This window comes from Campylobacter lanienae NCTC 13004 (assembly GCF_002139935.1).
Taxonomy (GTDB): Bacteria; Campylobacterota; Campylobacteria; order Campylobacterales; family Campylobacteraceae; genus Campylobacter; species Campylobacter lanienae.
Genome location: NZ_CP015578.1, coordinates 922,741 through 1,153,426, shown reverse-complemented (window position 1 = coordinate 1,153,426; position 230,686 = coordinate 922,741). Strand labels below are relative to the sequence as shown.

The following is a 230,686-nucleotide window of genomic DNA, read 5'->3' as shown; positions in this document are numbered from 1 at the left end:
TAGGGTGAGTATAGACTATCTTGCCCTCATCTAAGCAAATTTGAGCTATCGCATCAAAGTGATTTAGGTGAGAATGAACGCCACCATCGCTATATAGGCCGATTATATGGACTCTTTTTACCTTATTTAATAGCTCTTTTAGAGCTTTATTCTCTTTTAATTCGTTATTTAGTATAGCTTTATCAATTTTAACTAAATTTTGATATAAGATTCTCCCACTTCCTATCGTCATGTGTCCGACTTCGCTATTTCCCATCTGACCATCAGGTAATCCAACTGCTAGGCCGCTGGTTTTAAGATAATTTTTAGCTGCGTTTTTTTCTAGCCACTCATATGTTGGCTTTTTAGCTGCGTTAAAGGCGTTAAATGTATCATTAGGATTGTATCCAATCCCATCGGTTATAACTAGTATAGATTTTTTGCTCATTAGGTTAATTCCTCCTGATTTTAAGCAAATATATAAATTTAGCCCGTAATTTTATCAGTAATTTATAAATATCTATAATTTTTTTGAATTTTTATCCATATTTAACGATTTTTTAGAAAAAAATTTATATAATTGAGCCTTAAAAATTCAATAATCATTTAGGAAATTTGGTGCTTTATTATATTTATGATATTTTTGGGATAAATTTTTTTAGCTATTTGACGGTTAGGGCTCAGATTAGCTTTTTTTTAGCTTTTATTTTAACTCTGTTTTTTATGCCTAAATTTATATCGTGGGCTAGGGCGAAAAACGCCAATCAGCCAATTTATGAGTTAGCTCCCAAAACCCATCAGCAAAAGGGTAAAACCCCTACAATGGGTGGCGTGGTCTTTATAAGTTGTGCTATCGTGGCTACGCTATTTAGTGCGAATTTAAGCAATAGCTTTGTTCTTATCGGACTTTTTGTCTTGGCTGGATTTTGTCTGCTTGGATTTTATGATGATTTTAGCAAGATAGTAGGTAGGCAAAATCACGCTGGGATCACCGCTAGAGTGAAATTTATATTTCAAATTTTATTAGGGGTAGCAACTGCTGGTTTTTTATACTTTTTTAGCTCATTAGATACGATGTTTTATCTGCCTTTTTATAAATACTCAATTTGTGATATATCTATATTTTCTATTGTTTTATGGGTTTTGGTGCTTACTTCTTCTTCTAATGCTGTGAATTTAACTGATGGATTAGATGGGCTTGCTAGTGTGCCTTCGATTTTGGGGCTTGTGACTTTGGGGATTTTTGCTTATTTGATGGGACATGCTGTTTATAGTTCATATTTGTTGTTACCTAAGGTTGTGAATTTAGGCGAGATAGTGATTTTAGTAACTGCTTTGATAGGGGCCTTGCTAGGATTTTTGTGGTTTAATTGCTATCCGGCTGAGGTTTTTATGGGTGATAGTGGTAGCCTTAGTATCGGTGCGTTTATCGGATATATGGGGATTGTGACAAAAAATGAGCTTTTGCTGATAATCATAGGATTTGTCTTTGTCGTCGAGACCCTATCTGTGATTTTACAAGTTAGTAGCTTTAAGATTAGAAAAAAGCGTATATTTTTAATGGCACCTTTACACCACCATTTCGAGATGAAGGGATGGAGCGAAAATAAGATTATTGTGCGGTTTTGGATGATAGCTTTGGTGGCAAATTTGATCGCTTTAATCGCATTAAAATTAAGGTAAAATAATGATAAAATCTCTATTTGGATATGCTAATACAACAAAATCTATCGCCAAAAGCGGTGGCTGGAATATCTATGATGATAAATTTAAAGTAGCTAGTAGCGATGAGTATGGTAATGCTTTGTTACCGATTGATAAATTTGATCCTAATCTTAGTGAATTGGAGATTCCAAGTCCTGGATTTCCGCCATCTCATAAGCTGATAAAATCGGCTAAAAATCTCATAAGCGAGTATGATTATTTTAGAAATTCCACCCCAAAAAGTATTTGGATTAGTGGTACAAATGGCAAGACTACAACGACTAAAATGACTGAGCATCTATTAAGGGATCGTGGGGCAATTATGGGTGGTAATGTGGGAATTGCACTTGGTGATTTAGTGGGCAAGAAGGCTAAAATTTGGATTTTAGAGACTAGCTCTTTTACTATCCATTATACCAAATTTGCCTCTCCTGATATCTATGCGCTTTTGCCTATTAGCGATGATCATATAAGTTGGCATGGTAGTGCTAAAGAGTATGAAAATGCCAAGCTAAAACCGCTATCAATGATGAGAGAAGGTAGCGTGGCTATAGTGCCAAAATGCTATGAAAAGATCAAATCTCACGCTAAGATTATAGGGTATGAAGATGAGATTGATCTGGCTAATAAATTTAATATTGATATTGGTAGGATTGATTTTCGAGTGCCATTTTTGATGGATGCGATTATGGCTTTGGCTATCGAAAATATCATATTTAGCACATTGAGTATAGAACTGTTAAATACATTTATCATTGAGCCGCACAAGCTAGAAGAGTTAAGAGATAGTAAAGGTAGGTTATGGGTAAATGATACCAAAGCTACAAATATCGACGCAACTCTTCAAGCCTTAGCAAGATATAAAGGCGAAAAAATACACATAATACTCGGTGGAGATGATAAGGGCGTAAGTATCAAAAAGGCCATTGTGGCTGCGGTAAATCAAGGGGCTAAGATCTATGCTATAGGCTCAAATTGCGATGAGATAACTAAGATTGCTAAGTCTTTGAATGCGCCAGTATATAATGCTAAGACATTAGAAAACGCTGTAAATTTGATAGATAAAATGATGGAAAAAGATGATGTGGCTTTGTTAAGTCCAGCGTGTGCTAGCTTGGATCAGTTTAGTTCATATGCCCAGCGTGGGGATAAATTTAAAGAGTATATATCACAGATTTTGTAATTTTAATTTTTGTGTTGAATTTTATTTGATTTTAAGCTTTGTTTTAATATAATTTCAACTCACTTTTAAGGTGGTTGGATAGCTCAGTCGGTAGAGCAGCAGACTGAAAATCTGCGTGTCGGCAGTTCGATTCTGCCTCTAACCACCATTTGATATCTTCTATTTATTTAATCTATTTTAAATTTATTATTGGTTTTCTTGACTTATTTTGCTTTATTTTGTATTATAATCGAATTTAATCATTAAATTTGATGATAATGGTTCTAAAATTATAGAAAAAGAGTAAATTATGGAATTAGATGAAAGAACTTTGCCACTTTATCTTCAAAAAGATATTAAAGAGTTTGTAAATTACAAGAATTCAGATATTAATCCTAAACTTAGATTGGATATTTATTGGGGCGAACTCTATGGCTCTATCAATTCCGCACAACATAGTTATGAAATTACAAAAGAAGTCGCAGATTATCTAAGAGATAAATACTTAGGAATATAGTATGGAAGAGATAGATTTTAGCAATTGCCAAAGAAATGCTAGAACTTACAATGGAGCTAATGGTTCTAAAATAGGCATATATTACAATGATGAAAATTATATGCTAAAATTTCCACCAAAACCAAAAAAAAACATAGAGTTGAGTTATGCTAATTCTTGTGTATCAGAATATGTATCTTGTAAAATTTTAAAAACATTAGGTCTGAATTCACAAGATACAATGCTTGGAAAATATAATGATAAAATTGTAGTAGCTTGTAAGGATTTTAGAAAGAAAAATGAATTTTTTTCTGATTTTGCTAGTTTAAAAAATACAATAATAGAAAGCTCAAGCGGTGGCTATGATACTGAATTATCTGATATTTTAGAGACAATTGATACTCAAGAACAATTGAATATTAAAAATGATGAAATAAAACAATTTTTCTGGAATATGTTTATAGCTGATAGTTTGTTGGGTAATTTTGATAGACACAATGGAAACTGGGGATTTTTGATTGATGAAACTGATAATATTCATATGATTGCTCCAATTTACGATTGTGGCTCTTGCTTATATCCACAAGCAGATGAAAATTTGATGAGAAAAATTTTAACAAATAGAGATGAATTAGAGCAAAGAATTTACATATATCCAACTTCAGCCATAAAATATCAAAATGTTAAAATAAATCCGTATCATTTTTTACTGAATACTGATAATTTAGATTGCATAAAGGCATTACGAACAATTACATTTAGAATTGATTTGATAAAAATTAAAGAAATTATAGAAAATACACCTTATATTTCTGATTTACATAAAGAATTTTTATTTACAATAGTTAAAGAACGCAAAAATAAAATTTTAGATGTAGCAGTAGAAAAGCATTTTTCATCTATTAGAAATGAAGAACTATTGCTTGAAGCAATTAATTTTCACGATGGTAAAACATTATTTTCAAATAAAAAATTAAGGAGATAAAATGCTATACAATCCAAATTTTTTAAATAATAGCGTAATTCTCTCTGATAATCAAAAAGAAAAATTAGAATTTTTAGCTAATGAATTTCCATTAAATGATTTTACAAATAATGCTAGATTGATAGATAAAATCTCTTTTGATTTTATCTATTCATCGGCTCAAATTGAAGGAAATACCTATACCAAAGCTGATACCTTAGCACTCATAGAAGATGGAATTACCGCAAATGGCAAAAAATATACAGACGCAAAAATGATTATAAATTTACGCAATTCATTTAATGAAATTATGAGAAATAGTATGGAAGTAAATTTAAATACTATACATTTTTTGCATAGCATCATATCGCAAGATTTAGTTTTAAAACAAAATGAAGGAGCTATGAGAAATGGAAATCTTACTGGCATAACAGGCTCTTCTTATATACCTTTATCTAGCGGTGAAAGATTAAGAGAAGAGCTTAAATTTTTATTTTCACAATATAAAAATTTAACTAATCCTTTTGAAAGAGCTATATATTTACATAACAATTTATGCTATTTACAATACTTTGAAGATTGCAATAAAAGAACCGCAAGAGTTATGCAATTCATTTTATTAAAAAATGACAATATTATGCCTTTAGTGATAATAGATAGTAAAAAAGAAGATTATTCTTTATATCGTTTGACTATGATCGATTATTACGAAACTGGTGATTATACAAAATATATTGAATTTTTCATCAACACTTATAAAAGACAGATGAAATATTTGGATGAAATTAATAGCTTAAACAATGAATGTATTCATAAGCAAACAAGAAAGCAAAAATAATGCTACAACCAGCTAGAAAACCTAAATCAAAATCATTTCTTAGAGAATTCAAAGATGCTATATAATTTAATAGATGTGATATACTAGCTAATTTGAGCTAGCGTTATCCGCTTTTTAAAGATTAAATTAGGTAGAATAGATAAAATCAAAGGCTTAATATAAGAGTTTTTGCTGTATGAATAATATAAATGATACTAAATAACTATATATTTATATTATGGTAAATGGAAGTGGCAAAAGTAGATTGTATATTAATCAGTTTTTAAAAAATAATTTTTATGTTTAAATTTATCTTCTAAATAAATTAAAATTACTTAAGCAAATTCAAAGGCATATAAAGTATAATTTTGCCTATTTAATCAGGAGAAATATATGCAAGGTAGAATATTAAGCGAAGGTGTTTTGAGAGCTGAAGATGGCAAGAGATATACCTTTTCTATGTCAGATATACAAAATTCACAAGGCATTGATGATCTAATTGGCTTAGAAGTGGATTTTGAATTAGAAGATGGAGTTGCAAAGGAGCTTATAGTTTTAAATATTAGACAAAGTTCTTTACAAAATAACTCAAATACGCCAAATTCAGCAACTCAACAAAGAGATTATGACAAATGTGTAGAATTGGACCCCGGTATAAAATCAACATATAAGATATTTCATGGAGTTATACACCAAAACAATGAGAGCATCACATCTAGCACAGAAGGCAAAATCGACACTTCTTGAACAGGTAGCGTAAAAGGCAATATAAAAACGATTTTCCAAAAAACTAATACATTTAAAATAGGGGATAAAACTTTTATTTATCAAAGTAATAATTCTAAATTTTTACTTACAAACCAAAGGCTTTTTGAAGATGGTGATGAAATTAGCGTGATATCAGAGCCAAAACCAATAGCTGGATATTATCATATACATGCTTTAAAAAATCATACTAAGGATTATTTAACCACAAAACATAACTCAACTATAGAAAAGATTGTAGTATGGCTAGTTTTGATTGTATCTATAATGGGACTTCTTGGTAGTATAAAAACTTTTAGTGTTGGGACATTTTTTCTGAGCTTATTTCTTATTTTAGTTGTAATAATTTGTATTTGGATCTTGCCAAAAATTAAAGCATTTGCAAAACTTGTTAAATTTATCGATAACTATAAAGCATAAGCCCTATATCAATCCTTTAATATAGAGCTAAATTAATATTTAGTGATTGCTAGATTTAACTATTAAAATTGATGAAGCTATTATATCACTAATCATAGCATTTTAAGGCTTATAGTCTTTGTGATGTGCTTGATAGATAATTTATAAAATTTCTACATAGTTTTAGACTCAAATTCGCTTAGCTCCTTAGCGGTGCCTAAAAGCATTATAATATCTCCGCTATAGACGATTGTGGTTTGTAAATTTGGCATTATTTCCCAGTTTGAATTTGATTTTTTATATGCTATAACTCTCATATTTTTAGAGATATGTTTGAGCGAATTACCGGCTAAATCATCATCTATTGTAATTTTGACAGCCCTAATAGTGTTAGCTGAGAGATCGAAAATTTCAAAATTTCTTTTTTTGTTGAAAAAATCTTTTACCAATCTTTTGGCGCTCTCTTTTTCAGGATAGATAACCTTTGAAGCGCTAAGTTTAGATAGAATTTGGCCATGGATATTAGAAGTTGCTTTAGCTACGATGGTTTTAACTCCTATATCTTTGAGCGCCATTAGTGTTAGGATGGATTTTTCTACATTATCGCCTATACTTACAATCACGATCTCTACATCGTTAAATCCAGCTTCTTTAAGTGCTAGAGTATTGGTAGAATCTAGTATGTAAGCGCATTTTGGTGAATTTGATATACTTTTTAAGGCCTCTTCATCCTTATCAGCGATGATGACTGCGTGTCCGCTAGCGATGAGCTCATCTGCTACTACAGATCCGAATTTACCAAGCCCTATAACTCCATAACTTATATTTTTCATAACTTACCTTTATAAATATATTTTTCCTTCAGGGAATTTAATATGTGTGCTTTTATCCTCTTTAAAAATAGATAATAAAAAGGCATACACACCAATCCTGCCGCTTAACATCATAATTATAATTATTATTTTACTAGAATCGCTAAATAACGCACAAAGCGAGAGAGTTCCGCTATCTCCTACGGAGATTCCGACTGTAGCAAATGCTGATGATATCTCAAACAGAATATAGATAAAATTAAATTTAGATTCCAACAAAGATATCAAAATCACAGCTATAACTATATAAACAGCTGATCCAACAGTTATAATAAAAGCTCTTGATATGGTCTCTTGTGAAATTTCTTGATTAAAAATCCTTACTCGCCCATTGCGAATACTCCAATAAACATAGAATAAAAGCACCACTAAAGTGGTGATTTGCATTCCGCCAGCCGTCCCGCCAGGTGCGCCGCCAATAACCATAAATAAAGAGCCAAAAAACAAACTCGCATCATGTAAAGCACTCATATCAAGCGTGTTAAATCCAGCCGTTCGGTAGTTGATAGTGGTAAAATATGAGCTTAAAATTTTATCAAAAATAGAGAAGTTACCTATGGAATTTGGGTTAGAATACTCTAAAAGAAAGATAATAAGTGTTGAAAATACAATAAGCGAAATTGTAGCTAGGATTACAACTTTGGTATGCAGGCTTAAATTTTGAATTCTCTTTTTTTGGAAAAAATATAGCTCAACTAAGACAAAGTATCCAAGCCCACCGATAATAATCAAAGATGTTATAATGATATTTATAGCCAAATCATGTTTATAAGGGGTTAAGCCACTTTCAAATATACTAAAACCAGCATTGTTAAAAGCACTAATTGAGTGAAAAACCCCAAACCACAAAGCCTTAGCAAAATTCATCTCAAGCATAAAACGCATAGTAAGGAGTATAGCACCAATTAGCTCAATCAAAAAGACAAAAAGCACGACATTTTTAAAAAATTTAGATATCCCTTCAGTAGATGGATATAGTAAGGACTCTTTTAATAAATTTTTGCCATTAAATCCAAATTTTTTGCGTATTAATATATAGATAAAAAGCCCTATACTCATATATCCCAAACCGCCAATTTGTATTAAGATCAAGATGATTATCTGACCAGCTAAGGTGAAATCCATAGCGGTATTTTTGACTATAAGTCCAGTCATACTAATAGCTGAAGTACTAGTGAAAAAGGCATCGATAAAGCTTATTGGTGCTACACTAGCCCAGCTTGAGTTTAAGATTATAGCTCCTAATAAAGCGATGATGATATAGCCTCATAATAAAATTTTAAATGTATTTCTATCTAAACTAAGTTGTTTCAAAATACTCTTTCTATTTTTGATTTTGAGCGGAAATTGTAGCCTAGCAAAACTTTATTAAAAATAAAAATAGTATTAAATAATTTATTTAAATATTATGTTTAATATAATTTATCAAATTATACCTTTATATATAATAGAATTGATAAAATTTCATATAAAACTGGATTTTATCTTAATATTAATATTAGGTTTATTCTAACTTTGATAAAATATGAACCAAAATTTTTAAGGATAGTTATGCCTAGAATCTTTTTGAGCGCACCATATATGGGCGGTAATGAAGAAAGATATGTAAAAGAGGTCTTTGAGAGTAATTATATAGCGCCACTTGGTGAGTTTGTCGATAGATTTGAGCAAAGTATCAAAGATTATTGTCAAATTTCAAATGCCTTAGCGTTAAATTCAGCCACAGCAGGACTTCATCTAGCACTTCGCACACTTGGGATTAGGGATGGGGATGTTGTTTTGGCTTCTACTTTTACATTTGCAGCAAGTGTAAATCCTATAATGTATGAAAGATGCGAACCAGTTTTTATAGATAGTGATGAGAGCTGGAATTTAAGCCCCAAACTACTCAAACAAGCAATAGCCAAAAGCCCTAAAAAGCCAAAAGCCCTTATATTAACACACCTTTATGGACAAGCGGCTAAGATAGATGAAATTTTAGAAATTTGTAAAAATGAAGATATAAAAGTTATAGAAGATGCGGCTGAGGCTTTAGGTGGATTTTATGATAATAAAGCTCTTGGAACCTTTGGTGATGCTGGGGTTTATAGCTTTAATGGTAATAAGATTATAACCACAAGCGGCGGTGGTATGCTAGTTAGTAATGATGAAAAATTAGTAGCCAAAGCAAGGTATTATAGCACGCAAGCAAGAGAACCACTACTTCATTATGAGCATTTGGATTATGGATATAATTATAGATTGAGTAATGTTTTAGGTGCTATTGGCGTTGGGCAGATGGAGGTTTTAAAAAGCAGGGTAGAGCGAAAAAGGCAGATATTTGATATATACTCAAATTTGCTTAGCGATGTGGCTGAATTTATGCCTGAAATTCCAAATTCATACGGCAATAGATGGCTAACTACGCTTTTATTTAAAGAGAAAAATAGCCATTTAAAAGTGATAGAAGCCTTAAATAAAAATGATATAGAGAGCAGACCATTATGGAAGCCAATGCATCTTCAACCGGTATTTAAAGGGGCTAAATGCCTTGTTGATGGCACTAGCGAAGAGTATTTTTCAAGGGGGATTTGCCTTCCTAGTGGGGCTAATATGAGTGATGAGTTAGTGGAGAAAATCGCTAGTATCGTTAGGAGTGCATTGTGATTATAGCGACAAAAAGGCGTAGAATAGCCTTTTTTTTACTATGTGATGTGATAATATTTGCCCTTAGTATATATTTTGCTTTTTTGCTTAGATTTAGCGGAGATATCCCGGAGATATTTATCCCTGGTATGGTGTATAGTGGTGTGATTTTGATTGTTATTAAAATAGCATTACTTTGGGCGTTTCAAATTTATCGTGTGCCGTGGAGATTTTTTGGTTTAAATGAAGCTAGGAAGATAGTTTTAGCCTCTTTGCTTTGTGCGGGGATATTTTTTGGTATATTTTTATCTTATGAAGAGCTTTTTGCGCCTTTTCCAAGAAGCGTTATTATCATTGATGCTCTATTGTCAGCTATAATGGTTGGTAGTTTGAGAATTTCAAAGCGAGTTTTGCTTGATTTTAAAAAGAGCAAAAATGGCAATCCATGCGTGATTATTGGCTCCACTTCTAAGACTTTACAAATTCTAAAAGGACTAAAAAGTGGTTATGCGAACTACTACGCAGTAGGCGTTGTAGATGGTAGAAATGAGCTTGTGGGAACATATTGTGATGGATATCAAGTAGGCCATAAAGATGAGCTAAAAAGCTATATAGAAGATGGGGTAAAAAGTGCTATAATAGCTCTAACGCTTATGCCAAATGAGCTTAAAGAGCTTTATGATGAGTTAGATACCTTAGGATTTAAAGATATTAAGATATTTTCATTAATAGGACAAAAGAGCGAGGGCATTACTGATATTAGCATCGAAGATCTTCTAGCTAGAAAGCCAAAAGACCTTGATAGTAGTGTGGTTGAGAGTTTTATCGGCGGTAAAAGCGTGATGGTTACTGGCGCTGGTGGGACAATCGGTAGCGAGATATGTAAGCAGTGTTTGAAATTTGGCGCTAAAGAGATAATTATGATAGATCACAGCGAATACAATCTATATCAGATAAATGAAGCCACAAACGCTGATGAGCGTAATCGCTTGATTATGCTAAATATCACGCATAGAGATGAATTTGAGAGTGTATTTGCTAAATTTAAACCATATATTGTGATCCACGCCGCAGCATATAAGCATGTACCACTATGTGAGTTTAACCCTTTGGTTGCGGTGGAGAATAACATACTTGGAACTAAAAATGTAGTAGATTTAGCCAAAAAATATAATACTCATAAAGTGGTATTGATCTCTACAGATAAAGCCGTTAGACCAACTAACATTATGGGAGCGACTAAGAGAGTATGCGAGTTATATGCGTTAAATTCAAATACCAGCTCTACTGAGATTGTGGCAGTGAGATTTGGCAATGTGCTTGGTAGTAGCGGTAGTGTGATACCTAAATTTAAAGCCCAAATCGCAGCCAATGAGCCACTAAGCGTAACTCACCCAGATATCACTAGATATTTTATGTTAGTTAGCGAGGCTTGTCAATTGGTTCTTCAAGCTGCTAGTATAGCTAAAGGCGGTGAGCTTTTTGTCTTAAATATGGGTGAGCCAGTCAAAATTGCCGATATGGCTCAAAGAATGTTAAAATTAAGCTCAAAAGAGCATTTGGGAATCAAATTTATCGGTCTTCGCCCAGGCGAGAAGCTATATGAAGAGTTACTAATCGACCCTAGCGATGTGGCGACTAAATTTGAGAGTATATTTGTAACCACTAGCCAACCATACAATATAGATATCTTAAATTCTCAAATCTCAACTCTAATAAAGAGCCAAAACGATGAAGAGATAGAGGCGAATTTAAAAGCTATAGTCCCAGAGTTTAACCATAATAAAAATTAGGAATTTATCGTGACATTTAAAGAGATTGAAGAGTTTAGTCAGATACGCTATAAAGCGAGAGCCTATCTATGTTATCTATTAACTAGAAATATACCAAATAACCTCCCAGGTGTAAGCGCACAAAGCATTAAAGATGGCTTTGATAAAATCGCTCATGAAGTTGATATTTTCGATGCTTTTTATATCTTGGATAAAAATGGAATTCAACTAGAAAACACTATAAGCCTAGATCCTAAAAACAGCATTGGAGAGGGGATAAATAGAAGCAACAAAGCATATTATTACAGAAGTGTGCGTGAAAAGCGTTGCGTGATGACTGATCCATATCCATCTAGTCTTACTAATCAGCTTTGCGTTACAGCATCAATGCCTATATATGATGATAAAAAAGAGCTAGTTTATGTAGCTTGTATGGATATCGGATTAAGCGAACTTCTATCCATCATCAGCCCTGGATCGGTTGATGGGATATTTGGCAAATTCACAAAGCTTATATACTCGATTTTCTCTTTGGCGCTTTTTGTGATTTCGCTAGTTTTATTTATCCATGGGATAAAAAGTTTTGTATTAAAAAGCTTTAATGAGATTAATATTAGCGAAGTTTTTGAATCTACAATTGTTTTGACCTTAGCTCTTGCTATATTTGATCTTGTCAAAGCGATATTTGAATCTGAGGTTTTAGGTAGGCCAAATCACCATCAAAACGGCGGTAGCAGAACTATGGTGAGATTTATTGGAAGTATTATTATAGCTCTAGCTATTGAGTCTTTGATGCTTGTGTTTAAATTTGCTATTACTGATCCAAGTCAGATAATATATGCTATCTATCTCATCGGTGGGGTAGGGCTTTTGATGGTTGCTTTGAGTTGCTATTTGTTTGTTTTAAAAAGGGGTGGTATTGATAGGGATAATTGATTATGGTGCCGGAAATATCAGAAGCGTCCAAAATGCTCTTGAGTTTGTAGGCGCTAAGAGCGAATTGGTAAGCGACGCAGATAGATTAAAAAGCTATGATAAGTTGCTTTTACCTGGTGTGGGGGCTTTTGGCAAGGCTATGGAGCAGTTAAAATCAAATAATCTTGATAGCGCAATTTTGGAATTCATCTCTAAGGGTAAGCCGTTTTTAGGAATATGCCTTGGGATGCAACTTTTGTTTGATAAAAGCTATGAATTTGGCGAACATAGCGGTTTGGGTGTGATTAAAGGGAGTATTGTAGAGTTTGATAAATCCAAATTTAATGAACATTTAAAAGTCCCACACATGGGCTGGAATAGGGCTAAATTTACAAAACAAAGCAAAATTATAGATGGATTAAAAGATAGTGCTTATCTATATTTTGTCCATTCATATCACGCTGTTTGTGATAATAAATTCGCTCTAGCTTATACAGATTATGGATATGAGTTTGTAAGTGCTGTTGAGTATGAAAATGTCTATGGCTTTCAGCCGCACCCTGAAAAATCTCATGAAAATGGATTGAGAATTATCAAAAATTTTATGGAGTTATAATGGAAAAATATATGGCAATAGACTTAAAAGATGGCAAGGCAGTTAGGCTATCTAAAGGTCTTATGGATAGTGCGAAAATTTACTCAAATGAGCCTTGGGAATTAGCTAAGAAATTTAGCGATGCTGGAGCCAAATGGTTACATATTGTAGATTTAGATGGAGCATTTGCTGGTGATGCGATAAATTTAAAAACAATTGAAAAGATAGTGAGCGCAACAAATTTAAATATACAAATTGGCGGCGGAGTTCGTAATGAAGAGCGCATAAAGAGCTATTTAAGCTCAGGCGTAACTAGATTGATTTTAGGTTCAGTTGCGCTTAAAAATCCTGATTTTGTAAAAGAGATGTCTAGCAAATATAGAATTGTTGTAGGTATCGATGCCAAAGATGGTTTTGTCGCAGTTGAAGGCTGGGCACAAATAAGCCAAATGAGAGCTACGGAATTGGCCAAACTATACGCAGATGCTGGAGTAGAAGCGATCATCGCTACTGATATTAGCAAAGATGGAATGCTTTGTGGCTTGAATTTAGAATTCACTTCATCAATTGCCAAGGCTAGTGGTTTGCCTACAATCGCAAGTGGAGGCGTAGCTAGTTTGGCTGATTTAGAGGCTGCGAGCAAAGCAACAGACATATCTGGCGTGATAATTGGCAAGGCATATTATGAAGGCAAAATCAGCCTTAATGATATTTTTGGAAATAAATTTTAGTTATTAAAGTTATTTTAAATGTAATTTTAGATAAAATACCGCCAAAGTTGAGAAAGGATAGTTAGTGAAGTTATTAGTTGTTGATGATAGCTCTACTATGAGGAGAATTATAAAAAATACATTAGAAAGACTTGGTCATAAGGATGTATTACAAGCAGAGCATGGTGTAGAGGCTTGGGATCTACTTTGCCAAAATCCAGATATTGGTGTCTTGATTACAGACTGGAATATGCCTGAGATGAATGGCCTAGAGCTTGTTAAAAAGGTAAGAGCAGAGTCTAAATATGAGAATATGCCTATTATAATGGTAACTACAGAAGGTGGTAAAGCAGAGGTTATCACAGCATTAAAAGCTGGTGTAAATAACTATATAGTAAAACCCTTTACGCCTCAAGTTCTCAAAGAGAAGCTTGAAGATGTTCTTGGATAATGAAAGATAAATATTACGAATTAAGAGTCTTATCTTCACAAATAGAGCCATTAAAAGATCTCATATTTGAATTTGGATTTACCTGTATAGAAGAGATTGATAATGGTTTTATCATAAGAGATGAAGAGGATCTAAATCATATTAAATGGGGACTTGAAGAGTTTGCTAGTCGTCTAGGTTGTGATATATCTACTGATTTGATAATTAAAGATAATATAGATTGGATTAATGAGTATAAAAAGGGTGTAACTCCGGTTATTGCGGGTGATTTTTACATTAGGCCAAGTTGGGAAAAACCAAAAAGCAGATTAATAGATATCATCATAGATCCAGCTCTTGCCTTTGGATCTGGTCATCATGAGAGTACAAATTCATGTTTAAAATTAATCTCTAAATATTCCAAAGAGTATAAAGATGCCTTAGATGTTGGTTGCGGTAGTGGAATTTTAAGTATAGCTATGGCTAAGCTAGGTTTGAGTGTTTATAGTTGCGATACCGATGAGCTAGCGGTCCAAAGTACGATTGATAACGCTCAAAAAAATATGGTATCCATAAAGCAAATTTGGGTTGGCTCAGTCACAGATAGCAAAGATCGTTATGATGTGGTGGTGGCTAATATTATTGCCGATGTTATACTATTTCTTGCTAATGATCTCAAATCCAAGGTCAAATCCGGCGGTATAATCATACTATCTGGAATTTTAACAAAATATAAAAGCAGAATTACAAATGTCTTTAGCGATTTTGAGTTGGTGGAAAATTTAACTCAAAATGAGTGGGAGAGTTTTGTATTTAAAAATCAAGGAAAATAATGGAAAATAAAAATCAATCAAATGGAAATAATGGTAATTTTTTTAATAAAAATCCTATCTTAGTATTTGCGATTTTTGCGGTTATTATGGTGCTAATCTTTCGCAGTATGAGCCCTGATGATATGGGAATTTCTGGCGGAAATTCAAAAAATATTAGCTATTCAGAGCTTAAATCTTTGATTAAATCAAAGCAGATAAATGAGGTTGTAATCGGTCAAACCACAATCAAAGCTAGTGGAAATTCGCAAACTTATGTAGTTAAAAAGGTAGCAAATGACCAAACTTTAGTGCCACTTTTAGAGGAAAATAACATAAGTTATGGTGCTTATAACGAGAGTAATTGGCTAAGTGATATGATATTTTCTTGGGTTATTCCGGTATTTATTTTCTTTGCTATTTGGATGTTTTTGGCTAGCAGGATGCAAAAAAACATGGGTAGCGGAATTTTAGGCATGGGAAGCAGTAAAAAGCTTATAAATAGCGAAAAACCAAAGGTTAAATTTGATGATGTTGCTGGTGTAGAAGAGGCCAAAGATGAGGTTAAAGAGATTGTAGATTTTCTTAAAAATCCTGAGCGATATATCCGTCTTGGTGCCAAAATTCCAAAAGGGGTATTACTAGTAGGCCCTCCAGGAACAGGTAAAACGTTGCTTGCTAAGGCTGTTGCTGGCGAAGCTGAAGTGCCGTTTTTCTCTGTTTCGGGATCTAGTTTTATAGAGATGTTTGTAGGTGTTGGTGCTAGTAGGGTGAGAGATCTATTCGAAAATGCTAAAAAAGAGGCCCCAGCTATTGTATTTATAGATGAGATCGATGCTATAGGTAAAAGCAGAGCCGCAGGTTCTATGATGGGTGGCAATGACGAGAGAGAACAGACATTAAATCAACTTTTAGCAGAAATGGATGGCTTTGATAGCGATAAGAGTCCAGTAATTGTCCTAGCAGCGACAAACCGCCCAGAAGTTTTGGATGCGGCTCTTTTAAGACCGGGTAGATTTGACCGCCAAGTTTTGGTCGATAAACCTGATTTTAAGGGGCGTGTTGATATCTTAAAGGTACATAGTAAAGAGGTTAAACTCTCAAATGATGTAAATATGGATGAGATAGGTCGCTTAACCGCTGGTCTTGCTGGGGCGGATTTGGCTAACATTATTAATGAAGCCGCTCTTTTAGCCGGTCGCTCTAATAAAACCAAAATTGATCAACAAGATCTAGTAGAAGCAGTAGAAAGAGCAATAGCGGGACTTGAGAAAAAATCTCGCCGCATAAACCCAAAAGAGAAAAAGATAGTCACATATCATGAGTGCGGACACGCCCTTATAGCTGAGACTACAAAGGGTGCTGATAAGGTTACTAAAGTCTCCGTAATCCCAAGAGGTATAGCAGCATTGGGCTATACTCTAAACGCTCCAGAAGAGAATAAATTTTTAATGCAAAAACATGAGCTTATCGCTAAAGTTGATGTCCTTTTAGGTGGTAGAGCCGCTGAGCAGGTATTTATCAAAGAGATTAGCACAGGTGCTAGTAATGACCTTGAGCGTGCTACTGATATTATCAAAGCGATGGTATCAATGTATGGAATGACCGATGTAGCAGGGCTTATGGTTTTAGAAAAACAGCGAAATTTATTTTTAAATGGCGGTCAGTCATTAAAAGATTATAGCGATGATATGGCACAAAAATTAGATGAATTTGTTAAAAACTTCTTAAATGAGAGATATAATGCGGTTGTAAATACTCTTGAGTTATATCGTGGTGCTATAGAGAAGATGGTGGAGTCTTTATATGAAGAAGAGACCATAGAAGGTAGCAAGGTAAGGGCTATTATCAAAGAATTTGAAGAGGCAAATGGCTTACCTACTCGTTTAGTTGACATCGAAGATGATAATTCAGATATCGCAAAGGCAAAAGAGAATTAAAATAGATGGATAATCTAGGAATTATAAGCAAATACGGCTATAAGTGCGTTTTTATCGCTTTTGTACTTTTTGTGTTATCTTGGATTTTTAATTTTTGGCCTTTAATTTTTGGCCTTTTGTTTCTTATCTCGTTGTGGATATATAAAAATCCAGAAAAACTTCCACAAAGTGAAGATCCTAAGGCTATTTTATCACCGATAGATGGGATTGTAGAAGATATTAAAAAATCCAATTATAATGGCCGTGCCTATACTCAAATTCTAATCCGCAATAGAATATTTGATTCTGGTGTGTTGCGTTCTATATGCGATATGGATATTTCTGTGATTAAAAGGCGTAATGGCCTTAATATCCATAGCAGCGACCCAAATTTAAATTTACTAAGCAATAGAGCAACCATAATATCAAAAAATCAAGATTTTATAATTCGCATTAGCACATCAGCGCTAACTTCTAAAATTTATTTAGAGAATTTAAAATATGTTAAATCAGGCCGTAGAATCGGATTTTTAAAAGATGGCAAGGTTGCTATTTTAATGCCTTTAAATACTAGAATCGCTTTTAGTAAAGGTGATAAAATCAAAGCTTGTAGCGTTATAGGTTATATAGATGAATAATAATAAATTGATATATATACTCCCAAATTTATTTACCGCAGGTAGCGCATTTACTGGTATTATTAGTATTTTAGCTAGTTCAAATGGTGAGTTTGGCAAGGCGATATTTTATCTTGTTGTCTCGCTTGTATTAGATGGCTTAGATGGTAGGGTGGCACGACTTACTAAAACTACTTCTAAATTTGGTGTTGAGTTTGATAGTTTGGCTGATTTAGTGGCATTTGGCGTGGCACCTGCTATGCTATTTTATTTTAGCATTGGCAGTGAATTTGGTAGATTTGGCTCACTGATTACGGCTATGTTTGTGGTATTTGGGGCGATTAGATTGGCTAGATTTAATGTCACAACTAATGAGAATGAGCCAAATATGTTTATTGGATTACCGATTCCTACGGCTGCTATTGTGGCAGGATTTTGGATTGGAATTTATAATAAATATGAGTTTATAAAGGGCTATGAGTGGGTATTTTTAGTATTAATGGGGCTACTTTCGATATTGATGGTTTCTAATGTAAGATATCCGAGCTTTAAAAAGGTGGATTTTGGTCGCTCAAAATATATAAAAGCACTTGTTATATTGGTGATCATATTTTCACTTTTATATCTATATCCATTAGAATCAGCCACTGCTTTGATTTCTGTTTATACTATATATGGTATAATTCGTGCGATTTGGGCGAGATTTTTCGCCAAGAATATCAAGATAAAGGAACAAAAATGGTAGCAAATAGTAAAAAAATTTATATATTCATCTATAAGCTCTCTCTCCTTAATCTGCTCTGTAGCTCTTTTTAATTCAAATTTTGTGCGTAAAATATAAAAATATAATAAATTTAAGGATAATAAAATGGATAAAAATAAAATTATAGTTTTTGATACTACTTTAAGAGATGGTGAGCAAAGCCCCGGTGCTTCAATGAATACTGAAGAGAAAATTCAGATCGCACTTCAGTTAGAGAGACTTGGTGTAGATGTGATGGAGGCTGGTTTTGCGGCTGCTAGTCCTGGTGATTTTGATGCTATTAATCAAATTGCCAAACAGGTAAATTCTATCAAAGTAGCTAGTCTTGCTAGAGCTTTGGAGCGTGATATTAAGGCAGCAGCTGATGCTATTGCTCCGGCTAAAAATAAGAGAATTCATACCTTCATAGCCACAAGCCCTATCCATATGGAACACAAGCTTAAAATGAAGCCAGATGAGGTGATTAAAAGAGCTATAGAAGCGGTTCAATATGCTAAAACTCTCGTAGATGATGTTGAGTTTAGTTGCGAAGATGCTGGTAGAAGTGATATTTCATTTTTAAAAGAGATTTGCGATGCAGTAGTGAGCGCAGGTGCTAGAACTTTGAATTTGCCTGATACGGTGGGATTTAGATTGCCTTATGAGATTGCCGATATGGTTAGAGTTATGAGCGAATATATGGGCGATAGAGCCATTATCTCAGTCCATAATCACAATGACCTTGGCTTGGCCGTGGCAAACACTTTAGCAAGTATCAAAGCCGGTGCTAGACAGGTGGAATGTACCATAAATGGATTAGGCGAAAGAGCCGGTAACGCCGCACTTGAAGAGATCGTGATGACCTTAAAGACTAGGTCTGATGAGTTTGATGGCTTATACACAGATATCGTAACTAAAGAAATTTACCCTACTAGTCGCTTAGTAGCCACTATCACAGGTATTGAACCACAACCAAATAAAGCCATCGTAGGCAAAAATGCTTTTGCTCATGAGAGCGGAATTCATCAAGATGGTATGTTAAAATGCGCCCAAACTTACGAAATAATCAAAGCCGAAGATATCGGTGCGAAGAAAAATGCCTTAGTTTTAGGCAAACACAGTGGTCGCCACGCCTTTAAAGATAAGCTTATAAATTTAGGATTTGATCTAAATGATGAAGAGATCAATGAAGCATTTAATAATTTTAAATTGCTTTGCGATAAGAAAAAAGAGATTTTCGATGATGATATTAGAGCGTTAGTTAGTAGTGAAATCATCAAAATTCCTGAAATTTATACTATCGAAAAATTAAGCGCCAACACTTGTAATCTAGGCCACTCAAACGCTGCTATTAGTATTAAATTTAATGATGAGATTATCAGTGAAGCAGCTCTTGGCAATGGCACGGCTGATGCGATATTTAAAGTAATTGATAGGATAAGCAAAGTCGCTGGTGAGTTAAAAGATTATAAGGTTTCAGCCGTATCTCAAGGCAAAGATGCTCTTGCGAAAGTTACAGTTAAAGTAGCATTTGGCTCTGATGAGCCTCCATTTATCGGACATGGCCTTGATATAGATACGATGATGGCAAGCGCCAAAGCCTATGTAAGCGCATTAAATAGCTATCTAAGTATGAAAAAATAAGACAATAATATGAATTTGGCTATGTTCTTAGTCAAATTAGTTTTAATAATTTTTAAGGTTAAAATATTTTTCTAAATATCCGATTTTATTATAAATTTAAAAGGAGAAAAGATGCAAGTAAATAGCACAAATAGCTTAGATTTTTTAAATATCAATCCAAATTCTAAATCTAATATTGATAAAATTAAAGAATCAACTAGCAATATTAACGCAAAAGAGCTAACAAGCGGGTATTATATGCAGTTTATGCAACAAAGCTTTGACTATTCTAATGGCAATTTTAATATGCAAATTGGCCTTACTAGCCTTAGTTTAAATAATCAAAATAACACCGCAAATAGCTTTACTCAAGGCCTAAAAGATCTATTAAATCAAAATATCGGTATCACAGGCTATAGCGGCAAGCCAATCGGTGATTTAACTTCACAAGAGGCAAGCAGCCTAATAAGCGATAATGGATATTTTGGAATAAATAATACCGCAAATCGTATAGCCGACTTTGTCATAAATGGAGCCGGTGGCGATGCCCAGAAGCTAAGAAGCGGTTTAGAAGGGGTCAAAAATGGCTTCGCTCAAGCTGAAGCTATGTGGGGTCAGGCCTTGCCAGATATCTCACAACAAACAATGAATAAAACTCTAGATAGGATTAATCAAGCCCTTATGGAGCTTAGCGGTAATGCTATTAATGTTACTGCGTAGTATATTTTTGGCGTTTTTTGTGTTTTTGGTAGTTGGATGCACAACTACCAAAACCGAAGTCAAATCCACCAAAAACAGCTATATCAAAGGCACCATAACCTCAATTAGCAAGGTTTCTAACGGCTATATATACACTATAGAATCTGTCGATACTAGCAATGGCAAATTATCACAAGCCCAAGGTTTTAGCTCCACAGCGTGTAATGTAGGCGACCTTGTCTATGCTAGATTAGATGGGGCTAAATTTGGTTATTTTGCTATTTTGATTAAGGGATATGAAATCACAACCGAACCAATAATCAAAAGCTACAATCGCAGCAAGAAAAATCTCACCAAAGACACTATCCCAATTGCCGAGAGCATAGAGTTTTAACGCAGATTAAGATAAATTTATTTTACCATAAAATTACCAAAACCAAACTTCTACTGCAAATCAAACTTATTTAACAATTGCGAAAATTTTGCCACAAAGATTATCTTTAGCTCTAGCGAAGTTAAAAAATAGAAGGCTTTTACAGGGGGTTAGGGGTTGTTAAAAGCGAAGCTAAGGTGTTGCTATCCTTCGTAGCGTCGCAAACGATGATTTACATCGTTTTTGCTGTTACGCTACTCATCTGCCAAAAAAGCGCTTTTTATTTTTACCTACTTTTAACGCACGAACAAAGTCCGTGCTAAAGTAGCAAACGCTAAAGTCCCCATAAATGGGGTACCCCTTCCCACTTAAAAAAGAAAAGAAAAATTTAGATTTCTCTCATATTTCAAAAATTTAAATCCGCAAAAAAAGAAATATAAATTTAAAATTCAAATTTCTAAAAAATTTCGGGCAAAGAATTGGGGCGCCCCACGAAGTGGGGCTTTAGGTGGGTCAAGGGCGAATGGGTCACATTCCAAATTTTCGCCACAAAACAACCATTTAAGGTTATTTTGCTATTGCGAAAATTTTATCGCAAAGACTAGCTTTGCTAGTCTGCGAAGTAAAAAATAAAAACCTAAATTCAATCCGCTTGTCGGATGGATAACTTTAGGTGGGTCAAGGGAGTGTAACTCCCTGTCGCAAACGGCGACTTGTTGCCGTGCGAAGTAAAAAATAAAAATAATTTAAACCTGTGCGAAGCACAGATTTAAATTATTGTAACAATCTTAATATATTTTGTTGGACAGCGTTGGCTTGGCTCATGGCGTAGCTACCACTTTGAGCTAGGATATTGAATTTAGAGAAATTTGCACTCTCACTAGCAAAATCCACATCCCTTATCTGACTTTCAGCTGATTTGACATTGACTTGGGTAACTGTGATGTTATTGATAGTTGCTACTAATTGGTTTTGGACTGAACCTAAATCTGCTCTTAGTTTATCCAAAGTTTTTCTAGCTGATTCAGCTACATCCACCATAGCTTGAGCACCACCATAGGTATTTACTCCACCGGCTTGATCTACTTCTTGACCAGCATTAGACGCATTACCATTAAAAAATCCCATTGCTTTAGCTATTGTGGCGCTGATTGTACCAGAGTTCATATATTTTAAATTTACACTTGATTGATTAAATGCTACGGATGCTACACTAGCATTACTTATCGCATTAGCACCGGTAAATACCGCAGAAGCAACAGTCGACATGCCATTTAAACCAACTTTAATATCCCTAGCATCTTGGCGAACAAATGTTAATTGGCCTAAATAAGCAATACCTTGTACCGACCAGTTAGCATCCTTAGCACCAGCAATTGTAAAAGTAGCATCAGAATGAGTATCAATTAATATGGCTCTACCATCTTTAGCCGCTAAAACCAATCTACCATTTTCAACACTAGCTTCTACGCCTGTTTCATCTTTTTTAGCGTTGATGGCTGCGACTAATACTCCATCACTATCGTTGGCTTTTACAGTTACATTACCAATAGTTACGCCATTTATCGTTAAATCATTGATTGTCCCAGCAGCTATTGCTTCAGACATAACTTGAGTATTATTTACAGTTACTTTTACACCAGTTTTATCACTTACGCCATTCATCATTTCAGCGACAGCTTTGTAGCCATCAGTTTTTAAAATAGTTCCAGAAATAGCTTGAAATTCATAACCATTAGGATATCCATCTACACCGCTTAATTTTATAGTTAGCGTTCCAGCAGATATATTACTTACAAGAGAAACATGAGCATTTTGAGTAGTCTCAAACCTAGTATGCCCAATTGTATTTGAGTTTGTAGCACCTATGCTTACTTTAGCTGTTTCATTACTATAAGCACCTATTTGGAAGTTTTTATTAGAGAAGTTACCATTTAATAGTTGTTGGCCATTAAAGCTTGTAGTAGTAGCTATCATATCTAGCTCTTCAAGAAGTCTGCTAATATCATTTTGAAGGGCTCTTCTAGAATCACTATTTTGACCATCTTGGGCTGCTTGGATAGCTTTGGTTTTAATAGTATCTAGTATTTTAATCTGTTCATCCATAGCTTTATCAGCTGTTTGAACTATACCTATTGCGTCATTACCATTAGATATAGCTTGACCTAATGAGTTGGCTTGGCTTTTTAGTGAGTCAGCAATAACTAAGCCAGAAGCATCATCAGCTGCTGTTTGAATTCTAAGGCCTGAACTAAGGCGACCAAGTGAGCTACTAAGTGCTCTATCTGTGATTTGTGAGTTAGCATGAGCATTCATCGCTGCTATGTTAGTGTTGATTCTAAAACTCATATTTTATCCTTATTAAAAGATTTAAGCTTAATCCTTTGCTTAAGCATATTTCATTATATCGCACGAAAGATTAAAATATTAATATGGGGGGGGGAATTCACTAAATTTTTTAAAAAATTTAAAAATTTTTATATAAATTTACCTTTTTGGCTTAAATATCACTTAAATTAATTATATTTTAATGGTTAGTTGTAAGTAATATAATGGTAAAAAATTAAAGAAAAATGGATTAAAATGAATTTGTAATGAGAATGTAATTAAATTTTAGAGAATTTGGAATTTTATTGGTTTTTATAGATTTGTATAGTGAAGAAATTTATTTTTAAATCTATTTTGAGATTTTAATAAAATTTCAAATTTGCTAAAAAAGATTTGGGGCGGATAAATGGGGTACCCCATTTATGGGGACTTTAGTATTTGCTACTTTAGCACGGACTTTGTTCGTGCGTTAAAAGTAGGTAAAAATAAAAAAGCGCTTTTTTGGCAGATGAGTAGCGTAACAGCAAAACGATGTAAATCATCGTTTGCGACGCTACGAAGGATAGCAACACCTTGGCTTCCCCCTTAACAACCCCTAACCCCCTGTAAAAGCCTTTCAATGGGTGGCTTACACCACGGATTTTTATAGGGGTACCCCGCTTGCGGGGCTTTAGTGTTTGCTACTTTAGGCGTGGCTTTGCTACGCTGCTAAAAGTAGATAAAAATAAAAAGCGCTTTTTTGGCAGATGAGTAGCGTAACAGCAAAACGATGTAAATCATCGTTTGCGATGCTACGAATAATAGTAACACAAACTTTCCCCTTAATAACCCCCTAACCCCCTGTAAAAGCCTTTTAAGATTAATTATTCCAAATTTTATCCGTAAAATAACCATTTAAGGTTATTTTACTGTTGCGAAAATTTTGTGCTTCGCACAGATCTAATAATTTTTTAAAACTATAATGAGCGTAAAAAATGAATTTGTTTTGCTTCTTAGTCAAGCTACTTAATAGTGAAATTTGGTCTAAAATTTGCTTGTATTGTGTAAATTCACAATACAAGGCTAAAATATGACAATAGACAATGAACTAACCACAAAATTAATGAATATAGCCACCAATCAAGCTAAATTCGAAAAAAATGGCGAATTTGATGAAATTTTACAAAATTTAGAAGGGATAAAAAACAACTCTAGCGATATAGACTCCGCTATCTCAAATGCCGCCAAAGAAGCAAATAACGATGCTAAATTATTTGCTACATTTGATTTTATGCAAGCTATGAATCAGCTTTTATATGGAAATTTAGATGATAATGAACGATCAAAACTACTAGCCAAAATGGAAAAAATCGCCCAAAGTGTTTAATAGTTTAAAATCTATTTTCTAAATTTATCACTATCAGATGGGCGAAGCGGTGATTTATAGCATTAAATTAAATTAAAAAATTATCTTATCTTTTCATACTCAATCACACTAATTATCCCATTTTCGATCCCCTTATGACAAGCTGCGCAATTTGCTTTGGATTTGATATCGCTCTTTGAAAAGATTTTTTCATCTATTTTTCTATGCTTTTTTATCCAATATGGATTTTGAGTGATGGCGATATTTTGGTCGTTTTGAGCGTATTTTAGTATATTAAATGCTGTTTTATTGCCTTTTTGTTCAGCTGAATTGGATCTTAGGAAATTTAATATCTCTTTGTTTGTCTCTTCATCTACACTAGCATCATCGCCAAAGTGATCTTCTAAATTTGCCATCATAATCTCCCATGATTTTTTAGGCAACAAAAATGGTGCATAGATCATATGGCAGCTACCGCACTCTTTGGCAAATACAGCATTTTGTGCGCTATAATCTACCTTTAAAGCGTGAGATTTTAAGATAAAATTATCTTTATTAAAGATATATAAAAATATTGCGATAATAGCTAAAATCCAGATAAAACAAAATATTTTTTGAGCTAAATTTGCCCTTATACTCTCATCATTTTGGGTGAGCTTATAGCCTGTTATCATAGAATTTACAGAATCATTTTTGTGTATAAACTTATCTATCAAAGCCCCACAAATATGAATAATCGCTACAAACAAAAGGGTATTTGCTGATAACTCGTGGATGGATTTTGTAAATTCAAATTTCGCATAACTATCATATAAAAAAGCGAAAATTCCACTATTTTTATCCAGGCCATAAAGCACCAATCCAGATACCACACAGACAAATCCAATGGCCAATATCATGATAATTGCTATACTTGAAGCGGGATTATGACCGATAAATCTCTCTTTTTTACCCAAAAATGAGCCAAAATAGCTAATTAATCCTTGGAATTTAAAATCGCTAAATTTAGAGTATTTTGTCCCTACAAATCCCCAAACTATCCTAAATACGATCGCCACACCAAATATCACACCAAAAGCAGCGTGAAAATACACCAAATCATCAAATTCGTTAAACACATAAGCAAGAGCAAAGCTAAGTATCAAGGCAAGATGGGAAAATCTCGCCGCAAAACTCCAAATATAGCTTTTAATCACGCCAAACCCCATAATTTGGTATATTCACGCTATCATCGCCGTAGATGCCTTGATCGGCTTTTTTGTGACAGGCTGTGCAGTTAGATAGAGTCTTGACCTCTTTTTGCGTTATCATCCATTTTTCTATCTTTCTATGCTTTTTGATATGATATGGAATTTCAGTTATTGACTTGTATAAAACGCCGTTTTCTAGGGATTTTGTGATTTTCGCACTTCTTTTATAGTTCATCGCATTTTGGCTAGCATTTGCCAAAAGATAGCTAAGAATGCTTTTATTTGTTTCATCATCAATGCTCGCATCACTCCCATAGTGGTTTTCTAAATTTTGCATTATAAACTCCCACGACTGGGTCGGTAAAAGTCCAGGCTGATAGCCGTAATGACAGGTGGCACACTCTTTTTTATATAGCTCATTATCAACCGGCCTTACATCTGGCCCCTTTGCTTCTAAGCTTAAAATCGCTACAAATACAAATAGTAAAAATCTCATTTTTTATCCTTTATTGTTTGATTAGATAGTATAAGACATCGCCCTTTTCTATGGCGGTTCCCTCTCTTAAATAGACATCTTTGAAATTTCTTTTTAGCCATTTTTTCACCTCTTTAACATCGCTTAGCCTAGATGGATTCACACTTGGTGAGAGCGGTGGGATAATTTTGTTAGTGAATATATTGGTAGCTTCTTTTTTGAGGTCGTTACCATGGCAACTTTGGCAAGAAAGCTCTTGAGAATTTTTGCCTATATGCTTGGTTGTGAAGATTTTCTCACCCCTTAAAGCATCAAAATCTTTGAAATTTGGATCTAGCTTTAGAGCCTCGGATTTTAGCTCTGTTATATACTCACTCATAGGTGCATTAAACGAAGTAGCATTGAGCGCATAAGCACACAGACAGACTAGGGCTAATTTTTTCATAATTTCTCCTTAAAATAATAAGGGAATATTATAAATCTAAATTGTTTAGCAGTTGTTAAATTTAAATTTATTTTTATAAAATTAACTAAAAAAGTATTTATAATATTGCTATTAAACTCATTTTTTGGTGATTTCATATGAAATTTCAGATTATACCACAGAGATTGGCCTATGGCTTTAAAGAATAGATAATAAATTATTTTGATTTGTAATGCGATATTGATTTTTACGATGATATGGTTATATCTGAAATTCACCTTGATTTCTTGCTAAATTTAAGTTTTATTGTGCTAGAATTTTCTATTTTTTAAGGTTTTAGTATGCTTGGAGTGTTTAAAAATCTTGCATTTTGGGTTGTTTTAGCAATAGTGCTTGGTATTTTCGTAGGTTATTTTTTTCCGCAAATTGGCATTGATAGTAAATTTGGAATTGACTATTTTATCATGATTTTAAAGTGGATGGTAGGGCCCATTATCTTTCTTACTATTATTGCTGGCATTGTGGGTTTAGAGAGCTTGAAAGACCTTGGAAGTATAGGTTTAAAGGGCTTTATATACTTTGAAGTAGTTAGCACGGTGGCTTTGGCTGTTGGTATTTTAGGTTCGCTATTATTAGAGCCTGGCGTAGGAATGCATTTAGATGCTAACTCCTTTGATCCTAGTAGTGTAGAGAAATTCTCTGGGGCCTCAAAAGATGTAGGCTCGATCTGGTCGATACTAGCAAACGCAGTGCCAAAAACTCCGCTTTTTGCCTATGATGATTTAAGTATGCTTAGCGGATTTGGCTTTGTTTTAGGTGTGTTTAAAAATGCCCTTTTAGCCCTAAGTATCGTTATCACCCCATTTATCAAAGCTAATACACTTCAAGTGCTTTTCATGGCTTTGATTTCAGCAATTGCGTTAAGCTTCGCACCAAAGAAAATTAAAGATTTTTTCATAAAACCTATTGAAAAAGCCCAACACTGGGTGCTAAAAATCCTTAGTATTTTTATGTGGCTTAGCCCTTTAGCGGCGTATTGTGCGATGGCCTATCTCATCGGTAAATTTGGGATTGAGAGTCTCATTGGTATGCTAAGTCTGCTTGGGACTATGCTAGTATCGTGTTTGATATTTATCTTTGTTGTGCTTGGCGTGATTTGCTACTTAGCTAAGGTAAATATATTTAAATTTATGCGCTTTATCGCAAAAGAGGTGCTAGTTGTCTTCGCTACTAGCTCAAGCGAAGTCGCCTTAGCTCCACTTATGAAAAAGCTAGAAAGCGCTGGAATTCACAAAGGCTGCGTCGGCGTAATCACCCCTTTTGGCTACTCTTTTAACCTAGATTGTACAAATATTTATCTATCATCTTGCGTTATATTTTTGGCTCAAGCTTTTGATATAGAGCTTAGTTTTTCACATTTGCTTAGTATTTTACTGATTTTAATGGTTACTAGTAAGGGCGCTGTGGGCGTAACGGGATCTGGATTTGTAGTGTTAGCTGGGACGCTTGGTTCTATGCATGATGTCATATCTGTGGTGACTGTGACGGTGCTACTTGGGGTTGATAAATTTATGAGTGAGATGCGTGCGGTGGGAAATCTCTGTGGCAACGCAGTCGCTTGTCTAATCGTAGGAATCTGGGATAAAAAAATTGATAGAGATAAGTTTAATTATGCTATAAATCACCCTGATGAGTTTGACTTTGAGAGACTTGAGATAAAAAAAAGAGCTTAAATTTAGCAAAATTAAATATTATATATCTAAATTCAGTAAAATTTATATAAAATTTAGATTTAATATAAAATTATTTTATTTAAGGAGATTAGATGAAGGCGATTATTTTAACCGCTCTTAGTGCTAGTATGGTCTTAGCAGCTATCAATATCAACACAGCTAACAAAAATGAGTTAATGGAGCTACCTGGAATTGGTGAAGGTAAGGCAAATGCGATTATCGAATACAGAGCCAAAAACAAATTCAAAACCATAAATGAGATCAAAAATGTCTCTGGAATTGGAGATAAAATATATGAAAATATTAAAGTTGATCTAATAGTAAATGGCCCAACTGATACAAAAAATTTAAAAAGCAAAGATATTAAAAAACCAACAAAAAATGATAAAAAAGAAAAAATAGATAATAACTCTACAAAAGCTAGATAAAATCTCTATGGTTAAATTTAGTTTTGGCTAAATTTAACCAAAATTATATAAATAAGATAAAAATTTATATATTTAGGTTAAAAATTTCTTTATTAATCTTGACAAAGATTAATATTTTTTGTATAATTCAACTTCATTTTTTATTGGCGTCTTGTTAGCTCAGCAGGTAGAGCATCTCCCTTTTAAGGAGGTGGCCGTTGGTTCGAATCCAACACAGGACACCACTTCGGTCGCTTAGCTCAGTTGGTAGAGCGCCACCCTTACAAGGTGGATGTCATAAGTTCGAGTCTTATAGCGACCACCATTTATTCTTAAATTTCAGGTGCGGCGGTAGTTCAGCTGGTTAGAATATCGGCCTGTCACGCCGGAGGTCGCGGGTTCGAGCCCCGTCCGCCGCGCCACAATCGTGTGTCTTGTTAGCTCAGCAGGTAGAGCATCTCCCTTTTAAGGAGGTGGCCGTTGGTTCGAATCCAACACAGGACACCACTTTTTTAGACCCTTTCGTCTAGTCGGCCCAGGACATTGCATTCTCTGTGCAAAAACGCCAAGTTCAAATCTTGCAAGGGTCGCCATATAGTTAGTTTGGTCGCTTAGCTCAGTTGGTAGAGCGCCACCCTTACAAGGTGGATGTCATAAGTTCGAGTCTTATAGCGACCACCATTATTCTTAAATTTTAGGTGCGGCGGTAGTTCAGCTGGTTAGAATATCGGCCTGTCACGCCGGAGGTCGCGGGTTCGAGCCCCGTCCGCCGCGCCACTCTTGATTTGAATTTGATTTTATACTCCTAATAAATAGTGTAAAAAGTTTTAAAGTCAAAAATATATCAATTTCAACTATATAGTTTTGAAAAGATAGGCAAATTTACGCTTATTATGATAATAAAAAATAAATAGATATGAGAATACTTATAAAACACACAATTAGATAAATTTTATAATTTTATTATAATTTTTGTTTTTTAACCTTTTTATAGACTAAAAATAGATCAACTATATAATCAATAGATAGATCTAGTGAAAAAACAACACGCAAGATAATATAGAAAAAATTAAACGCAATACTCCTAAGGCATAATCTTTTATTATAAATCTACTAATGGCTAGCTACCAAAGCAAGAAGACAAAACCATATATAATGCTAACAATTAGAGGTTTTATAGGATCTTGAAGTGGCAAAAGAATCAAGTCTGATAATACTTTTTCCTTGTTTTGTAGGTTATTAAATTTTATTTTTAAAGTAGATAAATCTTCTTTATCTACTTTATCTTGAACGCTTAAAAGAAAGATATTATAATCCATATAAACTCCTGTAGTTGTATTATTATTATTAAGGCGAAAATGCCTTAAGAATCAGTGTTTAATTCTAATTCTACATATACCATACTATCATCAGTGTATCTAGCAGAATAGTTAATCCACGAGTCCCACTTATATGGCTTAGAATTTACAACTCCATTTACTTTTACTTGAGCTTTGCAAAATTGGGTTTTACTCTTTTCATCAGTTAAATCACTCATAAAACTACTATAAGTAAATTTTAACTTTTTACGATCGATTTCAGACAATCTACTAAAATAATTTTCTAAAATTATATCAGTTAAAACATTTTGAACCTCTTTGTCGCCACATTTTGGAATACCGCCACTACAAGCAGTGAAAAATAGTGCTACAGCACCGACAAGCATAAATTTTATATTTAAGTATTTCATCGTTTTCTCCTTTTATTCGCCTAAGCAATATTTAATTAACTCTTCGTCCATGCTAAGATTTATTACTTTTATTTGTAAATTCTGTATATCTTGAGCATTATTAGCAGTAATAGATGAAGCATTAAGAAGTAATCTTTCTTTATCATTTAGATTGTCTAAAACTTCATTTGCCATGCAAGAGCAAAAATCCCTATTTTTTGATTGTTGTTCGCAACTTAGTATAAATGACTTTATAAAAGACTCACTTCCTATATCAGCAAAACATATATTTGCTAAAAAAGTTAGGAAAAATAGAATATTTTTCATTTTACTTTACTCCGTTATTATTTTGATATATTTTATTATTTCATCATTTTTAGCTCCATTTTGGCCTAAGAGATTTCTTAATAAATCTAGGCTGAGTTGTGGAGGAAATATGAGATAAGAGTTGGTTGGAAAACCATTTGATTTTAAACCAATACAAAATTTTTCATCTTCATTTGTATATGCTTCTCCTGCAACAATCTCATAAGTATCTTTATCGTAAAGTAAGGTAGGTTTTACCTTAAAAGGTGCGTATTTTTCACTCATTTTTATCTCCTTAAATTGCAATCACTGCATAAGATTTATAATCTTTTCTAAATTTTGTTTGCGAAGCTTTTTCCCTACTAGAAATAGATCCACAATCCACCAAATCCAAATAACAAGCAATATAGATGCATTGTTAAATGAAAGCTCTATAAAAATATCTAAAATTACCAATCCTAAGCGGATAAAACCAAGCAGCATATCGCCAATCATAAAGCGCGCTACACCAAGATTGCCAAGCAAAAAGTTTCCCACCCAAAATACAAAAGCTGGACTTTTTAATTTTATCTGAGAAAGTTTAGAGATAAAATCCTTTTGTTTATCTTGACTTAAGCTTTCAAATTTATCTTTTAATATTGCAGAAGACACACCATCTTTTGGGAGCTTATCTTGAATGATTAAAAGAACCGAATTAAAATCCATATGATCTACTTTAATAAAAATATGTTGAATCATTCTATATAATTATTTAAATAATATTGAAATATTAAATATATTATTAGTAAATAATTGAATATTTCTAGTGTTTTTAATAAAGAATTTTTGCTGTAAAATCCTTATTTAGTTAAAAATTTAAGGTAAAAAATGGCAAAAAAGAGCAAACGCGATATGGCATATGAGTTAGATATTGATGTTAGCACTTTGTATAATTGGAGAAAGCATAAACCAAATTTATATCGTATTGTTATGCTTGGGTTTAAATTTGATGAACTTTTAGAGAAAAATAGACAAAATTATGAAGAGTTACTTAGACTAAACCAGATGATACAAGACGAGATTGATAAATTTAAATAGAGTAAATCTTAATATAATTTCTTAATATAAAAAAGCTATTAAAAATTAAATTTAAAATTTTGAGCGAATTATCGCCCAAAATTATTTATCGTTTGAATTTAAAAAATCACTAATTAAATTAAGTTGAATATCTACGCTATAATCGCTAGTGCCACCTAGACTTCTTCTAGCTTCTTTGGAGCTTTCTAGTTTTAGCAGCTCTAAAGCGTCAGAATCAATAATAGGCTCTATGCTTTGTAACTCATCCAAACTTAGTTCGCTTAAATCCTTGCCTAAGCTCTCAGCTAGCGCTACGCATTTACCGGTTATGAAATGCGCTTGGCGAAATGGAATTTGCTTTTGTTTGACTAGATAATCAGCCAAATCTGTAGCACTTAAATGGCCTGTTTTACATGCTTTTAGCATATTTTCTTTATTGAATTTAATCTCTTTAATCATCTCATTTAAGATAATTAGAGAATTTTTAGCATTTTTAACGCTATCAAATAGCGGTTCTTTATCCTCTTGCATATCTTTATTATAGGCTAAAGGTAGGGATTTCATCGTGGTTAATAGCGAAATTAGGTTGCCGTAGGCTCGGCCTGTTTTGCCTCTGATTAGCTCGGCTACATCGGGGTTTTTTTTCTGTGGCATTATGCTTGAGCCTGTGCTAAATCTATCGCTAATTGTGATATATCCAAATTCGCTACTACTCCATAAAATTAGCTCTTCGCACATTCTAGATGTGTGGGTAAATATAACGCTAATATTAAAAAGCAATTCAAGCGCAAAATCTCTATCACTCACGCTATCCATAGCATTTGGCGTAATCCCGCTAAATCCGAGCTCTTTTGCCACCATCTCTCTATCGATTGGATGGGGTGTGCCAGCCATTGCGCATGAGCCAAGTGGGCTAAGATTATTTCGCTTATAGCTACTCATCAATCTATCATAGTCTCTAATAAACATAAATCCATAAGCTAAAAGATGATACGAAAGGCTAACAGGTTGTGCGTGTTGAAGATGAGTAAAGCCTGGCATCAGTGTAGATTTATGCTCTTTGGCAATTGAGTGTAGAGTTTTGATAAGATTTAAAAGTAGCTTAGAAATTGCTAAATTTGCTTCAAGAACAAATAGTCTAAAATCAAGAGCGACTTGGTCATTTCGGCTTCTTGCGGTGTGAAGTTTGCCGCCAAATTCAGCTCCGATAATCTGGCTAAGTCTCTTTTCGATCGCCATATGGATATCTTCATCAGCGATATTAAATTTAAACTCACCATTTTCTATTTCGGATTTTATCTGATCTAAACCTTCTAAGATCTTATTAGCAGCTTCATTGTCGATTATATCGCATTTAGATAGCATTTTGGTGTGTGCTTTAGAGCCATTGATATCTTGAGAATATAGCTCCTTGTCAAATTCAATTGACGCATTAAAAGCTTCTAAAAGCTCACTACTAGCTTCGCTAAATCTACCTTGCCACATTTTTTGCATAAAAAATCCTTAATTAAAGTGTAAATATCAGAATAATCCGCCCCAAATCAAAAGGGCGGTTAGGGGTTAATTTGCTGGACCGGCTTTGGCGAATTGGACGCCTTCAGGGACATCTTCATAGCGTTTGAAATTTTTGATAAACATATTTGCTAGATTATCTCTACTTGTGATATACTCATCTTTATTAGGCCAAGTATTAATAGGGTTTAATAAATTTGTTTCAACGCCATCAAGATATTTTGGGATAGCAAGATTGAATTTTTCAAAGTTTTCAAATTCGCATTTTTGTATGCTACCATCTAAAATTGCGTTTATACAAGCACGGGTAGCTTTGATACTCATTCTTTTACCTACGCCATACGCACCGCCGCTCCAGCCGGTATTTACTAGATAGACATTTACTTGATGTTTGTCTATTTTTTCGCCAAGCAATCTAGCATAAACGGTAGGATGAAGTGGCATAAATGGCTCGCCAAAACAAGCTGAAAAAGTAGCTTGAGGTTCGGTGATACCACGCTCGGTACCAGCGACTTTGGCCGTGTAGCCACTTAAGAAATAATACATTGCTTGTTCTTTTGTGAGTTTTGAAACTGGCGGAAGTATCCCAAAAGCATCAGCGGTAAGGAATATTATATTTTTTGGGTGGCCGGCTTTTAGGCTTGGTTCGTGATTTGGAATATGCTCAATAGGGTAGCTTACACGGGTATTTTCTGTTTTTGAGTCATCACTATAATCTACTACGCCATTTTCATCTATACATACATTTTCTAATAGGGCATCTCGTCTGATAGCGGCGTAAATTTCAGGTTCGCTTTTTGGGTCTAGATTGATACATTTAGCGTAGCAACCACCCTCAAAGTTAAATACTCCATCATCATCCCAGCCATGTTCATCATCGCCTATTAAGGCTCTATTTGGGTCTGTGGATAGTGTTGTTTTGCCAGTGCCACTAAGCCCAAAGAATAGGGCTGTATCGCCATCTTTGCCGACATTTGCCGAGCAGTGCATGGAGAGTTTGTTTTCTAATGGTAGCCAGTAATTCATCATAGAAAATATACCCTTTTTCATCTCGCCACCATACCATGTACCGCCGATAACTGCGATATTGTCTTCTATATTAAAGATTACGAAAACTTCTGAATTTAATCCATCTTTTTTATACTCATCATTGAGACATTTACAAGCATTATATACCACAAAATCAGGAGTGAAATCAGCAAGTTCAGACTCGCTTGGGCGGATAAACATATTTTTGACAAAGTGAGCTTGCCATGCTACTTCTGTTACGAATCTTACGCTTTTTCTGCTTGCTAGGCTAGAGCCACAATATGCATCTTGGATATAGATATTTTTGCCACTTAGTTGGGATTTGGCTTTATTAAGTAGCTTATCAAAGGTCTCTTTTGTCATAGGTTGATTAATTTTGCCCCATGCTAAATATTTGTTGCTTGGATCTTGATTTACAAAGTATTTATCTTTAGGGCTGCGACCTGTGAAAATCCCAGTATCTACGCCAAATGTCCCATTGTCTGTAATATAGCCTTCATTATTTGCTTTTTCATGAGCAAAAAGCTCATCATAACTAAGATTATGATAAATCTCTTTAATATTTTTTAAGCCTAACTTATCTAAATCCTTTATCATATTTTTACCTTTTTATAGAATTAAATTTTATTTTCAATTTTAATATTTTTTAGCTTAATATTTGGTTTTATTTAATAAATTTAAATAATAAATTTTATAATTTAGTAAAGCCACCAAATTTGGTGGCTTTAAATTATTTTAGTTTGATTAAGAGTTGTCCATCTTCTACTGTTTGTCCTTGAGAGATAAATATCTCTTCTACTTCGCCATCGATTTCGGCTTTAATTGGAATTTCCATTTTCATAGCTTCTAAGATTACTACGGTTTGTCCAGCTTGGACGCTATCGCCGGTATTTACTAGAATTTTAAATACCCCTGCTGACATAGTGGCTATAATCTCATTTGAAGCGCCGGTTGAGCTTACTACTGCTTTTGATTCGGATTTGCTCTCTTTAGCTTCGCTAGGTTTGGCCGGGGCTATAGTTTTGATACTGAAGTTATCAAAGCCATCTGCGACTTCTACATTGTAGTTGTGGCCATTTACAGTTACGCTAAATTGATTTGAGCTAGATTTTGTGGTTGGTTTTGGCATATCGCTATTTTTGCGTACCATTACTTTGCCTTCGCCTTTTAGATATGCGATGCCTTTTTCTTTACATGCAGCTACTATGAAGATATTTTCTTCTGTTGTCTCTATACCTTCTTTTTCTAAAAGTGATTTTGTGTAGGCTATGGATTTTGTCTCATCTTGATCTGCAATATCTATAGCTGGAGTTGTGGTTGGGTTTAAATTTAATTGTTGAGAAGCAAGCTCTATAATTTTAGAATCAGGGCTAACAGGAGTTTTACCAAAGTATCCTAAAACCATCTTTCCATAACCTTCAGCTATCTTCTTCCAAGGGCCAAATATTACATTATTAAATGCTTGTTGGAAATAAAATTGGCTAACAGGGGTTACGCTAGTGCCATATCCGCCTTTTTCTACTACTTCTCTCATGGCTTTTATCACAGCTGGGAATTTATCTAAGATATTGTTATCTCTCATCATTTGAGTATTAGCCGTAAGTGCGCCGCCTGGCATAGGTGAAAATGGGATTAATGGACTTACTTGAGTTGCTTCAGGTGGCATAAAATAATCTTTTAAGCAATCATGTAAGACATCTTCGTATTTTAAAATTTTATCAACTTCTAAGCCGCCTAGATCATAATCTTTGCCTTTAACCGCATGAAGCATTGTAAGGATATCAGGCTGACTAGTTCCACCGCTAACAGGTGAAGCAGCTAAGTCTATACCATCAACGCCCGCTTCAAGAGCAGCTAAATAACACGCTATGCTCACGCCTGCTGTTTCGTGAGTGTGAAGGCGGATATGGATATTATCACCAACTAATTTTCTAGCCATTTTTATGGTTTGATATACTTTTTCTGGGCTACTAGTGCCACTTGCGTCTTTAAAGCAGATGCTATCAAATTCAATTTCGCTATCTAGAATTTCTCTTAAACATTTTTCATAAAAGGCCGCATCGTGAGCACCAACGCAGTTTGGTGGTAGATCCATCATTGTTACTACGACTTCGTGTTTTAGGCCGTGGTGCTTGATCCTTTGGGCGCTATATTCTAAATTTTTGACATCATTTAGGGCATCAAAGTTGCGAATTGTAGTTGTGCCATGCTTGGCAAATAGCTTTGCGTGAAGATCGACTAGCTCACGGCTACCTGTATCTAAAGTAACTGTATTGACGCCACGAGATAGTGTCTGTAGATTAGCATCTTTACCGGCTACTTCTCTAAATTTATCCATCATCACAAAGGCATCTTCATTGAGATAAAAATATAAGCTTTGAAATCTTGCCCCACCGCCAAATTCAAAGTGATTTATACCAGCGTCTCTAGCAGCACTTACTGCTGGTAAAAAGTCATCCATCAAAACTCTTGCACCAAATACAGATTGGAAACCATCTCTAAAAGTGGTATCCATCACATCGATAAATTTTTTTGCCATATTATTCCTTTTTTTAAATTTAGTTTATAATTTTATAGGCTCCAATTGCCACTATCGCAAGTGGAGCAACATAACGGAGTGTAAAATACCAAATTTCAAACCATCTCCTAGACATAAAACCTGAAAATATAGTAAATAATCCTTCCTTTTTAATAATATATCCAGCAAAAATGCTAAATGTTAAAGCGCCAAGTGGCATTAAGATATTTGAAGTTAGCAAGTCTAATATATCAAAAAACGCTATTGGCTTTTCATTGTTTATAGCTAATGCTGGAATGCTAAAATAGCTACTTGTAACCTCATAGTGTGATAAAATACAAAATATACCTAAAATATATACAAATATTCCAATTATAGATATGGCTTTATTTCTACTTAATTTAAATTCATCTATCAAATATAAAGTAAAAGGCTCTATCATTGAAACGGCTGAGGTAATCCCCGCAAAAAGCAGTGAAGTAAAAAATGCAATCGCAAGAATATTTCCTGCTGCTCCCATTTGAGCAAATAAAGATGTAAGTGATACAAATATAAGCCCAGGCCCATCACTAGCAGGCTGCCCATCTGTAATAGGAATAAATGAGAATACCACAAGTCCCATCATAATGCCTATTAATATATTGATAAAGACAATTGATAGTGTGGATTTAACCAAATTTGTATCATCTGATAAGCTAGCAGCATAAGTAGCTACCGTCCCAACGCCCATTGACATAGAGAAAAATGCCAAGCCTAGGGCTTGTAGTATTAACTCAGGATTTAAAAGTTTGCTAAAATTTGGGATAAAAATAAAGCTTAAAGCTTGAGTGAAGTTGCCACTAGCCAAAATGGCATATACTAAAAGCCCTATAAGCAAGATAAAAAGCGATGGCATCATCCATATATTTAGCTTTTCAATGCCACTTTTAATCCCTTTAGAAACCACATAAAATACGATTAAAAACACAATGCTAAAGCAGACAAATACACTTAAAAATTCATTCTGTATAAGTGAGCTAAATTTGTTAGCGGCATCTTGCGTATTTTGCGGAAGAGTGTCAAAAGATAAAAATATATATCTTAAAATCCATCCTATCACAATCATATAAAATGAAGATATCAAAATCGCAGTTAGCATAAAAAACCCAGCAAATCTCCAAGATTTTTGATTTTTTGGTGCGAGATTTTTGAGTGAATTTACAATATCAGTGCGACCCAATCTACCTATAGAAAGCTCGGCTAAAAAGACCACGACAGCTACTCCAAGAGTGAGAATTATATATAATAATATAAATGCCGAGCCACCATTATTGCCTATCATTGTAGGAAATTTCCACGCATTTCCTAGACCAACAGCACTGCCCGCCATCGCAAGAACAAAGCCAATTTTGGAAAATTTATCTCCCATTTTCTCCCTTGAGCTCAAATATGCTAAGTTTATCAAAATTTTTCTTTTTATATACTTTTTTTTTACATTTTTTTTAATTTCGTTATATTTTTTCCTTTTTTTGTAACTTTTTGAAATTTGCTATTAATATTTTTGCGTTAAAATTGCCTAAATTTAATCAAAAGGATAAGCTATGTTATGCCCAGTTTGTAAAGATGTGAATTTGGTAATGAGCGAAAGAAGTGGAGTAGAGATAGATTATTGTCCAAGTTGTCGTGGTGTATGGCTAGATCGTGGTGAGCTTGATAAAATTATAGAAAGATCAACGCAAAATTCAAGACAAAATGAGTATTTTAGCTCTAAAAGAGAGTATGAAAGACCAGATAGAAGATATGATGATAGAGGCTATCATGATAGGTATTATAAGAAGAAAAAAGAGAGCTTTTTATCAGAGCTTTTTGATTTTTAAATTTAGGAGTAAAGTTGAAAAATTATTCTTTTAGTAGTAGTGGGGGGGGGTAGAGCTATCTTTTGTAGTACCTTGCTATAATGAGAGTATGAATCTAGATAGCTTTTATCTAGAAATTTTAAATCAAATCAATACTATTAATATACAAAATTCTAAACAAATCAGTTGTGAGTTTATATTTATAAACGATGGTAGCACAGATAATACTTTGGAGATTTTAGATAATTTAGCATTAAAAGATAATAGAGTTAGAATTCTAAATTTTTCGAGAAACTTTGGTAAAGAAGCTGCGATCTTAGCTGGACTTCGAGCTAGTAATGCTAAGGCTACTATATTAATCGATGCTGATTTACAAGACCCAGTAGAATTGATCCCTATAATGTATCAAAAATATATAACGCAAAATATAGATATGGTGTGCGTTAGGCGGATAGATAGAAAAGGCGAGAGCAAGATTAGAGCCTTTTTTAGCGATATGTTTTATAAATTCAGCCGTTTGATGAGTGAAATTTCTATCCAAAGTGGTGTTAGGGATTTTCGCTTGATGAGTAAAGAGGTGGTTGAAGCGATTTTGAGCCTTGGCGAGTATCATAGATTTTCTAAAGCGATTTTTGAATGGGTTGGGTTTTCTAAAATTTACTTAGAATATAGCTATATCCCTAGAAATGGCGGAAGTAGTGGATGGAGTTTTTGGAAGCTTTTTAAATACGGAATTGAAGGGTTAATTAGCTTTTCTACTATGCCACTTAGATTAGCTTTTATCTTAGGTTTTATGGCTAGTTTTGGTGCTTTCATCTATATGATTGTTTTGATTATTGATACTTTGATATATGGAAATGCTGTTAGAGGATATCCATCTTTGATGTGTGTGATTATATTTTTTAGTGGTGTTATTTTGATTGTTTTAGGAATTATTGGAGAGTATATAGCTAGGATTTATGAACAGGTAAAAAATCGCCCAAATTATATTTTAAAGGATATGAATGATAAGCAACATTAAATATTTAAATTTATCTATTTTTGGTGGTTTATTTATCATTTTGCTATTTTTAAATTTACTCTATCCGGCTCAAGCAGATGATTATGCCTTGTATCAAAGTGCTTTAAATGGCAATTTTTTATCAACTTATTTTAATTGGAACGCTAGAATTGGCGAAATTTTGTTTTCTGGATATTTGGCTAAATTCGTCTTTAGTCCTATTTTTGATATTATTAACGCATTTATAGGTGTGGCTTTTTTCTTTTTTGGATTTGTGCTTTTATTTGGAAGGGTTATAAAGGATAAAATCGATGTAGCTTTACTTGCTTTTTGGTTTGCTATTTTGGGATTTTTTGGATATTTTGGTTCGATATTTTTATGGGGTGCTGGAAGTGCTAATTATCTATGGGGAGTTACTTTGATTTTTATATTTTGTATTCCTTATAGATTGTTTTGGGATCAAATTTATAATCACACTCAAAAAAGTAGCCATAATTTATGGGTAAATTTAGCCTATTTTGGTTTTGGATTTTTAGCATTTTTGGCTGGTATGGCGAGTGAATTTATCGGAGTTATGATTATTTTTGTTATTATAATTAGCTTTATTTATGCGATATATCATAAAATATCATTACCTCTTTGGCAAATTTGGGGATTTTTTGGTTTTGTGGTTGGCTGGATAACGCTATATTTATCACCTGGAAGTAATAAACGGGTAGAAATTACTAATTTTATGAGTTTGGGTGAGTTTTTTGATTTATCATTTTTAGATAAAATCCTCACGCTAAATCAAGCTTTAAATCATAATTATTCAGATATATTTCTTATTTTTCTTATACTTTTTTCTATATTTTATGTGTTAAAAAATGGGATTAAATTTAGATATTATCACTGGATTATAGCTATTTTATCTATTGGTATTGCTACTGTTTTTACAAAGCATATTTGCGCTGCTTTGGTTTTTGCTTTATTACTATGGATGATGAGAAATTTAGCTATCAAAGATAAATTTTATTATGTTTATATCGCTCTATTTTTGCTTTGGATTTTTATGGGATTTGTGCTTTTTGGGCTAATAGATGGTGTGCCTAGACGGACTAGCGTAGTAAGAGATATAGTTTTGATGGCTATTATCGTTTTAATATTTAAAGACTTATACAACACTTATAGTAAAAAAATTATTATTATAAGTTTTTCTTTGTTTATTTGTAGTGTAGCATTGCTTAGCTATCACACTTATAAGACAAATTTAAGCCAAAAAGCGATTATTAAAGAGATTATAACTCAAAAAGCAACTGGTAAAAGCGATATAGTAATACCAAAAAATTTGATTTATCACTCAACAAAATTTATAGATTTTGGCAATTTGCAAGAGGATTCAAACCACTGGATAAATCAAGTAGTAGCGAAACATTATAATATACAGAGTATTTATATAAAATGAGAGAGATTATCATCTATGCTTTAGTTGGTATAGCAAATACTTTTGTTGGGCTTGGAAGTGTGCTTGCTTTGACATATTTTGGTCTTATTGCTGAGATAGCAAATTTTTTAGGTTATGTGATTGGGATTTGTTTATCATATTTTTTAAATAGCAAATTTACATTTAAATCCAAAATAACAGCTACAAAAGCATTGAAATTTCTCATTTCTATGGGGATTGCTTATTGTTTAAATTTGGGATTTTTGACTATAAGTTATAGGGCATATGATATAGATGTCTATCTGGCTCAATGTCTAGCTGGTGCGATATATACTATTAGCGGATTTTTGCTTTGTAGATATTTTGTTTTTTTAAAATAGATATAATTTGCTTTTTTAAATACAACACAAGGTCAAATATGAGTTACAAAAGATTAAATGAGATATCAAAATCCTTTAAAAATGAGTTAAATCAATTGTATAAAGATATGGATAATCCTATAATTTTACAAGGATTAAAGATAGCAAATTTACCAAATAATAGCCAAACTAAAATAGCTATAACAGATAGAATAGTCTCGCTTAGAACCACAAGTGTAGAAAATGAGTTAAAGAGATTGGGCTTAGATAAAGGCCAAATTAGAGAAGTTAATGCGAATTTATATGATTTTGTAAGCAAATTTTATATAGATAGATTTGCTAAAATGCTTAATCTTGTGAGCCAAGAAGGGCTTTTGAGCGAATTTGAAATGGAGCTTTTATGGAGTGTGCATAGAGTTGGGATCGTGATTACAAATATGCATAAAGTCTGGCAAAGCCATATAATTGATGGGATAAATGATGAGTTTGAAACTAAATTTGATAATATCTCTCAAGCTATGAAATTTATCAATGATAATGAATTGTATCAGCTTAGCGATGGTCTAAAATGCGATAGAGTTTATGGCGCTGTGATAAAAGATATAGATGGATATAAAATGACCCCTTATATGTTGGCATTTCCTAGTGAGTGTGGGGCGGTGGTGAGTGAATTGCAAAACTCTATAAATTCGCTAAAATCTCTAGCTAAAAGCGATCAAGATATGGCATATATAGAGTATTTTGAGGCTTTGAAACTTGCTTTTAGTGAGTGTGAAAATGATAGAGTAATATCAAAATGGCAAGATGCTGAGAGAGCCTGGATGCAAACCCGCTCGGCTATACAGATCGGCCATCCTTTGGAGTATTATGAAGATGCTTATACTCACGCTGTGGCCTTAGAGTGGGATGTGAGATTGAGCGATCAAAGCGGGATTGATGAGGGTGAATTGAAAAATCAGATAAAGGATAGCTTTGATCAAATTTACTCTCAAATAGAGCCTAAAAACTCAAATATGGCTAGTTTGGTCCATTCTAATATCGATAAAACTCAGCTTTATATATGCGCTCCTATGCTCTATTATGGAGCGGAATTTAATGGGCTTTTTTCGGCTCAAGTGGTTCCAAATGATGAGATAGTAAGTGGCGAGTGTGGTAAGAAGATTTTTGCTTTTGTGGATTTTGTCTATCAAAGCTCTAAGGCTAAGCCTTTTATGAAGTTAGCAAGTGAGATTTTTGATAAAGAATTTTTAGATTATGGTCGTGAAATTTTGTTTAATAATGAGAAAATTTGGAAGCAAGTTTATGAAATTTCCACAATCGGGCATGAGTTTGGGCATATATTATTTATGGATAGTGATAGCGAAAATTTGATGAATATTGGCGGGGAATTTAAATTTATAGAAGAGTATAAGGCCACAACGGGTGGGCTAGTTAATTTCTTTTTACATGAAAAAAATGAGCTAATTTTGCCTGTTTTTGCTGAGCTTATTAAGCGAAGTGTAGGGTTGATAGCGTGGCAAAAGGTGCTTGAGACTAGGGCGTATTATTGTGAGGGTTTGATACATTTGACGCTGTTATTTAGGGCTGGGGTGCTTGGGTTTGATGAAAAGAGATTAAGATTAAGCTTTAATCAGCAAAGTTATGAGAAATTCAAAAGCTTAACTTTGGAAAATTATATCGATTTAGCGAGTTACTATACCAAAAAGATAAATGCTAGTGAATTTTTGGCTAAATTCGCATATTTTGATGGAGAAATTTACCTGCCGCATGATGCTGAGGTGGCGAATTTTGTGAAATATTATTATAATAGATATGAAATGATAGGCAATGAAATTGATGAGAGTGGCGAGTGGCAAAAGTGGCAAAATTAATGAAAAATTAAAAGAAAATTATGTATAATTTTGCGTTTTGAATTCTAAGTAGGGAATTTATCCGAACTAATTCAAACAATATTTTTTTAAGGAACTATTATGAAAAAGATTCTTTTTCTTCTTGTAGCTTTAACAGGCTTAGCATTTGGTGCTGATGGCGAACAGATCAAAGCATTTTCAGTTGTAGCTGCTGGTATCGGTCTTGGTGTGGCTGCTCTTGGTGGTGCTATAGGTATGGGCCATACTGCTGCTGCTACTATCTTAGGTACAGCTAGAAACCCAGGTCTTGGCGGCAAACTACTTACTACAATGTTTATCGCTCTTGCGATGATCGAAGCACAAGTTATTTACGCACTTGTTATCGCTCTTATCGCACTTTATGCTAACCCATTTTTAGGTTAATTTTTAGCCCCGTTTTGGGGCTTTTTTGAATTCACTTTTGCGATCATGGTGGAATGGTAGACACGCTATCTTGAGGGGGTAGTGCCGCTACGGTGTGCGAGTTCAAGTCTCGCTGATCGCACCATTTTTATTAAGTTTAGATAAATCTTAAAAATTTTTAAATTATTTATAAATAACGCTACTTAAATTCTCATAATTATTGAAAAGCTTAAAAATTAATTATTATAAGCTAAATTTAGTATTTTTGGATATAATTTTGGATCTTAGGATGGTTATGAGAGCTCTATTTTTACTTATATTTTTGGTAGTTTCTTTGGTGGCAGATTGCGATATATCTAGTGTTGTGAGTTTAGAGCGTGATGGGATAAGTCTTAGAGATAATAGCATTGTAAATCAAAATATACAAGAGTACTATAAAATCAAAACTAGCAAAATCGAATCAAATAAGCAAGTTGCGATATCGATAACGGCGCAATTTGATACCTTAGTTAGCGTGAGTTTCACTAGTGTTACAATGGCGAAATTTGATTATAAAATCTCAAATTCCATCCAAAATAGCCATCTTATTTGTAATAATACTTATCAAAATGATGGCTATAAATCTCAAGATATTATATTAAAAAGTGGAGAAAATCTCTTAATAACCTTTGGTGTGGCTGATATGGGGCTAAGTGATTATGAGTTTGAGTCTGAAATAGCACTAAATATGCTAAGCCCAAGTCAAAACTCAAATAGTTATGAGAGTTTCGGTGAAATTTATACACAGATTATCGGGCGAGAATTTGAAGTGGAATTTCAGACTACTAGCGTTATTAGTGATTTTGAAATTTGGCTTAATAACAGATATAAAATTTATCAATCTAGTACTTTTAGCGGTGGTAAAATCCCACTTATGATTCCAAATTTACCAACGATAGATTATAAAAATTTATATCTTATAGCCAAATACAAAGACCAAAAAGCCAACTCAAAGCAGATTCAATCATCTAAATTTAACGCCAGAGTGGCTAAATTTAAGCTAGAAAATATCCCGCAAAATCCAAAAGGGGGAGTGAAATATAGAGATTTTAAGCTTATTGCTTTAGATTATAATGGCAATGTAGTAACTGGGTATAATGGCTATTTTAGCGGTGATTTTATAGGCCATACCTTAGAAAATTGCGTGGCAAATCTCTCATCTGAGACTATCGAGTTTAAAGATGGGGTAGGGGTGATTAGCACGGATAAAGATGGATTTGTCTATCCTGATATTGGTGTGGCTAGGATTGAGTTTGTAGATAGGCAAAATAGCGATAAAATTCATAAAGGTTGCTTGATAAATAGCTTTACAAATGATCCAAATGAGCTTGGTTTGATAGGTTGCGATGCTGGAATTTCTAAGGATATCGCATATTTTGATTATGATAAAATCGTTCATACAAATACTATTTTTGGCTCCAAATTTGGATTATTTGGGGTTATGGATGAGAATTTAAGCCTTAGTCAATATAGTGATTTTATGGGTGTTAGTGCGAATTTGGAATTTCAGGTTCGCCTAAGCGATAATAGTGTAGCTAAGCTTTTTAGCGCTGGATGTTATGGCGATGATGTGAGTTTTGGTAATTCTAGTAGGCTATCTTTACACGCTTTAAGTGAGTCAAATGATGATCACATATATAAAAGTAGTGAAAATAGCTATACAGTTAGCAAAAATAGCTTCAAAAATGGTATTGCTAAAGCTTGGTTGAAGGTATCTTTACCACGAGAAAAACCGCAAAATCCATATAAAATTCTATCAAGCGATATTGATTTGAATTTAACTCAAAAGCCAAATTTATCGCAAGATTATAGCTATTTATACTATGCTAAGGCTTATGGAGATAAGCTTAGTCAAGCGGTGAATTATCCATATATTGCTAAGATATATTTCGCTATTTTTTGTGATAATGAGTGTCAAAATATAGCTAAAAATAGTAGTGAGTATAGTCCGGTTTTAGATGAAAATATGAGTGGGGTATCTGAGTTAAGGGATTATTTTGTCTTTAAAAATTTTAATATTTCAAAAGATATTGTGAAATTTAATTCTACTCTAAATTCTAGCGATGTGATTGATGGCGTGATGGAAATTGAGATTAATAGTGAGCAAAAGAGCGAATTTGAGATTAATAATACTCATTTTTATGGGGGTGATTTTGTTTGGGTGAGGTTGTTTAAGGATAGCTCTTGGGTAGGCGTGGGGGATTTTGGCGAGGTGATGGGGATACAAAATGGTCAAAATATCCGCTATAATCGCTCTATTGAGTGGTAAAATATTAAATTTTTTTCAATATAATTAGCTTAATAATTAGCTCAATTTAGCAAAGGGTAAGTGATGAAAAAAGTAGTTGTACTATTAAATATGGGCGGTGTTGATGAGCTAGCTCAAGTTAGAGTATTTTTGAAAAATATGTTTAATGATCCATATATTTTAGGGATTAAAAATCGCTATTTAAGAGCCTTTGTAGCTTGGATGATAACTACAATGCGGGTTAAATCAGCCACGCAAAATTATTTGCAATTAGGTGGCAAATCTGCTCTAGGCGATATCACAAGATCGCTAATATCTAAATTAAATGCCAAATTTGGTTCAGATAATCTAATCTTTGATTATGCGATGAATTATACTCCGCCTTTTGCTTTTGATACCTTTAAAAAATATAAAGACGCTGATGAGATAGTGCTATTTCCACTATATCCGCACCACTCTACAACCACAATTCTCTCAAGCCTTAAATCAGCCCAAAAGGCTTTAAGTGATCTTAAAATTGAAGCAAAAGTTAGTATAATAGAGTATTTTTATAATAATACTAAATTCAATAATATCATATGCAATCACATTATCAAAACTCTAGGCGATGATGATGCTACCGGTATTGATCTGATATTTTCGGCGCACTCTTTACCGCAGAAGATTATAGATAATGGGGATTTGTATGAGAAGCATTTAAGGGAGCATGTGGGGATATTAAGCTCTCTTTTAAATAGCCGTGGAGTGAGGTTTAAAAGCATTACTCTAGCCTATCAATCCCGCCTTGGCCCAATCAAATGGCTAGAGCCGAATTTAAGTGAAGTTTTGCCGAATTTAACAAGCAAAAGAGCAATGATATATCCTATTAGCTTTTGTATTGATAACTCTGAGACTGATTTTGAGTTAGCGATTGAGTATAAACATATTGCTGATGAGAGTAAATTTGAGTATTATAATGTGGTAAAAGCGCCAAATGATAGCGACGAATTTGCTCAATTCATCGCTAATAGCATCTAATCAAGCTCTGGATAGGTGCGAAGTAGCAAGGTATAGGCGTGTATGGCACTTTGAGTTCTTATATAATTTCTATCACCGCTTAATAGCAATCTAGATGAGATAACGCCTTGGCAAGAAGCGACTGCTACAAAGACCGTTCCTACTGGTTTTTGCTCGCTACCACCATCAGGGCCAGCTATACCGCTAATAGCTAAGGCGTAATCGGCCTTACTCAAATTCAAAGCACCCCTAGCCATCTCTTCAACACACTGCGCACTAACAGCACCAAAGCTATCTAATGTATCACTATCAACCTTTATCCAGCTATTTTTAATGCTATTTGAGTAGGTCACTAGTGAGCCATCAAATGCCGCACTAACACCAGGAATGCTACCTAACATCGCAGCGCAAATTCCGGCGGTGCAAGATTCTGCGAAGGTGATTTTTTTGTTGTTTTTAATTAATTTTTTAGCGATAAACTCGACTATATTATCAGATGGAATGATTTTGCCGATGAAGAGATTGGCAACGCTATCAATGAAGCTATCTATATGACCATATTTGCTTGCGCTAACTTTAATCTTGGTTAATCCATCGATGATTTGAGTAAGGGCGATATTGACATTATAAGTAGCAGTTAGAGGCTCTAGTAAGATTTGAGCGCTCTCTTTATCAATATCGATTATGTGAAATATCTTTGAGTTTTGCTCATCTTGGGTGAGAATTTCGGGTAGCTCTTTGGTTGGTTCGGCTTTGATTAGGTTTATTTTGGAGTTATTGATACCTATTAAGAAGCTATTTTTGCTAAATTTAATCGCTTGAGATGGCATAAGCGTATCAAACTTAAGCTCAATCGTATCAGCAGTAAGAGTAGCTAAAATCCTGCTAAGTGTGTTAAATCCATTTTCATTAGCACAAATTGTGATATTCTCATAATAATTTATACAATTTTCTATATAAAATGGTAGCTCTTTGTTATTATTTTGGATATATTTCACAGAAGCAAGGGAATCGAATTTTTTCTTATAAGAAGCAAAAAAATAGTCCAAAAATGGAGTATTTATCTGTAAATCTTCGCCTAAGATTATAATTAAATTTTTCATATTTAGCCTTTAATATGTGATTTTAAATTTAGTATAAAAGTTATTGGTTTGATTAGTATTATAAAGCGATAAATCTATATATAGATTTTTGTAAATTTGAGTATTGATATAGTAATTTGTATTGTATCTGCTACTTTCATCTTGATAAAATAGGGTGCCGATTTTGCTATTTTTTAATATTTGAGCGCTGATATTTGATGAGTGCGTACATATGGTTTGCTCATCTGTGGAGTTATCATATATGGCGTTTATGGAGTTAGTGAGTGTTAATATACTTAAATTTAGATTATGTGATACCGAATATATACTAGAAAAGCTATAATCATTTTCATTTTTGTTTAGTGATTGAGTTATATTAAAACTAATATTTTTTATAGCCCAGTGGTTGAATTGAAGGGATTGGATATTGATAAAATCGATATTATTTAATCCGCTATTATCTTTATGATTAAGAGTGTAGCGTGATGTTAATGCTTGGAAATTTTCTATATTTAAGTTTTTATATAGATTATCATTTAAATTTATTGGTGAGAATGAGAGTTGAGTGTTATCTTTGTCTAATTGAGTGCTACTAAGCTCAAAGCTATTTAAGACTACATAGAGCAAAGAAAGCAAGATAACTACTCTCAAATTTAATCCTTAATTGATTTTAAAAGTCCAAATTTGACCTTGCGTTAATATACAAGAGAGCTCTACACTCTCTTATTTTGGTTATTGTTGTTTTCTAGATTTTGCCAATATCATCGCATCAAATATATCAAATAGTTTTAGCGAATACTCTTCAGAAGTTTTAAATTCTTTGATAATTACAGAAGCATTATTGGTAAAGTCTTTACCCGCAAGACTAATAGCGGAGTTGATATATTTATGCACCATACTATGTGGTTCAAGAATTTGACCAAATTCAGGAAGATTGCCAAAGATAGCCTTACCACGATCTTCACACCATTTGCCAAGGCGACACATTGTATGATCTGGCATTTGCTCATAATTTTTAGTGTAAATTTGGTTATAACCATTTGTTTTAAATAGCATATGATCGATTTTGACAAGGCTTGTAAATATATCGTATGAAATATGTTTTGCGTTATCTTCTATATCTTTTGTATTATTTATTAGTAATTCAAATTTAGTTATGAAGCCTTCAATATGCTTATTAGACTCGATAGAGATATTCTCTACTTCTTCGCTTTGAGCAAACATATCACTAGCATTTTGCTTTAATAGATTGATATTCATCTCTACTTCTGCTGTGGCTTTTTGCGTTCTTTCAGCTAGTTTTCTAACTTCATCAGCCACCACAGCAAAGCCTCTACCATGCTCACCAGCACGAGCCGCCTCTATAGCAGCATTTAGCGCTAGAAGATTTGTTTGATCTGATATATCTTTGATTAGATTTATTACATTAGTGATCTCATCAACACTTTTGTGTAGGTTTTCAGCTGCTATGCGAGTTTTGTTGCTTGAGCTTGTGATCTCATTTAGAGAATCTATCAATTTGTTGCTAGAATGGCTTAATTCGGCAATGTTATTTAGATTGAAATCAATTTTATCTATAGATGCACGAGATAGTTCCAGATTTTTCTCTATACCTGATTGGATATTTCTTGAATTTGCTTTTACGCCTTCAATCATACTTTTAGCTATTTCGGTTATTATTTCGCACTCTTTTAGGTTGGTTTGAGAAGCCATAAGCTCTTTTAACTCAGCACGAAGTTTGCTATTTTCAGCATTTCTTGCTTCTAGCTCTTTTTTTAGAGCGACGATTTGCTCCTCATAGTGTGAAGTTTTTTTAGATGAACCAAACATGTATTTTCCTTAATTTTATTTGCTATTCTAAACTCATATTAAGTTAGAAGTTTGATTGATTGATTTAGAATATTATATTATAAAAAGATTTAAAAGTAGATAAAATATCTGATTTCAACAAGATATTGAGTAATTAAAAGATTGAATTTAGTAAATGATTTGGGCGAAAAGCCCAAATTTATCTATGCGTTTGCTTTTGAATTTTTATATTCCATCAAGATATGATAAGCTTCATCTTTGAGTCTTAATTTCTCTTTTTTTAGAGTTTCTAACTCAAATTGATCCATATGCTCACGACCCTCTTCTACATCTAGAATTTGTTGGTCTAGCTCATTATGTTTGTTAAAAACAGCATCAAAGTGGGCATTTTTACCTTTTAATTCTGTGATTAAATCTCTATATTCGTGTAGCATTTACGCTCCTTTTAAATTTAAAATCGCAATATTATACAAAAAAGATACTTAAACCAAGCCAATTTACGATCTATAATCGGCGTTGATTTTGACATATGTATGCCCTAAATCGCATCCATAAGCGGTGAATTCGCCTTCGCCTATACCTAAATCGCATATTATTTGATAGCTATCTTGTTTCATTACATTATGAGCTTTTTGCTCTCTAATCTCATCAAGCTCAGGATTATTGATATCATAAACCAAGATATCATTATAATGTATAACTAGCCTATCTGGATCGCACTCAACTCCGCTAGCACCGATTGTAGAGGCGATTCTACCCCAGTTTGGATCTTCGCCAAAAATCGCCGTTTTAACTAGAAGTGAATTTGAAAGGGCTTTGGCTGCTTTGCTAGCCTCATCGCAATTAGCTGCACCTTTAACCTTAAATGCTACAACCTTAGTGCTACCTTCGCCATCTTTGACTAAATTTAGAGCCATTTCTAGGGTGATCTTATCAAGTGCGAATTTAAACGCTTCTTTATCATAGACTCCGCTTTTGCCTGAACTAAGCAGCATTAAAGTATCATTGGTGCTAGTATCACCATCTACGCTAACAGCATCAAAGCTATGCTTTGTAGTATCATTTAGCAGCTCGTCCATATCGCTTTGCGGGATATTAGCATCAGTTAGAATAAAGCAAAGCATAGTAGCAAATGCAGGATTTATCATACCGGCACCTTTACAGATAGCAGCTATATTAAAGCTTTTATTGTTATCTAATTCAACTCTAAAAGCAATCTCTTTTTTAAAGCTATCAGTAGTCATAATCGCTCTAGCAACTGCGTCGCTATCCCTTTGATTTAGATCAAATTTATCAAATCCGGATTTTATCTTCTCTTGATTTAATCTATAGCCGATTACGCCTGTGGAGCTCATAATTGGATTGATTAATGGAGTTTTGGAATTTAAAGTTTTGAAAATTTCATCAATATCATCTACTCCATTTTTGCCTGTCATTGCGTTAGCATTTTTTGAATTTAAGAGTAAAAAATTTGATTTAAAGCCATTTTCATAGCGTTTGAAGTGGATTATCGGTGCGGCTTGAAATTTGTTTGATGTGAATTTGGCTGAAACCATAAATGGCTCATTTGACCTTATAAATCCTAAATCATTATCGCCATTTGCTTTTAATCCAGTGCTAACACCACCAAAAAAAAATCCATCTACATTTTCAAGGCCATTTTTAAGACTAATTAGATTAAACATACTTTAGCTCCTCTGGTTTGTATTTACTAAAAACTAAACGCTTTGTAGCTCTGATACTCTCAGCTGTACCGATAACTAAGAGCTTTGAGCCGGTGCCAATTAGCGTATCTCCATTTGGCATCGGTATAAATTTACTATTTTGATCTGTGATTCCTACGATATCGGCATTTGTAAGCTTTCTTAGGTGAGTTTCTTTGATTCTTTTAAATCTCATCCACGAAGCCTCAGGAACCTTTATCTCTTCTATATCTATTGGAGAGTCTTTTTTGTATAAAAACTGCTCTAATATATTCTCCATATCTGGTCTAACACTCATAGCTGAAATTCGCTGCGCTACTAGCTTAGATGGGCTAACCACCGAGTCTGCACCTAGCTTAATGAGCTTTTGAGTATCGCTATCATTATCTGAATTTGTCATAATAAAATAGGGCTTTACTCTACCAAGCTCCTTTTCATATAGTCTAACTGTAGCTATCAAAGCGATATTATCAGCGATATTTGGGCTAAGGGTGATTAATCCTTTGGCGCTTGAGAGATGGGATTTTAAGATTGCTGATTGAGTGTGAGGTTCATCAATTATATAATATGGATATTTATAAGTTTCAGCTATTTGAGCTAAATCCTCTTTGCTATCTATAACCACAAATGGAATATGATTTTCCCTAAATTGTCTTGATAATTCAATAGTATAGAGATTGTGATAGCAGATAACGAAGTGATTTTTAAGTCTTGCGATCTTATATATCATACTTCTTTCCTTTAAGATCTTTGTTAAGACTCCTTTTTTGATAACTTCAATTACAAGACCCAAAGAAAATGTAAATAGTCCAAATCCTATGAGTATAAAAAGTATTGTAAAAAGGCGTCCAGCAGTATTAATGTGCGAAACTTCAGTAAAACCAACAGTGGTAAATGTCATTCCGGCTTGATAGATTGCATCAACGAGTGTAAATCCAGTAGTAATCATATAGCCAAGCGTCCCAAAAAGCATCATCAAAACTACAAAAATAATAGGGAGACGAAAGGCTTTTAACTGCTGATAGAGTTCTGTATTTAGATTGTATTCAGGTTTGGACTCATCGGCCCAATTGAGGAATTTCTTAATCTTTTTTATCAAAGACATAAATCCCTCTTTATATGGTTATTTTGATTGTTTTTTCATAGTTCTTAGTGTAGAAGCTGCAACTTTAATCTTTCTAGTTGTTCCATCTTCTAGCGTTACACGCACTGTGCGAAGGTTTGGCATAAATCTTCTTTTTGTTCTGTTGTTAGCGTGGCTTACATTGTTTCCAACCATAGGGCCTTTGCCTGTAATAGCGCATTTTTTTGACATTTTATATCCTTAATTTGTAAAAATTTGGGGTTAATTATATCTAATATAACCCCAAAAATAGCTTAAAAGTAAATTTAAAAAGCTGGGACTATAGAGCCTTTATATTTATTAGCTATAAAATCCTTAACAGCTTGGCTTTGAAGAGCTTTATTGAGTGCTTTTATCTCATCTCTATTTTGGTTACCATCTTTTACAACTAAGATATTGACATATGGGCTATCTTTAGACTCTATAACTATCGCATCTTTTGTAGGGTTTAGGTTGGCATTCATAGCGAAATTTGTATTTATCACGGCGATATCTACATCATCTAAAGTGCGTGGTAAGGTAGCGGCTTCAATCTCTTTGAATTTAAGATTTTTAGGATTTTTGGTTATATCTAATGGAGTGCGTAATTGTGTATTTGTATCTAGCTCAATTAATTTAGCAGAAGCCAAAACATCCAAAGCACGGCTCTCATTTGTAGGGTCATTTGGGATGCTTACAATAGCACCATTTTTTAGCTCGTTTAGAGATTTTATCTTTTTGCTATAAACACCCATTGGCTCTAAATGAACACCAACAGTTTTAACTAGATGAGTGCCTTTATTTTTATTAAATTCATTTAAATATGGGATATGTTGGAAGAAATTAGCATCTAAATCGCCATCTTCAACTGCGATATTAGGTATTACATAGTCATTAAATACTTTGATATCTAGCTCTATGCCGGATTTTTTAAGTTCTGGAGCGATAAATTCAAGTATCTCAGCGTGTGGAATCGGGGTAGCGCCAACTTTTAAAGTCTGAGCAAATACAGAGCTTATAAGGCTTGTCGCAACTAAGCTTATAGCGAGTAGTTTTTTCATGATTATCCTTTGGTGTTAAATTTGGTTTGGTATTATACAAAATGGATTATAAATTTAATATAATGTAAAGGAAATATATGAAAAAAGTCCTATCTATAGCCGGTTCAGACCCATCGGGTGGAGCTGGAATTCAAGCCGATATTAAAACCATAACCGCTCATAAGCTCTATGCCATGGCTGTTATCGTCTCATTGACAGCGCAAAATACTAGAGAAGTTAGCGGAATTTTGGGTTGTTCTAGTGAATTTGTCAAAGCGCAATTAGATGCAGTTTTGAGTGATATTACGCCAGATTCAATTAAGCTAGGAATGCTCTTAAATGCTGATATTATGCGTTCAGTGGCAAAATCTTTAAAAGAGTATGATTGTAAAAATATAGTTTTGGATCCTGTGATGGTAGCGACAAGTGGGGCTAGATTGATGGATGAGAGTGCTGTAAATCTTTATATAGAGGAGCTTATCGGTATGGCTCAAATCGTAACACCAAATTTGCCTGAAGCTAGCATATTAAGCGGTATTGAGATAAAAAATATAGATGATATGCGTTTAGCGGCGATGAAAATTAAGGGTTATGGTTGTGATAGCGTTCTTATAAAGGGTGGTCATGCTATTGGCGATGCGACTGATTTGCTATATAAAGATGGTAAATTTAGTGAATTTAAAGCTGATAGAATAGATACGAAAAATACTCATGGCACCGGATGTACGCTCTCATCGGCTATTGCGTGTAATATCGCAAATGGACTTAGCATAGAAGAGTCTGTGAAAAATGCAAAAGATTATGTAACAAACGCTCTAAAAAGCAATCTATCTATCGGACATGGAAATGGGCCGATAGATCATTGCTGGAATTTGTAAATTTAGTTTAAAATGATCTATACAAAGAGGCCAAAGCCTCTTTGTATCAAGCGTAGATATCTAATCTACCAGCCTTTGCGGCTTCATTTTGGACAAATTGCGTAGGATTGCTAATTGCTGCTGAGCTAGGGCTTTGCATATTATTTGCACCAACTGTGCCATTTAAGATGTTATTCATCGCAGTTTGCTCTACATCCATTGATTTTTTAAGCGCTGAGGTACTCACTGCTAATTGAGTATCAGCACTGCCACTTATACCTGATAACATATTTGACTCCTTAAAACTTAGATATATATAATATCGGATAAAAATTAAATTTTATTACTTTTTTGTTATTTTATATAAAAAATTTCCGCTACTTTGGATTATTTGAACCATTACTATCAAGATAATTACCGTATATGCCATAATATCTGGGCGAAATCTTTGAAATCCATATCTCATAGCTACATCACCAAGGCCACCACCACCAACGGCACCGGCCATAGCGGTAAATCCGATCACAACTATAAGTGTAAGTGTGATAGCATTTATAATGCTTGGCAACGCTTCTATAAATATAACCTTAAATATTATCTGTGTTTTGGTGGCTCCATAACTTAATGCTGCTTCTATAATGCTACTATCTACTTCATTCATCGCATTTTCGATTAATCTAGCGATAAATGGTGCTGAACCGATAGTGAGCGGGACTATGGCTGCTGTCGTGCCAATACTGGTACCAACTATAAATTTAGTTAATGGAAACAAGACAATTATAAGAATTATAAATGGAAAGCTTCTAAGTGTATTGACTGCGATATCTAGAGTATTATAAATAGCTCTATTTGGTTTTAAGCCGTTTTTAGAGGTTATAACTAAGATTATAGCCAGTCCAAGACCTATAATAAAAGCCAAAAGCGTAGATACAAAAGCCATATATAAGGTATCAATCGTGGCTTCAAAAAGCAATTTTGATATCATTTACTCCCCCTTTATAATCTCATATGGAGCGCCTGAATTTTTGATGAATTCTTCTACTTTAAGCTCATATTTTGGTTCTACATTGATAACCAAGCTACCAAGAACGCTACCACCTAGCTTTTCTAATTTTCCCCAAACTATGTTAAAATCAATATCAAGCTCTCTAGCCATATTGGTTATGATACTATGCATTGCTACATTTGGCGGGAAAAAGATTTTGATATTTACGCCAGTATTTGGCAAAATCTCCTCTTCGCCTAGGAAGTTTTTCATATTTTTATTAGGATTTAAAAATAGCTCTACAATTGAGCCTGAATTTGTGATTAAGCCTTGTTCGAGTAAAATAGCTCTATTGGCTATGCTTTTTACAACCTCCATTTCGTGTGTGACTAGCACGATTGTGATGCCAAGGCGCTCATTTATCTCTTTAAGTAGGCTTAAAATTTGCTTTGTGGTGTTTGGATCTAGCGCACTTGTGGCTTCATCGCTTAATAATATTTTTGGGCTAAGCGCTAAAGCCCTAGCTATAGCAACTCTTTGCTTTTGGCCGCCACTTAGCTGACTTGGATAGCTTTTAGATTTATCTTTTAATCCTATTAACTCCAAAAGCTCATCAACACGGATTTTTATAGCTTTTTCATCATAGCCCCACACACGCAGCGGCATAGCGATATTGTCAAAAACCGTTTTTCTACTCATTAAAGCAAAGTGTTGAAATATCATACCGATATCTTTTCTAAGCTCTCTAAGAGCGTTTTCATTTAATGAATTTATCTCACGCCCTAGCACCTTCAAGCTACCACTTTGATAACTCTCAAGCCCATTTATACAGCGTAAAAGTGTGCTCTTGCCAGCACCACTATGACCGACGATAGCGAAGATTTCACCTTTTTTGATATGAGTTGAAATTCCACTTAAAATTTCATTTTTGCCGTAACTTTTGCTTAAATTATTTATTTCTATCATTATTTATCTCTTTTTATATAGGGACTATTGAGTTTTTTCTAGCTGTTTTTGTTAGCGAGTAAAGGCATAAAAGTAAAATTATAGAATACACAAGCGAGCTTGATTTTATTCCATTTACTAAATACTCTTGAAGGTCTTTTACTTCTTTTAGATTATTTATTGTGGTATTTAGCTCATTATTGGTAATATTTATTTCTTTTAGATTTTGTTTTATTAGTTCTTTTGCGTTTATTATTTCTGTATTTGTTATAGTGTTTAAATCTATTATTTCTTTATGTACTCCTGTAAGATTTAAATCTGTGCTATTTTTTAACAAATTTGAAATTTTTATAATCTCACTAACATTTAAATCATTTAGTTTTTTCTCAAAGTAGTTTGTCGATAGTATCTCATCACTTTTAAATACACCTACAAAAGGATTTATCAGCTGTGGTTGTAAATATAATACAAAAGCGACAATACCCCAAACAAAACATTTAAAAACCGGTAAGATCAAATTTTTATATTTTCTTTTACGCAGATATTTTTCTTCTAATGAATATGAAAAAAATATAACTAAACAAAAACAAGTAGAAATTATTGATGGTATAGTTATTTTAAACACATAATTTTTGTCTATATCTAAGATAAAATAAACAATTGATAATAATACTGGAATTGCGCAAAAGCATAAGTACAAGAAAAAAAATAATTGCAATCCCTTCTCTATTTTTATTATTAATAACAATGAAAATGCTATTATGCAAAATAATAATAATAAAAATTTAGCAATTGTGGGAGAATAATTATTTACAAATACAGCCACTAAAGCAAATATAATAAATAAACATAAATATCTAAAAAATGTTATTGGCTCACAATCTTTAAGCATCGAAAACAAAATTATAATTGCTAAGAAAATTAAACCTATATATAGCCAAGAAAAAATACCTTCACTAGTATTCTTGCCAAAAAATCCAGTTTCCCCAAAAAATGTAGCTGTATATATATTCACAAAAAGAAAACTACAAACAGCATAAACGGCTATGCAAAACACAGTAAAATTCAAAATTTTTAAAAAATTCGTATGGTGGTCGCTAGTATTTCTATAAAATCTTAAAAGCAAACTATCTATATAAGTAGAAAAATTTTTATTTTCTTCTTCTAATTCTAACTCCTTACAATATAACTCAGCTTTGTGAAATTTCTGTGCGTCTAGTTGATCGTTTTTTTGTATTAAAATATTTTTGATAGCACGAAAAGAATCTTTTATATTTCTTATTGTTTCTAATTCTTTTTCTGTTTTAATTTTGCCATAAGCTTCTTTTACTATACTTCTTACATCTTCAAATTCTAGGTTGCCGTTTTTTCCCCAAGTAGCATTGTTTATATTTAGAATTCCTTTAAAATCCCCTGGGCTAAAATTTGGTATCACATTAAACTTTGTCCTATAAAAAGATGCTGTCTTTTCAAACACACAAAGATGAAAAGCCGCAAATTCATTAAAATCGCTATCATCAAAATAAACATTATCTTTAAAATGTATCTCTGAAAAATCAAAAAAATTATTGAACGTACAGTGTTTAAAAGAAGCTTTTTTTTCAAAAGTGGATTTACTAAAATCAGCTTTATTATTAAAAGTAAAATTATCAAAATTAACTTCTGCATCAAATACAGAATGTTTAAAAGTTATAATATCATGAAACTTTACTTCTTTAAAACTTAAACTATTATCAGCGGTTTCAATAAATTTACAATTCTCAAAGTTAAGCTGTTTTTTAAACTCACATTCATAGCAAACAATGTTTTTGTTAAATATAGAATGAGTAAAATCTACTTCATCTTCAAATATCACTTTATCAAAGCGGACTTCATCTTTAAATGTCTGTCCTATAAATTCCACTTTATTATGAAAAGTAAAATTTGATATTTTTATTTTTTTTTGATATTCTTTTTCTTCATTTCCACAAAGTTTTAAATCTGATTTATAAACACATTCTTTAAAAGTGTTTTTACTAGCAAATTCTAAAAAATTATCTATATTTTCAAAGCTACATCCCAAAAATTGAGAACTAGATATTATGCTTAAATAATTATTATCAAATACGCAATTTTTAAACTCGCAAGGATTTAAAAATAAAATTTTTTTTAAAAAAATTTTATTTTTAAAAGAACAGTTTTCAAACTTGCCGCCGCAATTTAGAGAAATTTGTATAATATTTTTAAATAAAAGATGGAAATCATCAGGTATTTCTTTAACATCTACTCTGTCATCTATATCATAATATTTTATATTATCATTACCTCCACTTGGTATAATATTTTTAGTCTCTACGCCAAAAATACTAGCTAAATCTTTTTTTTCCATCTTATATTCTTTTATCCTAAATATTTTCCAAACTTTCTAGCTCACTACATACTTTTTCAAATTTAGCTTTTGCGGTGGCTAGGCCCTCTTGATTGGTTTTAAGCACACTTTCAGGGGCATTTGCTACGAATTTTTCATTATTTAGCATATTTTCAAGCTTAGCTATCTCTTTTTCAAGCTTTGATTTTTGTGAGTTTAGTCGTGCTATAATGGCCGTTGTATCCACGCCAGAAAGCGGTATAAAGCTCTCTAAATTCTCGCTCACATCTCTAGCGGAATTAGGGATAATATCTTTTGTTATCTCTACATTTTCACATTTAGCAAGTAGTTTGATAAAGTTTAGGTAGCTAGCGATATCAAGATTGCTATTTAATTTTATAAAGGCTTTTGAGATTTTGGCGTTGCCTTGGTCTATCGTTGCTTTAGCACGGCGAATGCTTATTATGGCTTCGATTATTAGCTCAAATTTAGATATGATAGCTTCATCTATTTTGCTAGCTTTTGGGTATTTAGAGATCATTATGGAGGTAGAATTTTCTAAATTTGTGCCGCTTAATTCGTGATATAGATACTCGCTGATAAAAGGCATAAATGGGCTTAGTAATTTCATACTCTCTTTGAAAATAGAGCCAAGCTCGCTAATTGCGCTCTTATCGGCTTTTGATAGCTCAATCCCCCAATCACAAAACTCATCCCATAGGAATTTATACACCCTATCTGCTGCGTCATTAAATCTATAGCTATCAAGTGCTTTTCTTGTTTCGTTTATAGCGATTTTAAAGCGATTTAGTATATATTTGCCTAGCTCTGTATGCACGGCATTTTCATCAAGATCGCTGAATTTATCTACATTCATACGCAAGAATTTAGTAGCGTTATATAATTTGTTGGTGAAATTTCGGCTTAAAACCATCTGCTCATCGCTCATTCTGACATCACGACCTTGAGCGCATAAGATAGTTAGCGTAAAGCGAAGTATATCGGCTGAATACTCATCGATCATATCTAGTGGGTCTATTATATTTCCGCTTGATTTGCTCATCTTTTTGCCATCTTTGTCTTTGACAAGAGCGTGTAGATATATATCTTTAAAAGGTAGCTCTCCTAAGGCGTTGTTGCTTTGAAACATCATTCTAGCCACCCAGAAAAATAGTATATCAAATCCGGTAATTAGCATGGAATTTGGATAAAATTCGCTTAAATCACTCTCAAGCCACTTCTCATTTTTCAGCGCATTACCATTTCCCCAGCCAAGTGTGCTAAAAGGCCAAAGCCCACTAGAAAACCAAGTATCAAGCACATCGGGGTCTTGGGTGAATTTATCTCCACCACATTTTGGGCATTTGAGTGGTTTTTCATCTTCATCGGCCCACTCATGGCCACATTCGCAGTAAAATACCGGAATTCGGTGTCCCCACCATAATTGACGGCTTATACACCAATCTTTTAACTCTCTCATCCAAGCATTAAAGCTATTTATCCAATGTGATGGGTAGAATTTTGCTCCGCCTTCATTTACACTTTTGATAGCTTCATCGGCGATTTCAGATTTGACAAACCATTGTTTAGAGATATATGGCTCAACTACATTTTTACAGCGGTAGCAATACCCAACTTGGTTTTCGTAATCCTCAATCTTTTCTACAAAGCCCTTGCTTTCTAGCTCGGCTACTACCATATCTCTAGCTTCAAGTCTTTCTAAGCCTTTGAATTTAGCACAATAATCATTTAAAATTCCCTTTTCATCAAAGATTGTTATAAACTCCAAATTATGCCTTTTGCCTACTTCATAGTCGTTTGTATCGTGCGCAGGAGTGACTTTCACGCAGCCAGTCCCAAAGCCCATATCTACATGATTATCGGCTATAATTTTGATTTTACGCTCAATTAGTGGTAAAATCAGCTCTTTGCCTATTAAATTTCTATATCTTTCATCATTTGGATTTACCATTACAGCAGTGTCGCCAAAGTATGTCTCAGGTCTAGTAGTAGCCACCACGATATAGGGACGCTTGTTCGCATCTTTAGCGGAGCTTGAATTTTGCTCGCTTGATGAATTATTTATTCTATCTGCACTCGCAAAATTCTGCGCAACCCCCAAATCTGCTTCGCAATCGCCACCTATCTGGCTATGGTTTGAAGAGCTATTTTCACATAAAAAATATCTCAAATGATATAATTTACCCTTATTTGCTTTATGCTCGACTTCTACATCGCTTAAAGCTCCATCGTGCGTACACCAATTTACCATATAATTTCCACGGATTATAAGCCCTTTATTATACAAGCTTACAAAGGCTTTTCTCACAGCATTTTTAAGCCCCTCATCCATAGTAAATCTCTCTCTACTCCAAGCAGGTGTTATCCCAAGGCGACGCATTTGATAGACGATTTGACCGCCGCTTTTTTCTTTCCATTCCCAGGTTTTTTTAAGGAATTCTTCTCTACCGATTTGCTCTTTTGTAACCCCACTAGCTAGAAGTTGCTTTTCAACTACATTTTGAGTAGCTATCCCAGCGTGGTCAAGTCCTGGCTGCCAAAGAGTTTTATAGCCGTCCATCCTTTTGTATCTTGTAATTATATCTTGTAAAGTAAAGGTAAGCGCATGCCCTATATGTAGGACTCCTGTGACATTTGGCGGTGGCATCATGATACAAAAAGTTTTATTATCTTCTTGAATATTTTTATTCCCATCAATCTCGAAATATCCACGCTCTTCGCAGATTTTATAAAATTTCTCTTCTATTGTTTTTGGATCATAAAATTCAGCCATTTTTTGCCTTTAGTGAAAGATAAAAATGTGCGATTTTAGCTAAATTTATATAAATAAATAATAAAATTTATGAAGCTATAAGCCATTTTAATGGATAATAGCAACTTTGGAATTTTAAATTATGAAAGGATTAAGATGGATTTTCGTATAGAAAAAGACACAATGGGTGAGATCAAGGTGCCTAATGACAAGTATTGGGGAGCTCAAACCGAGAGAAGTTTAGAAAATTTCAAAATCGGCAAAGGCACAATGCCAAGTGAGGTTATAGAGGGTTTTGCCTATCTTAAAAAGGCTTGCGCTATCGTAAATAACAAACTTGGCCGCTTAGATGATGTTAAAACAAAGGCTATTTCTCAAGCTTGCGATGAGGTACTAGCCGGCAAATTAGATGGTAATTTTCCGCTTGTAGTATGGCAAACAGGTAGCGGAACTCAATCAAATATGAATTTAAACGAAGTTATCGCTAACCGCTCTACTGAGATTTTGGGTGAGGATTTTAGAAGTAAAAAGCTAATCCATCCAAATGATGATGTAAATAAAGGTCAAAGCTCAAATGATACTTATCCTACAGCTATGAGAATTGCTTTTGTTTTAGAGCTTCAAAAACAGCTTTTCCCAGCTATTGATAAGCTTTTAGCTACACTTGAAGCAAAGAGCAAAGAGTTTGCTAATATCGTTAAAATCGGTAGAACTCATTTACAAGATGCCACACCTTTAACCTTAGGTCAAGAGTTTAGCGGATATGCTCACATGCTAAAAGCTAGTAAAGATCAAATTCTAGCTACTATTCCATTTTTAGAAGAGCTTGCTATTGGTGGAACAGCTGTAGGAACAGGGCTAAATAGCCATCCAGATTTCAGTCCTATGGTGAGTGAAGTTTTAAATGAGATAACTAAAACTGAGTTTAAATTTAAATCTCATCCAAATAAATTTCACGGCCTTACAAGCCATGATGCTGAAGTATTTTTAAGTGGTGCTTTAAATGGTCTTGGGGCAAATTTAATGAAAATCGCAAATGATATCAGATGGTTAGCAAGTGGCCCAAGATGCGGTATTGGCGAGATAAATATCCCTGAAAACGAGCCAGGAAGCTCTATTATGCCAGGTAAAGTCAATCCTACTCAATGTGAGGCCGTGACCATGGTAGCAGTCCAAGTAGCAGGCAATCATGTAAGCGTAGCAATGGGCGCATCTCAAGGTAATTTTGAGTTAAATGTATTTAAACCAGTTATAACTCACAATATTTTAGAGAGCATTAGATTGCTAAGCGATTCTATGGTTAGCTTTAATGACCATTGCGCTATTGGAATCACCGCAAATGAAGCTAAAATCGATAAACTTCTTCACGAAAGCCTTATGCTTGTAACTGCTCTAAATCCACATATTGGATATGAAAATGCTGCTAAAATAGCTAAAACAGCTCACAAAAATGGCACAACTTTAAAAGAAGAAGCTATAAATTTAGGTCTTTTGACAGCTGCTCAGTTTGATGAGTGGGTAAAACCTGAAGATATGACCGCTCCTAAAAAATAGTAAATTTTTTAAAATCGCATTGCCTATTTTAGGCGGTGCGTTTTGACTTATGAATCTTAAATTTAAAATATTTCAATCCACAATTGCTGTTATGATGGGTTATATACCGCTTGGATTTGCTTTTGGGCTTTATGGCGCTAGCATGGGCTTTGAAAGCTGGGTGATGGGGCTTACTAGTGTTATGGTTTATGCTGGTAGTGTGGAGTTTTTGTTGATTGCTTTTATCGCTAGTGGGGCGAATTTATGGGGTGTGTTTTTTATCTCATTTATGCTAAATTTTAGACATTTTTTCTATACTTTGGGGCTTTTAGATGAGATTAAAAAGCTTAAATTTAGATATTACTTCATCTACGCTTTAAGCGATGAGACCTATGCTTTGATAAAATCACGCAATGATATAGATGATGAAAATCGGGATTTGGTGTTTAATCTAACTGCTTTTTTAAATCAAATTTATTGGGTTTTTAGCGTTATTTTGGGTAGTATTGTAGGCTCAAATTTAAATTTGGATTATAAGGGGATTGAGTTTAGCTTGGCGGCTCTGTTTGGTGTGCTTTCGTATGAGGTTTTTAAACGAGATAAAAATATTAGCGTGGCTTTGCTTGGTTTTGGTATTGGAATTTTGGGGCTTTTTATCTTTCCTTTACACTACTATTTATTTGGTTCATTGATTTTGGCTATGGTGATTTTGATCATATTTAAAAGGCGGTTTTGATGGAGTATTTACCATATATTTTGGCTGGTTGCGTGGCGACTTTGCTTTGTAGATTTTTGCCTTATTTTTTGTTTAAAAAGCGAAGTAACTCTAAAATGCTTAAATATTTAGAGAGTAGAAGCACTCTTGTAATTATGATAATTTTGATGATTTATGCTATAGCTAGTATGAAATTTGATAATATCTGGCTTGGTATGTGTGCGGTGGCTTGTCTGCTTTTAGCAATTACTTTACAAATTTGGCGAAGAAATAGCCTAATAAGCATATCTGTGCCTACTATTTTGTATATTTATATAGCTAATTTTAGTGGTTTATAAGAGTAAAATAAATTAATTTTTTTAATTAAATTTAACTAAGATAAAATAAGTATGATTAACTTTTATTTTTAAAATTTCATATAAAAAAATTAAATTCAATTATAAAATTATAGCAAAAATATGGAATTTGATACTTTTTATATTAAACTATCTTTAAAATTAAAATTTAATTTTGATTTATCAAATTTATTAAGTTAAATGATAGTAAAATAACAGGTAAAGAATTTATTTTAAGATAAATTTAATCTCAATTAAAGGGGAAATTTATGGTAGATAATCATAATATAACCACCATACAAAATAGGCTATCAGAGTTAGCCAAACTTCCAAAAATGAAAGCAAATAGCTCTATTATGGATGTTTTAAACGAACACGGCTTTACTCGTAGAGATTTTATGAAATGGGCTGGAGTGATGACTGCTCTTATGGCCTTGCCGGCTAGTTTTGCACCTATGGTAGCTCAAGCAGCTGAGCTTAGCGATAGATTGCCTGTGATTTGGCTCCATATGGCTGAATGTACCGGCTGTAGCGAGAGCCTTTTAAGAAGTGATGCACCTACAATTGATAGCTTAATATTTGATTATATCAGTTTAGAGTATCATGAAACAGTTATGGCGGCTTCTGGTTGGCAAGCTGAAGAGAATTTAGAACAAGCTATACAAAAGTATAAAGGTAAATATGTCTTAATGGTAGAAGGGGGAATTCCAGATGGTGATAGCGCTTTTTATTTAACAGTAGGCCCAAAAGGCACAACAGGTAGAGAACATGCTATCCACGCTAGTGATAATGCTCTTGCTATCTTTGCTATTGGGACTTGCTCTAGCTTTGGTGGTATCCAAGCTGCAGCCCCAAATCCTACAAACGCAAAACCACTTCACAAAATCACCAATAAACCAGTAATCAATGTCCCAGGCTGTCCGCCAAGTGAGAAAAATATAGTCGGTAATGTCTTAAATTTCTTACTATTTGGCACACTTCCAGCACTTGATGTCTATAATAGACCAAAATGGGCTTATGGGCTTAGAATTCACGATCTTTGCGAGAGAAGAGGGCATTTTGATGCGGGTGAGTTTGTCCAAGAATTTGGCGATGAAGGTGCTAAAAATGGCTATTGCTTATACAAAGTCGGCTGTAAAGGGCCATATACCTTTAATAACTGCTCTAGAGAGAGATTTAATCAACACACTAGTTGGCCTATCCAAGCAGGCCATGGCTGTATCGGCTGCTCTGAGCCTGATTTTTGGGATCAGATGGGGCCATTTGAAGTGCCACTAGGTGATAGATTGTATAACACTGTATTTGATGGACTTGGGGCGGATGCTATAAGCGATAAAATCGGTATAGGTGTCTTAGCAATTACAGGCGTGGCTGTAGCGGCTCATGCGCTTATCGCTACTGCAACAAAAGAGAAGGAGTAAAATATGAGCGAACAAAGAATAGTAGTTGATCCGATAACTAGAATTGAAGGCCACCTTCGTGTAGAGGTGGTTGTGGATGAGAATAATGTAGTTAAAGAAGCTTATAGTGGCTCAACTCTTTGGCGTGGTATTGAGGTGATTGTCAAAGGTAGAGATCCAAGAGATGCTGGTTTTATGACGCAAAGAATTTGCGGTGTTTGTACATTTTCGCACTATAGAGCAGGGATTGAAGCTGTAGAAAATGCTCTTGGTATCGTCCCGCCACTCAATGCCAAACTCACTAGAACGCTTATGAATGCGGCTCTATTTTTACATGATCATCCTGTGCATTTCTATCAACTTCATGCGCTTGATTTTGTAGATGTGGTGAGCGCTTTGAGTGCTGATCCAAAAAAGGCTAGCCAAGAAGCATTTAAATATTGCGATACTCCATATGCATGTGGCGCAGATCAGTTAAAATTAGTTCAAGATAAGGTTAAAAAATTCGTAGAAAAAGGCAACCTTGGGCCATTTGCTAATGCTTATTGGGGGCACTCTACTTATAAATTTAGCCCAGAGCAAAATCTAATAGCCCTTAGCCACTATCTAGAGTGTTTAAGACTTCAAAGAACAATAGCTCAAGCTATGGCGGTATTTGGTGCTAAGCAGCCACACCCACAAAGCCTAACTGTCGGTGGCGTAACTTGTATAATGGATCTACAAGACCCAGCAAGACTAGGTGAATATATGGTGAAATTCCAAGAGATGGCTGATTTTATCAATCGTGCTTATTGGCCGGATTTGGTGATGGCGGCTAAGGCTTATGCTAATGAACCAAGTGTGGTAAATGATGTAGGAACTCCAAATTTATTAACATATCAAGATTTCCAAATTGGTGCTAATGAGTATCTATTTGATGGTGGTTATATCTTAAATGGTGATATATCTAAGGTATTTGAAGTAGATGAGAGTAAAATCACCGAAGAAGCGACTCGCTCATGGTATAAAAACGACGCTCCACTTCACCCTTATGATGGTGATACTACGCCAAATTACACAGGATTTAAAGATGCTAAAACTCTAAATGCTAAGGGCGAAATGGAAGATTCTAAAGTCTTTGATTTAGATGGTAAATATAGCTGGATCAAAGCCCCAAGATATGATAGCTTGCCTATGCAAGTTGGCCCACTAGCAAATATAGTTATAAATTACGCTAAAGGCAATAAAAATGTAGTGCCAGTAGTGGATAAATTCCTAGCTGAAACAGGGCTTCCTGTGAGTGCTGTATTATCAACTTTGGGTAGGACTGCTTGTAGGATGATTGAAGCAAAAATTATCGCTGATAATACCTTAAGGGCTTTTAATAATCTAATTGAGAATTTAAAAATCGATGATAGCACTTGCGCTAAATATCAAATAGATAGCAAAAAAGAGTATAAAGGTAGATTTATCGGTAATGTGCCTCGTGGTATGCTAAGCCACTGGTGTAGGATTAAAAATGGAGTGATTGAGAATTGGCAAGCTGTCGTTCCATCTACTTGGAATGCTAGCCCAAAAGATGCTAAAGGTCAAATGGGTAGCTATGAGGCTTGTTTGATTGGGCTTAAAATCGCTGATTTAAAACAGCCTTTAGAGATAATACGCAAAATTCACTCTTATGATCCTTGTATAGCGTGTGCTGTCCATGTGATGGATACAAAGGGTAATGAATTAAGTAGCTATAAAGTTAATCCGAATTTAATCTAAGGAGCAGATATGAAAAATAGTAAAAAACATATCGCTGATTATGAATTTAGCATAGGATTACGCCTTACGCACTGGATTAGAGCTATATCTATTGTGGTTTTGAGCGTGAGCGGATTTTATCTTGCTTATGTCTTTGTAAGTCCTGCTATAACGGGTGAGCCTATAAATTTTATGAATGCTAAATGGCGTGCTGTGCATCAAATAGCTGGATTTATACTAATAGGTTGTTTTATCTTTAAGACATATCTATTTTTCTTTGATAAACAAAGCCATATAGAAAGAGTGAGTGTAAGGGATTTTCTAAGCCCAAAAATTTGGATAGATCAGATCAAATACTATCTATTTTTAGGCAAACACCCACATATTCAAGGAACCTATAATCCACTACAATTTGCCTCTTATATATTCTTTTATATTGTGCTTTTTGTGATCTGTCTAACTGGCTTGATCTTATATGTCAATGTATATCATGATGGGCTTGGCGGGTTGCTTTATACGCCTATGAGAGTTATTGAGGCTTGGATGGGAGGACTTGCTAATGTGCGTCAAATTCACCATATTGCTATGTGGATTATCTTTATTTTTGTGGTAGTTCATATCTATATGGCTGTATTTAACGCTATAAAAGGCAAAGATGGTGCTATGGATGCGATAATCAGCGGCTACAAATTCCCAAAAGAGAAGTAGATGCGTGTTTTAATCCTAGGAGTAGGAAATGTAATGTTCGCCGACGAAGGTGTCGGCGTTCATTTTGTTAAGATGATTGAGAATAACTTTAAATTTAACTCCAAAGAACATAATTTAAAATTTGTAGATGGCGGTACTTTAGCAAATCATTTAACTCCGATAATGGCTGATAGCGATTATTTAATAGTCGTTGATTGTATCGATGCTGATGGTGGGCAGATAGGAGATGTATATTTCTTTGATTTTGAAGATATGCCAAAGAGTATAAAGTGGTCTGGCTCAGCTCATGAGATTGAGATGCTACAAACCATAGAGATGATGGATTTGGTGGGTGATAGACCAAAGACTAAGATAATTGGCGTGGTACCAAAGAGAGTTGAGCCTATGAGTTTTGAGCTTAGTAGTGAGGTTTTAAATTCATCTGATTTGATGAGTAAAATAATATTAAAAGAGCTAAAATCTCTTGGATTTGAGTATAGCAAGATAGATGACAAAAATTTACAAGATATCGCAAACGAGTGGAAAAAGGAGCAATTTTGATACTTTGCTTTGAATTTAATTGCTCTAATGATGGGGCTATATTAGCATTTTTTTTAGATTTTTGGGCTAAAAAAAGCGCTTTAAAATACTCTATAACCAAAGAGAATAAATCTGTGAAATTATATGTTAAAGGGGACGAAAAAGAGCTTGGTAAATTTAGCGATGAGTTTATATCTAAGGTTCCTAGCTCGATTTTTATCCAAGAGAGCAAGGTGGAATTAGCTGAGAATTTGCCTGATAGTAGCGAGTTTGAGTTTGATTTTAGTTATAAAAATATCACTCCATATTCTTTAGAGAGTGGGGTTAATGAATTTGGATTTGGTATAGATAATGAGATAATAAAGCGTGGTATAGATGATATTTTGGGTGGCAAAAAATTTATCTATGATGGTTATGAGATAGGCAAATTTGATAGCTTTGATGCTGATTATTTAGTGCCTACTAATCTTAAAAATGCTGCTAAGATCTTTGTTTGTGATGAGAAATCCTTAATCGCATTGGCTAGTTTTGAAAAGCCTATAATTAATCTTAAAATTAATGCCATATATCGCTCCAATCATAAAGAGGCGCCACTATATTTTGATATTAGAAGCGCTTGGGATATTAATATTTATGAGATTGCAAAAGCATTAAATGATAAGGGGATTAAATTTTTAGCTATTAAAACTCTAAAAAAAGATATTAAAATTTCATTTTTAGATGAGAGAATTTTGGTTATTGAGAGTGGCGAGTTTTTGAGTGCGAAAAAGCGTGATTATATCAACTCTTTTAGTGATAAAAATTATGCTCTTTTTGGGCTTTGTGTGAGTGAATTAAATTTAGCTAACTCCACTATCGCAAGGGTATTTTTAAGTAAAAATAGCAAAGATTTTATCAAAGTTTATAAAGATAATGATGAGTTTGATATGCTCAAAATTGAGCTACCAAAAAGCTTTGAAGAGATTTGGGATAGGATAGCTGAATTTGATGGTGGGGATAAATTGCTAGCAAATTTCAAAAGCAAATATCCATTACCGCAAGGCAAAATAGATTTTAAAGATAATTTTTATAGTTTATTTATGATTATCGATCAAATTTTGGATTATAAATCTCAAATTTTAAATTACGCTAGGGATTATAGCGGTCTTAAGGGCGTTAGGATCGATTTTAAGATGAGTAGCAAAAGTGAGTTTGACTGGGCTAGGGCTATTAGAAGCACAATGAGCTTTAAGCTAGCTGGGGCTGATAGTAAGAATATCTCTTTTGGTTGCTTGGAGAGTTTGGCCTTTTTCTTAAGTGATTTTGGCGATATACTCAAAGATGAATTAGGCGCTAAAAATATGCTATTTGGCGGTAGTTTGTTTGAAAATCCAGTAATTGCGAATTTGGCTTTGAAGTTTTGTAACTCTAATTACAAAAGCGAATTTAGCGGATGCTATCCACTTGAGATTAGTTAAAATTGAAATTTACGGATTAGTCCAAGGTGTAGGATTTCGCCCTTTTGTCTATCAATTGGCTGTGAATTTGGGCTTAAATGGTAGAGTTTTTAATGATTCTAGTGGAGTCAAAATAGAGCTAAATGGCGACTCAAATTCGGTTGATGAGTTTATAAAATCCCTTAAAACCGAGCTACCGCCACTTGCTAGAATAGATAAAATTGTAGTAAATAATGGTCATAATATATATAATGAATTTAAGATTATTAGCTCTGCTGATAGCTATAAATTTGCCCCTATTTTGCCTGATTTTGCTATTTGTGATGAGTGTAAAAATGAGCTTTTAGATAGTAGTAATTATAGATATAATCATGCTTTTATAAACTGCACAAATTGTGGGCCGAGATTTTCTTTGATTAGGTGTTTGCCTTATGATAGGGCAAATACCACGATGAGTAAATTTAAAATGTGCGATAAGTGCGAAGCTGAATATAAAAATCCGATTAATCGTCGCTATCACGCCCAGCCAATAGCGTGTAAAGCCTGCGGGCCAAAACTACTATATAAAGATATGAGTGGCAATATTTTAAGCAGTGATGAAAATGCGCTAAAAGATTGTATAAATGCGATTAAAAGCGGTAAAATCGTAGCGATTAAGGGTGTTGGCGGATTTCATCTTGTCTGCGATGGCTTAAATCATCAAGCTATATTTGACCTAAGAGCTAGAAAAAATCGCCCTGATAAACCATTTGCCATAATGTGTAAAGATATAGAGATGGCGCAAAAATACGCTTATATAGATGAGTATGAAGCCAAGGTTTTAAGCTCAAATTTAAAGCCAATAGTTTTACTCAAATCTAAAAACAGTCTCCCAGATATAGTGGCTAAAAATATTGATAAAGTTGGTATATTTTTGCCACCGACGCCACTTCATATTCTGCTCTTAAACTCTCTAAATTCGCCCATCATCGCCACAAGTGCCAATCTAAGCAAAGAGCCAATTATAAAAGATTATGATAGTATTAAGGATAAATTAAGCGGGGTTTGTGATTTTGTTTTGGATAATGATAGAGATATTATCAATCCAAGCGATGATAGCATATGCTTTACCCTAGATGAAAAGGCGATATATCTGCGAACTTCAAGAGGGTTAAAGCCATCTATTTTGCCACTAAATTTAAATGGCATCGCCCCTAAGGGCTGCTTTTTAGCACTTGGTGCCTTGATGAAAAATCAATTTGCCATTTATAAAGATGGGTTGATATTTAGCTCTGTTTATATCGGCGATATGGGAAGTGTAGCGACAAAATTAAGATTTGATGAGTTACTAGAGAGCTTTAAGAGTATATATGGGTTTGAGTTTGATTTTGTTTTAGGGGACGCTCATCCGCATTTTGGATTTATAGATGATTTTGCGAAAAGTTATGAAATTCACAGAGTCTATCACCATCACGCTCACGCCTTAAGCGTTATGCTAGAAAATGGCATTAGCGGCGATGTGATAGCGCTTAGCTTTGATGGGACTGGGTATGGGAAGGACTCTACGATTTGGGGTGGAGAGATTTTGAGATGCTCTAAGGGCGAATTTGATAGGATAATGCATTTTGATAGCTTTGATCTAATTGGCGGGGATAAGGCTATTAAAAATATATACTACCTAGCCTACGCAATAGCTAAAAAATACTCTTTAAATTCGCCAAAATTGGATAGATTAATACCTGAAATTCAAAAAGATAATCTAGATAAGATATTAAAAAATCAGATAAATACCATAAAATGTAGCTCTTTGGGTAGGATTTTTGACGCTTTTGCTTCTATAATTTTTGAGCTAAAATCTGTAAGCTATGACGCACAAGCGCCTATGATGGTTGAGTCTTTGTATGATGAGAGCTTGGATGTGGCTTATGAGTTTAGTATAAATGATGGAGTTATCAGCTATGAAGATGCCTTTAAAGGTGCTTTGATAGATGAGCCTAGAATCGCCGCTACAGCATTTATAAATGGATTGGCGAATTTAGCCTTAGATATAGCTAGTATCTATAATTTGCCTATTGTCTTATGTGGCGGAGTGTGGCAAAATAAGGCATTATTAAGAAAAACTATAGATAAATTCAAAAAAAATAATATAGCATATTATCTGCCTATTAATGAGCCTATTAATGATTCTGCCATTGCGATGGGGCAAATTTATTTTGGCTTAAATATGCTTAGATATAATCATAAATTTTAAATTCAAAGGAGAAAATATGTGTAAAGATTGCGGTTGTAGCATGGGAAACCATAGCCATCACGACCATACTCACCATCATGATCATCCAGCTTTAAATGAGAAAAAAACAGTAGAAGTAGTAACCAAAATATTACAAGAAAACGACCACGAAGCTGCTCACAATAGAGCGCATTTAGACGAATATGGGCTATTGTGTGTGAATTTGATGAGTAGTCCGGGAGCTGGGAAAACCACGCTTTTAGAAGCTACTATAAAATCAAGTGGCCTAAGAGTTGGGGTAGTTGAGGGGGATTTAGAGACCAATATGGATGCTAATCGCATTATAAACGCAGGCGGCAAGGCTCATCAGATTAGCACTGGCCAAACTTGTCATTTAGATGCTTTTATGGTGCATAATGGCTTACACCACTTGCCACTTAAAGAGCTTGATTTGGTATTTATAGAAAATGTTGGAAATTTAGTTTGCCCAGCTAGTTATGATGTGGGGGCTCACCTTAATGCTGTCTTAATCAGTGTGCCAGAAGGGAGCGATAAGGTGGCTAAATATCCTGTTATGTTTAGGGCGGCTGATATAGTGGTGATAACGAAAACTTCGCTATTAGAGCATTTTGATTTTGATATCAATGAGGTAAAAAAAGAGGCCAAAAAGCTAAATCCAAAAGTTGATATAATAGAAGTCGATAGCAAAACAGGCCTTGGCATAGATAAGTGGATAAATTATTTAAAAATGAAAAAGGAATTAAAATAATGTGCCTTAGCATACCATCAAAAGTAATATCAATAGATGAGAATAATTTTGCCATTGTTGAAACTCTCGGCGTTAAGCGTGGGGTGAGTTTGGACTTGATAGCTGATCCTGTATCGGTGGGGGATTATGTGCTGATACATGTGGGATTTGCGATGGAGAAGATAGATACCAAATACGCTTTAGAGAGCTTGGAGATTTATAAGCAGATCGCAGATGATATGAATAGTGGCAAAATACCATCTGATGAAGGCGATATGGGCTTAGCAGCGTTGAAGTAGAGATTGATGTTTAAAAGTATTGAGTTATTTGCTGGTGGCGGAGGTATGGCTCTTGGATTAGAAAGAGCCGGTTTTGCTCATATAGGTTTAATAGAAATAGATAAATCATCTGTTAAAACTTTATTGGCAAATAGACCCAATTGGAATGTTATTTGTTATGATATTGCTGAAATTTCATCTTGTGATTTAGAGAGCAAATTTAATATAAAAATCAAAGAGTTGGATCTATTATCTGGTGGATCGCCTTGTCAGAGCTTTAGTTATGCAGGCAAGAGGCTTGGGCTTGAAGATACTAGGGGGACTCTATTTTATCATTATGCTTTGTTTTTAAAAAAATTACAACCTAAGATGTTTTTATTTGAAAATGTCAAGGGGCTTTTAACGCATGATAAAGGCAATACTTTTAAAATTATTTGTGATATTTTTTGCGAACAAGGCTATAATATAGAATATAAAGTGCTAAATGCGCTTGATTATGGTGTAGCGCAAAAAAGAGAGCGTTTGATTGTAGTTGGAATTAGAAAAGATTTGCAAGATAAGGTATTTTTTACTTTTCCTAAAAAGCACGATAAAAAGCTGGTTCTAAGAGATATTTTACAAAATGTCCCAAAAAGCCAGTGCGCTAAATACTCAGAGCAAAAAGAGGCTGTTTTTGCTCTTGTGCCTGCTGGTGGGTATTGGCGTGATATAGATCCAAATATTGCTAAAGCCTATATGAAAACTTGCTGGAATATGGCTGGTGGTAGAACTGGAATTTTAAGGCGACTTAGCTTTGATGAGCCAAGCCTAACTGTGCTTACAACACCGCAAATGAAGCAAACTGACAGGTGCCACCCAAGTGAGATTAGGCCATTTAGTGTAAGAGAAAATGCTAGAATTCAATCCTTTCCAGATGAATGGCAGTTTTGTGGCTCTATGGCAGAACAATACAAGCAAATAGGTAATGCTGTGCCTGTGAATTTGGCTTATGAAATTGGTAAAGAGATAATTAAATCATTAAATGGAGAAACGAAGTGGGGCGAGAGTTTATTTTAGACTTTATATCAAAAACAGACTTTGAAGAACATGTTTTAAAAACTTTAAACGAGTATCAAGAAGTGTTAAAAAGTATTGATTTAAGCAAATTTAATTCAAATATAATCGACCCTATAAAATTGCTTTTTGATAAACATATTTATGTTAAAAGTTATGAAGAAATTATAGCCTTGGAGTTACAAAGACAAAGAGATAAATCAAATAATAACTCTATTGGATATTTTCATCAAAATATTTTTCAGTATATTAAAGGTTGCGAAGTTCCAAAAAGTGGCTGGGATATAGTCTTTAAAGGCGAAAAAAACTCATATTTTGTCGAGCTGAAAAATAAACACAATACCATGAATAGTTCATCAAGTCAAAAGACATTTATGAAAATGCAAAACCATCTTTTAAATTCTAAAAATTCCAAAGATATTTGTGCTCTTGTAGAAGTAATAGCTAAAAAATCAGCAAATGAGCCTTGGATAATAAGTCTTGATGGACAAAGGCAAACTAGCAATGAAAGATTACGCAGAATTTCTATTGATAAATTTTACGAAATTATAACAGGTGATAAATTTGCTTTCAAAAAAATTTGCGAACAATTACCAAAAACTATAGAAAAACTACTAAAGCAAAACCTACATTTGCAACTACAAAAAGATAGCGTTTATAATGAACTTAAAAAGATTGATAAAGATATTTTAACAGCTCTTTATAAGTTAGCATTTAAAACATATGAAGGATTTTAATGGATTTGATAAATAGTTTTAGAGATAAAGATAAGATTTTAGCTTTAAGCCAGATAATCAAGCAAAGAAGCAAAAAGCCATTAAATATTATGGAGATTTGCGGCGGTCATACTCATAGTATAATGAAATTTGGCTTACCACAATTAGTAGGAGAGAATATCAATTTCATCCACGGGCCAGGCTGTCCTGTGTGTATAATGCCTAGAAGTCGCATTGATGAGGCTATAGCGATTGCTAGTATAGATGGGGTGATATTTTGTACCTTAGCTGATATGTTAAGGGTACCAGGGAGTAAAGGCTCTCTATCCGAGCTTAGGGCTGATGGGGCTGATATTAGGGCTTTATACTCGCCACTTGATACAATCACAATAGCCAAAGAAAATCCAGATAAAAAGGTTGTATTTTTTGCTATTGGATTTGAGACCACCACGCCTATGAGTGCAGTGGTGGTAAAACAAGCTGTTGAGTTGAATTTACAAAATCTATTTATACATATAAACCATGTCACAGTCCCAGCACCAGTAAGGGCTATAATGAGTGATAAAGATGTGAAAATAGATGCGTTTTTGGGTCCATCGCATGTGAGTGTGATTACAGGTAGTAAAATTTATGAAGAGCTAGCAAATGAGTTTAAAACGCCTATTGCGGTGAGCGGATTTGAGCCTTTGGATCTTATGGATAGTATATTAAATTTAGTCAATCAGCATGAAAATGGCACCCATAAGGTCTATAATGAGTATGCTAGAGTGGTTAGCAAAGATGGTAATTTAAAGGCCAAAGAGCTAATAGATAGATATTTTCAGCCGTGTGATTTTGAGTGGAGAGGGCTAGGCGTTATCAAAGATAGCGGATTAAGACTAAGAGATGAGTTTAGCTACTTGGATGCTAAAAAATATTTTAATGTAGAAGTAGGCGAATCTAAGGAGTCTAAGGCCTGTATCTGCGGTGAAATTTTGCGTGGCAAGGCTAAGCCGTATGATTGTAAAGTCTTTGGCAAGGTGTGTAATCCGCAAAATCCTATTGGTAGCTGTATGGTAAGTGGCGAGGGCGCTTGTGCGGCGTATTATAAATATAGCAAAAGAGGATAGATGAAAAAGATATTATTAGCTCATGGTGGTGGTGGGCAAGAGATGAATGAACTCATAAATGGGTTGATTTTTAGGATTTTTGATAATGAAATTTTAGCCCAAAGCAATGATAGTGCGATTTTAAATTTAAGTGGTAAAATAGCCTTTAGCACCGATAGCTTCGTAGTAAGCCCTACTAAATTCCCAGGTGGCGATATCGGTAAAATCGCAGTTTGTGGGACGATAAATGACCTAGCAATGGTAGGGGCAAAGCCTAGATATATTAGTTGCGCTTTGATTATAGAAGAGGGGCTTGGTATTGATGAGCTTAAAGAGATCTTAAATAGTATGAAAAGCACGGCTGATGAGGCTGGAGTTAGCATAGTTTGCGGTGATACTAAGGTGGTTAGCAAGGGGAGTTGTGATAAGATTTTTATCAATACTTCAGGTATTGGAGAGATTATCAAAGAGTCTAGAGTGGAGAATTTAAAAAGTGGTGCGAAAATCCTTTTAAGCGGCGATGTAGGTAGGCATGGTGCTGTGATTTTAGCAAATAGAAATGAGCTAAATTTGGATTTGCAAAGCGATTGTAAGCCTTTAAATAATGTAGTTGAAGCGCTTTTAAATGCTAATATCGCTCCTCTTGCTATGAGAGATGCGACTCGTGGCGGACTCTCAGCTGTCTTAAATGAGTGGGCGAAGGCTTGTGGGCGAGATATCAAAATTAGCGAAGATAGTATCGCTGTGAGCGATGAGGTGATGGGAATTTGTGAAATTCTTGGTTTTGAGCCTTATGAGCTTGCTAATGAGGGGACTTTTGTCTTGGCCGTTGAGCCGCAAGATGAGATGAAGGCAGTTGAAATTTTAAAGAAATTTGATCCAAAATCAAATATCATAGGTGAAATTTTAGATAGTAATAAGGCAAATGTGATTATACAAAATAGCTATGGTGCTTCTAGATTTATGGAGCCACCAAAGGGTGAGTTACTACCTAGAATTTGCTAAAAAGGAGATAATATGCACGAATTAGCTATAGTTCAAGAGTTATTTAAGCTTTGTGAAACAAATGCGATGAAACATAAAGCAACAAGAATAACCAAAGTAGAGATTGAAGTAGGTAGATTAAGTGGAGTAGAGGCTCACTACTTGCAAAGTGCCTTTGATGCATTCAAAGCTGATACTATCTGCTCACAAGCCAAACTCATCATCCACCCTAAGGATATAACAATCCAATGTAATGAGTGTGGCGCTCAAAGCATTCTTTTAGAAAATGAATTCCTATGCCCAAAATGCGGCTCAAATTCGCTTGAAGTTATCAGCGGAGAGGATATGTATTTAATGCGCCTTGAGATGGATTAACCCACTAGCTTAGCGATATCATCAGTAGTGTATGGTTGATACAAAATCTCATCACCAAAGCTACTGGCTATATCATCATAGTCGGAGTTATCACTGATGATTATGACTTTAAATCCTTTGGTTTTTTGCCACTGCGTTATCAAATTTATCTCATTGTGTGGTAGTTTTTTGAGTATTTTTGCTTGTATAAATACAAAATCTGGCTGATAACACATATCTATTATATGATTTTTCACACTCTCCCAGCTATATTCTGGCTGCGTAGAGACGCCATAGACGCTAAGATCTGCTAAAAGTGTGAAAAATCCAGTTTGGCTCTCATAGGCTATTATGGCTTTTTTGGGTGTTGTTGGCTTGATGATTAGTGGCTCATCTAGCTTTTGCATTGTTATGTTAAATGAGAAGATTGAGTTATTGGCTTTGGAGCGAAATTCAATCTTTGATCCAAGTAAATTCGCATAATCAGAGGCGATATTAAGGTATTTGTAATTTATATTTTTGCTTTTATTTTCAAGTGATTTTTCTATATCGCTGCTATTTATGCTGGTTGAAGTTTTGATTGAAATTTGATACTCATTTGGATTTTTGGTAGGTTTGAGTGATAGCAAAATGGAGCTATTGCTTACACTTTTATTGACAAAGCATAAAAGATTGTGTGTAGCATTTGTTATGGCTTTGAAATTTGCGTTAAAATATCTAGCTTGTCTTGGCTGATAGCTAAATATTATTGAGTTTTGATTGTGCGCAGCTAAGGTGTGAAGCACTCTAAAGAATAGCCCTATACGCTTGATAAAATCCCCATTTTCGGACTTGTTTTTGAAAAATGTTAAATTTAACTTGGCTAAATTTTTGTTTTGTGTGTGGATTAATTTTTGATTTCTATTTTGGACTGGGCGCTTATTGATAACTATTAGTATCAAAACTAAAAATAGTAAAAAACTAAATGCTATATACTCTTTGGTATCAACCATTTCATCATTTGCTAATAATAAATTTGCTATAAAAATTAAAAATACTACTCTCATCATATCACCAACATTGCATCACCATAAGAGTAAAATTTATACTCTTTTTCTATGGCTTGTTTATAAATTTCTTTGACATTATCTAATCCGACAAAACTCGCTACTAGCATAATTAGCGTTGATTTTGGTAAGTGAAAATTTGTTAGAAGGTAGTTTTGTCTTTTTGGTGGATTAGCAGGGTGTAAAAATAGATCACACAAACCATTTTTAACCCCATTTTTATAAAAATACTCAACACATCTTGTCACAGTTGTCCCCACGCCTAAAATCGCTCTATCGCTATTTATAGCTTGGATTGCTTGATCGCTCATAGAGTAGATTTCGCTATGAATTTTATGCTCTCTAATATCGCTACTCTCAACTGATTTGAAGGTTCCAGCACCGACATGGAGAGTGATATATGAGATATTGTGTTTGGATTTTAAATTCTCTATCATCTCATCACTAAAATGTAAGCTCGCAGTTGGGGCTGCTACGGCGCCACTATTTTTAGCAAATACGCTTTGATACCAAATTTCATCGCTTTTTTCATCATCTCTTTTTATGTATGGCGGGAGTGGAATATGGCCGATTTGATCTAAAATTTGGTATAAATTTGGCGTATCTAATAGCTTATTATCTTTATAAAATTTAACCACTCTATACTCATTTAAAATATCACAAATCTCACAGCTTAGACCATTATCAAATTCCAATACCGATCCAACTTTTATTCGACCTTTGATTAAGGTGCTAAACTTGCCATCGCCTAAAGGCTGATTAAGTAGCAACTCTACAGCCCCGCCGCTACTTTTTTTGCCATAAATTCTAGCTTTTATCACCTTTGTATCATTAAATATGATATCGCAAGGCGGCAAAAATTCCATTAAATTGCCAAATTTAGTGTGAGTTATCTTAGAGTTACTTCGGTCATAGATAAGCAAATTCGCACTCTCTTTGGGTTTAGCTGGCGTTGTAGCGATGAGATGAGAGGGCAACTCATAATCATAGCTACTTAAGGCAAATATATCACTCATCGCCATCTTCTTTTTCTTCATCTTCATTTGATTTTGATGCTGGATTGACTAATTTAGCAATCAAAATCGATAGAGCATAAAGCCCTATTAAAGGGACAGCAAGCATAAATTGACTAAGCACATCAGGCGGAGTCATAATCGCAGCAAAAATAAATATCCCAACAATCGCATATCTAAAAAATCCCTTTAAACTCTCATCGGTTATAACGCCGATTTTAGCTAAGAAAAATGTAATAACAGGAAGCTCAAAGCTAATCCCAAAAGCCACTACAATCTTAGTGAAAAACCCTACATAATCCCCAATGCTAGGGAGTGCTTGAAATAGTGTCCCACCAAAATTTATAAGAAAAGCAAAGCCAACAGGCACTACAAAATAGTAGCAAAACGCAGCCCCTACAATAAACATAATTGTAGCGCTTAGCACAAATGGAATCACATATTTTTTCTCATTTTCATATAGACCTGGGGCTACAAATAGCCAAAATTGCCAAAATATAATTGGCAAAGAGAGTAATAACCCGGCAAAAAACGCCACCTTCATAGCTGTAAAAAACGGCTCAGCAACTTGAGTGAAAATGATATTACTACCATCTGGCAAAACCGCTTTAAGCGGAGCAGTCATAAAATCAAGCAAAGGAGCCCAAAAGTTAAAGCATATAATAAAACATACTATCACAGATATAGTACTTATCAATAGACGCTTTCTAAGCTCGATTAAATGTGGTCTTAAATCTTCAAACATTAGGCCTCTTTTTGAATTTGATCTTTTGATAACTCGTTTGGAGTGGTATTTGTAATTTGTGGATTTGGGGATAAATTTTTTGCTGTTTGCGATCTATCTTGGCTCTGTGTTTCTAGGTCTAATCCGGCGTTTAATTTGTCAATCGGATTTAAATTTGATATCTCATTTTGGATATCAGCAAGGGATTTTTGAGTTGTTTGAGATATGCTATTTACGCTGCTTTTTAACTCATCAAGCTCTTCTAAGGTGAGCTTTTTTCTAACGCCATCTATGCTCGTAGTTAGGCTATCTTTGTATTTTTTGGCATCTTCTTTTAATTCGGCTATCTTAATCTCTTGTTCAAAAGTGCTTTTGGCGCCATTGATTGTCTGTTTAAAAACCTTAAAAAATTTAGCTATATTGACCATCGCACTTGGCAGTTTATCAGGGCCTAAGACTATAACAGCGATAACAGCGATGATGATTATTTCGCTGATTCCCATTCCAAACATAAAAAATCCTAAATTGAAATTTAAGTTGGTATTTTACAATTTTTTTGCTTAATAGATATTGATTTATGTAGTTTGTGTATAAATAAGCCCCATAAGGGGCTTTGGATTATTTGTCTCTTAGACCTAATTCAGCTATTAACTTAGTGTAAGTTTCATATTTGGTAGCTTTTAGGTATTTTAGTAGTCTTTTGCGGCGACCGACTAATTTTAATAGACCTAGTCTTGAGCTAAAATCTTTTTTATTTACTTTTAGGTGTTCAGTAAGCTCTGAAATTCTAGTAGTAAGAAGTGCTATTTGAACTTCTGATGAGCCTGTGTCTCCACTTTTTCTAGCGAATTTCGCAACTATTTGAGCTTTCTTAGCCGTATCTAAAGCCATATTTGACCTCCTGAGCGGTATAAAATTGAGCGGTGATTATATCATAATAAGCCAAAATTTTGCTTAAAAAAGTGGTTAGAATAGTTTATATATTAAATTTGGCGATTTTTAATTAAGTTTTATTTATTTTTTGATAAAATCAACAAATTTTTTATCATTAAAGGTATTATTATGGATTATAAAGATACTCTTTTGTTGCCTGTTACTGACTTTGCTATGCGAGGCAACTTACCGCAAAACGAACCAGCAAGATATGCTAAATGGGATGAAAATAGAGTCTATGAAAAGATGAAAAAATCCAGGCAAAATGCTACTACTAGCTTTAATATCCACGATGGCCCGCCGTATGCTAATGGGCATCTTCATATAGGTCATGCCTTAAATAAAATTTTAAAAGATATAATAGTCAAAACTCACTATTTTTTTGGAGAGAGTGTTAGATATACTCCGGGTTGGGATTGTCATGGATTGCCGATTGAACAGCAAGTAGAGATAAAGCTTGGGGATAAAAAACACAATATGGATAAAGTCGCTATAAGAAGCGAGTGTAGGGAGTGGGCGGCCAAATTTATAGATATCCAAAAGGCTGAATTTAAATCACTTGGGGTTATTGGGGATTGGCAAGATCCATATATGACTATGAAATTTAAATTTGAAGCAAATATATATAGAACTCTATGCGAAGTAGCAAAAAAGGGACTTTTGATAGAGAGAAGCAAGCCGGTATTTTGGAGTTGGGCAGCTAGAAGTGCGCTTGCAGAGGCCGAGGTGGAGTATGCTGATAAAGAAGATTATAGCTTATATGTAGCTTTCAAATTAGACGATGACGCATCTAAAGCGATTGGAATTGATGGGGCTAGGGCGGTTATATGGACGACTACGCCTTGGACTTTGGTGGCTAATCAAGCGATCAGTTTAAATCCAAATGAAATTTATTGCGTTACTAGTGATAAGTTTATTTTTGCTAAGCCTTTACTTGAAGTTTTGGTAGCCCTTGGGCTTACAAATGGGGAGATTATCAAAGAGTTTAATTCTCAAATATTAGAGAATTTAAACGCTATAAATCCACTAAATGGTAGAAAATCCAAATTTATTCTTGGCGAGCATGTTTTGATGGATGGTGGGACTGGGCTAGTTCATACAGCACCAGGGCATGGCGAAGATGACTATTTTGCTAGTCTTAGATATGGTATAGAGGTTATAATGCCTGTTGATGAAGCGGGGCTTTATGATACGACTCTTAAGAGCAAAGGATTGCTACCAAGTGATATTGTAGATGAGTTTATCGGTATGCATATTTTTAAGGCTAATGATAGGATTATCGAGCTTTTGGGTGATGCAGTTATAAAAGTAAGCAAATTTACACATAGCTATCCATTTTGTTGGAGAACGCATAAACCTGTAATTTATAGAGCTACTAAGCAGTGGTTTATCGCTATGGATGAGCCAAAATTAGATGGCAAAACGCTTAGACAAACGGCACTTGAAGCCTTAAATAGCGTGAAATTTTATCCTGAAGCTGGGGTAAAAAGGATAACTTCAATGATAGAAAATCGCCCAGATTGGTGTATTTCACGCCAAAGAGATTGGGGCGTGCCTATAGCGTTTTTTAGAGATAAAGCTACTAAAGAGGTGATATTTGATAGTGAAATTTTAGATCATATTGCTAAAATTTTTGATGAGAAGGGTGCTGATGCGTGGTGGAGTATGAGCATTGAAGAGCTATTGCCAAGTGGATCTAAATTTAAAGCTGATGAATTAGAAAAAGTTATGGATATTTTAGATGTTTGGTTTGATAGTGGCTCTACATGGAATGCTGTGTTAAATAGCGGTGATTACGATGCGGGTGGCTATCAAGCAGATATCTATCTAGAAGGTAGCGATCAGCATAGAGGGTGGTTTCAAAGCTCGCTTTTATTAAGCTGTGCAATAAACCAAAAAGCACCTTATAAAAGTATCTTAACTCATGGATTTACCGTGGATAAAAATGGCGAAAAGATGAGTAAATCTAAAGGCAATGTGATTGCCCCAGATGCGGTGGCTAAGGAATTTGGTGTAGAAATTTTGCGTTTGTGGGTTAGCCTTAGTGATTACTCAAGTGATTTAAAAATTGGCAATGATATCTTAAAACAAGTTGCTGAGCAGTATAGAAAAATTCGAAATACCATAAGATTTTTACTAGCAAATGTAAGTGATTTAAAAGAGCTAAATTATGAATTTGGAATCTTAGATAGATGGATTTTAGCCAAAGCTAGTAGCTGTTTTGATGAGGTTAGTAGCTGTTTTAAAAACTATGAATACTCTAAGGGTTTTAATATTTTATTGAATTTTTTAAGTGGGGATTTGAGCGGAATTTATTTAGATATCTGTAAAGATAGATTATATTGTGACTCTATAGATAGCACTAAAAGAGCTAGCTCGCAAACGGCGATGGTGATTATAACTAAGGCGCTTTTACCGCTTATTGCACCGACTTTGACCTACACGATAGATGAGGCATTAGAGTATGCGCCTAAGATTATTAAGGGTGAAGCTAATGATGTGTTTGATCTAGTATATGAAAAAATTGAATTTGACTCTCAAATAGATGATGGATTGCTTAAAGAGAGCAAGGAGAAATTTAATGAGATAATAGATAATCTCAAAAAAGATAAACTCATAAAATCAACTCTAGAGTTAGAAATCCAAACTAATAGCGACTATATTTTGTCTTTAAATAGCGATGAGATCGCAGATTGGTATATGGTAAGCAAGATTGGAGCATTTAGGATTGGTAGTGATATTTTGGCTGAATTTGTAGTAGGTGATAGTAGATTTGTGATATCTAAATCAGATAAATTCAAATGCCCAAGGTGTTGGAAATTTGCTGCTATTAGCGATGATTATTTATGTGATAGATGTTTTGGGGTGATGAGTGCTAAGTGAGCCAGTAGGAGCTGTGACTATAGTTGTTACTATAGGGATTTTGCTAGGTATAACAGCGGTTGGGATAGTTTTGGTTAATATATATAAGGAGAAAGAGTGATAAGTCTAAAAGAAGCTATAAAGCTAAGTTCTAGCGACCTAGATGGACTTCGTAAAGAGCTAATTGAAAAGATAAAAGCAACTAAAAATATAGGCGCTTATGTAGAGCAACTAACTAATAGCGATATTGATGAGAGTTTCGCTGGCGTACCGATCGCTATTAAAGATAATATTCAAGTCAAAAATTGGAATATTACTAGTTGTTCGAAGATTTTACAAGGTTACAAAGCCCCATATAATGCAACTGTTATAAATAAGCTAATCGCATCAGGACTTGCGCCATTTGGTAGGACAAATATGGATGAGTTTGCTATGGGTAGCACCACTGAAAGCTCATATTATGGTAAAACTCTAAATCCACTTGATCACACTAGAGTTCCAGGCGGAAGTAGTGGTGGAAGCGCAGCGGCCGTAGCAGCCGGTATAGCTATAGCGGCTCTTGGTAGTGATACGGGTGGTAGCATACGCCAACCAGCGGCGTTTTGCGGTTGTGTGGGGTTTAAACCTACATATGGTAGGGTCAGTCGATATGGACTTAGCGCCTATTCTAGTAGCTTAGATCAGATAGGGCCAATTACTCAAAATGTAGAAGATGCGGCTATTTTGTATGATATAATCGCTGGATATGATAAGTTAGATAGTACAAGTGCTAATATCGAATTTAGCGCTACTGCACCCAATTTAAATCCAAATAGAAAATTAAAAATCGCCGTTATCAAAAACTATGTTGATGAGGCTAGTGAGCCTGTTAGAAATGCTCTGAATTTAACTATAGAAAAGCTCAAAAATGCCGGCCATGAGATATGCTATAAAGATTTAGCCAACTCCAAATACAATATAGCAGCTTACTATATCATTGCCACAGCTGAAGCGAGTGCGAATTTGAGTCGTTATGATGGTGTAAGATATGGCAATAGAGCCAAGGCTGATAGCTTAGGGCAGATGTATGCGAATACTAGGGGTGAGGGCTTTGGAGCTGAAGTTCAGCGAAGAATGTTGCTTGGGACCTTTGTTTTATCAAGTGGATATTATGATGCTTACTATATAAAAGCACAAAAAGCAAGAGCATTTATCAAGCGTGAATATGATGATATTTTAAGCGAGGTAGATATAATTTTAATGCCAGTTGCACCATCTGTGGCATATAAATTTGGTGAATTAAAAGATCCTTTGAGTGCGTATTTGAGTGATATTTATACTATTGGGGTGAATTTAGCAGGTTTGCCAGCTATCACTGTGCCAGTAGCAAATGATGAGAATGGACTAAATATCTCAGCTCAATTAGTGGGCGCAGCGTGGCAAGAGCAGGTAGTTTTGGATGCGGCTTTAAGCTTAGAAAATATCATAAAAGGAAAATAGTATGAAAATTGTAAAACGAGCCTTAACATTTGAAGATGTTTTATTAGTCCCACAATACTCTGATATCTTACCAAAACAAGTAGATATCAGATCTAAATTTAGTAAAAATATTGAGTTAAATATACCTGTAGTATCAGCAGCGATGGATACGGTTACAGAGCATAGAACGGCTATTATGATGGCTAGACTTGGCGGGATCGGGGTTATCCATAAAAATATGGATCTAGAATCACAGGTAAAAGAGGTAAAAAAGGTTAAAAAAAGTGAAAGTGGCGTAATAATGGATCCTATATCAATCACCGCTGATGCTAGTATCAAAGATGCTTTGGAGTTAATGAGTGATTATAGAATTTCAGGTGTGCCAGTAATTGATGAAAATAGTGTATTAATAGGGATTTTAACAAATCGTGATTTGAGATTTGAGCATAATTATAGTAAAAAAGTAGGCGAAGTGATGACAAAAGCCCCACTCATCACCGCTCCATCGGGATGTACTTTAGATGATGCACAAAAGATATTTTCTACAAATAAAGTTGAAAAGCTACCTATAGTAGATAAAAATGGTAAATTAGAAGGTTTAATAACCATTAAAGATCTTAAAAAACGCAAAGAGTATCCAAACGCTAATAAAGATAAATTTGGTCGCCTTAGAGTGGCTGCGGCTATAGGAGTTGGTCAAATAGATAGAGCCAAAGCTTTAGCCGAAGCTGGGGTTGATGCTTTGGTGATGGATTCTGCTCATGGCCATAGCAAAGGGATTATAGATACCTTAAAAGAGATTAAATCTCAAATAAGCGGCGTAGATATTGTAGTAGGTAATGTGGCTAATCCAAAAGCTATAATTGATCTGATAAAAGCCGGAGCCGATGGAGTGAAGGTGGGTATTGGACCAGGTTCTATATGTACCACTAGAATTGTAGCAGGAGTTGGGGTGCCTCAAATTACGGCTATTAGTGATTGTGCTGATGCGGCTAAGGAATTTAATATCCCAATCATCGCTGATGGTGGTATAAAATATAGTGGCGATTTTGCCAAGGCTTTAGCAGCTGGTGCTAGCTGCATTATGGTAGGAAGCTTGCTTGCAGGGTGCGATGAGAGTCCAGGTGAGTTAGTAACCTTCCAGGGGCGTCAATATAAGAGTTATAGAGGTATGGGAAGTATCGGAGCTATGACAAGAGGAAGTAGCGATAGATATTTTCAAGAAGGCACCGCTCAAGATAAGCTAGTGCCAGAAGGGATAGAGGGTCGTGTGCCATATGCTGGGACAATCCGTGATGTGATCCATCAGTTAATTGGTGGGCTAAGAAGCTCAATGGGGTATTGTGGTAGTAAGGATATTAAAACCTTCCAAGATAAGGCTGAGTTCGTAGAGATCACAAGTGCAGGGCTAAAAGAGAGCCACGCTCATGATGTTATAATAACTCAAGAAGCACCAAATTATAGAGTAAATTAGTGGAAATATATAGAGCTGTAGAGCATTTTGATGAGCCGTTGCATTTAGAGAGTGGGCGAATTTTAAGCGAATTTGATCTAGCTTATGAGTGTTATGGTAAGTTAAATGAGGATAAGAGCAATGTTATAGTAGTTTGCCACGCACTTACTGGATCGGCTCACGCTGCTGGTATCCATAAGGGAGATAGAAAGCCTGGTTGGTGGGATGGCGTAATAGGTGATAATAAGACGATTGATACTACTAAATATTTTGTGATTTGTGTAAATATTTTGGGTAGTTCATTTGGCTCTACTAATCCTTTAAGCATAGAGCCAAGCACAAAAAAAGAGTATAGACTTCGCTTTCCTGTCCTTGTAATTAGCGATGTGGTTAGGGCGCAGATGAGGCTATTTGATAGGCTAGGAATCAAAGAGGCGCATGCCGTTATCGGTGGGAGCCTTGGGGGTATGCAAGCTTTGTGCTTTGCTATAGAGTTTCCAAATTTTGCCAAAAGAGTGATAATGCTAGCGACTACTTATGCTACTAAGGCTTGGGCTATTGCTTTTAATAAAATTGCGATTGAAGGCATAGTAAAAGATCCAAATTTTAAAGGCGGATACTATGATAAAGATGATATAGAGGCAAATGGCTTAATAGGAATGGCACTTGGTAGAATGGCTGGGCATATTAGCTTTTTAAGTCCTGCTACGATGGATAAAAAATTTGGTAGAAAATATGTAGAAACAGATGGTCTTTATGAGCTTTTAGGAAGGTTTGAAGTCGATAGATATATGGAGTATAATGGCAATAACTTCCCTAAAAGATTTGATCCATTATCATATCTATATGTTATAAAGATGATGAATAACTTTGATTGCACTAGGCATTATGGCTCACTTAATGAGGCTTTAATGCTTACTCGTGCTAGGCTGACATTTATCTCATTTAGTGGGGATATTTTGTTTCCACCAAATTTAATGCTTGAGATGTATGAGGCTTTAGTTAGTATAGGGCAAGGGCATAGAGGTAGATATATATGCGTTGAGAGTGATTATGGGCATGATTCATTTTTAGTAGAGATAGATAAGATAGAAGAGCATATTAAAAGGGCGTTAGATGAGTGAAAATTTTGAAAGTAAGATTGAGAAAATTGAGAAGCTTTTAGAGAGTTTAAATGATGAGAATTTAACTCTTAGCGATAGTGTGAAGTTATATAAAGATGGATTGAAATTAGTCAATGAAGCAAGGGCTATGCTAGAAAATGCTAAGCTTGAGATTACTCAAATAGGAGAAGAGAGTGAGTAGGGTTGCGGCTTTACAGCTACACACTTTGGCTATGAGTGATTCTAGGATTGATCACTACTTAAGCTTAGCAGCTAAGGGTGGGGCTAGCGTGGTTGTGCTTGGTGAGTATGTGATAAATTCGTTTTTTAATGAGATTATCAAGATGCCAAAATCTATGATAAAAGAGCAGAGCGAACACAAAAAAACTAGCCTTTCAGCCATGGCAAATAGGTATAATTTAACGATAATAGCGCCACTTTTACAAATCAAAGGCAAAGAGTGTAAAAAAGTAATAGCTAAATTCAGCCCACAAAGCACAAAATATGAAGAGCAAAATATCTTAATAGACTATCCACACTGGAATGAAGCGAAATTCTACTCTAAAAAAGAGAGCTTTGGGATAATGAGTTTTAGTGTTGATAGGATTAAATTTGGGGTTATTTTTGGCTTTGAGGCGCATTTTGATCGAATTTGGGCTGAAATTGTGGCTAAGAAGATTGATTGCGTGCTATTACCAAGTGCTTGTACGCTCAACTCAAGCAATCGCTGGAATGAGCTTTTAAAGATGAGAGCGCTTACAAATAACCTTTATATCGTGCGTGTAAATAGATTAGGCAAGGCTAAATTTGATGATATTGAGAGTGAATTTTATGGACAAACTATGCTTATAAATCCACATGGGGAGATTGAAAATAGCTTAGATTCTAATGAAGGAATGCTAATGTGCGATATCGATAAAAAGCTAATTCTACAAGCTCGCTCAATATGGAAATTCCGCCAAAAAGCTGAAGCGTTATTAGGATTAAATATATGAAAAAAGTTCATTTCATCGGTATTGGCGGAATTGGAATTTCAGCGATCGCTAGGTTTTTAAAAGAGCGTAATTTTATAATCAGTGGCTCTGATATCGCTGATAGTGCTATAACTAAAGATCTTAGAGCAAGCGGTATGAAAATCACCGTTCCACATTGTAAAAGTGCTATAGAAGATCCTGATTTTGTCGTTTATAGTGCCGCTATTAAGAGTGATAATGTGGAGTTAGTAGAGGCTAGAAAGCGTGGCATTGAGTGCCTATCAAGGAAGGAGGCTTTGCCGTTTATTTTAGAGGGCAAAAGAGTCTTTGCTGTAGCTGGAGCACACGGCAAAAGCACCACTTCGGCTATGTTAGCATCGCTTATGCAAGGTAGTGTTATAATCGGAGCTATAAGTAAGGAATTTGGCTCAAATATGAAGTATGAATCTAGCCAAGATCTGATATTTGAAGCTGATGAGAGTGATAGTAGTTTTTTAAACTCAAATCCATTTTTAGCAGTCGTTACCAACGCCGAGCCAGAGCATATGGAGCATTATGATAATGATATAGAGAAATTTCACGCTGCTTATAAGGGGTTTTTAGAGCGAGCCAAGATTAGGGTTATCAATGCTGAAGATAGCTTTTTAAGCACTATTAAAATGGACGCTATTAGATTAGAAAAGGGCGATATAACCAATCTTCAAATGGTGCTTAGAAATTATGAGCCATATACTAGCTTTCATCTCAAAGGACTTGGCAAATTTGAGGCTTGGGGCATGGGAGAGCATATCGCTGTGGATGCGAGTCTTGCTATTTTGGCTGCTAATTCTATGATCGGGCTAGAAGAGATTAGAGAAAATTTAAAGAAATTTAAAGGTATTAAAAAGCGATTTGATATATTAGTAGCTAATGAGAAATTCGCTCTAATAGACGACTATGGCCACCATCCAACAGAAATTAAAGCAACCTTAAAGAGTGCTAAGGAGTATGCGAAATTGCTAGGTTTGGATAATATCACGGCGATATTTCAACCGCATAGATATTCTAGATTATTAGCAAATTTAGATGGATTTAAAGAGTGTTTTAGCGATGTTGATGAGCTTGTGGTATTGCCTGTTTATGCCGCTGGTGAAGAGCCAAATAATATAGATTTAAAGAGCGAATTTAAGGGCGCTTTATTTGCTGATTATATCAAGCGAAATGGCGATACTATTGAGTTTTTTGATCATTTTGGGGTTAAGCATAGTTTAGCTAGTGGATTGGTTATTGGATTTGGTGCTGGTGATATCAGCTATCAGCTTAGGGGTGAGAGATGAGAATTTTGCTTTTTTTAGTTTTTATCCTTGCTATTTTGATATTTCTTGCTGTGTTTAATGATAAATTAAATTTAAAATCCAAGATATCTATTTTAGCGCTTTGTAGTGCTATATTTTTTGTTGGGTTTTTATACAATAAGATGGATAATCAAAGAAGCATTGATATAAATGAGCTTTTGTATAAATTTAACTCAAAAGAGATTATAAAATGCGGAGATTATAATGTTACGAGTGCGAAATTTAATTATGAATTTGGCACCAGTAGCTTTGTATCTAAAGAGCAAAATGGTATAATAATACCGATAGAAAAATGTTTAAAGGAGAACTAATGTCTATATTATTTGAATCTATTAAAGTTGGTAATTTCACACTTCCAAACCGCATAGCTATGCCACCAATGTGTGTTTATAAGGCTAGGGATTATAGCGGATTGCCACGATGTTTTCATAGATTACACTATCCGGCTAGATCGCTTGGTGGAGTTGGATTTATCATAGTTGAAGCCACAGCGGTATCACCAGAGGGTTGTATATCTAAAAATGATTTAGGATTATGGAGCGATAATCAAATAGAAGCACACGCTAAATTAAACTATGAAATTAAAAAATATACCACTCAAACCACAGCCATACAGCTAGGACACGCCGGAGCTAAGGGGACTTGTGATAATATATTAAGTCCTAGTGGAATATGCTTTAGCCCTGAATACCAGCATCCAAAGGCGCTAAACACTCAAGAAATTTATGAGATTGTAACTAAATTTAAAGATGCCGCTATAAGAGCCAAGGCTGCTAATTATGATATTGTAGAGATACACGCAGCGCATGGGTATTTGATTAGCGAGTTTTTAAGCCCATTAACCAATAAACGAGATGATGAATTTGGCGGAAGTATAGAGAATAGAATGCGACTTCTAAGCTTGATTGCTCAAGAGATTTCACCTATTATCCCATTTGGTGTTCGCATTAGCGCTGATGATTGGGAAGTGGGTGGAAATACCATAGAAGATAGCAAGATTATAGCGAAAAAATGTGCCGATCTTGGTGCTTGCTATATCAGTGTATCGGCCGGTGGCGTGGTATCTAAGCCAAGCCTAGTTCCAGAACTTAAGCCTATGTATCAAGCAGGTTATGCAAAAGCTATTAAAGAGGTGGTAAATATACCAGTTATTGGAGTAGGATTAATCACTACTAAAGAGCAGGGCGAGCAGATGATAGAGGGCGGATACTGCGATATAGTAGCATATGGTAGAGAGCTTTTAAGAAATCCAAATTTTGCCCTATATGCAGCTGCAAGTGAGGGCAAAAACGAGCTTATAGACTTCTCATATCAAAGGGCATTTTAAGTAGTGTTGTGTTAATTTAATTGGCCGTAGGTATTTGTCATTGTCAAGGCATTATTCGTAACGCCTTGACAATCTTTTATAATTTAAAAATTTATTTAACTATATTTGCAAAATTACCATAAAAGCTCAATACTAATATAATAAATGCCACATTTGGTATATACTCAGTTAAGTAAGTTTTAAATTTAGGTTCATTTTTTCGCATTTGGCTAATCGCATAAATTATTATGCATATAACAAATGCAAAAATATTATGCATTATAGAACTCAAATACCAAAAAACATAACTAAACAAACTACCAAAATTCATTTCTATATTACGCTTAAAAAGCCTAAATATTAACATTAAAATACCGCTAGCAACCAAACTAAACCCCAAAGTCAATCCTATTACCAGCATAGAAAATCCCTGTCCTTGGCTCAGATTGATGATATACTCACTTTCTACGCCTAACTCTTTAGCAACACTCCACGGTAGAACTAAGCTCATTATAAAATAATACCCAATATAGATATAAATCCTAGCAACTCCTATTTTAAACTTTTGCACTAGATAAACTAGCACAAAACTAAATAGTGTTAATATAGCACCGATACCCATTTACATATCTTTATTGATTTAATCTTGCGTAATTATCGCAACCCTTTTGTAAACCCATATCACAAGCTTTGCCATAAAGCTCTTTAGCCGTAATATTATTCTGTCTTACCCCGTCACCTGCTTCATATGAAAGTCCAAGCATAACGCAACCTGTAGCATCTCCGCCATTGCAAGCTTTTTGGAAGAGCTGAGCAGCTTTTTTATAATCTTGCCTTACACCTTGACCTTGATCATATAAACCACCAAGAATAACGCAACCCGCAGCATATCCACCATCGCAGGCTTTTTGGTATAGCTGAGCAGCTTTGTGATAATCTTGACTTACACCTTTGCCTTGATAATATAAACCACCAAGAATAACGCAACCCGCAGCATATCCACCATCGCAGGCTTTTTGTAAGAGCTGAGCAGATTTTTTATAATCTTGCCTTACACCTTGACCTTTATAATATAAATCTCCAAGAATACCGCAACTCTCAGCAAATCCACCATCGCAGGCTTTTTGGGAGAGCTGAGCAGATTTTTTATAATCTTGCCTTACACCTTGACCTTTATAATATAAATCTCCAAGAATACCGCAACTCTCAGCAAATCCACCATCGCAGGCTTTTTGGGAGAGCTGAGCAGATTTTTTATAATCTTGTCTTACACCTTGACCTTGATAATATAAATAACTAAGAAGAATACAAGATACCATGTCGCCTTTATTGCAATTAGTTTCTAGTTCTTTTGGATTGAGATTAGAATCTTTAGCTACACCTATGCTAAAAAGCAGCATAATGATTATGGCGATTTTTTTCATGATTTTTCCTTTTAATATAGTATTTTAAGGATTAATTGTAGTGAATTTGAACTTAAGCATTTATATATTCTATCAATAAAATTAATATTTTAGTTAAATTTAATTTTATAAAGGTAGATGAAATTGAAATTTTGCTGATGAATAAAAGAGTAAAAATAAAAAATGATAAACAAAAAATAAAGAATAAAAATAATAAAAAATCCCAAATTCTAATAAATTTGGGATTTTAAAGCCACGCTATTAACGAGAGCGAAAGCTAAATTTATTTATTTTACAGTGGCTAGTTTGCGTCTCATATAGGCGATTTTGCTTTGAAGTGGCAAGTGTTTAGGGCAGTTATCTTCACAGCCTAAAAGACTCATACAACCAAAGACGCCATTATCATCGCCTACTAGCTCATAGAAATCTTCATCGCTTCTATTATCTAGTGGATCGACTTTAAATCTAGCCACACGGTTAAGCCCCACAGCACCGATAAAGTCAGGTCTCATAAGAGCTGTTCCGCAACTTGCTACACAGATACCACACTCGATACAACGATCAAGCTCAAAGGTCTCTTGAGCTGCGTCTGGATCGACTTTTTCTTCCATTTTGCTAATATCAGTAGTGTGATTTGAGTGTATCCAACTCTCAACTCTTTTACTCATATTATTCATCCAATTACCAGTATCAACGCTTAGATCTTTAAGCAGTTTGAAAGCCGGCATAGGCATAAGCTCTATAACGCCACTTGGATAGTCTTTTGTAAGAGTTCTACAAGCTAGTTGTGGGCGACCATTTACGACCATACCGCAGCTTCCACAGATCCCAGCACGACACACAAAGTCAAAGCTAAGACCCAGATCAAATTTTTCACGAATTTGATTTAATGCAATGAAAAGTGTCATACCATCGGTTTCTTCTAGTTCATACTCAGCAAAGTGCGGTTTGCTAACTTTACTTTGAGGATTGTATTTAAATGCTCTAATTTTTATTTTTCTACTCATAGCCTATACCTGCTCTTTCGTTTAATGCTTTGTATTTTGGTTGAAGTTCATAGTGCATTAAAGCATCTTGAATTTCATGTCTATTTTTGCCTTCAGCTTCTAATTTTGCTCTAATGGCATCAACCTCTTCTTGGCGTTTAGCTGATAGTGGATTTTCTATGATATTGCCTTTAGCGCCATATCCACGAAATGCTGGTGGCATCTCCATTTTCATAATATCAAGCTCTTCATACTCTAGTGTTGGGAGTGTATCGCCTTCTTTCCAATATGCTAAAGTTCTCTTACACCAGTTGGCGTCATCTCTTTTTGGATAGTCCTCTCTATAGTGTGCGCCACGACTTTCAGTTCTTTGAAGTGCGCCATAAGCCACACATAGAGCTAGTTTAAGCATTTTAGGCACACGATAAGCCTCTTCAAGCTCAGGATTACCATATAGCTCTTTATTTTCTAATTTTACATTTGTGCTCTCTTTGTATAGCTCTTCTAGCTCTTTTACAGCTTTGGCTAGACCATCGCCAGTTCTAAAGATAGCCACATGTTCCCACATTATATCTTTCATCTTATTTTTAATCTCAAATACATTGTATTTGCCATCTTTGTTGATGAGTTCATTTAGATATTCTTTGCTTTTATTGATAAAGCTTTCTATTGTTTTGGTTTGGATATCTACTTCATTATTATCGCAATACTCAGCGAAATAATCACCGATAATCATACCACTTACTACGGTTTCAGCAACGCTATTTCCACCAAGGCGGTTAAATCCATGCATATCCCAACAAGCTGCTTCACCGCAACTAAATAACCCTTTTAAGGTTTGGCTCTCACCAGTTGGTTTGACACGAATTCCGCCCATTGAGTAGTGTTGCATTGGTAGAATAGGTGCCCAACCTTTTGGACCTTCATCAGCTGGATCTATACCATTGAAAATTTGGCAAATTTCTTGGACATCACGCAAGTTTTTCTCTATATGCTCTCTACCAAGAATGCTAATATCTAGCCAGACATGCTCGCCATAAGGGCTTTTAACCCCTTTACCATTTCTGATATGCTCCATTATACGGCGACTAACGACATCACGGCTAGCTAGCTCTTTTTTCTCTGGTTCATAATCAGGCATAAAGCGGTATCCATCAACATCTCTTAATATCCCACCATCACCACGGCAGCCTTCAGTTAGTAATATACCGCTTGGGACAATTGGAGTTGGGTGGAATTGGACGGCTTCCATATTGCCAAGTCTAGCAATACCAGTCTCAAGAGCGATAGCAGCGCCTGTGCCTTCACAGATTACGGCATTTGTAGTGTGTTTGTAAATTCTGCCATAACCACCAGTTGCGATTAGGGTACCTTTGGCTACATAAGCTGTGATTTCACCAGTTACTAGATCACGTACAATCGCACCATAGCAGCGATTATTTTCATGGATTAGAGCAATAGCTTCTTTGCGGTCATGAATTTCTACATTGCGTTTTAAAGCTTCATTTGCTACGCCAAATAGCATTGTATGGCCAGTAGCATCAGCAGTAAAGCAAGTTCTCCATTTTTTTGTACCGCCAAAGTCACGGCTATGGATTAGACCATGTACGCTCTCTTTTTCATCAATTGTAGTTTTTTGTGCGTTTATGATAGCGCTTCTTTTGCCTTTTGTGATTCTAGTCCAAGGCACGCCCCAACTAGCAAGCTCACGGATCGCTTTAGGTGCGGTTTGGACAAACATTCTAGCAACTTCTTGATCGCATCCCCAGTCGCTACCTTTGACAGTATCAGCAAAATGCACATCTTCATTATCGCCTTCACTCATTTTTGAGTTACCAAGGCTTGCTTGCATACCGCCTTGAGCGGCAGCAGAGTGGCTTCTTTTGACAGGACATAGGCTTAAAACTACAGTGCTAAGACCCTTATCAGCAGCGGCTACAGCAGCTCTTAAACCAGCTAGACCACCGCCGATTACTAATGCATCATAATATTTTACATTCATACTATACTCCTAGTTCATAGCGATTTTAAGAAATGCCCCAAGGCTTAATAGTCCAAGAGCTATAAAGAATACGCTTAAAATCCATTTAGCTTTTTTTAGATTTTTACGAGTTGCTTTGGCATCTTTGCCCTCAAACCATCCCCATTTCACGCATAGTCTGTATAGACCGATACTTCCGTGAAGTTCAACAGCAAAAAGCAATACTAGATAAAATAACCACATAAAATGGCTATAAACACGCTCAGCTGACCCAAGTGTGCCATCAGCTAGTAGGGCGATTTGATCTGAATTTGTGATGATGATGATTAGGTGTGCTGACCCAAGGAAAAACATAATAAACCCAGTACAAGCCTGAATCCACCAAAGTGTTGTATCTTCGTGTTTCATACGAGTGGCGTGAGCACGATAAATTTGCCATTGTCTAAAATTGATAGGCATTTTTCTCATACCAAGCGCAGCATGAGCAAAAAAGATTACAAGCACACAGGCTGCCAAAAAGCTAGTAACATAGCTCATATTTGGGCTATCATACATAAATCTAAGCTCTAAAATATGCACAACTTGATTATAGACATCTTCACCAAATAATATGGTAGATACAAATATCATATGTGCCCACATAAATAGTCCTAGGAATAGCCCAGTTCCACTTTGAATAAGATCGAGTTTTGCAGGAATTCTACTCTTCTTGCGATCCTCGCTTATACCAAGAAACCCTTCGATTTGCTTACTCATAAGCTCCCCTTATAATTTGAAATTTAAACGGATAATTTGTAATTATACATTAGCTAAACTTGATATTAAATTAAATTTATCCATTAATTATAATTATAAAATATCCATTTTTAGGCTTTTGGATTAGCTCTTTAAGGTGCGTATAGTGAAATTTAAGATTAAATTAAAATATATAGATTAAGAATTATAAGATTAAATTTACTCATCCAAAGTTCGCACTATTAGGCTACTTGGTAAATTTAACTCTGTGATAATCTCTATCTCTTTTCTTCTCATCTGGCCATCATCATTTTCGTGGTCAAATCCTAAAATATGCAGTAATCCGTGAATAAAAAGTAGAGCTATCTCTTCATCAATGCTATGCCCTAGCTCATTAGCTTTAGATAGTGCTAAGTCTCTATTTATTACGATTGAGCCGATTGGAAAGTGTGGGATATAGTGGAGCGGAAAGCTTAAAACATCTGTTGTTTTATCTATTTTGCGCTCTTTTAAATTTATTTGATGCATAGCATCACTATCAACTAATAAAAGCTCTATATCAGCAGTTGTGAGCTTGGAGGCGATAATGTCTAAAATCTCTGGGTAAGACTCTTCGCAGATTATCATTTTAATCCTTTAGTTGATAATTCAAATTTAATTAATGTGGCAAGATTTTGCCACATTAAGGTTATTTGTAAGCTTTGATAGCTTTGTCTAAGATATCTTGAGCTTTTTTAGCATCTTCGAAACCTTTGACTTTTACCCATTTGTTTGGTTCAAGCATTTTATATGTTTCAAAGAAATTTTTAATCTTATCAAGCGTGGCTTTTGGTAGGTCATCTATGCTTTTGATACCATCATATCTAGGGTCGATTTTGGTTACTGGGACTGCTAAGAGCTTTTCATCCATACCGCTCTCATCTTCCATTACCAAAACGCCTATTAAGCGACAAGGTATCACGCTACCGGCTTGAAGTGGGTATTCGTTTAAGACTAAAACATCAGCTGGATCACCATCATCAGCTAGAGTTGATGGGATAAATCCATAATTAGCTGGATAAAACATAGCTGAGTATAGCACGCGATCTACCACGACAGCACCGCTATCTTTGTCTATTTCGTATTTGATATTTGATCCATATGGGATCTCGATTACTGCGTTTAGTTTATCTGGGTTATTGCCAGCTTTGATTTTACTTATATCCATAATTTACTCCTTTATCATAGTGTTTAATAAATTTGCCATATCGCTTACGATCTCTTCTATAGTGCGTTCGCCATTGATATTGCGAAGTAGGGATTTGCTACTATAAAAATCTCTAATCTCTTTAAGTGGGGCTAGATAGACTTTCATTCTATTATTAAAGACTTCATCATTATCATCAGCGCCTCTAGCTCTGCCTAATACTCTCTCTCTTGCGACTTGTTCGCTTACATCTACTTCTATAACGCCACTTAGTTTAACATCATTTGTATTTGATAAGACCTTATCAAGCTCTAGCATTTGCTCTACACTTCGTGGATAGCCATCTATTAAAATATACTCTGTAGGGCTGGATTTGATAGCACTAACTATGGTATTTACAACTACATCTAGTGGGACTAGATTGCCTTTAGAGATGAAGCTATCTATCAAGCGACCAAGATCGCTACCGCTAGCGACTTCAGCTCTTAATAGATCGCCTGTTGAGTAGTGGCTAAATTTAGAGTCGTTTTTAGCTATTATGCTAGCGTCTGTAGTCTTTCCGCTGCCTGGGGCGCCTATTATTAAAAATAGCTTTTTCATTATTTTTCCTTTTCTCTTAATCTTAATCCTAAATCTCTTAACTGATGAGTATCTACGCTACTTGGGGCTTGAGTCATTAGACATGAGGCTTTTTGAGTTTTAGGGAATGCTATAACATCTCTTATGCTTGATGAGTTTGTAACTAGCATAATAAGTCTATCTAAGCCTATAGCAAATCCACCATGCGGAGGCGCACCAAAACTAAGCGCATCAAGTAAAAATCCAAATTTCTCTCTTTGTTCGTTTTCATCTATTTTAAGAAGTTTAAAGACCTTTTGTTGGATATCATTTTTGTGAATTCTAATGCTTCCACCGCCAAGCTCAACACCGTTTAAGACAACATCATAAGCGATACTTGTTATATCTTCTAAATTTGGCTCATCTGGGTTATTAGGCATTGTAAATGGATGGTGCATCGCTGAGTAGCTACCATCATCATTTTGCTCAAACATAGGGAAATCTACAACCCATAAAAACTCTAATGATTTTTGATCTATTATACCAAGCTCATTAGCTAAGAAAATTCTAAATCGCCCCATATAATCAAGCACGGTTTTTTTATCTCCGATACCGAAAAATACTACATCACCGATTTTAAGATCTATTCTAGAAACTAGCTCTTTTAGATCGCTTGGATCAAAAAACTTAACTAGTGGCCCTTTTAGGCTAAGTCCATCAAAATTTACGCAGTTATCTTGTCCGGCTGTATCTTTTGGGTCTTTTATTTGGATAAATGCTAAGCCCTTAGCGCCAAATTTACGGACAAATTCTTCAAATCTTTGCATTTGGCGTTTGCTAAATATATTATCTCCATTTGGGACTTTTATAGCTTTGGCTCTATTTTTCTTTGGATCTTGTGCTGGAGTGCTGAAAATTTGATTATTTGATTTAGCGAAGATATCGATTACATCGACCATAGCTAGGTCAAATCTAAGATCTGGCTTATCACTACCATAAAGCTCCATAGCATCTTTATAACTCATTCTTTTAAATGGAATTTGGATATTATGCCCGCAAGCTGCAAATATATCTTTTAACACCTCTTCGCCGACTTTTATCACATCTTCTTGATTGCAAAAGCTCATTTCAACATCAATTTGAGTAAATTCAGGTTGGCGATCAGCTCTTAAATCTTCATCTCTAAAGCACCTTGCGATTTGAAAATACTTATCAAATCCAGCACACATTAATAGCTGTTTAAAGAGCTGTGGGCTTTGTGGTAGGGCGTAGAATTCGCCAGGATGAACACGGCTAGGCACTAGATAATCCCTTGCGCCCTCAGGTGTAGCACGAGTTAGCATAGGGGTTTCAACCTCTAAAAATCCTAATCTATCAAGGGCATTTCTACACGCTATGCTAGCTTTTGAGCGAAGTTGAAATTTGCTTAGGCTATCTTCATTTCTTAAATCCAAAAAGCGATATTTAAGCCTGATATCTTCACCAACGCTATTATCGCCGATTACAAAAGGTAGTGGAGCGCTCTCATTTTCAATGATTAGCTCATCTATTACGACTTCAATCTCGCCGGTTTTTAGCTTTGGATTTACTAGTCCCTCACCCCTAGCTCTTATCTTGCCTTTGGCTCTTAGGACATACTCATCTCTAACTTTTGATGCTATTTCGTGTGCTGATTTGCTGTCTGCTGGATCGCATACAAGCTGGATAATTCCACTTCTATCACGAAGATCTATAAATATAACGCCGCCGTGGTCTCGGTATGAATTTGCCCAACCACATAGACTGACGCTTTTACCGATATCTTGTGCGTCTAAGTCGGTGCAGTAATGACTCCGCATATTAATCCTTTCGTTTGTAAAAAGTGGCAATTATACATTAAATTTTATAAAAATTTTATTAGAAATTTTGACTAGTGAGCGGGTAAAGTTAAATTTCATTTTATTATTATACTTTATATTATATTTTTTTGTGTAGAATTTGGCTTTTAGGGGAGAGTTATGTCTAAAATTCATAAAAATTTAAATATTATAGCAATTACAACTAGAGATCCAATAGAGCAAAAAGATGCGTTATTAAAGATTATAAAGATTATAAAAAGTCGCTCAATTGATGTGATATTTGAGTCTCATGTGGCTCAAAGTATATCATTAGAAGGGTATGAATTTAGTGAGTTAATCAAAAGAGCAAAGGTTATAGTCTCACTTGGTGGTGATGGTAATTTCATAGCTACTTGCAGGAGAGCAGCGCAAAGCGAGGCTTATATATATGGGGTTCATACTGGGCATTTGGGATTTTTGACTGATTCTACCTTGGATGGATTTGGTGGATTTTTAGATCAATTTTTGGCTGGAATTTATGATATTGAGCGTCCATATATGCTTAGGGCAAATTTTAATAAAAATGGTAAAATTACTACCAAACTCGCCTTTAATGATATAGTTTTAATGCGTAAAAAAATAGATACCACTTCGCATATTGATGCTTTTTTAAACTCAAAGTATTTTAATTCATATTTTGGTGATGGGGTGATAATTAGCTCTGCGATGGGTTCCACTGCATATAATATGAGCGCTGGAGGGCCTATTATCCATCCTTTGTGTGATGCTTATAGCGTTACGCCGATATGCTCTCATAGCCTTACTCAAAGGCCACTTGTCTTGCCTAAAGAATTTGGGCTAGAGTTTAGAAGTAATGATGATGTGGTGGTGCTAATAGATGGGCAAGATAGATTGGATTTGATTGAATTTGATAGTGTGGATATCGGCGTGAGCGATATTAGAGTGAATTTGCTAAGGCAAAAGGGGCGGGACTATTTTGGTGTATTAAAAGAGAAATTAAGATGGGGTCAGCAGTGATAGAGAGAATTTATCTTAAAGATTATTTAAGTTTTGATGAATTAGAGCTTAAATTTGGCTCTGGGCTTAGCGTATTTACTGGTGTTAGTGGTGCGGGTAAAAGCGTTTTGATGGGGGCAATTTTAAGCGTTTTTGGCTATAAAGATAGCGATGCTAGGCTCATTGAAGCTGATGTAGAGTGTAAGCTTGGGCTTGATGAGTTTGGGATTGAAGAAGATAGTATAAACTGCTTTAAACTTCTAAAAGATAAGAGCACAAGATACTTTATAAATAACCAATCAATATCGAAAAAAAATCTAAATTTGATCGCTAATCGCCATTTAAAATATCTAAGTGCTAAGGATATTGAGGAGTTTGAAAATTCTAGATTGATTGGAATTTTAGATATTTTAGCTAGTAAAAAATCTAAAAATTATAGTGAAAATTTGGCTAAATTTAAGGAAAAATTTAATGAATTTTTAACTCTTAAAAAGGAGCTTGATAAGATAAATGAAGAGGAAAAAAAGATCGATGAGCTTAAAGAATTTGCTAAATTTGAGATAGAAAAGATCGAGCAGATAAATCCGAAAATAGGCGAATTTGATGAGCTTAACTCTATAAAGAAGCGACTTAGCAAAAAAGATAAGATACAAGAGGCGTGGAGCAAGGCTGAGATGATATTTGCTTATGAAAAAGCAGTAATTGATGCTTTAAATATTAGCGATATTGATAGCGGGTTTTTTAGCGATGCTTTAAATGAGCTTAAAATTGCTAAAAGTAGCGTGGATTTTGATGAATTTGAAGGGCTTGATATAGAAGAGCTTTTAGATCGCATTGAGAGTTTAAATGGGTTGATTAAGCGGTATGGGAGTATAGAAGAGTGCCTAGAGATCTTACAAAAGAGAAAGGCCGAACTAGCTCATTATGAAAATATCGAGTTTCAAAAATCTGATTTGAGTATGAAATTTACTAGGCTTTTAAGCGAATTAGAAAATATCTCAAATACCATCACAAAAGAGCGAAGCAAGTCTGTAAAAGAGCTAGAAACTATGGTAAATGGATACTTAAAAGATCTATATATGGATAGGGTGGATATAAATTTAAATAGCAAAAATATGGATATAAATGGCGCTGATTTGGTAGATATAAATTTAAATAGCTCAAATTTAAAGACTCTAAGTAGCGGAGAGATAAACCGCTTAAGACTTGCATTTATCGCCAGTGAAGCTAAGATTAGCGGTCTTGGGGGCGGGGTTTTGATACTTGATGAGATAGATGCGAATTTAAGTGGCAAGGAGGCTATGAGTATAGCAAATGTGCTTATAGAACTATCAAATTTATATCAAATTTTTGCCATCTCTCATCAGCCACAGCTAAGCTCTAAGGCTCATCATCACTTCTTAGTCCAAAAAGACGCCAAAGGCTCTAGCGTAAAAGAGCTTAATATAGATGAAAGAGTGATGGAGTTATCTCGTATGATAAGTGGAGAGAGTATCACGCAAGAGGCTACTGAATTTGCTAAAAAGCTACTTATTTAATGAGCTTTAAAGTCAAATTTGAGTATAATCGGCGACAAAAATTATGAATTACTGGGGTTATTATGCGTGAGAGGGTTCTTATAGTTGAGGATAATAAATCCTTAGCCAAACTAATAGCTAAAAAGATGAATGCTAATGTAGATATGGATATTGTAGTAGCACACAGTTATGCTGATGCGATAAATATTATTGAAGATAATGATGATTTTTTTATCGCTTTATTGGATCTAAATTTACCTGATGCGCCAGATGGGGAGATTGTAGATTATGTCTTATCTAAAAATATTTTAGCCATTATCCTTACTGGTAGCGTAGATGAGAATTTAAAAAAAATCTTTACTCAAAAAAATATAGTTGATTATGTATTAAAAGATAGCTTAGATGCTATTAATTATATATTTGATACCATAAATAGACTATGTAAAAACCGCAATTATAAAGTTATGATAGTTGAGCCTTCTATGAGTGTTAGAAATCAGTTAAAAGAGATCTTAAATTCGCAACTTTATAAAGTCTTTACCGCAGCTCATGGCGAAGAGGCTCTAAACTATTTAGAAGATAATCCAGATATTAAGCTAGTTTTGACAGCTTATAATATGCCAGTGATTGATGGCTTTGAATTGATGCGTCAAATTCGCCAAACAAAGGATAAAAATCATCTAGGCTTAATCGCAGTAGCTAGTAGCGATAGCGATGTTGCGGCGAAATTTTTGAAAAATGGAGCAAATGATTTCATATCAGTGCCATTTAGTAAAGAAGAGATCATATATAGAGTTGATAGCAATCTAAAAGCTATGCAAGATGAAAACGATATCCAAATGTATAAAAAATATGACCCATTAACCAAGCTATTTAATAGAAGATATTTCTTTGCTTATGCTAAGAGCTTAGCGGCTAAAAATAGCGAATTTGCTATTGCTATTTTGGATATAGATGGTTTAAGAAAGATTAATGCTGAGTTTGGATTTGAGCTTTGTGATAGGGTGATAATACATGTTGCTTCAATCTTAAAAAATGATCTAAAAGGCGTGGTTATAGCTAGATTAAGCGGTGGCGAATTTGGAGTTATCTTAGATAAAATTAGCTTTGATGATACTATAAAGATTATGGCTCAAATCAGATCAAAGATAGCCAATCTCACTATCGCTTCATCTATAACTACTACTATTTCGGTTGGGATTTGTAATTTTGATGGTGATATCAAATTTGACTACGCCATTATGAATGGTTATAAAGCCTTAGAAAAAGCTAAAAAAAGCGGTAAAAATAGGATAGAGATATTATGATTATAGATACACATTGTCATTTAGATGATACTAGATATGATGATGATATAAATAGCGTTATAAAAAATGCTTTGGATAATAAAGTAGATAAGATTATCATCCCCGGAGCCGATATAAACGACTTGCCAAAGGCTGCTAAGATAGCGAATTTAAACTCAAATATCTATTTCGCAGCTGGAGTCCATCCATATGAGATAGATGGATATGATGAGAGCGTGATTCGCAAATTTGCTAAAGATCCAAAATGCGTGGCTATCGGTGAGTGTGGGCTTGATTATTTTAGACTTCCTGATGATAATGTAGATGAGTATAAAAGCAAACAAAAAGATATTTTTATTAGTCAAATCAAGCTTGCTATTGAGTTAAATTTGCCTTTGATTATCCATATTAGAGATGCTAATGAAGATAGCTTGAAGATATTAAAAGAGTATGAAAATAAGCTAGTTGGTGGTGTTTTGCACTGCTTTAATGCTAGTCCTATTTTGCTTGAGCTTAGTAGTAAATTTTATTATGGGATTGGTGGAGTTTTGACATTTAAAAATGCTAAAAAGCTAGTTGAGATTTTACCTAAAATTCCATTAAATAGGCTATTGATCGAAACTGATGCTCCATATCTTACCCCTGAACCACATAGAGGCAAGAGAAATGAGCCAGCATTTACTACCTTTGTAGCTGATAAAATGAGCGATATTTTGGGTATGAGTAGAGATGAGATTGAAGACTTAACTACGCAAAACGCAAGTAGACTATTTGGAATTTAAGGAGAGAGATGAGAGTATTATTAATAGGTTTATTTATAGTTTTTACCTGTAATTATGCATTTGGATTTATGGCTTCAAATGATAATTTTCAAAAAGAGATTAGGATATTAAAAGAGCTTGATATAGATCCAAGATATATCAATGATGAGCATTTATGGCAGCTAAAAAATAGCAGAATCAATGTAACAAAACAAGAATTTATAAACACAATAACAAAAGAGTATAAACACGCCGCTATAATCAAAGATGTATTAAAGCAAAGAGGCGCTCCAAATTCCTTATTATACCTTGCTATTGTAGAGTCTAAACTATCTAATAGAGCTACCAGCGGAGCTAAAGCGGCTGGAATTTGGCAATTTATCCCAAGCACCGCTAAATTACATAATCTAAATGTTGATAAATATGTAGATGAGAGGCGAGATCCAATTCAAGCGACGCACGCTGCGATTGATTATTTAGAGAGATTAAAAGAGAGATTTGGGAAGTGGTATTTGGCAATTTTAGCCTATAATGCCGGTGAGGGCAAGCTAAGTAGAGCCATCAAAGATGCCGGTAGCGATGATATCAAGACGCTACTTGATCCAGAGCGTAAATATCTCTCATTGGAGACTAGAAACTACCTTCGCAAAATTATAATGATGGCGTATGTAGCAAATGATAGCGATTTTTTGATCTCAAAAGATAGCTCAATGCTGAATTCAGCCACATACATAGGTATAGAAAAAATGGAGATTCCAGGCGGGATTAGCCTACTAGACATAGCATCTACCATAGGATTTAGCGTAGAGAAATTAAGCAAATATAATACGCATTTAAGATATAGCTTCACTCCACCAGATAGAGAAAAATACTATATCTATATTCCGACAATCAAAAAAGAGGAGTTTGTAGCCAACTATAAAGTTAGTCAAAAAACTAAAATTTATAATACCAAAAAGGGCGATACATTTGATATAATCGCTAAAAAATTAGATATCAAAGCAAGTGATATAAAAAAATATAATAATATAGATAAAATTCAATCAAATTATAAACTAGCACTCCCATCAAATGCTAAGACAATTTATGAATATCAAGTCAAAAAAGGGGATACGCTAGGTGCTATATCACGCAAATTTGGCGTGGAAGTAGCAGATATAATCAAAGCCAATAGTAAAACAAATATGAAATTAGCAATAGGAGAAAATCTTGTTATACCGCATTAAAATACCATTAATCGCTTTAATAGCGTTAGTTTTTGCTGGTTGTTCTACAACTAGCATTCCATACTACTCAAGCTCGGACTTTCAAAGCACACCAAATACTAGCCAAAGTAGCCAAGAAGCCACGATGAGACCATACACTATCAATGGCAAAACATACTATCCAACAGTAGTTGAAGTAGGCGATAGTGCCACAGGGATAGCAAGTTGGTATGGGCCAAATTTTCATGGTAAAAAGACAAGCAATGGAGAGACTTATAATATGAATTCTCTCACCGCAGCTCACAAAACTCTTCCGATGAATACTATGGTTAAGGTTACAAGCCTAAAAAATGGTAAAACCACAATAGTAAGAATTAACGATAGAGGGCCTTTTGTAGCAGGACGCATTATAGACTTATCAAAAGCAGCCGCTACAGAAATTAGCATGATAGCTGATGGGACGGCACCTGTTAGACTTGAAGTTATCGGATTTTATGGGCAGATTGAAACGCCAGCAAATAAAACTACCAAAACTCACACATACACAGGTGGTAATTTCATGGTACAAATCGGTGCATTTAGACGCTTAGAAGGAGCCAATACCTATAAAACTCAATTTGATAATACAAATGGAATTTACAAAACCGCAGTTCGTGAATATACTTTAAATAATGAGCCTATTTATAGGGTATTTTTAACCGGCTTTAGAAGTGAAGCTGAGGCTCGTGATTTTATATCTAGTGGTCAATTTAAAGGTGCGTTTATAGCTAGAGATTAGGAATTTATGATGATTAAAAAGCATAGAAAAACAAAAGAGACAGATATCACCTTAGAGCTTGAAATTTATGGTAGTGGAAATAGCGATATAAGCACTGGAATTGGCTTTTTTGACCATATGCTTAATGCCCTTGCTAAACACTCGCTAATGGATATTAAACTTCATTGTAATGGTGATTTACATATTGATGATCACCATAGTGTAGAAGATTGTGCTATCGTTTTGGGTCAAGGCCTAAAAGAGGCATTATATCCGCTTGGTAGTGTAGAGAGATATGGTAATAGCGTTGTGGTGATGGATGAAGCGGCGGTGGAGTGTGCCTTGGATCTATCTAATAGAGCGTTTTTAATTTATGAGTCTAAGATGAATCCAAAAATAGGCAATTTTGATAGTGAGCTTGTGGAGGAGTTTTTTAGAGCTTTGGCTATGAATGCCAATATAACCTTACATTTAATAAAGCAAAGAGGCACCAACTCTCATCACATAGCTGAAGCGACATTTAAAGCCTTTGCTGTAGCCTTTCGTAGAGCCGTAGCTAAAAATGATAGAATCGGAATCCCAAGCACTAAAGGGGTCTTATGATAGAGATTATATTTTTAGATGTTGATGGGTGCCTTAGTGATGGTGGAATTTATAAAACCAATTCCGGTGATGAGCTTAAAAGATTTGATGTCAAAGATGGGTTTGCTATCCAGCAGTGGAATCGCATGGGTAAAATCTCAGCTATAATCACCGGTAAAAGCTCTCAAATAGTAGCCGATAGAGCTAAAGAGCTAGAGATCAAATACTGCTTTCAAGGCGTTAGCGATAAACTATCTAAGGCTAAAGAGATTTTGGCCTTAGAAGGACTTAGCTTGGATAATGCTGCTGCTATAGGTGATGACTATAATGATATTAAGCTTTTAAAAAGCGTAGCTCTTAGCTTTGTTCCTAATGATGCGTTTGAAGCTTTAAATCCAGATATAAAACTAACCAAAAATGGCGGTTATGGCGCCGTTAGAGAGATGATAGAGATTATCATTGATAGAGAAAATTTGCGTAGTGAGTGGGTAGGGCGTTGGCTATAAAGATATTCTATTTTGCTGTTGCTATTTTTAGTGTGAGTATAGTAGTATTAATGCTACAAGATCCATACGAAGAGAGCTTTGAAATTAGTAATATGAAAGTGGCAAATATACAAGCTGATGGCGTGGTAAGCTATGAGATAAATGCCACTGATACATATGCTAAATTTATCTCAAGTAGCGTAATAGCCTATGATGATTATAATCAATTTATCAACCCAGATGTAACCTTCATCCAAAATGATAAGCACAATATAAATGCCAAAGAAGCTATATATAAAGATGATAATATTACATTTATCAATGATGTTAGATATATGAATTTAGTTACAAATTTAAGATATAACTCAAATGAGATTATATATGATAACGCTAATAAAATTTTATTAAGCAATATGCCATTTGAACTCTTACAAAATAGCGATAAGATATTAGGCGATAGCATAATATATCAGTTAGATAGCAATGAGATTATGGCAAAAGGAGTTAAGGGTTGGTTTTACAAATAGTTAGAACTTTTGTAGTTGTGGTGACTATGTTTAGTATATTAAACGCAAATCAAATAGAGGTTATCGCTGATAATTTTTATGCTAATGAGAAGGCTGGATTTGGCGAGCTCGTGGGTAATGTGCTGATAAAAAAGGGCAAAAGCGATACTCTAAAAGCAAATAGAGTTAAAATATATTTTGATAACAATCGCCAACCATATAAATATGAGGCCATTGATGATGCTAAATTCGCTATATTATTAAATGGTAAAAATTATAATGGTAGTGGCAACTTGCTAACATACGAGCCAAAAACGCAAATTTATACCCTAAAAGGTAATGCCTTTTTACATGAGATTGATAGTGATAAAAAGGTATTTGGCGATGAGATTATAGTTGATCAATTAAAGGGAATTTATAATGTCAAAAGCAAAAATAAAGAGCCGGTTAAATTTATATTTCAGGTAGATGAGAGATGAGAATTATTAGTGCTAAATTTTTGCTATCGGCTCAAGGGATTGATGATTCGCCGGAATTTGGCATTAGTGAAGTGGCGTTTTTGGGGCGTAGCAATGTCGGCAAAAGCTCTATTATCAATGCCTTAACCAACCATAATGGCCTAGCCAAATCTAGCTCAACTCCAGGCAAAACTCAGCTGATAAACTACTTTGAAGTAATCATAGATAATGATGGTGAGAAAATTCCACTTATATTTGTAGATCTTCCAGGATTTGGCTATGCTAAGGTGAGTAAAAGCATGCAAAATGCTTGGCAACAAAATTTAGATAAATATCTTAGGGAAAGGCTTAGTATTAAGGCTTTTGTGCATTTGATAGATTCTAGGCATGCTCAGCTGAAAAAAGATGAAAATTTGGGGTTGTATTTAGATGAGTTTATCAGAGCTGATCAAAGTGTATTAAATATATACACAAAATCAGATAAGCTAAATCAAAGCCAAAAATCACAAGTTTTAAAGATTGACCCAACTGCTATTTTGGTTTCTAGCAGTAAAAAAACAGGCATAGATAAAGCCACAAAAGCTATATATAACGCAGTATTTGGTGTAAAAAATGATAGAGTATAAAAAAGCAAGATTAAAAGATATAAAAAATATGCAAATTTTAGTCCGCCCAGAGGTAGAAAATGGCGTAATTTTGCCTAGAAGTGATGATGAGATAGCTACAAATATCCGCTCATATACACTCGCATTTGATGGTGATAGACTAGTTGGCTATAGTGCGCTTCATATACATGCTTCGAATTTAGCTGAGGTTAGAAGCTTGATAGTGGATTTTGATTATAGGGGCAAAGGAGTTGGAAGTGGGCTAGTAAATGCCCTTTTAGATGAGGCTAAAAAGCTTGAGATAACGCAGGTTTTTACCCTTACTTATAGGAGTGGATTTTTTAAGAATTTGGGATTTATAGAAATTTCGAAAGAGAAGTTACCAGCACAAAAAATTTGGGCTGATTGTATCAAATGTAAGCACTTTCCGATATGCAACGAAATAGCCTTAATCCGCAATCTCTAAGATTTAATCTATTTTGTATATTTATTGTAATATATGAGATATTTAGCATTACTACTACATTTTTGCCACCATTGATTGGGATATTTTTCACCTATTTGGTGATTTTAAAAGATGAGATAGATAGAACTCTTGGGACAAAGGATAAGAGATGGTATCTTAGTTTTGCTTTTTTGATTTTTGCTGAGCAGTTAAATGGATTTGAGTTTTGCTCTGTGGTTTTGGCTTGGATATTTTTTTATTACTTTATGAATGATTGGCTAAAAACAAATATAAAATGGAGAAAACTACTAATCACTATATATATTTTTTCAGGCTATATCTTTACTCTTGCTATGAGTAATATCGTCTTATATGTGCTAAATCAACCTAGAATGAAGCTTGATTATGAGTATCTGCTCTATGCTATTATAGAGTCTTTGATTGCTCTTGTGATATTTCGGGGGCGAATTTTATGAGAATGACTATTGTCTATGGAGTTATAACCTTTGTTTGGATTATTTTGCTTACTAGGGTGTATTATTTAAGTATTAAATCAAATGAATATTATGAGCAAATCGCTGAAAAAAACGCTATAAAAACAGAATATATAGCACCAGTTAGGGGGCAAATTTTAGATAGAAATGGCAAGCCACTAGCTGTTAATAAACTTGGATTTGAGATATCGATTAAGCCTCATCTTAGGCGAAATATTGATATTTTAGATGAAGAGATAGAGTTTATAATATCAGTTTTCCCAGATTTAAATGCTACTAAACTCAAAAGAGAGTATATCAAAAATGACTCGCCATACTTTCAAGATTTTGTAAATATTGTGAATTTTTTGGATTATGATAGGGTGTTGCCACATTTTGCTAGGCTGAATTTGCGTGATAATATAGATGTAAGGCCAGTATCCATACGCCACTATCCATTTGGGGATTTAGCTAGCCATGTTATTGGCTATGTAGGTAGAGCGAATTTAAAAGATATAGAGATAAATCCTATATCTAAGCTTACAAATTATACAGGTAGAAGTGGAGTAGAGCGGTATTATAATGAAATTTTACAAGGCGTAGAAGGTCAAAAAATCACCAAAGTAACCGCTCTAAATAAGATAGTAGAAGAAGTAGGATATATCAAGCCAAGTAGTATTGATATCGCTCTTACTATAGATTTGGAGTTGCAAAAATATCTATATGAGGCTTTCGATAGACCAGCAGGTGCGGTGATCGTGATGGATGCTTTGGATGGGTCTATTTTGGCTGCGGCTAGTCTGCCTGAGTATGATCTAAATCAGTTTGTAACAGGAATTAGCCAAAGCGATTGGAATGAGATGATGAATAGCCCAGAGCATCCATTTACAAATAAGCTAGTAAATGCCCTTTATCCACCAGGAAGTGTCGTGAAAATGGCAATGGGGATGGCGTTTTTCGAAAGTGGCAAGATATCGCCTACTACGAAGTTGCTTTGTGATCCATATTTTGAATTAGGTGATAGAAAATTTAGAAATTGGAAAAATTATGGCTCTGAGATGATGACTATAGTAGAGGCGTTGCGTGATAGCTGTGATACATATTTTTATAGGGGAGCTTATAATGTCGGTATAGATATTATGGCGCCTGTGCTTAGGCGATATGGTTTTGGGGTTAAAACAGGCGTGGATTTACCAAATGAATATATCGGCATAGTCCCTGATATCCAGTGGAAAAAAAATAGATTAAATCAACCTTGGTATCAAGGCGATACCATAAATACAAGCATAGGTCAAGGTAGCTTCTTAGCTACACCAATGCAAGTAGCTAGAGATACGGCGATATTTGCTATGGGATATGATGTTACACCGCATTTTCTTAGTAGTATTAATAACCTTAAACAAGATTGGGTAGGCAGTGATATTCTTAGCCAAAAGGAAAAATCAGCCTTAAAATATATAAGAGAAGGGATGCATGCTGTGGCTAATATCCCAGGTGGAACGGGCTTTAGGGTATTAAGCCCTTCGAAAGTAACAATCGCAGCCAAATCCGGAACCGCTCAAGTCGTAGGAATTAGTCAAGAGGATAAAGAGAGAATCAAAGAGGCTAACATGGAGTATTATGAGCGATCACACGCTTGGATGACGGGGTATGCACCGTATGAAAATCCTAGATATGTTGTAACTGTATTAGTAGAGCACGGCGCAAGCGGTGGTGGCGCAGCTGGGCCGATACTAGCTAGGATATTTGACAAGCTAGCTGATATGGGCTATATAGATGAGAAATATCACAAAAAACGCAAATAAAATATGGATTGAATTTAATATTTTTGAGTTATTTTGGATTGTGTTTTAATTACTTTAATATGGTGATTTTAAGGTAAAATTCGATATAAAATTTTAAATTTAGATTGAATTTTATATAAATTTAAGTAATTTTTATATATAATTCCAACTTCAATTCAAGTGGGTTTATAGCTCAGTTGGTTAGAGCATCCGGCTCATAACCGGATGGCCCCAGGTTCGAGTCCTGGTAAACCCACCATTAATATCTTATATCTATTCAAATCCTTTTTTATTTATTCAATTTTATTGCCTATTTTTCATACTTGGAGAGGGTTTTTTATTGCTGTTTTTTCTCAATTGATTTTGAAAAAATACTATTAATTCTCAAAAAATTTTACTACTAATTAAGTCACTACTATTTTAATAAGTCACTATTAAAGGAGTTATTATGGCTAATATTTCAAAGGCTTGTTTGAGCGATAAGGATATCGAGCTTTTAGAGATAAGAGATAAAAGATATTTTGCTGTCGTGGGAAATCCTAAGGAGCTTGAAATTTATATTAATCCTAAAGGAAGCAAGGTTTTTTCAATTACTATTTATGACAAATATGGCAAAAAACATAAATACAAATTAGAAGAGTTTAGAGTTGGAATTTATAATGTGCTTAAGGCTAGGAGAGATGCCATTAAGCTACTAAATAAATTTGATGAGTTAGGAAAGGATTTTAATCTATTAAATGGAGTTAAAAAGCATACATATAAAGAGCTATTTATAAAGTATATGGATAAAAAAATTAAGATAGATGGCGTCAGTAAAGATTATGCTAAAAGAATAACCTTAGTACACGAAAAATACATAATTCCAGCAATTGGAAATAAAAATATCAAAGAGATTAAATATGAAGATTTGGTTGAGATATTAAACAATATTTTTAATCCTAATAATCCTAATAAAAGCAGATTAGAAACTATTTATAGACTTATTTCTGTTATGAAAAATGTATTTGCAATCGCTATAAAAAGCAGATATATCAGTTATGATCCAACTTTTGGACTAAGAGACGAATATCCTAGCTTGGCTAGTTTTTATCTAAAAAATAATATAGATAGTAGATTACCATCTTTAATAGATTTAGACTTGTATTTTAATTGAAATCTCTAAATTTTAGACTCAAATATGATTAAAACTATATAGTTTAAAATAGCTCAAATAATGATAATTTATCAGTATTATAAAATCGATATAATTTGATTTAAGAATTTTGGAATTTAATTTCGCAGATTTAGTGGGTCAAATACCATTAATCTGCGAATTTCATAGTATGAAAGATAGTTTAAACTTTATCTTTTATAAGCGCTCTCGCCGTGTAGGCTAGCATCTAGACCTAGGCTCTCATGCTCACTATCTACACGAAGCGGGGTAAAATATGATATAACCTTAAATATCACAAAGCTTATAATAGCCGAAATCCCAAAGCAAACCACAACTCCCATAATCTGCTCTAAAAGCAAATGCGGATTAAAGCTTACAAATAATCCTTCAAATTCAATGCTAGGATTTATCTCCTTAGTAGCAAATAGCCCCACACATAAAGCGCCCCATATACCGCCAAATCCATGCAGTGAAAAGGCGTCTAATGAGTCATCTAGTTTGAGCTTGTATTTGATAACTATCAATCCCCAAAAACAGACAATAGCTGTGCTAGCGCCGATTATTATACTAGCTGCTATGCCTACATATCCGCAACCTGGTGTGATACCTACAAGTCCAGCTACTAAGCCACTTAAAGAGCCTAATATGCTAGGTTTTTGTTTGTTTAAAATTTCCATAAATATCCAAGCTATATATCCACTAGAAGCTGAAATAATAGTAACTATAAAGGCATTTACGGCGATTTCATCTACCTTTCCAGCGCTACCTGAGTTAAATCCTAACCAACCTATAAATAGCAAAATACCACCTAAAAAGGCATAAGGTATAGAGTGGGCTTGCTCACTGATATGTGCTATCTCTTTTCTAGCACCCACCATCAAAACGCCGATTAACCCAGCTGTCCCCGCACTGATATGAACGACACCGCCACCAGCGAAATCTAGCCCACCACGAGTTAGTAAAAATCCTTGCTCATCCCAGATCATATGAGCCAAAATAGCATAGACCAAAATACTCCAAAAGATCAAAAATATCGCTAAAACACTAAGCTTTACACGCCCAACAAGCGATCCTGTGATAACAGCACTTGCTATTAGGGCAAACATCATTTGATATATCACATTTAGAAGTTGCGGGACTCCATTGGCATTTACGCCATTAACGCCATTTAAAAAAGCAGCCGAAAGATCACCTATAATACCAAGGTAGTCACCCTCATAAGCTAATGAAAAGCCAACAAATATCCAAGTAAATGATACTAATCCAAAGACTATGAAGCAATTCATTATAGTATTTAATGCGTTTTTAGCCTGAACTAGCCCAGAATAAAACATTGCTAGTGATGGAGTCATTAGCAAAACCAATAGCGAACAAAGCATTATAAATAGGGTGTTTATCGCATCCATTTATACTCCTTTTTTAAAAAATATTTGGCATAATATCAAAAACTCTATAAAAATTTACTTAATTAAGAAATTTTTAATATAAATTTTATGAGATAATTTAAAATTTACTCTAAATTCAATTTTGATTTTCATATATTTGGATATAAAAATTTAATTTTTTGACAAATTTCAAATTTTGGAACGCACATTGCTTATACCCCATCGAACTTTTAATTTTTTAAGAAAAGGACTTAAAGATGAGTTTTAGAATTAACACAAACATAGCAGCCTTAAATGCGCATGCTAACTCTGTAGTAAATGATAGGGCGCTTACCAATTCTCTTGGTCGCCTTAGCTCTGGTCTTAGGATCCAAACAGCAGCCGATGATGCCTCTGGTATGTCGATCGCTGATAGTTTGCGTAGCCAAGCCAACTCATTAGGTCAAGCTATCTCAAACGCAAATGACGCTGTAGGTATCATCCAAACAGCTGATAAAGCTATGGATGAACAGATTAAAATACTAGATACTATTAAAACCAAAGCTATCCAAGCAGCCCAAGATGGTCAAAATAGTGATTCTAGAAGAGCTCTTCAAAATGATATCTCAAGACTTCTTGAAGAGCTAGATATGATAGCTACTACTACAAGCTTTAATGGCCAACAACTCTTAAATGGTAACTTCTCTAATAAAAACTTCCAAATAGGTGCTTATAGTAATGAAACAGCTAAGGTAAGCATAGGTGCTACAAACTCAAATACAATTGGGCATACTAGGTTTGAGACTACGAATAATGCTAGATTTTCTACAATTTCAACGCTTTCTGGTGCTATCGTAAAATTAAGTGGTATTGATGGTTACCCTGGCGGTTATGAATTTCAAAAAATAGATAATGAAGCATTTAAAAAAGAAGGCTACAAAGCTGTAGCCGAAATGATGAACGGCGTAAGCGATTTAACTGGTGTAAAGGTAAATGTAAATAATACCCAAGTTTTTAGTAACGCTGTATCTGCTGGGTCTATCAAAAATCTTATTATAAATGGAATTACTATAGGTGATATCGCTGTAAAAGCTAATGATAGCGATAATGTATTAATAGGAGCAATCAACGCTAAAAAAGATGAAACCGGCGTAGAAGCTAGCTTACAAAATGGCCATCTGGTTTTAGCGGCTAAGGATGGTAGAGCTATTAGAATAAACATATTATCTGGTGCGAGCTTCATGGGCGGTTATTCTGCCGGAACAAGCCTTGCATATTCTGATGGTGGTGCGGTGCTTTTAGGTCAAATGACTTTTGTTCGCCAAGATGCTAGGGATATTAAAATAGGTTTAAATAATTTATCTATTATATCAGGTATGTCCGCAGCTCCTATTACAGAGGCTTCTGTTGCTTCAGTAACTTATAATCAAGCTAGTGTGAATTTGAAATATATGAATTCAGGCACAATTAGCTCAACTCTAGCTAAGGCAATGGGATTTTTCGATGGTGGTGCCTCAAATGCTGCTGGATGGGGCGATCAAGCTGGCGGGGTAAATAGCTATGGTGGTGCTCAAGCTATGGTGGATGTGGCTGAATCAGCTAGAAAATCACTAGATAAGATTAGAGCTGATCTTGGTTCAGTCCAAAATCAATTGATCGCAACGATAAATAACATCACAGTTACCCAAGTCAATGTCAAATCGGCTGAAAGTCAGATAAGGGATGTGGATTTTGCTAGTGAGAGTGCGACATTCTCTAAATACAATATCCTAGCTCAAAGTGGTAGCTACGCCATGAGCCAAGCTAACGCAGTTCAACAAAATATCTTAAAGCTACTACAATAAAGTAGCTAAGCCTATAAAGCAGTTATTTGAATTTAATCTTTGCTTTATATGGCTTTATGTTTATATGATACTTAGAATTTCGAATTCAACTCTGCTTGCGGTGTGCGGTCGTTAGTAGAGTTTTGTAATCAACTCGCACAAAACTCATTAAACTTTACAAGTCCTTTTTACCCCTAGGAGACTGGGGGTAGAGTATCTTGTATTCTTAAATTTTTTAAATTCGGCTATAATTAAGAGATAAAATTAAAAAGAGTTAGCAATGGATATATTAAAACTTATAGGTAGAGATGAGCCGCTTTTTGGCTTGGATATAGAGAATTTAAATAGTGATTTAAAAGATATTATAAATAGATCAAAATTCCTAGTAGTGGGTGGTGCTGGGAGTATCGGTCAAGCGGTGGTAAAAGAGATTTTTGCTAGAGAGCCAAAGCTGCTTGATGTAGTAGATATCAGTGAAAATAATCTAGTAGAATTGGTGCGTGATATCAGAAGTAGCTATGGCTATATCGGTGGTGAGTTTGCTACATATGCTATTGATGCTGGATCGCAGATATTTGCTAAGCTTATAGATTCTAAAGAGTATGATTATGTGCTGAATTTAAGTGCTTTAAAGCATGTAAGAAGCGAAAAAGACCCATATACTCTAATGAGATTAATCCAAACAAATATATTTAATAGCGATGAGATTATGAAGCGATCAAAGCGCTATTTTACTGTTAGTAGTGATAAGGCGGCTAATCCTGTTAATATGATGGGTGCTAGTAAGAGAATTATGGAGATGTTTGCTTTCATGCGTTCAAGCTTAACGCCTGTTAGTATGGCTAGATTTGCTAATGTGGCTTTTAGCGATGGGAGTTTGCTCTATGGATTTGAACAAAGAATCAAGAAAATTCAGCCAATAGTAGCGCCAAATGATGTCCGCAGATACTTCATCACGCCTAAAGAGAGTGGGGAGCTATGCTTATTGAGTGCGATATTTGGGGGTAATAGGGAGATATTTTTTCCTAAATTGGATGAGAAGTTAAATTTGATTAAATTTAGTGATATAGCGGTGAAATATCTAAGATTTAAAGGGTATGAACCATATATCTGTCAAGATGAGAATGAAGCTAGAGCAAAGGCTAAAGAGCTAGCCAAAATCGGCCGTTGGGCCTGTCTATTTAGCGGTAGTGATACGACTGGGGAGAAGGATTATGAGGAGTTTTATACCGGTGATGAGAGATTGAATTTGGATAAATTTGAAAGTATTGGCGTGATAGAAAATGATATGGATATAAATAGCGATAGATTGCGTGAATTTGAGCTAAATATAAAAGATATGATGGGTAATTTGAAATTTGATAAAAATGCGATTTTGGCAGAATTTATGAGAGTTTTACCGGAGTTTAATCATATAGAAAAAGGTAGATATCTAGATGGAAAAATGTAATCAAAAGATAGTTGAGTTTATCCAAAATGAGTATAAAACGCAAAATATCGCCTTACATGAACCACGATTTATAGGTAATGAGATAGAGTATTTAAAGCAGTGTATTGATAGTGGATTTGTCTCTAGTGTGGGGGAGTTTGTAGTAGGTGTAGAAAGAGATATGGCTAGGATAACAGGAGCTAAATATGCTGTGGCTATGTGTAGTGGCACAGCGGCACTACATATAGCGTTGATATGTGCTGGAGTGGGGGCTGATGATGAGGTGATAACGCAGCCTTTGAGCTTTGTGGCTACGGCAAATGCGATTAGTTATACTGGGGCTAGGGCTATTTTTGTCGATGTGGATATGGATACAATGGGGATGAGCCCATATAGTTTGAGTAAATTTTTAGATAAAAATTGTATCAAAAAAGATGGCAAATGCTACAATAAAATTAGTAAGAAATTTATATCAGCTTGCGTGCCTATGCATACATTTGGTATGATGTGTAAGATAGATGAAATAGCTCAAATTTGCGATATTTGGGGGATAAATTTAGTTGAAGATAGTGCTGAAAGCTTAGGTAGTGTGTATAAGGGCACTCATAGTGGGAGATTTGGCCTTGCGGGGGTATTTTCTTTTAATGGTAATAAGATAGCTACAAGCGGTGGTGGCGGTATGTTAATAAGCGATGATGAGAATGTAGCTAAACTAGCTAGACACCTAAGCACCACCGCCAAAATCCCGCATCCATATGAGTATAATCACGATTATATCGCATATAATTATAGAATGCCAAATTTAAACGCTGCTTTATTGAAGGCTCAATTGGAGAATTTGAATTTATTTCTAAGCAAAAAGCGAGATTTAGCCAAAAGATATGCGAAATTTTTTGATAGTATTGGGGTTAAATTTATTAGTGAGCCTGTGGATTGCCTTAGTAATTACTGGCTTATGGGAGTTATCATGGATGATAGAAAAAGCCGTGATGAGCTACTAAAATATGCTAATGAAAGATCTGTTATGATGCGACCGGCGTGGAGATTGCTAAGTGAGTTAGAAATTTATAAAGACTCTATAAAAGATGAAAATAAAAATGCCAAATATCTAGTTGATAGGATTGTTAATATCCCTAGTAGCGTGGTGATTTAGGGTGAATTTGGTATTTTGATACAAAGCATTATTAAAATTTAAATTTATTTTTCTATTTTTAGCTAAAAAATAACCAAATTTAGCTAGAATTGATTAAAATTTTTAAAAGGGTAACTTTATGATATATAAAATTTTAATTGCCAATCGTGGCGAAATAGCTGTTAGAATCGTTAGAGCGTGTAAAGATTTACATATCAAAAATGTAGCTATCTATACTGAACCTGATAAAGACTCTTTACATGTCAAAGTCGCTGATGAGGCATATGAGATTGGTAAAGATCCGATAAAAGGATATTTGGACGCTACTAGAATTGTCGAAGTGGCTAAGGCGTGTGGCGCAGATGCGATACATCCGGGTTATGGATTTTTAAGTGAAAATTATGAATTTGCTAAGATGGTAGAAGATGCGGGGCTGACATTTATAGGGCCAAAATCTGAAGTAATTTTAAAAATGGGAAATAAAAATATTGCTAGAAATTTAATGCATAAAAATGGTATCCCAGTCGTACCAGGGACTGAAGCACTAAATAAAGAGAGCATAGAAACCATAAAATTAGAAGCTGAAAAAATCGGCTATCCAGTTATATTAAAAGCTAGTGGCGGCGGCGGTGGTCGTGGCATTAGAGAGGTGTGGGATCCAGCGGATTTAGAAAGTAGCTATGAGAGTTGTAAAAGAGAAGCTAAGGCGTTTTTTAATAACGATGAGGTCTTTATGGAAAAACTCATTGTCAAGCCTAGACATATTGAGTTTCAAATTCTAGGTGATAATTATGGCAATCTAATCCACCTTTGTGAGCGAGATTGCTCTATCCAAAGACGCCACCAAAAGGTTATTGAGATAGCGCCTTGTCCTACTATCAGCGAGGATTTGCGTAAAAGAATGGGTGTAGCAGCGGTTGCGGCGGCTAAGGCTGTTGGATATACTAATGCGGGGACAATTGAGTTTTTATTAGATGATTATAATAACTTCTATTTTATGGAGATGAATACTAGAATTCAAGTCGAACACGGCGTAACCGAAGAGATAGTAGGAGTTGATCTAATCTCTAGGCAAATTCGCATTGCTTCAGGCGAGATACTAGATATAGAACAAACCGAAGTTAAACCACAAGGCGTGGCGATAGAAGCTAGGATTACCGCTGAAAATGTATGGAAAAATTTCACTCCAAGCCCAGGTAAAATCACAGGCTATTTCCCAGCTTTGGGGCCAGGCGTGAGGGTGGATAGCCATATGTATCAAGGATACTCTATACCGCCATTTTATGATTCACTTGTAGCTAAGCTTATTGTCAAGGCTAGAAGCTATGATTTAGCGGTTAGTAAGCTTGAGAGAGCATTGGATGAATTTACTATTGAAGGGGTTAGGACTACGCTGCCTTTCTTGCTTGCGATATCTAAAAGAAGACATTTTAGACGCGGATTTTTCGATACTAGCTATATAGAAGAGAGACTTCAAGATATCTTAGAAAATACCCACGATAGCAACCAAGAGAATAAAGAAGAAGTAATCGCAGCCATAGCAGCGGCGATCCAAAAGGTTAAATCTAGCAGAGAAAATGGGTAAAATATGGATTTTTTAGATAGTTTAAAAGAGATAAAAGGCAATATGCTAAAAGAGCAACAACCGCCAAAACCAAAACCAAAACCAAATCCAAATAGAGATGAATTCAAAGATATTTTTACTAGTGATGAAGAGACCCCAGCTGATAAAGAGGCTAGATTGAGAGATGAATTTATGGAATTCATCAAATATTCGGATATTAAAAAGCTTGACTGAGATTGAGTTTAGCACCCTAGATACGCCGTGTGCGTATCTAGCAGGGAAGAGATCTAGAAGTAGCTACAAATATATATTTGATGCCTCATTTGCTTATAACTCTACTTTGGTAGAGCATGGTTATAGGAGATTTGGCAAATACTTTTCTAAGCCTATTTGCGATGGATGTAGTGAGTGTAAAAGCCTAAGAATTGACGCTGAAAAATTCAAATTCACCAAAAGCCTAAGGCGAGTAATCAGCAAAAATAATAAAGCCAATATAGAAGTTATAATCGTTCGTCCGCATATAAGCAATAATCATATAAAATTATATGAAAAATATCACAAATTTATGCAAAATAAGCGTGGTTGGGAATTCCATCCGATGAGTTATGAGAGGTATTATAGTGTATATGTTGAAGGGGCTGGTGAGTTTGGCTTTGAGGTGGATTATTATGATGGGGATAGGCTAATTTGTGTTGATTTAATCGATATTACTCTTGATGGGATTAGCTCTATTTATTGCTTTTGGGATACGGATTATTCATATTTGAGCCTTGGGAAATACTCACTTTTAAATCAAATTTTATTAGCCAAATCTTATAAATTGCCTTGGATATATCTAGGATTTTATGTCAAAGGTTGTGAGAGTTTGGAGTATAAAAGCGATTATAAACCATATCAAATTTTACAAGATTATAGCGAGTTAGATGAGTTAGCAGTTTGGCTTGATGATTGAATTTGATGGAACATAATTTGCTTCAAAAGCCAAAAATAAATCGATAGGACTTGAAATGGAGATTACACAGACATTAGAGTCAATTACTATTGTTACTGATGATTGTGATTTATATCTAAATCTTATCTACAAAATTCGCCAAAGTTTTGCTAATGTGATTGGGACTCGTGATAGAATCATTATATTTTATAGTGAAAATGAGCTAATCCAGCGTAAATATCTGCTTAAATTTATAGCAAATTTATATAGAAAAACTGTTGGTAGCGGGGTTGAGTTTTGGCTAACTCATCATAAAAATATTAAGCTAATATACAAAAATCCAACCTCACTTCAAGTATTGATAGATATAGATATTAAATTTGAAGATTGTAGGGTGTTATTTGATCTTAAAAATAGTGAAGAGCTATTTGCTAAATACCTTATGCGTGGATTTAATGACAAAAATTGCGACTATTTTCCACGCCAAAATTGGCTATTTTTTACTCCGCATAGCCAAAAAGATATAGATACGCTCTCAAATATCATAAATATCAAAGAGCATTTAAAATATATAGTAAATTTTAACTATAATCAAGATGAATTTGAGCTTTTTAAACGCAGATTTAATGCTTTAAATTCCAAAGAGTATAAACGGCGATTTTCTATGCTAGCATCGCTTTTAGAAGATCATTTTCACACTCTTGGGTGCGATGTTGGTGATGATTATGAGACTGTTAGGGCTAGTTATTTAAACTTAACTAAAATGTATCACCCAGATAGACAGATATCGCTATCTGAAGAAACAAAAAGAGAATACACAGATAAATTCCAAAAAATCGGCTTAGCTTATGAGGCCTTAAAGCCATATTTTCAAGAGCAAAAGAATTTTATAAACTCACAAGGATAAAGATGAAATTAGGCGTAAATATCGATCACATAGCTATACTTAGAGAAGCTAGAAAGGTAAATGACCCAGATATATTAAATGCGATGTATGTTGCTACCCTTGCAGGAGCTGATCAGATCACTATCCATCTTCGTGAAGATCGCAGACATATAGATGATATCGATGCGAAAAATATTATTAGATTATCTAGTATTGCTGTGAATTTAGAGTGTGCGACGGCGATTACTGATATAGTTTTGGAGTTAGGGCCAAATCGAGCTACCATAGTCCCAGAAAAACGCCAAGAGCTAACCACAGAAGGTGGTCTAAATCTCTCTAGCGCTGAATTGCCATCATCTATTAAGGCTATGCTAGAAGCTAATATTGAAGTATCGCTATTTATAGATCCAAATTTAGATGATATCAAAGCAGCCAAAGAGCTAGGAGTAAGCACAATTGAGCTACATACTGGAAACTTTGCTAATGCGTATTTAATGGCATTTTCTAACCTTTCTAAAACCAAATTTAGCATTAAATCCTTAGAAAAACAAAATATCAAAGAGATATTTGAAATTGAGTTAAATAGACTTAAAAGTGCTGCGAAATTCGCTAAAAATTTAGGCTTAAATGTCGCAGCCGGACATGGGCTAAACTACCAAAATGTAGGATATATCGCTAAAATTCCAGAGATTTTTGAGCTAAATATTGGCCAAAGTATAGTGGCTAGATCGGTATTTACAGGCTTAAATCAAGCTATAAAAGATATGAAAAGGCTAATCAATGAAGCCTAAAATCGCAATTAGTGTTGGTGATATCAATGGAGTTGGGATCGAGATTGCGCTAAAAAGCCATGATGAGATAAGCAAAATTTGTAATCCTTTATATTTCATAAACTCAAATTTATTAAATCGTGCCTCAAAGCTCTTAAATATCGATATTCCAAAGGATTTTAATATATATGAGTGCGGGGTAGATTTTGAGATAAAACCAGGTAAAGTAAGCAAAAAAAGTGGAAAATTCTCATTTATTAGCTTTGACAATGCTCTAAATTTCACCGCCAAAGGCAATGCAGATGCGCTTGTAACCTTACCTATCAATAAAGAGAGTTGGAAAAGAGCCAAAATCCCATATAAAGGGCATACGGACGCACTTGGCAAATATTTTAATCGTGATGCGATTATGATGCTTGGGTGTGATGAGCTATATGTGGCGTTATTTAGCGATCATGTGCCTTTAAAAGCCGTTAGCAAAAAGATTAAATTCAAAGCCTTAAAGCGATTTTTGCTTGATTTTTATGCCTCTACTAAATTTGAAAAAGTCGGAGTTTTGGGCTTTAATCCTCACGCTAGTGATAATGGAACTATCGGCGGAAAAGAGGAGATAGAGATTAGGATGGCAATCGAAGCTACAAACGCAAGCTTAAAAAAGGAGATTTTCACAGGCCCCCTTGTGCCTGATGCGGCATTTACACCAAATGCTCTTAAATCTACCAATCGCTTAGTAGCACTCTATCACGATGTAGGTTTAGCACCGCTAAAAGCGTTATATTTCGATCGCTCTATCAATGTAAGCTTAAATTTGCCAATCATCCGCACAAGCGTAGATCACGGCACCGCTTTTGATATCGCATATCAGCTAAAAGCCGATACGCAAAGTTATATACAATCTATTAAATTTGCTCTAAATTCAGTGAAAATTTAAGGCTAAAAAGTTAAAATAAAATTATAACAAAAATCAAATAAGGGGTCTTGCTTGAGTAGGGATAATGTATTTGCGGCTACGCTTTTTGCGATTTCGTTGGTGGTCTTTTTTTTATGGGGTTATGGTTATATAGATGGTCATCATCTACTGCTTTTTATCTTAGCTAGTGTTTTTGGTCTATTTATGGCGTTTAATATCGGTGGCAACGATGTCGCAAACGCATTTGGTACTAGCGTAGGAGCCAAGACTCTCACTATCAAACAAGCACTTATAATAGCTGCTGTATTTGAGCTAAGTGGCGCTGTATTTGCTGGAGCGGAGGTTACAAATACTATTAGAAGTGGCATTGTCATACTACCAAATAATGGCGATATCAATCCTATGATTTTTGCTGCTGTTATGCTATCTGCTCTTATGAGTGCTGGAATTTGGCTATTTATAGCTACCAAAAAGGGACTTCCAGTATCAACTACTCATGCTATTGTAGGCGGGATCGTGGGTTCAGCCCTTATGATGGGATATATATATTATAATAATGGCAATACCTTAGAGATGGTTAAATGGAGCTCAATTGGTAGTATAGTGCTTAGCTGGGTGATATCACCGGTTATGGGCGGAGTGATAGCTTATATTGTATTTGGATATATCAAGACCAAGATTATCACCCCTAGTGCCGAGCTACAAGCCCAAATCAAAGCTATAAAAGCACAAAAGAGAAGTTTCAAAGAAAATTATATAAGCGAACTATCTAATAAAAGCGAAGCCGAGCAAATCCAAGAGCTTAGAAATATCGCTATTAGCGATGATGAAGAGGGCGTTAGTAGTAGCCCATTTAGAGAGAGGATGAAAGAGTATAAAAAAGAAGAGAAGTTAATAGACGCTATAAGATATATGAGACTCCATATTCCTATTTTGGCCGCTATTACTGCTATGATTATCTCATCTACTCTATTATTTAAGGGTTTAAAGCATATGAATTTGAATTTCAGCACCATTGAGACTATCTGGATATTGTGTGTTATCGGTACGGTGGCTTATTTGGTGAGTTTTTCTATCGTAAATATGATGAAAAAGGATAACCCACAAAAGGGTATAAATAGAATTTTTGGTTGGTTTCAGATATTTACTGCTTCGGCATTTGCCTTTTCTCATGGGGCAAATGATATAGCAAACGCAATTGGCCCATTTGCTGCGGTATTAGATGTGCTTAAAAGTAGCTCTATTAATAGCACGGCTACTATCCCAACTGTGGCTATGGTTACATTTGGGGTGGCGCTTGTAGTTGGGCTGTGGTTTTTAGGTAAAGAGGTTATAACTACGGTTGGGAGTAAGCTTACAGAGATTTTGCCTACGACTGGATTTAGCGCTGAGTTATCAGCAAGTATAGTTATATTAATCGCTACTAAAATGGGATTACCTATTAGCTCTACTCATGTTTTGATAGGAGCAGTGCTTGGTATTGGATTATATAATCGCAATGCTAATTGGGGAATGCTAAAACCAATTGGATTAGCATGGATTATCACCTTGCCTGTTGCTATGATAGGCTCTGCTATTGGATTTGTGATTATCACTAAGATATTGGGATTTTAAACCTATATTTGCAAGATTAAATCTTGCAAATATATCAATTCGGAACGCTATTTGCTTAATTAGCTTATAATTTTCTTAAAGGAGAGAGAAAATGCGTATCACGAATCAACTTATGAATTTCAATAATATATATAACTACCAAAAAAACTCAACCTCTTTATATCAATCCCATCAAGCCTTTAGCTCAGGGCTTAAAATCCAGCACTCTTATGAAGGGAGTGCGATCTATGTAGATGCGGCTAGATTGGAGTATGAGGGAAATTTGCTTAAACAAGTAGAGACTACCACCTTAAAAGCGACTGAATTTTCTAAAAATAGCGACCAAGCTTTAAATGACTTTGTATCTAAACTAACTGAATTTAAAACCAAACTTATCCAAGCTGCTAATGATATCCACGATGCCACATCTAGAAATGCTATCGCTAATGACTTAGAGGGGATTAAACAAAATTTAATTGATATCGCTAATACCACTATAAATGGCCAATACCTATTCTCAGGCACCGCTCTTGACACTATGCCTATCGATACTCTAGGCAATTACCATGGCAATGGTGAAACTATAAGCGCCGTTATCGGCACTAGTCAAACTGCGAAGTATAATATAGATGGGGAGTCTTTGTTTTTAGGTTCGGATAATGACTATAATAAAATTATTACAACAAATGTAAATTTGATTAACCACTATAATAGATTAGAAAATCCAGATGATCCAGTTAAATATGTAGAACTCACAGATGATCTAAGGGATCTAATCGGCGAAAATTATAGAAGCGAAGAGTTTAATAAAGCAAACCCACCTAAAACTGATGATTTTAGCATTGATAAATTAGGCAATGATTATAATACCACATTTTTCTTACAAGGTAGAAAGCCAGATGGCACTACCTTCGCTACTAAGATCACTATGACCCCAGACTCATCAATCCAAAGTTTATTAGATAATATCGGTTACGCACTAGGTAACGATAGAGATGATAAGAACAAAGTAGTAGAAGTAACGATGAATAACAGCGGTCAAATCGAGATCAAAGATATAAGAAATGGCAATCAAATGACCGAGCTTCATCTCTTTGGTCTAACACCACAGAAATCGACAGAAAAATACAATGTAGGTGGCTTTGAGATTAATATCGACCCAGCCACTTCAGCAAATTATAAGGTAACTACAACAAAAGATGCTAATGGCAATACAGAAATTAGCGCTACAAACATTAATAACAATCAAACTTACACTATAAGTGTAAATGCTCAAAATCAATTACAAGTTACTACAAATAATAATACAACCGTTATCCAAAATGTCAATAACCCATCAGCTTTAAATTTAAATGATTTAGGTAATAATGGTATTGATGCAAATGACTTTACCCAATTTGACCCAAATGACGCAGATCAAGTAAGAAATATGTCTAGCACTAATGTAAGGGATAAGGATGGCTCTTGGGTGAGTGTGAGTGATTTAAGCGATTTAGCCACGATAGAAGAGAATGTCAAAAATGGTAAAGTTTATCTAACTGAATTTATCAAAAGTAGCTTCAATGATATACTAGGAGTCAAAAATGACGCCACAGACTATAATAAACTACAATTTGAAAAAAATGATAATATCCTTACAGGCTCAGTCTCACAAGTAGTCAAAGGCACAAACGAATTTGCCACAGATGCAACCAAGATAAAAGATGTCGCCGGAGCGGGATTACAAGATAATGAAGATAGTAATATCACAATGCAGATCAAATCTAAAAATGGTAAATATTATCAAGTTAAGATAGATTTTAGCGATCCGCTCTCAGCTAGTGATCCTAAGGCCACGCAACTTACCATCACCGAAACCAACGCCGATGGAACGCCGATAATTCCGCAAGGTGGCCCAGTCTATCAAGGCAACATAATGCTAGGCAAGTATAATGAAATGACTAAGGTCACAGATGGAGTAGTAACTCAAGCCGATGATATAAGCTATAAACAGCTAAATGATATAGTAGCTATGGTAGCAGCGGGTAACTTGCCAGATGATAGAGTAGGTAATCAAGTAGCAAAAAATTTAAGTGATCAAAATTTATTTCCAGGTGTAACAATTAATAATGCTAATGATCTTAAAACAAGATTAAAAACCAATGTTAATGACCCCGCTACAGAAGCTATAATAGATCAAGCAGTAGATCAAGCAGTAGCCGGATTAAATTTTCCATTACAAGGAGATGTTAAACAAGAAGCCCTAGGCAAGGTAAAAGATCTTATAATTAATAACACAGATTATGCTACGGCTAGATTTGAAGCTTATAATAAAGCTGTAGATGCTGCTAATGCTAGTGTAAATGTAGAGCTAAACTACAGAGGCCAAATGCAAATCACAGACAAAAGCGCAACCGTATCAAATATAGAAATTTCTATTTTTGAGACTTTTAGTGCTAATAAACCTGAATTTGGTAAAGAGGCTAACTCCACAGTCGCAGGGTCGCTATTTAATTTTAATGCTAATAATATGATTAGTATCGATGAGCCAAGTGTGGATATATTTAAAGATTTAGATGATATGATCCAAGCTGTAAGAGATGGTAGCTACAGGGGAAATCCAGATGGTAACAATGCTAGAACTACCGGTATCCAAGGCGCTCTAAAAAGAATAGATCATATCCAAGACCATGTCAATAAACTCCACACACAAATTGGCTCATATACCAATGTCTTAGAGAGCTCAGGGACTAGAGCTAGTATGCTCTATGTCAATATAGAAAGTGTAAAAACTGATATTGTCGGTGCTGACTTGGGTGAGAGTATGCTGATTTATAAACAATATCTATTACAATTTGAAGCCATGCTACAAACTTCAGCTATGATAGGCAAAATCAGCTTACTAAACTATATGTAGAGAGCTTATCGGTATAGGCAAATGGTTTTGTAAATTTAAATTTAATTTAATGTAATTAAACTATATATAACCATAATTTTGCTATAATCCTCAGATTTTTATTAAGGATTTTGCGATTTTGCGAGAGATTTTGCTTGTTGTGGCTGTCTGTGTGCTTGTCTATATCGGTGTAGCGACTATCGTTCCAAATGCCTCTTTTGTGGGGAGTTATGGCGGTGTTTTGGGCTGGTATAATACAAGATTATTTGGCTATGTGTCATATTTTTATCCATTTATTTTGCTATATCCTGTTTATGGGCTATATAAATCGGCTAAATTTAACCTAAAAATAGCTGGGAATATCATCGGTGGGATAATGCTATTTTACTCATTTTTGCTATTTTGTTCTATGTTTGAGCCGATGGCTGGCGGTGTGATTGGCGGATTTAGCTCTGAAGCTCTTAGGAGTGTGATCGGTAGTGCTGGGACATTTATTTTTATTTTAATGATATTTTTTATCGCTTGTGGGCTTACATTTGATGATAGATTAGATGTGATGATTAAAAATGCTTTTGTAACTAAAACTAAATTTAACCAAACAAAAGAGCCAAAAGAGCCAAAAGTGGATAAAATTACCAAGATTAAAAACCAAAATAGTGATGAGATTACGATAAATTCAAAGAAAAGTAGCGATGAGATTTTAAGCTTAAAAGATGAAAGCCTAGATAATGAAATAACTCAAAATACCCAGTCAAATGCTAATTTAGATAGCCAAATTACTCAAGAGTCAAAAGATGATTTAGATGAGAATTTAGATTCTCATGAGCCGATATCTACGCCAAGTGGCGCTATTATCCTTAATGAAGTGGCTGAAAATAAAGAGCTTTTAAATCAGATAGAAAAGGGCAAAATAGAAAAGCCAAAAGATTTTAAACTACCAACGCTTGATTTTTTAAAGGATCCACCGAAGCGAAGTAAGAGCATAAATGAAGCTGAAATTGACCAAAAAATCGCTGATTTATTAGATAAATTAAGAAGATTTAAGATAGATGGAGATGTGGTGCGAACATACTCTGGGCCTGTGGTAACGACTTTTGAGTTTAAGCCCGCAGTTCATGTCAAGGTAAGCAAAATTTTGACCCTACAAGATGATTTGGCGATGGCTCTTAAAGCTCAAACTATTAGAATTCAAGCCCCAATCCCTGGCAAAGATGTAGTTGGGATAGAGATTCCAAATAAAAATATAGAGACTATATATCTAAAAGAGATATTACAAAGCGATATCTATAAAAATGCCAAAAGCGAGCTTACCTTAGCACTTGGCAAGGATATCGTAGGCGATCCATTTATAACTGACCTTAAAAAATTACCACACCTTTTAATCGCTGGAACCACAGGAAGTGGCAAAAGTGTTGGGATCAATGCGATGGTTTTAAGCCTTTTGTATCGTAATTCACCTAAAACTCTGCGCCTTATAATGATAGATCCTAAGATGCTTGAGTTTAGTATGTATAATGATATACCGCACTTGCTAACTCCAGTTATAACTGAGCCTAAAAAGGCCATAGCGGTCTTAGCGAATTTGGTTGCTGAAATGGAGCGTAGATATAGGATAATGAGCCAAACTCGCACAAAAAATATAGAGAGCTACAACGAAAAAATGAAAAAAGAAGGCGGTGAGACCTTGCCTTTTATAGTAGTTATAATAGATGAGTTGGCTGATCTTATGATGACAAGCGGCAAGGATGTGGAGTTTCATATCGGTCGCTTGGCTCAAATGGCTAGGGCTAGTGGAATTCATCTAATAGTAGCAACACAACGCCCAAGTGTAGATGTAGTAACTGGACTTATAAAGGCGAATTTACCAAGTCGCATAAGCTATAGAGTAGGGCAAAAAATCGATAGCAAGGTTATCTTAGATCAGATGGGAGCAGAGAGTTTGCTAGGGCGTGGAGATATGCTCTTTACACCACCTGGAAGCCCTGGAGTAGTCAGGCTACATGCGCCATTTGCTAGTGAAGAGGAGATTGATCATATAGCCGAGTTTTTAAAAGCTCAAGAGAGTGTAGTTTATCAAGAGAGCTTTTTAAAAGATGATAGCTCTAGTGGCGGTGGAAGTGGTGAGTTTAGTGGTGAGATAGATGAGCTTTATGATGAGGCTAAAGCGATAGTTTTAAGTGAAGAGAAGACCTCTATTAGCTACTTACAAAGGCGGTTAAAAGTAGGCTATAATAGAGCCGCTAGTATAGTAGAGCAGTTAGAGCAAAATGGAGTTTTAACCCCACCAAATGCCAAAGGGCAAAGGGAGATAATTCGTTAAATTTATTTATGGAGTGTAATTTGATATTTGATGATATTTTTGGCGGTGAGCCACGGGATAAATTTTTTGATATAGTCTATAATGCTAATCGAAATATAGTAGAAAATGAGATAGAAAATCTCTTTATCGAGCTTGTAGCTTTAAGAGAATTAGCTGAGAGTAGCGGGATTACTCAAACGCAAATAGATAGCTTTAAAGCCCTAAATCCACAAGCTATAAAAGATGGATTAAATGATATTTATATCGATATCACAGGGAAAATTTTAACTCAAAATGAGTAGATTGGCTCTTTGGTTTTTGCCGTTTTTTTGTGTTGGTATGCTTTTTGGTGTAGCACCAAAATGGACGCATCATAAGGAATTTATCCTTAAAAAAGATGAAAAAGCCAAGGTGATATTGATAGATAGACTTCACTTGATTCGTGATGAATTTGAGTTTTCATGGACGCTTTATGATAATACAAATTTAGTTGTACATACCAAATTTAGAAATTACCCACGACAGATAGTGCTTAGTCTTAGAAGGGGATTAGAGATGTATCATCAGCCTATTCTTGCTTTTATCAAAAATCCGCTTAATGATAGCGTGGATTTGTATTTGAATTTCAAAGAGTATAGAAGTTATGATGGTACGGTGGTTTTTGATACATATATAATGGATAAGACCTCTAGAGTGGAGATAGAGTATATACCAGATAGATAGGATGGGTTATGGTTGATAAGATTTTATATGAATTCATTAAAGATTGTGGCTACCAAAGAGCGCTTGATATGTTTGAAAATATCAGTAGTGGCAAGAAATTAAGAAGCAAATTGATCTTAAAAATAGCCGGAGAAAATCAAATTTCACTGAAACTTTGTGCGGTGATAGAGCTTATACATCTAGCAAGTTTATTACACGATGATGTTATAGATGACTCTACTATTAGGCGTGGTAAGCCTAGTATAAATGCGCTTTTTGGCTCTAAAAACGCAATAATGCTAGGTGATATCTTATACTCTAAGGGCTTTTATGAGATTGTAAGCTTAAATCCGCAAATTGCCAAAATCATCTCAAAAGCGGTTTTAGATCTTAGTATTGGCGAGATGATGGATGTGGATCTTGGGAGTAAATTTAGCCCAAATTTAGATGAATATCTAAAAATGATAGAGCTTAAAACGGCAGTCTTGATAGAAGCAGCAGCAAGGAGTGCGGCTATAATCGCCAAATTAGACGAGAGTGCGTATTCTATATATGGTAAAAATTTAGGCCTAGCGTTTCAGATAGTTGATGATATTTTGGATATTGTATCAGATGAGAATAAGCTTGGCAAACCAGCCTTTAATGACTATAAAGAGGGTAAAACTACTCTTCCATATATTTTTTTATATAATGCTTTAAACGCAGATGACAAAGAGATATTAAAAGGCCTTTGGGGTAAAGATCTAGATGATGGGCAGATTAGATGGATTAAGGATAAATTTAGCGAATTTAACATAGTTGAAAAATCCAAAGAATTTGCCAAAGAGCTTGGCTATAAAGCCATATCATCAGTGAGCGATGAGAGTCTAAGAGAGATAGTATCAAGTATGATAGATAGGGAGTTTTAATGCATTATATAAGTATTAGCTTTACGCATAAAAATACAGATATTAGTATCAGAGAGAAGCTATCATTTGCTGATGAGAGTCGCAAAAAAGAGATATTAAGACTATTAAGCGCCAATGAAAAAATCATAGAATCCATGGTGCTAAGCACCTGTAATAGAGTAGAAGTTTTTGCGTATGTAGCTGATATAAAAGAGTGTGTTAGGCATATTTTAAACTCAATATCTATTTTAACTCTTGTGCCATATGAGGCTTTGGAGCTTAGGGCTGATATATATGAAGATGATGGGGCTATCCACCATCTATTTGCCGTGGCTAGCTCACTTGATAGTCTTGTAATTGGCGAAACGCAGATAGCAGGTCAGTTAAAAGAGGCTTTTAAATTTGCTTATGATAATGGAAATTGCGGTGATAATGTCAGCTACGCTATACATTTTGCTTTTAAATGTGCTTCTAAAATTAGAGCCGCAACGACAATTAGCAAAAATCCCGTATCAGTCTCAAGTGTAGCAGTAGCAAAAGCCAAAGAGATATATGGCAATCTAGGTGGAATGAGTGCTGTAGTAGTGGGTGCTGGTCAGATGAGTGCCTTAGCATGTAAGCATCTTATTCACTCTAAGGTCAATGTAATTATAGTAAATAGAGATATCAATAGAGCTAAAAATTTAGCTAGTGAGCTAGGTGAGCTTGCTAGCGTGGCTGAATTTAGCAGATTAAAAGAGCTTATCAATAGATATCAACTCATATTTAGTGCCACGGGCGCCAATGAGCCTATAATAACTGATGAGATTATAGAGTCAGTTGAGTTTAATAGATATTTTTTCGATATCGCTGTGCCAAGGGATATTGATTTGAGTTATAGAGATAATATATCAGTTTATGCTGTTGATGACTTAGAAAGTATAGTAAAAAGCAATATCATGCTAAGAGAAGAGCAAGCTAGCACGGCATATGCAATCGTAGGTGCGATGACTAGCGAGTTTTTCAAGTGGCGCTCATCACAAAATAGCACGCCAGCTATAAAAGCCCTTAGATTTAAAGCTAAGAATATAGCTGAATTAGAGATAGAAAAAGCGATCAAAAAAGGCTATATCAAACGCTGTGATGAAAATGAGGCTAGAAAGCTAGTTCATCAAGTTTTCAAGGCATTTTTACACACACCAACTATGCGTTTAAAAGATAAAAATAGCGATGAGGTACTTGGTGTGCTTGAGTATCTATTTGATATTAAAATTGATAAAATAGAATTAAAAGAGGAAGAGTAGATGAAATTTACCAAATTATATATCCCAACACTAAAAGAGGCGCCAAAAGACGCAACCTTGCCTAGCCATCAGTTTTTGCTTAGGGCTGGATTTATCCAACAAACTGGTAGTGGGCTTTATAACTTCTTACCACTTGGCAAAAGGGTTTTAAGAAAGATAGAAAATATCATTAGAGATGAGATGGATAAAGCTGGAGCAAATGAAGTATCTATGAGTTTTGTCGTGCCTAGTGAATTATGGAAGCAAAGTGGGAGATTTTTTAAATTTGGAAGTGAGCTTTTAAGATTAAATGATAGAAAAGGCAATGACTATATCTTAGGGCCAACGCATGAAGAGAGCGTGGTGGATATGGTGCGTGGAAGAGTAAATAGCTATAAGCAACTACCTTTGAATTTATATCAAATTGGATTAAAATTTAGAGATGAGGCAAGGCCTAGATTTGGGCTTTTGAGATGTCGTGAGTTTATAATGAAAGATAGCTATAGTTTTCATTCTAGTTATGAAGATTTAAAGCGTGAGTTTGATCTTATGCAAGAGACTTATAGCAAGATTTTTACTAGACTTGGGCTAAATTTTAGATGCGTTGAAGCTGATAGTGGCGCAATTGGTGGAAGCGGAAGTAAAGAATTTATGGTATTAGCTGATAATGGCGAAGATGATATATTGATAAGTGATAGCTCAGATTACGCTGCTAATATAGAAGCGGCCAAAAGAGCTAAGCGAACTTGTGAGCTAGAGCGCCCTAAGAGCAATGGAATGCTTAAATTTCATACGCCTAATTGTAGCACTATCGCAAGTGTGAGTGAGTTTTTTAAAGTTGATCCATTTTATACTATTAAGGCTGTTATCAAAAAAGCTATATATGAAGATAGAAGCGAAGTTGTGATATTTTTTCTAAGGGGAGATGATGAACTTCAAGAGACTAAGGCCTTAAATGCTTGTGGGGCATTAGAGCTATTAGACGCTGATGAAAAGGATATTAGCGAAGCTAAATTAGTAGCTGGATATTGCGGGCCAATCGGGCTACCTGAGGGGGTGAATTTCTATATTGATAGTGAGCTTGATGGCGAATATGAGATGATTTGCGGAGCAAATCAAAAAGATTATCACGCTATTGGCGTAAGCATTATAAATTTCAATAAAGATAGATTTAAGGATTTAGTAGCTATCAAAGATGGGGATAAAGCCCTTGATGGTGGGAGATTGAGCCTTACAAAAGGGATTGAAGTCGGCCATATATTTCAATTAGGCGATAGGTATTCAGCAGCGATGGATGCTACATTTTTAGATGAAAATGGCAAGGCAAAGCCGTTTATAATGGGTTGTTATGGTATAGGAGTGAGTAGGTTAGAAGCTGTGATTATAGAGTCTAGCCATGATGATAAGGGATGCGTATGGAAAAAAGAGTGCGCTCCATTTAGCGTCCATATCATAGTATCAAATTTCAAAGATGAAGCCCAAGCTAAATTCGCCCTAGAGCTTGAAAATAGCCTTGAAAATGCTCAAATAGAGGTGCTTTTAGATGATAGGGATGAGAGATTTGGGGTTAAGATGGCGGATTTTGAGCTGATTGGTAATCCATTTGGTGTGGTTGTAGGTAAGGGGCTTTCAAATGGCGAAGTCGAGTTAATAATCCGTGATGGATTAATAAAAGAAAAGATCGCAAGTAGCGATATTTTAGCTAGATTAAAAGAGCTTGTATGATTAGAATTTCTTTACTTCCTTATATATTTTTAGAGATAGTTTTGGTGGTTTTATATATATTGGAATTTGGATTTTTGAGCTTTTTTGTTGAGATTTTTCTTAGTGCTATTATCGGTGTGATTTTGTTATTTAATTATGGATTTTCAAATTTATTTAACAATATAAATTATTTTAATATTAGAGATATTTTTGGTAGTTTGAGCCTAGCTATTGGAGGATTTGCTCTTATAATTCCTGGAATGTTAAGCGATATTTTTGGTTTAGTTGTGATTTTGATCGCTTTGGGATTGAAGCTTTATTCTAAATTTGGTGGCACTAAATATAGTGATCAAACCTATCAATCTAAATATGATGATGAGATAATAGATGTAGAGATTATAGAGGAGAGGGATTATGAATATAAGAATCGCAAGTAGAAATAGTGCCTTAGCACTTTGGCAGACATATCACATTAGAGATCTATTATTTGCCCTTGGGCATAGCGTTGAGATTATCACTATGAAAACCAAAGGCGATGTGATCTTAGATACACCATTAGCTAAGATTGGTGGCAAGGGGTTATTTACTAAAGAGCTAGAAAACGCTATGTTAGAAGGTAGAGCAGATATCGCAGTCCATAGCCTAAAAGATGTCCCTACAACATTTCCAAATGGCCTTAAACTAGCTTGTGTGTGTAGCAGAGAAGATGTCAGTGACGCTATGCTAAGTATGAAATTTAAAAGCTTTCATGAACTTCCAAATAACGCTAAAATAGGCACTACATCCTTGCGTAGGCGAATGCAACTTCTAGCCCTTAGACCTGATCTTGATATCATCTCACTTCGTGGAAATGTAAATTCTAGAATCTCCAAGCTTAGAGATGGCGAATTTGATGCTATTATACTTGCTGTAGCAGGGATAAATAGATTGAATTTATCCAAAGAGGTAAATTATATCTCACCTCTTAATACCATAGCAGCGATGGGACAGGGTGCTTTGGGTATTGAGGCTATAGATAGAAGCGATATTTTAGAGGCTATTGAGTTTTTAAATGATGAAAAAAGCGTGATAGAGACGACTATTGAGAGGGCATTTGTCCATAAACTAAATGGCGGATGTCAAGCTCCAATTGGTGTAAATGCTAGTTTAAATGGCGATAAAATCATAGTTAAGGCTATTTTAGGCACCCCAGATGGGAAGGAAATTTTAAGAGATGAAAGGCTCTTTGATAAGAGTGATTATAAGGTAGCAGGCGATATTTTGGCTGATGAGTTTATAAATAAAGGAGCTAAGGAGATTTTGGCTAGGGCTGAAGAGATAGCAAGTCGAATTTGAGTAATAAAATAATTTTATTTTAAGGAAAAATTATTTTAAAAATGTTTATTTATATTTAATATAATCGCAAACTAATTTTTTTAGTGAGGGCATTTATGGGTATTATTCATAAATTATTTTTTAGTATGGGCTCAGCTGTTGTATTTTTCTTGATTTTTGCGTTTGCTAGTGGTGCTGCGACAATTATTGAGAGCGTTTATAATACACAAACTGCTTGGGCTTTGGTCTATGGTGCTGGATGGTTTGCGTTAATTCAGCTGATTTTGGGGGTGAATTTAGTTTATAATATCTATGAATATAAACTTTTTAAGCTTAAAAAACTCCCCGCTTTTATATTTCATTTAAGCTTTTTATTTATCTTAGTTGGTGCTGGTATCACGAGATATTTTGGTTTTGAAGGGCATATGAGTATCCGTGAAAACGATAGTAGCAACGAGATAAGAACAATGCAAAGCTATATTCAAATGATCTCAAGCGATGGTAATAATACCTACACAGTATCTGAGCCAAAGTATATATCTAGTACTATTGGAAATGATTTTAATCTAAGACTCAATATCCATGATAAATTGGCCACTTTGAAATATAAAGATTTTACCTCAAATGCTACGCCAGCTTGGATCGATAGTCCTAATGGTGAGGCGGTTTTGGAGCTTATGTTTTCTGATGAAAGTAATAGCGAGTCAGTCACTATGAAACTTGGGGATAAATTTGAAGTTGGCGATATGAGCTTTAGCTTTGGTGCCAAACCTACAAAATCCAAATATATCCAAATTTATATTAAAGATAGTAAATTTTATATAAAAACCAATCAAGATATAAGCTATATGGTGATGAGCGATATGAGTAAAGGCGAATTACCAAAAGATAAAGAAGTTGAATTTGCGGGGCTTAGATTATATAGCATTGGTGGTGTGAATTTCGCACCTAGAACGATGAAGGTAAGTGCTATAAAAGGTGTGAAAAAAGCCGGCGAAAATGTAGTTGGAGCAGATACTATCATAGCAACCCTAAGCTATAATAACGATAGCAAAGATGTTGCGATATTGAGCAATTACCCGCCTGAAGCAGTGGAGGTCGGCGGACAGAAATTCTATGTAGCGTGGTCACCGATGGCTATAACCTTGCCATTTAGTATCTATCTAAAAGATTTTGAGTTAGCTAGATATCCTGGATCAAACTCACCAATGAGTTATAGCAGTGATGTAGTCGTAGAAGATGGGGATTTTAAGATGGATTATAGAATTTATATGAATAATGTGCTGGATTATAAGGGGTATAGATTTTTCCAAAGTAGCTATGATGCTGATGAAGGTGGTACTATCTTATCAGTCAATAGCGATCCGGGCAAATGGCCTACATATATTGGATATTTCTTATTAACTTTAGGACTTTTATTAAATATCTTTAATCCAAATTCTAGATTTAGAAAACTTGCTAAGGCTGTCAATGAAGCAAATACCAAAGCAATCTGTGCTATTTTGGTTGCTGGGATAGCGATTTTTGGGGCTAATAAAAGTTACGCTCTATCAATGCCACAAATCCCGCAAAGCCATCTTGATAAGGTATCAACTCTAATTATCCAAGGTCCAGATGGTAGAATGAAGCCTTTTGATACAATGGCACATGAAATTTTAAATAAAATTTATCGCAGTGATAAGTTTCAATCTATGAATCCTAATGCTGTATTTTTATCTATGATGGCAAATTCAGAGAGTTGGCGATCAGTGCCGATAATCAAAATTAGCGATGATGAGTTAAAGAAGATTTTAGGAATTCCAAAAAGTCAAAAATATGCTAGTTTTGATGATTTCTTTGGCCCTAATAAAGATGGTCAAATCGAGTATAAATTGATTAAATTCACAGAACTTGCTAATCGCAAAGCGCCAGCTACAAGGGGGCTTTTTGATAAAGATGTCTTAAAAGCTGATGAGAAGTTAAATATTCTTTATATGGTATTTATAGGCGAGATGTTTAGAGTAATACCTAAAATTGATGATTTTAACAACACTTGGCTAAGCCCAGGTGGGGCACTTATGGAGCTTAGCGGTGAAGAAGCTTCAAATGTCGCTATAATGTTACAAAGATACTTCACTGCTGTTTTAGAATCTCAAGATAGTGGAGATTGGAGTAAAGCTGATGAAGCCATAGAAGCTATCAAAGCTTATCAAGCTGAATTTGGCTCATCTGTAATGCCTACTAGTGATAGAGTGAGTTTGGAATTATTATTTAATAAATATAAAATATTTCAAAATTTAACCCCTGTTTATCTCTTAGCTGGTTTGACGCTTTTAGCGGTGGTATTTGTCAAAATGCTACGCCCTAGAGTTAGGATAAATTTAATCTTTAAAATTGCCTATTGGGTCAATATCTTAGCATTTATCGCTCACACTATCGGTATGGGACTTAGATGGTATATCGCAGAGCATGCGCCTTGGAGTGATGGATATGAGAGCTTGGTATTTATCGCTTGGTGTTTGGCATTTAGCGGGACAATGTTTGCTAGAAGTTCGGCTATATCACTAGCTTTGACATCTATTTTAGCCGGAGTTACTCTATTTGTAGCTCATCTTAGTTGGCTAGATCCACAAATTACAAATTTAGTGCCGGTTTTAAAAAGTTATTGGCTTACAATCCATGTAAGTGTAATAACAGCTAGTTATGGATTTTTAGGGCTTTGCGCTCTTCTTGGGCTATTTACTTTGGTTTTATTTGCACTTCAAGGCAAAAATGAGAATAAAGAGCTTACTAGAAATATAATTGAAGCTACTAGAATCAATGAAATGGCGATGATTTTAGGTCTTAGCTTGCTTGTTGTAGGTAACTTCTTAGGCGGTGTCTGGGCTAATGAGAGTTGGGGAAGATACTGGGGCTGGGATAGCAAGGAGACTTGGGCTTTGGTTAGCATTTTAGTCTATGCGGCTGTAGTTCATATGAGATTTATACCAAAAGTAAATTCACAATACGCCTTCGCTGTGGCATCTATGTTTGCTTATAGTGCGATTATAATGACCTATTTTGGAGTGAATTTCTATTTAGTTGGTATGCATAGTTATGCGGCTGGTGACGCTGTGCCTGTGCCAAATTTCGTTTGGATTGGCGTGCTTGTGATGATTATTGTAAGTTTGCTTGCTTATCGCAATAGAAGGTATAGTGTTAGATTATAGTTTGCTTAGGAGGATCTGTTGAACGAGAGCATTATATTTAATGAGAATTTTGTATTTATTGCGATGGTCATTGTGGCCATCGTTTTGGGTATTGTAGGGGTTATAGTTGTTAAATCTTTGAAAAAAGAGAAAAAACCCCAAAAAGCACCACCAACACAAACTAACAATGATTCTAATATCACATTAGAAGATCTTATCATCATTGTTTCAGATAAAAAATCAAGCAAAGAAGAGATAGCAAAAGCGGTTTTGTATTTTGTCAAGAAATTTCCATTTCCGCCTAAAACAAATGGCCGTGTTCCATCTAATGCGATTGCGTATCTTAAATTTGTTTCACTTGTGGCAGGACATAAAAAATCAGATGCCAAACTAATCTCATATATGACAAATGAGCTTGATAAATCAAATTTTGACTACATTAGTGAGATTGAACAATACAAAAATATCGGACTTCGCTCACGCATGTAATCTTAAAATTAGCTATTAAATTTGTATAAATTTAATAGCTAATTTATCTTAATTTAAATTTTTATATCTAGAAAATTTAAAATATACTAAAAGATAAAATCTAAGTTATTTTTTACTACTAAATTTTTATTTTTTTTGGTAGAATAATCAAAAATTTTTTTTAAAGGATGAAAATGGGCTTTTTTGAACAATACAATAGCGCCAAAGATGAACGCGCAAAACTTGGTATTCCACCACTTCCACTTACTAAAGAGCAGACAAAAGAGGTATGCGAATTACTTAAATCATCTGCTAGTGCTGAACTTGTTGATTTGTTAGCAAATCGTGTCAATCCAGGCGTTGATGACGCAGCTAAGGTTAAAGCTGAGTTTTTAAATGAGATTATAAATCACGGCTTAAATTGTAGTTTGATTAGCAAAATTGATGCTGTAAAAATGCTTGAGCCAATGCTTGGCGGATATAGCGTTATAGTGCTTGTGGCTACTCTTAGAAGTAGTGATGAGAGTGTAGCAAAAGCTGCAGCTGATGTATTAAAAAATACAATTTTTGTTCATGATTACTTCAATGATGTAGCACACCTTGCTAAAGAGGGAAACAAATTTGCTGCTGAAGTTATCAAAAGTTGGGCAAATGCTGAGTGGTTTAAATCTAGAGATGATATCCCTGAAAAGATCGAGGCTATAGTATTTAAAGTCCCAGGCGAGACTAATACTGATGATCTAAGTCCAGCTAGTGAGGCATTTAGCCGCTCAGATATACCACTTCACGCAAATGCTATGTTAATGAAACGCCAACCAGGTAGTTTAGAAAAAATTGCCGAGCTTAAAAAAAGCGGTCGTGAAGTTGTCTATGTAGGTGATGTAGTTGGAACAGGTAGCTCAAGAAAGAGCGGTATCAACTCAATTCAATGGCATATAGGTCGTGAAATTCCAGGAATTCCAAACAAAAAAACAGGTGGCGTAATCCTAGGTAGCATTATCGCTCCAATATTCTTTAACACTGCTGAAGATAGTGGTGCTTTACCAATTATTGTAAATGTAGATGGCTTAGAAACCGGTGATGAGATTGAAATTTACCCACACAAAGGCGAAATAGTAAAAGATGGTAAAGTGATAAAAACTTTCAAACTTGAGCCAAATACTCTAAAAGATGAAGTAAAAGCCGGTGGTAGAATTCCACTAATCATAGCTAGAAGCCTATGTGCTAAGGCTAGGGCAGAGTTAGATTTAGGTAGTGAAGATATCTTTACTAAACCAGCACAACCAGCAAGTGATGATAGCGCAGGTTACACTCTAGCACAAAAAATGGTCGGCCGTGCTTGTGGCTTAGATGGTGTTCGCCCAGGTATGTATGTAGAGCCTATCACTCTAACAGTAGGTAGCCAAGATACAACAGGTCCAATGACAAGAGATGAGATAAAAGAGCTTGCAAGTCTTGGATTTTCAGCTGATTTTGTATTACAAAGCTTCTGTCACACAGCAGCTTATCCAAAACCAACAGACGCTTTAATGCATAAAACTTTACCAGATTTTATGATTAGTCGTGGTGGTGTGAGCTTAAAACCAGGTGATGGCGTTATTCACTCATGGTTAAATAGAATGGTTTTACCTGATTCAGTAGGAACAGGTGGGGACTCTCATACTCGTTTCCCTATCGGTATAAGCTTCCCAGCAGGTAGTGGTCTAGTGGCTTTTGCGGCGGTTTTAGGCTCAATGCCATTAAATATGCCAGAGTCAGTTTTGGTAAGATTTAGCGGTAAGATGCAACCGGGCATAACTCTAAGAGATCTAGTAAATGCTATCCCATATTACGCTATCAAAAAAGGTCTTTTAACAGTAGAGAAAAAAGGCAAAATAAATGTATTTGCCGGTAAAGTGCTTGAGATTGAAGGCTTACCAGATCTTAAAGTAGAACAAGCATTTGAATTAAGCGACGCAAGTGCTGAAAGAAGTGCCGCAGCATGTGCTATCGCTCTAAATAAAGAGCCTGTAATAGAGTATCTAAAATCCAATATAACCCTAATTGACGCTATGATAGAAGCAGGATATGGCAGTGATAAAACTTTAGCTCGTCGCCGTGATAAGATGAAAAAATGGCTAGAAAATCCAGAGCTATTACAAGCTGATAAAAATGCGAAATACCACACTATAATTGAGATCAATATGGATGAGATCACTGAACCGATTTTGGCGTGTCCAAATGACCCAGATGATGTGGCTACTCTAAGTGAAATTCTAAATGATCCAAAACGCCCTAAAAATATAGATGAAGTTTTCGTAGGTAGCTGTATGACAAATATCGGCCATTATAGAGCTTTAAGCGAAGTCTTAAAAGGCGAAGGTCAAGTGCCTACTAGATTATGGGTTGTTCCACCTACAAAAATGGATGAAGCCCAATTAAGAGCCGAGGGTAGATACTCACTATTTGGTGCAGTCGGTGCTAGGACAGAGGTACCAGGATGCTCACTATGTATGGGTAACCAAGCTAGAGTCGCTGATAATGCTATAGTATTCTCAACCTCTACAAGAAACTTTGATAATCGTATGGGTATGGGCGCTCAAGTTTATCTAGGTTCTGCTGAGCTTGCAGCGGTGTGTGCTATGCTAGGAAGACTTCCAAGTGTAGAAGAGTATATGAAAATTGTCCCAGCTAAACTTGCTGGTAAAGAAGCTGAAATTTATAAATATCTAAATTTCAATCTAATTGATAATTATAAATTAGAAGATTAATTATACTCGCTTAAAATCTAAGCCCTATAATTTTGATAGGGCTTAGCTATTTAACTTAAATTATTTAAAATTTAGTTAGAATTTAATCTAAATAGATTTATCACTTTTAAATTTAATCTTTAAATTCAATCACTCTTTAAATCCTACAACGCCCATTTACTCTACAAGCCCAAGTCGCAAAGCTAATGCGTGATAGATATAATCTTCATAAAGCTTGTGAAATTTAGCCTTATTATCGCTTGGTTTAAACGCTTCATCGCTGTTTTTTAGCGTTTGGGAGTTTTGAAATTTATATTTAGAGTTATTAAAATTTGGATAAATTCCATCACTATCGGCCCAAACATTTATATGCATAGCAAACTCAAATCTCTCATCACTAGGCTTAGAGAGCATATTTTTACCACCTATATTTAGGTATTTTGTCTCATTTAAACTAAGATTGTATAGAGTTGGAAATATATCTTTGTGCGAGCCGATTCTATCTTTGTCATAATAGATATTATTTTGTAAATTTTGTGGTATATATAGATAAAATGGCACACTAATCCCAAAAGCTATCTCATTTTTATAATCAAATTTATACTCTCTATTAGCATGATCGCCTGAAGCAGCTACTATGATATTATCTTTAAATTTACTATTTTTGATATTGTTTAGATACTCTCCAAAGGCGTTATTAGCATATTTATAGGCACTCAAAAGTGCTTTATAGTCAGTAGCATATCTATCAATCTCAGAGCTATTTAGATCTAAATTTAATTGGCTTTTGTCATTGTGTAGATATGGTGGGTGATTAGATATGGTAAGCGATATTATGAGTGTTGGGGTTGTGGCGTTATCTAAGATCTCGTAAATCTTATTATACATATACTCATCTTTGATTCCGTAAGGGTGTTTAGAGGTATTTGCGGTTGGATATTGGTTTATAAGTATTGTTTCATCTACTATATCATCTACGCCTTGAGCTTTTAAAAAGTAATTTATATTATACCAAGCAGAATTCCCCGCATAAGCAAAAACCACTCTATAGCCAGCTTTTTTATAGATATCAATAACTGATAAAGGTAGCTTAGTCTTTTGAAATTTGCTACTTGTGAGATTGATTATAGGGCTTTGAAATAGTATTCTATTTAAGCTATCTATTGTCCCGTTAGTTGATGGCAAAAATCTTTTGAATACAAAATCGCTTTGAAAATGGCTATATAATGAGCCTAAAAGAAGCTTTTCTAATCTCTCATCCTCTTGTAATAACCCAAGCCCAAAACTCTCCATAAGGTTAAAATGTATATGCATTTTAGCGTGATTTGGATTTTGAGAAGTTGTGTTAAATAGTGGAAATAAGCTCTTTTCAAACTCTTTGATTCTACTCATCTTTACAGATGGGAAATTGGCTTGATTTTTATACTCTTTTATCGCCCAAGATAGTGCCATAATAGGATTAGTAGAGATTTCATTAAATGGCTTAAATGTGCTAAATTGATATGTAGAGGCTCTAAGTGCGTTATAGCTTACATGTCCTCTTAAAGCAACGATATATCCATAAATCAAGATGATATTACAAATTATCAATACCCAAAGCGGTTTGGTGTTTTTAGGGAATTTGAGATTTAAAATTTTTTTATTTAAATATATAGAAAAAATAGCGAAAACCACCGCAGATATAACTATCAAAACCACCGGATAATCTCTATAAATAATGGATAATAAAGCCAAGGTATCATCATCTTTAAGCCCAAATATAAACATATCAATCTTATTTTGATAAATTTGATAATAGTAGTAGTTGATAAATGCGAAAATAGCCACGATAAATGACACAATGGCTATATAAATGCTAGAGATAATTTGATAAAATTTGGCTAAATTTAATCTGATAAATCCACCCAAATAGCTAAGAAATCCACATAAAAATATAGGCAAAAATATAGCACTAAAAGTCCGCATATCATGCCCAAGCCCATGCCAAAATACCCCCCCCCAATCATCAATATCACGCTCAATTAGGTTATATAGCATCACCGCTCTCATAAGAGCAAAGATAGCCATATATATGGCTGTAAAGATGAGAATTTGGGCTATGATTTTTCGCATTAATTTCCTTAAATTTGCTATTTTAATTTGGTATTTTACAATATTTTTATTAAATTTTAGATAGACTTATGGCTTTAAAATTTATTTGAGTGATGATAATGCAAAGATACAAAACAAGACAAATTCAAGTAGGCAGTGTAAAGATAGGTGGCGACGCTCCTATCAGTGTTCAGTCAATGACATTTTCTAAAACAAGAGATGTAGCTGGTACTTTAGAGCAGATTAACCGCTTATATTTTGCGGGGTGCGATATAGTGCGGTGTGCTGTCTTTAATAAAGATGATATAGAAGGGCTTAGGCAGGTTAAAAAAGATAGCCCACTGCCGATCGTGGCTGATATACACTTTAACCATCTTTATGCCTTGGCTGTGGCTGAATTTGTAGATGCTATTAGGATAAATCCGGGTAATATCGGTGGTAAAGAGAAGATTAAAAAGGTGGTAAATGCTTGTAAAGAGCGAAATTTGCCTATAAGAATTGGTGTAAATAGCGGTAGCTTAGAAGAGCAGTTTGAGCAAAAATATGGCAGAAGCGTCAAAGCTATGGTGGAGAGTGCTTTGTATAATATTAAGCTTTTAGAAGATTTTGATTTTAGAGATATTGCTGTGAGTTTAAAAAGCAGTGATACGGCAAACACAATGGCAGCATATAGAGCGTTGCGTCCAATGGTGGATTATCCATTCCATTTAGGGGTTACAGAAGCTGGAACGACATTTCACGCTACGATAAAATCAGCTATAGCGCTTGGTGGGCTTTTGATGGAGGGGATCGGTGATACTATGAGAGTTAGTATCACAGGAGAGCTTGAAGAGGAGATTAGAGTAGCTAAGGCAATTTTACAAGATAGCGGAGTCCAAAAAAGTGGATTAAATATCATCTCATGTCCTACATGTGGTAGGCTCCAAAGCGATTTAGTAAGCGCTATAAAGATAGTAGAAGAGAAGACCGCTCACATAACCGCACCATTAAATATAAGCGTAATGGGCTGTATAGTAAATGCTATTGGAGAGGCCAAAGGAGCCGATGTGGCTATCGCTTTTGGCAAGGGAAATGGGCTTATAATGCGTCATGGAGAGGTGGTAGCTAGACTGCCTGAATCACAATTGGTAGATAGGTTTTTAGAAGAGATTGATGATGAATTGAAGGCTAGAAATGGATAATATAAGCTCGAATTTATATGATTTGGATATGGAGCGCTCGATATTGAGTGCGATACTATTTGAGCAAGATAATTTGGGTGAAATTTATGATATTATCAGCCCAAAAGATTTCTATTTAAAAGCTCATGAAGATATATTTGCAGCTATGCAAAGTTGCTTAAATAGTGATGATCCAGTAGATATAGCCTTTGTTAAAAAGCATTTGGGGATTAAATTTAATGAAGAGGTTTTTAATAGCGTTTTAACTACAAATTCAATCCTAGATATCAAAAAATACGCCACAGAACTTAAAGAATTTTCAATCAAAAGATCGCTAGTCAAAGTAGCAAATCAAATTCCATCTAAGGTAAATGAAAATAAGCTTGGCCGTGATATGGTAGATGATATTAGTAGTGAGATCTATGCACTTGTAGATGGCACTAGCAATGGAGTTGTTAAAAATGCCAAAGATATTATAATTGAGCTAGTTGAGGAGCTAAATAAACAAAAATTAGCCAAAGATCATGAAGTTGTGGGATTGGATACTGGATTTAGGGGATTAAATGAAAGGACAAAAGGGTTTAAAGATGGCGATTTAGTAGTGATCGCAGCTAGACCGGGGATGGGTAAGACGGCTTTTGTTTTGAACTTAGTCCAAAAGGTTTTAGATCAGAATTTAGGTGTGGTATTTTTCTCTTTAGAGATGCCAGCAACTCAATTAATGCTAAGAATGCTAAGTGCTAAAACATCTATTGCTTTACAAAATATCATGGCATCTGATATGGATAATGATGAGATAGAAAGGCTAAATAGCGCTTGTGATGCAATGAGCGGGAAAAAGCTCTTTGTCTATGATAGTGGCAACGCTACAATCCATCAAGTCAGAACACAAATGAGAAAGCTCAAAAGCTCACACCCAGAGATAAAATTATGCGTAATAGATTATATAGGTTTGATGACAAACTCATCAGCATATAGCGATAGGCACTTGCAAATCGCAGAGATTTCAAGGGGATTAAAGCTCTTAGCTAGGGAGTTAAATTTGCCTGTCGTGGCACTTTCTCAGCTCAATAGAAGCTTAGAATCAAGAGCAAACAAACGACCAATGTTAAGCGATTTAAGAGAATCAGGAGCGATAGAACAAGACGCTGATACTATACTCTTTGTATATAGAAATGAAGTATATTTAGAACAAGAAGAGAAAGAAAAAGAGCAAAAAGCCAAGCTAGAAGGCAAAGAGTATAAATCGCAATTTAAAAAAAATAAGCTAGAAGAGAGCGCAGAGATAATAATCGGTAAAAATAGAAATGGCCCAACAGGCACGATAGAGCTAGTATTTCAGCCAACCTTTACCCGCTTTGTAGAAAAACATGAAAATTATCCCGTAGAGAGTGTAACTTTCGAAGGTTAAATTCGCTTTATTCACATAATTTTATTTAAATTCACAATTATGCTTAAAATAAGATAAATCAAATTTATCAATACTTTAAGCTTAAAGTGTGAATTTATGGTATTTTGATGAGATTTTCACATTGTGAAAAAGCGGTGAATAACTTTTGAAATTTAGTTTTCTTAAATCTATCCTTAGAATACTTAAGATTAAATTTAGTATAATACAAAAAAGCAAAGGATATATATGCAAGATTATGATAAAGATATTGAAGCTAGGGATTTTCAAGAGTTTCAAAAGATCCTAGAAGCAAGAATCAAAAGCGAGCCTACACCATCAATTTTTACTAAAAATATTGTAGCGTTGAGTGCTATAAATTTTAGATTAGCTAAGGCGGTTTATGATTTAGAGACTAATAGGAAATTTGATGTATTTGCCGGTAAGACAAATTTGGATATAAATATCATTAACACAGAGCTAAAAGAGCCTATTTATGCCAAGTCTCCAGCTGAACATACTAAGGCAATGTTGGATGAGTTTAAAGCCAAATACGCTCTTTATCCATCGCTATTTTTCTTTGGTCTTGGTAATGGTAACTTCTATGCTAAATTGCTACAAAATCAAACTCATGAAAAGATCATTGTATTTGAGCCAGAGATTGAGATTATATTTATCGCATTTAATCTTTGTGATTTTGGTGCTGATATATTTCATGAGAGATTTATTGTGGCTCATCCAAGCTATTTTAGGGATGGGCAGATAGAGCTTATTTGTCATTTTGAAGCGGTTATAGCTAATATTAGAAATTATAATTTTCATATATATAGCGATTATTATGCGAAAAATTATGGCGATATAGCTCAAAAAATTAACCAAAAAATCATAGAATCATCATCTAAAGTTATCTTAAATTCCGGCAATGACGCATATGATAATCTACTAGGGATCAAGCATGTTATATATAATTTACCAAATGTATATAGTAGCTTACAACTAAAAGATATAATTGATCTTAATATTAGCAAAAATAAAACCGCCATCATCGCATCTACCGGTCCTAGTTTAAATAAACAGATTGAGCTTTTAAAAAAGGTTGCCCCACACGCATTAATCCTTATCCCAGATGCATCTTATCATGTCTTAAAGCTACATGGTATTAAGCCTGATTTTGTCACTACGATGGAGAGAGTAGAGAAGACTAGTGAGTTTTTTCAAAGCCAGCCAAGCGAATTTGATAATGATATAGTATTTATGGCAGCATCTCTAACTCATCCCCAAACTAGCAAAAATTTAGAAGGGCGAAATCGCACTTACGCTCATAGGCCAATTAGATTTGAATTTTTATTAAAAGATGATATCCCATTTATGTCTAGAGGTCCTAGCTCGGCACACTTTGCTTTTGATATGGCTCTTAGACTTAAATGCGAAAGAATTATATTTATCGGTCAAGACCTTGCATTTGGCAAAGATGGAGCTAGCCATGCTAAGGGGAATATGTTTGAAAACTACATAAAAGAAGATGGCACCATAACCATAAACCCAAATGCTAGACAAAGACCACAAACAGCTATCGCATATGGCGGAGTAGGCGAGGTTAAAAGCACTGATGTTTGGAATTTCTTTCGTGGGTATTTTGAGTCTATGATGGAGCCAGTTCATCATGATTATAAGGTAAAAGTATATAACGCCACAGAAGGCGGAGCTAGAATTCACGGAATGATAGAAAAGCCTTTTAGTGAGTTAGTAGATGAAATTTTAGCCGAGAACACTGCAAAAAGCATTATAATACCTAAACCAGTTGGCCTACAATCAGCCAAATCCAAGATAAAATCGCAAAAAGAGCTTATAGAGAGCTTTATCAAATATGGCTTAGAAAAGCAAAAGCTATGCGAAGAGCTATTTAAAAAGATTAGTAAAGCCGTAGAGAGTGCTAATAGAGATATCGAGCGTGGTAAAGAGCCGTATTATCCTAAATTTTATGAGTTAAAAGAGAGAATTGATAGATTTAAAAACAATCTAAAAAATGATGAGATATTTGACGCTGGATACTACCATGTAGCAAATAATTTTTGCCTACACCAAGAGATGGAATTTGGTGAATTAATGGTGCGACCAGAGAATAATAAAAATGATAAAGATAAGAAAATTTTTGAGTATGTCAGACAGCATGGGTATTATTTCTTTAGCCTTGCTGGTATGATGGAAGCGACTAGGGATACAATGAGCGAATCGCTTAAGTCTTGGGATGTAGAGCTTATATCTTAGCTCTACACAGCTCTTTTAAAAAGCACTCATCGCATTTGGGCTTTATAGCTTTACAAGTGTAGCGACCATGTAATACCATAGCTTGATGAAGTGTGTTTAAATTCGTTTTAAATGCCTTTACTAGATCTATCTCTGTAGCTTGCGGGGTTTTAGCAGTGCTTAGCCCAAGCCTATGCGATACCCTAAAAACATGAGTATCCACAGCCATTAAATTTGCCTCTTGATACTCTATCAATACTACATGAGCAGTCTTTTGTCCCACGCCTGCTAGCTTGACTAAGCTCTTTTCATCAAGTGGAATTTCACCATTAAAATCACTCATAACTGAATTTGCCATCTTGATTAAATTCACAGCTTTGTTATTAAAAAAACTACAACTATTTATAAGGAGTTTTAGGCTCATTAGATTAGCATTTGCCAAGGCTTTTATATCTGGATACTCTCTAAAAAGCGCCGGAGTTATCAAATTCACTCTCTTATCAGTACATTGCGCTGATAGCATCACAGCCACTAAAAGCTCATATAAATTACGAAAATGTAGCTCCGTCTTCGCACCACTAAAATGCTCTAAAAATAGAGCCTTAATCCTATCTATATCTCTTTTACTTCTCATCTCAAAATTATAACAAAATATAAAAAATATAATCTAAATTCAATAATATATAATCAAATTTAAGATATAATACCCAACTTATTTTAAAAATTTAACACAAGGAAAAGAGATGAAAAAAGGTCTATTTCTAGCTCTTAGCTTAGCAGCTAGTATGAGTCTAAACGCAGCGGTGCTTGCTAGTGTAAATGGTAAAGATATCAAAGAAGAAGATTTGGCTCCTTTATTAGGTGCTCACGGCAGTGATTTTAACAAAATCCCAGAGCAGATGAAAAAACAGCTAATAGAGATGGCTATCAATGGCGAATTAATCCTAGAACAAGCTAAAAAAGATGGAATAGATAAAACAAAAGAGTATAAAGATGCTTTGAAATTTAGCGAAGATAATGTATTAAGAAATGTATGGACACAAAACGAATATAAAAAAATCAAAATATCAAACGCTGATGTAAAGGCATTTTATGAAAAAAACAAAGACACAATTTTTGTAAGCCCAGCACAAGTCAAAGCAAAACATATCCTAGTAGGAACACAAAAAGAAGCTGAAGATATAATCGCTCAATTAAAAGGGCTAAAAGGTGATGCTTTGACATCTAAATTTAGTGAATTAGCTAAAACTAAATCAATAGATAGAGGAAGTGCTGCTAATGGTGGTGAGCTAGGTTGGTTTGATGAGTCAAGAATGGTGCCAGCATTTAGCAAGGCTGCTTTTGGCTTAAAAAATGGAGCAATTACTATAAAACCAGTTAAAAGCGAATTTGGCTATCATGTAATCTTAAAAGAGGATTCAAAAGCTAAAACCACAGTAGCTTACGATAAGGTTAAAAACAACATTGAAGAGCAGTTAAGAGCTGAAAAATTCAGAGGTGTAATGCAAGATAAAATGGATAAGTTAAGACAAGGCGCAAAGATAGAATACAAATAATAGGGGTATGATATGGGAGTAATGGATATCGTAAAACCTGGAGTAGTTTGGGGTGATGACCTTAGCAAATTATATGATTATGCTAAGAGCGAGGGCTTTGCTATTCCGGCGGTTAATGTCGTAGGAAGCCACTCTGTAAATGCCGTTATGGAAGCAGCCAAAATAGCAAATTCACCTGTAATTATACAATTTAGCAATGGTGGAGCAAGCTATTACGCTGGTAAATCATGCCCAAATAGCGATGTTTTAGGTGCGATAGCAGGGGCTAAGCATGTCCATTTATTGGCACAAGCTTATGGTGTTGCTGTGATTTTACACACTGATCACGCCGCTAGAAAGCTATTGCCATGGATAGATGCTTTGATCCAAGCTAGTCGTGAAAATATCAAAAATTGCGGTGTGCCGCTATTTAGCTCTCATATGCTTGATCTTAGCGAAGAGCCTTTGGATGAAAATATCGCAACTTGCCAAGAGTATTTAAAGAGTTTAAGTAGCCTTGGAATTGCACTTGAAATAGAGCTTGGCGTAACAGGTGGAGAAGAAGATGGAGTGGATAACACAAATGTAGATAATGCACTTTTATACACTCAACCCGAAGATGTAGCCTTAGCTTATGAAACTCTTGGGGCTATAAGTGATAAATTTAGCATTGCTGCTAGTTTTGGTAATGTCCATGGAGTCTATAAACCTGGTAATGTCGTGCTTAGACCAGAGATATTAAAAAATTCTCAAGAGTATATCAAGGCCAAATTCAACACAACTGACAATAAACCAGTAAATTTCGTATTTCATGGCGGTAGCGGTAGTGAGCTTGCTGATATCAAAGCAGCTGTGAGCTATGGCGTGATTAAGATGAATATCGATACTGATACTCAATGGGCTTTTTGGGATGGTGTGCGTGAATATGAAGCGAAAAATCATAGCTATTTACAAGGCCAAATTGGCAATCCAGAAGGTAGTGATAAGCCAAACAAGAAGTATTATGATCCTAGAAAATGGCTAAGATACGGCGAAGAAAGTATGGTAAAAAGGCTATTAGAAGCTTACGAAAATCTCAATTGTATGAATAAAAATTAAACTATTTAGCCAAAGATATCTTTGGCTAAATTTCATTAATCTTAGCTATTTTTGATGGTTAAGATTAGTGTAAATTAAAAGGAAGTTTAGATGGAAAAAGAGAGCGAACTAGGCGAGATATCTCTACCAGAAGATGGAAATAGGCAGAGTAAATTAGTATATTTTAAGATAGTTTTATTGCCAGTTTTGATTTATGTGGCTTGCTTGCTCTGTTATTTTGGAGTTATTAAGCTTGATATGGGACTTGATATTGTCGTGATTATGGGAGTTATGCTTGTGATTGCGTTGATTTTTGCTAGGCATAGTGCTGAGCTTGGGTGCTGTTTGTTTGAGCAAAAAAAGGATCTATTTAAAAAAGAGCTAAAAAACTACATTATCAAAACCCTTCTTACAATTGGCAAAGATAGAAAATCCAATGGTAGCTTCGATCAATTTGCTTTGAAATATTCAAAAGATGTTAGAAATGACAATTACGCCTCTGTAGCAACTGGGGTATTCCCTATGCTTGGGGTGTTTGGGACATTTATAAGCATTGCTATATCTATGCCAACGCTTAGCTCGGCTGATATTTTAGCTTTAGAAGGTGAGATTACAAAGCTATTTGCAGGGATTGGAAGTTCGTTTTATATCTGTGCTTATGGTATATTTTTGGCTCTTTGGTGGATATTTTTTGAGAGATTTGGTATTAGTAGATTTGAAAAGCTAATCGCCAGACAAAAAAACGCCACAATACCATTTTTTTGGACTTCAGAAGAGATACAGCAAAGATATATGCAAGAGACCTTAGGTAGCTTTGAAAAAATTGGCGTGATATTTGATTATGTTAGCAAACAGGAGTTTTTTAAAGAGTTAGATAATGTTATAGAGAGAAAATTTGATAATTTCACCAAACTTCTCAAAACAGAAGAAGACGCCGTCAAAGTAAGCAGTGAGCATATCAAACAGACAATGGGAATGCTTATTAAATCTCAAAGAGATCAAAAAGATATGATTAAAATTCACGCAGAAATTATCAATGTTTTAAATTTATTTAATAGCAATATAAAAGAGCTACAAATTAAATGGAGCGAAAACTATACAAGATTACAAAGTATCAGCGATGAGCGTGTAGCAAGACTCGATAAAAGTGTCAATGATTTGGGTATGAATATTAGTAAATTTGAGCGCTCATTAGAGGAATTTAGTATCAATATACTTGAAAAACAGCAACTCGCTCTTGATGGATTTAAGGTAGCTATGATAGATGGAATGCAGGCATTTAGATATGTTTTTGATGAAGAGAGCACTACTAAGGACAATAGCTCAGCTATCGTAGAAGAGCTGAAAAAAAGCATTCAAGAGATCGATAACGAAGCAAATATCGCCCTTGAAAAGCTAGAAAATAGCGATTATGAATCTCTATCAAAATCTATTGAAAATAGCCAAGACGAGAATAAAACCGTCAATGAGAAGAATGATTAATGAAAATTGATATATCAAATGATGAAAAATCCAGCTTTTGGCTAAGCTTTGCTGGGTTGATGACGGGGCTGTTTTTTCTATTTGTGCTAGTAGTTGGAGTCGTGGTAGTAAGATACTCTATCTTTGCTTCTGAACTTCTATATCTACAAAAGGATTTAAACGAAAATATCACCTCTTTAAACGCTGCTAATAAAGAGCTAAAAAACAAACACGATAGTATAAATGAATTTGTAAATAAGCTCAAAGCAAACCCCGACGCCGCTACTTTGGATAAGCTTTATAAAAATTTAAATCAAGAACTAGCCAAATCCACAACCACCATAAATAGTAGCTTAGATGTTATTAGCCTAAAAAACGATGAATTGATAACTCAAATCTATACTCAAGATGAGCAAATCAGTAATCTAAAAATCGAAATAGAACAAAAAGATAGCGAGATAGAGATACTTCAAAAAGATCTACAATCTACGAAACAAAGCCTAGAAACCTACACTAAAATCAGAGAAAATATAGGAATCTCTCTACAAAGCAAATTAGGCTCTATAGCCAAAATAGATCCCAAAAATGCCGAAGTTACCATGAGTGCGGCTAAGATTTTTAATATTAATTCCACAGCTATTAGAGATGATGCTAAATTTGATTTAAGGCGAATTTTTAAGGTATATTTCGATTATATTCTCTCGCCAGATATCGCTAAAAATATTGATAAAATCATTATCGAATGCCACACAGATAGTGATGGAGGATATCTACATAATCTAGAATTATCACAAAAAAGAGCCTTAGAGATTATGAAATTTGCCTACGCAACCTACAAAGACTCAAATTTAAGCAAATATCTCATCGCAGTTGGTAAAAGCAATAGCGAAATAGTATTAAAAGATGGTGTAGAAGACCCTGTAGCCAGCTTTAGAGTTAAGATTAAATTTGATTTAAAAGACTCTCAATACTTTATTGAACAGGTTTTGAATTAGTGTGAAAATTGAGCCGATATATTTTAAAGGGCGTAGATTTTGGATTTTAAGAGATGATCTGATAAGAGGCGAATTTAATGGCAATAAAGCTAGAAAGCTTGCCTATTTTTTGAATTTAAATCCTATAAATAGATTTATCTCACACGGCTCAAGTCAGTCAAATGCTATGTACTCCATAAGCGTTTTAGCCAAGATGCGTGGGGTTAAATTTCTATATTTCACTCATCATATTTGTGATTTTTTGCTTAAAAATCCTTGCGGAAACTACGCCGCAGCATTAAAAAATGGTATGGAGATCCACCTTAGCGATAATCCCTCTCAATCAGCAAAAAATGAGTGTAAATATAGCCAAGATATCTTTATCCCAGAGGGCGTAGCGATGAGCGAAGCCGAGCTTGGATTTAAAGAGCAAGCTAAGATAATTATGGATTTTGCCAAAAAAAATGGCATAAAATTTGATATATTTTTGCCTAGCGGGACAGGGTGTAGTGCGGCATTTTTGGCAAAAAATTTAGATGATATGGCGGTTTGGACAACGCCTTGTGTAGGTGATAGCGACTATCTTAAAAGAGAGATTTTATCACTTGATCCATTTAGCAAGGTTAATATCCTAAATCCGCCCAAAAAATATCATTTTGGTAAAATTTATGCTGAAATTTATGCGATATATAAAGAGCTTTTAGATAGCTGTGGTGTGGAGTTTGAGCTATTGTATGATGGGGTTGGGTGGCTTACTTTGATGGCGAATTTAGATATATTTAAAGGCGAAATTCTCTATATCCATCAAGGCGGAATGCTGGGCAATATCACGCTTTTGGATAGATATAGGCGTAAATTTGATATGTGAGTTTATATTTAGTTATTTTATTTTTGATATAATCTCTTAATTAAATAAGCTAAAATAAGGAGGAATAATCTAATATAATTGATAATTTTTATCAATTATAATTGTAAAAAAATTGAAATTTAAAGATTTAAAAGGTGTAAAATCAAGCCTTTGCTAAAATATTTTTGATAATTAAAATCAAAATAAGCTTAAATTTATGATAGTTTTTTTATAATAACAATTATCAAAATATTATAAAGGCAAAAAATGTCAGTATTAGTAATAGGCGCAGATGAGATAGCACCGATTAGGGCAGTTTTACAAGGTTTAGGCGTTAGCAAGATAGAGCATTGGGATGCAAGAAACGAAAATAGAGTAAATCGCAAGCCCATACCTCAAGAGGTAGAATGCGTTGTAATGCTAACTAGTTTTTTAAATCATAACACGATGAAAAAGATAAAAACTCAAGCCAAAAAACGCAATATCAAGCTAGTTTGCGCTAAAAGAAGCGTGAGTTGTGTGTATTGCGAATATTGTAAAGTTTTTGGCTTAGATCGTGAATTTAAATGTGAAAGGTAAATATGACAGCAGTAATTTTTGGTAGTTCAATGGGAAACGCAGAAGAAGCAGCGAATAAAATCGCAGCAAATTTAGGCATCGATACAGTTTTAAATATATCTGAGACTTCAGCAGATGAGATCAATGGATTTGATAAATTAATAATCGGCTCATCAACTTGGGGAAGCGGTGATTTACAAGATGATATGGATGCTTTTGACTTTTCTGAGCTAAACTTAAGTGGCAAAACAGTTGCTTTATTTGGCGTTGGCGATAGCTCTAGCTATGATGATACATATTGCGATGCTTTGGGTATTTTGTTTGAAAAATGCACAGAATTAGGCGCAAATATCGTAGGTGCTACAGAGGCTCCAAAATATGATTTTAAAGAGTCAAGAGCAGCTAGAGATGGCGGATTTGTGGGCTTGGCGCTTGATTTTGATAATTATGGCGATGAAGTTGATTCTAGAATTTCAAATTGGTGCGACCAAATCAGAGCAAATTTTAGCTAATTTTTGATACAATTACGCAAAAATTATAAAGGAAATAATATGCCATTACTTGATAGTTTTTGCGTAGATCATACTATTATGAACGCCCCAGGCGTTAGACTTGCTAAGGTGATGAAAACCCCAAAAGGCGATGATATCAGTGTTTTTGATTTGAGATTTTGTAAGCCAAATGTAGATATCTTGCCGGAGCGTGGGATTCACACGCTAGAGCATCTTTTTGCGGGTTTTATGAGAGATCATCTAAATTCAAATAGTGTTGAAATCATAGATATATCGCCGATGGGTTGTAGAACCGGATTTTATATGAGTCTCATCGGAACACCTAAAATAGATGATGTTATAGAAGCTTGGCGACTATCTATGAATGATATCCTATCTGTAAAAAGCCAAAGCGATATCCCGGAATTAAATAAATTTCAATGTGGAACATACAAAATGCACTCACTAGATGAAGCCAAAGAGATAGCACAAAATATCTTAAATTCAACCATCAGCCACATTGATAATGAAGCTATAAAATTAGATCTTAATAAAATTAAGTAATCTCTAATTTCACATTCATCTCTTTTTAGATAGGCATCTAAACGGAGATGAAGCTTAAATACAAAATCAAACTTAAAAGAAGCAAATGAAATTATCAAATTTATTGCCATTTTTGGCCGAAAATCAAAAAGATTTTAAAGCGCATTTTGCGATTGGGGGAGGGGATAGCAAAGACGCCAAACTACCTCTAAAAATATTTTTAAATGGAAAATTCAACGACGATCAAGACCTCCAAACCCAAAAAACTTTGAACGAAAATATATACTTTCTTTTTGCTATTTAAAAAAAGATGAATGGCTATTTGTAGGCATTTATGAGAGTTTAGGCACTTCTGGCATAGTAACGCAAAATGGCAAAGAGTATCACAAATACAACACAAGGCTAACCGATATCAGCGCTGAATTTATAGGTAAGCTCGTAGTTGGCTTCAAAAAAGATTTCCGCCAAAGCTACCCAAATCTTGAAACATGCCTAGATAATTTAGAGGTTTTAGAGTTCAAAAGAGAGGTTTTAAAAGTAGAATTCCCAGGCTATGATAGTGTCAATGTAACTTGGAGCGAGCTAGAATCTCTCATCAAAACAACCGCTTGGAAAACAGCCTTGGAAAATCAAAAAGCTGTGTACCTAGTAGTAGATACCAAAACTGGAAAAAAATATGTTGGCTCAGCATATGGCAATGATATGCTACTTGGGCGTTGGCATAACTATATAGCAAATGGGCATGGCGGCAATAAGCTTTTAAAGCCGCTAGATTTTGAGTATATAAAAGAAAACTTTAAATATTCAATTTTAGAGATTTTTAAATCTAGCGTAGATGATGAAATAATAAGAAATAGAGAAAGCTTTTGGAAAGAAGTTTTATTAACTCGCACAGAGTTTGGATATAACGACAATTAAACACTCTCAAGCTAGAATTTAAAATTATTTTAATTCTAGCCCACCATACCACCTCATAGTAAAATATAAAATATTAGGATAAAAACTATTAACTAAACATAGTTTTAATTATTTGTTTAACTTTTGTAGTTTTTTTGTTATCTAAATTAGCGATTTTTTCTATAAATCTTTCTGTGCTAACAGGATTTTATTTGATCACAAAGAATTCTAGCCTTTTAGCAAAGCTTTGACATATCTCAACTAATAATCTTGCTATCATTTATAGACTTTATCAAAAGGCAATTTCAAAACCAAAATACTCTAATATATTTTTGGAATTCTAATTTTTTTAGATGGGCCAATTTTAAATAATATTTGTCATTACTAAATTTATTTTAATATATTTCAAAGAAATATAAGCAATAAATATGCTAAATTAATAAATCCTAGAATTCTAGATTAAACAAACCCAGAATTCTAGATAATTTAAAGAATTTAAAAAACCTTTAAAAACCCAAAGGGCTTTTAAAGATTAAAATGGATTAAAACTCAAATTATAGATTAGAATTCAAATTTAACATTTGCTATACCATTGATACCTTGGCGTTTTCCCATATGTCCAAAGGCACCTAGATCTACACTAAAGCCTTTATTGTTATCGATAGTTACACCAGCTTCTAGCATAGTAGATGCACCTCTTAGCGTAGGTGAATCCACAGCAAATCCAGCCGCATACACATCCCCACTACCTTCAAACTCATAATCCAAAGCCACCCCAGCATAAGGCGTGATTTTGAAGTTATCTTTAGGGTCTAAATCTAGCTTATATCTACTACCAGTTAGTAGCCTATGAGACTCGACAGCTTCAAATACATATGGTATATGCATAATCTCTATCTCATCACCAGCTAAGCGAGTATATAGATATTTAGCATATAACTCAATAGCTTTATCATCTTTTCTAAACTCATATCCAGCACCCAGATGATAGCCAATGTAGTTTGTATTCATATGATATTTAGCATGATTTCCAAAGCCATCATTCATATGGATATTCTCATATCTATTGTAGTTTCTACCATATCTAAAAGAGGCTTCTACATATGGTCTAGAGCTTAGAATGCTACCAAAGTCATATCTAGCTAGCAAACCAGCACCGATATATCTACTATCACCATCACCTCTTATCTCGCCATTACCAAAGTCATTATATGTGCTATACCAGTTTTTACCCATTTCGATAAAAGGCCCTATAGTTAGTTTGCCATCATCAGTATATTTACCAGCAGCCGCACCAACTATTAGGCTAATACCAGTTGATCTGACATAAGAGCCAGTTTTTATCTTGCTTGATCCACCCATTGAAGAGCCAAATGGAGCTACCACAGCAGTTCCAGCACCAGCATTAGCCATATTTACATAAGTAGAAGCAGCAGCAGACTCTATACCTTTACCAGCGGTATTTTCAGAAGCTATAGATATAGTGGCCGCACCAGCTACTAGACCTTCACTTATAGTTTTTGTCTCAGGTGTTATGCCTGTTATTTTTGCTTCAGCAGGTTTGGTAAGGTCGCTTTTATCTATCTCTACTTTATAGGTTACTGCACCACCTTTTACGGCAGTTACATCTACACTATTTGCTTCGCCTTCGATTTTAGCATTGCCCTGTGTTTGAAATAGTTTTAGCGTATCACCATGATTGAAGTTATCTTTTACTTTTAGTTCAGCGCTAATAGTAGTGCCACCTACATCTATTGAGCCATTTGGGCCGATAGTTACAGCCGCATCACCAGCACCTAGATTGCCTACTGCTATATTGATGTTTTGAGCACCATTGGTTTTACCTCCTAGGGTTACAGGGTTTTTGGTATTTATATTTAGGGTATTTCCACTACCACCATTACTAGCGATATCACCTACTTGGATATTACCAGTTACTTTAGTAAGGTCGCCTGATAGGGTTATTGTGTTGTTGCTACCTTGAACCTTTTGTGTTGCTTCATTATAACCACCATAGATATTACCATCTACATTGCCATTAGCAGTTATTTGGTTGCCACTAGTTTGGCCATTAGTATCGTTAGTTTGACCACCGATGATATCTCCTTGGGTATTACCATCTATATTTATAATGTTATTACCAGCTGAACCATTTTCAGTTTTACCACCGATTACATCACCGCCTACACTACCAGCGACACTTATATTATTGTTTTCAGCACCGGTTTTACCATCACCACCAGTTACATTACCACCTACACTTCCGCCGATGGTTATATCGTTTTTATTTGCGGTGCCTTGGGCGCTTTGGCCACCAGTTACATTGCCTGTTACGCTTCCAGTTATGTTTATATTGTTATCACCAGCATCAGTGTTACCTATACCACCGATTACATCACCACCTACGCTACCACCGATGATAATACCATTTTTATTTGCGGCACCGGCATCGCTTTGGCCACCGATTATTGCTCCGGTGCTATTTCCACTGATTAATATATTATTATCACTAGCGCCAGTTTGGCCATCACCACCAGTTATATTGCCAGTGGAATTTCCACCGATGGTTATATCGTTTTTAGTTGCGCTGCCGGCCTCGCTTTGGCCACCGATTATTGCTCCGGTGCTATCTCCACTGATTGCAATATTATTATCACTAGCGCCAGTTTGACCTTCACCACCAGTTATATTGCCAGTGGAATCTCCACCGATGGTTATATCGTTGTTATTTGCGGTGCCTTGGGCACTTTGGCCGCCGATTACATTACTATCTACACTACCACCTACACTTATGTTGTTATTATCAGCGCCGGTTTGGCCGATACTACCAGTTATATTGCCAGTGGCATTTCCGCCGATGATAATGTCGTTGTTATTTGCGCTGCCTTGGGCACTTTGGCCACCGATTACTGCTCCAGCGCTATCTCCACTGATTAATATATTATTATTACTAGCGTCAGTTTGACCGATACCACCAGTTATACTAGTATTAGCACTTACACTACCAGCGATATTTAATTCGTTATTATTTGCAGTGCCTTGAGAGCTTGTAGCGCCAGTAATCTGTGTAACTTGTGATATATTGGCATTTTGGCCTATGGTTATTTTATTGGAATTTGCTGTGCCATCTGCGTGAAAACTTTCACCACCAGTTATTGTTCCTCTTATTTGGGCGGTGCCATCTATGATTACTTCGTTACTATTTGCCTCTCTCGGGCCACTATTACTATGTTGACTTCCGCCACCTGTGATATCACCAGTTACCACAGCAGTGCCACGGATCACTACGCTATTTTCATTGGCTATGCCGTTAGTTACTATGTTTCCGCCTAAGATTTGGCCATTAGTTACTGTGGCTGAGTCTATTATTACCTTATTTTTTGATGCTTCACCAGTATGTGACTCTCCGGCATAAACATTGCTACTTACTGTGGCACCTTCGTTGATCGTTACGCTATTTTCATTTGCTGTGCCTTCTCCAGCAGTCCAGCCACCAGCGATTATATTACGGCTTGTTACTTGTGTATTTGCTCCAGAGATTGTTACGCTATTACCACTTGTGCTGCTAGTGGCATTAGGAACATTAGCTTTCCCGCCAACTATATAATATGCATCAAGCACTGACCCACCAGATATTATTAGTGTATTGTTATCAGCTTTCCCATCTCTTACGCTACCAGCAAATGTGCTTTTTTGGTTGCCTTGAGTAATTCGAGTTCCATTGTCTATAATTAGGGTTTTTCCAATAGAATCACCACCAGGATTATGCCAAGGGGTGAGACCATCATTTATTGTTCCGCCGCTGTTTATGGTACATGTGTTGCCGCCACTTTCTGTACCATATGGGCAAGCAGCTGATAAATTGACAGAGCATAAGATACTAATTGTAATTGATGAGAGTAGGATTTTGGAGTTATTCATTTTACACTCCTTTTAGAAAAAATAGGGGGGGGGTAGTAGCGGAATTTGCTACTATAGTAGCTATAGCGCCTTTCATTTTTTCTCCTTATTTGATAAAATTTAGGCGGAATTGTATAAAAAATTTACTTATTTTTAAATTAAATATAAAAAATTTATTTTTTGATAAGTATTAAAAGACAATTTTTTCTATTTGAATTTAAAATCTTTTATTTGATTTTATGGGTGATAGTAAATAAAATGAGATATGGAAATTTAAATTTAAAATATAGATTTGAATTTTTGTGATTGGATTTTTGTTTTTAATATTTTTATGGATATTTTAGCAATTTGTGAAAGTTTAAGAAAAGTATTGAAATGTAGCAATGGTGCCTGAGGTCGGACTCGAACCGACACAGGGTTGCCCCTACTAGATTTTGAGTCTAGCGCGTCTACCAGTTTCACCACTCAGGCTTAAAAATAGCAAAATTATAGCTAAATTTAGATTAAAATATTATAAATTTAGCTACATCCACTCTAAAACTTGGGTTATTTCTTTGGCTACGAATGTTTTTATAGGGTAGTTTTCTAGCGGTTTGTTTGGGGTGATGGCATTTTTGAATTTTTGAAATACGGCTTCTTTTAGTCTTGCGTCAAGATTGAAAATCTCCCTTATTTCGCCATTTAAGCTAAGCTCTCCGATAAATATGCTCTCTTTAGATATGGGGCGATTACGAAAGCTAGATATTATCGCAGCTACCACGGCTAAATCGCAAGCGGTTTCATTGATCTTGACACCGCCAGTTACATTGATAAATACATCGTAATGGCCAAGAGGGATTTCTAATTTACGCTCCAAAAGTGCTAATATCATATCTAAGCGATTTTTGTCAAAGCCGGTTGAGCTTCTTTTGGGGTAGTTGCTTTCACAGACTAGGGCTTGGATTTCGACTACTAGGGCACGACTTCCTTCCATTGTAACTGTGATGGCTGATCCGCTAACGGCATTGCCACGGGTAAAAAATTTATTGCTAATATCTTTGGCACTTATTAGGCCGTTGCTACGCATCTCGAATATTCCAACTTCGCTTGTGGTGCCAAAGCGGTTTTTTATCCCTCTTAATATGCGAAGTTCTTTGCTACTATCGCCTTCAAAATATAGCACCACATCAACCATATGCTCTAAAATTCTAGGTCCAGCGATGGAGCCTTCTTTGGTTATATGGCCGATGATAAATATAGCTATATCCTCTTTTTTGGCTAGTCGCATAAGCTCAAAGGTGATCTCTCTAACTTGTGAAATTGAGCCGGGTGCTGAGCTGATCTTGTCACTATATAGGGTTTGGATAGAGTCTATGATGATGGTATCATAACGATTTTTAGCCAGTTGGGCTAATATAGATGAGAGATCAATCTCTGTTAATAAAAATAGATTATCGCTATTTGCGTTTAATCTATCGGCTCTTAGCTTGATTTGGCTCGTGCTCTCTTCTCCGCTTACATATAGAACTTTTTGGTTGGTGTTTGCCAAATTTGAAGCGATTTTGAGTAGTAGGGTGGATTTGCCTATTCCAGGGCTTCCACCGATAAGTACAAGTGAGCCACTCACTATGCCACCACCTAAGACAAGGTCTAGCTCATCATCTTTGGTTGATATGCGTTTGATTTGTTCTATTTGAATTTGAGATATGGGGGTGGCGTTTTTGGTGGTTTTGGATAGTTTGGCTAGCTCTTGGCTGACTTTTATCTGTTCGCTACTAAGCTCGATAAAGCTCTCCCACGCTCCGCATTGCGGGCATTTGCCCATCCATTTGCTCTGTTGATTGCCACAGGCTTCGCACTCAAAGATAGTTTTTGATTTTGCCATTTTAGTCTAAAAATATAGCATCGCAGATAGTATCTACAAACTCTTTTGGATCAAATTTAATAAGATCATCTTTGCTCTCGCCAACACCGATGTATAAAATAGGCAACTCAAGCTCCCTAGCGATCCCAAAGAGCGCACCACCCTTAGCCGTGCCATCTAGCTTGGTTATGATAACTCCATTAACCTTTATAATCTCATTAAAAGCCTTAGCTTGAGCGACTCCAGCGCTACCTTGGGTGCCATCTAATATTAGAATTTTTTGATGTGGGGCGCCATCTAGGGCTTTATGGCTAATTCTAGAAATTTTCTCTAATTCGCTAGCTAAATTCTTTTGATTTTGCAGTCTTCCAGCTGTATCGATAATCGCATAATCAATGCCTTTAGCCACAGCAGAGCTAATGGTATCATAAGCCACAGCGGCTGGGTCGTGGCCTTGATTTGATGCGATTATAGGGAGTTCAAGCTTATTAGCCCATTGGCGTAGTTGCTCGATTGCCCCAGCTCTAAATGTATCACTAGCGCCTAAAATTACGCTTTTTGAGTTGGATTTAAATAAATTTGCTAATTTTGCTATTGTGGTTGTCTTGCCAGCGCCATTAACCCCTAAAATCATCATTACAAATGGCTTTGCTTCTACACTTTCATTATCATACATAAAATATGTTTGCATAACTCTAGCTAGATCGGCCCTATCTACAATATCTCTAGGCGGTAGATAGTAGATAATCTCTTGAGCGATCTCATAAGGCACATCGGCTTCTAATAGTAGCTCTTCTAGGATATCTTTGGTTATTTTTTTATCTTTTGGCTTGGATGATTTGAAGGTGTTAAGGGTCTTTTCTAAGCCTTTTTTAAGAAAACTAAACATTATTTAATCACCTTTTTAATATCATTTTCAAGCATCTCAATCGGCACTAATCCATTATAAGATGCGGCGAATTTGCCATTTGGATGATATAAGATACTAAATGGAATTCCGACAACGCCGCCAAGAGATGAGATGAGATATTGATTTGCGTTTGAGTAGGCTAGCGGGTAATTGATGTTTAATAGCTCTTTGAATTCATTGGCTTGTTCTAGGCTTAATTCATCAATTGAGATGCCGATTATTTGGAGTTTGTCTTGGTATTTCTCTTGAAGTGTGGTGAGATAAGGGATTTCAACTTTACAAGGCGGACACCAAGTCGCAAAGAAATTTAAAAATACCGCTTTATCTTTGATATCGATATCATATCCATTATCTTTTTTTTGCATTTTTAGCTCGCTACCATCGTTTAATTTTAAGGTAAATGGTTTTGAGTAGTCATTTTGGATCACTGAAGGTGAGCTAGATTGCTCTTGATTTGAGCTTGAAGTGCTATCACAGCCTGCGAATATAGCTATCAAAATTGCTATAAAAAAGATTTTGAAATTCATCATATTTCCTAATTTTTTGGTAAAATGCCAAAATTATACTAAATAAAGATTAATATTATGATTAAATTTGATAAAGAAAAATATAGAAAAATAGCTAAAACAGCTTTAAAAAAAGAGTCCAAGCGACTTGCTAGTTGCTATAAAAATAGATTAAATTTTGATATTTTAAAGCTTATTAAGCTATATAAAGTTAAGAATTTGCTTATTTTCATTCCGATGGCAACAGAGCCAAATTTGATAAAACTTAGGCGAAAAATATCAAAAAATTGCACAATATTTGTCCCATTTATGGTAGATAAAAGTTTAAAAATGGTAAAATTGCGATTACCCTTTTTTGTGTCTAAATTTGGTATTAGAGAAGCTATGGATTCAAATGCTTATAAAAAAGATATAGATATGGCTATCGTACCAGTTATCGCAATGGATACAAAAATGGCTAGAGTAGGGCATGGAGCTGGATTTTATGATAGGTTTTTTGCTAATCTAGGTTATAGGCCGGTTGTTGTGTTTGTGAGTATAAAAGATATGTATATTGATGATAAAATTTGTGATAAGCATGATATTTGTGCTGACTTTTATATCACGCCTACTAAAAAATATATAAAAAAGGTATGTTATGATAGAGATGTCGTTAATAGGGCTAGGAGGTTTGATTTTCGGAGCTGGCGGTGGATGGCTAATATCTAAAAAGATAAATGACGCCAATTATACTATACTAGTAGAACAGGCCAAAGCCAAAGCCAAAGCTATTGAATTTGAAGCCGAAAGTGTGCTTAAAGATGCTAGAGTTAAGGTGAGTGAGGCTGAATTTGAAGCTAAAAAAAGATATGAAGAAAAGGGCAGCAAACTTCAAAAAGAGTATAACCAAAAATTTGATGAAATAAGCAAAAAAGAGCAAAATTTGCTCTTTGAAAAAGAGAGTTTAAACAATGCTAAAAGCGATTTAGAACAGAGTCAAAATATAGCTAAAGCTTTGTATGAAGAGGGTTTGAGCTTAAAAAACAACTATCAAACAAAGATAGATGAAGTGCTAAAAACTATGGAGCGTATAGCTGGTTTAACTCAAGAAGAGGCTAGGGATTTGGTCTTAAAAAAAGTTGAAGAGAAAAGCCGTGCCGATATCGCTCATATCGTTAGAAAATACGAAGAAGAGGCAAAAAGAGAAGCTAAGAAAAAGGCAAATTATATCTTAGCTCAAGCCACTAGTAGATTTGCTGGGGAGTTTGCTGCTGAGAGATTGATTAATGTAGTTGATATCAAAAATGATGAGTTAAAAGGTCGCATCATCGGCAAAGAAGGGCGAAATATCAAAACTCTTGAAATGGTGCTTGGCGTGGATATCATAATCGATGATACGCCCCATGCTATCGTGCTTTCTAGCTTTAATCTCTATCGCCGAGCTATCGCTACAAGGGTTATTGAGCTTTTGGTTGAAGATGGGAGAATTCAACCTGCTAGAATAGAAGAAATCCATCAAAAAGTTTGCGAAGAATTTGAAGCTAGTATCTTAGAAGAGGGCGAAAATATCTTGATTGATTTAGGAATTACAAAGGTTCATCCTGAAATTGTCAAATTGATAGGCAAGATGAAATTTAGAGCTAGTTATGGTCAAAATGCCTTAGCTCATAGCCTAGAAGTCGCTCACCTAGCAGGTATTATCGCAGCTGAAACTGGCGGAGATGAGAAGCTAGCTATTAGAGCTGGTATTTTACACGATATTGGCAAAGCCTTAACGCACGAATACCAAGGTAGCCATGTGGATTTAGGGGCTGAAATTTGTAAGCGATACAAGGAGCATCCGGTTGTAATCAATGCTATTTATGCTCATCACGGACATGAAGAAGCCTTAAGCGTAGAGTGCGCAGCAGTTTGTGCTGCTGATGCCTTGTCTGCGGCACGCCCTGGAGCTAGAAGAGAGGTGCTTGAGAGTTTCTTAAAAAGAGTTGAAGAGATAGAAAATATCGCAAATTCAAAAGAAGGAATCAAAAACGCCTACGCTATAAATGCGGGTCGTGAGATTAGGGTTATTGCTAATGCGGAGTTAGTCAATGATGATGAAGCGGTGCTTTTAGCTAAAGAGATTGCTGAAGAGATAGAGAGCAAAATGCAATATCCGGGCGAAATCAAAGTCAATGTAATACGAGAAGTAAGAGCTGTAGAATACGCAAAATAGGGGTAAAAATGAGAAAGATTATCTGGCTGATTTTTCTTAGTTTAGGTTTGTATGGTGGTGATGAGAGACTTTTAGATAGCTCAAATGCCTATAATATCGTAAATAGAACAAACAAAATTTCACCATCAATTATCACAAACGCATCTGCTATTATAGTATTTCCTACATTTGTCAAAGCCGGTTTTATCCTAGGAGCAACTGTCGGTCGTGGTGTGATGATAGTGCGCGATGAGAACACAAATGAGTTTATAGATGATAGAATTACATATCACCAAAATAGCGTTTGGAGCGTGGTGCCAGTAAGGCTAGGTGGTGCGACTATCGGATTGCAAGTAGGATATGAGAATAATTTTATTGTAATGTATCTAATGAATAGAGGGATAATAAAAGATATTTACGATAATAAATTTACATTAAATGCTAGCACATCAGTTAGCTTTATGGATCATAGTGCAAATATCGGAACTATGAGCGATATCGGCCTTAGCGATATATATGTATTTACTAATAATAGTGGCTTTTTTGCTGGGGCAAACTTAGGCGGATCTGTGATAACTGTCGATGATAAGATTAAAGTCGATCCAAATTCATATGGTTATAAGCAGTTAATACAGGCTATATCGGTGATAAGATAATGCAAGATATATTGACAAATCTCTCTACTTATGGATATTTAATACTATTTTTATATAGCTTAGGTGGTGGAATGATCGCTATCATAGGTGCTGGGTTGCTTAGCTTTGAAGGTAGTATGAGCTTAAGCCTATCTATAGCTATTGCCGCAGTGGCAAATTTCATCGGCGATATGATTTTGGTATATATGGGTAGGTATAATAAAAGCTCGGTAATGCCATATTTCAAATCGCATAAAAGAAAATTAGCCCTAGCTCAAATTCTATTTAAAAAATATGGCGATAAGATTATTTTTATTAAAAAATATATTTACGGATTAAAAACCCTAGTCCCACTCGCCATAGGATTAACCAAATATAGCTTAGTTAAATTCGCTATCATAAACGCTATTTGTGCTATTATATGGGCAGTTAGCCTCGGGTTGCTTAGCTATTATGCTGGTGAGTTTATATCTCAGTTGGCTCTGTATTTTGGCGATAAAAGCTATATTATTCCGCTATTTTTATTTGTTTTATTGGCTCTTATATGGTTGTATTTTAGCTGGGCTACCAAAAAGCGATAATGGATGAGAAAATTTCTATTTTTAATTCTATTTTTTTTAATTTTACTATCTGGATTGCATGGATATGCCTACATATACTCAAATCATATAATAAATTTAGTGATAACCACTCTTAAAAATAGAGAATTTAAAATAGATAAAATTACCAAAACTAACTCCATCTTTTCTACAAATTTAAATTTCGATCTCATCTATAAGGATTTTAATCTAAATTTAAATATTCTTAGCAAACATAGTGCTATTTCTATATTTAATGGTATTGAAATGATCGGAAATATTGATGATTTTAGCCAAAAGCACCTAGCCAAATTCAGGCTCAATATCCCAATAAATAGCCAAAATATCAATCTTAAAGCCGATATATCGCCAATTAAATTTATAGAAAATCACAGCTTTTTAGAGTTGTTTGATACCTATATCGAAGCTAAAATGGATTTTGAGAAAATTTATTTGATAAAGGCTAAATTAGATAAAGCCAAGTTGAAATTGGGCGATATCAGCTCTAAGGTTGATGGAATTAAATTTGATATCAAATACACCGATGGAGTGAGCTTTAGCGACCTTAATCTGTATAGCTCAAATAATCTAAAACTAAATATTAAAAATTTAAACACAAATATAAATTTTATCAATATCACAGCTAAGGGTATCAATCTCAACGCCCAAACCACCAGCACAAATCTCACAGATATCAATACAAATTTATCAGCAAAATCTATAATAATAAATGGAGCAATCCTAAAAGATATAAATTCTCAAATTCGCTTAAAAAATATAGACCCAAACAGCTATAAAAATTTTGACATCAAAACCAATAATGATATAAATCAACCAATGTTAATTATTGATAATCTTAGTATAAATGATCTTTTAGAGCTTAAATTAAATTTATTGATAAATCCTGAAAATAGTTTTAAAAGCTTAAATTTGGATGGAGAAATCATAGCTTACAAATCAATTTCTAGCTTAATTAATCTTGAATTTATATCAATATATGAGAAATTTTTAATCAATAATGGAATTCTTATACCGCTCAATCAAGGTTATATATCTAAATTTAAATCAAACCCACAAAACAGTGAGCTAATTTTTAACAATTCAGTCAAATTTAGTGATATTTTAGAAGAATTTTAAAAAAAAATCAACTTTTTTAAAATACCACCCATTATTTAAGCATACATTAAGTATAACTCTTATATAATTCCAGCTCACGAATTAAGAAACCATCTTACCACACTTCAAAGGTTGGATAAATCATATCTTAATCGTCTGTTTTGTTTTTTAATTTTATAATGTTAAACTATCTTTTATAGTCAATCTTTGAAATCTAAACAAGTGATCGATTGAGCCAAGCAATTTTAATTATTTAAATTATTAATTGCTAATTTAATAGTTACAAACAATTAAGTTTTTAGATTAAAACTTCATAATAAAGATCTTGCTTTACTATTTTGTAAAGTATTTTTTTATGGAGAGTTTGATCCTGGCTCAGAGTGAACGCTGGCGGCGTGCCTAATACATGCAAGTCGAACGGACAAGTAAGAGCTTGCTCTTATGAGTTAGTGGCGCACGGGTGAGTAATGTATAGTTAATCTGCCCTATGCTGGAGGACAACAGTTAGAAATGACTGCTAATACTCCATACTCCTTCTTAACACAAGTTAAGTTGGGAAAGTTTTTTCGGCATAGGATGAGACTATATTGTATCAGCTAGTTGGTGAGGTAATGGCTCACCAAGGCTATGACGCATAACTGGTCTGAGAGGATGATCAGTCACACTGGAACTGAGACACGGTCCAGACTCCTACGGGAGGCAGCAGTAGGGAATATTGCTCAATGGGGGAAACCCTGAAGCAGCAACGCCGCGTGGAGGATGACACTTTTCGGAGCGTAAACTCCTTTTCTTAGGGAAGAAATTTGACGGTACCTAAGGAATAAGCACCGGCTAACTCCGTGCCAGCAGCCGCGGTAATACGGAGGGTGCAAGCGTTACTCGGAATCACTGGGCGTAAAGGACGCGTAGGCGGATTATCAAGTCTTTTGTGAAATCTAATGGCTCAACCATTAAACTGCTTGAGAAACTGATAATCTAGAGTGAGGGAGAGGCAGATGGAATTGGTGGTGTAGGGGTAAAATCCGTAGAGATCACCAGGAATACCCATTGCGAAGGCGATCTGCTAGAACTCAACTGACGCTAATGCGTGAAAGCGTGGGGAGCAAACAGGATTAGATACCCTGGTAGTCCACGCCCTAAACGATGTATACTAGTTGTTGCTGTGCTAGTCATGGCAGTAATGCACCTAACGGATTAAGTATACCGCCTGGGGAGTACGGTCGCAAGATTAAAACTCAAAGGAATAGACGGGGACCCGCACAAGCGGTGGAGCATGTGGTTTAATTCGATGATACGCGAAGAACCTTACCTGGGCTTGATATCCTAAGAACCTCTTAGAGATAAGAGGGTGCTAGCTTGCTAGAACTTAGTGACAGGTGCTGCACGGCTGTCGTCAGCTCGTGTCGTGAGATGTTCGGTTAAGTCCGGCAACGAGCGCAACCCACGTATTTAGTTGCTAACAGTTTGGCTGAGCACTCTAAATATACTGCCTTCGTAAGGAGGAGGAAGGTGTGGACGACGTCAAGTCATCATGGCCCTTATGCCCAGGGCGACACACGTGCTACAATGGCATATACAATGAGACGCAATATCGTGAGATGGAGCAAATCTATAAAATATGTCCCAGTTCGGATTGTTCTCTGCAACTCGAGAGCATGAAGCCGGAATCGCTAGTAATCGTAGATCAGCCATGCTACGGTGAATACGTTCCCGGGTCTTGTACTCACCGCCCGTCACACCATGGGAGTTGATTTCACTCGAAGTCGGAATGCTAAACTAGCTACCGCCCACAGTGGAATCAGCGACTGGGGTGAAGTCGTAACAAGGTAACCGTAGGAGAACCTGCGGTTGGATCACCTCCTTTCTAGAGTACAAAGTGATAATCTCACAATTATCACTTCAATATATCTCAATCACACTTGTTTAGGTTTGAGAGATTGACAAGGGGAATTAGCTCAGCTGGGAGAGCGCCTGCTTTGCACGCAGGAGGTCAGCGGTTCGATCCCGCTATTCTCCACCATAGTTTAAATTTAAAAGATAGCAATAATATAAATTTATTAATCAAAGTCTAATCAGAGAGTTTATTTTAAACTTTCTGATTAGACTTTAGTCTAAAGTTACTTAAATTACCATTGTTAAAAGTCACAATCAAGTTTTAATATTTAAAACAATTTTACAGGACTTGTTAGAGCTTTGAATTTAGTTTAATTTCAAATATTCTATATCAAACACTGTTATCCCAATAATATAAAAGATATAGTTTATAAATATTAACTTCACAAGCTATTAAGCTTTAAAACTTACTTAATAGTAGTTAATACTTTCCGTCTTATTAAATTTAAATTCAAATATTATAAATCTAATAGCCATATCTTTAATAAAAGAAAAGAGTAGTAAAAAATCTAGTAAAATCTAGTAAAAATCTTCTTTATATTTTAAGATTAGCTATCTATTTTTATCTTTAACAAGGAAGTGATGCGAATTAGAATATCAATAATCTAATTAAAAAAAGGTAAGCTACTAAGAGCAAATGGTGGATGCCTTGGCTAGTAGAGGCGATGAAAGACGTGCCAGGCTGCGATAAGTCTCGGGGAGCCGTCAAGGGGCTTTGATCCGGGAATTTCTGAATGGGGCAACCCAGTATATAGTGATATATACTACCGCAATGCGGAGCGAACGTTGGGAATTGAAACATCTTAGTACCAACAGGAAAAGAAATCAAACGAGATTACGCTAGTAGCGGCGAGCGAAAGCGTAAGAGGGCAAACCACTAGCTTGCTAGTGGGGTTGTAGGACTGCAATATAGACTTAAACAATCTAATAGAATAAGTTGGAAAGCTTAAGCATAGAGGGTGATACTCCCGTATATGAAAGTGCGTTTATACTTAGCAGTATCCTGAGTAGGGCGGGACACGTGTAATCCTGTCTGAAGCTGGGTAGACCACTATCCAACCCTAAATACTACTACTAGACCGATAGTGCACAAGTACCGTGAGGGAAAGGTGAAAAGAACTGAGGTGATCAGAGTGAAATAGAACCTGAAACCATTTGCTTACAATCATTCAGAGCCCTATGATTTATCAGGGTGATGGACTGCCTTTTGCATAATGAGCCTGCGAGTTGTGGTGTCTGGCGAGGTTAAGGAAACCCGGAGCCGTAGCGAAAGCGAGTCTTAATAGGGCGTATAGTCAGATGCTGCAGACCCGAAACGATGTGATCTATCCATGAGCAGGTTGAAACTGGTGTAAGAGCCAGTGGAGGACCGAACAGACGGCCGTTGAAAAGGCTCCTGATGACTTGTGGATAGGGGTGAAAGGCCAATCAAACATCGTGATAGCTGGTTCTCTCCGAAATATATTTAGGTATAGCGTTGTGTAGTAACTTTGTGAGGTAGAGCACTGAATGGGCTAGGGCATACACCAATGTACCAAACCCTATCAAACTCCGAATGCGCAAAGTGTAATCACAGCAGTCAGGCGGCGAGTGATAAAATCCGTCGTCGAGAGGGGAACAACCCAGACTAACAGCTAAGGTCCCTAAATCTCATTTAAGTGGAAAACGATGTGGAGTTACTGAAACAACCAGGAGGTTGGCTTAGAAGCAGCCATCCTTTAAAGAAAGCGTAATAGCTCACTGGTCTAGTGATTCTGCGCGGAAAATATAACGGGGCTAAAATGAGTACCGAAGCTTTAGACTTGCACTTAATTCTGATTATAAATTTGGCTATGAGCTTTTAAGTTATATTTCTCATAATTTAATTGTACTCATATAAATTAAATTATGAGAAAATAGTTTAGCTAAAATAATTAGAAGTAGTTAGAATTAAGTGCAAGTGGTAGGAGAGCGTTCTATTCAGCGTTGAAGGTATACCGGTAAGGAGTGCTGGAGCGGATAGAAGTGAGCATGCAGGCATGAGTAGCGATAAAAGGGGTGAGAATCCCCTTCGCCGTAAACCCAAGGTTTCCTACGCGATGCTCGTCATCGTAGGGTTAGTCGGGTCCTAAGCAAAGTCCGAAAGGGGTATGCGATGGAAAATTGGTTAATATTCCAATACCAATTATTATGTGCGATGGAAGGACGCTTAAAGTTAATGGAGCTAGCGGATGGAAGTGCTAGTCTAAGGGCGTAGGTTGAGTTATAGGCAAATCCGTAACTCTCTATCCGAGACCTCAAAGGCTCTTGACGCTCTTCGGAGTAGATGGAGAATCCATGATACTATCGAGCCAAGAAAAGTTTCTAAGTTTAGTAATAATTGCCCGTACCGTAAACCGACACAGGTGGGTGGGATGAGTATTCTAAGGCGCGTGGAAGAACTCTCTTTAAGGAACTCTGCAAAATAGCACCGTATCTTCGGTATAAGGTGTGCCTAACTTTGTATTAAGATTTACTCCTAAAGCATTGAAGGTTACAACAAAGAGTCCCTCCCGACTGTTTACCATAAACACAGCACTCTGCTAACTCGTAAGAGGATGTATAGGGTGTGACGCCTGCCCGGTGCTCGAAGGTTAATTGATGGGGTTAGCATTAGCGAAGCTCTTGATCGAAGCCCGAGTAAACGGCGGCCGTAACTATAACGGTCCTAAGGTAGCGAAATTCCTTGTCGGTTAAATACCGACCTGCATGAATGGCGTAACGAGATGGGAGCTGTCTCAAAGAGGGATCCAGTGAAATTGTAGTGGAGGTGAAAATTCCTCCTACCCGCGGCAAGACGGAGAGACCCCGTGGACCTTTACTACAGCTTGACACTGCTATTTGGATAAAGATGCGCAGGATAGGTGGGAGGCTTTGATCCATAGACTCTGGTTTATGGTGAGCCATTGTTGAGATACCACTCTTCTTTATTTGGGTAGCTAACTAGCCTAAGTTATCCTTAGGTAGGACAATGTCTGGTGGGTAGTTTGACTGGGGCGGTCGCCTCCCAAAGTGTAACGGAGGCTTACAAAGGTTGGCTCAGAACGGTTGGAAATCGTTCGTAGAGTATAAAGGCATAAGCCAGCTTAACTGCGAGACGTACATGTCAAGCAGAGACGAAAGTCGGTCTTAGTGATCCGGTGGTTCTGTGTGGAAGGGCCATCGCTCAAAGGATAAAAGGTACCCCGGGGATAACAGGCTGATCTCCCCCAAGAGCTCACATCGACGGGGAGGTTTGGCACCTCGATGTCGGCTCATCGCATCCTGGGGCTGGAGCAGGTCCCAAGGGTATGGCTGTTCGCCATTTAAAGCGGTACGCGAGCTGGGTTCAGAACGTCGTGAGACAGTTCGGTCCCTATCTGCCGTGGGCGTAAGAAGATTGAGGAGAGTTGACCCTAGTACGAGAGGACCGGGTTGAACCAGCCACTGGTGTATCAGTTGTTCTGCCAAGAGCATCGCTGAGTAGCTAAGCTGGGATGTGATAAGAGCTGAAAGCATCTAAGCTCGAAGCCAACTCCAAGATGAATCTTCTTTTAAGAGCTCTAGTAGACTACTAGTTTGATAGGCTGGGTGTGTAATGGATGAGAGTCCTTTAGCTGACCAGTACTAATAGCTCGTTTGCTTATCTTATAAGCATCACTTCCTTGTTAAGGATAAAATATAATCCTTTTAGGTTTTTAGAATATTTTTAGATATTAAACTTAGTGATTTTTAGCTTTAATACTCTAAGCAGTGTTAAATAAGATATCATCTTTTCTGATATGATATTTTATTTAACACTGCTCGTGGCTATACATGATTAGGAAACGCCTTGCTCCATCTCGAACCAAGAAGCTAAGCTTTTCATGGCCGATGATACTCTCCCTTACTGGGATGCTGGAAAAGTAGGTTGCTGCGAGCTTTGTTAAAATCTTTTTAATATTCTTTCTTTTTATCTCTTAATCCTCTTTTATGGAATTATTTATAGATTAATCTTTTTAAATTGTTAAACTATTTATGATTACTGTAGTTTTAAAAGATTTTTTATATTTATTTATATTTATTTATATTTATTTATATTTATTTATATTTATTTATATTTATTTATATTTATTTATATTTATTTATATTCCCAGATTTAATGTTTGTATGCTTTTGAATATATCTTTATTATCTTTATTATCTTTATTATCTTTATTATCTTTATTATCTTTATTATCTTTATTATCTTTATTATCTTTATTATCTTTATTATCTGCCCCAGGCTTTTGAATTTTTAACTTTATACTCTTAATAGGAGATTTGGTTATAAATAATTAATGTTATGATATGATATGATATGATATGATATGATAGGGTGTTTAATATACCATTATGAAACTTTATAATAGCTCTATTTTTATTAGTGATTTAGGTATAGATATATGAAATTGGTATGTTATTAAATAGTTTTTTTATGTTTATTTTTTTAAATTAATATATTGTAATTACTTTTATTTGTGTTATTATTTATCTTTTTATTAAAATTTCTTTATTTGCCTCGCTTATCTAAGTTATTTAAATTTTAATATTAGCAATCAAATAACTTTTTTATTTATCATAGAGTTATTTTATTATTGATTTAAAAAAGATATGTGTATCTACTAAGTAATTTTATAAATTTTAATTTTAGCTTAAATATATTAGATTTTATAATTGAGCTGTAGGTGGCGTATGAAAAATTAAAGAAAAAAAGGATTAAAAAGAATTTATAATTGTAATATAATTAAATTTTTGAGGTTGTGAGGGATTTTTGGTTGATTTGGGGAGATTGCGATTTAAAAAAGAGATAGAGTACTGAAAAAGAGTAGTGGAATGTGTGATGATTATTTTTTGTGTTTTTTTTGGGGGGGGGTGTTGGTTTGTGATGGTAGTTAAACTTACATTACTTGTAAAATGATTTTTATTAAAACTTAAAAGAGCTTTAAGAAAAATCATTTTTAGAATAATAGAAATTTAAATTTCTCTCATATTTCAAAAAATTTAAATCCATAAAAAAGAAATATAAATTTAAAATTCAAATTTCTAAAAAATTTCGGGTAAAGAATTGGGGCGCCCCGCTTGCGGGGCTTTAGTTTGATTAAACTTTTCTAAAGTTTATTGCAAAGACTAGCTTTGCTAGTCTGCGAAGTAAAATCTGCGCCCAGCGCAGCAACTTTGAAAGGCTTTTACAGGGGGTTAGGGGTTGTTAAGGGGTAAGCCAAGGTGTTGCTATCCTTCGTAGCGTCGCAAACGATGATTTACATCGTTTTTGCTGTTACGCTACTCATCTGCCAAAAAAGCGCTTTTTATTTTTACCTACTTTTAACGCACGAACAAAGTCCGTGCTAAAGTAGCAAACACTAAAGTCCCCATAAATGGGGTACCCCTTCCCACTTAAAAAAGAAAAGAAAAATTTAAATTTCTCTCATATTTCAAAAAATTTAAATCCATAAAAAAGAAATATAAATTTAAAATTCAAATTTCTAAAAAATTTCGGGCAAAGAATTGGGGCGCCCCGCTTGCGGGGCTTTAGTTTGATTAAACTTTTCTAAAGTTTATTGCAAAGACTAGCTTTGCTAGTCTGCGAAGTAAAATCTGCGCCCAGCGCAGCAACTTTGAAAGGCTTTTACAGGGGGTTAGGGGTTGTTAAGGGGTAAGCCAAGGTGTTGCTATCCTTCGTAGCGTCGCAAACGATGATTTACATCGTTTTTGCTGTTACGCTACTCATCTGCCAAAAAAGCGCTTTTTATTTTTACCTACTTTTAACGCACGAACAAAGTCCGTGCTAAAGTAGCAAACACTAAAGTCCCCATAAATGGGGTACCCCTTCCCACTTAAAAAAGAAAAGAAAAATTTAAATTTCTCTCATATTTCAAAAAATTTAAATCCATAAAAAAGAAATATAAATTTAAAATTCAAATTTCTAAAAAATTTCGGGCAAAGAATTGGGGCGCCCCGCTTGCGGGGCTTTAGTTTGATTAAACTTTTCTAAAGTTTATCGCAAAGACTAGCTTTGCTAGTTTGCGAAGTAAAAGATAATTTAATTTAAGTGGGAAGGGGAGCGCTTTTTTGGCAGCCGCTACCCCTTCCCCCTTAACAACCCCTAACCCCCTGGAAAAGCCTTTCAATGGGTGGCTTCGCCACGGATTTTATAGGGGTAGTTCATTTTTACTTCGCAGCTGAGCTAAGCCCAGCTTTACGACATGGAGTTACACTCCCTTGACCCACCTAAAGCCCCGCAAGCGGGGTACCCCATTTATGGGACTTTAGTGCGGGGTCAAAAGGATGGTGCTTTCCGCAAACGGCGACTTGTTGCCGTGCGAAGTAAAAAAATTTAAATTATTGTAACAATCTTAAAATATTTTGTTGGACGGCGTTGGCTTGGCTCATGGCGTAGCTACCACTTTGAGCTAGGATATTGAATTTAGAGAAATTCGCACTCTCACTAGCAAAATCCACATCCCTTATCTGACTTTCAGCTGATTTGACATTGACTTGGGTAACTGTGATGTTATTGATAGTTGCTACTAATTGGTTTTGGACTGAGCCTAGATCTGCTCTTAGTTTATCCAAAGTTTTTCTAGCTGATTCTGCTACATCCACCATAGCTTGAGCACCACCATAGGTATTTACCCCACCGGCTTGATCTACTTGCTGACCTGCATCAGAAGCTCCGCCATTGAAAAATCCCATTGCTTTAGCTATCGTGGCACTAATTGTTCCAGCATTCATATATTTTAAATTTACACTAGCTTGATTGTAGGCATTTGAAGCTACAGAAGCCTTGCTTATTGCTGCGTTTGAACTAAATACTGTAGAAGCAACAGTCGACATACCATTTAAGCCTATTTTAATATCCCTAGCATCTTGGCGGACAAAAGTTAATTGACCTAAATAAATTACGCCACCTGTACTAAATGCGGTTTCTTTACCACCTGCATTACTTAATCCACCAGCGGAATTTGTATCTACTGTTATAGCTCTACCATCTTTAGCTGCTAAGACTAGTCTTCCGTTATCTAAACTAGCTTCTACGCCTGTTTCATCCTTTTTAGCATTGATCGCTGCGATTAAGGTATTATCGCTATCATTTGCTTTAAATGTTACATTTCCGATTGTAACACCATTGATTTTTAAATCATTAATTGTACCACCAGCTATTGCCGCGGACATAACTTGAGTATTATTTACATTTACTTTTACACCAGTTTTATCACTTACACCATTCATCATTTCAGCTACAGCTTTGTAACCTTCTGATTTTAGAGTATCCGCATCTATAGCTTGAAATTCATAGCCATTAGGATAACCATCAACACCACTGAGTTTTATTGTCAAAGTATCGCCAGTTGAGATTAGCGACACCACAGATACATAAGTATTCAAAGTAGTCTCAAACCTCGTATGCCCTATAGTATTTGAATTTGTAGCCCCTATACTTACCTTAGCAGTTTCATTGCTATAAGCACCTATTTGGAAGTTTTTATTACTAAAGTTACCATTTAGTAGTTGTTGTCCATTAAAGCTTGTAGTAGTAGCTATCATATCTAGCTCTTCAAGAAGTCTGCTAATATCATTTTGAAGGGCTCTTCTAGAATCACTATTTTGACCATCTTGAGCTGCTTGGATAGCTTTGGTTTTAATAGTATCTAGTATTTTAATCTGTTCATCCATAGCTTTATCAGCTGTTTGAACTATACCTATTGCGTCATTACCATTAGATATAGCTTGACCTAATGAGTTGGCTTGGCTTTTTAGTGAGTCAGCAATAACTAAGCCAGAAGCATCATCAGCTGCTGTTTGAATTCTAAGGCCTGAACTAAGGCGACCAAGTGAGCTACTAAGTGCTCTATCTGTGATTTGTGAGTTAGCATGAGCATTCATCGCTGCTATGTTAGTGTTGATTCTAAAACTCATATTTTATCCTTATTAAAAGATTTAAGCTTAATCCTTTGCTTAAGCATATTTCATTATATCGCACGAAAGATTAAAATATTAATATGGGGGGGGGAATTCACTAAATTTTTTAAAAAATTTAAAAATTTTTATATAAATTTACCTTTTTGGCTTAAATATCACTTAAATTAATTATATTTTAATGGTTAGTTGTAAGTAATATAATGGTAAAAAATTAAAGAAAAATGGATTAAAATGAATTTGTAATGAGAATGTAATTAAATTTGAGAAAATTTGAATTTTATTGGTTTTTATAGATTTGTATAGTGAAGAAATTTATTTTTAAATCTATTTTGAGATTTTAATAAAAATCATTTTTAGAATAATAGAAATTTAAATATTCTTTATTTAAGCTTTAAATTTTTGCTAATATTTTTAATTTATGAAATATTATGTGAATTTGGTAATTTAAATTTATTTTTTAGTTGTTTGTGAGTTTAAATATTAGAGAAATTTTGACTTTGCTAGAGCTAAAGTCTGTATTTGTGATGAAGTTGATAAAATTTAAAATATTAAAGATATTTCTTTTTTAAGTGGGAAGGGGAGTGCTTTTTTGGCAGATGAGTGGCGTAACAGCAAAAACGATGTAAATCATCGTTTGCGACGCTACGAAAGATAGCAACACCTTGGCTTCCCCCTTAACAACCCCTAACCCCCTGTAAAAGCCTTTCAATGGGTGGCTTACACCACGGATTTTTATAGGGGTACCCCGCTTGCGGGGCTTTAGTGTTTGCTACTTTAGGCGTGGCTTTGCTACGCTGCTAAAAGTAGGTAAAAATAAAAAGCGCTTTTTTGGCAGTTGAGTAGCGTAACAGCAAAAACGATGTAAATCATCCTTTGCGACGCTACGAAGGATAGCAACACCTTAGCTTCGCTTTTAACAACCCCTAACCCCCTGTAAAAGCCTTCTATTTCTAACTTCGCAGGTTAGCAAAGCCGACCTTTGCGATGAATGGCTACGCCCTTTCTAAAGCTTTGCTTTCTCTTTGAGAAAACCCCTAAAGCCCCGCAAGTGGGGTATCCTATTGCTGCGCTTCGCACAGATTTATACCATTTTTATTAAAACTCTTCGAGCTTTAATAAAAATGATTTTATGGATAATGGGAATTTAAATATTCTTTATTTAAGCTTTAAATTTTGCTATCGACATAGTCGCTCATAACTGGTGTTAAGCCGGCATTTTTGATAGCGATTTTCATTTGATTGACATCTCTATTATCGCTTATTTCAAATTGTCCATCGCCCTTGCTTTCATCATCTTTGCCACCGTGTTCGCCGATAGCTACGCTTACTCCGGCTGAGACTTTAGTAACGCCAAGAGCTATGGCATGATCTCTAAAATACGCACTCTCACGGCTACTAAGCGTTATATTGGCGTATGGTAAAAACAGCCTATAAGCAGCGATCACTTGTAATAAGGCTCGTTCGGTTACATCTCGTGGGTTTATCTTGTTATTATTGATAATCGGTCTTAGGCGTGGGACGGAGATGGAAATTTCTGCGTGAGGATATTTGGCTTGGATTAAGGATGCATGAAGAGCGGTTGCCATAGCATCTTTGCGCCAGTCATCGATCCCAAGAAGCGCCGCAAATGCCACGCCACGCATACCGCCTATTAATGCTCTTTCTTGAGCGTTAAATCTATATGGAAAGACTCTTTTGTTGCCGTATAGATGAATTTTGCCATATTTTATAGGGTTATAAGTCTCTTGAAAAACGGTTACAAAATCTACGCCATTATCATGTAAAATAGCGTATTCATCACTATTTAATGGATAAATTTCAACGCCAACTATATCAAAATATTTTTTAGCTAATCTACAAGCGTTTGCGATATAATTTAGCGGTGTTTTGGTTTGGGATTCGCCTGTTAGGATGAGTATCTCTTTTAATCCGGTTTTAGCGATATTTTCTAGCTCTTTGATGATATCATTTTCGTCTAATTGCGCTCTTTTGATATCATTACCCACTTTAAATCCGCAATAAACGCAGTTATTATCGCAGTGATTGGCTATGTATTGCGGGGTGAAAAGATAGATATTTTTACCGAAATATCGCTCTTTGGTGGCTTTGGATTTGGCTACTATCTCTTCAAGAAAATTATCAGCTACTGGGCTTAAAAGGGCTTGAAGATCTGTTAAATTTAGATTATCTTTATCTAAGGCTTTTTGGACATCAAAGGCACTGAATTTATCAAAATCCACATTTTGGCGTTCATTTAAAACCCTTAGCATTATATCGCTTTTGATCTGCTCTTGCGATGGTAGATAATCCATTGGGTCTGTTTTTTGTATGAATTTCATCTATTGTCCTAAAAATCCAGTTAGTGGCGAGCTAGCTTGAGCGGTATTTATAACTCTACCAAATTTAGCTAGATAGGCGTCTCTACCGGCTATAACGGCGTTTTTAAAGGCTCTTGCCATGGCTTTGATATCACCAGCTGTGGCAATAGCGGTATTTACCATCACAGCAGCGCAACCCATCTCCATAGCCTCACATGCTTGGCTAGGGCGACCGATACCGGCATCTACGATGATTGGTAGGTCTATTTCATCTATTAAAATTTGGATTATATCTTTATTGCTTAGGCCTTTATTTGATCCGATTGGTGCGGCTAAGGGCATGATGGCTGCTGCGCCGGCGTTTGCCATATCTCTAGCAGCGACTAGGTCTGGCATCATATAAGCAAGTGGGATAAAGCCATCACTAGCTAAAAGCTCAACGGCTTTTAATGTTTGATAGTTATCAGGTAGTAGGAATTTGCTATCTCTAATTACTTCTATTTTTATCATATCGCCACAGCCAAGCTCTCTACCTAAACGGGCGATTCTAAGGGCTTCACTAGCGTCTCTAGCACCACTTGTGTTTGGTAGTAGGGTGATATTTTGGGGGATAAATTTGGTTATGCTTATATCGCTATCTTTATTTACTCTGCGGATTGCTAGGGTGATGATTTGAGCGTTTGCTTCTTCTATACAAGCGGTGATTAGCTCGGGGTCAAATTTGCCACTTCCCATAATAAATCTAGAATCAAATAGCCTTCCGCCTAAATTTAGTTTATCCATTATCTTTTACTCGCTTTATTAAAATATCTAAAATTTGATTTGCTTGTTTCATAGCACAGATACCGACCCTTGGAGCCATAAGGCCATTTCCTATGCTTGCAGCACTTTTTAAATCTCCGCAGATATAGAGGTTTTTGGCCATTTGGATTGTTTTGATATCATCGCTTCTACCATATCCTGCCATACCGCTTGCGGCGACTATAATTTTGTTTTTGAGATTGTTTATAAGCATAGCTTTGGCTTTAGGATTATCAAAGCATTCAGCCACTATATCGTAGTTTTGAAATACTAAATTTATATTGTTTTCATCTAGTTTTACGGTCTCTATCTCTACGCTTACAAATGGATTAATTTTGGCGATTATATCTGCTAGGGCTTGGGTTTTGTATTTGCCAAGGTCATCTATGAAGTATTGTTGGCGATTTAAATTTGATGGATCTACGGTATCGAAATCAACTAATTTTAAAGAGCTTACCCCAACTCTAGCTAAGGCTATAGCCACGCTACTACCAAGGCCGCCAAGCCCAGCTATACCGACTTTAGCACTATCAAGAGCGATATTTACCTCAGGGCTATTTCTAGCTCTCATCATCTCTTTTAAGCACTCTTTTGGCGGAAGCTCGCCTTTGTTTATAAAAACTACGCTATCACCATCGCTTAGCTCTAAATCATCATTAGTAGCAAAGCCTTTATATATGGTAATCACGCTATCATCAAAGCCAAGCTCTGTTCGCAACTGAGAAAGTGTGTTGGAATTTACATTTTTTGTGATTGAATTTACTATTATCTGTTTCATAGGTGTGATTATAGCCAAAAAAGACAAAATAGCTATTAAATGCCTATTAAAATTTATAAAATTTAAACTAATGATTATAAAAATTTGGCTAGAATTCTCGCCTTATTATTGATTTAAGGCTAAAATTATGTTTGATTCTATATTTAGAGAGTATGATATAAGAGGAATTTACCAAAAAGATTTAAATGAGCAAAGTGTCAAAGCAATAGGAATATGCCTTGGCAATGTGATGAAAAGCCGTGGAGTAAAGAGTGTAAGCGTAGGATATGATGCTAGGGTTTCGGCTAGGGATTTATTTGGGTATTTAGTGAGTGGATTTAATGCGGCTGGGCTTGAGATTTATGATATTGGGATGTTGCCTACGCCGGTTGGATATTTTAGTGTTTTTACGGATAAATTTGATGCTAATGTGATGATAACTGGTAGCCATAATCCAAAGGAGTATAATGGATTTAAGATTACGATTAAAAAAGATAGCTATTTTGGTGATGATTTACAAGCTTTAAAAGATGCCGTTAATAAATTTATAGCTAGTGGTGGAGTGGTTGAAGATAATTTTAGTGCTATTAAATTTGATATTTTAAGCTCATATGTGGATTTTTATGCTAAGGAATTTTCGCATCTCAAAGGGCTAAAGACAAAGATTATTTGCGATGCGGGAAATGGTGTAGCGGGTATAACTCTAATGCCTATAGCTAAGGCGCTTGGGCTGGAGTTTAATGTGCTATACCCAGAGCCTGATGGAGAGTTTCCAAATCACCATCCAGATCCTAGTGAAGAGAAGAATATAAAAGAGCTAAAAGAGGCTTTGAAAAATGGCTATGATATTGGGTTTGGATTTGATGGGGATGCTGATAGGATAGCGGTTTTAACGCCAAAACGCACGATAAAAGGGGATGATTTAGCCTATTTATATGCTAAAAATATGAAAAATCCTAGGGTTTTAGGCGAGGTCAAATGTAGTCAAAATATGTATGATGAGATAGATAAAATCGGTAAAAGCTTCATGGGCAAAACCGGTCATAGCAATATCAAAAAAGCTATGAAAGAGCTAAATATTGATATGGCGGCTGAGGTGAGTGGGCATATATTTTTCAAAGAGAGATTTTTTGGTTTTGATGATGGTGTATATGCGATGATAAGGGTGCTTGAGCTAATAGCAAATGGATTTGATTTGGATGGGGAGTTAGATAAATTACCTAAGCTATATTCAACCGATGAGATGAAGATAAAAGCCGATGATGAGAGTAAATTTAAGATTATAGAGGCGTTAAAAATTGAGTTAAATAGAGCTAATAATGGGCTACCAAAGATAGTTGATATTATCGATATTGATGGGGTGAGAATTAAATTTGAAAATGGCTGGGGATTAGTAAGAGCGTCTAATACAACTCCTGTGATAGTCACTAGATTTGAAGCAAATTCAGAGCAAAATATGCTAGAAATTCAAAATGGCGTGATAGCTTTGGTAGATAAAATTATGGCTAATATCAATGCGTAGGGCTTTGTGTATTATAAGTGGCGGTATGGATAGCGCAGTAGCAGCTAGTATCGCTAAGAGTGAGGGCTATGAGATTGTGGGGTTACATTTTGATTACCATCAAAGAACAATGCTAAAAGAGCGTGAGTGCTTTGATAAAATTTGCGATGATTTAGGGGTTGTAGATAGAATCGTGATTAATGCTGATTTTATAGCTAGTGTTGGTGGGAATTCTCTCACTGATAAAAGCATTGAAATTCCAAAAAACTCACTAAATGATAAGGAGTTGCCAAATACCTATGTTGCCTTTAGAAATGGGATTTTTATCTCTATTGGTGCGAGTGTGGCTCAGGTGCGAAATTGCGAGGCTATATATATGGGACTAGTAGAGGCTGATAGTAGTGGCTATCCAGATTGTCGGCTTGAGTTTTTAAAAGCGATGAATAGAGCGGTGAATTTAGGTACTGGATGTGAGTTTGTCTTTAAAGCACCTTTAATTGGGTTATCAAAATCGCAAATAGTCTCTAAGGCCTATGAACTTGGTGTGAATCTAGCTAATACTTGGAGTTGCTATGAGAGCGGGGAGGCTGCTTGTGGGGAGTGCGATAGCTGTCTATTAAGACTAAAAGGGTTTAGAGATAGTGGCAAAATCGACCCTATAGAGTATAAAAAAATTAAATTTAAGGATTAAGATATGTATCGTTTTGCGCCATCGCCAACAGGTGATATGCATATTGGGAATTTGAGAGTTGCTATATTAAATTATATATCTTCACTTCAAGATAAGAGTGGCTTTATACTTCGTATAGAAGATACTGATAAAGAGAGAAATATAGAGGGCAAAGATAAAGAGATAATGGAGATTTTAAAGAAATTTGGGATTAAATGGGATACCCTTTATTATCAAAGCCAAAATCTTAAATTTCATCAAGAGTTTGGGGCTAAGCTTTTAATAGATAAGAAGGCTTTTTTGTGTTTTTGTGATGATGAGGCACTAGAAAAAAAGAGAGAAGAAGCCGCTAGAAATGGCGTAGCATATAGATATGATGGGAGTTGTGAAAACTTAAGCGATGAAGAGATTTTAAACAATCCACGCCCAGCGGCTTTGAGGCTAAAAGCACCTAAAACAACACAAAAATTCACAGACAAAATCAAAGGCGAGATAGTGTTTGAGCCTGAAAATATAGATAGCTTTGTGCTATTAAGAGCTGATAAAACTCCTACATATAACTTCGCTTGTGCGATTGATGATATGCTTGAGGGTGTAACTATGATAATTAGGGGAGAAGATCATGTAAGCAATACTCCAAAGCAAAATTTGATTAGAGAAGCCCTAGGATATACTCAAGAGATAAGCTACGCTCACTTGCCTATAATCCTAAATATGGATGGTAAAAAGATGAGCAAAAGGGATAATAGCTCTTCTGTTAGTTATCTTTTGGATAAGGGTTATATGCCTGAGGCGATAGCAAATTATCTAATATTAATAGGCAATAAAACGCCGTGTGAAATCTTTACTATTCAAGAGGCTGCTAGTTGGTTTGATATAAGCAATATTTCACGCTCGCCAGCTAAATTTAGCGAAGAAAAGCTCGCTCAAATCAATAGAGAGCATATCAAACTCGCTAGTGATGATAGACTAGTTGAGCTTGGATTTAGCTCGCCAGATTTAGCTAGATTCTATACTCAAGAAAGTAGCTTAATCCCTGAAATAATAGCCAAAATTGACGCTATTAACTCAGCCAAAATCATCCCACCACAATGGCAAAAAGAGGCTGATGAGATAAGAAAAGTTATCTTAAATATGCAAATTCCACATAGCTTTGATGAGCTTAAAATTGTGATATCTGATGAGACAAATTTAAAAGGCAAATCGCTATTTATGCCACTTAGATTGCTTTTAACGGGCGCTGAGCATGGCCCAGAACTTAAAGATCTATATCCATTGATAAGATCTGATATTAAGGAGATTGTAGCTAGATGACGCATTTTATTATTTCGGTAGTTGATATTTTGGATATGGTGATAAGGGCTTATATATTTGTCATTATCGCAGCGGCGCTTATAAGTTGGGTTAGACCTGATCCGTTTAATCCTATTGTCCAGTTGCTATATCGCCTTAGCGCCCCAGCGTATAATCTCATAAGAAAGCTTAGAATTCCAACGATCTTTGGTGGGATCGATATAGCGCCTATTATAATACTTCTTGGTTTGGAGTTTATAAGTAGATTTGTATTAGGATATATCCGTGCGTTGGCTTATCAAATTTAGTCTGTTTGTGATATTGTTAGCTTTTCCACTTTGGGCGGAGGTGCTAAGTTATGAGCAGTTAAAAGTAGCGCCAAAAGGTTTGGCAAAGGATTATTATATCTATAGATTTGCTACAGAAAATAGAGCTAATAAGGCTCAACTAAAAAATCTTAGAACTCAAATTTATCGCTATCAAGGGAGTATTAGAGAGTTTTTTGATAAGAAATTAGGCGTCATACAAAAAAGATTAGATGAGTGTGTCAAATATAATTTTAGCAATATTCATAAAGCAGATGCTACTTGCCAAAATACGCTTCTTAGTATTAAATTTCTAAAATCTCTAACCCCAGCTCAAAGGGCGGATTTGGCTAAGAGATTAAAGGATACAAAATCTAAATTTTATAATTTTGTCCAAGGATTTAGCAAGGATGACCCACTAGCATACTATATGAAGATAGGTGATACTATAGGGTATTTTAAATACTATTTTAGCGCTAAAAATAGAGATGAGTTTTTAAAGCGATATAAATTCACTCAAGCTTTAGTAGTAAATAGCCTTACGCATTGGCAGTTTAAATCAATCGTCCAAGATTCAATAATAGGTAAAAAAAATAATGAGCTTAGAAAAGGATGGCTAGATATAGATCCAAGCGTCCTTAATGGCGAGATAGCCTTTTTGTTTGGTTTAAATGCTATATTGTTTCATGAAGATGAAAAGGCGGTTAAATTTTTTGAAATAGCAGCTAAGAGATCTAAATTTGCTAGTAATATAGACAACGCAAATTTCTGGATATATCTAATCACAAAAGATAAAAATATATTAAAAACTATAGCTAATAGCGCTGATATCAATATTTATAGCCTTTATGCTAGGGAATTTAGCAGTAGCGAAAAGATCAAAATCGCAGTGCCTAATCCACCTACTAAAGAGTTATTAAAGTATGATTATACCGATCCATTTACTTGGCAAAGGACTAGAAATAAAGTAGCTAATATGCCTAATTCTGAGCTTATCTCTTATGCTTCGAGATTTTATACTCAAAGCACTCTTGGAGAGTATAGCTATATAATGGAGAAGGCTCACAACTACAAAATTCACTTCTATCCTATGCCATTTATGGAGCATATCGGTACTGATGATGTAAAGCGTCAAGCGTTGATTTTGGCTCTTGCTAGGCAAGAGAGTAGATTTGTCCCTAGTGCGATATCTACTTCATACGCTCTTGGGATGATGCAATTTATGCCGTTTTTGGCTAGAGATGTAGCGAGTAAGCTTGGGATTAGCGGATTTGATATTGATGATATGTTTAAGCCAGAAATTGCCTATAAATTTGCGAATTTCCATTTAGATTATTTAGAAAATTATCTATATAATCCGCTATTTATAGCATATGCTTATAATGGCGGGATCGGCTTTACTAAGCGTATGTTGCTTCGTGGGGATCTATTTAATCGTAAGAGTGAATATAGCAGATATGAGCCATTTTTGTCTATGGATTTGGTGCCATATGCTGAGAGTAGAATATATGGTAAAAAGGTTTTAGCAAACTATATAATCTATCTAGCGGCTTTAGGTCAAAGCACTAAGATATCGAGATTTTTAGATAATGTTTTGATACCTGAGTTGAGTGATAAATTTAGAGATAAGGTGAGTTTTTAGCTCACCTTATTTGGTATTCCAATATAGCGATCTAGCGACTTTTTGGAATTTTAAATTTGCTGTAGAGTTGTTATCTAAGGATATATTTAGATCTAATACATTTGTCTCTTGGGCTGTTAGGCTGACTTTATAGTGATTGCTCCAAGGCATATTTATCGATGTTAGGCTAGTTAATTTGTCATTTGGGCTTAGCTTTTGGATTAAGGCCGGGTGTGAGTTGATATTAATAGAAATTGGCGAGATATGAGTTGGATAGATAGATACTATAAAGATATCGCTACCTTCAAATTCAGTGACGAATTCGCCTTGATATATTGGATTTAGGTATGTAGCTACTAGCAAGATTCCATCTTTGTCATATTTTTGTGTATAAGCTAATAGCTCATTTTTAAGATTGGCTTGTGAGTGTAAAGAGCTTTTGCCCCAGCAACCAGCAAAAAGTATAGCTATAAAGATTAAAAATAGATTTTTCAATATTTTGCTCCTTTTTTGTCAAATTATACCATTTATATGTTTAATCTTTAAATTGTATTGTATTTATTTAATTAAAATATATTTTGAATTTATCTTATAATTTACTTTAAAAAATCAATAGTAATTTAAGTTGAATTTAGATATATTTAAATATTTTAAGTCTTAAAAATATAATAAATGGAGAGTAATATGGAAAATTTATATGATGTAATAGTCATAGGCGGTGGGCCATTTGGTATAGCTTCAGTCGTTGAGGCTAAAAGAGCGGGATTTGCTAATGTTTTGTTATTAGAAAAGGGTGATAATCACTCTCAAACTATACGCAAATTTTATAAAGATGGCAAAAGAGTAGATAAGGTCTATAAAGGCCTTGATAGCGAGACTAAAGGTAGCGTGGAGTTCTTTGATGGGACTAAAGAAAGCACGCTAAATTACTTTGATAAATTGCTAGATGAAGGCCAGATTGAAGCTATATTTAATGCTGAGGTTGAAGGGGTTAAGCCTTATGGCGATAATCTATTAGTAAGCACAGCAAAAGGGGTGTTTAAAGCTAAAAATGTAATGGTAGGAATCGGCAGAATGGGCAAACCAAATAAGCCAGAATATAAAATTCCACCATCACTAATCCAAGTTGTAAATTATAATCTAAATAATTGTAATTGCGGTGAGAAGATCATCGTAGTAGGTGGGGGAAATTCAGCGGCTGAGTATGCGGTGGATCTGAGTGGCTGTAATGAAGTAACGCTAAATTACAGAAGATCTACATTTACAAGATTAAATGATATAAATTTAGCCGCTGTAGAAGATAGCGTTAAAAATGGCAAATTAACCTTAAAATTAGGCGTTGATATCACAGGGATAGAAAATGACAATGGCAAGGTATCTGTAAATTACAGCGATGGCAGTGTCGAAATATATGATAGAATCATCTACGCAATTGGCGGCTCAACTCCGGTTGATTTTTTACAAAAATGTGGCATAGAGCTTGATAGTGATACTAAGCCTATTGTAGATGAGAATTTACAAACAAATGTTAAAGGGCTATTTGTCGGTGGTGATATCGCTAGTAAAAATGGTGCTAGTATAGTCTCAGCACTCAATCATGCGCATAAAATTATCAATTATATAGTAAATAACAAGGCGTAATTGTGGTTAAAATTTGGTATTTGTTGTTTGGTGCGTTGCTAATTGGTTGTAGCGATGATAGGGTAGTTAGCTTTGATGATTTGAATTCTAGCGAAAGAGATAAATATATCTTAAAATCAAAATATGAAGCTTTGTGGGACTACTTTTCGTGGCTAGAAATTCGTGGCAATGATATCCAAAGTGATATACTACAAATACCAAATGACCCAGAGATGATTAAGCAAAATTTAGAAATCGCCATAAATGATAATAGGGTGTTGCTTAGTGATAATGCCCAGCTAATTAGGCAAAATTTGGAATTAGCCAAAGAGATAGAGAGCCAAAAAATAGCCCTATTAAATGCTGACAAAAATGCCCAAAACGCATACAACGAAGCGATCAAATCATCACAAGAGCAACATTATGAAAATGTATCAGAGCTAACTAAAAAGATCAATGAACTCCAAGTAGATAGCGTAGAGAGTATCAAAAGATATGAACAAAAGATAGTTGATTTAGAAAATAATATCGATAAATTAAAAGGCGAGCTAGAAAGATCTAAAATTTCAGCTCAAGAGCAGATCAAAAATAGCGCTATAAAAGAGAGAGAAGAGAATTTAGCTCTACAAAATAGCAATAAAAAATTAAATGATGAGATAAATGCCCTAAAAGCTCAAAATTCTAAATCCAACACCGAGCTAAATAAGAGTATCATTGCTAAAGATAAAGAGATTGAGTCTTTAAAAAGTCAGATAAATAGCAAAAGCGATGAGCTAAATAGGCTTATGCACTCCCAAACAGCAGCTCTAATAGAGCTACAAAATCAAAATGCCAAAGCAGTAGATGAGCTAAAATCCGAGCTTGATAGACAAAGAAATGAGTATTTTGCTGAGATAAATGACAAAAATGATCAGATAAAAAAGCTAAATTTAACTATAAAAAATTTGAATAATCAAAGAGATGAAGAGCTAAAAAATATTGAAAATCAAATTTCAAATAACTACAAAAAAACTCAAGAGGCAAAAGAAAAAAAGCTAAAAAATGAGTATGAAAATAGCCTAAAAGATCTAAATATGATAGTAGCTGGGCTAAATGCTAAGCTAATCAATCAAGAAATAGAGCATAAAAAAGAGATTAAATCCAAAGAAAAAGAGTATCAAGACTCTATCTTGGATTTAAGAAAAAGAGTTGAATTTAACGCTATTGATGCTAATAAAAGCATACAAAAAATTAATAATTTAGAAAAAATTTCAAGAGATAAAGATATAGAGATAAAAGAGCTAAAATCTCAAATTCTAAGCCTAAAAAGCGATATGAATAATAGCAAAAAATTGGCTAATTATGAGCTATTAAACTCCAAAATCACAGACTTAGAGATCAAAAATCGTGAGCTAAACTCAAAGATATTCACCATAATCCAAAGCGCCAAAGATAAAATAGAATCAACCCAAAAAACCTACATAAAAGAGCTAGAAAACCAAAAAAAATATTATGAAGAGATGATAAAAAATATCAAAACTCAAGAGATTAATAGAGATAGCAATGGGTGAGCTTGAGCTTTATCAGCTTGAAAATGGGTATAGATATAATAGCGATACTCTCTTTTTGTATGATTTTATCACGGATAGGATTAGGGGTGAGATTTTAGATGTTGGGTGCGGATGTGGGGTTTTGGGTCTTTTGGTGGCTCGTGATAATGGTGTAAGATTGAATGGGATTGATATTGAACCATTAAATATAGAGATTAGCAAGCATAATTCTAGAGTAAATAGTATTTTGGGGAATTTTATGATTGGGGATTTTGCTGAGTTTAGAAGTGAAATTAAATTTGATTTTATCATCTCTAATCCACCATTTTACCACTCAAATGTGATTAAGAGTCCAAACTCTCATATAGCAAAATCTAGATACTCAAATTCGCTTAGCTTAGAGCAGTTTTTGGCTAGTTGTAATCGCAATTTAAAGCCAAAAGGGGTTTTGTATTTTTGTTATGATGCGAAACAGATTAGAGATATTTTGGTTTTGTTTGATAAATTTAAGCTTAATTTAACTAAGATGAAATTTGTATATCCTAAAATCAATCAAAATGCTAAAATTGTATTGATAGAGGCCAAAAAGAGTAGTAAATCTATGTGCGAGATTTTACCACCTTTGGTGGTTTTTGATAAAGATGAATTTAGCATAGAGACAAAAGAGATTTTTAAAAGAGCAAATACTTTAAGTAAGGTTTATAAGTGATAAGGCAAGATGGGTTTAATTATGAGTTTGACTCTAGCAAATGCGATGAGTGCGGTGGAAAGTGCTGTGTTGGCGAGAGTGGGTATATATGGATTAGTGAAGATGAGATTAGAAGTTTGGGTGAGTATTTGGGGTATAAAACTGAGCTGATTAAAGAGATATTTTTAGATAAATTTGGCAATAGATATAGTATCAAAGAAAAGCCATATAAGGGCGGTTTTGCTTGTATATTTTTCGATGAGAAAAATAAGAATTGCTCAATATATGAGTATAGGCCAAATCAGTGTAGAAGCTTTCCATTTTGGGAACATTTTAAGAGAAATTTTAAAGAGCTGGAGAGAGAATGTATTGGCGTAAAGCAGTTGTAGCTTTGAGCTTTTTCTTATGTGGCTGTGGCGGTATGGTTCAAAATTTAAGCCCGGTGAGTGATGTTAAATTTGATAGTGATTTAGAGATAATCAATGCCTATTTAATGGTAGAAGATGGCGAGGTTGCTAAGGCTAGTGAGATATTTTATACCCTTTATCAAAAGAGTGCTAATAGCGCCTTTTTAAATGAAGCTGCAAAGCTAGCTCTAATCTCAAGGTCAAATTCGCTTTATAAAATAATAGGCGAGTTAAAAGGCGATGAAAATGAGATTATAAGATTAAAGATAGATTATGCTCTATCGATTTATGAGCTTGAAGAGGCCAAAAAACTGGCTTTAAAACTAATAAAAATGGATAAAAGTAGCCAAAATTATATATTGTTAGCTAGTATATATGCCTTTGAAGATAACCAAAAAAAATCAATCGAGCTATATAAAAAAGCCTATGAGATAGACCAAAGCGAAGATAATATGATACGAGTCGCTACTATATTTAATAACTTTTTAGGCGATAGCAAGAGTGCGATTAGTATAGCAAATGATTGGGTTTTGAAAAATGGTTGTGCTAATAAGGCTTGTTATCTGTTGTTGGATTTATACTCAAATTTGGCTGATTTTGATAATATGATTAGGATATATGAGAAATTATATTTAGAAAATGAATCTACTCAATACCTAGTTAGCGCCCTTGATGTGTTGTTTTATAAAGAGGATTATAAGGGGGCTAGGGAGCTACTTAAAAAATATGATTTTAATGATGATTTACTAGCTCAAGTCTATATCCAGCTTGGTGAGTATAAGGAGGCTTATGATATTAGTTTAAGGCTATTTGAGCTTACAAAAAATATAGAGTATAAAGCCAAAATGGCGATATATAAGTATGAATTTAGCAAAACAAAAGAGATAGATCTTATCATTAAATTATTTGAAGAGTCTGTTTATAAGCTTGAAAATCCTGTCTTTTATAACTATTATGGTTATTTGCTAATTGACCATGATATCGATATTGCTAAGGGGTTAGAGCTTGTATTAAAAGCTTATGAGATAGATCCTAAATCAGCTTATATCATAGACTCAATAGCTTGGGGATATTATAAGCTTAAAAAGTGCGATATGGCTATTGATTGGATAGAAAAAATCGGCGCAGAGTATTTGAAGCAGGATGAATTCAAATCTCATTATAATAAGATTACAAAGTGTATAAAAGGCAAAAAATGATATTAAATAAGATTATTGATAGAACCAAATTTGATCTTGAGAAGCAAAAACAGAAGCTACCATTTAATATATTACAAAAAGCCCTAAGCTACTCACGCAGCCCACTTGATCCGCTTAAAAGCCTTAAAGATGGGATAAATATCATAGCTGAAGTTAAAAAGGCAAGTCCTAGCAAGGGAGTTATAAGGGATGATTTTGATCCACTGCAAATAGCTTTGGAGTATGAAAGAGCCGGAGCGTGGGCGATAAGTGTTTTATGTGAGCCACACTATTTTTTAGGTAGTATTGAGTATTTGGGATTGGTGCGTAGATTTGTGAATTTGCCTTTGCTTAGAAAGGATTTTATCATAGATAGATATCAGATTGCTCAAGCTAGAATTTATGGTGCGGATATGATTTTGCTAATTGCGAAGGCCTTAGATACAAAGAGCTTAATAGAGTTATCAAATTATGCTAATGAGTTAAATTTAACCGTATTAATGGAAATTCACGATGAAGAAGATTTAGAAAAAGCTTTACAAACTAATGCTAAACTTATAGGGATAAATCATAGAAATTTAAAAACCTTTGATATGGATATGGAGCTTAGCTTAAAATTAAAAGAGCTTATACCATCAGATAGAGTGGTGGTAGCTGAGAGTGGATTATACTCATATAATCAGATTTTGAGCTTAAATCAAAATGGCATTAGGGGATTTTTGATAGGTGAGCATTTTATGCGTCAAGATGATATATACCAAGCGGTAATGGATATAAGGGGTGTTAAATGATAGATGAGTTTGCGCCGTGGAGAGCGGAGTATTTTTCTAGGCCAAAGGATTGTGAATGTGTCTTTTGTAAGATTGCTAATGAGAATAGAGATAGTGAGAATTTTATGCTATTTAGGGCTAAAAATTGCTTTGGTTTGATGAATAGATATCCATATACCTTGGGCGAATTTATGGTAATTCCATATGAGCATATAGATAGTATTGAGAGTTTAGATACTCAAATTTGGTTAGAGATGAGTCAAATAGTCCAAATCGGTGTAGATGTATTAAAGAGAGTTTTAAATGCTAATGGAGTCAATATCGGTATGAATTTAGGCGCAGCAGCTGGCGCTGGGATAGCTGAGCATATACACTATCATCTTGTCCCAAGATGGCAAAGAGATACAAATTTCATTACAACTATAGGATATACTAGAGTTCATGGAGTTCCGTTTATGGAGCAATTTAAGAGCTTAAAAGATGAATTTCAAAGGCTAAGTTGTGAAAATACTATTTTCGCCAAGTGAGAGCAAAAAGCCAACACTAAATCCGCTTAAATCGGCTTTGATAGCTATAAATTGTGATAGAGATGAAATTTTAAATAGATATTATGAAATTTTAAATAGCAAAGATGAGAGAGCTTTAAGCGAGATTTTTGGGATTAAAGAGTCTAAAGAGATTGATAAAATAGCGAATTTATCAGCCCAAAATCTCTATCACAAGGCTGTGCTTTTGTATGATGGCGTGGCGTATGATGCTTTGGATTATCCAAGTTTAGATGAAAAATCAGCTAGATATATTGATGAGAATTTATTGATATTTTCTAATCTTTATGGGGTGTTAAGGGCTGGGGATTATGTTAGATTTTATAAGCTTAAACAAGGTCAAATGATAGGTGATATAGATAGTGTGAAGTATTATAAAACTAGGCTTAATACCGCTTTAGATGAGTTATTGGGTGGCGATGAGATATTAGATCTTAGGGCTGGATATTATGATAAATTCTACTCTATTAAATCCCCATATACAACTATGAAATTCCTAAAAAATGGTAGAGCTATCAGCCACTTTGCTAAGCATTATCGGGGGATTATTTTGCGTTATTTGGCGTTAAATGGGGCTAAGAGTTTTGATGAGTTGATGGAGATTAAATTTCCAAATTTAAATTTATTAAATATTATAAAGACAAAATTAAAAATCGAGTTAATTTTTGAAATTAATGGTGATTAAGATTAAGTTGTTTAAAATAGAGTATAATTTTGTGAATTCAAGGAGATGTTTATGAAAATTTTATATAGCAATCAAGCAAATTTTAAAGATGAGTTTAACTCATTAGTCAATCGCTCAAATATGGATATACAAAGCGTAATGCCAATTGTAAATGGTATTATAAATGAGATTAAAGCCCATGGCGATGAGGCATTAAAAGCCCAAATAGCTAAATTTGATAAGTGGGAAGTAAAAGATAATCTAGCTATAAGCACTGATGAGATGAAAAGTGCTTATGAAGCTTTAGATAGTGAGCTTAAAAACGCCTTAGAAGTAGCATATAAAAGGATAAAATCTTACCACGAAAAACAGGTAGAAAAGTCATGGATAGACTTTGAGCCTAGCGGTGCGCTCTTAGGTCAAAAGGTAACGCCCGTAGATAGAGCAGGGCTATATATCCCAGGTGGCAAAGCCGCATATCCTAGCTCATTGATTATGAATGCAGTCCCAGCTATAGTAGCAGGGGTGAAGGATATAGTGGTTTGTACTCCCGCTGTTGGTGGTGTGGTTAATTCTTTATTGCTTGGTGCTATGCATCTTTTAGGTATCAAAAATGCCTATAAAGTAGGTGGCGCTAGTGCTATAGCGGCTATGGCGTATGGGACTAAGAGTATTAAAAAAGTTGATGTAATTACTGGTCCTGGTAATATCTTTGTCGCAACGGCTAAAAAGATGGTTTATGGTGATGTCAATATAGATATGATAGCAGGCCCAAGCGAAATAGGCGTGATAGCTGATGAGAGTGCTAATCCTACTCATATAGCTATCGATCTATTAAGCCAAGCTGAACACGATGAGATAGCTAGTAGCTTTTTAATTACTTTTAGTGATGAGTTTGCCACTAAGGTTAATAGTGAAATTCAAAGATTATTGCCAAATTTAAAAAGATATGAGATAGCCAAAGCAAGTATAGATAATAAAGCTGCTATAATCGTCGCTCGTGATATGGATGAGTGTGTGGAATTGATGAATGAGTTGGCTGTGGAGCATTTAGAGATAGCGTGTGATAATGCGTATGAGTATCTACCACGCATCAAGCACGCTGGGGCGATATTTTTAGGCCATTATACTCCTGAAGCGATAGGAGACTATCTAGCTGGGCCAAATCACACGCTACCAACAGGTGGTAGCGCTAGATTTTTCTCACCTTTAAGCGTGAGTAATTTCATCAAAAAAAGCTCTATAATTTCGATGAACAAAAGAGCAATTGATGAGCTTAGCAAGGCTTGTATGGCTCTAGCTGATGCTGAGGGGCTAGAGGCTCATAAGCTTTCTGTGGAGTTTAGGGTTTAAATTTTTAGCTATCATGCGTGGCTTGGATATTGATATAGTCATGCTTGATAGCGCCACCATCTAGCCAAAAGTGGTTTTTTTCTATAGATATTATTTTTAAACCAGCCTTTTTCATAAGCTCTGTAATCATATCTAAATCATAAAATGTAAAAATCAACCCCCTATGAGTTGGCTCTGTAATCTCATAAATATTTTCGCCTAAAGGCTTTGCGTCGATTTTTAAGCTATCATCTTTGCTAATGAAATTTATAAGCATTTTGCCATTTGGATTTAGATGAGATTTGAGTGAGTTTAAAAGATTTAAAACTATATTTGGTGTATATAAATATGCTATCTCCCAAAGAAGTATCGCATCAACTCTAATATCTTTTAAAATTTCATTAATATCTCTATTTTTATTACTATATAGCTCTAGTGTGGCGCCACGGCTATTTATGATCGGCTCTAATCTACTTTTGGCTAGATTAAGTGGCTTTTGATTTAGGTCAATGCCTATTAATCTAGTAGCACCAGCCTTGCTAAAACACTCTAAATGCCTACCATTAGCACAGCCAAAATCAAGCACGCTTTTAAATTTATTCTTAAAAGCAAATCGCACAACAAACTCACTAGGATAAATTCTATCTCCGCTTAATATCAAATCTTCCCAAAAATCAAAATGCTCTTTATAATCATTTACGCTATTTTTCATTAAATTCCTTTTAAATTTTAGTTTAAATTTTTTTGGCTTCTATGATATGCCATGAGTTTATAATCTTGCCATTATCAGTAGTAAATCTCTCGCTATCTATGCTTATAATCTCTAAATTCACACCCCTATAAATCTCTTTTATATCATCTAAATTTGGGATATAATATAGCATTCCTTTATGGCTATCACGCTCAATTATAAATGTATCTTTAGCTATCTCTTTGCCATCGCCATATAGTGAGTCATCTTGTGCTCTCCAATTAGCTATCACCTTGCCATTTGGCTTTAATATTTTAGCAAATTGTTTAAAAATCTCACTTGTCATATAATAAGCATTAGTAAGGGTTATCCCCCAGCAAACTACGCAATCTAACTCATCTTTTATTAGCTCGTTTAATTTTTTGTTTTGATTATTTTGATATAACTCGCATTTGATATTATATTTTTGACATCTTTGCTGAGCTATATCTAGCACTGAACGGTTATAATCTACGCCAATTATATGCTCTAGTCCAGCCCTAGCTATCATCTCTAAGTGCCTTCCATCACCGCAGCCAAAATCCAATATACTATTAAAATCTCTTTTATTAGCATAGATATAGCGAGTCAAATACTCATTTGGGTATAGTAGCATTGAGTTAGATATATGTTGTTCCCATAATTTATATGAGTGCTCTTGAGCTTTTATTATCTCATCCATCTATTTTCCTTTTAAAATTTGATATTAATTTTTGTGTGTTTATGAGTGATTGCTCCTTTGAGTTGGTTTGTATTATCGCATAGCCTCTATCCATTATGGTAGAGCCATCTATAACTTTTGGTAGTGTCGAATTAATTTCGCACCTATAATCTACAATCCCTAAGCTATCTTTAAGCAAGTCAAAATCGGCCGCTATCCAGTCGCCTTCAAAATCAAAATAGCGTATTATTGTATTTTTTCTAAATTTTGGTTTGAAGTTATATGGTAGATTTAGGCTTTTATTTATCCACTCTTTTGTAGGATTTATCCCAGTTGTAATCTCTATAAATTTACTTAGATAATGCCCGCTTGGGCGAGTAGATAGCTCTATGATAAATGCTCTATTATCTTTGATTATTATATCAGCGTGTAATAAACAATTATCTATATTTAATTTGGTTATAACCTTTTGGATATAGCTACTAATGGATGGTATTTCATCTATGCTAATATACCCTATAGCTTGTCTATATGGGAGTGGGGTTAATAGCTTTTGTCTTGATAAGATATGATGAAATTCGCCATTGATAATAACAGCGTCAATCCCATACTCTAAGCCATCTATAAACTCTTCGATTAAAAAATCCATTTTAGTAAATTTAATATTTTTAGCGATATTTTTAAGCTCATCAAGATTAGAAATAACCATCGTATCTTTGCTACCACTGCCAAATCTTGGCTTGATTATTAGTGGAAATTTAAGCTTATTGTGATTTAAATTTGGATCAAATATATCAAATTTTATATCTCTTAAAGAGCCTAACCCCCCCCCATTATCTACTAAAGCACTAGCAAATTTGAGCTTATCAGAGCAAATATCAGCGATTTTATAGCCAAAACCATCTAAATGATAATACTCATTTAAAGCACCTATACTAACAATAGATCGCCCGATAGGCACAGGTAAAATTAAGCTTGGAGTTAGTCCATCTCTTTTTAATTTAGAGATTATAAGCTCTGGTTTTGTGATATCAACTATATATGAAATATCGGCTTCTTTTAACCCTAAGGCACTTTCATCTCCATCAAATGCCACAACCTTTAAGCCAAGATTTTTAGCGTATCTTATAGCTATCAAGCTCTCAATACTAGCTCCGATTACTAGGGCGATTTTATTTTGGATATTCAAATTTTGCCTTTTGGATTTTTGCGAAATTATAGCAAAAATCGGTTAAATTTAGATTATTCTTATATTATTTATAATATTAGTAATAATTATCAAAATTTAAATAACTTTAATATTTTATTTGCTACAATTCTGTTTTTAATAATCATTATCAAGGATAAATTTATGTTCAATAGATTTTTTTCAGTAGCTGCTGCTACTGCTTTAGGTCTTAGTCTATCTAATGCTAATGAGAGTGCGGTATTAGATAAATCTGTTGTTTCAGCGAGCGGATTTGCTCAAAGTATCAAAGACGCCCCAGCGACAATTAGCATTATCGATGGCGATGAAATTCAAAATCGCCCCATAAGAGACCTAGGTGATATCGTCCAAGATGTCCCAGGAGTTAGCACCGAGATTAGCAAAACCGGCTCTTCAGCTATAAAAATGCGTGGTATGGCTAGTAAATATACCCTGATATTAGTAGATGGCAAACGAATCAATATGGATGCGGCCTTTGATGGTAATGGATTTGACTCTACTAGCGGATTTTTGCCTCCGGTTTCTATGATAGAAAAAGTTGAGATAATCCGTGGCCCAGCATCGCTCATATATGGTTCAGATGCGATGGGTGGGGTTATCACAATATAATTACTAAAAAAAGCGCCGATAAAGCATCAGCGACAATCTCTTTAGAGTCAAGACTCCAAGAGCACCACGATACTTGGGGTAATATGTATGGATTAAATGGCAATGTATTTGCTCCGCTTGGCAATGGCATTACTCTTAGTTTGCGCGGGAAGTATTATGATAGTGATAAAAATGAATTCCTTAAAAAAGATATCCCAGGATATACATATCCCGACGGTAGTAACAACCCATACACCTCTCACAGTCCAACTGCGTATGTAAATTACTCATTAGGTGGTAAGATCAATTATGATATTGATGGGGCAAATTCAGTATATTTAGATAGCGAATATGGATTCCAACGCTTAGGGACGCTAAATACTAGTAGCTCTCAAATAACAGGAGTAAGAGAGTATCACAAATACGATAACTCAATCGGGCATAGCGGTGAATACTCATGGGGTAAGACAAACTCATATATCCAATACGCCCTAACAGAAAGAATACCACACATAATAGCAAATGTCGGCGATGAAAAGGGTGAGAAAAACAGAGCAAATAGGGTAAAATATGATAATCTAATTTTTAGTAATCAAAATATGCTAGATTTTGATTATGGCTCTTATGGCTCATTGATTTTGAATTTTGGTCCATATTTATCATTTGAAAGCTTAGATAATCATCAAACAAATTATAGCGCCGATCAATATACAATTGCCGGATATGCTGAGGGTGAATATCTATTTAACGAGTATATTAGCTCTACTTTAGGTGGTAGGGTAAATCACATAGAGACTTATGGGACATTTTTTAACCCAAGATTTTATCTAAATTTATATCCAACTCAAGATTTGACATTTAAATTTGGTATTAGTAGCGGTCTTAAAGCGCCAGATTTAGGTAATAGATATGATGGGTATTATAGCTCTCGTGACACTGCAGATCAATACGGCAATAATGGATTAGATGTAGAAAGAACCCTAAGCTATGAGATAAGCACCATATATGAGTGGATATGGGCTGATATCAGCGCAACTGCGTTTTATACACAATTTAGCGATGCTATCTCAACTCAAACTTATGAGAGTGGTCAGCAATTGCCAAATGGATATGGAAATTGTGGTGCCTATGGTGGGAATACTTGCTCAATATATGAAAATGTCGATAAAGCTATATCAAAAGGCTTTGAGCTAGGTATCCAGTCTAAGGCGCTTTTTGAAAATATAATCCCAAGGGGAATTTACGCTGATTTCTCATATGGATATACTAAAACAGAGAAAAAAGCGGACAAGATAAGGGCAAAGCTCTAAATGATATCTCACTTCACAATCTATCTACTAAGCTCTCATATAAAGCCAAAAGTTGGGATACATACCTTAGATGGAGCGCAAAGCTAAAAACCCCAACAGACAATGCTAATGTCGCTAACTCCGGCGTGGGGGATTATTTTAAAGATATGCATGTTGTGGATTTGGGTGCTAATTATAAATTTAGCAATGGCATTACAATTGGTGCTGTGATAAATAACTTGCTTGATGAGAATTTTGTAGATTATGTAACTTACCAAGGCACTAGGGGATTATCATACACAAATCAATATCAAAGAATGATCCCAGGTAGAAATATATGGCTAAATGTAAGGGCGAATTTTTAAGGTAAATTTCAATACTTTAATAGTAAAATTTACTTAAAAGTTAATCAAAGGAGTATGAGATGAAAATAAATGACTACTCAAATAGTATGCAAAATTACTATTTAAACAACGCTCAAAATAGTGCTAATAAAGCCTTAGATAATATCTCAGCAAATCGTGCTATTAGCGGTAGTGATAGTGCTAATATGGTTATCGCTAATGCGCTTTTAAGTAACGCTAACGCCATCTCTCAAGGCGTTAGCAATGCAAATGACGCAATTGGGGTTTTACAAATCGCTGATGGAGCATTACAAAATTTAACAAATGGGGCTGATAGATTGAATGAGCTTTCGATTCGCTCAACTAGCCTAGCGATGGATAGCAACGCAAGATCAGCTATCACAAGCGAAGCCGAAGCGCTCAAAACCTCTATGCAAGATACCTTGAACTCAACTAGCTTTAATGGTAATAATATCTTTGGCTCAACTCTGAATTTTCAAACTGGTAGCTCTGTAACTACAATATCGCTAAATAGTCCAAATATTAGCTCAATTGATATTAGCTCTCAAGATAGCATAGCTGCTTTTAGAGATAGCGTTAATGCTATGAGAGCTGACATTGGTAGTACTCAGCAAGGTCTTTTGAGTAATATTAATGCTAGTATCACAGCGGCAAATTCAGCCAAAGCTAGTGAATCACAGCTGCAAAATAACGATGTAGTAAAAAATTTAAGTGATTTAAATAACGCAAATTTACAGCTCAATAGCACGACTTTGGCGGCTGCTCACAATATGAGCTTATTAGCTCAACAAGTTTCATCGCTACTAAGATAAGCAAGATAGCCATTTTGGCTATCTTATATCATATATTCTATATTTTCTATTTCGCCATTAATTAGCTTATATATTATAGATTTTAGCTCAAAATATTTTGGAGTATTTGGGGTAAATTTAGGATTTTTGATCTCTTTTATTATCTCGCCATTGTGTAAAATAACTATCTTATCACCTAAAAGTATAGCCTCATCAATATCATGAGTGACAAATATAACTTGCTTATTTTTAGTTAATTCTTTAAGCTCGGTTTGTAAATTTGCTCTAACAACTGGGTCTAAAGCACTAAAAGGCTCATCTAAAAATAGCACCTGCGGATCAAGAGCTAAAGCCCTAGCTATCGCTACTCTTTGGCATTGACCGCCACTTAATGAGTGGGGATATTTTTTAGATATATTTCCAAGTCCAACTAAGCTAAGATATTTTTTTGATATCTTATCAATCTGATTTTTATCTTTTATCCCAGAGCATTTAAGAGCGAATTTGATATTGTCTTCTGCGTTTAGCCATGGCATTAGTGAGTAGTGTTGCATTATTATTTGGCGATCTTTGGAGCTTGGGATTTGATTTTTGAACTCAGAATTATCAAATTTAATGCTCCCACCATCGAAACTTTCAAGAGAGCTTAATATCTTCAAAATCGTGCTTTTGCCACTCCCACTAGCTCCTAAAAGAACACAAAATTCGCCATTTTCAACACGCAAATTTATATCGTGTAAAACGCAAATATCCTTAAAAGATTTTTTTAAATTGCTAATTTCTATCATAGCCATACTTCCTTGATACTACTTTTTCTATATAACCAAATAGAGCATTGATAATCATACCTATTATACCGATAGTTATGATAGTGGCTATTAAGATATCGATTCTAAGCTGATTTCTGCTATCTATGATGATATATCCAAGACCAGTTTGAGCCCCTAGCATCTCGCCAACAACTAAATTTATCCATGCCAAAGCTGCAGCTAATTTAAGGCTAGATATCAAAGATAAAAAGCTAGATGGAAATATAACGCTTTTTAAGATTTGCCACCTTGATGCGCCAAAGTTTTTAGCCACGATAATTAGCTCACTTGGAACATCTCTAATAGCTTTTGTAGAGAGCAAAACCATAGGGAAAAATACAGAATAAGCTATGATAAATATAGTTGGCAAATCGCCAATACCAAATATTATTAAAACCATAGGAACCCACGCTATAGGCGAAATAGGGCGTAAAAGGTTAAATAGCGGATCAAAGGCGCTAGCAAATTTGGGATTAAACCCAAATATAAAGCCAACAAAAACACCAAAAATCACACCCAAAATAAGCCCAATACCATATCTATATAGCGAATCTATAATTCCAATTTGTAAGCTATTATTATCTATTATTAGCCTAAATGCGTCTAAAACTTGCATAGGCGATGGAATTAGCTCAGAGCTAAATATATGCCATATTAATATAGCAAAAGCTAAAACTATACTTTGATAAATATATTTCATACTTGCTCCACTAAATAACTATCTATATCTAAATTTTTTAGCCCATCATTTGCTAAATTTTGAGATATCAAAAACTCTTTTAGGTTTATTAGATCTTCTTTATTTATCTTTAAATCGCTATATGATACGATTTTTTCACCGATTATTTTATTTATAATATCTGTATCTTGAGCTAAAATTTTTGATCCTATAATAGCAGCTTCACTATGGTTTTTTTCTATAAAATTTGCTGCTAATTTAAATGCTTTAGTTAGCTGATTTGCTACTTTGGAATTTGCTAACTCGCTAGAATAATTAAGCAAACAGCAGATGTGATTAGGCGTGATATCTTTGCTTAATATCAAATTTCTAGCTCCCCTTTGGACGCCAAGCTTACCAAAAGGTTCAGCAACGATATATCCATCAATTCTATTTGTTAGCAAGGCAAAAGGCATCTCAGTAGGTGCCATATCTACTAAATTTACTTTTATATTATTCTTGCTTAAAAGCTTGTGTAAGATATAGTAGTGGCTAGAAAATCTAGATGGAATTGCTATATTTTTGCCTTCTAATTCATTGATTGTCTTAATGCTGTTATTTACCACCAAAGATGAGCCGTTTTTGTGTGCGGCCATAATGGCTTTGATATCTACGCCACTACCTCTTAGCATAAGCCCAAGCGGAGCTAATAGAAACGCCCCATCAACTGCTTTAGCCCTTAGAGCCTCGCTCAAATCCGCCCAATTAGCAAATTTAATAGGAACAATATCAAACTCATCACTACTAAAGATATCTTTAGCGATTATAATCAAATGATCGCAAATCGGCAGATATCCTATCTTAATACCTTTTTTAAATTTAGAATTTGCCACACTCTTAGTCGCACTAAGAGCCAAAAAACCAGCTAAAAATCCAAGTGCATATCTTCTATTCATATCTTATCCTTTTTATAATTTTTCTCGCCATGATTTTATGCAGCCACGCCCAGCTTCTACTTGAGCTATCTCTTTTAAAAGGTGCTTTATGCTAGGAGTTACTATAAGGACGAAATTGCCCTCTCTTTGGAGTCTTGCTACATGAGACTTCTCAAAATACCCCTTAGTACCACAAAACAACACCGCAGCGCTCGTGACTTTTTGAGTTAGTAGTGAGCCATTTAACCTAGCTTTTAAAACCCTAATTGGCTCTATGTTTTCTATATTTTCTGATATAAGCTTAATCTCATTTAAAAGATTGTTAAATTCGCTTTTTAACTCATCTAAATTTATATTTAGATATGAGTTTATATCAGCGTGAGTTTTGTTTGATTTTTCTATCTCATCTAAGGCTGCTTTTATGATTCCAGCTGCTATGCCTGTTTGTAAGAGTATAAATCCAGGGGTTATTTTGATTAGATACTCATAGATATTAGTGGCTAAGATATCGCTACTAGCTAAAAAATAATCTTTTATAGCCACGCTTTTTGTAGCTGAGCCCTCAAGTGCGGCGTATTTGATATTTGATTTTAAAGTAGCATTTTTGCCAACTCTTATTACGCCCATTACAGGCTTATCATCTTCATCTAAGGCTATAGCGCCAAATACGCTATCTTCAGTGATATTTGATACCCATGGTAGATTGCCATTTATGATATATCCGCCATCAGTTTTTTGTGCTTTGAGATGATTTTTCTCAATCCCAGCAAAGGCCTTCATAGGATTTGATAGTGCTGTTCCACCTAGAATTTCACCACTATATAGTTTTGGTAATAGCTCGTTTTTTAGCTCTTGATTATCGCTATTTATTAAGTAGTAGATAATCGCAAATTGGCACCACATGCAAAATCCACTAGTTCCACAAATATTTGAAATTTTCGCTATATTTTCTATAGCTTTGTATATATCGCTTCTAGTTTTTAAAACAGCGAAATCACCATTTTGAGCTATCTGTTTTAATAACTCTTTTGGGTAAATTCCATCTTTATCTATGGAGTGTGCTAATTTTTCTAATTGTTGTAGTGCCATTTTGCATCCTTTTATTTAACTTCTAAATTTACATTTCTAAGCAAGGTATTTGCAACCGGTGAATATTTTAAAGCGTGAGCTATTAGTGCGTCTTGTTTAGCCTTATCAGCGTTGCTTTCTAATATCACATTTACTCTTACATCTGTAAAGCCAAGTGGCTTTTCGCTTAGATCGCCAGTTCCCCAAACTGCAGTTATATTAAGGTCTCCCTCAAGCTCAACTTCAAGTTTAGTAATAACTATATTTTGAGCGATTGCGTTTGCGTGGATTCCTACTGCTATACAACTTCCAAGAGCAGCTAAAACAGCTTCGCTAGGATTTGGTGCGGTATCTTCTCCAAGTAGTGTAGGTGGCTCATCTACTATGTATGCAGGTAGATTTCTTATATAGTTTGAGTGGCGAAACTTGCCCTCTGCGACTGTGCGACATTTAAGTGTCTTGATAACATCTGGATTCTCTTTTCCGGCTTTGATTAGAGCCTCTAGACCAGCTTTGTCAATTGGATCTAGTCTAGTGCATGAATTTATAGCACAATTTGCCATATTTTTCTCCTTGTATTAAAATATAGTAAAAAGATATATTAATCTTTTGATAGCGAAATTATACCAATAAACTAGGTATTTGTCAATATAAAGTATTTAAATATATATTTAAATTATATAAATTTAATTTAATTTACAAAATCAAATTTATACCAAAACTCCCATAAAATGGATAGATTTAAGCCAAAATTAGTATAATTGAGCTTTAAATTATTTTTTGCGAGATTTTATGGAAGAGCTGTTTGAGAAGTTGGATTTAAGCGAGTATTTGAGTGCGTATAATGAATTTTTAGCTAGGCCTAAATCGCTTTTTATAAGTGGAGATAGCAGGGCAAATTATGAAAAAATAGAAGAGATTTCATCTCTAAATTTAAAAAGCCCAAAAGAGATAGCAAATTTAGATGATGCCTTGATGAGAGTATCTAAACAAGCTGTTTTACATATCAGCGAGATATATGAATTTAGCAAGATTATAGAGTATTTTAACTACCTAAAATCGCAAAATTTCGGTGATAAAATGCGTGGATATCTAGATAAGATTGAAATTCCATCTAGTATTGATAAAATTTGTGAGTATTTTGATGAAAATGGGGAGTTTAAAGAGAGCATTGATGAGCGTTTAATATCTATAAACGAAGCTTATAAAAACAAAAAAAAGCAGATAGATGAGAGCTTAAAAAAGCTTATTTATACCAAGCATTTAAGCCCATATCTAGTCGATACTCAAATTCACTATATCAACTCAAATGAAGCTCTTTTGGTGCGTGGTGGATTTAATCACGCTTTAAAAGGCACAGTGATAGCTAGAAGTAGTGGTGGATACTTCTATGTTTTGCCTGATATTGTCAGTAAATTAAAGAGCGAACAGAGCGATCTAATGGATAAAAAAGAGGAGATTTTGTTTGAGCATGCTAAGATAATTAGCGCTATTTTTCATAAAAATTTACCATTTTTGAAATTTATAAATTCATCTTTTGATTATATAGATAGCTTGATTGCTAGGGTGAGCTTTGCTAAGAGCAGGGATTATAACTTTGTTTTAGCTAACTCTAGTAAGGATATAATTTTGAGCGAATTTGCCCATCCAGCACTTAAAAATCCAAAGCGTATTAGCGTGGATTTTCGTGGTAAAATTCTCTTAATCACTGGGGTAAATGCCGGTGGTAAAAGTATGCTATTAAAGAGTATATTAAGTGCGGCATTACTAGCTAAATATCTACTTCCTATGAGCATAAATAGCGCTAAATCTAGCATCGGTAGCTTTAAAGAGTTTGAGGCTATAATAGAAGATCCGCAAAATTCCAAAAATGATATATCCACCTTTGCTGGTAGAATGCTAGGATTTTCTAAAATTTTAGGCAAAAAGCAGATTTTAATCGGTGTAGATGAGATAGAGCTAGGAACGGACTTTGAAGAGGCAGCTAGTCTATATAGCGTGTTGCTAACTTCAATGATGAGTAGCGATATCAAAATGGTTATAACCACTCACCACAAACGACTTGCTATGCTATTAGCTAAAAATAGCGAAGTTGAGCTGATAGCCGCACTATATGATGAGCAAAATTCACGCCCTAAATATGAGTTTTTAAAGGGCATTATAGGTAAATCTTATGCCTTTGAGACTGCTAGTAGATATGGAATTCCAGCTAATCTTGTAGCAAGTGCTAAGAGCGCTTATGGCGATGATAAAGAGAATTTAAATGAGATGATATCTAAGGCTTTGAATTTAGAATTAGAGCTAAAATTAAAACTTAAAAGCACAGAAGAAAAAGAGCTAAAATTAGACGAGCTATTAAAGGATTTAAAAGAGGCTAAAATCAGAGCCGATGAGACGCTAAGAGCGAGATTAAGCTCATTAGAAACTGAATTTTACAAAGCTATAAATGAGGCCAAAAGAGGGATAAATCTCAAAGATACAAAAGAGAAACAAAGAAGCCTAAATAACGCAAATTCCATAGCAAAATCTATCCAAAAACCTACGGTTTTAAGTGAGCCAATAGAGCTAAAAGTAGGTGATAGAGTTAAATATGATAAGATTAAAGGCGTGGTCTTAAGCCTTAGTAAAAATGATGCTATTATAGATAGCAATGGAGTTAATTTAAGAGTGCCAATATCGCTTTTAAAGCCTACTAATCAAAGCTCATTAAATAACCAAAAAAGCATAAATATAAGCCTATCTCGCCCAAACTCTGCTAGCGTGATGATAGATCTTCATGGGCTTAGGAGCGATGAGGCGATTGAAAAATTAGATAAATTTATCTCTGATGCCTTGATAGCGGGATTTGATGAGGTTTTAATAAAGCATGGTATCGGCACAGGCAAGCTAGCGTATGCCGTAAAAGAGTTTTTAAAATCCCATCCAAGTGTTAAAGCCTTCAAAGATGGGGCGCCAAGCGAGGGTGGATTTGGTAGCAAAGTGGTGAAATTATGATAGATAGTATTGGAGGATTTTTAAGCGGTGCTATTTTGGGTTTTGGTGCGGCGGTGCCTATTGGGCCTGTAAATATCTTGATTATGAGTTATGCTTTGATTAAATTTCGCCTTGGGCTAGCTATTGGTCTAGGGGCGATGGCTGTAGATGTAGGCTATCTTTTGGCTATTAATTTTGGTCTTTTGAAATTTAGCCAAAATGAGATATTAACTCAAATTTTAGCTATTTTTGGGGCGCTATTTTTGTTATATATCGCATATTTGACATTAAAAAGCGCTAAGAGTTTAGCTAGGCAAAAAACTGGATTATCAGGGGGATTTTGGAGCTGTTTTATTAAAGGGGCTTTAATGAATATTTTAAATCCATATATAATTGGCTTTTGGCTCTCTGTTAGCGGTGTGGTGATGATAGTGTGATTATGGGATTTACTGGGTTGGTTGTTAGTATAGTGAGTTGGGTGGTGTTTTTGTCTTTTATAGTTAGTCGCTCACGCAAATTTATAGGGGCAAAAACTCAAATGGCATTTGCATATATCTCGGCGATTTTGATGGCGGGATTTGCTATTATGCTGATATTTAATACATTTTTAAAGGGTTAAAATGGAAGTTATAGAGCTTTTAAAAGAGCTATTGAAATTTAGAAGTATCACACCAGATGATGATGGTGCTATGAATTACATCACGCTACTTATGAGCGAGTTTGATGCTAAGCTTTTGGATATTAATGGGGTTAAGAATTTAATCCTTAGTAAAAAATTTGGCGATGGGGTGAATTTATGCTTTGCTGGGCATATCGATGTAGTCCCACCAGGAGATGGGTGGAGCAGTGATCCATTTGAGCCAGAGCAAAAAGATGGATATATCTATGCTAGAGGCACTCAAGATATGAAAAGTGGAGTAGCAGCGATATTACAAGCGTGTAAGGATGCTAGGGAATTTAATGGGAGTTTGACTATTATTTTGACAAGCGATGAAGAGGGCGATGGAATTTACGGAACCAAAGAGGCGTTAAAGTATCTACAAGATAATAACTCTTTGCCTGATTTTGCTATTGTGGCCGAGCCTACATCTACTAATAAAATTGGTGATATGATAAAGATAGGTCGCCGTGGCTCTATCAATGGTGTTATTAAAGTTAAGGGCATTCAAGGTCATGCGGCTTATCCATCTAAATGTATCAATCCAATCCATCAAATAAGCCAAATTTTGCCTAAATTTGCTGGATATGATATGGATGCTGGAAGTAGATATTTTGATCCTTCAAAGATAGTAATTACCGATATTAGAGGCGGTATGGAAGTTTGTAATGTAACGCCAAGTGAGCTTAAAATAATGTTTAATATTAGAAATTCAGATCAAACTAATTATGAAGCCGTGAAGAGGTATTGTGATGAGATTTTTAGTTCGGTTGATTATGAGCTAACCCTAAAAGAGAGTTCAAAGCCATTTTTGACAGATGCGAATTCTAAAATTGTTACGAATTTGATAGATAGCATTAATAGAATTTGCTGGGTTAGGCCTGAGCTTAGCACGACTGGTGGGACAAGTGATGCTAGGTATTTTGCGGCTTTTGGTGTGCCTGTGGTGGAATTTGGTGTGGTAAATGATAGAATTCACGCTGTTGATGAGAGAGTGAGCATAGATGAAGTAGTGAAGCTTTATGAGGTTTTTAGCGATTTGATACGCTATTTTAAATAAATTTATAATTTCATTTTTTAAGATTTTTTTGGCTAAAATTATGAGAAATTCAAAAAGGATATAACATTAAAAGATTGGCTGTAGCTTTTAGCGGAGCTAGTGGAAGTGGCAAGACAACGCTCATATCTAAGGTGGCAAAAGAGCTTATATCTCGTGGATTTAAGGTTGCGATAACAAAGCACGATCCAGGCGATAAAGCAAAATTTGATTATCCTGGCAAGGATAGCTATATATATAGTAGTATTGGCGCAGATGTCGCAGTAGTAAGCCCAAATAGAACATCAATTTTTTTACAAAGTGGGCTATTTGGTGGTAAAGATAGGATAAACTCACAATCACACAGAGATAAAAATGAGAAATTTGAGCCAAATTTGGATAATTTTGATAGTGAGCTAGAGATTTTAGCGGCTCATTTTGGTGAGTTTGATTATTTGATAATTGAGGGCTTAAAGAGCTTAAAACTTCCTAGAATTACTATATTTAGAGATGAGGTTATAGATGATTTTATCCCATTTAGCGATGCTTTTGCTAGTAATGTTGAGTTTGATGCTTGTGGGGATAAATTTGGTCTTGAAGATATAGATGGAATTATAAAATGGATAGATAAAAACGCAAAAAAGGTGTAAAATGAAAGAGATTATAAAAGCAGTTGAAGGGATCGCTATAGAGATTAGCGAACTACTAAAATATGGTGATTTTAGCTATGCCCAAAGCTCAAATTCCACAGGTGATACTCAATTAAAGCTTGATATTTTAAGTGATGAGATAATAGAAAATAGATTGAAAAAACTTAGCAATATCAAAGCTATAATCAGCGAAGAAAAAGAGTCTATTTTAGAGATAAACTCAAATGCAGATTATATCATAGCTTATGATCCACTTGATGGTAGTAGTTTGGTGGATGTGAATTTCGCTGTTGGATCGATATTTGGGATTTATAAAGGCTCTTTGGATGCTAGGAGTTTAGTAGGGGCGATTTATGTAGTTTATGGCCCAAGGCTTGAGATGGTAGTGTGCGATGATAGTGTGAGATTATTTAGGTTAAATAGAGATAATGAGTTTAAATTTATCAAAAATTTAGAGCTAAAAGACAAAGGCAAGATAAATGCCACAGGTGGCACACAAAAAGGCTGGAGCGACTCTCATAGAGCTATGATAAAATCGCTATTTGATGATGGCTATAGGCTTAGATATAGTGGCGCTATGGTAAGCGATCTTCATCAAGTTTTGCTAAAAGGCGGTGGGCTATTTAGCTATCCAGCTACACCTGATGCACCAAATGGCAAGCTTAGGGTTGCTTTTGAGGTTTTACCATTTGCCTATATATATGAAAAGGCCGGTGGTGCCACAACTGATGGGGTAAATGACAGCTTATTAGATATCAAAATTGAAAAGACTCACCAAACTACGCCTTGTTATTTTGGGTCTAAATTTGAGATTGATAGAGTCAAAAATGGCTGAAATTACCGAATTTAGCGCTATTGATGAGCTAGAATCCAAAAAGATAGCGTTAAAAAATTGTATCGCTCAAAACTCATCTGGAGATAGCTGCTCAAAGTGCCAACGAGTCTTTGGCTGTGATAGGATTAAGGAGTTTGTAATTTTACAATTTGATATTGCCACAGCTAGGCTCAAAGATTGCCAAAAGGCAAATAATCTAAGTAGTTGTATGGATTGTGATAGGATTTTTGAGTGCGATATAAGGGAAAATTATGTCAAATCCACATATGAAAAGATGAATGAGGGCCGTGGCGGTCAATTTGATTTTTAACAAATTTAAAGGAAGATGATGAAAAAATTTATAACCACACCAATATATTATGTCAATGATGTCCCACATATCGGACACGCTTATACTACGATAATCTGCGATACCTTGGCTAGATTTTATCGCTTAAGGGGCGATGATGTCTTTTTTCTTACAGGGACTGATGAGCATGGCCAAAAGATAGAAGAGGCAGCTAAGGCTAGAGGCAAAAGCCCAAAAGAGTACGCAGATGAGATAAGTGCGAAATTCAAGGCCCTATGGGATGAGTTTGGTATAAGCTATGATCACTTCATACGCACAACTGATGAGTATCACAAGCTAACTAGCCAAAATGTCTTTACTAAAATGCTTAAAAATGGAGATATCTATAAGGGCGAGTATGAGGGTAGCTATTGCGTGAGTTGTGAGAGCTTTTTTGCTGCTAATCAGCTAATAGATGATGAGTGCTGTCCTGATTGTGGTAAAAAGACTAGGTTGGTAAAAGAGGAGAGTTACTTTTTTGCTCTATCAAAATACCAAGATAGATTGTTAAAATGGTATGAAAATGACAAATGCGTCCTACCAAAAGGCAAGAAAAATGAGGTTATAAGCTTTGTAAAAGGCGGTCTAAAAGATCTATCTATCACTAGAACCAGCTTTGAGTGGGGGATTAAACTACCAAAAGAGCTAAATGAACCAAAACATGTGATGTATGTATGGCTAGATGCGTTGGTAAATTATCTCTCAGCCTTAGGATATACTAGAGATGAAGAGAGAATGGAGTATTGGAATAACACCTTACATATAGTTGGTAAGGATATTTTGCGTTTTCATGCGGTCTATTGGCCGGCATTTTTGATGAGTCTTGACTTGCCTTTACCTGTAAGCGTAGCAGCGCATGGATGGTGGACTAGAGATGGGGTTAAGATGAGTAAGAGCCTTGGGAATGTGGTAAATCCAAAAGAGGTGGCCGATACTTATGGATTAGAGGCGTTTAGGTATTTTCTATTAAGAGAGGTGCCGTTTGGTCAAGATGGGGATTTTTCACAAAGAGCCTTGATAGATCGTATAAATAGCGAATTGAGCAATGATTTAGGGAATTTGCTAAGTAGAATAGTGGGTATGAGTTCTAAATATTGCGATAATATAATTGACTCAACAAATGTAAATAAATTTTATTCTAATGAGCTTGAGAGTGCTAAAATTCATATAAATCAAGCATTAATTAGTCTAGATGAAATTTCGCCAAATAGATATTTAGAGGAGCTTTGGAAGGTTTTAAATATAGCAAATGCCACTATCGCTAAATATGAGCCTTGGAATTTGGTGAAAAATAATAAATTTGATGAAGCAAATGCCTTGGTGGCATTGGTGGCAAATATTTTGGCTAGGGTTGCTATTTTGCTAAGTCCAGCTATGCCACAAACTGCTCAAAAAATAGCCGATACTTTGGAATTTGAAATCAATACAAATAGCTATAATGAGCTAATAATAAACTCAAATTTAATCAACTTCAAAGCCAACGCCACAACTCCTCTATTTGCCAAGATAGAACACGAGCTGATGGCACCAGCACCGGTGGCTAAGATCGATGAGATTAAATCAAAAGATGAAGAGATTAAAATTGATGATTTTAAAAAGTGTGTTATAAAGATAGGAACTATCTTAGAATGCGATAATATCGAAGGTAGTGATAAATTGCTTAAATTTAAAATTGATTTAGGAGAAGAGAAGCCAAGACAGATTATCAGCGGTATAGCTAAGTATTATGAGCCAAAAAGCCTAATAGGCAAACAAGTTTGTGTCTTAGCTAATTTAAAACCAGCTAAGATATTTAAGCATTTAAGCGAAGGCATGATTCTTAGCGCTGAAGATGGGAGCCTAACCCTTCTAGGCACTCACGCAAGTGTAAAAAATGGAGCAATTGTAGGATAGATGAGAATAGAAAACCTAACCACGCTATTAAATGGCGAATTAAAAAATAGCCCAAAAATCAGTATGATAAATGGATTTTGTCTAGATCCAAATTTGGTTAAAGTTGGTATGGCTTATTTTGCTCTAAATGCGACTATAGAAGACGCATTGCTTGCTATCAAAAGTGGAGCTTATGCTATTATCACTGATTTGAGCTTAAATAGCAAAGATGATGAAATAGCAATAATTAAAGTTGATAGTGTGGTTATGGCGATGATAAGATTGATGAGATTTCTCTCAGCACAAAAAGAGTTAAATTTCGTCCATCTTACAAAGTTACAAAGCTCGATTTTGGAGTGTCTATATCGCCCAAAATCCTTATGTTTGCTTAGTTGCGATCTAAATCAAGCTTTTATGCAGATCATAGAAGCTGATAATAACGCATATATGATGAGTATTGATGAGACAATGATAGATAAGTTGAGCTTTTCTTACTCTAGCTTAAATGATGATAGTTTGAGTGATTTACACTATAATTTGATAGATAATGGATCGCTATTTTACACTACAATTTTGTTTAAAGATAATTATTATAGTGATCTGAAATTCCCAAATATATTCATCAAAGATTTAGTAAATATAATGAGCTTTTTCGATCGTTGTGGCGTGGGATTTCGTGTTTGTAGCTTTGAGGCATTTAGCCATTTTAGGGCGATTTTTGTGGATAGATTTTTTAATATCCAAGAATTTGGTCAAAGTCATAGAGCTATAATTTGCGAGAGTGATGAGGATCTTTTTAGGTTTGAAGCAAGTAGTTTAAGAGCGAAATTTGATGATGTGATTATCTGCGTAAAAGCTGGTAGTAGCGTGGCTTTTATGGCTGATTTTATATATAAAGATATATCTGAAATTAAAAAACTAGGCGAGTTTAGATATGCTTTAATCTTAGAAAATTTCGAGAGTTTAGAGGCAATTTTGACTCAAGATATTAAAGAGCCAACTCTATTTTAAAAGGAGCAAATATGGAGATACCGGTATTAAATTTAAGTGAGCTTGATAGTAATAGGGATAAATTTATATCTGATTTAAAGGCAGCATTTACTACTTTTGGGACTTGCTATTTGATAAATCACGGCATTGATTTGGAGCTTTGTAAGGATCTACAAAGGCTTAGCAAGGAGTTTTTTGCTCTAAGTTTAGAAGAGAAAGAAGAGATATCAATGCTTAAATCGCCGCAATTTAGAGGCTACTCAAAAGAGGGTGGAGAATATACAGCTGGTAGCAAGGATTATAGAGAGCAAATCGACGCTGGTAGCGATAAAGAGGCTTTAAATTGGGATGAGAGCTCACCTATTTGGATGAGAATTCAAGGCCCAAATCTCTTTCCAAAGCAGATTCCACAGCTAAGGGATAAATTTAATGTGTGGTTTGACCAAACTAGTAAGGCTACACTCAAACTTCTTAAAGGTTTTGCTATGGCTTTGGAGCTGCCTGAAGACTCTTTTGATAAGCTTTATGGAGAGAATTCCTACGCACACGCTAAATTACTTAGGTATCCACCGGCATTTGATGGCAATACCCAAGGTGTTGGCTCTCATAAAGATGGGGGACTAATTACCTTTGTTTTACAAGATAGTGAATCTGGCTTACAAGGATTATTAAATGGCGAGTGGATCGATGTGCCACCGATGGAGGGATCTGTGGTGGTAAATATCGGTGAGTTTTTGGAGCTTGCTACAAATGGCTATCTAAAAGCAACAATCCATAGGGTAAATTTAACCCCTAATGAGAGATTTTCTATAGCGTATTTTTTGGGTGTTCAGCTTGATAAGGATATACCGATTTTAGATCTTCCTAACCATCTTAAAAAAGAGAGCACAGGGGTAGATACAGATCCTAAAAATCCACTTCTTAGAAATGTAGCTCAAAACTATTTTAAAAGAATGATAAGATCTCACCCCGATGTGGCTATGGCTCATCATAAAGATTTGGTGGAGAAATTTAGCTTTTAAATTTGAGCTATTTAGATGATTGAATTTAGTCAAATTTCAAGGCGTATAAAATGCGAAAATTATAATAAATAGATAAATTTTTTATAATTTTAGCATTAATGCTTCTATTTAAAGAATAAATTTAGCTATTTTATAGTTTAATAATAAAAATTATTATTTGGATATTGATATGGAATTTGAACTCACTCAGATATTATATGCGTTTTTGTTGACTCTTTTTGCTGGATTTTCTACTTCTATTGGTGCGGTTATAGCGTTTTTTAGTAAAAAAGATGATTTTAGGCTACTTAGTGTTGGTTTAGGATTTAGTGCTGGGGTGATGATATATATCTCATTTATGGAGATTTTGCCAAATTCTATGCGTGAGTTTGCGAAGATTTATGATAGCAAAAATGCTGAATTTATCGGACTTATAGCTTTTTTTGTTGGAATTTTATTGACTGCTTTGATAGATAAGTTTATCCCAAGTGATTTAAATCCACACGAGCCTAAAGATAGCCTTGATGAGTTGAAATTTTGCCCTTTGCCTAGCCACAATGAACCACGCCCAACATACCATCCGGGCATAAGTAGCTTAGGATTAAAACGCTTAAAGCGAACAGGGATTATCACTGCTTTTGCTATAACCTTACACAACTTTCCAGAAGGCTTTGCGACCTTTGTTAGTAGTATTGAGTCTCTTAGCTTTGGATTGGTGATAGCAGTGGCTGTGGCACTACACAATATCCCTGAGGGGCTAGCTGTATCATTGCCAATTTATCACGCTACAAATGATAAAAAACGAGCCTTTGCTTACTCATGCTTATCTGGGCTTGCTGAGCCGATAGGGGCAATTATCGGAGCGATTATTTTAATGCCTTTTATCAATGATAGTGTGATGGCTATTGTCTTTGGTGTGGTGGCGGGGATTATGGTATTTATCAGTTTTGATGAGCTTTTGCCTGCTGCTAGGAGCTATGATAAGGCTCATGATAGCTTATATGGATTGGTTGGTGGTATGGCGGTTATGGCCATTAGCCTTATCTTGCTTGGGGATTAATTTTTAAGCTTAGTAGTGCGATACAAAAAGCTAAAAACCTCCGCAACTGCCTTATATAGATTTGGTGGGATCTCTTGATTTATATCAACCTTGCTTAAAATCTCTACCAAATCGCTATCTTCTTTGATTGGAATTTTATATATTTTAGCTGCTTCTATTATTTTATTAGCGACTTCGCCTTTGCCGCTAGCTAGGACTTTTGGGGCGTTATTTTTATCTTTATTATAGCCTAGGGCGACTGCTTTTTTGATCTTTTTTGCCATATTTACGCCTTTTTATTAAATCCAAAATCAAATGCGCTATCTATTTGATTATATGGGGTTTTTTTAGGTTTGTAAGCTAGCGAAAAGCTACTGATTATGAGTCCTAGAGATGTGATTGCTGTTTTTAGCTCTTTACTAGAATTTAGGATTAAATTCTTAAACTCATCAGTCCCAGTGGCGATATTGATATCTATATATTTATTATCACTTAAAGCAAGCACGATATCGACATTGCCAAAGTGAGTGAAATTCAGATCAATTTTAGCATAAAATCTCTTTTTTTTGCCCTGTTTAAATACTATATTGCTACTCTCTAAAGCATCCCAAGAGTATGGTAAATATGTTTGGAGCGAGTTTTGTGCGTAGCTGATGAGCTGATGCATCTCAATTTGGGTTAATAATCTATTTATATTTTGGTTTAGGGCGGCTTGGCTTGGCTGGTTGGCCGTGGCGTCTTTGAGTGCTAAAAGTGTGGCTTTGAGATCGTTTTGTAGAGATTGGGCTGAGATATTTGGGTCATTTGGGGTGATATTTGAAATTTCAGATTTGGCTAAATTGGCGGATTTGATGAGATTTTTTAGCTCTATTAGATGGTTTTTAGCTTCTAAGCTATTTTTGTCAAAAAAATTAATAATATTTGAGAGCTTTCTAGCTGCCATTGATAGCTTTTCTTGTAAATTTAGATTATTGGCATCGGTGCTTATGTATTGGATAAGGTTGCTTAAATTTAGGCTATTTGGGGTAGGATTTATGCTGTTTATCTGATTTTGTGTGGTTGAAATATCTGTGGCTAGATCTTGGATATTTGAGTTTAATTGAGTGGTTAATAGATCTATTTTGGATTGGTTGTTTTGTAAATTTTGGGCAAATTTAGCTGATATTTGCGGATCTAGATTTTTTATTATCTCTAATGCTTGATTATTGCTTGGGATGGCTTTTGCTGGTGTGGTGATCTGGGATTTGATATTTGAGATTATCTCTTTTATATCTGATATTATCTGATTTAGCTGATTATTTAGCGGTTTTATGCTTTTTAAATTTGGATTATTAAAATTGATTTGTGATAAGCTTGATTCTATATTTTTAATAATATTTTGAATTTGATCTGCGGTGCGAGATATGTTTTGTTCTATTGAGATTGGGCTTTTGGGATTAGTTTGGATTTGGTGTGCGATTTTATCTAGGAATTTAGCAGCTAACTCAAGTTTGGTATTGGCTTTTAAAAGTGGCTTGAAATTTGAGTTTTTGAGTGTTTCATTATTTTTAATTTTATTTGATTGTAAGATATCTAAAAGCTGGCTAAGGCTACTTGCTGGATCTAGATCTGATCCGTTAGCTAGAGTCATAAAAGCTAAAGATAGATCTTTATTTGCTATATTTTTCATCTGAGATAGCAAATTTTGGATAGAGATTGGAAGGATCTCTGGCTTTAAGCTTTGAGCGAGTTTAGCTTCTAATAAAACGCCTGTATCTTTGATAGTTTGGGCTATATTTGTGGTTTTGATATGCTCTACTGGCTTGATAAAATTCTCTAATTTAGCGCCTAATTGGCTTAGAGATGGATCAGATTTTATCGATTTTAATATTTGTGCTAAATCTTTGGCTAGATTTGGGGCAACTTGGGATGATTTGATCTGTGATAGGGCATTTTCTTTAAAGCTCCCATCATCTAAATTTGATTTTAAAGCATTTAATAGCTTGGATGTAAATTTATTTAGCTCTAAATCTAGCTTTGTCTGTTCGATTACTAAATTTTGATTTTGGTTTTTTAAGATGGTTTTGCCATCATTTAGTGAAGTTGCGGTGCTATTTTCTTTGGATGTGGTTTTCTTTTCGTCTTTATTATTTGGGGTTGGTTGTTGGGTTTGGGTGTTATTAACTATTATCATTATTTGCTCACAAAACTATTTTTAGAGTAATACACTCCAGCGCAAAATACCCCAAGAGGCATTAAAGCAAGCCCAACTAAAAACGATATAGGCTCAAAAATCCCAGCTCTAAGCAGAGCAAAAAACGCTACAATCAAAATAAGATAGCTAATCAATCTAAGTGGTTTAAAAGCGCCTAAGATATCGATTTTACGAAATTTAATAGAATTTTTATCACTGTTTTTATCATCCCCAGTATTCTCATCATCTTCAAAAATCTCAAGCTCTTTATCGCTTAATTCATAGTTTATACTTCTATTTTTAACTCTATTTTTGTAGCCTAAATAACTAGCAAATAATATTAAAGTCGAAGAGATAAAAGCCACTTGAGAATTCAAAAGCTCAACCGCCCCAAAAGCCGAAGTAATGGCTATCAATAATAGATCCAAGATTAGATAAAATATAGCTAAATTTTTAAATTTCATCTCTTTTCTTTAAACTCTTCATAGCTTTTAACTTGAGATTTATAGGCCTTATAGATATTATTTATCGCAGCGCCAACACCTATGAAAATACCAACTCCAAGCCCCCAGTTTGAGCCTGTTAGCTCTTTTAATCCCCAGCCGATCCCAAAGCCTATAAGCACCGCAACTACGATTGAGATCCCAAGACTTAGGCTATCAGCGGCTTTTATTGCGGTGTTTATCTTTTTGCTTTTTTGGCTCATAGTGATTTAAAACTCTCTTTTATAGCTTGTGCCGTTTTGTCTAAGCTAGTTTGGCTTAGAGGCTTGCAAACAAAGCAAGTTTCAAACTGGCTTGGTGCTAGATAGACGCCACGCTTTAGCATTTGAGCGTGGAATTTGGCAAATAAATTTGTATCGCTTTGTAGGGCTTGAGTGTAGTTAGTAACAGGATTTTCATTGAAGAAAAATCCCCACATAGACCCACGCATAGTTGTTTGAAGTGGAATTCCCATCTCATTTGCGCTATCTTGCATAGTATCAATTATAAATTTACTCTTTTTACCAAGCTCATCATATAAATTTGGCATATTATAAATTTTATTTAACGCAGCTAGTCCAGCAGCCATAGCAACAGGATTACCGCTAAGCGTCCCAGCTTGATAGACTCCACCAAGTGGGCTAATTAGCTCCATTATCTCATTTTTTCCAGCATAAGCAGCACACGGCATACCGCCACCAATGACCTTACCAAAGGTAACTATATCGACTTCAATCTTATTTAATCCATAGCTACCAGTGGCACTAGCTCTAAATCCACTCATAACTTCATCAAAGATTAAAACCGCACCATTTTCATCACAAATCTTTCTAAGCCCATGTAAAAACTCATCGCTACCAGGCACCAATCCCATATTTCCAGCGATTGGCTCAACGATAATAACGCCAATATCACCATTTTTAAAGCACTCTTTGACGCTATTTAGATCATTATATTTGGCTAGATGAGTGTTTTTGACTATATCATTTGGGACGCCTAAGCTACTTGAATATCCAAAAGTGGTAGCTCCACTACCGGCTTTAACTAATAATCCATCGCTATGACCGTGATAGCAACCTTCAAATTTGATTATTCCATCTTTTTTGCTATATCCACGAGCTAATCTAATAGCGCTCATAGTAGCTTCAGTCCCGCTACTAACAAAGCGAATTTTATCTAAATGAGGGAATTTAGATAATACTAATTGAGCAAGCTCAGTTTCTAATAAGCATGGCGCACCAAAGCTTAGTCCCTTTTTAGCCGTTGATATCACGGCATCTTCTATATCTTTATCACAATGCCCAAAGATGAGTGGCCCCCAGCTTAAAACATAATCAATATACTCATTATTTTCGATATCATAGATAAACTCACGCTCACCCCTATCTATCATCACAGGAGTAGAACCAACTGAACCAAAGGCACGAACAGGCGAATTTACACCACCTGGAATATATTTTTGTGCTTTGAGGAATTCATCTTTATTTCTCATCTTTTTTATCCTTATTAAATGAAGTTATGTATTCAAATAAATTTAAAATCTCATTTTGAGTAAGAAAATATGATGGCATAATGCCCTTAGAATCAGTAATAGCTGCTTGAAATCTTTTGAAATCGAGATTATTTATCCTTGGTGCTTTTAGAGATTTCTCTTCATATTTATTACTCTTTTTGTTAAATGCTTTGTATTTGACTATTAAGGCTCCCTCGCCCTTATCGCCGTGGCATTTATGACACCCTATGCCTCTTGGATTTTTGTATAGCATTTTGGCGTATTCACTTTTGGTGATAAACTCACTACAAAAAGCAAAAGTAGCAAAAAGCAAAAAAAAGCTAATAAATTTCATATATCTCACTTGAATTTAATTTGAATTTGGGTATGATACAATTTTTGTAATTAAAAAATACATAAAAAGGGCAAAAATGCAAATAATTGATGGCAAAGAGATAAGCAATAGGGTTAAACAAAGAGTTGCTGATGAGGTTTTGGAGCTAAAAAGCAAAGGAATTACGCCAACTCTAGCCGTGGTTTTAGTAGGCGAAGATAAGGCTAGCCAAACCTATGTCGCTAGTAAAGAGAGATCTACTATTGCTGCTCACATGGGCTCAGTAGCTCACAAGCTACCTGAAACTACAACGCAAAGTGAGCTTTTGGCTTTGATTAAGCTTTTAAATAATGATGATAGTATAGATGGAATTTTAGTTCAACTTCCACTTCCAAAGCATATTGATACAAATGCTATTTTAGAAGCGATCGATCCAAATAAAGATGTAGATGGATTTCACGCTATAAATGTAGGTAGATTAAATAGCGGTCTTGATGGATTTGTGCCTTGTACGCCACTTGGGATAATGGAGCTTTTCAAAGCTTATAATATAGAAGTAAGTGGCAAAAATGCCGTGGTTATAGGTAGAAGCAATATAGTAGGCAAGCCTATGGCGGCACTGCTACTAAATGCTGGGGCTACTGTGACTATAGCTCACTCTAAAACTAAAGATTTAGCAAGCGTCTGTAAAAATGCCCAAATCATAGTAGTAGCAGTAGGCAAGCCAAATTTCTTAAAAGCCGATATGGTAAGTGATGGGGCAATAGTAATTGATGTAGGGATAAATCGCTTAGATAGTGGTAAATTAGTTGGCGATTGTGATTATGAGAGTGTAGCACCTAAATGCTCTATGATAACGCCCGTACCAGGAGGAGTAGGGCCAATGACAATTGCTATGCTACTTAGCAATACGCTAAAATCAGCTAAAAATAGAAAATTAAAAGGCTAAACTTTGAGAAGAATTTTTACTAAATTCTATAATTTTTGTAGTAGTTGGACGGGGACTATTGTTATAGTTTTGTTAATAATATTTTTTGTAGCTCAAGCTTTTGTGATACCTAGCGGTTCTATGAAAAATACTCTTTTAATAGGTGATTATCTCTTTGTTAAAAAATACTCATATGGAATTCCAACACCACACATTCCATTTATAGAAATTCCAGTGCTTCCTGATAGCGATGGTGATGGGCATTTGATAGCTAGTGATGGGCCAAAGCGTGGTGATATAGTGGTTTTTCGCTATCCAAAAGATCCTAAAATTCACTATGTCAAGCGTAATTTCGCTACCGGACTTGATGAGGTGATATTTGCCCCTGGTGCTATGTATTTAAGACCAAGTGGCGGAGATGATGAGATAGCAAGGGAATTTAAAGATGCTAATATCGTGATTTTAGGTGGAAAGAAATTCATCAAAGAGCCATATAAGATGGCTGGAATTCACTATGATAATAACACTGATAAAGATAATTATGGTGGATTAAGAGCCGATACATTTACCATTGCTGGTATGGTGGATTTTGCTATGAGTGAGATTATGGTGCCAGAGCTGCCTAAAATTAATGGATTAAATTTCAACGCATATTATTTCAAAGTGCCACAAAATGAGTATTTCATGGTAGGTGATAATAGAGAAAATAGCAGCGATAGTAGATTTTGGGGTTCTGTGCCTTATAAATATATAGTTGGCAAGCCGTGGTTTGTCTATTTAAGCTATGATGAAAATTACAAAATTCGCTGGGAGCGTATCGGACGCTTAGCAAGTAGCTTAGAAGATATGGCAAAATAGTTAAATTTGTATCATTTAATATGATATAATGGTGGAATTCAAATTTGTAGTAGGTGTAAATGAATATTTCTAAAATTTATATAGCTAGTGATCACGCTGGATATGAAGCAAAGATAGAGACAAAAAATATATTAGAATCTATGGGATTTTGTGTAGTTGATCTAGGCACTAATAGCTCTATTGAGAGTGTTGATTATCCTGATTTTGCTACTTTGATGGCTAATAATCTTAAAAATAGCGATGAATTTGGTGTATTGATATGCGGTAGCGGGATTGGTATCTCTATAGCGGCAAATAGATTTTCTCATATCAGGTGCGCTTTATGTCATAACTCCACACTAGCAAGGTTATCAAGAGAGCATAATGATGCTAATGTGTTATGCTTTGGTGCTAGGGTGGTTGGAAAAGATATTATCAAAGATATGGTTGAAGTATTTTTCGCTACCGAATTTAGCGGTGGTAGGCATGAGAAAAGAGTTGAAAAACTAGGAGTTTGTAGATGTTCTTAGATTGGGTTTTTTACACATTTTTTATATGTTGTAGTCTATATTTGATAGTTATGGTATTTTATTATAAAACTTTACTGAAAAAAGAGCGCGCAATGCGTGATTTTGTTAAAAATAATTTAGATGATACTGAGATTATCATACGCAAACTTCAAGTCCAACTCCAAAGAAGCCTTGGTAATATAGATATCTTAACAGATGAGCTAAATAAGATGAAAGGCGATGTTACAGGTCTTAGGACTAGAAATTCGCAATATAGAATAGAAAATGACAAATTAAGAGCTAGAATAAAAGAGTTAGAGGGCAAAATCGAAGCACTATTGTAAAATAAATTTATTTATAAAAGGACTGGTGTGTGTAGTTTATCACAAGAACAAAAAGATTATTTAGATTCAACTATTAGAAAGATTGCTGATTTTCCAAAGCCTGGAGTGATATTTCGAGATATTACCACACTTTTAGGCGATGCGAAGGCATTTAATCTTTTAATGTCTCATCTCTATGATAGATATAAAGATAAAGATATTGATTATGTAGTTGGGATCGAGAGCCGTGGCTTTATTTTTGGTGCGGCTTTGGCTGATAGGCTTGGGGTGGGATTTGTGCCTTTTAGAAAAAAGGGTAAATTACCAGGTGCTACTATCTCTGAAAAATACTCATTAGAGTATGGAGTAGATGAGATTGAAGCGCATATAGATGCCTTTAAGCCTAGAGCAAATCTATTATTAATAGATGATCTTATAGCCACAGGTGGCACGGCTAAGGCGGCTTGTGAGCTTATTTTAAGACTTAATGGAAATTTGGTTGAAATCATCTCTATAATAGATATTGGAATTGGTGGATTAAAAGAGCTTAAAAATTATGCACCAATTTATGTGGTATTACAGGAGTAGGATATGGAAGAGTTTTTAAAGAATTTATTATATGAGTATCAAAATTTCGCCTATCTTATTATATTTTTATGGTGTATTGCCGAAGGAGAGTTAGCGCTTATTTTAGGTGGGATATTTGCTCATGAGGGGCATGTGGATTTGGGGCTTATAATATTTGTGGCTGGATTAGGTGGATTTGTGGGGGATCAAATTTATTTTTATATTGGTCGCTATAACAAAAAATATATCCAAAGAAAACTAGCCAAACAAAGACGCAAATTCGCCGTCGCTCATCTACTACTTCAAAAATTCGGCTGGCCGATTATCTTTATGCAGCGTTATATGTATGGATTTCGCACTATTATACCTATGAGTATAGGAATCACTAGATATAGCGCTAAGAAATTTGCTTTTATAAATTTAATTAGCGCTTGGGTATGGGCGGCTATTACGATACTTTTGGCTTGGCATTTTGGTCAGTTGATATGGGCTGGGATAGAGTGGGCCGAGTCGCATTGGTATTTTGCGGTGCCGATTATCGGTGGATTTTTGGCTTCTTTATTTTTTGGTTTAAAATATATGGAAAAACGAATCTTAAATGAAAGGAAAAAGAGAAGAGATGTTTGTTGAATTAATAGATAAAAAAATAGCTGATATTTTGGCTGATTATGAGGTAATTTTTATTGTTGATAAGAATTTGAGTCATAGATTTGTAGATGATTTGGGTGAGTTTGATTTTTACTCTTATAAGGGCGATGGGGTTTTAAATTTGCCTAGTAAGAGACGGATTTATGTAGGTATTAAAAATCTTGATTTAAATTCTCTTAGATTAGCGAGTGCTACGGCTTTTAATGCTATTAAAGAGCTTAATATCAAAAGTGTCAAAATCGCTAGTTATAGCGGTGATTGCGTTAAGATGAGTTTTGAGGCTATGGTTGAGGGATTTTTGTTAGCTAGTTATAAATTTGATAAATACAAAAGCGAGAAAAAAGAGAATAAAATAGAAAAAATTCTAATCTCAACTGAGGATTATAATAGCAAAAAGATCGCCCTAGATGAAGCGCAAATCGGTATAGATCACGCTCATATCATAGCTGAAGCGACTAATTTTACAAGAGATATAGTAAATGAAATTCCAGAGATCTACACCCCACAAAAGATGGCTGAAGATGCGAAAAATTTAAGTCTAAGCTATGCTAATATAGAGTGCGCTATACATGATGAAAACTACCTAAAAAGCCAAAATATGAATGCCTTTTTAGCGGTTAATAAAGCCTCAATCCATCCACCACGCCTAATACATTTAAAATACACTCCAAAACAGAGCATTAAAAGAGTTGTATTTGTAGGTAAGGGTCTTACATATGATAGCGGCGGACTAAGCTTAAAACCAGCTGATTATATGCTAACTATGAAAAGCGATAAGAGTGGTGCAGCGGCTGCTATGGGAATCATAATGGGAGCGGCTAAAATGGAGTTGCCATTTGAAATTCACGCCGTTTTGGGTGCGACTGAAAATATGATAGGTGGAAATGCGTATAAGCCTGATGATGTGCTAATTACTCGTAGTGGAGTTAGTGTAGAGGTTAAAAATACAGATGCTGAAGGTAGGCTTGTTTTGGCTGATTGTTTGGATTGGGCGCAAAGTGAGCTTGACCCAGAACTTCTTATAGATATGGCGACACTTACAGGTGCTTGTGTTGTAGGGCTTGGTGAATATACTAGTGGAGTTATGGGAAATAGCTATGAATTACAGAGTGAATTTAAAAATTATGCTAGTAGAAGTGGAGAGTATCTAACTGTTTTGGAATTTAATGATCATCTAAAAGAGCTTATAAAAAGCGATATAGCCGATATTTCAAATATCTCTTCAAGTAGATATGGTGGGGCTATTACAGCTGGAATATTTTTGGATAAATTTATAAAAGATGAGTATAAAGATAGATGGCTACATCTTGATATCGCTGGGCCTGCTTATGTGAATAAAGCATGGGGATATAATCCAGCTGGGGCTAGTGGAGCTGGAGTTAGAGCGTGTTTATACTATCTGCAAAAATTAGCTAGAAATCATCAAAAAGGTCAGAATTAATGGGATTATCAGTAGGTATTGTAGGTTTGCCAAATGTGGGTAAATCAACTACATTTAACGCACTAACAAAAGCTAGTAACGCTGAAGCGGCCAACTATCCATTTTGTACGATTGAACCAAATAAAGCTATAGTGCCAGTGCCAGATCCTAGGCTTGATGAACTCGCTAAAATCGTAAAACCAAACAAAATTCAACACTCTGTAATTGAATTTGTAGATATCGCAGGGCTTGTAAGAGGTGCTAGTAAGGGTGAAGGGCTTGGGAATAAATTTCTTTCTAATATTAGGGAAACCGAGGTGATCTTACACATGGTAAGGTGCTTTGAAGATTCTAATGTTACACATGTAGAAAATAGCGTAGATCCAATTAGAGATATCGAGATTATCGAAACTGAGCTTATACTAGCTGATATAGAGCAACTTGCTAAAAAGATTGAGAAATTAACCAAAGAGGCTAAAGCAAATGTAAAAGGCGCTAAAGAGAGCTTAGAGTGTGCTAAGGCCTTAGCAGATCATTTAGATAGTGGCAAGAGTGCGGCGTCGTTTAGTGAATTTGATAGTGATGTTTTTAACGCTTTAAATAAAGAGCTTAGACTTCTTTCAGCAAAAGAGGTTATATATGGTGCTAATGTCAATGAAGATGAAATTTCTATCGATAATGGGTATGTAAAAAAGGTAAAAGAATACGCCAAAGAGCGTGGGGCAGAGGTTATCAAGCTTTGTGCTAAGATAGAAGAGGAGCTAATAGGGCTAGATGATGCTGAGGCTAAAGAGATGTTAGAGAGCTTAGGAGCGAGTGAGAGTGGATTAGAGAGCATTATACGCACGGCATTTGCGAAGCTTGGGCTTATTAGTTATTTTACAGCTGGGGTTGTGGAAGTTAGGGCTTGGACTATACACAAAGGGTGGAAAGCCCCAAAGGCTGCGAGCGTGATACATAATGATTTTGAAAGAGGTTTTATCAGAGCTGAAGTTATCAGCTATGATGATTATATCGCTTGTGGCGGTGAAGCCAAGGCCAAAGAAGCTGGCAAGATGAGATTAGAAGGTAAGGATTATATCGTTAATGATGGCGATGTGATGCATTTTAGATTTAATGTGTGATACTCTAGCCTAAATTTAGAGAGATCTAAATTTAGGCAATTAGTTAATTTAAAAATTTAAAATCTGAATTTAAATTTAAAATATTATTTAATACTTATAATAAATTCAATAAAATATTATAAAATCTTGATTTACTATTAAATATTTTAATATATATAATTTTATAATTTTAATGAAAATTAATGATAAGCAATATCAAATATTTTTTAAATTTAGAATTATCTAATAAATATTTAAATCTAATAAATATTGATTTTACCATATTTATTTAAATTTAATTAAAAAGATATTAAGAGTATTAAACTCCATATTTCTTTAAAATCTATAATATAAATAATAATATAAATCAATCAAATTTAAGTCTTAAAATATAAATAAAGTTATATAATAATCCCAATTCAATATCATTTCAGAAAGGTTAAATATGGATAGACGAGATTTTATTAAGAGCTCAGCTGTTGCGGCTGCTTGTTCGGCTGCCGGTCTTAGCGCACCTAGTTCATTAGGCGCTGCTAATAAAGAGCAAGATTGGCGTTGGGATAAAGCAGTATGTAGATTTTGTGGTACTGGTTGTGGTATTGTCGTTGCTACTAAAGATGGTAAAATAGTTGCGGTAAAAGGCGATCCATTGGCTCCTGTAAATCGTGGTTTGAATTGTATTAAAGGCTATTTTAATGCTAAGATTATGTATGGCGAAGATAGAATTACTAAGCCACTTTTAAGGGTAAATTCTAAGGGTGAATTTGATAAAAATGGTAAATTCGTTGAAGTTAGCTGGAAAAGAGCATTTGACGAGATGGAAAAACAATTTAAAAGAGCTTATAATGAGCTTGGACCAACTGGTATTGGTGTATTTGGCTCTGGACAATATACTGTCCAAGAGGGATATTCGGCTGTTAAGCTAATCAAAGGCGGTTTCCGCTCAAACAATATTGACCCAAATGCTAGACACTGTATGGCTAGTGCGGTTGTGGGCTTTATGCAAACTTTTGGTATAGATGAACCCGCTGGTTGCTATGATGATATAGAGCTAACTGATACAGTAGTGTGCTGGGGTGCTAATATGGCAGAGATGCATCCAGTTTTATGGGCTAGGGTGAGTGATAGAAAACTTCAAAATCCAAATAATGTAAAAATTATAAATTTATCTACATTTTCAAATAGAACATCAAATATCGCTGATATGGAGATTATCTTTAGACCGCAAACTGACTTAGCTATATGGAACTATATCGCTAGAGAGATTGTATATAATCATCCAGAAGCTATCGATGAAAA

The 230,686-nt window shown here is 35.0% G+C and carries 214 protein-coding genes, 12 tRNA genes, 3 rRNA genes and 5 pseudogenes (2 of these 234 running past the window's edge); 163 read left to right on the top strand and 71 right to left on the bottom strand.

Annotation, left to right across the window (positions count from 1 at the left end; genetic code table 11):
* A protein-coding gene (gpmI, locus tag CLAN_RS05870; protein ID WP_100590817.1) for a 2,3-bisphosphoglycerate-independent phosphoglycerate mutase crosses the window boundary here: on the bottom strand, positions 1–427 show its start. Its footprint begins 1,037 nt before the window's first position; the window shows 427 of its 1,464 coding nt (coding positions 1–427); the start codon lies at positions 425–427; its stop codon lies off the left edge, out of view.
* A 170-nt stretch (positions 428–597) separates the two neighbouring features.
* Here gpmI and mraY point away from each other — a divergent pair, with 170 nt between their 5' ends.
* The 8 genes from mraY to CLAN_RS05830 all read left to right on the top strand — a co-directional run bounded on the left by mraY (position 598) and on the right by CLAN_RS05830 (position 6,307).
* Positions 598–1,662, top strand: coding sequence for a phospho-N-acetylmuramoyl-pentapeptide-transferase (mraY, locus tag CLAN_RS05865; RefSeq protein WP_096017584.1), 1,065 nt, complete (start codon positions 598–600; stop codon positions 1,660–1,662).
* A 4-nt stretch (positions 1,663–1,666) separates the two neighbouring features.
* The gene (murD, locus tag CLAN_RS05860; protein ID WP_096018377.1) at positions 1,667–2,866 is read left to right on the top strand and encodes a UDP-N-acetylmuramoyl-L-alanine--D-glutamate ligase; all 1,200 of its coding nucleotides are present in this window, start codon (positions 1,667–1,669) and stop codon (positions 2,864–2,866) included.
* A 72-nt stretch (positions 2,867–2,938) separates the two neighbouring features.
* Positions 2,939–3,014: transfer RNA gene (locus CLAN_RS05855), tRNA-Phe, on the top strand.
* 141 nt (positions 3,015–3,155) lie between these two features.
* Positions 3,156–3,362 carry a hypothetical protein gene (locus CLAN_RS05850; RefSeq protein WP_086235095.1) on the top strand — a complete coding sequence of 69 codons (207 nt, stop codon included), beginning with the start codon at positions 3,156–3,158 and terminating at the stop codon, positions 3,360–3,362.
* Between the two features lies 1 nt (position 3,363).
* Positions 3,364–4,326 (top strand): HipA domain-containing protein, encoded by a 963-nt coding sequence (locus CLAN_RS05845; RefSeq protein WP_100590816.1) that lies wholly within the window; start codon positions 3,364–3,366, stop codon positions 4,324–4,326.
* Position 4,327: 1 nt separating this feature from the next.
* Entirely contained in the window at positions 4,328–5,143 is an 816-nt protein-coding gene (locus tag CLAN_RS05840) for a Fic family protein (protein WP_100590815.1), read from the top strand.
* A 372-nt stretch (positions 5,144–5,515) separates the two neighbouring features.
* Complete coding sequence (locus tag CLAN_RS05835; protein WP_100590814.1) at positions 5,516–5,869, top strand: hypothetical protein; 354 nt, start codon at positions 5,516–5,518, stop codon at positions 5,867–5,869.
* Positions 5,870–6,016: 147 nt separating this feature from the next.
* On the top strand, positions 6,017–6,307 hold the full coding sequence (locus tag CLAN_RS05830) for a hypothetical protein (RefSeq protein ID WP_100590813.1): 291 nt from the start codon (positions 6,017–6,019) through the stop codon (positions 6,305–6,307).
* 152 nt (positions 6,308–6,459) lie between these two features.
* Here the strand turns inward: CLAN_RS05830 and CLAN_RS05825 are convergent, their stop codons facing one another.
* On the bottom strand, positions 6,460–7,119 hold the full coding sequence (locus CLAN_RS05825) for a potassium channel family protein (RefSeq protein ID WP_100590812.1): 660 nt from the start codon (positions 7,117–7,119) through the stop codon (positions 6,460–6,462).
* A gap of 9 nt (positions 7,120–7,128) precedes the next feature.
* Positions 7,129–8,418 (bottom strand): TrkH family potassium uptake protein, encoded by a 1,290-nt coding sequence (locus CLAN_RS05820; protein ID WP_232045889.1) that lies wholly within the window; start codon positions 8,416–8,418, stop codon positions 7,129–7,131.
* A gap of 291 nt (positions 8,419–8,709) precedes the next feature.
* Here CLAN_RS05820 and pglE point away from each other — a divergent pair, with 291 nt between their 5' ends.
* The 13 genes from pglE (at position 8,710) to CLAN_RS05755 (ending at position 21,008) form a co-directional block, all read left to right on the top strand.
* Positions 8,710–9,804 (top strand): UDP-N-acetylbacillosamine transaminase, encoded by a 1,095-nt coding sequence (gene pglE / locus CLAN_RS05815; protein WP_096030161.1) that lies wholly within the window; start codon positions 8,710–8,712, stop codon positions 9,802–9,804.
* A complete protein-coding gene (pglF, locus tag CLAN_RS05810; protein ID WP_096014027.1) occupies positions 9,798–11,576 on the top strand; it encodes a UDP-N-acetylglucosamine 4,6-dehydratase (configuration-retaining) in 1,779 nt (592 codons plus the stop codon). Before pglE ends, pglF begins: the two co-directional genes overlap by 7 nt.
* Before the next feature lie 9 nt (positions 11,577–11,585).
* On the top strand, positions 11,586–12,491 hold the full coding sequence (locus CLAN_RS05805; protein ID WP_096014026.1) for a PDC sensor domain-containing protein: 906 nt from the start codon (positions 11,586–11,588) through the stop codon (positions 12,489–12,491).
* Positions 12,475–13,086, top strand: a complete 612-nt coding sequence (hisH, locus tag CLAN_RS05800; RefSeq protein ID WP_096014025.1) for an imidazole glycerol phosphate synthase subunit HisH — start codon at positions 12,475–12,477, stop codon at positions 13,084–13,086. The genes CLAN_RS05805 and hisH overlap by 17 nt, the downstream gene beginning before the upstream one ends.
* Positions 13,086–13,796 carry a 1-(5-phosphoribosyl)-5-[(5-phosphoribosylamino)methylideneamino]imidazole-4-carboxamide isomerase gene (gene hisA, locus CLAN_RS05795; protein WP_100590811.1) on the top strand — a complete coding sequence of 237 codons (711 nt, stop codon included), beginning with the start codon at positions 13,086–13,088 and terminating at the stop codon, positions 13,794–13,796. Before hisH ends, hisA begins: the two co-directional genes overlap by 1 nt.
* Positions 13,797–13,860: 64 nt before the next feature.
* The gene (locus CLAN_RS05790; RefSeq protein WP_086237958.1) at positions 13,861–14,226 is read left to right on the top strand and encodes a chemotaxis response regulator CheY; all 366 of its coding nucleotides are present in this window, start codon (positions 13,861–13,863) and stop codon (positions 14,224–14,226) included.
* On the top strand, positions 14,226–15,038 hold the full coding sequence (locus CLAN_RS05785) for a 50S ribosomal protein L11 methyltransferase (protein ID WP_100590810.1): 813 nt from the start codon (positions 14,226–14,228) through the stop codon (positions 15,036–15,038). Before CLAN_RS05790 ends, CLAN_RS05785 begins: the two co-directional genes overlap by 1 nt.
* On the top strand, positions 15,038–16,954 hold the full coding sequence (ftsH, locus tag CLAN_RS05780) for an ATP-dependent zinc metalloprotease FtsH (RefSeq protein ID WP_096015760.1): 1,917 nt from the start codon (positions 15,038–15,040) through the stop codon (positions 16,952–16,954). The genes CLAN_RS05785 and ftsH overlap by 1 nt, the downstream gene beginning before the upstream one ends.
* Before the next feature lie 116 nt (positions 16,955–17,070).
* A complete protein-coding gene (locus CLAN_RS05775; protein ID WP_141080586.1) occupies positions 17,071–17,571 on the top strand; it encodes a phosphatidylserine decarboxylase in 501 nt (166 codons plus the stop codon).
* Positions 17,564–18,295: a CDP-diacylglycerol--serine O-phosphatidyltransferase gene (gene pssA, locus CLAN_RS05770; protein WP_096015578.1), complete on the top strand. Its 732-nt coding sequence runs from the start codon at positions 17,564–17,566 to the stop codon at positions 18,293–18,295. Before CLAN_RS05775 ends, pssA begins: the two co-directional genes overlap by 8 nt.
* Positions 18,296–18,418: 123 nt before the next feature.
* Entirely contained in the window at positions 18,419–19,936 is a 1,518-nt protein-coding gene (locus tag CLAN_RS05765; protein ID WP_096027615.1) for a 2-isopropylmalate synthase, read from the top strand.
* A gap of 111 nt (positions 19,937–20,047) precedes the next feature.
* The gene (locus CLAN_RS05760; protein ID WP_100590809.1) at positions 20,048–20,635 is read left to right on the top strand and encodes a hypothetical protein; all 588 of its coding nucleotides are present in this window, start codon (positions 20,048–20,050) and stop codon (positions 20,633–20,635) included.
* Positions 20,613–21,008, top strand: a complete 396-nt coding sequence (locus tag CLAN_RS05755) for a hypothetical protein (RefSeq protein ID WP_141080638.1) — start codon at positions 20,613–20,615, stop codon at positions 21,006–21,008. Before CLAN_RS05760 ends, CLAN_RS05755 begins: the two co-directional genes overlap by 23 nt.
* A 753-nt stretch (positions 21,009–21,761) precedes the next feature.
* Here CLAN_RS05755 and CLAN_RS05750 read toward each other — a convergent pair.
* Complete coding sequence (locus tag CLAN_RS05750) at positions 21,762–23,336, bottom strand: flagellin B (RefSeq protein WP_100590808.1); 1,575 nt, start codon at positions 23,334–23,336, stop codon at positions 21,762–21,764.
* A 1,048-nt stretch (positions 23,337–24,384) separates the two neighbouring features.
* On the opposite strand from CLAN_RS05750, the gene CLAN_RS05745 reads away from it, so the two are divergent.
* The gene (locus CLAN_RS05745) at positions 24,385–24,681 is read left to right on the top strand and encodes a hypothetical protein (protein ID WP_100590807.1); all 297 of its coding nucleotides are present in this window, start codon (positions 24,385–24,387) and stop codon (positions 24,679–24,681) included.
* 80 nt (positions 24,682–24,761) lie between these two features.
* Here CLAN_RS05745 and CLAN_RS05740 read toward each other — a convergent pair whose 3' ends face one another.
* The 3 genes from CLAN_RS05740 to CLAN_RS05730 are packed head-to-tail and all read right to left on the bottom strand — an operon-like array spanning position 24,762 to position 26,770.
* Complete coding sequence (locus CLAN_RS05740; protein WP_167368939.1) at positions 24,762–25,856, bottom strand: cytochrome b/b6 domain-containing protein; 1,095 nt, start codon at positions 25,854–25,856, stop codon at positions 24,762–24,764.
* Positions 25,849–26,346: a diheme cytochrome c gene (locus CLAN_RS05735; RefSeq protein WP_086245872.1), complete on the bottom strand. Its 498-nt coding sequence runs from the start codon at positions 26,344–26,346 to the stop codon at positions 25,849–25,851. Before CLAN_RS05735 ends, CLAN_RS05740 begins: the two co-directional genes overlap by 8 nt.
* Positions 26,347–26,356: 10 nt before the next feature.
* Positions 26,357–26,770 carry a DUF1924 domain-containing protein gene (locus CLAN_RS05730; RefSeq protein ID WP_086224971.1) on the bottom strand — a complete coding sequence of 138 codons (414 nt, stop codon included), beginning with the start codon at positions 26,768–26,770 and terminating at the stop codon, positions 26,357–26,359.
* A 320-nt stretch (positions 26,771–27,090) separates the two neighbouring features.
* Here CLAN_RS05730 and CLAN_RS05725 point away from each other — a divergent pair, with 320 nt between their 5' ends.
* The 9 genes from CLAN_RS05725 to CLAN_RS05690 all read left to right on the top strand — a co-directional run bounded on the left by CLAN_RS05725 (position 27,091) and on the right by CLAN_RS05690 (position 29,666).
* Positions 27,091–28,482: a cation:dicarboxylate symporter family transporter gene (locus CLAN_RS05725; protein ID WP_100590805.1), complete on the top strand. Its 1,392-nt coding sequence runs from the start codon at positions 27,091–27,093 to the stop codon at positions 28,480–28,482.
* Between the two features lie 92 nt (positions 28,483–28,574).
* Positions 28,575–28,910 (top strand): ComEA family DNA-binding protein, encoded by a 336-nt coding sequence (locus CLAN_RS05720; RefSeq protein ID WP_096017099.1) that lies wholly within the window; start codon positions 28,575–28,577, stop codon positions 28,908–28,910.
* Between the two features lie 148 nt (positions 28,911–29,058).
* Positions 29,059–29,134, top strand: a tRNA-Lys gene (locus CLAN_RS05715).
* 4 nt (positions 29,135–29,138) lie between these two features.
* Positions 29,139–29,214, top strand: a tRNA-Val gene (locus CLAN_RS05710).
* 20 nt (positions 29,215–29,234) lie between these two features.
* Positions 29,235–29,311: transfer RNA gene (locus CLAN_RS05705), tRNA-Asp, on the top strand.
* Positions 29,312–29,320: 9 nt separating this feature from the next.
* Positions 29,321–29,396, top strand: a tRNA-Lys gene (locus tag CLAN_RS05700).
* An 8-nt stretch (positions 29,397–29,404) separates the two neighbouring features.
* Positions 29,405–29,482, top strand: a tRNA-Glu gene (locus tag CLAN_RS08235).
* A gap of 12 nt (positions 29,483–29,494) precedes the next feature.
* Positions 29,495–29,570, top strand: a tRNA-Val gene (locus CLAN_RS05695).
* A 19-nt stretch (positions 29,571–29,589) separates the two neighbouring features.
* Positions 29,590–29,666 (top strand) — tRNA-Asp (locus tag CLAN_RS05690).
* Between the two features lie 347 nt (positions 29,667–30,013).
* Here the strand turns inward: CLAN_RS05690 and CLAN_RS05685 are convergent.
* The 5 genes from CLAN_RS05685 to CLAN_RS05665 are packed head-to-tail and all read right to left on the bottom strand — an operon-like array spanning position 30,014 to position 31,608.
* Entirely contained in the window at positions 30,014–30,208 is a 195-nt protein-coding gene (locus CLAN_RS05685; RefSeq protein WP_100590804.1) for a hypothetical protein, read from the bottom strand.
* 44 nt (positions 30,209–30,252) lie between these two features.
* Positions 30,253–30,618, bottom strand: a complete 366-nt coding sequence (locus tag CLAN_RS05680; RefSeq protein ID WP_096018460.1) for a hypothetical protein — start codon at positions 30,616–30,618, stop codon at positions 30,253–30,255.
* A 12-nt stretch (positions 30,619–30,630) separates the two neighbouring features.
* Complete coding sequence (locus tag CLAN_RS05675) at positions 30,631–30,924, bottom strand: hypothetical protein (RefSeq protein WP_096018459.1); 294 nt, start codon at positions 30,922–30,924, stop codon at positions 30,631–30,633.
* A gap of 6 nt (positions 30,925–30,930) precedes the next feature.
* On the bottom strand, positions 30,931–31,188 hold the full coding sequence (locus tag CLAN_RS05670; RefSeq protein ID WP_086293041.1) for a hypothetical protein: 258 nt from the start codon (positions 31,186–31,188) through the stop codon (positions 30,931–30,933).
* A gap of 21 nt (positions 31,189–31,209) precedes the next feature.
* Positions 31,210–31,608: a hypothetical protein gene (locus tag CLAN_RS05665; protein WP_100590803.1), complete on the bottom strand. Its 399-nt coding sequence runs from the start codon at positions 31,606–31,608 to the stop codon at positions 31,210–31,212.
* Positions 31,609–31,770: 162 nt separating this feature from the next.
* Between CLAN_RS05665 and CLAN_RS05660 the strand changes: the two genes are divergently transcribed.
* Positions 31,771–31,980: a transcriptional regulator gene (locus tag CLAN_RS05660; RefSeq protein ID WP_096014376.1), complete on the top strand. Its 210-nt coding sequence runs from the start codon at positions 31,771–31,773 to the stop codon at positions 31,978–31,980.
* A gap of 81 nt (positions 31,981–32,061) precedes the next feature.
* Here CLAN_RS05660 and argH read toward each other — a convergent pair whose 3' ends face one another.
* From argH to CLAN_RS05640, 4 genes are all read right to left on the bottom strand, one after another.
* Positions 32,062–33,453 (bottom strand): argininosuccinate lyase, encoded by a 1,392-nt coding sequence (gene argH / locus CLAN_RS05655; RefSeq protein WP_096014377.1) that lies wholly within the window; start codon positions 33,451–33,453, stop codon positions 32,062–32,064.
* Positions 33,454–33,519: 66 nt separating this feature from the next.
* Positions 33,520–35,094: a phosphoenolpyruvate carboxykinase (ATP) gene (gene pckA / locus CLAN_RS05650; protein ID WP_167368968.1), complete on the bottom strand. Its 1,575-nt coding sequence runs from the start codon at positions 35,092–35,094 to the stop codon at positions 33,520–33,522.
* Between the two features lie 136 nt (positions 35,095–35,230).
* Positions 35,231–37,039 carry a biotin/lipoyl-containing protein gene (locus CLAN_RS05645; RefSeq protein WP_096015048.1) on the bottom strand — a complete coding sequence of 603 codons (1,809 nt, stop codon included), beginning with the start codon at positions 37,037–37,039 and terminating at the stop codon, positions 35,231–35,233.
* 19 nt (positions 37,040–37,058) lie between these two features.
* The gene (locus CLAN_RS05640) at positions 37,059–38,426 is read right to left on the bottom strand and encodes a sodium-dependent transporter (protein WP_100590801.1); all 1,368 of its coding nucleotides are present in this window, start codon (positions 38,424–38,426) and stop codon (positions 37,059–37,061) included.
* 172 nt (positions 38,427–38,598) lie between these two features.
* Between CLAN_RS05640 and CLAN_RS05635 the strand changes: the two genes are divergently transcribed.
* The 9 genes and pseudogenes from CLAN_RS05635 (at position 38,599) to hemH (ending at position 47,191) form a co-directional block, all read left to right on the top strand.
* Positions 38,599–38,874, top strand: coding sequence for a TFIIB-type zinc ribbon-containing protein (locus tag CLAN_RS05635; RefSeq protein ID WP_096016998.1), 276 nt, complete (start codon positions 38,599–38,601; stop codon positions 38,872–38,874).
* Between the two features lie 67 nt (positions 38,875–38,941).
* Positions 38,942–39,874: pseudogene (locus tag CLAN_RS05630) on the top strand (glycosyltransferase family 2 protein); the annotation flags it as partial.
* Complete coding sequence (locus tag CLAN_RS05625; RefSeq protein WP_100590799.1) at positions 39,858–41,297, top strand: DUF6056 family protein; 1,440 nt, start codon at positions 39,858–39,860, stop codon at positions 41,295–41,297. The pseudogene CLAN_RS05630 and the gene CLAN_RS05625, both read left to right, overlap by 17 nt.
* Positions 41,294–41,656 (top strand): GtrA family protein, encoded by a 363-nt coding sequence (locus CLAN_RS05620; RefSeq protein ID WP_100590798.1) that lies wholly within the window; start codon positions 41,294–41,296, stop codon positions 41,654–41,656. The genes CLAN_RS05625 and CLAN_RS05620 overlap by 4 nt, the downstream gene beginning before the upstream one ends.
* Positions 41,657–41,694: 38 nt before the next feature.
* Entirely contained in the window at positions 41,695–43,506 is a 1,812-nt protein-coding gene (gene ciaB, locus CLAN_RS05615) for an invasion protein CiaB (protein ID WP_100590797.1), read from the top strand.
* A 99-nt stretch (positions 43,507–43,605) separates the two neighbouring features.
* Entirely contained in the window at positions 43,606–43,908 is a 303-nt protein-coding gene (locus tag CLAN_RS05610; RefSeq protein WP_086224097.1) for a F0F1 ATP synthase subunit C, read from the top strand.
* 39 nt (positions 43,909–43,947) lie between these two features.
* Positions 43,948–44,032 (top strand) — tRNA-Leu (locus CLAN_RS05605).
* Positions 44,033–44,182: 150 nt separating this feature from the next.
* Complete coding sequence (locus CLAN_RS05600; RefSeq protein WP_100590796.1) at positions 44,183–46,195, top strand: hypothetical protein; 2,013 nt, start codon at positions 44,183–44,185, stop codon at positions 46,193–46,195.
* 63 nt (positions 46,196–46,258) lie between these two features.
* Positions 46,259–47,191 (top strand): ferrochelatase, encoded by a 933-nt coding sequence (gene hemH / locus CLAN_RS05595; RefSeq protein ID WP_100590795.1) that lies wholly within the window; start codon positions 46,259–46,261, stop codon positions 47,189–47,191.
* Here the strand turns inward: hemH and CLAN_RS05590 are convergent.
* The 9 genes and pseudogenes from CLAN_RS05590 to CLAN_RS05555 all read right to left on the bottom strand — a co-directional run bounded on the left by CLAN_RS05590 (position 47,188) and on the right by CLAN_RS05555 (position 53,927).
* Complete coding sequence (locus tag CLAN_RS05590) at positions 47,188–48,273, bottom strand: CinA family protein (RefSeq protein ID WP_100590794.1); 1,086 nt, start codon at positions 48,271–48,273, stop codon at positions 47,188–47,190. The genes hemH and CLAN_RS05590 overlap by 4 nt on opposite strands.
* Positions 48,274–48,282: 9 nt before the next feature.
* A complete protein-coding gene (locus CLAN_RS05585; RefSeq protein WP_100590793.1) occupies positions 48,283–48,903 on the bottom strand; it encodes a hypothetical protein in 621 nt (206 codons plus the stop codon).
* Positions 48,904–48,984: 81 nt separating this feature from the next.
* On the bottom strand, positions 48,985–49,308 hold the full coding sequence (locus CLAN_RS08495; protein WP_256413491.1) for a CZB domain-containing protein: 324 nt from the start codon (positions 49,306–49,308) through the stop codon (positions 48,985–48,987).
* A gap of 96 nt (positions 49,309–49,404) precedes the next feature.
* A pseudogene (locus tag CLAN_RS08490) lies at positions 49,405–49,665 on the bottom strand (methyl-accepting chemotaxis protein); the annotation flags it as partial.
* A gap of 599 nt (positions 49,666–50,264) precedes the next feature.
* Positions 50,265–50,495, bottom strand: coding sequence for a YdcH family protein (locus tag CLAN_RS05575; RefSeq protein ID WP_096014390.1), 231 nt, complete (start codon positions 50,493–50,495; stop codon positions 50,265–50,267).
* Positions 50,496–50,558: 63 nt separating this feature from the next.
* Positions 50,559–51,746 (bottom strand): bifunctional glutamate N-acetyltransferase/amino-acid acetyltransferase ArgJ, encoded by a 1,188-nt coding sequence (gene argJ, locus CLAN_RS05570; protein ID WP_096014391.1) that lies wholly within the window; start codon positions 51,744–51,746, stop codon positions 50,559–50,561.
* The gene (locus CLAN_RS05565) at positions 51,739–52,869 is read right to left on the bottom strand and encodes a potassium channel family protein (protein WP_096014392.1); all 1,131 of its coding nucleotides are present in this window, start codon (positions 52,867–52,869) and stop codon (positions 51,739–51,741) included. The genes argJ and CLAN_RS05565 overlap by 8 nt, the downstream gene beginning before the upstream one ends.
* A gap of 18 nt (positions 52,870–52,887) precedes the next feature.
* Entirely contained in the window at positions 52,888–53,079 is a 192-nt protein-coding gene (gene rpmB, locus CLAN_RS05560) for a 50S ribosomal protein L28 (RefSeq protein WP_096014393.1), read from the bottom strand.
* A gap of 74 nt (positions 53,080–53,153) precedes the next feature.
* Entirely contained in the window at positions 53,154–53,927 is a 774-nt protein-coding gene (locus tag CLAN_RS05555) for a MetQ/NlpA family ABC transporter substrate-binding protein (protein ID WP_096014394.1), read from the bottom strand.
* A gap of 77 nt (positions 53,928–54,004) precedes the next feature.
* On the opposite strand from CLAN_RS05555, the gene thiD reads away from it, so the two are divergent.
* Positions 54,005–54,784 carry a bifunctional hydroxymethylpyrimidine kinase/phosphomethylpyrimidine kinase gene (thiD, locus tag CLAN_RS05550; RefSeq protein ID WP_100590792.1) on the top strand — a complete coding sequence of 260 codons (780 nt, stop codon included), beginning with the start codon at positions 54,005–54,007 and terminating at the stop codon, positions 54,782–54,784.
* A gap of 46 nt (positions 54,785–54,830) precedes the next feature.
* Here the strand turns inward: thiD and CLAN_RS05545 are convergent, their stop codons facing one another.
* The 5 genes from CLAN_RS05545 to CLAN_RS05525 are packed head-to-tail and all read right to left on the bottom strand — an operon-like array spanning position 54,831 to position 61,834.
* Positions 54,831–55,052 carry a hypothetical protein gene (locus CLAN_RS05545; protein WP_096017010.1) on the bottom strand — a complete coding sequence of 74 codons (222 nt, stop codon included), beginning with the start codon at positions 55,050–55,052 and terminating at the stop codon, positions 54,831–54,833.
* Between the two features lie 54 nt (positions 55,053–55,106).
* A complete protein-coding gene (locus CLAN_RS05540; protein WP_086224114.1) occupies positions 55,107–55,748 on the bottom strand; it encodes a methionine ABC transporter permease in 642 nt (213 codons plus the stop codon).
* Entirely contained in the window at positions 55,749–56,714 is a 966-nt protein-coding gene (locus CLAN_RS05535) for a methionine ABC transporter ATP-binding protein (RefSeq protein ID WP_100590791.1), read from the bottom strand. It abuts the gene before it with no gap.
* A gap of 13 nt (positions 56,715–56,727) precedes the next feature.
* Positions 56,728–59,061, bottom strand: coding sequence for a pentapeptide repeat-containing protein (locus CLAN_RS05530; protein WP_100590790.1), 2,334 nt, complete (start codon positions 59,059–59,061; stop codon positions 56,728–56,730).
* A 16-nt stretch (positions 59,062–59,077) separates the two neighbouring features.
* On the bottom strand, positions 59,078–61,834 hold the full coding sequence (locus tag CLAN_RS05525) for a valine--tRNA ligase (protein WP_100590789.1): 2,757 nt from the start codon (positions 61,832–61,834) through the stop codon (positions 59,078–59,080).
* A gap of 135 nt (positions 61,835–61,969) precedes the next feature.
* On the opposite strand from CLAN_RS05525, the gene fumC reads away from it, so the two are divergent.
* From fumC to hypA, 16 genes are all read left to right on the top strand, one after another.
* On the top strand, positions 61,970–63,367 hold the full coding sequence (gene fumC / locus CLAN_RS05520) for a class II fumarate hydratase (RefSeq protein ID WP_100590788.1): 1,398 nt from the start codon (positions 61,970–61,972) through the stop codon (positions 63,365–63,367).
* Positions 63,368–63,416: 49 nt separating this feature from the next.
* Positions 63,417–64,082 carry an AzlC family ABC transporter permease gene (locus tag CLAN_RS05515; RefSeq protein ID WP_096019995.1) on the top strand — a complete coding sequence of 222 codons (666 nt, stop codon included), beginning with the start codon at positions 63,417–63,419 and terminating at the stop codon, positions 64,080–64,082.
* Entirely contained in the window at positions 64,082–64,399 is a 318-nt protein-coding gene (locus CLAN_RS05510; protein WP_096015026.1) for an AzlD domain-containing protein, read from the top strand. Before CLAN_RS05515 ends, CLAN_RS05510 begins: the two co-directional genes overlap by 1 nt.
* Before the next feature lie 266 nt (positions 64,400–64,665).
* Positions 64,666–65,817, top strand: coding sequence for a hydrogenase small subunit (locus tag CLAN_RS05505; protein WP_100590787.1), 1,152 nt, complete (start codon positions 64,666–64,668; stop codon positions 65,815–65,817).
* A 3-nt stretch (positions 65,818–65,820) separates the two neighbouring features.
* A complete protein-coding gene (locus tag CLAN_RS05500; RefSeq protein WP_100590786.1) occupies positions 65,821–67,542 on the top strand; it encodes a nickel-dependent hydrogenase large subunit in 1,722 nt (573 codons plus the stop codon).
* A 9-nt stretch (positions 67,543–67,551) separates the two neighbouring features.
* A complete protein-coding gene (gene cybH, locus CLAN_RS05495) occupies positions 67,552–68,229 on the top strand; it encodes a Ni/Fe-hydrogenase, b-type cytochrome subunit (protein ID WP_100590785.1) in 678 nt (225 codons plus the stop codon).
* A complete protein-coding gene (locus CLAN_RS05490) occupies positions 68,230–68,769 on the top strand; it encodes a HyaD/HybD family hydrogenase maturation endopeptidase (RefSeq protein WP_096018436.1) in 540 nt (179 codons plus the stop codon).
* Complete coding sequence (locus CLAN_RS05485) at positions 68,766–70,205, top strand: hypothetical protein (protein ID WP_096018435.1); 1,440 nt, start codon at positions 68,766–68,768, stop codon at positions 70,203–70,205. Before CLAN_RS05490 ends, CLAN_RS05485 begins: the two co-directional genes overlap by 4 nt.
* Positions 70,192–72,414, top strand: coding sequence for a carbamoyltransferase HypF (hypF, locus tag CLAN_RS05480; protein ID WP_100590784.1), 2,223 nt, complete (start codon positions 70,192–70,194; stop codon positions 72,412–72,414). The genes CLAN_RS05485 and hypF overlap by 14 nt, the downstream gene beginning before the upstream one ends.
* Before the next feature lie 16 nt (positions 72,415–72,430).
* On the top strand, positions 72,431–73,162 hold the full coding sequence (gene hypB / locus CLAN_RS05475) for a hydrogenase nickel incorporation protein HypB (protein WP_096014409.1): 732 nt from the start codon (positions 72,431–72,433) through the stop codon (positions 73,160–73,162).
* Positions 73,162–73,440 carry a HypC/HybG/HupF family hydrogenase formation chaperone gene (locus tag CLAN_RS05470; RefSeq protein WP_100590783.1) on the top strand — a complete coding sequence of 93 codons (279 nt, stop codon included), beginning with the start codon at positions 73,162–73,164 and terminating at the stop codon, positions 73,438–73,440. Before hypB ends, CLAN_RS05470 begins: the two co-directional genes overlap by 1 nt.
* Positions 73,441–73,446: 6 nt before the next feature.
* Positions 73,447–74,475 carry a DNA cytosine methyltransferase gene (locus CLAN_RS05465; protein WP_100590782.1) on the top strand — a complete coding sequence of 343 codons (1,029 nt, stop codon included), beginning with the start codon at positions 73,447–73,449 and terminating at the stop codon, positions 74,473–74,475.
* Entirely contained in the window at positions 74,454–75,209 is a 756-nt protein-coding gene (locus CLAN_RS05460; protein ID WP_100590781.1) for an Eco47II family restriction endonuclease, read from the top strand. The genes CLAN_RS05465 and CLAN_RS05460 overlap by 22 nt, the downstream gene beginning before the upstream one ends.
* Positions 75,209–76,297, top strand: coding sequence for a hydrogenase formation protein HypD (hypD, locus tag CLAN_RS05455; protein ID WP_086224128.1), 1,089 nt, complete (start codon positions 75,209–75,211; stop codon positions 76,295–76,297). Before CLAN_RS05460 ends, hypD begins: the two co-directional genes overlap by 1 nt.
* A complete protein-coding gene (gene hypE / locus CLAN_RS05450; protein WP_096014413.1) occupies positions 76,298–77,281 on the top strand; it encodes a hydrogenase expression/formation protein HypE in 984 nt (327 codons plus the stop codon).
* 12 nt (positions 77,282–77,293) lie between these two features.
* A complete protein-coding gene (gene hypA, locus CLAN_RS05445; RefSeq protein WP_096014414.1) occupies positions 77,294–77,635 on the top strand; it encodes a hydrogenase maturation nickel metallochaperone HypA in 342 nt (113 codons plus the stop codon).
* Here the strand turns inward: hypA and CLAN_RS05440 are convergent.
* The 5 genes from CLAN_RS05440 to rpsO form a co-directional block, all read right to left on the bottom strand.
* Entirely contained in the window at positions 77,632–78,660 is a 1,029-nt protein-coding gene (locus tag CLAN_RS05440) for a hypothetical protein (RefSeq protein ID WP_096014415.1), read from the bottom strand. The two genes, hypA and CLAN_RS05440, sit on opposite strands and share 4 nt — an antisense overlap.
* On the bottom strand, positions 78,660–79,676 hold the full coding sequence (gene queA / locus CLAN_RS05435; protein WP_100590780.1) for a tRNA preQ1(34) S-adenosylmethionine ribosyltransferase-isomerase QueA: 1,017 nt from the start codon (positions 79,674–79,676) through the stop codon (positions 78,660–78,662). Before queA ends, CLAN_RS05440 begins: the two co-directional genes overlap by 1 nt.
* Positions 79,669–80,418 (bottom strand): twin-arginine translocase subunit TatC, encoded by a 750-nt coding sequence (gene tatC, locus CLAN_RS05430; protein WP_096029940.1) that lies wholly within the window; start codon positions 80,416–80,418, stop codon positions 79,669–79,671. Before tatC ends, queA begins: the two co-directional genes overlap by 8 nt.
* A complete protein-coding gene (gene tatB, locus CLAN_RS05425) occupies positions 80,418–80,909 on the bottom strand; it encodes a Sec-independent protein translocase protein TatB (RefSeq protein WP_096018429.1) in 492 nt (163 codons plus the stop codon). Before tatB ends, tatC begins: the two co-directional genes overlap by 1 nt.
* Positions 80,910–81,015: 106 nt before the next feature.
* A complete protein-coding gene (gene rpsO / locus CLAN_RS05420; protein ID WP_086233386.1) occupies positions 81,016–81,288 on the bottom strand; it encodes a 30S ribosomal protein S15 in 273 nt (90 codons plus the stop codon).
* Between the two features lie 171 nt (positions 81,289–81,459).
* Here rpsO and ileS point away from each other — a divergent pair, with 171 nt between their 5' ends.
* The 9 genes from ileS to CLAN_RS05375 all read left to right on the top strand — a co-directional run bounded on the left by ileS (position 81,460) and on the right by CLAN_RS05375 (position 91,841).
* Positions 81,460–84,213, top strand: a complete 2,754-nt coding sequence (ileS, locus tag CLAN_RS05415) for an isoleucine--tRNA ligase (protein WP_100590779.1) — start codon at positions 81,460–81,462, stop codon at positions 84,211–84,213.
* Positions 84,214–84,309: 96 nt separating this feature from the next.
* Positions 84,310–85,671 (top strand): Asp-tRNA(Asn)/Glu-tRNA(Gln) amidotransferase subunit GatA, encoded by a 1,362-nt coding sequence (gene gatA / locus CLAN_RS05410; RefSeq protein ID WP_100590778.1) that lies wholly within the window; start codon positions 84,310–84,312, stop codon positions 85,669–85,671.
* A 1-nt stretch (position 85,672) separates the two neighbouring features.
* On the top strand, positions 85,673–87,124 hold the full coding sequence (guaB, locus tag CLAN_RS05405) for an IMP dehydrogenase (protein WP_100590777.1): 1,452 nt from the start codon (positions 85,673–85,675) through the stop codon (positions 87,122–87,124).
* On the top strand, positions 87,124–88,227 hold the full coding sequence (metX, locus tag CLAN_RS05400) for a homoserine O-acetyltransferase MetX (RefSeq protein ID WP_100590776.1): 1,104 nt from the start codon (positions 87,124–87,126) through the stop codon (positions 88,225–88,227). Before guaB ends, metX begins: the two co-directional genes overlap by 1 nt.
* The gene (xseB, locus tag CLAN_RS05395; RefSeq protein ID WP_086237228.1) at positions 88,220–88,408 is read left to right on the top strand and encodes an exodeoxyribonuclease VII small subunit; all 189 of its coding nucleotides are present in this window, start codon (positions 88,220–88,222) and stop codon (positions 88,406–88,408) included. Before metX ends, xseB begins: the two co-directional genes overlap by 8 nt.
* Entirely contained in the window at positions 88,401–89,201 is an 801-nt protein-coding gene (locus CLAN_RS05390) for a carbon-nitrogen hydrolase family protein (RefSeq protein WP_100590775.1), read from the top strand. Before xseB ends, CLAN_RS05390 begins: the two co-directional genes overlap by 8 nt.
* Positions 89,198–90,496, top strand: a complete 1,299-nt coding sequence (gene murC / locus CLAN_RS05385; RefSeq protein ID WP_100590774.1) for a UDP-N-acetylmuramate--L-alanine ligase — start codon at positions 89,198–89,200, stop codon at positions 90,494–90,496. The genes CLAN_RS05390 and murC overlap by 4 nt, the downstream gene beginning before the upstream one ends.
* Entirely contained in the window at positions 90,493–90,825 is a 333-nt protein-coding gene (locus CLAN_RS05380) for a hypothetical protein (protein ID WP_100590773.1), read from the top strand. The genes murC and CLAN_RS05380 overlap by 4 nt, the downstream gene beginning before the upstream one ends.
* A complete protein-coding gene (locus CLAN_RS05375) occupies positions 90,825–91,841 on the top strand; it encodes an oxidoreductase (RefSeq protein WP_100590772.1) in 1,017 nt (338 codons plus the stop codon). The genes CLAN_RS05380 and CLAN_RS05375 overlap by 1 nt, the downstream gene beginning before the upstream one ends.
* 91 nt (positions 91,842–91,932) lie before the next feature.
* Here CLAN_RS05375 and CLAN_RS05370 read toward each other — a convergent pair whose 3' ends face one another.
* From CLAN_RS05370 to aspS, 9 genes and pseudogenes are all read right to left on the bottom strand, one after another.
* Complete coding sequence (locus tag CLAN_RS05370; RefSeq protein ID WP_100590771.1) at positions 91,933–92,442, bottom strand: hypothetical protein; 510 nt, start codon at positions 92,440–92,442, stop codon at positions 91,933–91,935.
* A gap of 10 nt (positions 92,443–92,452) precedes the next feature.
* Positions 92,453–93,244 carry a tetratricopeptide repeat protein gene (locus tag CLAN_RS05365; RefSeq protein WP_100590770.1) on the bottom strand — a complete coding sequence of 264 codons (792 nt, stop codon included), beginning with the start codon at positions 93,242–93,244 and terminating at the stop codon, positions 92,453–92,455.
* Positions 93,245–93,510: 266 nt separating this feature from the next.
* The gene (locus CLAN_RS05360; protein ID WP_100590769.1) at positions 93,511–94,230 is read right to left on the bottom strand and encodes a fumarate reductase iron-sulfur subunit; all 720 of its coding nucleotides are present in this window, start codon (positions 94,228–94,230) and stop codon (positions 93,511–93,513) included.
* Complete coding sequence (locus CLAN_RS05355; protein WP_086234337.1) at positions 94,223–96,211, bottom strand: fumarate reductase flavoprotein subunit; 1,989 nt, start codon at positions 96,209–96,211, stop codon at positions 94,223–94,225. Before CLAN_RS05355 ends, CLAN_RS05360 begins: the two co-directional genes overlap by 8 nt.
* 21 nt (positions 96,212–96,232) lie before the next feature.
* Positions 96,233–96,946, bottom strand: a pseudogene (locus tag CLAN_RS05350) (fumarate reductase cytochrome b subunit); the annotation flags it as partial.
* 198 nt (positions 96,947–97,144) lie between these two features.
* Positions 97,145–97,552, bottom strand: coding sequence for an rRNA maturation RNase YbeY (gene ybeY, locus CLAN_RS05345; RefSeq protein ID WP_096017038.1), 408 nt, complete (start codon positions 97,550–97,552; stop codon positions 97,145–97,147).
* 61 nt (positions 97,553–97,613) lie between these two features.
* Positions 97,614–98,132, bottom strand: coding sequence for an inorganic diphosphatase (gene ppa, locus CLAN_RS05340; RefSeq protein WP_086235777.1), 519 nt, complete (start codon positions 98,130–98,132; stop codon positions 97,614–97,616).
* 3 nt (positions 98,133–98,135) lie between these two features.
* The gene (locus tag CLAN_RS05335) at positions 98,136–98,711 is read right to left on the bottom strand and encodes an adenylate kinase (protein WP_086224167.1); all 576 of its coding nucleotides are present in this window, start codon (positions 98,709–98,711) and stop codon (positions 98,136–98,138) included.
* A complete protein-coding gene (aspS, locus tag CLAN_RS05330; RefSeq protein WP_100590767.1) occupies positions 98,711–100,507 on the bottom strand; it encodes an aspartate--tRNA ligase in 1,797 nt (598 codons plus the stop codon). Before aspS ends, CLAN_RS05335 begins: the two co-directional genes overlap by 1 nt.
* A gap of 159 nt (positions 100,508–100,666) precedes the next feature.
* Here aspS and CLAN_RS05325 point away from each other — a divergent pair, with 159 nt between their 5' ends.
* From CLAN_RS05325 to CLAN_RS05250, 16 genes are all read left to right on the top strand, one after another.
* A complete protein-coding gene (locus CLAN_RS05325; protein WP_096017040.1) occupies positions 100,667–101,524 on the top strand; it encodes an NAD(+) kinase in 858 nt (285 codons plus the stop codon).
* A complete protein-coding gene (locus CLAN_RS05320; RefSeq protein ID WP_086293321.1) occupies positions 101,521–103,041 on the top strand; it encodes an AAA family ATPase in 1,521 nt (506 codons plus the stop codon). The genes CLAN_RS05325 and CLAN_RS05320 overlap by 4 nt, the downstream gene beginning before the upstream one ends.
* Positions 103,042–103,103: 62 nt before the next feature.
* Positions 103,104–104,327, top strand: coding sequence for a response regulator (locus tag CLAN_RS05315; protein WP_100590766.1), 1,224 nt, complete (start codon positions 103,104–103,106; stop codon positions 104,325–104,327).
* Entirely contained in the window at positions 104,324–105,088 is a 765-nt protein-coding gene (locus tag CLAN_RS05310) for a TatD family hydrolase (protein WP_096024040.1), read from the top strand. Before CLAN_RS05315 ends, CLAN_RS05310 begins: the two co-directional genes overlap by 4 nt.
* Before the next feature lie 8 nt (positions 105,089–105,096).
* Positions 105,097–106,293, top strand: a complete 1,197-nt coding sequence (locus CLAN_RS05305; RefSeq protein ID WP_096020021.1) for a lytic transglycosylase domain-containing protein — start codon at positions 105,097–105,099, stop codon at positions 106,291–106,293.
* On the top strand, positions 106,277–107,050 hold the full coding sequence (locus tag CLAN_RS05300; protein WP_232045869.1) for a septal ring lytic transglycosylase RlpA family protein: 774 nt from the start codon (positions 106,277–106,279) through the stop codon (positions 107,048–107,050). The genes CLAN_RS05305 and CLAN_RS05300 overlap by 17 nt, the downstream gene beginning before the upstream one ends.
* A gap of 9 nt (positions 107,051–107,059) precedes the next feature.
* Positions 107,060–107,632, top strand: a complete 573-nt coding sequence (gene hisB, locus CLAN_RS05295; RefSeq protein ID WP_096018413.1) for an imidazoleglycerol-phosphate dehydratase HisB — start codon at positions 107,060–107,062, stop codon at positions 107,630–107,632.
* Positions 107,629–108,117 (top strand): KdsC family phosphatase, encoded by a 489-nt coding sequence (locus CLAN_RS05290; RefSeq protein WP_096016119.1) that lies wholly within the window; start codon positions 107,629–107,631, stop codon positions 108,115–108,117. Before hisB ends, CLAN_RS05290 begins: the two co-directional genes overlap by 4 nt.
* A complete protein-coding gene (lptC, locus tag CLAN_RS05285) occupies positions 108,108–108,623 on the top strand; it encodes an LPS export ABC transporter periplasmic protein LptC (RefSeq protein ID WP_096016120.1) in 516 nt (171 codons plus the stop codon). Before CLAN_RS05290 ends, lptC begins: the two co-directional genes overlap by 10 nt.
* Entirely contained in the window at positions 108,608–109,081 is a 474-nt protein-coding gene (locus CLAN_RS05280) for an LptA/OstA family protein (RefSeq protein ID WP_232045868.1), read from the top strand. Before lptC ends, CLAN_RS05280 begins: the two co-directional genes overlap by 16 nt.
* Positions 109,078–109,686: a ribosome biogenesis GTP-binding protein YihA/YsxC gene (gene yihA / locus CLAN_RS05275; RefSeq protein ID WP_100590765.1), complete on the top strand. Its 609-nt coding sequence runs from the start codon at positions 109,078–109,080 to the stop codon at positions 109,684–109,686. Before CLAN_RS05280 ends, yihA begins: the two co-directional genes overlap by 4 nt.
* The gene (locus CLAN_RS05270) at positions 109,673–110,131 is read left to right on the top strand and encodes an N-acetyltransferase (protein WP_096014445.1); all 459 of its coding nucleotides are present in this window, start codon (positions 109,673–109,675) and stop codon (positions 110,129–110,131) included. Before yihA ends, CLAN_RS05270 begins: the two co-directional genes overlap by 14 nt.
* Positions 110,098–110,586 (top strand): hypothetical protein, encoded by a 489-nt coding sequence (locus CLAN_RS05265; protein ID WP_096015720.1) that lies wholly within the window; start codon positions 110,098–110,100, stop codon positions 110,584–110,586. Before CLAN_RS05270 ends, CLAN_RS05265 begins: the two co-directional genes overlap by 34 nt.
* On the top strand, positions 110,583–112,388 hold the full coding sequence (gene mrdA / locus CLAN_RS05260; RefSeq protein WP_100590764.1) for a penicillin-binding protein 2: 1,806 nt from the start codon (positions 110,583–110,585) through the stop codon (positions 112,386–112,388). Before CLAN_RS05265 ends, mrdA begins: the two co-directional genes overlap by 4 nt.
* Before the next feature lie 161 nt (positions 112,389–112,549).
* Positions 112,550–112,626: transfer RNA gene (locus CLAN_RS05255), tRNA-Ile, on the top strand.
* Positions 112,627–112,815: 189 nt separating this feature from the next.
* The gene (locus CLAN_RS05250; protein ID WP_100590763.1) at positions 112,816–113,520 is read left to right on the top strand and encodes a phage integrase central domain-containing protein; all 705 of its coding nucleotides are present in this window, start codon (positions 112,816–112,818) and stop codon (positions 113,518–113,520) included.
* A gap of 188 nt (positions 113,521–113,708) precedes the next feature.
* Here CLAN_RS05250 and CLAN_RS05245 read toward each other — a convergent pair whose 3' ends face one another.
* Complete coding sequence (locus CLAN_RS05245) at positions 113,709–114,926, bottom strand: ammonium transporter (RefSeq protein WP_086296350.1); 1,218 nt, start codon at positions 114,924–114,926, stop codon at positions 113,709–113,711.
* Positions 114,927–115,162: 236 nt separating this feature from the next.
* Between CLAN_RS05245 and CLAN_RS05240 the strand changes: the two genes are divergently transcribed.
* The 22 genes from CLAN_RS05240 (at position 115,163) to CLAN_RS05135 (ending at position 143,350) form a co-directional block, all read left to right on the top strand.
* Complete coding sequence (locus CLAN_RS05240; protein ID WP_100590762.1) at positions 115,163–116,728, top strand: flagellin B; 1,566 nt, start codon at positions 115,163–115,165, stop codon at positions 116,726–116,728.
* Positions 116,729–116,987: 259 nt separating this feature from the next.
* Entirely contained in the window at positions 116,988–118,157 is a 1,170-nt protein-coding gene (locus CLAN_RS05235) for a polysaccharide biosynthesis protein (protein ID WP_100590761.1), read from the top strand.
* Positions 118,144–119,289, top strand: a complete 1,146-nt coding sequence (locus CLAN_RS05230) for a LegC family aminotransferase (RefSeq protein WP_100590760.1) — start codon at positions 118,144–118,146, stop codon at positions 119,287–119,289. Before CLAN_RS05235 ends, CLAN_RS05230 begins: the two co-directional genes overlap by 14 nt.
* A 118-nt stretch (positions 119,290–119,407) precedes the next feature.
* Entirely contained in the window at positions 119,408–120,853 is a 1,446-nt protein-coding gene (locus tag CLAN_RS05225; RefSeq protein ID WP_096015396.1) for an acetyl-CoA carboxylase subunit A, read from the top strand.
* Positions 120,854–120,856: 3 nt separating this feature from the next.
* Positions 120,857–121,066, top strand: a complete 210-nt coding sequence (locus CLAN_RS05220) for a hypothetical protein (RefSeq protein ID WP_100590759.1) — start codon at positions 120,857–120,859, stop codon at positions 121,064–121,066.
* Positions 121,059–121,784: an arginyltransferase gene (locus tag CLAN_RS05215; RefSeq protein ID WP_096017064.1), complete on the top strand. Its 726-nt coding sequence runs from the start codon at positions 121,059–121,061 to the stop codon at positions 121,782–121,784. Before CLAN_RS05220 ends, CLAN_RS05215 begins: the two co-directional genes overlap by 8 nt.
* Before the next feature lie 55 nt (positions 121,785–121,839).
* Positions 121,840–122,670: an adenylosuccinate lyase gene (locus tag CLAN_RS05210; RefSeq protein WP_096014456.1), complete on the top strand. Its 831-nt coding sequence runs from the start codon at positions 121,840–121,842 to the stop codon at positions 122,668–122,670.
* A gap of 2 nt (positions 122,671–122,672) precedes the next feature.
* Complete coding sequence (locus tag CLAN_RS05205) at positions 122,673–123,440, top strand: pyridoxine 5'-phosphate synthase (RefSeq protein WP_096015392.1); 768 nt, start codon at positions 122,673–122,675, stop codon at positions 123,438–123,440.
* Positions 123,430–124,350: a 4-hydroxythreonine-4-phosphate dehydrogenase gene (gene pdxA / locus CLAN_RS05200; protein ID WP_100590758.1), complete on the top strand. Its 921-nt coding sequence runs from the start codon at positions 123,430–123,432 to the stop codon at positions 124,348–124,350. The genes CLAN_RS05205 and pdxA overlap by 11 nt, the downstream gene beginning before the upstream one ends.
* A 51-nt stretch (positions 124,351–124,401) precedes the next feature.
* Positions 124,402–125,943: an inorganic phosphate transporter gene (locus CLAN_RS05195; protein WP_100590757.1), complete on the top strand. Its 1,542-nt coding sequence runs from the start codon at positions 124,402–124,404 to the stop codon at positions 125,941–125,943.
* A 91-nt stretch (positions 125,944–126,034) separates the two neighbouring features.
* A complete protein-coding gene (locus CLAN_RS05190; RefSeq protein ID WP_100590756.1) occupies positions 126,035–128,818 on the top strand; it encodes a flagellin N-terminal helical domain-containing protein in 2,784 nt (927 codons plus the stop codon).
* A gap of 118 nt (positions 128,819–128,936) precedes the next feature.
* Positions 128,937–131,117, top strand: coding sequence for an FtsK/SpoIIIE family DNA translocase (locus CLAN_RS05185; RefSeq protein ID WP_100590755.1), 2,181 nt, complete (start codon positions 128,937–128,939; stop codon positions 131,115–131,117).
* A gap of 20 nt (positions 131,118–131,137) precedes the next feature.
* Positions 131,138–131,398 carry a DUF2018 family protein gene (locus CLAN_RS05180; protein WP_086245305.1) on the top strand — a complete coding sequence of 87 codons (261 nt, stop codon included), beginning with the start codon at positions 131,138–131,140 and terminating at the stop codon, positions 131,396–131,398.
* Positions 131,391–131,819, top strand: a complete 429-nt coding sequence (locus tag CLAN_RS05175) for a hypothetical protein (RefSeq protein ID WP_096014462.1) — start codon at positions 131,391–131,393, stop codon at positions 131,817–131,819. Before CLAN_RS05180 ends, CLAN_RS05175 begins: the two co-directional genes overlap by 8 nt.
* Before the next feature lie 8 nt (positions 131,820–131,827).
* Entirely contained in the window at positions 131,828–132,706 is an 879-nt protein-coding gene (locus CLAN_RS05170) for a polyprenyl synthetase family protein (protein WP_096014463.1), read from the top strand.
* Complete coding sequence (gene hemA, locus CLAN_RS05165; protein WP_100590754.1) at positions 132,706–133,968, top strand: glutamyl-tRNA reductase; 1,263 nt, start codon at positions 132,706–132,708, stop codon at positions 133,966–133,968. The genes CLAN_RS05170 and hemA overlap by 1 nt, the downstream gene beginning before the upstream one ends.
* Positions 133,969–135,672, top strand: a complete 1,704-nt coding sequence (locus tag CLAN_RS05160; RefSeq protein ID WP_100590753.1) for a proline--tRNA ligase — start codon at positions 133,969–133,971, stop codon at positions 135,670–135,672.
* On the top strand, positions 135,669–136,088 hold the full coding sequence (locus CLAN_RS05155; protein ID WP_096017074.1) for an FxsA family protein: 420 nt from the start codon (positions 135,669–135,671) through the stop codon (positions 136,086–136,088). Before CLAN_RS05160 ends, CLAN_RS05155 begins: the two co-directional genes overlap by 4 nt.
* Complete coding sequence (gene hemC / locus CLAN_RS05150) at positions 136,066–136,986, top strand: hydroxymethylbilane synthase (protein WP_100590752.1); 921 nt, start codon at positions 136,066–136,068, stop codon at positions 136,984–136,986. Before CLAN_RS05155 ends, hemC begins: the two co-directional genes overlap by 23 nt.
* A 95-nt stretch (positions 136,987–137,081) precedes the next feature.
* Positions 137,082–140,153 carry a cytochrome c biogenesis protein gene (locus CLAN_RS05145; RefSeq protein ID WP_100590751.1) on the top strand — a complete coding sequence of 1,024 codons (3,072 nt, stop codon included), beginning with the start codon at positions 137,082–137,084 and terminating at the stop codon, positions 140,151–140,153.
* A gap of 18 nt (positions 140,154–140,171) precedes the next feature.
* Positions 140,172–140,621: a hypothetical protein gene (locus CLAN_RS05140; protein WP_096015381.1), complete on the top strand. Its 450-nt coding sequence runs from the start codon at positions 140,172–140,174 to the stop codon at positions 140,619–140,621.
* A 173-nt stretch (positions 140,622–140,794) separates the two neighbouring features.
* Positions 140,795–143,350 carry a bifunctional aconitate hydratase 2/2-methylisocitrate dehydratase gene (locus tag CLAN_RS05135; protein ID WP_100590750.1) on the top strand — a complete coding sequence of 852 codons (2,556 nt, stop codon included), beginning with the start codon at positions 140,795–140,797 and terminating at the stop codon, positions 143,348–143,350.
* Between the two features lie 156 nt (positions 143,351–143,506).
* Here CLAN_RS05135 and CLAN_RS05130 read toward each other — a convergent pair whose 3' ends face one another.
* Positions 143,507–145,441, bottom strand: a complete 1,935-nt coding sequence (locus CLAN_RS05130; RefSeq protein ID WP_100590749.1) for an LTA synthase family protein — start codon at positions 145,439–145,441, stop codon at positions 143,507–143,509.
* A 98-nt stretch (positions 145,442–145,539) separates the two neighbouring features.
* Here CLAN_RS05130 and ispG point away from each other — a divergent pair, with 98 nt between their 5' ends.
* The 3 genes from ispG to CLAN_RS05115 all read left to right on the top strand — a co-directional run bounded on the left by ispG (position 145,540) and on the right by CLAN_RS05115 (position 150,235).
* Positions 145,540–146,601 (top strand): flavodoxin-dependent (E)-4-hydroxy-3-methylbut-2-enyl-diphosphate synthase, encoded by a 1,062-nt coding sequence (gene ispG, locus CLAN_RS05125; RefSeq protein WP_100591054.1) that lies wholly within the window; start codon positions 145,540–145,542, stop codon positions 146,599–146,601.
* 1 nt (position 146,602) lies between these two features.
* Complete coding sequence (locus CLAN_RS05120) at positions 146,603–147,991, top strand: replicative DNA helicase (RefSeq protein WP_415270430.1); 1,389 nt, start codon at positions 146,603–146,605, stop codon at positions 147,989–147,991.
* 225 nt (positions 147,992–148,216) lie between these two features.
* On the top strand, positions 148,217–150,235 hold the full coding sequence (locus CLAN_RS05115) for a motility associated factor glycosyltransferase family protein (protein ID WP_100590747.1): 2,019 nt from the start codon (positions 148,217–148,219) through the stop codon (positions 150,233–150,235).
* On the opposite strand, the gene nth is transcribed toward CLAN_RS05115, so the two are convergent.
* Complete coding sequence (gene nth / locus CLAN_RS05110; protein WP_096015376.1) at positions 150,225–150,848, bottom strand: endonuclease III; 624 nt, start codon at positions 150,846–150,848, stop codon at positions 150,225–150,227. The genes CLAN_RS05115 and nth overlap by 11 nt on opposite strands.
* Before the next feature lie 109 nt (positions 150,849–150,957).
* On the opposite strand from nth, the gene CLAN_RS05105 reads away from it, so the two are divergent.
* From CLAN_RS05105 to CLAN_RS05060, 10 genes are all read left to right on the top strand, one after another.
* Entirely contained in the window at positions 150,958–151,770 is an 813-nt protein-coding gene (locus CLAN_RS05105) for a peptidylprolyl isomerase (RefSeq protein ID WP_100590746.1), read from the top strand.
* 12 nt (positions 151,771–151,782) lie between these two features.
* Entirely contained in the window at positions 151,783–152,847 is a 1,065-nt protein-coding gene (gene fbaA / locus CLAN_RS05100) for a class II fructose-bisphosphate aldolase (RefSeq protein ID WP_096017081.1), read from the top strand.
* Between the two features lie 90 nt (positions 152,848–152,937).
* Positions 152,938–154,308 (top strand): MotA/TolQ/ExbB proton channel family protein, encoded by a 1,371-nt coding sequence (locus CLAN_RS05095; protein ID WP_096016620.1) that lies wholly within the window; start codon positions 152,938–152,940, stop codon positions 154,306–154,308.
* On the top strand, positions 154,308–155,282 hold the full coding sequence (locus CLAN_RS05090; protein WP_100590745.1) for an OmpA family protein: 975 nt from the start codon (positions 154,308–154,310) through the stop codon (positions 155,280–155,282). The genes CLAN_RS05095 and CLAN_RS05090 overlap by 1 nt, the downstream gene beginning before the upstream one ends.
* Before the next feature lies 1 nt (position 155,283).
* Entirely contained in the window at positions 155,284–156,129 is an 846-nt protein-coding gene (locus CLAN_RS05085; protein WP_100590744.1) for a 1-aminocyclopropane-1-carboxylate deaminase, read from the top strand.
* A gap of 246 nt (positions 156,130–156,375) precedes the next feature.
* Positions 156,376–156,687, top strand: a complete 312-nt coding sequence (locus CLAN_RS05080; protein WP_086226164.1) for a DUF2325 domain-containing protein — start codon at positions 156,376–156,378, stop codon at positions 156,685–156,687.
* Positions 156,688–156,689: 2 nt separating this feature from the next.
* Complete coding sequence (gene fldA, locus CLAN_RS05075; protein WP_086224686.1) at positions 156,690–157,178, top strand: flavodoxin FldA; 489 nt, start codon at positions 156,690–156,692, stop codon at positions 157,176–157,178.
* Positions 157,179–157,217: 39 nt separating this feature from the next.
* Positions 157,218–157,721 (top strand): S-ribosylhomocysteine lyase, encoded by a 504-nt coding sequence (gene luxS / locus CLAN_RS05070; protein WP_086226162.1) that lies wholly within the window; start codon positions 157,218–157,220, stop codon positions 157,719–157,721.
* Between the two features lie 85 nt (positions 157,722–157,806).
* On the top strand, positions 157,807–158,004 hold the full coding sequence (locus CLAN_RS05065) for a hypothetical protein (protein ID WP_096029907.1): 198 nt from the start codon (positions 157,807–157,809) through the stop codon (positions 158,002–158,004).
* A 335-nt stretch (positions 158,005–158,339) separates the two neighbouring features.
* Positions 158,340–158,618, top strand: coding sequence for a GIY-YIG nuclease family protein (locus CLAN_RS05060; RefSeq protein WP_147525234.1), 279 nt, complete (start codon positions 158,340–158,342; stop codon positions 158,616–158,618).
* A gap of 540 nt (positions 158,619–159,158) precedes the next feature.
* Here the strand turns inward: CLAN_RS05060 and CLAN_RS05055 are convergent.
* From CLAN_RS05055 to CLAN_RS05030, 5 genes are all read right to left on the bottom strand, one after another.
* Complete coding sequence (locus CLAN_RS05055; RefSeq protein WP_100590742.1) at positions 159,159–162,518, bottom strand: autotransporter domain-containing protein; 3,360 nt, start codon at positions 162,516–162,518, stop codon at positions 159,159–159,161.
* Between the two features lie 363 nt (positions 162,519–162,881).
* A tRNA-Leu gene (locus CLAN_RS05045) sits at positions 162,882–162,968 on the bottom strand.
* Between the two features lie 52 nt (positions 162,969–163,020).
* Positions 163,021–164,361: a DNA repair protein RadA gene (gene radA, locus CLAN_RS05040; protein ID WP_100590740.1), complete on the bottom strand. Its 1,341-nt coding sequence runs from the start codon at positions 164,359–164,361 to the stop codon at positions 163,021–163,023.
* A 1-nt stretch (position 164,362) separates the two neighbouring features.
* The gene (gene ftsY, locus CLAN_RS05035) at positions 164,363–165,229 is read right to left on the bottom strand and encodes a signal recognition particle-docking protein FtsY (protein WP_096014486.1); all 867 of its coding nucleotides are present in this window, start codon (positions 165,227–165,229) and stop codon (positions 164,363–164,365) included.
* The gene (locus tag CLAN_RS05030; protein ID WP_167368938.1) at positions 165,229–165,777 is read right to left on the bottom strand and encodes a TlpA family protein disulfide reductase; all 549 of its coding nucleotides are present in this window, start codon (positions 165,775–165,777) and stop codon (positions 165,229–165,231) included. Before CLAN_RS05030 ends, ftsY begins: the two co-directional genes overlap by 1 nt.
* A gap of 57 nt (positions 165,778–165,834) precedes the next feature.
* On the opposite strand from CLAN_RS05030, the gene CLAN_RS05025 reads away from it, so the two are divergent.
* The 9 genes from CLAN_RS05025 to rrf all read left to right on the top strand — a co-directional run bounded on the left by CLAN_RS05025 (position 165,835) and on the right by rrf (position 176,070).
* Positions 165,835–166,464, top strand: a complete 630-nt coding sequence (locus tag CLAN_RS05025) for a 5-formyltetrahydrofolate cyclo-ligase (RefSeq protein ID WP_232045867.1) — start codon at positions 165,835–165,837, stop codon at positions 166,462–166,464.
* On the top strand, positions 166,394–167,950 hold the full coding sequence (gene rny / locus CLAN_RS05020; protein ID WP_096027855.1) for a ribonuclease Y: 1,557 nt from the start codon (positions 166,394–166,396) through the stop codon (positions 167,948–167,950). Before CLAN_RS05025 ends, rny begins: the two co-directional genes overlap by 71 nt.
* Positions 167,951–167,958: 8 nt before the next feature.
* The gene (locus tag CLAN_RS05015) at positions 167,959–168,585 is read left to right on the top strand and encodes a lipid-binding SYLF domain-containing protein (protein ID WP_100590738.1); all 627 of its coding nucleotides are present in this window, start codon (positions 167,959–167,961) and stop codon (positions 168,583–168,585) included.
* Positions 168,585–169,145, top strand: coding sequence for a DedA family protein (locus tag CLAN_RS05010; RefSeq protein WP_096021365.1), 561 nt, complete (start codon positions 168,585–168,587; stop codon positions 169,143–169,145). The genes CLAN_RS05015 and CLAN_RS05010 overlap by 1 nt, the downstream gene beginning before the upstream one ends.
* A 3-nt stretch (positions 169,146–169,148) precedes the next feature.
* The gene (locus tag CLAN_RS05005) at positions 169,149–170,279 is read left to right on the top strand and encodes a hypothetical protein (protein ID WP_100590737.1); all 1,131 of its coding nucleotides are present in this window, start codon (positions 169,149–169,151) and stop codon (positions 170,277–170,279) included.
* A gap of 331 nt (positions 170,280–170,610) precedes the next feature.
* A 16S ribosomal RNA gene (locus CLAN_RS05000) occupies positions 170,611–172,122 on the top strand.
* 80 nt (positions 172,123–172,202) lie between these two features.
* A tRNA-Ala gene (locus CLAN_RS04995) sits at positions 172,203–172,278 on the top strand.
* A 490-nt stretch (positions 172,279–172,768) separates the two neighbouring features.
* A 23S ribosomal RNA gene (locus CLAN_RS04990) occupies positions 172,769–175,799 on the top strand.
* 151 nt (positions 175,800–175,950) lie between these two features.
* Positions 175,951–176,070 (top strand): 5S ribosomal RNA (gene rrf / locus CLAN_RS04985).
* Together the 16S, 23S and 5S rRNA genes with 1 tRNA gene alongside form the textbook arrangement of a ribosomal RNA operon.
* A 2,438-nt stretch (positions 176,071–178,508) precedes the next feature.
* Here rrf and CLAN_RS04980 read toward each other — a convergent pair.
* The 4 genes from CLAN_RS04980 to thiF form a co-directional block, all read right to left on the bottom strand.
* Positions 178,509–180,086, bottom strand: coding sequence for a flagellin B (locus tag CLAN_RS04980; protein WP_100590736.1), 1,578 nt, complete (start codon positions 180,084–180,086; stop codon positions 178,509–178,511).
* A 1,169-nt stretch (positions 180,087–181,255) separates the two neighbouring features.
* The gene (gene thiH / locus CLAN_RS04975) at positions 181,256–182,428 is read right to left on the bottom strand and encodes a 2-iminoacetate synthase ThiH (RefSeq protein WP_100590735.1); all 1,173 of its coding nucleotides are present in this window, start codon (positions 182,426–182,428) and stop codon (positions 181,256–181,258) included.
* Positions 182,429–183,190 carry a thiazole synthase gene (locus CLAN_RS04970; protein WP_086227187.1) on the bottom strand — a complete coding sequence of 254 codons (762 nt, stop codon included), beginning with the start codon at positions 183,188–183,190 and terminating at the stop codon, positions 182,429–182,431.
* On the bottom strand, positions 183,183–183,986 hold the full coding sequence (thiF, locus tag CLAN_RS04965; RefSeq protein WP_100591053.1) for a sulfur carrier protein ThiS adenylyltransferase ThiF: 804 nt from the start codon (positions 183,984–183,986) through the stop codon (positions 183,183–183,185). The genes CLAN_RS04970 and thiF overlap by 8 nt, the downstream gene beginning before the upstream one ends.
* 127 nt (positions 183,987–184,113) lie before the next feature.
* Between thiF and CLAN_RS04960 the strand changes: the two genes are divergently transcribed.
* From CLAN_RS04960 to CLAN_RS04940, 5 genes are read left to right on the top strand one after another with little or no spacing between them, the layout of a single operon-like run.
* On the top strand, positions 184,114–185,487 hold the full coding sequence (locus tag CLAN_RS04960) for a phosphomannomutase/phosphoglucomutase (protein WP_086287012.1): 1,374 nt from the start codon (positions 184,114–184,116) through the stop codon (positions 185,485–185,487).
* Positions 185,480–186,157: a 7-cyano-7-deazaguanine synthase QueC gene (queC, locus tag CLAN_RS04955; RefSeq protein WP_086235220.1), complete on the top strand. Its 678-nt coding sequence runs from the start codon at positions 185,480–185,482 to the stop codon at positions 186,155–186,157. Before CLAN_RS04960 ends, queC begins: the two co-directional genes overlap by 8 nt.
* 3 nt (positions 186,158–186,160) lie before the next feature.
* Complete coding sequence (gene gltX, locus CLAN_RS04950) at positions 186,161–187,450, top strand: glutamate--tRNA ligase (protein WP_100590734.1); 1,290 nt, start codon at positions 186,161–186,163, stop codon at positions 187,448–187,450.
* The gene (locus CLAN_RS04945; RefSeq protein ID WP_086245646.1) at positions 187,447–187,737 is read left to right on the top strand and encodes a YggT family protein; all 291 of its coding nucleotides are present in this window, start codon (positions 187,447–187,449) and stop codon (positions 187,735–187,737) included. Before gltX ends, CLAN_RS04945 begins: the two co-directional genes overlap by 4 nt.
* Positions 187,715–189,376, top strand: coding sequence for a lytic transglycosylase domain-containing protein (locus CLAN_RS04940; protein WP_096017312.1), 1,662 nt, complete (start codon positions 187,715–187,717; stop codon positions 189,374–189,376). The genes CLAN_RS04945 and CLAN_RS04940 overlap by 23 nt, the downstream gene beginning before the upstream one ends.
* A 6-nt stretch (positions 189,377–189,382) precedes the next feature.
* Here CLAN_RS04940 and CLAN_RS04935 read toward each other — a convergent pair whose 3' ends face one another.
* Positions 189,383–189,850: a hypothetical protein gene (locus CLAN_RS04935; RefSeq protein WP_096020577.1), complete on the bottom strand. Its 468-nt coding sequence runs from the start codon at positions 189,848–189,850 to the stop codon at positions 189,383–189,385.
* A gap of 189 nt (positions 189,851–190,039) precedes the next feature.
* On the opposite strand from CLAN_RS04935, the gene CLAN_RS04930 reads away from it, so the two are divergent.
* The 9 genes from CLAN_RS04930 to hisD are packed head-to-tail and all read left to right on the top strand — an operon-like array spanning position 190,040 to position 198,109.
* Positions 190,040–190,996 (top strand): NAD(P)-binding domain-containing protein, encoded by a 957-nt coding sequence (locus CLAN_RS04930; protein WP_096027181.1) that lies wholly within the window; start codon positions 190,040–190,042, stop codon positions 190,994–190,996.
* 2 nt (positions 190,997–190,998) lie between these two features.
* Positions 190,999–192,525, top strand: coding sequence for a coiled-coil domain-containing protein (locus tag CLAN_RS04925; protein ID WP_100590733.1), 1,527 nt, complete (start codon positions 190,999–191,001; stop codon positions 192,523–192,525).
* Positions 192,518–193,213 carry a tRNA1(Val) (adenine(37)-N6)-methyltransferase gene (locus CLAN_RS04920; protein WP_096013108.1) on the top strand — a complete coding sequence of 232 codons (696 nt, stop codon included), beginning with the start codon at positions 192,518–192,520 and terminating at the stop codon, positions 193,211–193,213. The genes CLAN_RS04925 and CLAN_RS04920 overlap by 8 nt, the downstream gene beginning before the upstream one ends.
* Positions 193,213–193,581: a YkgJ family cysteine cluster protein gene (locus tag CLAN_RS04915; protein ID WP_096013662.1), complete on the top strand. Its 369-nt coding sequence runs from the start codon at positions 193,213–193,215 to the stop codon at positions 193,579–193,581. The genes CLAN_RS04920 and CLAN_RS04915 overlap by 1 nt, the downstream gene beginning before the upstream one ends.
* Positions 193,557–194,798 (top strand): tetratricopeptide repeat protein, encoded by a 1,242-nt coding sequence (locus CLAN_RS04910; protein ID WP_100590732.1) that lies wholly within the window; start codon positions 193,557–193,559, stop codon positions 194,796–194,798. The genes CLAN_RS04915 and CLAN_RS04910 overlap by 25 nt, the downstream gene beginning before the upstream one ends.
* The gene (gene trpC, locus CLAN_RS04905) at positions 194,795–195,568 is read left to right on the top strand and encodes an indole-3-glycerol phosphate synthase TrpC (RefSeq protein ID WP_086242789.1); all 774 of its coding nucleotides are present in this window, start codon (positions 194,795–194,797) and stop codon (positions 195,566–195,568) included. Before CLAN_RS04910 ends, trpC begins: the two co-directional genes overlap by 4 nt.
* Positions 195,565–196,074: an HIT family protein gene (locus CLAN_RS04900; RefSeq protein ID WP_086295864.1), complete on the top strand. Its 510-nt coding sequence runs from the start codon at positions 195,565–195,567 to the stop codon at positions 196,072–196,074. Before trpC ends, CLAN_RS04900 begins: the two co-directional genes overlap by 4 nt.
* Positions 196,049–196,777 (top strand): YaaA family protein, encoded by a 729-nt coding sequence (locus CLAN_RS04895; RefSeq protein WP_096027184.1) that lies wholly within the window; start codon positions 196,049–196,051, stop codon positions 196,775–196,777. The genes CLAN_RS04900 and CLAN_RS04895 overlap by 26 nt, the downstream gene beginning before the upstream one ends.
* Before the next feature lie 51 nt (positions 196,778–196,828).
* Positions 196,829–198,109 (top strand): histidinol dehydrogenase, encoded by a 1,281-nt coding sequence (hisD, locus tag CLAN_RS04890; RefSeq protein WP_086224229.1) that lies wholly within the window; start codon positions 196,829–196,831, stop codon positions 198,107–198,109.
* A 4-nt stretch (positions 198,110–198,113) separates the two neighbouring features.
* On the opposite strand, the gene CLAN_RS04885 is transcribed toward hisD, so the two are convergent.
* From CLAN_RS04885 to CLAN_RS04875, 3 genes are read right to left on the bottom strand one after another with little or no spacing between them, the layout of a single operon-like run.
* Positions 198,114–198,800: a class I SAM-dependent methyltransferase gene (locus CLAN_RS04885; RefSeq protein ID WP_100590731.1), complete on the bottom strand. Its 687-nt coding sequence runs from the start codon at positions 198,798–198,800 to the stop codon at positions 198,114–198,116.
* Between the two features lie 22 nt (positions 198,801–198,822).
* Positions 198,823–199,500 (bottom strand): class I SAM-dependent methyltransferase, encoded by a 678-nt coding sequence (locus tag CLAN_RS04880; RefSeq protein ID WP_100590730.1) that lies wholly within the window; start codon positions 199,498–199,500, stop codon positions 198,823–198,825.
* Positions 199,493–200,668 carry an ATP-grasp domain-containing protein gene (locus CLAN_RS04875; RefSeq protein ID WP_167368937.1) on the bottom strand — a complete coding sequence of 392 codons (1,176 nt, stop codon included), beginning with the start codon at positions 200,666–200,668 and terminating at the stop codon, positions 199,493–199,495. Before CLAN_RS04875 ends, CLAN_RS04880 begins: the two co-directional genes overlap by 8 nt.
* Before the next feature lie 162 nt (positions 200,669–200,830).
* Between CLAN_RS04875 and CLAN_RS04870 the strand changes: the two genes are divergently transcribed.
* The 3 genes and pseudogenes from CLAN_RS04870 to CLAN_RS04855 all read left to right on the top strand — a co-directional run bounded on the left by CLAN_RS04870 (position 200,831) and on the right by CLAN_RS04855 (position 203,740).
* Entirely contained in the window at positions 200,831–201,295 is a 465-nt protein-coding gene (locus CLAN_RS04870; protein ID WP_147525233.1) for a TonB-dependent receptor plug domain-containing protein, read from the top strand.
* Positions 201,296–201,378: 83 nt separating this feature from the next.
* Positions 201,379–202,928: pseudogene (locus tag CLAN_RS04865) on the top strand (TonB-dependent receptor domain-containing protein).
* A 59-nt stretch (positions 202,929–202,987) separates the two neighbouring features.
* A complete protein-coding gene (locus CLAN_RS04855) occupies positions 202,988–203,740 on the top strand; it encodes a flagellin (protein ID WP_100590726.1) in 753 nt (250 codons plus the stop codon).
* Positions 203,741–203,763: 23 nt separating this feature from the next.
* Here the strand turns inward: CLAN_RS04855 and CLAN_RS04850 are convergent, their stop codons facing one another.
* Genes CLAN_RS04850 through CLAN_RS04830 form a run of 5 tightly spaced genes read right to left on the bottom strand, consistent with a single transcriptional unit; the run spans position 203,764 to position 207,752 of the window.
* Positions 203,764–204,507 (bottom strand): ABC transporter ATP-binding protein, encoded by a 744-nt coding sequence (locus CLAN_RS04850; RefSeq protein WP_096017330.1) that lies wholly within the window; start codon positions 204,505–204,507, stop codon positions 203,764–203,766.
* Entirely contained in the window at positions 204,494–205,228 is a 735-nt protein-coding gene (locus CLAN_RS04845; RefSeq protein WP_100590725.1) for an ABC transporter permease, read from the bottom strand. The genes CLAN_RS04850 and CLAN_RS04845 overlap by 14 nt, the downstream gene beginning before the upstream one ends.
* Entirely contained in the window at positions 205,225–206,142 is a 918-nt protein-coding gene (locus tag CLAN_RS04840; RefSeq protein ID WP_100590724.1) for an ABC transporter substrate-binding protein, read from the bottom strand. The genes CLAN_RS04845 and CLAN_RS04840 overlap by 4 nt, the downstream gene beginning before the upstream one ends.
* Before the next feature lie 12 nt (positions 206,143–206,154).
* Positions 206,155–207,210, bottom strand: coding sequence for an acyl-CoA dehydrogenase family protein (locus CLAN_RS04835; protein ID WP_100590723.1), 1,056 nt, complete (start codon positions 207,208–207,210; stop codon positions 206,155–206,157).
* Positions 207,211–207,221: 11 nt separating this feature from the next.
* On the bottom strand, positions 207,222–207,752 hold the full coding sequence (locus tag CLAN_RS04830) for an OsmC family protein (protein ID WP_086233299.1): 531 nt from the start codon (positions 207,750–207,752) through the stop codon (positions 207,222–207,224).
* A 229-nt stretch (positions 207,753–207,981) separates the two neighbouring features.
* On the opposite strand from CLAN_RS04830, the gene CLAN_RS04825 reads away from it, so the two are divergent.
* The 10 genes and pseudogenes from CLAN_RS04825 to zupT all read left to right on the top strand — a co-directional run bounded on the left by CLAN_RS04825 (position 207,982) and on the right by zupT (position 218,592).
* Positions 207,982–210,183: an endonuclease MutS2 gene (locus tag CLAN_RS04825; RefSeq protein WP_100590722.1), complete on the top strand. Its 2,202-nt coding sequence runs from the start codon at positions 207,982–207,984 to the stop codon at positions 210,181–210,183.
* A pseudogene (locus tag CLAN_RS04820) lies at positions 210,180–210,781 on the top strand (LysE family translocator). Before CLAN_RS04825 ends, CLAN_RS04820 begins: the two are co-directional and overlap by 4 nt.
* A 1-nt stretch (position 210,782) precedes the next feature.
* Positions 210,783–211,880, top strand: coding sequence for a succinyl-diaminopimelate desuccinylase (gene dapE / locus CLAN_RS04815; protein WP_100590721.1), 1,098 nt, complete (start codon positions 210,783–210,785; stop codon positions 211,878–211,880).
* Between the two features lie 65 nt (positions 211,881–211,945).
* Positions 211,946–212,506 (top strand): molybdopterin-guanine dinucleotide biosynthesis protein B, encoded by a 561-nt coding sequence (locus tag CLAN_RS04810; protein ID WP_100590720.1) that lies wholly within the window; start codon positions 211,946–211,948, stop codon positions 212,504–212,506.
* Position 212,507: 1 nt separating this feature from the next.
* Positions 212,508–213,341 (top strand): class 1 fructose-bisphosphatase, encoded by an 834-nt coding sequence (locus tag CLAN_RS04805; protein ID WP_100590719.1) that lies wholly within the window; start codon positions 212,508–212,510, stop codon positions 213,339–213,341.
* On the top strand, positions 213,334–213,651 hold the full coding sequence (locus CLAN_RS04800; RefSeq protein WP_086224248.1) for a hypothetical protein: 318 nt from the start codon (positions 213,334–213,336) through the stop codon (positions 213,649–213,651). Before CLAN_RS04805 ends, CLAN_RS04800 begins: the two co-directional genes overlap by 8 nt.
* 18 nt (positions 213,652–213,669) lie before the next feature.
* Positions 213,670–215,562 (top strand): methionine--tRNA ligase, encoded by a 1,893-nt coding sequence (metG, locus tag CLAN_RS04795; RefSeq protein WP_100590718.1) that lies wholly within the window; start codon positions 213,670–213,672, stop codon positions 215,560–215,562.
* Positions 215,563–216,552 (top strand): hypothetical protein, encoded by a 990-nt coding sequence (locus CLAN_RS04790; RefSeq protein ID WP_100590717.1) that lies wholly within the window; start codon positions 215,563–215,565, stop codon positions 216,550–216,552.
* An 11-nt stretch (positions 216,553–216,563) separates the two neighbouring features.
* Positions 216,564–217,553, top strand: coding sequence for an isopenicillin N synthase family dioxygenase (locus CLAN_RS04785; protein WP_096026891.1), 990 nt, complete (start codon positions 216,564–216,566; stop codon positions 217,551–217,553).
* A gap of 169 nt (positions 217,554–217,722) precedes the next feature.
* On the top strand, positions 217,723–218,592 hold the full coding sequence (gene zupT / locus CLAN_RS04780; protein ID WP_096017292.1) for a zinc transporter ZupT: 870 nt from the start codon (positions 217,723–217,725) through the stop codon (positions 218,590–218,592).
* Here the strand turns inward: zupT and CLAN_RS04775 are convergent.
* Genes CLAN_RS04775 through CLAN_RS04750 form a run of 6 tightly spaced genes read right to left on the bottom strand, consistent with a single transcriptional unit; the run spans position 218,589 to position 223,073 of the window.
* Positions 218,589–218,855: a FlhB-like flagellar biosynthesis protein gene (locus CLAN_RS04775; RefSeq protein ID WP_096013125.1), complete on the bottom strand. Its 267-nt coding sequence runs from the start codon at positions 218,853–218,855 to the stop codon at positions 218,589–218,591. The genes zupT and CLAN_RS04775 overlap by 4 nt on opposite strands.
* Before the next feature lie 2 nt (positions 218,856–218,857).
* Positions 218,858–220,744 carry a flagellar hook-length control protein FliK gene (gene fliK, locus CLAN_RS04770; protein ID WP_100590716.1) on the bottom strand — a complete coding sequence of 629 codons (1,887 nt, stop codon included), beginning with the start codon at positions 220,742–220,744 and terminating at the stop codon, positions 218,858–218,860.
* Positions 220,744–221,208: a hypothetical protein gene (locus CLAN_RS04765; RefSeq protein ID WP_100590715.1), complete on the bottom strand. Its 465-nt coding sequence runs from the start codon at positions 221,206–221,208 to the stop codon at positions 220,744–220,746. The genes fliK and CLAN_RS04765 overlap by 1 nt, the downstream gene beginning before the upstream one ends.
* Positions 221,205–221,450, bottom strand: coding sequence for an AtpZ/AtpI family protein (locus CLAN_RS04760; RefSeq protein WP_086224641.1), 246 nt, complete (start codon positions 221,448–221,450; stop codon positions 221,205–221,207). The genes CLAN_RS04765 and CLAN_RS04760 overlap by 4 nt, the downstream gene beginning before the upstream one ends.
* Complete coding sequence (gene hemL, locus CLAN_RS04755) at positions 221,447–222,718, bottom strand: glutamate-1-semialdehyde 2,1-aminomutase (protein WP_100590714.1); 1,272 nt, start codon at positions 222,716–222,718, stop codon at positions 221,447–221,449. Before hemL ends, CLAN_RS04760 begins: the two co-directional genes overlap by 4 nt.
* Positions 222,708–223,073, bottom strand: a complete 366-nt coding sequence (locus CLAN_RS04750; RefSeq protein WP_096013129.1) for a c-type cytochrome — start codon at positions 223,071–223,073, stop codon at positions 222,708–222,710. The genes hemL and CLAN_RS04750 overlap by 11 nt, the downstream gene beginning before the upstream one ends.
* A gap of 76 nt (positions 223,074–223,149) precedes the next feature.
* Between CLAN_RS04750 and folD the strand changes: the two genes are divergently transcribed.
* From folD to napA, 9 genes are all read left to right on the top strand, one after another.
* A complete protein-coding gene (gene folD / locus CLAN_RS04745) occupies positions 223,150–224,001 on the top strand; it encodes a bifunctional methylenetetrahydrofolate dehydrogenase/methenyltetrahydrofolate cyclohydrolase FolD (protein ID WP_100590713.1) in 852 nt (283 codons plus the stop codon).
* A gap of 3 nt (positions 224,002–224,004) precedes the next feature.
* Positions 224,005–224,838: a signal peptidase I gene (gene lepB, locus CLAN_RS04740; protein WP_096013131.1), complete on the top strand. Its 834-nt coding sequence runs from the start codon at positions 224,005–224,007 to the stop codon at positions 224,836–224,838.
* Between the two features lie 59 nt (positions 224,839–224,897).
* Complete coding sequence (gene rpiB, locus CLAN_RS04735; protein ID WP_096013132.1) at positions 224,898–225,347, top strand: ribose 5-phosphate isomerase B; 450 nt, start codon at positions 224,898–224,900, stop codon at positions 225,345–225,347.
* Positions 225,338–225,670 (top strand): hypothetical protein, encoded by a 333-nt coding sequence (locus CLAN_RS04730; protein WP_100590712.1) that lies wholly within the window; start codon positions 225,338–225,340, stop codon positions 225,668–225,670. The genes rpiB and CLAN_RS04730 overlap by 10 nt, the downstream gene beginning before the upstream one ends.
* Positions 225,671–225,697: 27 nt before the next feature.
* On the top strand, positions 225,698–226,237 hold the full coding sequence (locus CLAN_RS04725) for an adenine phosphoribosyltransferase (protein WP_096018750.1): 540 nt from the start codon (positions 225,698–225,700) through the stop codon (positions 226,235–226,237).
* Positions 226,238–226,240: 3 nt separating this feature from the next.
* Positions 226,241–226,846 (top strand): DedA family protein, encoded by a 606-nt coding sequence (locus CLAN_RS04720; protein WP_086300693.1) that lies wholly within the window; start codon positions 226,241–226,243, stop codon positions 226,844–226,846.
* Positions 226,836–228,305 (top strand): leucyl aminopeptidase, encoded by a 1,470-nt coding sequence (locus CLAN_RS04715; protein WP_086300691.1) that lies wholly within the window; start codon positions 226,836–226,838, stop codon positions 228,303–228,305. Before CLAN_RS04720 ends, CLAN_RS04715 begins: the two co-directional genes overlap by 11 nt.
* On the top strand, positions 228,305–229,408 hold the full coding sequence (gene ychF / locus CLAN_RS04710) for a redox-regulated ATPase YchF (RefSeq protein ID WP_100590711.1): 1,104 nt from the start codon (positions 228,305–228,307) through the stop codon (positions 229,406–229,408). The genes CLAN_RS04715 and ychF overlap by 1 nt, the downstream gene beginning before the upstream one ends.
* 424 nt (positions 229,409–229,832) lie before the next feature.
* Positions 229,833–230,686, top strand: partial view of a periplasmic nitrate reductase subunit alpha gene (gene napA, locus CLAN_RS04705; RefSeq protein ID WP_100590710.1) — the 5' end (the start) only. It continues 1,924 nt past the right edge of the window; the window shows 854 of its 2,778 coding nt (coding positions 1–854); the start codon lies at positions 229,833–229,835; its stop codon lies off the right edge, out of view.

Coding starts and splice junctions, on each gene's coding strand:
- murD (WP_096018377.1), top strand. CDS start 1,667: ATGATAAAATCTCTATTTGGATATGCTAATACAACAAAATCTATCGCC.
- CLAN_RS05850 (WP_086235095.1), top strand. CDS start 3,156: ATGGAATTAGATGAAAGAACTTTGCCACTTTATCTTCAAAAAGATATT.
- CLAN_RS05845 (WP_100590816.1), top strand. CDS start 3,364: ATGGAAGAGATAGATTTTAGCAATTGCCAAAGAAATGCTAGAACTTAC.
- CLAN_RS05840 (WP_100590815.1), top strand. CDS start 4,328: ATGCTATACAATCCAAATTTTTTAAATAATAGCGTAATTCTCTCTGAT.
- CLAN_RS05835 (WP_100590814.1), top strand. CDS start 5,516: ATGCAAGGTAGAATATTAAGCGAAGGTGTTTTGAGAGCTGAAGATGGC.
- CLAN_RS05825 (WP_100590812.1), bottom strand. CDS start 7,119: ATGAAAAATATAAGTTATGGAGTTATAGGGCTTGGTAAATTCGGATCT.
- pglE (WP_096030161.1), top strand. CDS start 8,710: ATGCCTAGAATCTTTTTGAGCGCACCATATATGGGCGGTAATGAAGAA.
- hisA (WP_100590811.1), top strand. CDS start 13,086: ATGGAAAAATATATGGCAATAGACTTAAAAGATGGCAAGGCAGTTAGG.
- CLAN_RS05785 (WP_100590810.1), top strand. CDS start 14,226: ATGAAAGATAAATATTACGAATTAAGAGTCTTATCTTCACAAATAGAG.
- ftsH (WP_096015760.1), top strand. CDS start 15,038: ATGGAAAATAAAAATCAATCAAATGGAAATAATGGTAATTTTTTTAAT.
- pssA (WP_096015578.1), top strand. CDS start 17,564: ATGAATAATAATAAATTGATATATATACTCCCAAATTTATTTACCGCA.
- CLAN_RS05765 (WP_096027615.1), top strand. CDS start 18,419: ATGGATAAAAATAAAATTATAGTTTTTGATACTACTTTAAGAGATGGT.
- CLAN_RS05760 (WP_100590809.1), top strand. CDS start 20,048: ATGCAAGTAAATAGCACAAATAGCTTAGATTTTTTAAATATCAATCCA.
- CLAN_RS05755 (WP_141080638.1), top strand. CDS start 20,613: ATGCTATTAATGTTACTGCGTAGTATATTTTTGGCGTTTTTTGTGTTT.
- CLAN_RS05750 (WP_100590808.1), bottom strand. CDS start 23,336: ATGAGTTTTAGAATCAACACTAACATAGCAGCGATGAATGCTCATGCT.
- CLAN_RS05745 (WP_100590807.1), top strand. CDS start 24,385: ATGACAATAGACAATGAACTAACCACAAAATTAATGAATATAGCCACC.
- CLAN_RS05735 (WP_086245872.1), bottom strand. CDS start 26,346: ATGAGATTTTTACTATTTGTATTTGTAGCGATTTTAAGCTTAGAAGCA.
- CLAN_RS05730 (WP_086224971.1), bottom strand. CDS start 26,770: ATGAAAAAATTAGCCCTAGTCTGTCTGTGTGCTTATGCGCTCAATGCT.
- CLAN_RS05725 (WP_100590805.1), top strand. CDS start 27,091: ATGCTTGGAGTGTTTAAAAATCTTGCATTTTGGGTTGTTTTAGCAATA.
- CLAN_RS05720 (WP_096017099.1), top strand. CDS start 28,575: ATGAAGGCGATTATTTTAACCGCTCTTAGTGCTAGTATGGTCTTAGCA.
- CLAN_RS05685 (WP_100590804.1), bottom strand. CDS start 30,208: ATGGATTATAATATCTTTCTTTTAAGCGTTCAAGATAAAGTAGATAAA.
- CLAN_RS05680 (WP_096018460.1), bottom strand. CDS start 30,618: ATGAAATACTTAAATATAAAATTTATGCTTGTCGGTGCTGTAGCACTA.
- CLAN_RS05675 (WP_096018459.1), bottom strand. CDS start 30,924: ATGAAAAATATTCTATTTTTCCTAACTTTTTTAGCAAATATATGTTTT.
- CLAN_RS05670 (WP_086293041.1), bottom strand. CDS start 31,188: ATGAGTGAAAAATACGCACCTTTTAAGGTAAAACCTACCTTACTTTAC.
- CLAN_RS05665 (WP_100590803.1), bottom strand. CDS start 31,608: ATGGATTTTAATTCGGTTCTTTTAATCATTCAAGATAAGCTCCCAAAA.
- CLAN_RS05660 (WP_096014376.1), top strand. CDS start 31,771: ATGGCAAAAAAGAGCAAACGCGATATGGCATATGAGTTAGATATTGAT.
- argH (WP_096014377.1), bottom strand. CDS start 33,453: ATGCAAAAAATGTGGCAAGGTAGATTTAGCGAAGCTAGTAGTGAGCTT.
- CLAN_RS05645 (WP_096015048.1), bottom strand. CDS start 37,039: ATGGCAAAAAAATTTATCGATGTGATGGATACCACTTTTAGAGATGGT.
- CLAN_RS05640 (WP_100590801.1), bottom strand. CDS start 38,426: ATGGGAGATAAATTTTCCAAAATTGGCTTTGTTCTTGCGATGGCGGGC.
- CLAN_RS05635 (WP_096016998.1), top strand. CDS start 38,599: ATGTTATGCCCAGTTTGTAAAGATGTGAATTTGGTAATGAGCGAAAGA.
- CLAN_RS05625 (WP_100590799.1), top strand. CDS start 39,858: ATGATAAGCAACATTAAATATTTAAATTTATCTATTTTTGGTGGTTTA.
- CLAN_RS05620 (WP_100590798.1), top strand. CDS start 41,294: ATGAGAGAGATTATCATCTATGCTTTAGTTGGTATAGCAAATACTTTT.
- ciaB (WP_100590797.1), top strand. CDS start 41,695: ATGAGTTACAAAAGATTAAATGAGATATCAAAATCCTTTAAAAATGAG.
- CLAN_RS05610 (WP_086224097.1), top strand. CDS start 43,606: ATGAAAAAGATTCTTTTTCTTCTTGTAGCTTTAACAGGCTTAGCATTT.
- CLAN_RS05600 (WP_100590796.1), top strand. CDS start 44,183: ATGAGAGCTCTATTTTTACTTATATTTTTGGTAGTTTCTTTGGTGGCA.
- hemH (WP_100590795.1), top strand. CDS start 46,259: ATGAAAAAAGTAGTTGTACTATTAAATATGGGCGGTGTTGATGAGCTA.
- CLAN_RS05590 (WP_100590794.1), bottom strand. CDS start 48,273: ATGAAAAATTTAATTATAATCTTAGGCGAAGATTTACAGATAAATACT.
- CLAN_RS08495 (WP_256413491.1), bottom strand. CDS start 49,308: ATGCTATTTAAAACAAATGGTTATAACCAAATTTACACTAAAAATTAT.
- CLAN_RS05575 (WP_096014390.1), bottom strand. CDS start 50,495: ATGCTACACGAATATAGAGATTTAATCACAGAATTAAAAGGTAAAAAT.
- argJ (WP_096014391.1), bottom strand. CDS start 51,746: ATGTTTAATCTAATTAGTCTTAAAAATGGCCTTGAAAATGTAGATGGA.
- CLAN_RS05565 (WP_096014392.1), bottom strand. CDS start 52,869: ATGTCTTTGATAAAAAAGATTAAGAAATTCCTCAATTGGGCCGATGAG.
- rpmB (WP_096014393.1), bottom strand. CDS start 53,079: ATGTCAAAAAAATGCGCTATTACAGGCAAAGGCCCTATGGTTGGAAAC.
- CLAN_RS05555 (WP_096014394.1), bottom strand. CDS start 53,927: ATGAAAAAACTACTCGCTATAAGCTTAGTTGCGACAAGCCTTATAAGC.
- thiD (WP_100590792.1), top strand. CDS start 54,005: ATGAAAAAAGTCCTATCTATAGCCGGTTCAGACCCATCGGGTGGAGCT.
- CLAN_RS05545 (WP_096017010.1), bottom strand. CDS start 55,052: ATGTTATCAGGTATAAGTGGCAGTGCTGATACTCAATTAGCAGTGAGT.
- CLAN_RS05540 (WP_086224114.1), bottom strand. CDS start 55,748: ATGATATCAAAATTGCTTTTTGAAGCCACGATTGATACCTTATATATG.
- CLAN_RS05535 (WP_100590791.1), bottom strand. CDS start 56,714: ATGATAGAAATAAATAATTTAAGCAAAAGTTACGGCAAAAATGAAATT.
- CLAN_RS05530 (WP_100590790.1), bottom strand. CDS start 59,061: ATGGAAAAAAAAGATTTAGCTAGTATTTTTGGCGTAGAGACTAAAAAT.
- CLAN_RS05525 (WP_100590789.1), bottom strand. CDS start 61,834: ATGGCTGAATTTTATGATCCAAAAACAATAGAAGAGAAATTTTATAAA.
- fumC (WP_100590788.1), top strand. CDS start 61,970: ATGGATTTTCGTATAGAAAAAGACACAATGGGTGAGATCAAGGTGCCT.
- CLAN_RS05515 (WP_096019995.1), top strand. CDS start 63,417: ATGAATCTTAAATTTAAAATATTTCAATCCACAATTGCTGTTATGATG.
- CLAN_RS05510 (WP_096015026.1), top strand. CDS start 64,082: ATGGAGTATTTACCATATATTTTGGCTGGTTGCGTGGCGACTTTGCTT.
- CLAN_RS05505 (WP_100590787.1), top strand. CDS start 64,666: ATGGTAGATAATCATAATATAACCACCATACAAAATAGGCTATCAGAG.
- CLAN_RS05500 (WP_100590786.1), top strand. CDS start 65,821: ATGAGCGAACAAAGAATAGTAGTTGATCCGATAACTAGAATTGAAGGC.
- cybH (WP_100590785.1), top strand. CDS start 67,552: ATGAAAAATAGTAAAAAACATATCGCTGATTATGAATTTAGCATAGGA.
- CLAN_RS05490 (WP_096018436.1), top strand. CDS start 68,230: ATGCGTGTTTTAATCCTAGGAGTAGGAAATGTAATGTTCGCCGACGAA.
- hypB (WP_096014409.1), top strand. CDS start 72,431: ATGTGTAAAGATTGCGGTTGTAGCATGGGAAACCATAGCCATCACGAC.
- CLAN_RS05470 (WP_100590783.1), top strand. CDS start 73,162: ATGTGCCTTAGCATACCATCAAAAGTAATATCAATAGATGAGAATAAT.
- CLAN_RS05465 (WP_100590782.1), top strand. CDS start 73,447: ATGTTTAAAAGTATTGAGTTATTTGCTGGTGGCGGAGGTATGGCTCTT.
- hypD (WP_086224128.1), top strand. CDS start 75,209: ATGGATTTGATAAATAGTTTTAGAGATAAAGATAAGATTTTAGCTTTA.
- hypE (WP_096014413.1), top strand. CDS start 76,298: ATGAAAAAGATATTATTAGCTCATGGTGGTGGTGGGCAAGAGATGAAT.
- hypA (WP_096014414.1), top strand. CDS start 77,294: ATGCACGAATTAGCTATAGTTCAAGAGTTATTTAAGCTTTGTGAAACA.
- CLAN_RS05440 (WP_096014415.1), bottom strand. CDS start 78,660: ATGAGAGTAGTATTTTTAATTTTTATAGCAAATTTATTATTAGCAAAT.
- queA (WP_100590780.1), bottom strand. CDS start 79,676: ATGAGTGATATATTTGCCTTAAGTAGCTATGATTATGAGTTGCCCTCT.
- tatC (WP_096029940.1), bottom strand. CDS start 80,418: ATGTTTGAAGATTTAAGACCACATTTAATCGAGCTTAGAAAGCGTCTA.
- tatB (WP_096018429.1), bottom strand. CDS start 80,909: ATGTTTGGAATGGGAATCAGCGAAATAATCATCATCGCTGTTATCGCT.
- rpsO (WP_086233386.1), bottom strand. CDS start 81,288: ATGGCTTTAGATACGGCTAAGAAAGCTCAAATAGTTGCGAAATTCGCT.
- ileS (WP_100590779.1), top strand. CDS start 81,460: ATGGATTATAAAGATACTCTTTTGTTGCCTGTTACTGACTTTGCTATG.
- guaB (WP_100590777.1), top strand. CDS start 85,673: ATGAAAATTGTAAAACGAGCCTTAACATTTGAAGATGTTTTATTAGTC.
- xseB (WP_086237228.1), top strand. CDS start 88,220: ATGAGTGAAAATTTTGAAAGTAAGATTGAGAAAATTGAGAAGCTTTTA.
- murC (WP_100590774.1), top strand. CDS start 89,198: ATGAAAAAAGTTCATTTCATCGGTATTGGCGGAATTGGAATTTCAGCG.
- CLAN_RS05380 (WP_100590773.1), top strand. CDS start 90,493: ATGAGAATTTTGCTTTTTTTAGTTTTTATCCTTGCTATTTTGATATTT.
- CLAN_RS05375 (WP_100590772.1), top strand. CDS start 90,825: ATGTCTATATTATTTGAATCTATTAAAGTTGGTAATTTCACACTTCCA.
- CLAN_RS05370 (WP_100590771.1), bottom strand. CDS start 92,442: ATGGGTATCGGTGCTATATTAACACTATTTAGTTTTGTGCTAGTTTAT.
- CLAN_RS05365 (WP_100590770.1), bottom strand. CDS start 93,244: ATGAAAAAAATCGCCATAATCATTATGCTGCTTTTTAGCATAGGTGTA.
- CLAN_RS05360 (WP_100590769.1), bottom strand. CDS start 94,230: ATGAGTAGAAAAATAAAAATTAGAGCATTTAAATACAATCCTCAAAGT.
- CLAN_RS05355 (WP_086234337.1), bottom strand. CDS start 96,211: ATGAATGTAAAATATTATGATGCATTAGTAATCGGCGGTGGTCTAGCT.
- ybeY (WP_096017038.1), bottom strand. CDS start 97,552: ATGATAATCTGCGAAGAGTCTTACCCAGAGATTTTAGACATTATCGCC.
- ppa (WP_086235777.1), bottom strand. CDS start 98,132: ATGGATATAAGTAAAATCAAAGCTGGCAATAACCCAGATAAACTAAAC.
- CLAN_RS05335 (WP_086224167.1), bottom strand. CDS start 98,711: ATGAAAAAGCTATTTTTAATAATAGGCGCCCCAGGCAGCGGAAAGACT.
- aspS (WP_100590767.1), bottom strand. CDS start 100,507: ATGCGGAGTCATTACTGCACCGACTTAGACGCACAAGATATCGGTAAA.
- CLAN_RS05325 (WP_096017040.1), top strand. CDS start 100,667: ATGTCTAAAATTCATAAAAATTTAAATATTATAGCAATTACAACTAGA.
- CLAN_RS05315 (WP_100590766.1), top strand. CDS start 103,104: ATGCGTGAGAGGGTTCTTATAGTTGAGGATAATAAATCCTTAGCCAAA.
- CLAN_RS05310 (WP_096024040.1), top strand. CDS start 104,324: ATGATTATAGATACACATTGTCATTTAGATGATACTAGATATGATGAT.
- CLAN_RS05305 (WP_096020021.1), top strand. CDS start 105,097: ATGAGAGTATTATTAATAGGTTTATTTATAGTTTTTACCTGTAATTAT.
- hisB (WP_096018413.1), top strand. CDS start 107,060: ATGATTAAAAAGCATAGAAAAACAAAAGAGACAGATATCACCTTAGAG.
- CLAN_RS05290 (WP_096016119.1), top strand. CDS start 107,629: ATGATAGAGATTATATTTTTAGATGTTGATGGGTGCCTTAGTGATGGT.
- yihA (WP_100590765.1), top strand. CDS start 109,078: ATGAGAATTATTAGTGCTAAATTTTTGCTATCGGCTCAAGGGATTGAT.
- CLAN_RS05270 (WP_096014445.1), top strand. CDS start 109,673: ATGATAGAGTATAAAAAAGCAAGATTAAAAGATATAAAAAATATGCAA.
- CLAN_RS05265 (WP_096015720.1), top strand. CDS start 110,098: ATGCAACGAAATAGCCTTAATCCGCAATCTCTAAGATTTAATCTATTT.
- mrdA (WP_100590764.1), top strand. CDS start 110,583: ATGAGAATGACTATTGTCTATGGAGTTATAACCTTTGTTTGGATTATT.
- CLAN_RS05250 (WP_100590763.1), top strand. CDS start 112,816: ATGGCTAATATTTCAAAGGCTTGTTTGAGCGATAAGGATATCGAGCTT.
- CLAN_RS05245 (WP_086296350.1), bottom strand. CDS start 114,926: ATGGATGCGATAAACACCCTATTTATAATGCTTTGTTCGCTATTGGTT.
- CLAN_RS05240 (WP_100590762.1), top strand. CDS start 115,163: ATGAGTTTTAGAATTAACACAAACATAGCAGCCTTAAATGCGCATGCT.
- CLAN_RS05235 (WP_100590761.1), top strand. CDS start 116,988: ATGGATATATTAAAACTTATAGGTAGAGATGAGCCGCTTTTTGGCTTG.
- CLAN_RS05230 (WP_100590760.1), top strand. CDS start 118,144: ATGGAAAAATGTAATCAAAAGATAGTTGAGTTTATCCAAAATGAGTAT.
- CLAN_RS05225 (WP_096015396.1), top strand. CDS start 119,408: ATGATATATAAAATTTTAATTGCCAATCGTGGCGAAATAGCTGTTAGA.
- CLAN_RS05220 (WP_100590759.1), top strand. CDS start 120,857: ATGGATTTTTTAGATAGTTTAAAAGAGATAAAAGGCAATATGCTAAAA.
- CLAN_RS05210 (WP_096014456.1), top strand. CDS start 121,840: ATGGAGATTACACAGACATTAGAGTCAATTACTATTGTTACTGATGAT.
- CLAN_RS05205 (WP_096015392.1), top strand. CDS start 122,673: ATGAAATTAGGCGTAAATATCGATCACATAGCTATACTTAGAGAAGCT.
- pdxA (WP_100590758.1), top strand. CDS start 123,430: ATGAAGCCTAAAATCGCAATTAGTGTTGGTGATATCAATGGAGTTGGG.
- CLAN_RS05190 (WP_100590756.1), top strand. CDS start 126,035: ATGCGTATCACGAATCAACTTATGAATTTCAATAATATATATAACTAC.
- CLAN_RS05175 (WP_096014462.1), top strand. CDS start 131,391: ATGAGTAGATTGGCTCTTTGGTTTTTGCCGTTTTTTTGTGTTGGTATG.
- CLAN_RS05170 (WP_096014463.1), top strand. CDS start 131,828: ATGGTTGATAAGATTTTATATGAATTCATTAAAGATTGTGGCTACCAA.
- hemA (WP_100590754.1), top strand. CDS start 132,706: ATGCATTATATAAGTATTAGCTTTACGCATAAAAATACAGATATTAGT.
- CLAN_RS05160 (WP_100590753.1), top strand. CDS start 133,969: ATGAAATTTACCAAATTATATATCCCAACACTAAAAGAGGCGCCAAAA.
- CLAN_RS05155 (WP_096017074.1), top strand. CDS start 135,669: ATGATTAGAATTTCTTTACTTCCTTATATATTTTTAGAGATAGTTTTG.
- hemC (WP_100590752.1), top strand. CDS start 136,066: ATGAATATAAGAATCGCAAGTAGAAATAGTGCCTTAGCACTTTGGCAG.
- CLAN_RS05145 (WP_100590751.1), top strand. CDS start 137,082: ATGGGTATTATTCATAAATTATTTTTTAGTATGGGCTCAGCTGTTGTA.
- CLAN_RS05135 (WP_100590750.1), top strand. CDS start 140,795: ATGGGCTTTTTTGAACAATACAATAGCGCCAAAGATGAACGCGCAAAA.
- CLAN_RS05130 (WP_100590749.1), bottom strand. CDS start 145,441: ATGCGAAAAATCATAGCCCAAATTCTCATCTTTACAGCCATATATATG.
- ispG (WP_100591054.1), top strand. CDS start 145,540: ATGCAAAGATACAAAACAAGACAAATTCAAGTAGGCAGTGTAAAGATA.
- CLAN_RS05115 (WP_100590747.1), top strand. CDS start 148,217: ATGCAAGATTATGATAAAGATATTGAAGCTAGGGATTTTCAAGAGTTT.
- nth (WP_096015376.1), bottom strand. CDS start 150,848: ATGAGAAGTAAAAGAGATATAGATAGGATTAAGGCTCTATTTTTAGAG.
- CLAN_RS05105 (WP_100590746.1), top strand. CDS start 150,958: ATGAAAAAAGGTCTATTTCTAGCTCTTAGCTTAGCAGCTAGTATGAGT.
- fbaA (WP_096017081.1), top strand. CDS start 151,783: ATGGGAGTAATGGATATCGTAAAACCTGGAGTAGTTTGGGGTGATGAC.
- CLAN_RS05095 (WP_096016620.1), top strand. CDS start 152,938: ATGGAAAAAGAGAGCGAACTAGGCGAGATATCTCTACCAGAAGATGGA.
- CLAN_RS05090 (WP_100590745.1), top strand. CDS start 154,308: ATGAAAATTGATATATCAAATGATGAAAAATCCAGCTTTTGGCTAAGC.
- CLAN_RS05080 (WP_086226164.1), top strand. CDS start 156,376: ATGTCAGTATTAGTAATAGGCGCAGATGAGATAGCACCGATTAGGGCA.
- fldA (WP_086224686.1), top strand. CDS start 156,690: ATGACAGCAGTAATTTTTGGTAGTTCAATGGGAAACGCAGAAGAAGCA.
- luxS (WP_086226162.1), top strand. CDS start 157,218: ATGCCATTACTTGATAGTTTTTGCGTAGATCATACTATTATGAACGCC.
- CLAN_RS05065 (WP_096029907.1), top strand. CDS start 157,807: ATGAAATTATCAAATTTATTGCCATTTTTGGCCGAAAATCAAAAAGAT.
- CLAN_RS05055 (WP_100590742.1), bottom strand. CDS start 162,518: ATGAATAACTCCAAAATCCTACTCTCATCAATTACAATTAGTATCTTA.
- radA (WP_100590740.1), bottom strand. CDS start 164,361: ATGGCAAAATCAAAAACTATCTTTGAGTGCGAAGCCTGTGGCAATCAA.
- ftsY (WP_096014486.1), bottom strand. CDS start 165,229: ATGTTTAGTTTTCTTAAAAAAGGCTTAGAAAAGACCCTTAACACCTTC.
- CLAN_RS05030 (WP_167368938.1), bottom strand. CDS start 165,777: ATGAATTTCAAAATCTTTTTTATAGCAATTTTGATAGCTATATTCGCA.
- CLAN_RS05025 (WP_232045867.1), top strand. CDS start 165,835: ATGATTAAATTTGATAAAGAAAAATATAGAAAAATAGCTAAAACAGCT.
- rny (WP_096027855.1), top strand. CDS start 166,394: ATGATAGAGATGTCGTTAATAGGGCTAGGAGGTTTGATTTTCGGAGCT.
- CLAN_RS05015 (WP_100590738.1), top strand. CDS start 167,959: ATGAGAAAGATTATCTGGCTGATTTTTCTTAGTTTAGGTTTGTATGGT.
- CLAN_RS05010 (WP_096021365.1), top strand. CDS start 168,585: ATGCAAGATATATTGACAAATCTCTCTACTTATGGATATTTAATACTA.
- CLAN_RS05005 (WP_100590737.1), top strand. CDS start 169,149: ATGAGAAAATTTCTATTTTTAATTCTATTTTTTTTAATTTTACTATCT.
- CLAN_RS04980 (WP_100590736.1), bottom strand. CDS start 180,086: ATGAGTTTTAGAATCAACACTAACATAGCAGCGATGAATGCTCATGCT.
- thiH (WP_100590735.1), bottom strand. CDS start 182,428: ATGAAATTCATACAAAAAACAGACCCAATGGATTATCTACCATCGCAA.
- CLAN_RS04970 (WP_086227187.1), bottom strand. CDS start 183,190: ATGGATAAACTAAATTTAGGCGGAAGGCTATTTGATTCTAGATTTATT.
- thiF (WP_100591053.1), bottom strand. CDS start 183,986: ATGAAACAGATAATAGTAAATTCAATCACAAAAAATGTAAATTCCAAC.
- CLAN_RS04960 (WP_086287012.1), top strand. CDS start 184,114: ATGTTTGATTCTATATTTAGAGAGTATGATATAAGAGGAATTTACCAA.
- queC (WP_086235220.1), top strand. CDS start 185,480: ATGCGTAGGGCTTTGTGTATTATAAGTGGCGGTATGGATAGCGCAGTA.
- gltX (WP_100590734.1), top strand. CDS start 186,161: ATGTATCGTTTTGCGCCATCGCCAACAGGTGATATGCATATTGGGAAT.
- CLAN_RS04945 (WP_086245646.1), top strand. CDS start 187,447: ATGACGCATTTTATTATTTCGGTAGTTGATATTTTGGATATGGTGATA.
- CLAN_RS04930 (WP_096027181.1), top strand. CDS start 190,040: ATGGAAAATTTATATGATGTAATAGTCATAGGCGGTGGGCCATTTGGT.
- CLAN_RS04920 (WP_096013108.1), top strand. CDS start 192,518: ATGGGTGAGCTTGAGCTTTATCAGCTTGAAAATGGGTATAGATATAAT.
- CLAN_RS04910 (WP_100590732.1), top strand. CDS start 193,557: ATGTATTGGCGTAAAGCAGTTGTAGCTTTGAGCTTTTTCTTATGTGGC.
- trpC (WP_086242789.1), top strand. CDS start 194,795: ATGATATTAAATAAGATTATTGATAGAACCAAATTTGATCTTGAGAAG.
- CLAN_RS04900 (WP_086295864.1), top strand. CDS start 195,565: ATGATAGATGAGTTTGCGCCGTGGAGAGCGGAGTATTTTTCTAGGCCA.
- hisD (WP_086224229.1), top strand. CDS start 196,829: ATGAAAATTTTATATAGCAATCAAGCAAATTTTAAAGATGAGTTTAAC.
- CLAN_RS04885 (WP_100590731.1), bottom strand. CDS start 198,800: ATGAAAAATAGCGTAAATGATTATAAAGAGCATTTTGATTTTTGGGAA.
- CLAN_RS04880 (WP_100590730.1), bottom strand. CDS start 199,500: ATGGATGAGATAATAAAAGCTCAAGAGCACTCATATAAATTATGGGAA.
- CLAN_RS04870 (WP_147525233.1), top strand. CDS start 200,831: ATGTTCAATAGATTTTTTTCAGTAGCTGCTGCTACTGCTTTAGGTCTT.
- CLAN_RS04855 (WP_100590726.1), top strand. CDS start 202,988: ATGAAAATAAATGACTACTCAAATAGTATGCAAAATTACTATTTAAAC.
- CLAN_RS04850 (WP_096017330.1), bottom strand. CDS start 204,507: ATGATAGAAATTAGCAATTTAAAAAAATCTTTTAAGGATATTTGCGTT.
- CLAN_RS04845 (WP_100590725.1), bottom strand. CDS start 205,228: ATGAAATATATTTATCAAAGTATAGTTTTAGCTTTTGCTATATTAATA.
- CLAN_RS04840 (WP_100590724.1), bottom strand. CDS start 206,142: ATGAATAGAAGATATGCACTTGGATTTTTAGCTGGTTTTTTGGCTCTT.
- CLAN_RS04835 (WP_100590723.1), bottom strand. CDS start 207,210: ATGGCACTACAACAATTAGAAAAATTAGCACACTCCATAGATAAAGAT.
- CLAN_RS04830 (WP_086233299.1), bottom strand. CDS start 207,752: ATGGCAAATTGTGCTATAAATTCATGCACTAGACTAGATCCAATTGAC.
- CLAN_RS04825 (WP_100590722.1), top strand. CDS start 207,982: ATGGAAGAGCTGTTTGAGAAGTTGGATTTAAGCGAGTATTTGAGTGCG.
- dapE (WP_100590721.1), top strand. CDS start 210,783: ATGGAAGTTATAGAGCTTTTAAAAGAGCTATTGAAATTTAGAAGTATC.
- CLAN_RS04805 (WP_100590719.1), top strand. CDS start 212,508: ATGAAAGAGATTATAAAAGCAGTTGAAGGGATCGCTATAGAGATTAGC.
- CLAN_RS04800 (WP_086224248.1), top strand. CDS start 213,334: ATGGCTGAAATTACCGAATTTAGCGCTATTGATGAGCTAGAATCCAAA.
- metG (WP_100590718.1), top strand. CDS start 213,670: ATGAAAAAATTTATAACCACACCAATATATTATGTCAATGATGTCCCA.
- CLAN_RS04790 (WP_100590717.1), top strand. CDS start 215,563: ATGAGAATAGAAAACCTAACCACGCTATTAAATGGCGAATTAAAAAAT.
- CLAN_RS04785 (WP_096026891.1), top strand. CDS start 216,564: ATGGAGATACCGGTATTAAATTTAAGTGAGCTTGATAGTAATAGGGAT.
- zupT (WP_096017292.1), top strand. CDS start 217,723: ATGGAATTTGAACTCACTCAGATATTATATGCGTTTTTGTTGACTCTT.
- CLAN_RS04775 (WP_096013125.1), bottom strand. CDS start 218,855: ATGGCAAAAAAGATCAAAAAAGCAGTCGCCCTAGGCTATAATAAAGAT.
- fliK (WP_100590716.1), bottom strand. CDS start 220,744: ATGATAATAGTTAATAACACCCAAACCCAACAACCAACCCCAAATAAT.
- CLAN_RS04765 (WP_100590715.1), bottom strand. CDS start 221,208: ATGAAATTTAAAAATTTAGCTATATTTTATCTAATCTTGGATCTATTA.
- CLAN_RS04760 (WP_086224641.1), bottom strand. CDS start 221,450: ATGAGCCAAAAAAGCAAAAAGATAAACACCGCAATAAAAGCCGCTGAT.
- hemL (WP_100590714.1), bottom strand. CDS start 222,718: ATGAGAAATAAAGATGAATTCCTCAAAGCACAAAAATATATTCCAGGT.
- CLAN_RS04750 (WP_096013129.1), bottom strand. CDS start 223,073: ATGAAATTTATTAGCTTTTTTTTGCTTTTTGCTACTTTTGCTTTTTGT.
- folD (WP_100590713.1), top strand. CDS start 223,150: ATGCAAATAATTGATGGCAAAGAGATAAGCAATAGGGTTAAACAAAGA.
- rpiB (WP_096013132.1), top strand. CDS start 224,898: ATGAATATTTCTAAAATTTATATAGCTAGTGATCACGCTGGATATGAA.
- CLAN_RS04730 (WP_100590712.1), top strand. CDS start 225,338: ATGTTCTTAGATTGGGTTTTTTACACATTTTTTATATGTTGTAGTCTA.
- CLAN_RS04720 (WP_086300693.1), top strand. CDS start 226,241: ATGGAAGAGTTTTTAAAGAATTTATTATATGAGTATCAAAATTTCGCC.
- CLAN_RS04715 (WP_086300691.1), top strand. CDS start 226,836: ATGTTTGTTGAATTAATAGATAAAAAAATAGCTGATATTTTGGCTGAT.
- ychF (WP_100590711.1), top strand. CDS start 228,305: ATGGGATTATCAGTAGGTATTGTAGGTTTGCCAAATGTGGGTAAATCA.